The 230686-nt window shown below is 66.7% G+C and carries 196 protein-coding genes, 1 pseudogene and 4 riboswitches (2 of these 201 running past the window's edge); of the genes and pseudogenes, 77 read left to right on the top strand and 120 right to left on the bottom strand.

What is annotated here, in order from left to right; genetic code table 11:
• From U5809_RS04630 to U5809_RS04555, 16 genes are all read right to left on the bottom strand, one after another.
• Positions 1-73 carry the start of an SMR family transporter gene (locus U5809_RS04630; RefSeq protein WP_322085722.1) on the bottom strand. The gene continues 272 nt to the left of window position 1, outside the view, so 73 of the gene's 345 nt are visible here — the first part of the coding sequence; the start codon lies at positions 71-73; the stop codon falls past the left edge of the window.
• Between the two features lie 707 nt (positions 74-780).
• Positions 781-1641, bottom strand: coding sequence for a phytanoyl-CoA dioxygenase family protein (locus U5809_RS04625; RefSeq protein ID WP_322085721.1), 861 nt, complete (start codon positions 1639-1641; stop codon positions 781-783).
• Positions 1642-1819: 178 nt separating this feature from the next.
• A complete protein-coding gene (locus U5809_RS04620) occupies positions 1820-4078 on the bottom strand; it encodes an ATP-dependent Clp protease ATP-binding subunit (RefSeq protein WP_322085720.1) in 2259 nt (752 codons plus the stop codon).
• Positions 4068-5480: a flavin monoamine oxidase family protein gene (locus tag U5809_RS04615; protein WP_196486674.1), complete on the bottom strand. Its 1413-nt coding sequence runs from the start codon at positions 5478-5480 to the stop codon at positions 4068-4070. Before U5809_RS04615 ends, U5809_RS04620 begins: the two co-directional genes overlap by 11 nt.
• Positions 5481-5587: 107 nt before the next feature.
• Positions 5588-5950 (bottom strand): cupin domain-containing protein, encoded by a 363-nt coding sequence (locus U5809_RS04610; RefSeq protein ID WP_322085719.1) that lies wholly within the window; start codon positions 5948-5950, stop codon positions 5588-5590.
• 154 nt (positions 5951-6104) lie between these two features.
• Positions 6105-6782: a type 1 glutamine amidotransferase domain-containing protein gene (locus tag U5809_RS04605; RefSeq protein WP_322085718.1), complete on the bottom strand. Its 678-nt coding sequence runs from the start codon at positions 6780-6782 to the stop codon at positions 6105-6107.
• 56 nt (positions 6783-6838) lie between these two features.
• Complete coding sequence (locus U5809_RS04600; protein WP_059242338.1) at positions 6839-7279, bottom strand: cupin domain-containing protein; 441 nt, start codon at positions 7277-7279, stop codon at positions 6839-6841.
• 455 nt (positions 7280-7734) lie between these two features.
• Entirely contained in the window at positions 7735-8685 is a 951-nt protein-coding gene (locus tag U5809_RS04595) for a helix-turn-helix domain-containing protein (protein WP_322085717.1), read from the bottom strand.
• 447 nt (positions 8686-9132) lie between these two features.
• Positions 9133-10638 (bottom strand): cytosine permease, encoded by a 1506-nt coding sequence (locus U5809_RS04590; protein WP_322085716.1) that lies wholly within the window; start codon positions 10636-10638, stop codon positions 9133-9135.
• Positions 10639-10745: 107 nt separating this feature from the next.
• The gene (locus U5809_RS04585; RefSeq protein ID WP_322085715.1) at positions 10746-11711 is read right to left on the bottom strand and encodes a WD40/YVTN/BNR-like repeat-containing protein; all 966 of its coding nucleotides are present in this window, start codon (positions 11709-11711) and stop codon (positions 10746-10748) included.
• 31 nt (positions 11712-11742) lie between these two features.
• Positions 11743-12027, bottom strand: a complete 285-nt coding sequence (locus tag U5809_RS04580; protein WP_322085714.1) for a hypothetical protein — start codon at positions 12025-12027, stop codon at positions 11743-11745.
• A gap of 28 nt (positions 12028-12055) precedes the next feature.
• Positions 12056-14416, bottom strand: a complete 2361-nt coding sequence (locus tag U5809_RS04575; RefSeq protein ID WP_322085713.1) for an efflux RND transporter permease subunit — start codon at positions 14414-14416, stop codon at positions 12056-12058.
• Between the two features lie 63 nt (positions 14417-14479).
• A complete protein-coding gene (locus U5809_RS04570; protein WP_322085712.1) occupies positions 14480-16321 on the bottom strand; it encodes a DUF1302 domain-containing protein in 1842 nt (613 codons plus the stop codon).
• Between the two features lie 75 nt (positions 16322-16396).
• Positions 16397-17761: a DUF1329 domain-containing protein gene (locus U5809_RS04565; RefSeq protein ID WP_322085711.1), complete on the bottom strand. Its 1365-nt coding sequence runs from the start codon at positions 17759-17761 to the stop codon at positions 16397-16399.
• A 137-nt stretch (positions 17762-17898) separates the two neighbouring features.
• Positions 17899-18111 carry a hypothetical protein gene (locus U5809_RS04560; RefSeq protein ID WP_322085710.1) on the bottom strand — a complete coding sequence of 71 codons (213 nt, stop codon included), beginning with the start codon at positions 18109-18111 and terminating at the stop codon, positions 17899-17901.
• Between the two features lie 951 nt (positions 18112-19062).
• The gene (locus tag U5809_RS04555) at positions 19063-20469 is read right to left on the bottom strand and encodes an NAD(P)/FAD-dependent oxidoreductase (protein ID WP_322085709.1); all 1407 of its coding nucleotides are present in this window, start codon (positions 20467-20469) and stop codon (positions 19063-19065) included.
• A gap of 331 nt (positions 20470-20800) precedes the next feature.
• Between U5809_RS04555 and U5809_RS04550 the strand changes: the two genes are divergently transcribed.
• Together U5809_RS04550 and U5809_RS04545 are read left to right on the top strand one after the other, a co-directional pair.
• Positions 20801-21784, top strand: coding sequence for an NAD(P)-binding domain-containing protein (locus U5809_RS04550; protein ID WP_322085708.1), 984 nt, complete (start codon positions 20801-20803; stop codon positions 21782-21784).
• Between the two features lie 601 nt (positions 21785-22385).
• Positions 22386-24038: a fatty acid--CoA ligase gene (locus U5809_RS04545; RefSeq protein WP_322085707.1), complete on the top strand. Its 1653-nt coding sequence runs from the start codon at positions 22386-22388 to the stop codon at positions 24036-24038.
• Between the two features lie 137 nt (positions 24039-24175).
• Here U5809_RS04545 and U5809_RS04540 read toward each other — a convergent pair whose 3' ends face one another.
• The 9 genes from U5809_RS04540 to U5809_RS04500 form a co-directional block, all read right to left on the bottom strand.
• Positions 24176-25603, bottom strand: a complete 1428-nt coding sequence (locus tag U5809_RS04540; protein WP_322085706.1) for a gamma-aminobutyraldehyde dehydrogenase — start codon at positions 25601-25603, stop codon at positions 24176-24178.
• A gap of 79 nt (positions 25604-25682) precedes the next feature.
• Positions 25683-26492, bottom strand: coding sequence for an ABC transporter permease (locus U5809_RS04535; RefSeq protein WP_322085705.1), 810 nt, complete (start codon positions 26490-26492; stop codon positions 25683-25685).
• Positions 26482-27450, bottom strand: a complete 969-nt coding sequence (locus U5809_RS04530; RefSeq protein ID WP_322085704.1) for an ABC transporter permease — start codon at positions 27448-27450, stop codon at positions 26482-26484. The genes U5809_RS04535 and U5809_RS04530 overlap by 11 nt, the downstream gene beginning before the upstream one ends.
• Entirely contained in the window at positions 27447-28472 is a 1026-nt protein-coding gene (locus U5809_RS04525; protein ID WP_322085703.1) for an ABC transporter ATP-binding protein, read from the bottom strand. The genes U5809_RS04530 and U5809_RS04525 overlap by 4 nt, the downstream gene beginning before the upstream one ends.
• 396 nt (positions 28473-28868) lie before the next feature.
• Positions 28869-30044 carry an ABC transporter substrate-binding protein gene (locus U5809_RS04520; RefSeq protein WP_322085702.1) on the bottom strand — a complete coding sequence of 392 codons (1176 nt, stop codon included), beginning with the start codon at positions 30042-30044 and terminating at the stop codon, positions 28869-28871.
• 277 nt (positions 30045-30321) lie between these two features.
• Positions 30322-31239: a LysR family transcriptional regulator gene (locus U5809_RS04515; RefSeq protein ID WP_081052144.1), complete on the bottom strand. Its 918-nt coding sequence runs from the start codon at positions 31237-31239 to the stop codon at positions 30322-30324.
• A gap of 1455 nt (positions 31240-32694) precedes the next feature.
• Positions 32695-33291: a plasmid pRiA4b ORF-3 family protein gene (locus U5809_RS04510; RefSeq protein WP_322085701.1), complete on the bottom strand. Its 597-nt coding sequence runs from the start codon at positions 33289-33291 to the stop codon at positions 32695-32697.
• A 171-nt stretch (positions 33292-33462) separates the two neighbouring features.
• Entirely contained in the window at positions 33463-34170 is a 708-nt protein-coding gene (locus U5809_RS04505; RefSeq protein ID WP_322085700.1) for a hypothetical protein, read from the bottom strand.
• A gap of 266 nt (positions 34171-34436) precedes the next feature.
• Positions 34437-46685 carry an LWXIA domain-containing protein gene (locus U5809_RS04500; RefSeq protein ID WP_322085699.1) on the bottom strand — a complete coding sequence of 4083 codons (12249 nt, stop codon included), beginning with the start codon at positions 46683-46685 and terminating at the stop codon, positions 34437-34439.
• 371 nt (positions 46686-47056) lie between these two features.
• On the opposite strand from U5809_RS04500, the gene U5809_RS04495 reads away from it, so the two are divergent.
• Both U5809_RS04495 and U5809_RS04490 read left to right on the top strand, forming a co-directional pair.
• The gene (locus tag U5809_RS04495) at positions 47057-47503 is read left to right on the top strand and encodes a VOC family protein (protein ID WP_322085698.1); all 447 of its coding nucleotides are present in this window, start codon (positions 47057-47059) and stop codon (positions 47501-47503) included.
• A 35-nt stretch (positions 47504-47538) separates the two neighbouring features.
• Positions 47539-48117, top strand: coding sequence for a hypothetical protein (locus tag U5809_RS04490; RefSeq protein ID WP_322085697.1), 579 nt, complete (start codon positions 47539-47541; stop codon positions 48115-48117).
• Positions 48118-48152: 35 nt separating this feature from the next.
• Here U5809_RS04490 and U5809_RS04485 read toward each other — a convergent pair whose 3' ends face one another.
• From U5809_RS04485 to U5809_RS04460, 6 genes are all read right to left on the bottom strand, one after another.
• Positions 48153-49064, bottom strand: coding sequence for an ABC transporter ATP-binding protein (locus tag U5809_RS04485; protein WP_322085696.1), 912 nt, complete (start codon positions 49062-49064; stop codon positions 48153-48155).
• Between the two features lie 45 nt (positions 49065-49109).
• Positions 49110-50084 carry an ABC transporter permease gene (locus U5809_RS04480; protein ID WP_322085695.1) on the bottom strand — a complete coding sequence of 325 codons (975 nt, stop codon included), beginning with the start codon at positions 50082-50084 and terminating at the stop codon, positions 49110-49112.
• A gap of 64 nt (positions 50085-50148) precedes the next feature.
• Positions 50149-52023 carry an allophanate hydrolase gene (atzF, locus tag U5809_RS04475; RefSeq protein ID WP_322085694.1) on the bottom strand — a complete coding sequence of 625 codons (1875 nt, stop codon included), beginning with the start codon at positions 52021-52023 and terminating at the stop codon, positions 50149-50151.
• The gene (gene uca / locus U5809_RS04470; protein WP_322085693.1) at positions 52020-55592 is read right to left on the bottom strand and encodes an urea carboxylase; all 3573 of its coding nucleotides are present in this window, start codon (positions 55590-55592) and stop codon (positions 52020-52022) included. Before uca ends, atzF begins: the two co-directional genes overlap by 4 nt.
• Entirely contained in the window at positions 55589-56245 is a 657-nt protein-coding gene (locus U5809_RS04465) for an urea amidolyase associated protein UAAP2 (protein ID WP_322085692.1), read from the bottom strand. Before U5809_RS04465 ends, uca begins: the two co-directional genes overlap by 4 nt.
• An 11-nt stretch (positions 56246-56256) precedes the next feature.
• On the bottom strand, positions 56257-57012 hold the full coding sequence (locus tag U5809_RS04460) for an urea amidolyase associated protein UAAP1 (protein ID WP_322085691.1): 756 nt from the start codon (positions 57010-57012) through the stop codon (positions 56257-56259).
• Between the two features lie 57 nt (positions 57013-57069).
• Positions 57070-57203: riboswitch (guanidine-I (ykkC/yxkD leader) on the bottom strand.
• A gap of 434 nt (positions 57204-57637) precedes the next feature.
• Positions 57638-57759: riboswitch (guanidine-I (ykkC/yxkD leader) on the top strand.
• A gap of 138 nt (positions 57760-57897) precedes the next feature.
• Between U5809_RS04460 and U5809_RS04455 the strand changes: the two genes are divergently transcribed.
• From U5809_RS04455 to pal, 3 genes are all read left to right on the top strand, one after another.
• Entirely contained in the window at positions 57898-58917 is a 1020-nt protein-coding gene (locus U5809_RS04455; RefSeq protein WP_322085690.1) for an ABC transporter substrate-binding protein, read from the top strand.
• 247 nt (positions 58918-59164) lie between these two features.
• Entirely contained in the window at positions 59165-60376 is a 1212-nt protein-coding gene (locus tag U5809_RS04450) for a porin (RefSeq protein WP_322085689.1), read from the top strand.
• 353 nt (positions 60377-60729) lie between these two features.
• Positions 60730-61221: a peptidoglycan-associated lipoprotein Pal gene (gene pal / locus U5809_RS04445; protein WP_282509850.1), complete on the top strand. Its 492-nt coding sequence runs from the start codon at positions 60730-60732 to the stop codon at positions 61219-61221.
• Positions 61222-61345: 124 nt separating this feature from the next.
• Here the strand turns inward: pal and U5809_RS04440 are convergent, their stop codons facing one another.
• On the bottom strand, positions 61346-61837 hold the full coding sequence (locus U5809_RS04440) for a hypothetical protein (RefSeq protein WP_322085688.1): 492 nt from the start codon (positions 61835-61837) through the stop codon (positions 61346-61348).
• 199 nt (positions 61838-62036) lie between these two features.
• Between U5809_RS04440 and U5809_RS04435 the strand changes: the two genes are divergently transcribed.
• On the top strand, positions 62037-62204 hold the full coding sequence (locus U5809_RS04435) for a hypothetical protein (RefSeq protein WP_322085687.1): 168 nt from the start codon (positions 62037-62039) through the stop codon (positions 62202-62204).
• Between the two features lie 89 nt (positions 62205-62293).
• Here U5809_RS04435 and U5809_RS04430 read toward each other — a convergent pair whose 3' ends face one another.
• The 3 genes from U5809_RS04430 to U5809_RS04420 are packed head-to-tail and all read right to left on the bottom strand — an operon-like array spanning position 62294 to position 67130.
• Positions 62294-63553: a cytochrome c gene (locus U5809_RS04430; RefSeq protein ID WP_322085686.1), complete on the bottom strand. Its 1260-nt coding sequence runs from the start codon at positions 63551-63553 to the stop codon at positions 62294-62296.
• Positions 63550-64254: a (2Fe-2S)-binding protein gene (locus tag U5809_RS04425; RefSeq protein ID WP_322085685.1), complete on the bottom strand. Its 705-nt coding sequence runs from the start codon at positions 64252-64254 to the stop codon at positions 63550-63552. The genes U5809_RS04430 and U5809_RS04425 overlap by 4 nt, the downstream gene beginning before the upstream one ends.
• Positions 64251-67130 carry a xanthine dehydrogenase family protein molybdopterin-binding subunit gene (locus U5809_RS04420; protein ID WP_322085684.1) on the bottom strand — a complete coding sequence of 960 codons (2880 nt, stop codon included), beginning with the start codon at positions 67128-67130 and terminating at the stop codon, positions 64251-64253. Before U5809_RS04420 ends, U5809_RS04425 begins: the two co-directional genes overlap by 4 nt.
• Before the next feature lie 503 nt (positions 67131-67633).
• Here U5809_RS04420 and U5809_RS04415 point away from each other — a divergent pair.
• The 4 genes from U5809_RS04415 (at position 67634) to U5809_RS04400 (ending at position 72370) form a co-directional block, all read left to right on the top strand.
• Complete coding sequence (locus U5809_RS04415; RefSeq protein WP_322085683.1) at positions 67634-69181, top strand: diguanylate cyclase domain-containing protein; 1548 nt, start codon at positions 67634-67636, stop codon at positions 69179-69181.
• A 263-nt stretch (positions 69182-69444) separates the two neighbouring features.
• Positions 69445-69720, top strand: a complete 276-nt coding sequence (locus tag U5809_RS04410; protein WP_282509836.1) for a hypothetical protein — start codon at positions 69445-69447, stop codon at positions 69718-69720.
• 542 nt (positions 69721-70262) lie between these two features.
• Positions 70263-71297, top strand: coding sequence for a succinylglutamate desuccinylase/aspartoacylase family protein (locus tag U5809_RS04405; protein WP_282509834.1), 1035 nt, complete (start codon positions 70263-70265; stop codon positions 71295-71297).
• Between the two features lie 149 nt (positions 71298-71446).
• Positions 71447-72370: a recombination-associated protein RdgC gene (locus U5809_RS04400; RefSeq protein WP_322085682.1), complete on the top strand. Its 924-nt coding sequence runs from the start codon at positions 71447-71449 to the stop codon at positions 72368-72370.
• A 136-nt stretch (positions 72371-72506) separates the two neighbouring features.
• On the opposite strand, the gene U5809_RS04395 is transcribed toward U5809_RS04400, so the two are convergent.
• Positions 72507-73574 carry a hypothetical protein gene (locus U5809_RS04395; RefSeq protein WP_322085730.1) on the bottom strand — a complete coding sequence of 356 codons (1068 nt, stop codon included), beginning with the start codon at positions 73572-73574 and terminating at the stop codon, positions 72507-72509.
• 423 nt (positions 73575-73997) lie between these two features.
• Here U5809_RS04395 and U5809_RS04390 point away from each other — a divergent pair, with 423 nt between their 5' ends.
• The 6 genes from U5809_RS04390 (at position 73998) to U5809_RS04365 (ending at position 80861) form a co-directional block, all read left to right on the top strand.
• Positions 73998-74558 carry a GNAT family N-acetyltransferase gene (locus U5809_RS04390; RefSeq protein WP_322085681.1) on the top strand — a complete coding sequence of 187 codons (561 nt, stop codon included), beginning with the start codon at positions 73998-74000 and terminating at the stop codon, positions 74556-74558.
• 58 nt (positions 74559-74616) lie between these two features.
• Entirely contained in the window at positions 74617-75564 is a 948-nt protein-coding gene (locus tag U5809_RS04385; protein ID WP_322085680.1) for an ABC transporter substrate-binding protein, read from the top strand.
• Between the two features lie 63 nt (positions 75565-75627).
• A complete protein-coding gene (locus U5809_RS04380) occupies positions 75628-76677 on the top strand; it encodes an LLM class flavin-dependent oxidoreductase (RefSeq protein WP_322085679.1) in 1050 nt (349 codons plus the stop codon).
• A gap of 7 nt (positions 76678-76684) precedes the next feature.
• A complete protein-coding gene (locus U5809_RS04375) occupies positions 76685-78037 on the top strand; it encodes an LLM class flavin-dependent oxidoreductase (RefSeq protein ID WP_322085678.1) in 1353 nt (450 codons plus the stop codon).
• Between the two features lie 60 nt (positions 78038-78097).
• Positions 78098-79894: an amino acid ABC transporter permease/ATP-binding protein gene (locus tag U5809_RS04370; RefSeq protein WP_322085677.1), complete on the top strand. Its 1797-nt coding sequence runs from the start codon at positions 78098-78100 to the stop codon at positions 79892-79894.
• A 34-nt stretch (positions 79895-79928) separates the two neighbouring features.
• Positions 79929-80861, top strand: a complete 933-nt coding sequence (locus tag U5809_RS04365) for an ABC transporter substrate-binding protein (protein ID WP_322085676.1) — start codon at positions 79929-79931, stop codon at positions 80859-80861.
• Between the two features lie 70 nt (positions 80862-80931).
• Here U5809_RS04365 and U5809_RS04360 read toward each other — a convergent pair.
• Positions 80932-81859, bottom strand: a pseudogene (locus tag U5809_RS04360) (LLM class flavin-dependent oxidoreductase).
• Positions 81860-81920: 61 nt separating this feature from the next.
• The gene (locus U5809_RS04355; protein ID WP_322085675.1) at positions 81921-82889 is read right to left on the bottom strand and encodes an ABC transporter substrate-binding protein; all 969 of its coding nucleotides are present in this window, start codon (positions 82887-82889) and stop codon (positions 81921-81923) included.
• Positions 82890-83185: 296 nt separating this feature from the next.
• Between U5809_RS04355 and U5809_RS04350 the strand changes: the two genes are divergently transcribed.
• Together U5809_RS04350 and U5809_RS04345 are read left to right on the top strand one after the other, a co-directional pair.
• Positions 83186-84103, top strand: coding sequence for a serine aminopeptidase domain-containing protein (locus tag U5809_RS04350; protein WP_322085674.1), 918 nt, complete (start codon positions 83186-83188; stop codon positions 84101-84103).
• Complete coding sequence (locus tag U5809_RS04345) at positions 84100-84531, top strand: MarR family winged helix-turn-helix transcriptional regulator (protein ID WP_176045464.1); 432 nt, start codon at positions 84100-84102, stop codon at positions 84529-84531. The genes U5809_RS04350 and U5809_RS04345 overlap by 4 nt, the downstream gene beginning before the upstream one ends.
• A gap of 155 nt (positions 84532-84686) precedes the next feature.
• Here U5809_RS04345 and U5809_RS04340 read toward each other — a convergent pair whose 3' ends face one another.
• Positions 84687-85193 carry a 6,7-dimethyl-8-ribityllumazine synthase gene (locus tag U5809_RS04340; RefSeq protein ID WP_322085673.1) on the bottom strand — a complete coding sequence of 169 codons (507 nt, stop codon included), beginning with the start codon at positions 85191-85193 and terminating at the stop codon, positions 84687-84689.
• Between the two features lie 66 nt (positions 85194-85259).
• Positions 85260-85416, bottom strand: a riboswitch (FMN riboswitch).
• Between the two features lie 417 nt (positions 85417-85833).
• Here U5809_RS04340 and U5809_RS04335 point away from each other — a divergent pair.
• The 3 genes from U5809_RS04335 (at position 85834) to otsA (ending at position 91878) form a co-directional block, all read left to right on the top strand.
• Positions 85834-87864, top strand: a complete 2031-nt coding sequence (locus U5809_RS04335) for a TonB-dependent receptor (protein ID WP_322085672.1) — start codon at positions 85834-85836, stop codon at positions 87862-87864.
• 465 nt (positions 87865-88329) lie between these two features.
• On the top strand, positions 88330-89949 hold the full coding sequence (locus U5809_RS04330) for a methyl-accepting chemotaxis protein (protein WP_322085671.1): 1620 nt from the start codon (positions 88330-88332) through the stop codon (positions 89947-89949).
• 522 nt (positions 89950-90471) lie between these two features.
• The gene (gene otsA, locus U5809_RS04325; RefSeq protein ID WP_282509807.1) at positions 90472-91878 is read left to right on the top strand and encodes an alpha,alpha-trehalose-phosphate synthase (UDP-forming); all 1407 of its coding nucleotides are present in this window, start codon (positions 90472-90474) and stop codon (positions 91876-91878) included.
• 299 nt (positions 91879-92177) lie between these two features.
• On the opposite strand, the gene ftsH is transcribed toward otsA, so the two are convergent.
• Complete coding sequence (gene ftsH, locus U5809_RS04320; protein ID WP_322085670.1) at positions 92178-94154, bottom strand: ATP-dependent zinc metalloprotease FtsH; 1977 nt, start codon at positions 94152-94154, stop codon at positions 92178-92180.
• A gap of 471 nt (positions 94155-94625) precedes the next feature.
• On the opposite strand from ftsH, the gene U5809_RS04315 reads away from it, so the two are divergent.
• Positions 94626-96290: an acid phosphatase gene (locus U5809_RS04315; RefSeq protein ID WP_322085669.1), complete on the top strand. Its 1665-nt coding sequence runs from the start codon at positions 94626-94628 to the stop codon at positions 96288-96290.
• Between the two features lie 92 nt (positions 96291-96382).
• Here U5809_RS04315 and U5809_RS04310 read toward each other — a convergent pair whose 3' ends face one another.
• Together U5809_RS04310 and U5809_RS04305 are read right to left on the bottom strand one after the other, a co-directional pair.
• Positions 96383-97879 carry an FAD-dependent oxidoreductase gene (locus U5809_RS04310; RefSeq protein WP_322085668.1) on the bottom strand — a complete coding sequence of 499 codons (1497 nt, stop codon included), beginning with the start codon at positions 97877-97879 and terminating at the stop codon, positions 96383-96385.
• Positions 97880-98100: 221 nt separating this feature from the next.
• On the bottom strand, positions 98101-98310 hold the full coding sequence (locus U5809_RS04305; protein ID WP_006483048.1) for a hypothetical protein: 210 nt from the start codon (positions 98308-98310) through the stop codon (positions 98101-98103).
• A gap of 460 nt (positions 98311-98770) precedes the next feature.
• Here U5809_RS04305 and U5809_RS04300 point away from each other — a divergent pair, with 460 nt between their 5' ends.
• The 5 genes from U5809_RS04300 to U5809_RS04280 are packed head-to-tail and all read left to right on the top strand — an operon-like array spanning position 98771 to position 102688.
• Complete coding sequence (locus U5809_RS04300) at positions 98771-99187, top strand: nuclear transport factor 2 family protein (RefSeq protein WP_322085667.1); 417 nt, start codon at positions 98771-98773, stop codon at positions 99185-99187.
• A 3-nt stretch (positions 99188-99190) separates the two neighbouring features.
• Positions 99191-100048 carry an SDR family NAD(P)-dependent oxidoreductase gene (locus tag U5809_RS04295; RefSeq protein WP_322085666.1) on the top strand — a complete coding sequence of 286 codons (858 nt, stop codon included), beginning with the start codon at positions 99191-99193 and terminating at the stop codon, positions 100046-100048.
• 40 nt (positions 100049-100088) lie between these two features.
• Positions 100089-100847: an SDR family oxidoreductase gene (locus U5809_RS04290; protein WP_322085665.1), complete on the top strand. Its 759-nt coding sequence runs from the start codon at positions 100089-100091 to the stop codon at positions 100845-100847.
• Between the two features lie 37 nt (positions 100848-100884).
• Complete coding sequence (locus U5809_RS04285) at positions 100885-101721, top strand: SDR family NAD(P)-dependent oxidoreductase (RefSeq protein WP_322085664.1); 837 nt, start codon at positions 100885-100887, stop codon at positions 101719-101721.
• 58 nt (positions 101722-101779) lie between these two features.
• On the top strand, positions 101780-102688 hold the full coding sequence (locus U5809_RS04280; protein WP_322085663.1) for an NAD-dependent epimerase/dehydratase family protein: 909 nt from the start codon (positions 101780-101782) through the stop codon (positions 102686-102688).
• A gap of 76 nt (positions 102689-102764) precedes the next feature.
• Here the strand turns inward: U5809_RS04280 and U5809_RS04275 are convergent, their stop codons facing one another.
• The 5 genes from U5809_RS04275 to U5809_RS04255 form a co-directional block, all read right to left on the bottom strand.
• Positions 102765-104630: a phosphoenolpyruvate carboxykinase (GTP) gene (locus U5809_RS04275; RefSeq protein WP_322085662.1), complete on the bottom strand. Its 1866-nt coding sequence runs from the start codon at positions 104628-104630 to the stop codon at positions 102765-102767.
• A 524-nt stretch (positions 104631-105154) separates the two neighbouring features.
• Positions 105155-105931, bottom strand: a complete 777-nt coding sequence (locus U5809_RS04270) for a glucose 1-dehydrogenase (protein ID WP_322085661.1) — start codon at positions 105929-105931, stop codon at positions 105155-105157.
• A 90-nt stretch (positions 105932-106021) separates the two neighbouring features.
• Positions 106022-106777, bottom strand: coding sequence for an SDR family NAD(P)-dependent oxidoreductase (locus U5809_RS04265; protein ID WP_322085660.1), 756 nt, complete (start codon positions 106775-106777; stop codon positions 106022-106024).
• Between the two features lie 9 nt (positions 106778-106786).
• Positions 106787-107653, bottom strand: a complete 867-nt coding sequence (locus tag U5809_RS04260) for an SDR family NAD(P)-dependent oxidoreductase (RefSeq protein WP_322085659.1) — start codon at positions 107651-107653, stop codon at positions 106787-106789.
• 51 nt (positions 107654-107704) lie between these two features.
• A complete protein-coding gene (locus U5809_RS04255; protein WP_322085658.1) occupies positions 107705-108205 on the bottom strand; it encodes a nuclear transport factor 2 family protein in 501 nt (166 codons plus the stop codon).
• Between the two features lie 190 nt (positions 108206-108395).
• On the opposite strand from U5809_RS04255, the gene U5809_RS04250 reads away from it, so the two are divergent.
• Positions 108396-108908 carry a nuclear transport factor 2 family protein gene (locus U5809_RS04250; protein WP_322085657.1) on the top strand — a complete coding sequence of 171 codons (513 nt, stop codon included), beginning with the start codon at positions 108396-108398 and terminating at the stop codon, positions 108906-108908.
• 51 nt (positions 108909-108959) lie between these two features.
• Entirely contained in the window at positions 108960-109676 is a 717-nt protein-coding gene (locus U5809_RS04245) for an EthD domain-containing protein (protein WP_322085656.1), read from the top strand.
• 72 nt (positions 109677-109748) lie between these two features.
• Here the strand turns inward: U5809_RS04245 and U5809_RS04240 are convergent, their stop codons facing one another.
• Positions 109749-111332 (bottom strand): isocitrate lyase, encoded by a 1584-nt coding sequence (locus U5809_RS04240; protein ID WP_322085655.1) that lies wholly within the window; start codon positions 111330-111332, stop codon positions 109749-109751.
• A gap of 403 nt (positions 111333-111735) precedes the next feature.
• Here U5809_RS04240 and U5809_RS04235 point away from each other — a divergent pair, with 403 nt between their 5' ends.
• The 4 genes from U5809_RS04235 (at position 111736) to U5809_RS04220 (ending at position 114284) form a co-directional block, all read left to right on the top strand.
• Positions 111736-112257, top strand: a complete 522-nt coding sequence (locus U5809_RS04235; protein ID WP_322085654.1) for a YbaK/prolyl-tRNA synthetase associated domain-containing protein — start codon at positions 111736-111738, stop codon at positions 112255-112257.
• Positions 112254-112892, top strand: coding sequence for a helix-turn-helix transcriptional regulator (locus U5809_RS04230; RefSeq protein WP_322085653.1), 639 nt, complete (start codon positions 112254-112256; stop codon positions 112890-112892). Before U5809_RS04235 ends, U5809_RS04230 begins: the two co-directional genes overlap by 4 nt.
• 51 nt (positions 112893-112943) lie before the next feature.
• On the top strand, positions 112944-113918 hold the full coding sequence (locus tag U5809_RS04225; RefSeq protein ID WP_322085652.1) for a threo-3-hydroxy-L-aspartate ammonia-lyase: 975 nt from the start codon (positions 112944-112946) through the stop codon (positions 113916-113918).
• 117 nt (positions 113919-114035) lie between these two features.
• Positions 114036-114284 (top strand): hypothetical protein, encoded by a 249-nt coding sequence (locus U5809_RS04220; RefSeq protein WP_322085651.1) that lies wholly within the window; start codon positions 114036-114038, stop codon positions 114282-114284.
• A 44-nt stretch (positions 114285-114328) separates the two neighbouring features.
• Here the strand turns inward: U5809_RS04220 and U5809_RS04215 are convergent, their stop codons facing one another.
• Genes U5809_RS04215 through U5809_RS04195 form a run of 5 tightly spaced genes read right to left on the bottom strand, consistent with a single transcriptional unit; the run spans position 114329 to position 118068 of the window.
• A complete protein-coding gene (locus tag U5809_RS04215) occupies positions 114329-115153 on the bottom strand; it encodes an SDR family NAD(P)-dependent oxidoreductase (protein WP_176045490.1) in 825 nt (274 codons plus the stop codon).
• A 5-nt stretch (positions 115154-115158) separates the two neighbouring features.
• Positions 115159-116034: an SDR family NAD(P)-dependent oxidoreductase gene (locus tag U5809_RS04210; protein ID WP_322085650.1), complete on the bottom strand. Its 876-nt coding sequence runs from the start codon at positions 116032-116034 to the stop codon at positions 115159-115161.
• A gap of 30 nt (positions 116035-116064) precedes the next feature.
• Complete coding sequence (locus U5809_RS04205) at positions 116065-117057, bottom strand: NADP-dependent oxidoreductase (RefSeq protein ID WP_322085649.1); 993 nt, start codon at positions 117055-117057, stop codon at positions 116065-116067.
• A 44-nt stretch (positions 117058-117101) separates the two neighbouring features.
• Positions 117102-117734: a Dabb family protein gene (locus tag U5809_RS04200; RefSeq protein ID WP_322085648.1), complete on the bottom strand. Its 633-nt coding sequence runs from the start codon at positions 117732-117734 to the stop codon at positions 117102-117104.
• On the bottom strand, positions 117724-118068 hold the full coding sequence (locus tag U5809_RS04195) for a hypothetical protein (protein ID WP_322085647.1): 345 nt from the start codon (positions 118066-118068) through the stop codon (positions 117724-117726). The genes U5809_RS04200 and U5809_RS04195 overlap by 11 nt, the downstream gene beginning before the upstream one ends.
• 166 nt (positions 118069-118234) lie before the next feature.
• Here U5809_RS04195 and U5809_RS04190 point away from each other — a divergent pair, with 166 nt between their 5' ends.
• Both U5809_RS04190 and U5809_RS04185 read left to right on the top strand, forming a co-directional pair.
• On the top strand, positions 118235-119293 hold the full coding sequence (locus tag U5809_RS04190; RefSeq protein ID WP_322085646.1) for an AraC family transcriptional regulator: 1059 nt from the start codon (positions 118235-118237) through the stop codon (positions 119291-119293).
• A gap of 88 nt (positions 119294-119381) precedes the next feature.
• Positions 119382-119575, top strand: a riboswitch (cobalamin riboswitch).
• 214 nt (positions 119576-119789) lie between these two features.
• A complete protein-coding gene (locus U5809_RS04185; RefSeq protein WP_322085645.1) occupies positions 119790-121718 on the top strand; it encodes a TonB-dependent receptor domain-containing protein in 1929 nt (642 codons plus the stop codon).
• 25 nt (positions 121719-121743) lie between these two features.
• Here the strand turns inward: U5809_RS04185 and U5809_RS04180 are convergent, their stop codons facing one another.
• Complete coding sequence (locus U5809_RS04180) at positions 121744-122589, bottom strand: hypothetical protein (protein ID WP_322085644.1); 846 nt, start codon at positions 122587-122589, stop codon at positions 121744-121746.
• A 282-nt stretch (positions 122590-122871) separates the two neighbouring features.
• Between U5809_RS04180 and U5809_RS04175 the strand changes: the two genes are divergently transcribed.
• The 4 genes from U5809_RS04175 (at position 122872) to U5809_RS04160 (ending at position 125821) form a co-directional block, all read left to right on the top strand.
• Positions 122872-123402, top strand: a complete 531-nt coding sequence (locus U5809_RS04175; protein ID WP_322085643.1) for a hypothetical protein — start codon at positions 122872-122874, stop codon at positions 123400-123402.
• On the top strand, positions 123399-123986 hold the full coding sequence (locus tag U5809_RS04170; RefSeq protein WP_322085642.1) for a hypothetical protein: 588 nt from the start codon (positions 123399-123401) through the stop codon (positions 123984-123986). The genes U5809_RS04175 and U5809_RS04170 overlap by 4 nt, the downstream gene beginning before the upstream one ends.
• 202 nt (positions 123987-124188) lie before the next feature.
• Positions 124189-124761, top strand: a complete 573-nt coding sequence (locus U5809_RS04165) for a TetR-like C-terminal domain-containing protein (protein ID WP_322085641.1) — start codon at positions 124189-124191, stop codon at positions 124759-124761.
• A 22-nt stretch (positions 124762-124783) separates the two neighbouring features.
• Positions 124784-125821: an alpha/beta hydrolase gene (locus U5809_RS04160; RefSeq protein WP_322085640.1), complete on the top strand. Its 1038-nt coding sequence runs from the start codon at positions 124784-124786 to the stop codon at positions 125819-125821.
• Here the strand turns inward: U5809_RS04160 and U5809_RS04155 are convergent.
• Positions 125818-126450: a LysE/ArgO family amino acid transporter gene (locus U5809_RS04155; RefSeq protein ID WP_322085639.1), complete on the bottom strand. Its 633-nt coding sequence runs from the start codon at positions 126448-126450 to the stop codon at positions 125818-125820. The genes U5809_RS04160 and U5809_RS04155 overlap by 4 nt on opposite strands.
• A gap of 116 nt (positions 126451-126566) precedes the next feature.
• On the opposite strand from U5809_RS04155, the gene U5809_RS04150 reads away from it, so the two are divergent.
• Entirely contained in the window at positions 126567-127028 is a 462-nt protein-coding gene (locus tag U5809_RS04150) for an Lrp/AsnC family transcriptional regulator (RefSeq protein ID WP_282509630.1), read from the top strand.
• Between the two features lie 118 nt (positions 127029-127146).
• On the opposite strand, the gene U5809_RS04145 is transcribed toward U5809_RS04150, so the two are convergent.
• On the bottom strand, positions 127147-128478 hold the full coding sequence (locus U5809_RS04145; RefSeq protein WP_322085638.1) for a collagen-like triple helix repeat-containing protein: 1332 nt from the start codon (positions 128476-128478) through the stop codon (positions 127147-127149).
• A gap of 346 nt (positions 128479-128824) precedes the next feature.
• Here U5809_RS04145 and U5809_RS04140 point away from each other — a divergent pair, with 346 nt between their 5' ends.
• The gene (locus U5809_RS04140) at positions 128825-129280 is read left to right on the top strand and encodes a cupin domain-containing protein (protein WP_322085637.1); all 456 of its coding nucleotides are present in this window, start codon (positions 128825-128827) and stop codon (positions 129278-129280) included.
• A gap of 86 nt (positions 129281-129366) precedes the next feature.
• Here U5809_RS04140 and U5809_RS04135 read toward each other — a convergent pair whose 3' ends face one another.
• From U5809_RS04135 to U5809_RS04120, 4 genes are all read right to left on the bottom strand, one after another.
• Positions 129367-130158, bottom strand: a complete 792-nt coding sequence (locus U5809_RS04135; protein WP_322085636.1) for a DUF2182 domain-containing protein — start codon at positions 130156-130158, stop codon at positions 129367-129369.
• The gene (locus U5809_RS04130; protein ID WP_322085635.1) at positions 130155-130799 is read right to left on the bottom strand and encodes a DUF1326 domain-containing protein; all 645 of its coding nucleotides are present in this window, start codon (positions 130797-130799) and stop codon (positions 130155-130157) included. Before U5809_RS04130 ends, U5809_RS04135 begins: the two co-directional genes overlap by 4 nt.
• A 166-nt stretch (positions 130800-130965) precedes the next feature.
• Positions 130966-131265 (bottom strand): hypothetical protein, encoded by a 300-nt coding sequence (locus tag U5809_RS04125; protein ID WP_322085634.1) that lies wholly within the window; start codon positions 131263-131265, stop codon positions 130966-130968.
• 106 nt (positions 131266-131371) lie between these two features.
• Positions 131372-132274 (bottom strand): LysR family transcriptional regulator, encoded by a 903-nt coding sequence (locus tag U5809_RS04120; RefSeq protein WP_322085633.1) that lies wholly within the window; start codon positions 132272-132274, stop codon positions 131372-131374.
• A gap of 214 nt (positions 132275-132488) precedes the next feature.
• Here U5809_RS04120 and U5809_RS04115 point away from each other — a divergent pair, with 214 nt between their 5' ends.
• The 3 genes from U5809_RS04115 to U5809_RS04105 all read left to right on the top strand — a co-directional run bounded on the left by U5809_RS04115 (position 132489) and on the right by U5809_RS04105 (position 136381).
• Positions 132489-134258 (top strand): adenine deaminase C-terminal domain-containing protein, encoded by a 1770-nt coding sequence (locus U5809_RS04115; protein ID WP_322085632.1) that lies wholly within the window; start codon positions 132489-132491, stop codon positions 134256-134258.
• A 183-nt stretch (positions 134259-134441) separates the two neighbouring features.
• Positions 134442-135152: a YczE/YyaS/YitT family protein gene (locus U5809_RS04110; RefSeq protein ID WP_282509613.1), complete on the top strand. Its 711-nt coding sequence runs from the start codon at positions 134442-134444 to the stop codon at positions 135150-135152.
• Between the two features lie 146 nt (positions 135153-135298).
• Complete coding sequence (locus U5809_RS04105; protein WP_322085631.1) at positions 135299-136381, top strand: porin; 1083 nt, start codon at positions 135299-135301, stop codon at positions 136379-136381.
• Between the two features lie 101 nt (positions 136382-136482).
• On the opposite strand, the gene U5809_RS04100 is transcribed toward U5809_RS04105, so the two are convergent.
• From U5809_RS04100 to U5809_RS04075, 6 genes are all read right to left on the bottom strand, one after another.
• Positions 136483-136734: a hypothetical protein gene (locus U5809_RS04100; protein ID WP_282509609.1), complete on the bottom strand. Its 252-nt coding sequence runs from the start codon at positions 136732-136734 to the stop codon at positions 136483-136485.
• A 115-nt stretch (positions 136735-136849) separates the two neighbouring features.
• Positions 136850-137377 carry a transferase hexapeptide repeat family protein gene (locus U5809_RS04095; protein ID WP_322085630.1) on the bottom strand — a complete coding sequence of 176 codons (528 nt, stop codon included), beginning with the start codon at positions 137375-137377 and terminating at the stop codon, positions 136850-136852.
• A gap of 2 nt (positions 137378-137379) precedes the next feature.
• Positions 137380-138324, bottom strand: coding sequence for an electron transfer flavoprotein subunit alpha/FixB family protein (locus tag U5809_RS04090; RefSeq protein ID WP_322085629.1), 945 nt, complete (start codon positions 138322-138324; stop codon positions 137380-137382).
• A 16-nt stretch (positions 138325-138340) separates the two neighbouring features.
• Positions 138341-139090 (bottom strand): electron transfer flavoprotein subunit beta/FixA family protein, encoded by a 750-nt coding sequence (locus U5809_RS04085; protein ID WP_322085628.1) that lies wholly within the window; start codon positions 139088-139090, stop codon positions 138341-138343.
• A 32-nt stretch (positions 139091-139122) separates the two neighbouring features.
• Positions 139123-139911 (bottom strand): SDR family NAD(P)-dependent oxidoreductase, encoded by a 789-nt coding sequence (locus U5809_RS04080; RefSeq protein ID WP_176045511.1) that lies wholly within the window; start codon positions 139909-139911, stop codon positions 139123-139125.
• A gap of 62 nt (positions 139912-139973) precedes the next feature.
• Positions 139974-140810, bottom strand: coding sequence for an alpha/beta fold hydrolase (locus tag U5809_RS04075; RefSeq protein ID WP_282509601.1), 837 nt, complete (start codon positions 140808-140810; stop codon positions 139974-139976).
• Positions 140811-140947: 137 nt separating this feature from the next.
• On the opposite strand from U5809_RS04075, the gene U5809_RS04070 reads away from it, so the two are divergent.
• The 6 genes from U5809_RS04070 (at position 140948) to dmpG (ending at position 147719) form a co-directional block, all read left to right on the top strand.
• Positions 140948-141727 (top strand): SDR family oxidoreductase, encoded by a 780-nt coding sequence (locus tag U5809_RS04070; protein WP_322085627.1) that lies wholly within the window; start codon positions 140948-140950, stop codon positions 141725-141727.
• A 156-nt stretch (positions 141728-141883) separates the two neighbouring features.
• Positions 141884-143449 carry a DUF1302 domain-containing protein gene (locus tag U5809_RS04065; RefSeq protein ID WP_282509597.1) on the top strand — a complete coding sequence of 522 codons (1566 nt, stop codon included), beginning with the start codon at positions 141884-141886 and terminating at the stop codon, positions 143447-143449.
• A gap of 41 nt (positions 143450-143490) precedes the next feature.
• On the top strand, positions 143491-144873 hold the full coding sequence (locus U5809_RS04060) for a DUF1329 domain-containing protein (protein ID WP_322085626.1): 1383 nt from the start codon (positions 143491-143493) through the stop codon (positions 144871-144873).
• A gap of 102 nt (positions 144874-144975) precedes the next feature.
• Positions 144976-145758: a 2-oxopent-4-enoate hydratase gene (gene dmpE / locus U5809_RS04055; protein ID WP_176045516.1), complete on the top strand. Its 783-nt coding sequence runs from the start codon at positions 144976-144978 to the stop codon at positions 145756-145758.
• Positions 145759-145771: 13 nt separating this feature from the next.
• Entirely contained in the window at positions 145772-146671 is a 900-nt protein-coding gene (locus U5809_RS04050) for an acetaldehyde dehydrogenase (acetylating) (RefSeq protein WP_282509590.1), read from the top strand.
• A gap of 16 nt (positions 146672-146687) precedes the next feature.
• Positions 146688-147719 (top strand): 4-hydroxy-2-oxovalerate aldolase, encoded by a 1032-nt coding sequence (gene dmpG, locus U5809_RS04045; RefSeq protein WP_322085625.1) that lies wholly within the window; start codon positions 146688-146690, stop codon positions 147717-147719.
• 328 nt (positions 147720-148047) lie between these two features.
• Here the strand turns inward: dmpG and U5809_RS04040 are convergent, their stop codons facing one another.
• Positions 148048-148347 carry an HU family DNA-binding protein gene (locus U5809_RS04040; protein WP_322085729.1) on the bottom strand — a complete coding sequence of 100 codons (300 nt, stop codon included), beginning with the start codon at positions 148345-148347 and terminating at the stop codon, positions 148048-148050.
• 648 nt (positions 148348-148995) lie between these two features.
• Here U5809_RS04040 and U5809_RS04035 point away from each other — a divergent pair.
• A complete protein-coding gene (locus tag U5809_RS04035; RefSeq protein ID WP_322085624.1) occupies positions 148996-150072 on the top strand; it encodes a porin in 1077 nt (358 codons plus the stop codon).
• 288 nt (positions 150073-150360) lie between these two features.
• On the opposite strand, the gene U5809_RS04025 is transcribed toward U5809_RS04035, so the two are convergent.
• From U5809_RS04025 to U5809_RS04015, 3 genes are all read right to left on the bottom strand, one after another.
• The gene (locus U5809_RS04025) at positions 150361-150603 is read right to left on the bottom strand and encodes a hypothetical protein (protein WP_322085623.1); all 243 of its coding nucleotides are present in this window, start codon (positions 150601-150603) and stop codon (positions 150361-150363) included.
• Entirely contained in the window at positions 150600-151847 is a 1248-nt protein-coding gene (locus tag U5809_RS04020) for an alkaline phosphatase family protein (RefSeq protein WP_322085622.1), read from the bottom strand. The genes U5809_RS04025 and U5809_RS04020 overlap by 4 nt, the downstream gene beginning before the upstream one ends.
• A 168-nt stretch (positions 151848-152015) precedes the next feature.
• Positions 152016-152915 (bottom strand): AraC family transcriptional regulator, encoded by a 900-nt coding sequence (locus tag U5809_RS04015; RefSeq protein WP_322085621.1) that lies wholly within the window; start codon positions 152913-152915, stop codon positions 152016-152018.
• Positions 152916-153082: 167 nt separating this feature from the next.
• Between U5809_RS04015 and U5809_RS04010 the strand changes: the two genes are divergently transcribed.
• The 3 genes from U5809_RS04010 (at position 153083) to U5809_RS04000 (ending at position 154812) form a co-directional block, all read left to right on the top strand.
• A complete protein-coding gene (locus U5809_RS04010) occupies positions 153083-153862 on the top strand; it encodes an SDR family NAD(P)-dependent oxidoreductase (RefSeq protein WP_322085620.1) in 780 nt (259 codons plus the stop codon).
• A gap of 113 nt (positions 153863-153975) precedes the next feature.
• Positions 153976-154452, top strand: coding sequence for an alpha/beta fold hydrolase (locus tag U5809_RS04005; protein WP_322085619.1), 477 nt, complete (start codon positions 153976-153978; stop codon positions 154450-154452).
• Positions 154453-154455: 3 nt separating this feature from the next.
• Complete coding sequence (locus U5809_RS04000; RefSeq protein ID WP_322085618.1) at positions 154456-154812, top strand: alpha/beta hydrolase; 357 nt, start codon at positions 154456-154458, stop codon at positions 154810-154812.
• A gap of 144 nt (positions 154813-154956) precedes the next feature.
• On the opposite strand, the gene infA is transcribed toward U5809_RS04000, so the two are convergent.
• From infA to U5809_RS03885, 23 genes are all read right to left on the bottom strand, one after another.
• Positions 154957-155220: a translation initiation factor IF-1 gene (gene infA, locus U5809_RS03995; RefSeq protein ID WP_048251091.1), complete on the bottom strand. Its 264-nt coding sequence runs from the start codon at positions 155218-155220 to the stop codon at positions 154957-154959.
• Between the two features lie 458 nt (positions 155221-155678).
• Complete coding sequence (locus U5809_RS03990) at positions 155679-155882, bottom strand: cold-shock protein (protein WP_006483056.1); 204 nt, start codon at positions 155880-155882, stop codon at positions 155679-155681.
• A 281-nt stretch (positions 155883-156163) separates the two neighbouring features.
• Positions 156164-157243, bottom strand: coding sequence for a Rieske 2Fe-2S domain-containing protein (locus tag U5809_RS03985; RefSeq protein ID WP_282509572.1), 1080 nt, complete (start codon positions 157241-157243; stop codon positions 156164-156166).
• A 69-nt stretch (positions 157244-157312) separates the two neighbouring features.
• The gene (locus U5809_RS03980) at positions 157313-159775 is read right to left on the bottom strand and encodes an efflux RND transporter permease subunit (protein WP_322085617.1); all 2463 of its coding nucleotides are present in this window, start codon (positions 159773-159775) and stop codon (positions 157313-157315) included.
• 94 nt (positions 159776-159869) lie between these two features.
• Positions 159870-160832 carry a WD40/YVTN/BNR-like repeat-containing protein gene (locus U5809_RS03975; protein WP_282509568.1) on the bottom strand — a complete coding sequence of 321 codons (963 nt, stop codon included), beginning with the start codon at positions 160830-160832 and terminating at the stop codon, positions 159870-159872.
• A gap of 150 nt (positions 160833-160982) precedes the next feature.
• Positions 160983-162188 (bottom strand): acetyl-CoA C-acyltransferase, encoded by a 1206-nt coding sequence (locus tag U5809_RS03970; protein WP_322085616.1) that lies wholly within the window; start codon positions 162186-162188, stop codon positions 160983-160985.
• Positions 162189-162200: 12 nt separating this feature from the next.
• Positions 162201-162686: a MaoC family dehydratase gene (locus U5809_RS03965; RefSeq protein WP_322085728.1), complete on the bottom strand. Its 486-nt coding sequence runs from the start codon at positions 162684-162686 to the stop codon at positions 162201-162203.
• Entirely contained in the window at positions 162686-163486 is an 801-nt protein-coding gene (locus U5809_RS03960) for an SDR family oxidoreductase (protein ID WP_175000086.1), read from the bottom strand. Before U5809_RS03960 ends, U5809_RS03965 begins: the two co-directional genes overlap by 1 nt.
• Entirely contained in the window at positions 163483-164679 is a 1197-nt protein-coding gene (locus tag U5809_RS03955) for an acyl-CoA dehydrogenase family protein (RefSeq protein ID WP_322085615.1), read from the bottom strand. The genes U5809_RS03960 and U5809_RS03955 overlap by 4 nt, the downstream gene beginning before the upstream one ends.
• Positions 164676-165908: an acyl-CoA dehydrogenase family protein gene (locus U5809_RS03950; protein ID WP_322085614.1), complete on the bottom strand. Its 1233-nt coding sequence runs from the start codon at positions 165906-165908 to the stop codon at positions 164676-164678. Before U5809_RS03950 ends, U5809_RS03955 begins: the two co-directional genes overlap by 4 nt.
• A 3-nt stretch (positions 165909-165911) precedes the next feature.
• Positions 165912-166802 (bottom strand): SDR family oxidoreductase, encoded by an 891-nt coding sequence (locus U5809_RS03945; protein ID WP_322085613.1) that lies wholly within the window; start codon positions 166800-166802, stop codon positions 165912-165914.
• Positions 166803-166835: 33 nt separating this feature from the next.
• A complete protein-coding gene (locus tag U5809_RS03940; RefSeq protein ID WP_322085612.1) occupies positions 166836-167987 on the bottom strand; it encodes an acetyl-CoA C-acetyltransferase in 1152 nt (383 codons plus the stop codon).
• Positions 167987-169054 carry an acyl-CoA dehydrogenase family protein gene (locus tag U5809_RS03935; RefSeq protein WP_176045534.1) on the bottom strand — a complete coding sequence of 356 codons (1068 nt, stop codon included), beginning with the start codon at positions 169052-169054 and terminating at the stop codon, positions 167987-167989. The genes U5809_RS03940 and U5809_RS03935 overlap by 1 nt, the downstream gene beginning before the upstream one ends.
• Positions 169055-169089: 35 nt before the next feature.
• On the bottom strand, positions 169090-170259 hold the full coding sequence (locus U5809_RS03930; RefSeq protein WP_322085611.1) for an acyl-CoA dehydrogenase family protein: 1170 nt from the start codon (positions 170257-170259) through the stop codon (positions 169090-169092).
• Positions 170256-171071 carry an enoyl-CoA hydratase family protein gene (locus U5809_RS03925; RefSeq protein ID WP_322085610.1) on the bottom strand — a complete coding sequence of 272 codons (816 nt, stop codon included), beginning with the start codon at positions 171069-171071 and terminating at the stop codon, positions 170256-170258. Before U5809_RS03925 ends, U5809_RS03930 begins: the two co-directional genes overlap by 4 nt.
• Before the next feature lie 19 nt (positions 171072-171090).
• Positions 171091-172191, bottom strand: coding sequence for a nitronate monooxygenase (locus U5809_RS03920; protein ID WP_322085609.1), 1101 nt, complete (start codon positions 172189-172191; stop codon positions 171091-171093).
• A complete protein-coding gene (locus U5809_RS03915) occupies positions 172188-173108 on the bottom strand; it encodes an enoyl-CoA hydratase (protein WP_322085608.1) in 921 nt (306 codons plus the stop codon). The genes U5809_RS03920 and U5809_RS03915 overlap by 4 nt, the downstream gene beginning before the upstream one ends.
• A gap of 8 nt (positions 173109-173116) precedes the next feature.
• Complete coding sequence (locus U5809_RS03910; RefSeq protein WP_322085607.1) at positions 173117-173914, bottom strand: ketoacid CoA transferase; 798 nt, start codon at positions 173912-173914, stop codon at positions 173117-173119.
• 10 nt (positions 173915-173924) lie between these two features.
• Positions 173925-174818 (bottom strand): CoA transferase subunit A, encoded by an 894-nt coding sequence (locus U5809_RS03905; RefSeq protein WP_322085606.1) that lies wholly within the window; start codon positions 174816-174818, stop codon positions 173925-173927.
• 9 nt (positions 174819-174827) lie between these two features.
• Positions 174828-175724, bottom strand: coding sequence for a VOC family protein (locus tag U5809_RS03900; RefSeq protein ID WP_322085605.1), 897 nt, complete (start codon positions 175722-175724; stop codon positions 174828-174830).
• Positions 175725-175923: 199 nt separating this feature from the next.
• A complete protein-coding gene (locus U5809_RS03895; protein WP_322085604.1) occupies positions 175924-176340 on the bottom strand; it encodes a type II toxin-antitoxin system VapC family toxin in 417 nt (138 codons plus the stop codon).
• A complete protein-coding gene (locus U5809_RS03890; RefSeq protein WP_322085603.1) occupies positions 176327-176563 on the bottom strand; it encodes a FitA-like ribbon-helix-helix domain-containing protein in 237 nt (78 codons plus the stop codon). The genes U5809_RS03895 and U5809_RS03890 overlap by 14 nt, the downstream gene beginning before the upstream one ends.
• A gap of 392 nt (positions 176564-176955) precedes the next feature.
• Positions 176956-177633, bottom strand: a complete 678-nt coding sequence (locus U5809_RS03885) for a hypothetical protein (protein ID WP_322085727.1) — start codon at positions 177631-177633, stop codon at positions 176956-176958.
• Positions 177634-177715: 82 nt separating this feature from the next.
• Here U5809_RS03885 and U5809_RS03880 point away from each other — a divergent pair, with 82 nt between their 5' ends.
• On the top strand, positions 177716-178330 hold the full coding sequence (locus tag U5809_RS03880) for a hypothetical protein (protein WP_322085602.1): 615 nt from the start codon (positions 177716-177718) through the stop codon (positions 178328-178330).
• A 78-nt stretch (positions 178331-178408) separates the two neighbouring features.
• Here U5809_RS03880 and U5809_RS03875 read toward each other — a convergent pair whose 3' ends face one another.
• The 7 genes from U5809_RS03875 to U5809_RS03845 form a co-directional block, all read right to left on the bottom strand.
• Complete coding sequence (locus U5809_RS03875; protein ID WP_322085601.1) at positions 178409-179182, bottom strand: SDR family NAD(P)-dependent oxidoreductase; 774 nt, start codon at positions 179180-179182, stop codon at positions 178409-178411.
• Positions 179183-179214: 32 nt separating this feature from the next.
• On the bottom strand, positions 179215-180801 hold the full coding sequence (locus U5809_RS03870) for a FadD3 family acyl-CoA ligase (RefSeq protein WP_322085600.1): 1587 nt from the start codon (positions 180799-180801) through the stop codon (positions 179215-179217).
• Between the two features lie 39 nt (positions 180802-180840).
• Positions 180841-181884, bottom strand: coding sequence for a ferredoxin--NADP reductase (locus U5809_RS03865; RefSeq protein ID WP_322085599.1), 1044 nt, complete (start codon positions 181882-181884; stop codon positions 180841-180843).
• A 15-nt stretch (positions 181885-181899) separates the two neighbouring features.
• Positions 181900-182418 (bottom strand): flavin reductase family protein, encoded by a 519-nt coding sequence (locus U5809_RS03860; RefSeq protein ID WP_322085598.1) that lies wholly within the window; start codon positions 182416-182418, stop codon positions 181900-181902.
• Complete coding sequence (locus U5809_RS03855) at positions 182415-184175, bottom strand: FAD-dependent oxidoreductase (protein WP_322085597.1); 1761 nt, start codon at positions 184173-184175, stop codon at positions 182415-182417. The genes U5809_RS03860 and U5809_RS03855 overlap by 4 nt, the downstream gene beginning before the upstream one ends.
• A 10-nt stretch (positions 184176-184185) precedes the next feature.
• Complete coding sequence (locus U5809_RS03850) at positions 184186-185379, bottom strand: acyl-CoA dehydrogenase family protein (RefSeq protein WP_322085596.1); 1194 nt, start codon at positions 185377-185379, stop codon at positions 184186-184188.
• A 166-nt stretch (positions 185380-185545) separates the two neighbouring features.
• A complete protein-coding gene (locus tag U5809_RS03845; protein ID WP_322085595.1) occupies positions 185546-186685 on the bottom strand; it encodes an LLM class flavin-dependent oxidoreductase in 1140 nt (379 codons plus the stop codon).
• A 260-nt stretch (positions 186686-186945) separates the two neighbouring features.
• On the opposite strand from U5809_RS03845, the gene U5809_RS03840 reads away from it, so the two are divergent.
• Positions 186946-187296 carry a VOC family protein gene (locus U5809_RS03840; RefSeq protein ID WP_047903137.1) on the top strand — a complete coding sequence of 117 codons (351 nt, stop codon included), beginning with the start codon at positions 186946-186948 and terminating at the stop codon, positions 187294-187296.
• A gap of 67 nt (positions 187297-187363) precedes the next feature.
• Here U5809_RS03840 and U5809_RS03835 read toward each other — a convergent pair whose 3' ends face one another.
• The gene (locus U5809_RS03835) at positions 187364-188224 is read right to left on the bottom strand and encodes a LysR family transcriptional regulator (RefSeq protein WP_322085594.1); all 861 of its coding nucleotides are present in this window, start codon (positions 188222-188224) and stop codon (positions 187364-187366) included.
• 158 nt (positions 188225-188382) lie between these two features.
• On the opposite strand from U5809_RS03835, the gene U5809_RS03830 reads away from it, so the two are divergent.
• On the top strand, positions 188383-189771 hold the full coding sequence (locus U5809_RS03830) for a DHA2 family efflux MFS transporter permease subunit (RefSeq protein ID WP_322085593.1): 1389 nt from the start codon (positions 188383-188385) through the stop codon (positions 189769-189771).
• 9 nt (positions 189772-189780) lie between these two features.
• On the opposite strand, the gene U5809_RS03825 is transcribed toward U5809_RS03830, so the two are convergent.
• Entirely contained in the window at positions 189781-190161 is a 381-nt protein-coding gene (locus U5809_RS03825; RefSeq protein WP_282509511.1) for a DUF4377 domain-containing protein, read from the bottom strand.
• A gap of 224 nt (positions 190162-190385) precedes the next feature.
• Here U5809_RS03825 and U5809_RS03820 point away from each other — a divergent pair, with 224 nt between their 5' ends.
• The 3 genes from U5809_RS03820 to U5809_RS03810 all read left to right on the top strand — a co-directional run bounded on the left by U5809_RS03820 (position 190386) and on the right by U5809_RS03810 (position 193603).
• Positions 190386-191561 carry a helix-turn-helix transcriptional regulator gene (locus tag U5809_RS03820; RefSeq protein ID WP_322085592.1) on the top strand — a complete coding sequence of 392 codons (1176 nt, stop codon included), beginning with the start codon at positions 190386-190388 and terminating at the stop codon, positions 191559-191561.
• A gap of 141 nt (positions 191562-191702) precedes the next feature.
• A complete protein-coding gene (locus tag U5809_RS03815) occupies positions 191703-192227 on the top strand; it encodes a hypothetical protein (protein WP_322085591.1) in 525 nt (174 codons plus the stop codon).
• A 182-nt stretch (positions 192228-192409) separates the two neighbouring features.
• Entirely contained in the window at positions 192410-193603 is a 1194-nt protein-coding gene (locus tag U5809_RS03810; RefSeq protein ID WP_322085590.1) for a tyrosine-type recombinase/integrase, read from the top strand.
• A gap of 170 nt (positions 193604-193773) precedes the next feature.
• Here the strand turns inward: U5809_RS03810 and U5809_RS03805 are convergent, their stop codons facing one another.
• The 7 genes from U5809_RS03805 to U5809_RS03775 form a co-directional block, all read right to left on the bottom strand.
• Positions 193774-193992 (bottom strand): YXWGXW repeat-containing protein, encoded by a 219-nt coding sequence (locus U5809_RS03805; protein WP_322085589.1) that lies wholly within the window; start codon positions 193990-193992, stop codon positions 193774-193776.
• 65 nt (positions 193993-194057) lie between these two features.
• The gene (locus tag U5809_RS03800) at positions 194058-195215 is read right to left on the bottom strand and encodes a DUF1501 domain-containing protein (protein WP_415877927.1); all 1158 of its coding nucleotides are present in this window, start codon (positions 195213-195215) and stop codon (positions 194058-194060) included.
• Positions 195216-195217: 2 nt separating this feature from the next.
• The gene (locus U5809_RS03795) at positions 195218-196612 is read right to left on the bottom strand and encodes a DUF1800 domain-containing protein (protein WP_322085587.1); all 1395 of its coding nucleotides are present in this window, start codon (positions 196610-196612) and stop codon (positions 195218-195220) included.
• A 246-nt stretch (positions 196613-196858) separates the two neighbouring features.
• Complete coding sequence (locus U5809_RS03790) at positions 196859-197362, bottom strand: periplasmic heavy metal sensor (protein ID WP_282509480.1); 504 nt, start codon at positions 197360-197362, stop codon at positions 196859-196861.
• Positions 197359-197778, bottom strand: coding sequence for a hypothetical protein (locus U5809_RS03785; RefSeq protein WP_322085586.1), 420 nt, complete (start codon positions 197776-197778; stop codon positions 197359-197361). The genes U5809_RS03790 and U5809_RS03785 overlap by 4 nt, the downstream gene beginning before the upstream one ends.
• Positions 197775-198560, bottom strand: coding sequence for an RNA polymerase sigma factor (locus tag U5809_RS03780; protein ID WP_322085585.1), 786 nt, complete (start codon positions 198558-198560; stop codon positions 197775-197777). The genes U5809_RS03785 and U5809_RS03780 overlap by 4 nt, the downstream gene beginning before the upstream one ends.
• A gap of 226 nt (positions 198561-198786) precedes the next feature.
• Positions 198787-199086 (bottom strand): YXWGXW repeat-containing protein, encoded by a 300-nt coding sequence (locus U5809_RS03775; RefSeq protein ID WP_322085584.1) that lies wholly within the window; start codon positions 199084-199086, stop codon positions 198787-198789.
• A gap of 323 nt (positions 199087-199409) precedes the next feature.
• Here U5809_RS03775 and U5809_RS03770 point away from each other — a divergent pair, with 323 nt between their 5' ends.
• The 3 genes from U5809_RS03770 (at position 199410) to yddG (ending at position 202609) form a co-directional block, all read left to right on the top strand.
• Entirely contained in the window at positions 199410-201095 is a 1686-nt protein-coding gene (locus tag U5809_RS03770) for a metallophosphoesterase family protein (RefSeq protein WP_322085726.1), read from the top strand.
• Positions 201096-201198: 103 nt separating this feature from the next.
• Positions 201199-201480 (top strand): hypothetical protein, encoded by a 282-nt coding sequence (locus U5809_RS03765; protein ID WP_322085583.1) that lies wholly within the window; start codon positions 201199-201201, stop codon positions 201478-201480.
• Between the two features lie 184 nt (positions 201481-201664).
• Positions 201665-202609, top strand: coding sequence for an aromatic amino acid DMT transporter YddG (gene yddG / locus U5809_RS03760; RefSeq protein WP_322085582.1), 945 nt, complete (start codon positions 201665-201667; stop codon positions 202607-202609).
• A 70-nt stretch (positions 202610-202679) separates the two neighbouring features.
• On the opposite strand, the gene U5809_RS03755 is transcribed toward yddG, so the two are convergent.
• Positions 202680-203312: a LysE family translocator gene (locus tag U5809_RS03755; RefSeq protein ID WP_322085581.1), complete on the bottom strand. Its 633-nt coding sequence runs from the start codon at positions 203310-203312 to the stop codon at positions 202680-202682.
• 118 nt (positions 203313-203430) lie between these two features.
• On the bottom strand, positions 203431-204327 hold the full coding sequence (locus U5809_RS03750) for a LysR family transcriptional regulator (protein ID WP_322085580.1): 897 nt from the start codon (positions 204325-204327) through the stop codon (positions 203431-203433).
• A 414-nt stretch (positions 204328-204741) separates the two neighbouring features.
• On the opposite strand from U5809_RS03750, the gene U5809_RS03745 reads away from it, so the two are divergent.
• Positions 204742-205626: a sulfite exporter TauE/SafE family protein gene (locus tag U5809_RS03745; protein ID WP_322085579.1), complete on the top strand. Its 885-nt coding sequence runs from the start codon at positions 204742-204744 to the stop codon at positions 205624-205626.
• 330 nt (positions 205627-205956) lie between these two features.
• Here the strand turns inward: U5809_RS03745 and U5809_RS03740 are convergent, their stop codons facing one another.
• Positions 205957-206907 (bottom strand): LysR substrate-binding domain-containing protein, encoded by a 951-nt coding sequence (locus U5809_RS03740; protein ID WP_322085578.1) that lies wholly within the window; start codon positions 206905-206907, stop codon positions 205957-205959.
• A gap of 109 nt (positions 206908-207016) precedes the next feature.
• Between U5809_RS03740 and U5809_RS03735 the strand changes: the two genes are divergently transcribed.
• The 3 genes from U5809_RS03735 to U5809_RS03725 all read left to right on the top strand — a co-directional run bounded on the left by U5809_RS03735 (position 207017) and on the right by U5809_RS03725 (position 209223).
• The gene (locus U5809_RS03735; protein WP_322085725.1) at positions 207017-208336 is read left to right on the top strand and encodes a D-serine ammonia-lyase; all 1320 of its coding nucleotides are present in this window, start codon (positions 207017-207019) and stop codon (positions 208334-208336) included.
• Positions 208337-208389: 53 nt separating this feature from the next.
• Positions 208390-208644, top strand: a complete 255-nt coding sequence (locus tag U5809_RS03730; protein ID WP_027791787.1) for a hypothetical protein — start codon at positions 208390-208392, stop codon at positions 208642-208644.
• A 279-nt stretch (positions 208645-208923) separates the two neighbouring features.
• Entirely contained in the window at positions 208924-209223 is a 300-nt protein-coding gene (locus U5809_RS03725) for a DUF4148 domain-containing protein (protein WP_322085577.1), read from the top strand.
• 97 nt (positions 209224-209320) lie between these two features.
• Here the strand turns inward: U5809_RS03725 and U5809_RS03720 are convergent, their stop codons facing one another.
• The 3 genes from U5809_RS03720 to U5809_RS03710 form a co-directional block, all read right to left on the bottom strand.
• Positions 209321-211096: a GGDEF domain-containing protein gene (locus tag U5809_RS03720; protein WP_322085576.1), complete on the bottom strand. Its 1776-nt coding sequence runs from the start codon at positions 211094-211096 to the stop codon at positions 209321-209323.
• Positions 211093-212223 carry an extracellular solute-binding protein gene (locus U5809_RS03715; RefSeq protein ID WP_322085575.1) on the bottom strand — a complete coding sequence of 377 codons (1131 nt, stop codon included), beginning with the start codon at positions 212221-212223 and terminating at the stop codon, positions 211093-211095. The genes U5809_RS03720 and U5809_RS03715 overlap by 4 nt, the downstream gene beginning before the upstream one ends.
• Positions 212224-212384: 161 nt before the next feature.
• On the bottom strand, positions 212385-213107 hold the full coding sequence (locus tag U5809_RS03710; RefSeq protein WP_322085574.1) for a FadR/GntR family transcriptional regulator: 723 nt from the start codon (positions 213105-213107) through the stop codon (positions 212385-212387).
• Between the two features lie 267 nt (positions 213108-213374).
• On the opposite strand from U5809_RS03710, the gene uxuA reads away from it, so the two are divergent.
• From uxuA to U5809_RS03680, 6 genes are all read left to right on the top strand, one after another.
• Positions 213375-214436, top strand: a complete 1062-nt coding sequence (gene uxuA, locus U5809_RS03705; protein WP_322085573.1) for a mannonate dehydratase — start codon at positions 213375-213377, stop codon at positions 214434-214436.
• 71 nt (positions 214437-214507) lie between these two features.
• A complete protein-coding gene (locus U5809_RS03700) occupies positions 214508-215818 on the top strand; it encodes an MFS transporter (protein WP_322085572.1) in 1311 nt (436 codons plus the stop codon).
• A gap of 125 nt (positions 215819-215943) precedes the next feature.
• Positions 215944-217377 carry a PLP-dependent aminotransferase family protein gene (locus U5809_RS03695; RefSeq protein WP_322085571.1) on the top strand — a complete coding sequence of 478 codons (1434 nt, stop codon included), beginning with the start codon at positions 215944-215946 and terminating at the stop codon, positions 217375-217377.
• Positions 217378-217478: 101 nt separating this feature from the next.
• Complete coding sequence (locus U5809_RS03690; RefSeq protein ID WP_282509443.1) at positions 217479-217874, top strand: hypothetical protein; 396 nt, start codon at positions 217479-217481, stop codon at positions 217872-217874.
• Between the two features lie 205 nt (positions 217875-218079).
• Complete coding sequence (locus U5809_RS03685) at positions 218080-219864, top strand: nitrite/sulfite reductase (RefSeq protein WP_322085570.1); 1785 nt, start codon at positions 218080-218082, stop codon at positions 219862-219864.
• Positions 219861-220298, top strand: coding sequence for a DUF934 domain-containing protein (locus U5809_RS03680; protein ID WP_322085569.1), 438 nt, complete (start codon positions 219861-219863; stop codon positions 220296-220298). The genes U5809_RS03685 and U5809_RS03680 overlap by 4 nt, the downstream gene beginning before the upstream one ends.
• Before the next feature lie 79 nt (positions 220299-220377).
• Here the strand turns inward: U5809_RS03680 and U5809_RS03675 are convergent, their stop codons facing one another.
• The 4 genes from U5809_RS03675 to U5809_RS03660 form a co-directional block, all read right to left on the bottom strand.
• Positions 220378-221658 carry a virulence factor family protein gene (locus tag U5809_RS03675; RefSeq protein WP_322085568.1) on the bottom strand — a complete coding sequence of 427 codons (1281 nt, stop codon included), beginning with the start codon at positions 221656-221658 and terminating at the stop codon, positions 220378-220380.
• A complete protein-coding gene (gene mprF / locus U5809_RS03670) occupies positions 221655-224249 on the bottom strand; it encodes a bifunctional lysylphosphatidylglycerol flippase/synthetase MprF (protein ID WP_322085567.1) in 2595 nt (864 codons plus the stop codon). The genes U5809_RS03675 and mprF overlap by 4 nt, the downstream gene beginning before the upstream one ends.
• A 429-nt stretch (positions 224250-224678) precedes the next feature.
• Entirely contained in the window at positions 224679-225113 is a 435-nt protein-coding gene (locus U5809_RS03665; RefSeq protein WP_322085566.1) for a hypothetical protein, read from the bottom strand.
• A gap of 80 nt (positions 225114-225193) precedes the next feature.
• Positions 225194-226108: a LysR family transcriptional regulator gene (locus U5809_RS03660; protein WP_322085565.1), complete on the bottom strand. Its 915-nt coding sequence runs from the start codon at positions 226106-226108 to the stop codon at positions 225194-225196.
• A 95-nt stretch (positions 226109-226203) separates the two neighbouring features.
• On the opposite strand from U5809_RS03660, the gene U5809_RS03655 reads away from it, so the two are divergent.
• A complete protein-coding gene (locus tag U5809_RS03655; RefSeq protein ID WP_322085564.1) occupies positions 226204-226647 on the top strand; it encodes a heme-binding protein in 444 nt (147 codons plus the stop codon).
• Between the two features lie 4 nt (positions 226648-226651).
• Positions 226652-227428: an SDR family oxidoreductase gene (locus tag U5809_RS03650; RefSeq protein WP_322085563.1), complete on the top strand. Its 777-nt coding sequence runs from the start codon at positions 226652-226654 to the stop codon at positions 227426-227428.
• Between the two features lie 175 nt (positions 227429-227603).
• Here the strand turns inward: U5809_RS03650 and U5809_RS03645 are convergent, their stop codons facing one another.
• Positions 227604-230686, bottom strand: partial view of a bifunctional nitrate reductase/sulfite reductase flavoprotein subunit alpha gene (locus U5809_RS03645; RefSeq protein ID WP_322085562.1) — the 3' portion only. 1105 nt of this gene lie beyond the right edge of the window; the window shows 3083 of its 4188 coding nt (coding positions 1106-4188); its start codon lies off the right edge, out of view — the gene reads right to left on this strand; the stop codon is at positions 227604-227606.

The following is a 230686-nucleotide window of genomic DNA, read 5'->3' as shown; positions in this document are numbered from 1 at the left end:
GGAACGTCGTGCCAATCACTTCACTGACGATTGCGGCGATGAGTGCGCCGTAGGTGAAAACTAGTGGATTCACAAGTGTTTTGCCTTCATGTTTCTGTAATCATCGATTGTCAGGCGGTCCATACTTTCTTGGCACGTTGTTCATTCAATCGAATGGAGGACTGTCCCGGAGGTCCACCGCGTCCTTTGCCGACCTAATTGCGCTATCGAAACTCTGTTCGGTTGCCACATGTCTGTTATCGACGCTGACGAGCCACTTGTTCTCGGTGTGACGCCAGCGTATGCGGTGATCATCCATCAACGACGAAAACCATCGCCATACGTCAGCGTCGTCGGCGTTCACGGCGAGCGCGGCTTCCGCACGCACCCTTTGCAATTCGTTCTGACCAACCATCGTAACTATCTTTCGGTAAAATTCGGACTCACGTTACCGGGGAAAAATCCCGAAAATGTGAGAGCAGGTCGCCGGTGCTCGCATCATCGGCCACATTGATGGGCAAAGCCCTCGGCTCTCGTTTGATCCAAGCGCTGTCCATCAAACGCGTGATGCAGACCCCATGCGAGATCGTGCAATTGGGTTCGATCCACCGTTGCATCAGTCACTTCGTGATGCGTCATTGCTCAAACTACCAGAGCATCCCCGCTGCAAGACAGTTCGCAGTAGTTCCATGCCGCATTCGGCAACGCTGCATCCGACGGCGCTGATGCCCGCTCGATACAAGCGCTCCATCCAACCCAGGGGCGCCGGCTCAGCCGAACCCACGCCCCGCGCCATTGAGGTTATGCGTCGAGCTTGAGGAACGATCCGAGTTCCTCATAGTTCACCTGCCAAAGGCTACCGCCCTCTAGCGTCTGGTTATGAAACGAGCGGAACCCGATGAGCTGTTGTGCGCGCGGGCTCAGCGTGCGCACCATTTCGATCGGGACCTGGAACGGATAAGCCTCTTCCGGCATCAGCCATCCGGGGCAATAAGCCATGGCCAGCGCCCTGCGGGGCTTGTTACTGACGTTCGCCCCGCCGCCATGGATCACCTTGCCCGAGAACAAGAAAGCATCACCTTTTTCCATCACCGCGGCAACGGTGTCGGCCTGCGTCACCGGCCTTAACCAGTCCTCCCATTTATTGCTCCCCGGAATGACCCGCGTGGCGCCCATCTCCTCCGTATATTCCGAAAGCGCGATCAGGCAGTTCATCGCGATTTCCGGCGCACCCGCACCAAATTGTCTGAACGCCGGATAATTGTCGCCATCCCGGTGAAGAAGCTGCGCCTTCTCGCCCGGCTGCAGTTCGATAAGCTGGCTGGTACTGAGCCAGTAGCTGTCGCTCGTTTGCAGCATGAAGGGATCGACGAGTTCCAGCAGACGTTGATGATCGAGCAGATGCTCCCGGAAATACGCACTCCGGTTGACCAACTGGGTAATCCGCTTGGTCTTTCTCCCGGCGAACTCGCGCATGAACTCATTGCCTTCGATACCCACCTTGTAGCCCGCTACCAGGTCGTCGATTTCGGCATTCAGCCCGTCGGCCTCGTCGCGGAACAACCCTTTGATGATCACACCGCCGTCTCGCTCGACGGCCGCGCGAACCTGCGCGACGGACGCGGACGCAGGCAGGCGTTCAAGATCTCTGTTTCCAGTCATTGTTTGTCTCCATGTTTGAGTAGAGGGGGAAATGAGGTTCGCCAAGAATCGGCCGCTCGCGATTGGGGTTGCCGATGTCTTCATGAACGAGGCTATCGCTCCCCGGAGCGTCGCGATATCCGCTATCGGCAAGCGCTGACGTTCGCAAGCGTCGTCAGCGATGCCTAGTCTGCCGGGCTTACCGCTTGTTTGATCCGGCGGTCACGGTGACAAACAGGGATTCGCCATCGCAATCGAACACGACCGTTTCACCTTCCCGCAATGTGCCATCGACGATTCGCCGCGACACTTCCGCCATCAGCCGATGCTGCACGACGCGCAGCAGCGGGCGGGCCCCGTTCCCTGCATTGGACATCGCAAGCAACGCCCTCGCGCGCGACGAGACCTCGATACCGATGTTGCGCTCCATCAGCCGGCTCTCGACCGTACGAATCTGCACGTCGATCAACTGCACGAGACCGTCGGCATCGAGCGACGAGAACGGTATGGCGTCATCCAGCCGGCCGATGAAATCGGCGCGGAAATACTGCCCGACGGCGGCCAGGTCCACGAGGCTGCTCGTCATCACCAGCAGCGTATTGCGGAAACTGACCTCACGCCCCTGGCCGTCGGTCATCACGCCGCTGTCGAGCACTTGCCGCAGCAGCCCCAGGATGTCCGGATGTGCTTGATCGATATCGTCCAGCAGGATGACGGAATACGGCCGGCGCCTGACGCTCTCGGTCAGTTGCCCGCCCGCTTCGTAACCGACATAACCCGGCGGTGGTCCGATCAGCCGGCTCGCGGACTGCTTCTCCGCGTACTCCGTCATGTCGAGGTGAATCAGGAAGTCTTCACTGTCAAGCATGACCTGCGCAAGCACCCGGGCCAGGTGGCTCTTTCCCACGCCGCTCGGCCCGCAGAACAGGAACGACGCGATCGGCCGGTCCGGATCTGCCAGCCCGGTTCGTGAACTCCGGAGTGCAGAGCATATTCGGCCGATCGCCGCAGGCTGGCCAATCACCTTCTCCGCCATGCGCTCGTCGAGGCTCGCCAGCTTCTTGAGCTCCTCCTCTCGCAGCCGTTCGGCAGGAATCCCGGTCCATTGCGCGACGACGCGCGCGACGTCCCGCTCGTCGATACACACCGCATCACCGTGGCCATCCCGCGAACCGGCATCAACGTCGATCCGCTTCTTCGCGCACGCCTCGTCGATCAGGTCGATAGCCTTGTCGGGAAGGTAGCGATCCGCGATATAACGCTTGCTCAATGCAACCGCTGCCGTGAGCGCGGAGTCGGAAATCCGGACCCGGTGATGGCGTTCATAGCTGGACTGCAATCCGCGGAGCATTTCAACGGCGCTGGACGGGCCGGGCTCGGCCACCACGACGGGCTGGAACCTGCGTTCCAGTGCGCCGTCGGACTCGATGTGCTTGCGGTATTCGTCGACCGTCGTGGCACCGATCGTGCACAGCTCGCCGCGCGCCAGCATCGGCTTCAACAGGTTACCGGCATCGACCGCGCCTTCCGCCGCGCCCGCTCCGACGATCGTGTGCAGCTCGTCGATAAACAGGATGATCCTGCCGTCCGCCCGCTCCAGGTCCTTCAGGACGGTCTTGATCCGGTCCTCGAACTCGCCTCGAAAACTCGCGCCCGCGACCAGGCTGCCGACATCCAGCGCGATGATCCGGCGATCCATCAGCGCGGCGGGCACCTTCCCGGCGACGATGCGTTGCGCGATGCCTTCCGCGATCGCGGTCTTGCCGACGCCGGGATCGCCCACCAGCACCGGGTTGTTCTTCCGGCGCCGCGTCAGCACCTGGATCGCACGCTCGATTTCCGCATCGCGACCGAGCACGGGGTCCAGTTGCCCATGGAACGCAAGCTGGGTGATGTCCCGGCTGTATCGCAGCAGGTTCTTCGACACGTCGACCGGACGCCATTCGGACTTCAGGTAAATCCGCTCCGGATCCTCGTCGAGCACGCGGGCCGGACCGCGCAGATGCAGGACGGCGGCGATGACGCCCGCCCGCTCGGCGCCCGCCTCCTGAAGCACCCCGCCGACGGAGTCGAGCCGCCCGGCCACGGCGATCAGCAGGTGCTCGACGGAGACGAACCGGTCTTCCAGTTGTTGCGCCTCATGTTCCGCAGCCCTGAGCAGCGACGTCATGCGTGCGCGAGCGTCGGACTGACCGGCCACCTGCACCACCGCATGGTCCCGCGCTGCCTCGAGCAATTCGGGATGCCCGACTCCGAGCCGGGTCAGGATGGGTGCAACCAGCGTCCCGGCCTGTTCGAGAACGGCAACCAATACCTGTTCGGGCGCGGCGGATGCACATGCGTCATGGGCGATCGATTCGGCGCGCGCAAGCGCCTCCAGCGAACGACGCGTGTAAGGGGCCTTCAACCCCGAAAGAATCGAAGGCGTACCCGATGCGCCATGCGCGTCAGTCCTCAACGGATGCCCCCTCCTTCGCACTGGCACGCTTCGCGCCAACTCGAACCTTGAGCTTCACTTCCATCACTTCGCGCGTCATCAGCCGCTGGGCATCGATAGCCGCCTTCTTGCCCATGTCCACCGCGCCCTCGATCCAGCCGGGAAAGGTGGTAGCGATATCAGCAGTCGCGAAGAACAGCCGCTCGTCGGGTCTGACGAGCTCCGAATGCGACTTGCTGATGCGGCCGGGCTGGAATGCAATCCAGCCGCCATGGCCCGACCACGGGTCCGTCCTCCAGCGATGCGCCTCGAACGCCACCAGCTCCGCGTCGGGGTAAATGGTCTGGACGAACGCTTCGATGCCCGGGAAGTCGATCGAGAAACTCTCGCGCTCGGGATGATCGATCAGGAAGCCGACGATGATCTGCCCTTCGTCCCCCAGGTCGTGCTGCGTGAAGGCCATGAACGCGCCTTTCGTACTGACCGCGTCGACGACGGTTGCGACCGGCTTCAGCGCATTCTTGATCTGCGCGATCACCTTGACCGGATAGGCGACATGACGCTCGGCCGCCGCAGCCGTTTTTCCCGCGCTCAGCGCCGGTGAAAACTCGATATCGGACCAACACACCATCGGCGTGGCCACCACGGCGGTGCGGGTTGTGAAGCGCTCGCCCGTCCGCGTAGTGATCGTCACACCTTCAGCATCCTGCTCGACACGCGCAACTGGGGTATTCAAGCGAACGTCGGCCCCGGAATCCGTAGCCATCGCGTTGATCAGCGCACCGGTGCCTTCCTTCAGGTATTCGTCGATCATGCCCCACGCGCGCAGCAGACTATGGTCCATCCCGGCGATAAGGGCCAGGGCCGGGAGCGCCGACGTTTCGTCGGGATAACGCGCGAATGCGTTGTAGAAGAACATGCTCAGATACGCACGCGTCTTCTTGCCGACCTCGAGTTTATCCAGGTACTCGCCGTACGGAATATCGAGATCGGTCAAGTTCTGCAGATCCAGCGGCACCCCCACCTTGATACGACGCACATCCGCCAGCATCAGGCCGACCGCTTTCTCGAAGTCGTAGAGTTCCTCGAACGGTACAGGCCACGGGCCCGGATTGTGCTCACCATGGGAGAGCGTCGGAAAATGAGCCGTCTCGGGCGAATGCATGATCGTCATCCCGTAGCGCTCGATCTCGTTCCTCATGTGCATCTGGCGCTCGGACCAGACCCACTGGCCGCCGTACTCCACGACCCCTTCGAAATCACCCACTTTTTTATGTTCGGACCAGGTCCGGCCACCCAGACGATCGCGTGCCTCGAGCAACAGGACCGAATAACCCTGGTCACCCAGGTCTCTGGCGGCGCTCACGCCGGCGTATCCACCACCGATGACGATGGCATCGTAGTCGAATTCTGCAGAACTCACGAATCTCTCCTTTCTCGTTTCCAGCGGGTCGCTTGCCCGCGATCAGGCTATTTCTGGGGCCGCTACGATGACAGCGGCCCGGCCCGTCGCGACCAGAGCTGTACGCCTTATGCGTTGAATTCGCCCAAGACCGTGAACACTTCCCGCATGTGCGTCTTCACTTCGAACACGACCTCCATACCGGGCGTGAAGAACGCCAGGCCACCCGCGGTGAGCTCGATCACTTCATCGCCGTGCGTGATGGTGAGGTCGCCTTCGAGTACTTGAATGGACGAGTAGTTGTTGATGGTTTCGCGGATCGCGCATGCTTCCCACGTGGACAACGCGCACCACATCGTTCCGTTGTTGACGAAGTCGTGCACCTGCGTCGCCGGGTTCCCCTTGAGGGTCTGCCAGCCGCCCTCTTCCACGGTAAGGGGCTTGAAGTTGTTCGCGTGATGAATGTTGCCGGTAACGATCTTGCCGTTCATGTCTCTTCCTTCTATTCAGTTCTACTGATATGTATGAATGGTATTCGCCATGCCTGCTTAGAACCGCCGCGCCAAAAGCAGACACGACGCAGCGAAAGGCTTCGTATATCGCGTGCCTTCGTGATTCGAGCCGTCCTCAGGCAACGGCCCGGGTTCACCTGACCAGGCTGATGACAGCTTCTGCCACTGCCGCGGAGGAAGCCGGATTCTGCCCGGTGATGATCATCCCATCCCGCACCGCATGCCCGGCCCAGTCAGCCGCCTTGGTATAGCGAGCACCACGGTTTCTGAGTTCGCTCTCGACCAGATACGGAACCTGTTCGACCATGCCGACGGCCGCCTCTTCACTGTCGCTGAATGAGGTGACGTTCAGCCCGTCGACCAGGAGCCCGCCGTCCGGCTTCCTGACTTCGAGCAACGCACATCCGGCGTGGCAAATCGTTGCCACGGGCTTCGACTGCTGGAGCATCGAGCCGATCAGCGCGATCGACTCGCGATTCGTCCGCAGGTCCCACAACGGACCATGGCCACCGGGATAGATGACGGCCGAATAGGCATTGCCGGTGATCTCGGGCAACCATCCCGTATTGGCGAGGGCACCCTGAATGGTTTCGTCATGCACGAAGCGCCGATAGATTGCCGTGTCCCTGAGCGCATCGACCGAGAGCGGGTCGATCGGCGCCTGCCCGCCCGCCGGCGTAGCGATGAATGCCAGCAGGCCTGCGTCGATCACCTGGTAGTAAGGCACCAGGAATTCTTCCAGCCACGCGCCGGTTTTTCGGCCCGTGTCACCCAATACGTCATGTGATGTCAGCACAAACAGCACGCTCATGATTCACCTGCGGGGATTCGGTTGGTGGTCGTTCAATCGATCGATGCAACAAGGAATCAATGCGCCTGCTTGTTCCAGAGTTCCACGGCGTCTTCCCACGTCTGGTTGTAGAAGCGCCCTTCCGGCAGCACCCAGGTGATCGGGCCGACCATCTGCAAGATGAACGTCGTGTCTTCCAGCATCTTGGTCTCGTCGTGGTGAGCGCCGGCGGCCTCGTAGACGTAGCCGTCCTTGATGCAGTGTGCACCGCCGTTTTCCGGGCCGCCGCGCAACTCGAGGATGCCGTCGAAGATGTAGCCCTCGGCCGGGCCGTGGTGAATGTGCGGGCCGATTGCCGAATGCTTGGGGCAATGGAACAGCACGGTCCACGTGCCGTTTTCAGGCGCGACATGCAGAAGCTTCCACTTCACGCCGCCGGTATGGAGATGTTCCGGGAAATCCTGCCATTGAACTTGGTTGACCTGCACATACGCATCTTTCGGTTTTTGCACTTGCATTGATGACCTCGTCACGGTGTGGGGTAATGGATGCTTCCGTGACATCAATCTAACCGTCGATACCGCCTTGTCCTATCCGAAATCGGCAATGCACTGAGTACCGATATGCGGATGTCATGACAGCAGTTCATGACGCGACGGCCGAATACCGATGCGGGTTCAGATGGAGGAATTTCGCAGCAAACTGACTTGCTGAAAGTGAATGTCGGGCAGTTCCGGCCGACGACGACATGGGCCGAGAGAGCACCCTAAACGGTCAGGACAGGCTGTGGAACTTTCGCGCAGGGGGTATGCAACCGATTGAAGCTGCGGGGCTTGTTTCATACCCCGCCTGGCGTGGACGGGCCCGTTTCGGCACGCGCGTCGCACCAGCGTGCCGACGCGCCGCTGAACCGCTTCTCATTGCATTGGCGGAACGTGATCGTGTTCAGCCGGCTTCGGCGAACAAGTGAGCATCACGCCACATTCGCTGCTGTGCGACCATCCGTGGCAGCGAAGCCGCGCGCCTTGCTGACCGTCGCCGACGGAAGCTCGCCGAAGAAGTCGAGATAGTATTTCGAGAACCTGCCGAGATGCCCGAAGCCCGCATCCATTGCCGATCCCTGAATGCTTTCGCTAGGCTTCGTCATGATGCTCTGGCGGGCTATGTTCAATCGCACCGACCGCATGTAAGCCGACGGCGACATGCCGATGATCGTCTCGAAACTGTACTGCAGGGTTCTTCTGCTCACCCGCAAGCGCTCGCACAAATCGACGATGCCGAACGACTCGTCGCCGAAGTGCTGGGCGAACAGCTCGCAGCTCTTGTCGACGATGTAGGCGCGAGTCGCGGAACTCATGCTGGCAGCGTCGGAGCGGCCGTCGTCGCCGACGATATCCGACACGGTTGTCAGGATTTTCTCGAGGTACTTCGTCGGCAAATCGCTCTGTGCGGGCTCCCGATCGAGCTCGCCGAACAATCGGGAAAACAGAACGCGCAAGTCCGCGGCGGTTCCATCGGACGGACGGAGAAACAGCTCGAACGGCAAACACTCCCGGATTGCCGTATTCCTGACATTGAAACTGTCGAAAAAGCGCTTCTTCTCGACCAGCAGCATGTTCGTCGTCGACGCGCTCCTGGAAATCGAATGCGCGACCTTTCCCGATGAAATGTAGATCGCCTCGCCGTTGATCAGGCGGCCATTGATCAGGAAATCCTCATCGCCGAAAATCTGCGAAACCAGCACCCACTCTGGCCCGATATATCCGACGTACTCCAGCGAGGTCGCCGACAACGATTCGACACTGGCACGCAGCGTGTCGCCGACCGAATAGTCTCGTAGAACGCCATTGAACGGCTCGTTGGCGGCGAGCGAGTAGTACACGCCACCCTCGAGATCCTTGAAGTTGTTGGCGTGGTCGACCACACTCGATGCTCTCGAGACCTCGTAACAGGCTGTTGAATCTTGTGGCAGCAACGTCATACGAAACTCTCTCGACACGATCGAAAACCATCAACGACACAAAATGAACCAGGAAATCCACAGGCCAACTGCCGATGAAGCCCGTTTGGAACGCATCGTCAGAGGCTACCGATCGGACTCCCCATGATCCATTCGAGCATACCCCACCTGTCGAAACGTTATCCGGAGACAGCCTCATCAAACCGCTCACCTCGCCGGCAGATGCACCTGCCATGACGCGCAAACGACACGCAACGCGGCGGCCAGTGGCGCAACCGCCGCGTTCAGGGAATACTTAATTGACGTCGGCTCCCGTCACGCGTTCGCGGCCGGCGACTCGCACGCGAACCGCATTCGATTCCGGCATGCCGGCGCCTCGGCCGGCATGCCCGTCGGCGGCGGCCTGCGCGGCTACAGCGAAACGGTCACCGCGTTGCCCGTCGGCTTGGCACTCAGCGTCGCCTCGCTGTATGCCCGCTGTCGATCGCGATACGCCCCCTTTCCGAGCGGGATGACGATCAGCTTCACGGCCACGTAATAGGCGATCGCGGAGAGGATCACGCACGGCACGGACGCACCGAGATACCTGAACGGCTCGGCCGTCGTCCCGCGAACAGGGTTGTACAACCACAGATACCCCCATGTCGACAGCGCGGTGATGGCGATCGCGACCCAGTTCACACCGCGCCAGTACGCATATTTCCCGCCGTTGGCCGCGAACAGGTGTGCGGGATCCAGTCGCTCCCTGCGAAGGACAAAGTAATCGACGAACGTGATACCGGTCACGCCGACGAACATCACACCGTTGTACGACAGCCAGCTCATGACCGACTCGATCAGCCATTCTGTCCGCAGCGCAAAGAGCGCACCCGGCGCGAGGAGAATCGCGAGCAGCAGCTCCCACCGGATCCGGGCGAAGAACTTCACCTGCTGGATCGAAATGCCGGCCAGGTAGATCATCACCACCATCGTCGCGATATTCGCCGTCAGCACGACGGCCATCGTGCAGCTGCCGACGACGTTCCCCGCGACCTTGATCATCCACACGGTCGGATCATGCGTCCCCGCGCTGATTGCGGCGAGCGCGGCAACCGTCGACACCACCGGCCCGCCGAGAAAACCGACGCCCAGCACCGACGGGCCCAGGATATGCGCGCGCCGCTTGACCAGCCTCGTCAGCCCGCCCATAACGGGCCACCATGTCATCGCGGCCGACGCGCCGAATTCCACCGCGAAGGCCATGCCCTTCAGCGGGTCGTGCGTGATCATCTGGTCGGAAGGAACCTGGCTCGCCCACAGCGTGTGCAAGCCGTACCGCCTGACCAGTATTCCGAACATTATCAGCGTGATGAGCATGTGCAGCGGGCCGATGTAGCTGTTGAGCCGCTCGAAGAATTTCGGACCTTTTGCCGCGATCAGCCACACGAGGACGATGCACGCAAACGCCACGGCGACTACGAGCTTTTCGTGATCGTCGCTGGTGAAGCTCGCGCCGGTCATGGCCACCGCAATGTTCGCCGCACCGCGCGACGTCAACGCCTCGACCACGTACGACCATCCCAGCAGGGTCGCAAGCAGGCCCAGCAGCGGAACGACGATGCCGCGCGGTCCGAAGGAGGTCTTCGCGGTGTCGATCACATCGGTTCCGTACTTGAAGCTCGCCGCGCCGGATGCAAGCGCGATCACCGCCATGCCCAGCGTGTACCCCACCGAGTATCCGGCGATTCCGAGCCGCCAGTCACCGACATACGGCAGGAACCCGCCGACGAGGAAGGCCCATGTCGCGGCGGAGAATGCGCAGCATGTCCAAAGAAAGGAGCCGTATGTCCCGTACACACGCTCGCTGGCCAGAACGGGCAGGCGACCCGACAGCGCCTCCTGCTCGACACTCGTGTATTGATTGGTGTGTTCATTCATGATTCTGAAAATGACTTGAAATAAATCCGACAAGGTCTGTCGAAACCGCCAAGAACCTAGCGGCAATCCGATCCGCGTATCCGTTCATGAAGGCCCGGACGGCATAGTTACGGAGCGGAAAGGACACCTTCGCTCGAGAACAGCAGCGGTTTGCCGCTCGCATCGATCAGCGCTGCCGTGAGCGTCGCGCGATCCTGACGTTGCGCGACGTCGAACGGCCCACCCGAGACACGCTGCAGGAACGTCACGCCGTCCAGTCCGACACCGATCAGCCCGCCACCGGTCGCGACGAGGTCGGTAATCGAACTGCGCACGCCGGAATTCAGCGCGGACCACGTCGCACCGCCATCGGCGCTCTCGAACAGGCTGCCGAGCAGACCACCGACGACGATCCGGCCATCGGGCATCGCCACACCCGTCCAGAGCGTGCCCTTTCCGCCGGTCGCAAGATAAGCCCAGTTCGCACCGCCATCCGTCGACTTGAGCACCGTTCCTTGTTCGGCCACCACGTACAACGAGCCTTTACCGTCGGCGAAGACGTGATAGAGATTGCGGTCCGCCTTTCCGCCGCCCGGCGGTTTCGGCAACACTATCCGCGTCCAGGTCTTGCCGCCGTCGCGGGTCTGGAGCATCAGCGACCACAGGCCTACCGCAATACCGTCGCGGGCACTGGTGAAGTGGACGGAAAACAAGGGTTGATCGACCGACGTGTCGACACGCTGCTTTTCCCACGTTTCTCCACCGTCGCTGGTCGACAGAATCACGCCCCACTGACCGACCGCCCAACCATGCCGCGCATCGACAAAGGTGATCGCCGACAATGTGGCCGACACGGGTACCAGACGGGCCTGCCGCCAGGACCTGCCTTCGTCGTCCGACATCAACACGAGGCCGTGTTCGCCCACGGCGACGATGCGTGTACCGGCGCGCGTCGCATCAGTCAGCATCATCCGCGCCGGTGCGGCCCACACGTGCGCCGGCTTCGCAGCCCAGTCCGCCATGGTTCCGGTGGGTTGGGCGAACGCCACCGCAGCGGCACAGAAAGTGATACAGGCAACAAGGGTCTTGATCATGGCTGCGTCTCTTGAATCTCATGCATACGCATCAGTGGTTGAACAAATCTGCCCAGCCATGCTCGGCGTGGCTAAGCTGAACGGTCGATTGCGTCGCTGACGCCTGTTTGCGCGACGCTTCTCGTACCGATCCGAGGTGATTGGCTGACGGAAAAACGACGCCGTGCCTGCCTGGCTCTGCGGCGTTTCCGCCCGGGCTCGTCGCCTGATCAACCTCGATATGGAGAGACTCCGAATTGACCGTGACCAATCGAAGGAATGACGCGAGCGCGGCGGTCGCACAAAGCGCAACAACGACAACACGAGTTTTGATCATGGCGGTTCCTGTCGTGGTGCACACCATGTCAATGGCTGAACAGACCCGGCGCGCGCGCCGGCTTGCGGCGCGGGAACCAACGCTCCAGCACTGACGCCAGCGCGGGCAACGCAGTCATCGCCATCAGAAGGTTGACGAGAAACATGAACGCCAGCAGCTTGCCCATGTCGGCCTGGAACTTCAGTGCCGAGAAGCTCCACGTCGCAACACCGATCGCCAGCGTGATCGCGGTGAAGATTGTCGCCACGCCCACCTCGAGCATCGCGTGCTGGACCGCCTTCACGATGGTCTGGCCGCCGGCGAGATGCACCTGCAGCCGGTTGTAGATGTAGAACGCGTAATCGACACCGATGCCCACCGCCAGCACCATCACCGGTAGCGTCGCCACCGTCAGCCCGATCTGCAGTTCCTTCATGAACCAATAGCCGATGAACGTTGCCACTGACAGCGGCAAGCAGCACGCGAGCATCGCGCGCCAGTCACGGTATGCCAAGAACACGAGGATCAGGATGGCCCCGTACACGTACAGCATCATCGGCAGCTCGCTCGTTTCCACCTCCTCGTTTGTGGCCGCGAGCACGCCCGCGTTGCCGGCCGCGAGGCGCACGTTGATGCCCGGAAACACGTGAGAAGCGCGGTATTGCTTCACGTCTTCGAGAATCCGGTTGATCGTCGTCGCCTTGTGATCGGTCAGGAACAGATGGACGGCCGTCATGCTGCAGTCGGATTTCATGAAACCCTTGACCCGCGCCACGTCAACGGATTCGGCACCGTAGTTTTCCGGGTCGATCGGAACGACGGTCATTTTCGGATAGCCTTCGTTGTAGCCTTGGTTATAGGTTCGAAGCATGGCCGAATATGACTGCACCGATACCACGCCGGGCTCTGTCCGCATCGCAGCCGTGAAATCGTCTTCGTACTGACCTACGGCCGGATCGTCACACGCCTTGCCGCTGGACTCGATCGCGACGGTAATCCAGTCGAGGCCCACGTCGTAGTTGCCCGCAATCGACGTTGCATCGCGGTTGAAGCGCGCATCGGCGCGAAGTTCGGGTGCACCCGGCTGCAGCGTCCCGATCACGCGATCGCGGCTTTGCCAGGCGGCCAGGGCGAACACAACCAGCGTCACGGCGACAGTCGCACCCGCATACTTGGGCTGTGCAATTCGCGCCAGCCCGCGCAGCCAAGACGCGCGTCGCTCGCCACGCTTGAGCGCGCCGTCCGCGTAGGCTCTCTTGAAGTTGAAGCATGAAGCGGCCACCGGCAGCAGAATCAGGTTCGTCACGATCTTGTACGCGACACCGAGCGACGCGGTGATCGCCAGCTCACGCACCATCGGAATCGGAATCAGCAGCAGCGTGATGAACGATACTAACGCCGTCAGGAGTGCCAACACACCCGGGATCAGCAAACCGCTGAAGCTACGGCGCGCGGCAACGTACGAGCTGTGCCCGTGCGCGATCTCCCGCACGATGAAATTGACCTGCTGCACGCCGTGCGAGACGCCGATTGCGAACACAAGGAACGGCACCAGCACGGCCAGTGGATCGAGCCCGAACCCAAGCAGCTTCAACGTGCCGAACTGCCAGACGAGCGACGTCAGCGAACACGCAATCAGCAACACCGTGAAGCGCACTGAATGGCAATACCAATAGACGGCGAGCGCGGTCAGCAGCAGTGCAATCGCGCAGAAACCGAGCACTGCGGTCGCGCCGTCGGCTATGTCCCCGATCTGCTTCGCGAAACCGATGATCTGGACCTCGTAGCCCGCATCCTCGAAAGGCTTGCGAATTTGCTGCTCGAGCAGGTGATTGAACGCGACGTAGTCGAGTACCTTGCCGTTACGATCCCGTTCGTTCAGTTCCGCCGTGATCATCGCGCTGTCCTGGTTATGCGAAACGAGCGTGCCGACATAACCGGCGAGTGCCGTCGAATGCCGGATCGACGCGACGACTTCGGGCGTCAGTTGATCCGGTGTAATCGTGCCTGAAATAATCGGCTCCGCGCGAAACCCTTCGTCAGTGATTTCGTTGACGAATGCGTTCGGTGTCCACAGCGACCGCACACCGATCCGGTCGATATTCGGCAGGTACGTGACGGCCTGTGTCACCTTGTAGAGCCGCGTCAGCCCTTCCTTGCTCCAGATCGTTCCGTTGCGCGCGCGCACGACCACGGTAATCCGGTTCGCGCCGAGCAGGTCGGACCGGTATTTCTGGAACGTCCGGATGTATTCGTGATCGGTGGGCATCTGCTTCTCGAAGCCCGCGTCCATCCGCAACTGCACGGCGAACACGGCCATCGCGGCGGTAAACACGCCGATCACGGCGAGCACGCTCGCACGGTGGCTGAAGAAAAGCTTTTCCAGACTGCTGACTAGACGATTGAGCACAACATTACCCCTTCAAGTATTTCAACGGAGGACGGCATGGGCCGCCTCCCTCCGGTCCACCGCTCAGAAGTTCCGGGTGACGAACATCCCGACGGAATTGCGGTCCGCGTAAGGCTGCCCCAGCCCCTGATGCCCACCGAAAAATGCCGTGAAATTGACGCCCGCCTGCCAGACGGTCGGATTTTGATTGAAGAGCACGTAGACGTTGACCGATTTCGCACCCTGCATGTAGTTGCCCGAGAGCGTCGGCGTGTAGCCGTACAGGCCGGTCGCGAACGTCAGACCCGGGGTCACCTGCCAGCCCGGAATCAGCGTGCCGTCGTAAGTCCAGTTGAAATCGATCGTCGCGCCTACCGAACTCGCCGTGCCTTGACCCGCCACGATCGGATAACCGAGTTCCGAACCGCTGTTCTGCCACGCCAGATAGCCGGCTGCCGGTGCCTGCGTGACGGCCTGGCCGCCGATCGTGCGCGTAACGCCCTGCGCGTTCAGGCCCGGGTAATGAATCCACGTCAGTTCCCACGTCAGATTGGCGGTATCCGCGCCGATCAGCTTCAGGAACGGATACTCACTGCGCGTCAACGCGAGCAGGCCGTTGATGTCGTACTGGAATTTCTTCTTGTCGGCCCACTGCTGGCATTCGATGCCCGCCACGGCATTCGTGTTCGCGTCGAGCGGGCCGCCCGCGCCGAAGCAACCCGACAGCGTCACCGCGTCGCGCGGCCGATAGGACAGCTCGGTGCCGATCGCCCACGGACCCAGCGAGAAGTTCGAGCTAACGCCGAAGAGCTGGCGGTTCCCGAGGTACGACCACTTCGCCGTTCCGTTCGCGAGCGTCGACAGTACCGGCGACTTGTCGGTGTAGTTCTCGTAGTAGAACGCGAAGTTCGCATCGACCCAGCGCGGCGAATAGTTGAATTTCACGCCGAACTGCGGCTTGTACTTCGACGGAGGCTGCCACGCCACGGGCACCCCGATGTCGTTGAACGGCGCCCCGGCGTAGGTGCCGTTCACGAGCCCGTTCTTGATCGCATTGAGCGTGTCCTGATTGCCGGCTCCGCCCGGCCCAAGTGCATTCGCGATTGAGCCCGGGCTGGGCCCCGAGACGTTGAGATTATTTGTATTGACCGTGACAGGCTCCGTACCGCGGCCCAGCGCGTTCGTGGTCGACCAGAACGTGCCGACAGGCGGATAACGGTTACCGTTCCACTGGAACTGGTAGTACGCCTCCGTGCTGACGCCATGCGACAGGTCCGCCGCAAAGCTCATCATCGGCGCCGGCAGCAGCACCTGCTTGAGTTGCGTGCCGGGAATCAGCAACTTCTGAAAATCGAGTGAGTTGGTCGAGTTGATGCCGTTGCTGGCAAACATGCTCTCGCCCCAGTTGATCACCTGGTTGCCGACTCGAACGTGCGCGCTCCGTCCGCCGATCGTGAAGTCCTTCTGCGCCCACAGATCCAGCAATTGCGTGTTGTAGACGACCTGCGCCGACGCCGTGCTCGACAACGGCGTTCTCGCCGTGTCCTTCGCGAGGAAATCGTACATCCCCGTGCCGCGAACCATGAACTTGAGTCCTTCGCCCGGCACCTTCAGCAGCAACTCGCTGGTCGCGCTGATGTAGGTGCTGTATGGCTGACCCTTGCGGTAATTCAGGTCGCCGTCGTCGGCTGCGCCCCATTGCCCGGTATTCGCCGCTGCGCCGCAGCCATATGCGTTCGGATCGCCGGTCAGCGAACAGCTCGGGCTCTTGGTTCGAATCGCCGCGCCCGCCGTGACATTGCTCACCCACGATCCCTGCACGGCACCGTCCCCCATCGTGAACTCATAACCGTACGCGTTCGACGTCAACGCACTAGCGATTGCAATCTTAATAATAGGATTTCTAAACATCTTCGTCTCCACCATCTCCTCCCCATCCGGACATCCGGTGCCGGCGCGCTGTCACCGCGTGCCGGCTTTATCTTTTTCAGCCGCTTGAGATCAACGCTCGCTGGCTGCCCGCAACGCCTCCGCCGAATAGAAGTCTGACTTGAACCGCGGATCGTCGGTCTTCATGAACCAGCGAAGGTCCTTGCCTTGCCCGATCGGCGACTGGTCCGTGATGTAACGTCCGTTGATCAGGTCGTATTGGGCGAACGGTTCGGCATCGCACGTGCCGCCCAGTTCCCACACCGGGATCGGGTAGGTCTCCCGCACCTTCCACAGCTTGCCCTGTGCGTCGTAATCTTCGCCCACTAGCGCCAGCCAGCTGTCTTCGTCCAGATAGAAGACCTTCTTGGATGCGACGTGGCGTGCCGTAGGTTTGAGCGTCGCCTCGACGACCCAGACCCGATGGGTCTCGTAGCGCCGGGAGCCGGCCGCGATGCCATCCGGTGTGATGACGTCATGCAATTTGCTGTTGAACTTGTACATGCCAAATGCGTTGTACGGCACGATCAGTTCCTTCTTGCCCACCAGCTTCCAGTTGAACCGGTTCAGGGAGCCGTTGAACATGTTCGCGTCGTCGATCAGGTACTGGTTCTCGAACCCGATCGCCGGCGCATCGTGCGTATAGGCTGGCATACGCCGCACCCGCCGCTGCCCCGGGAAGTAGTAGTACGTCTCGGACTCCTTGTTGAAGAACTGCCGTTGCACGAAAGCCTGTCCGGCAAGCGCCGCCGGTGTCAGTTCCTGGGAGTAGACGCCCTCAGCCATCTGGTCGACATCCTGCGGCGTGTTCTTGCCTGGTTTGCCCGACGGGAAATACATGGTTGCGACAGCCGTTGCGTCGATCCAGTCGCTGCTACCTGGGCGGGGCGAAACCGTCGTGATCGTGCCGGGCCACTCCACGCCTTCACCTCGATACCGCCATTCGAAGTTCAGCATCGCTTCCGCCCCGCTCTTCGGTTTCGGAAATGCCACGCCGGGAAACAGCGCAGTCTGGATGGTTTCACCGTCCGGGCCCAGTTTTGCGGCGGCAAGATTCGCCTTCGAGTTCTCAGCGACGGCGTCGGGCACCTGGCATTCCCGATGAGACGGATAAACATCCATCCGGTAGTTCTTCTTCTGCTTGATCAACTGGATCTGACCCGGCGTCAGTCGATCCGCGTACTTGTCGACATTCGAAGCATCGATCGAATAAAGCGGCTTCTCGTTCCGGTGTTTCCAGAAATCGCCGCGATACTTGCCGTACTCCCATCCGGGTTCGGCCGGTTGTCGCCCGGCATACGCCGGCACATCGCCATCCTTGCTTGCCGCCCGGTCACCGCCTTCCGGCGTAAGGTCGTCAGCGGCCGCAACGCTGCCGAATACAACGCATGCGGCTGCCGCAATCGCGGACACGACTCCGATGCTGCGCTTCTTCATGATGCTTCTCCTCCAGTTTCATTAGGAATACATATAGCGTCACGTTCGCGTGGCGCATGTTATTTTCACTTCGATCTCCGGCGAGCCGAATCCAGCAGTCCGTCGTTCCGGTATGGATTCCGGATGGCTTCCCGCTGCTACGAAGCCAGGTAGATCGCCGCCACCCAGACGATCGCGCCAGCCAGGCTCCAGAGCACGCCTTCGATCAACATCGGCCGCCCCGATGCCCAGCAGTCGGACAGGACGTGGTCACCGCTGACCATTTCATTGATCTGCGAGACCAGATCCTGATTCAGGCGAAGGGCGTTCGCACCCGGGCCGTCGTCGATTCCGACATGAGACGAATTCATTTGAATCTCCGTTTCAATCCGCAAAATGTTTTTTCCGGCGTCACCGCATCATTCACATCCGGTCAGGCAGACGGCTCCATTACAACGATTCGTTTAATCGGGTATTACATTTATGTAATGTTTTCCAATAACGCTGGAATGAATCCGTAATCACCAGGATCGTGAACCGATGGCATCACTATGCGATCGACGAAATTCGCTTCGTATCCACTTTCGGCAAGTAGCGATTTCCGCCGGTCGCGCCGAGGCCACACGCAATCCAGCGCGGTGCGGCGCCATGAATGGTCTGATGGATCGTGCCGATCCTTGCGTCTTGCGGGTCGCTCGCGTGCCGTGCTTTGCGCTGACCATCGCGTTCTTGGTGCCATGTCCGGGAAACGTCAGGGAAAGTCCCGACGCCGGCATTCCGATGAATGAAGTACGGCCCCGTGGGCGTGCGAGATCCGCGGTTCGATGTAACCGAAGGGCGGCAAGACGGAGAGGAACGGTCTATGACGGACACATCGCTGCGAACTTGTCGAGTCGCGAAGGTTTTGCGATTGGCGTCTCGTCGCGCATTGCATGTGCGACGGCAAAAATACGTTGCATGCTGACCTGACGGTAAGCGTCGCGACGGAAAAGCGCAGCTACAGTCGCTACCGCGTTCACACTTCGTCGCAGCGAGCGCCACGCGGCGCCACATGTCCAGACACAGGCGATTTCATATTGATTCGAGGTACCCAGTTCGTTCGCCCCTGACGCCGGCCCGGACCGGAGCATATGCCGGCAATCCGAGGCGACGACCGCCCCGGATTGCGCCGGACGAGCACACTACCCTTGTGCTGCGGCGTCGAAGGTCAACGGACGGCACACCATGGAGCGGCACGGCCCGTGACCCTCGGGCCGTGCCGCGACAAGCGGTCGTCACGACGGAGCACGACACGCGCTTCCGCGCCGCCCGCAGCCCGTCACTCAGGAATCGCCCGCTTCCCTGACAGCGGCGCTTGCCGCCTTCGAACGTGCGCTGAGCCTGACCTCCATCGCTTCGCGCGTCATCCGCCGCTGCGCGTCGATCGCCGCTTTTTTCCCCATGTCGACCGCACCTTCGATCCAGCCGATGAAACTCGTCGCGATGTCGGACGTGGCAAAGAACAGGCGCCCTTCCGGCCGGCCGAGTTCGGAGTGTGACTGGCTGATGCGCCCCGGCTGATAGGTGATCCAGGCGCCGTGACCGGACCACTCGTCCTGGGTCCAGCGGTGCGCGTCGTAGGCGACGAGTTCCGCTTCCGGGTACAAGGTCTTGATGAAGCTTTCCACACCGGCGAAATCGATCGTGAAGCTGTCCCGTTCAGGGTGATCGATCAGGAAGCCGATGATGATCTGGCCGTCGTCGCCGAGATCGTGCTGCGTGAAGCCCAGGAAGGCGCCCCTGGTGCTTTCCGCATCGACGACGGTGGCGACAAACTTCGGCGCATTCTTGACCTGCGCCCAGACCTTCACGGGATACGCGACATGACGCTCGCCCGAGGTCTCCCGCTTGGTCGCGCTCAGCGGCGGCGAAAACTCGATGTCGTTCCAGCACACCATCGGCGTGGCAATCACGGCCGTGTTGGCGGTGTGACGTTCGCCGGAGCGGGTCGTGACCGTGACGCTATCCTGGTTCTGCACGATGCTCGCTACCGGCGTACCAAGGCGAACGTCCGCGCCCGAACCCGCCGCCATGGCGTTGATCAATGCGCCAGTCCCTTCCAAGAGGTATTCGTCGACGACGCCCCAGGCCCGAAGCAGGCTGTGATCCATCCCCGCAGCGAAAGCCAGAATCGGAAGTGCGGACGCCTCGTCCGCATAACGCGCCCCGTTGTTGTACAGGATGAACGAGAAGAACGCGCGCGTCTTTCTTCCGACTTCAAGCTTGTCCAGATACGCGCTGAACGGAATGTCGAGGTCGGACAGGTTCTGCAGGTCCAGCGGGATGCCAGGCTTGATGCGGCGCACGTCCGCGAGGATCATGCTTGCGGCCTTCTCGAAGTCGTAGATCTCCTCCATCGGCACGGGCATGGGCCCGGGGTTATGCTCACCGTGCGACAGCGTCGGAAAGTGAACGGTCGTCGGGGAATGGGCAATCGTGATGCCGTAGCGCGCGATTTCCGCCCTCATGTGTGCCTGTCGCTCGGTCCAGACCCATTGGCCGCCATGTTCGACCACACCTTCGAAATCGCCCACCTTCTTCGATTCCGCCCAGGTTCGTCCGCCGAGGCGATCGCGCGCCTCCAGCAGCAGCACCGAAAACCCCTGATCCGCCAGGTCTCTGGCGGCACTTACACCGGCAAATCCACCGCCGACGACAATGGTGTCGTAGTCGAATTTGGTTGACGTCATCGTTTCCTCCAATATGGAACCGAACGGCCAACGCCGTTCGTTATAAGAATGGCTCGCTGTTGTATCGCGCAGCCATGATTCATCGCGATCTCCGGATATCTGGACTTTCGAACCGATCACATCGATGGCAGCGGAAAAAAATATCAAATTAACGCGCGCCGTCGATATCCGGATTCGGCAACGATTCCGGCCGACGATTCCATCGCGGCAACACGTCCGGTTTCCGGGTGCCTCCGGTTGAGGGCCTGCGAACGTTGCGACATCGCGAGCCCCGCATCGCGCACGGGTTCTGGAGGTCGCGTTGCCGAAAGCGGATAGGTGTGCGCACGCAATGGCCGCAGCATCGAGCAACGGCCCGACAACCGTCCGTCGTCACGTCCAGAAGCGTGCGGATAGCGGAACGTCGGCATATTGGAGTGACACACATGAGGCAAATACGATGAGTAAATCCGTAACTGTTATCGGCACCGGCCTGATGGGTTCCGCTTTCGTCAATACGTTGCTGAAGGCGGGCACGAAAGTGACCGTGTGGGACGGACGCGCCGAAGCGACGGCGGGCGTGGTGGCTAACGGCGCCGCCGCTGCGGCCTCGTTCGAAGCAGCCGTTCACGCCGGCGAAATCGTGTTGTCGATCATCAGCAATGCGTCGGACGGCGCGGCGCTCTTTGAAGACAACGCGCCAGCGCTCGATTTGTCGAATCGCATCGTCATCAACCTGAGCACGTCGATGCCGGAAGACGGCGAGCGCTTCAGGGCGGCGATCGAGAACAACGGCGGGCTTTTCATCAATGCCGCGATTTCGTCCTATCCCGACTTGATCGGCACGCACTACACGGTCATTCAATACGCCGGGAAGCCTTCCGTATGGGCCGCGGCCAAGGGCACACTGCAGCCGCTCGCGCCCGCGGGCGCGATCTATACCGGGGAAGACCTGACCGTACCGAGCATTGTCGATGCCGCGATGACCGGCAGCTTCTACGCGGTCAGCCTGGCCGGCTTTCTCGAAGCCGCTGCGTATGCGCACACTCAGGGTGTCGCCGTCGGCCAGCTCGCGGCGGTCGCCGAGAAGATGCTCGATGCACTTCGCTACAAGGTGGACAAGAGCATCAAGGAAATCGAGACCAACAACTTCGAGACGATTCAGGCAACCGTCGACGTGTATCTCGATGCCGTCACGCAATGGCGCAATGCCTTGCAACAGGCCGGCCTGCGCGCGAATCTCATTGGCGCCGTGGCAGACGGCCTGACTGCCGCGCAGCAGGCCGGTCACGGCGCGCTCGGCTTCTGTGCGCAGTATCTGACCGCGAAACCGTAGCCTGCGGGATGACGCAATCCGGGGCGGCGGGTAGCGCAGCGGGCGCCATTCATTGCACGGCGCGATGCCGCGAAACCGGCAATGGCGCCGTTGCCCGCGGGCGACATACCCGTCGATCCGGTCATGGGCAAAGGCCGCGCCTGTCCACTAACGTCATGCGGACAGGTCGACAATTGGGCATACCGACGCGCGTCGAAGCGGCTGCGACGCGCCTGCATGTCCACGGAGCCCTTTCGGAGCGGGCCGACAACGCCGCGTGCAGTCGCGTGCGATCGGTTATCGGACACGTCACGATATTCCCGTATCGAAGATCCCGGCCGTCCAGCGCAACCCGTCTGCGACAGCCCGCGCGCCACAGGCAAACAGTCGGGAGGCCCCTGCGCGAGTGCATTACCGATCCTGCCACTCGCGAAAGCGCCCCCGGCCGCCCCCGTTCGTGTTGCGACTCCCCGGCGCAGCATTGCCACGCATGCCAAAGCGTTCGTGACGACGCGCCTTCTCGCGCCGCCACGGCAAGCCCACGGAGCGCCGCTGCGCGGACGGCTGCCCTCCCGCCTCATTATTCACTTGACCACATCGCCACGAACATGAAGGAAACGCAATGAATTCAGACCCGCTCTTGCTGGCACCATCGCCGTCGGCATACGTCTATCCGTTGATCGTCAAGCAGTTGCTCGTAAACGCACTGCGCCAGCATGGAGATCAGCAGATCAGCTATCGCACGCAGGTTCGATACGGCTACCGCGACTTCCATGCGCGCGTCGGAAAACTGGCAAACGCGCTTGCCCGCCTGGATGTTCGCCCCGGCAACACGGTAGCGGTGATGGACTGGGACAGTCACCGGTATCTCGAATCATACTTCGCCGTCCCGATGACCGGCGCGACGCTCTTCACCGTCAACGTGCGCCTGTCTCCCGCGCAAATCGCCTACACGCTGCGCGACTCGGAGGCGGAAGTCCTGTTCGTGCATGAAGACTTCGTTCCCGTGATCGAACAGATTCACGCGCGACTGCCCGGCATTCGCCATATCGTCGTGCTGTCGGACACCGGAAGCACGCCCGCTTGCGAACTGCCGATCACCGCAGAATACGAGTACCTGTTGTCGAACGAGCGCGCGGACCACGACTTCCCGGAACTCGACGAGAACACGCGCGCCGTCATCTTCTACACGACGGGAACGACCGGCGACCCCAAGGGGGTCTGCTACAGCCATCGCCACATCGTCCTGCATGCGCTGACGACGGCACTCAGCCTGTGCTCCCCGGCGCACATGCAACGCCTGCATCGATCGGATGTCTACATGCCGATTACGCCGATGTTCCATGTGATGGGCTGGGGCTTGCCGTATATCGCGATCATGCTCGGCATGCGCATCGTGCTGGCCGGCCGTTATGCGCCGGACATGCTTCTTCATCTGCGGGAACGCGAGCACGTGACGTTCTCGCACGGCGTGCCCACGATCCTGCAGATGCTGCTCGCGGAGGCGGGCAGGACCGGTCAGGACCTGAGCGGCTGGAAGTTCATGATCGGCGGCTCGGCTTTGTCGCCGGGTCTCTGCGAAGCCGCCCTCGCCAGAGGAATGGATGTGTTCACGGGCTACGGCATGTCCGAGACAGGTCCGGTTGTATCGCTGGCGCTCTCACCCGCCGACGGCGAACCAACAAGCGCCACCGAGAACATCAAGCGCCGCTGCGCGACCGGCAAGCCGCCGCTACTGGTGGACCTGCGCGTGGTAACCGAAGAGATGCGGGACGTGCCGAGCGACGGCACGACGCCGGGCGAAATCGTGTTGCGCGCCCCCGCACTCACACCGTGCTATTTCAAGAATCCCGGGGCGTCCGAGGCCCTTTGGCGCGGCGGATATCTCCATACCCAGGATATCGCCGTCATGCATCCCGACGGTTCGGTGCAGATCGTCGACCGGCTGAAGGACGTGATCAAGACTGGTGGAGAGTGGGTGTCGTCCATCGAGGTCGAAGGGCTCATCACCCAGATCACCGGCGTGCGGGAAGTGGCCGTGATCGGCGTGCCGGACGAAAAATGGGGCGAACGCCCGATGGCTTTCGTGGTCGCGGCCGATGCGGTCGATGCGGACACCGTGCGCGAACATCTTCTCGCCCAGGTGCGTGCCAAACGATTGAGCGCGTATGCGGTGCCCGAGCCTGAACGTATCCGCTTCGTCAGCGAGATTCCCCGAACCAGCGTCGGGAAGATCAACAAGAAGCTGCTGCGTGAAACCCCGCCGGCAGGCTGACCGTACAACGCTCTGGAACGCGAACAGGCTTCCCGTTCCAGGGTTGTGCGACGACGAGGATCACGCCCGCCGCTGCCCGATCAGCGCATGGGTGCGCCCGGCCGCCGGCGCGCGCATCGGCGCACACCGGCTGTCGCTCATTCGAAGCGGGCCATGATGTGGCGCGGGCACGTGTAGTCCTCGAGCGCGTAGACGGACATGTCCTTGCCGTATCCCGACCGCTTCATGCCGCCGTGCGGCATTTCGCTGACGAGCGTGAAGTGCGTGTTGATCCACGTGCAGCCGTATTGCAATTCGGCCGCGATCTTGAACGCCTTGTTCACGTCGCGCGTCCAGACCGAACTCGCGAGCCCGAAGTCCGAGTCGTTCGCCCACGCGACCGCCTGGTCGGCATCGTCGAACCGCGTGATGGACACGACCGGCCCGAATACTTCACGCTGCACGATTTCGTCCGCTTGGCGCGCGCCCGCTACGACGGTCGGTTCATAGAAGAAGCCGCGCCCGGGCGCCGGCTTGCCGCCGGCGGTGATCTCGATGTGCTGCTGACTGGCTGCACGCTCGACGAAGGTCGCCACGCGGCCACGTTGCCGCTCGGAAATCAGCGGCCCCATCTCGACGCCGTCCATGTGCTGCTCGCCATAACGAATCTCGCTCACGGCCTGCGACAGATCCGCGACGAGCCGGTCGTAGATCTTCGGGCCTGCATAGACCCGGCATGCCGCGGTGCAGTCCTGCCCCGCGTTGTAAAACGCACCCATCTTCAGGCCCGCCACGACTTCGTCGAGATTCGCGTCGTCGAACACCAGCACCGGTGCCTTGCCGCCCAGCTCGAGATGCGTACGTTTCACCGAACGGGATGCGGCTTCAAGAATCCGCTGACCGGTCGACACATCGCCCGTGATCGAGATCATTCGTACCTGCGGTTGCGAAATCAGCGGCCCACCGACCGTGTCGCCACGCCCGGTCACGACGTTGACGACGCCCGGCGGGAAGATCCCGGCGATCAGCTCGGCGAGCTTCAGCGTCGTGAGCGGCGTCTGCTCGGACGGCTTCAACACGATCGTGTTGCCGGCCGCGATCGCCGGCGCGAGCTTCCAGGCGGCCATCAGCATCGGGTAGTTCCACGGGGCGATCGATGCGATCACGCCCAGCGGATCGCGCCGCACCAGGCTCGTGTGGCCGGCGAGATACTCACCCGCGATCGGCCCGTGCTGCGTCCGGCACGCGCCGGCAAAGAAGCGGTACACGTCGGCCACGGCTGGAATCTCGTCGTTCAGCGCGCCGAGATACGGCTTGCCGCAGTTCAGCGATTCGAGGCGCGCGAACTCGGTCGCCCGGCTTTCGATCGCGTCGGCAAGCTTCAGCAGCATCGTCGCGCGATCCTTCGGCGTCGTCCGCGACCATGCGGGAAACGCACGGCTCGCCGCATCGACCGCCGCTTGTACCTGCTCCAGCGACGCTTCGGCCACATGGGTAATGACCTCGCCGGTCGCCGGATTCAGAATGTTTTCGACGGCACCGTCGCCGGCGACGAATTCGCCCCCGATCAGCAGCCGTGCTTGCATCAGATTTTCCATAAGAGCTGTCTCGACCCAGTAAAAGTTCAGTGATTATTGATTGCGTCCGCGTGCGGCGTCGAACCGCTTACCGACTACTGCCCGCGGTACTCTCCGTGTCGCGTGTCAGGTACCACGCACCGAGAATCGGAACCATCGTGATCGCCATCACCATCAGCGCGACGACGTTCGTCACCGGCACGTCGCGCGGGCGCGATAGCTGGTTCATCAGCCAGATCGGCAGCGTGTGCTCCTGGCCTGCCGTGAAGGTCGTCACGATGATCTCGTCGAAGCTCAGCGCAAACGCGAGGATCGCGCCGGCGAGCAACGAGGTCGCGATCTGCGGCAACACGACGTGACGGAAGGTCTGCCATCCGTCGGCACCGAGATCCATCGATGCCTCGATCAGGCTGCCGGGCATCCGTCTCAGCCGCGCGACCACGTTGTTGTAGACGATCACCACGCAGAACGTGCCGTGCCCGATCGCGATCGTCCAGAAACCCGTGTCGAGGTTCGCGGCCTTGAAGGCGGACAGCAGCGCGATCCCCGTCACGATCCCCGGCAGCGCGATCGGCAGGATCAGCATGAACGTGATTGCCTCCTTGCCGACGAAATGCCGGCGATAGAGCGCGAGCGAAGCCAGCGTGCCGAGCACGAGCGCGAGCAGCGTCGCGAGCAACGCGACCTTGATCGAAAGCCAGGCGGCCGCAAGCATGTCGTCTCGCGCCAGCGCGTCCGAGAACCAGTGCAGCGTGAAGCCCTTCAACGGAAAGCTGAACGCGCTCGTTTCGGTATTGAACGCGTAGAGTGCGACGACGAGAATCGGCAGGTGCAGGAAGGCAATGCCACCCCACGCCGCGAAGCGCAACAGGCGCGAAGGTCGAAGATCAGAGTGCATCGAACGCTCCCAGTCGTTTCGCAAGCACGAGGTAGATGCCGATCAGGACCATCGGCACCATCGTGAACGCAGCCGCCATCGGCACATTGCCGATCGAGCCTTGCATCGTGTAGACCATCGTGCCGATGAACAGGCCGCTCGGGCCGATCAGCTGCGGAATGATGTAGTCGCCGAGCGTCAGCGCGAAGGTGAAGATCGAGCCGGCCGCGATACCCGGAATCGCAAGCGGCAGGATCACGGTCCGGAACGTCTGGCCCGGACGCGCGCCGAGATCGGCCGACGCCTGCAGCAGGTTGGCGGGAATCCGCTCGATCGACGCCTGTATCGGCAGGATCATGAACGGCAGCCAGATATACGTGAAGACGACGAAGCGCCCGAGATTCGAGGTCGACAGCGACGTGCCGCCGAGCACCGGCAACTGCAGGATCGCGTCGAGCGCGCCGCGCAAGCCGAGCGTATCTGCGAACCAGTAGACGATCCCGCCCTGCGCGAGGATCACGGTCCACGCATACACCTTCACGATGTAGCTCGCCCACATCGGCAGCATGACCGCGACGTAGAAGAAGCCTTTTTTCCAGCCTTTCGCATAGCGCGCCATGTAGTACGCGATCGGGAACGCGAGCAGCGCGCTCGCAACCGTCACGCAGACGGCCATCACGGTCGTTCGGACGACCACGTCGTAGTTCGCCGGATCGCGGACGATCGCGACATAGTTCGCAATCGTCAGGTCGGGCGTGACCGCCATCGTGAAATCGTCGAAGCGATAGCCGCTCTGCACCAGCAATGCGAACAGCGATCCGAGATACACGACGCCAAACCACAGCAATGGCGGTGCGAGCAGCAGCAACAGGTAGAGATTCGCGTGCCGGTACAGGAAGCTGGACACGCGCCGCACGAGGCTCATGGGCACCGTGGACGCACGCTCGAAAGCCGGACTGGATGTCGAGGTCATGTTCATCCCCGCTGCTCCAGCATCACCATCGACCGGCGCGGCCAGGTCATCGTGACGGCCTCGCCGACATCCGGCAGGCGGACGAAGTCGTCGTCCTGGTTCGACACGGTGACCGCGATCGTCTGGCCGGCCTGCGTTCGCACTTCGAAACGGCTCGTCGCGCCGTAGTATTGAATGTCGATCAGCGTGCCCGGCATGCGCACGATCCCGTCGCGCTCGCCGGCGGTGTCGGCGAAGCGAATGTGCTCGGGCCGGATCGAGAACGGCTGCGCTGCGCCAGCGAGCGACAACGACGCGAGATCGTCCACGACATTGGACGTGCCGACGAAGTTCGCGACGAACGGCGTCGCCGGGCGCGTGTACAGATTGCGCGGCGTATCGATCTGCTCGATACGCCCCTTGTTGAACACGGCGACGCGGTCGGACATCGACAGCGCCTCGCCCTGGTCGTGCGTCACGTAGACGAACGTCACGCCGAGCTTGCGCTGGAGCGCTTTCAGCTCGGTCTGCATCTGCTCGCGCAATTTCAGGTCGAGCGCGCCGAGCGGCTCGTCGAGCAGCAGGATGCGCGGACGCCGGACCAGCGCGCGGGCGAGCGCGACACGCTGCCGCTGCCCGCCGGACAACTGCCCCGGTCGCCGCGCGCCGTAGCCGCCGAGCGCGACGAGTTCGAGAGCTTCCTCGGCTTGCCGGTGGCGCGTGCGCTTGTCGACGCCGCTGACGAGGAGCCCGTACGCGACGTTGTCGAGAATGCTCATGTGCGGGAACAGCGCATAGTCCTGAAACACCGTGTTCACGTCACGCTCGTACGCCGGCAATCCGGTCGCGTCGCGCCCGAGCAGCATGACATTGCCGTAAGACGGTTGCTCGAAGCCCGCGATCAGCCGCAGGCAAGTCGTCTTCCCCGAGCCTGACGGCCCGAGCATCGAAAAGAACTCGCCGTCCTCGACGACGAGCGATACGTCGTCGACAGCCCGCACGCCGTCGTAATGACGGCCCACCTTCACAAATTCGACTGCGCTACTCATGTCATTTCTCGCTTTGCTATCCACATCGGTGGAATCGGTTTGGCCCCGCCTGGCTTCCCGCAGTGCGCATGGCCGGACGCTCCCCGGCAGGTTCGGACACTCGCCACATACCGTCTGGATGACGAAATAAAAACATCACGAACCAGCCTGTCATTCCGGATTTACCGCCCCCTGCGTGACACGCTTTCCCGGCTGCCGATCCGGGGGTTCAACCGCTTGCATCGGCGTTCAGGCATCGGGCGGAAAAACCATCGCATGCCGCGTTCCGCGACATCCCTTTTTCATCGGTGCACCGATATATTCGACGAACGGCCGGACTACCCCGTACGACCGGCCGCCACACGCTTTTCGAGGGAGCCAATGCGGGCGGGGCCGACGTCGTTCGGCACGGTGGACCTATCGCCCGCCCATGATCGCGATGAAGTCCTGCGTCCACCGGCTGTACGGTACGCAAGTACCCTGCGTTCCGCATTTCGCCACCGGCGTCTTCCAGAAGTGAATCTGGTCGAATTTCGCGTAACCGTTCGTCGCGCAGAAATTCGTGCCGCCGACCGCCTTCTGCGCGCAACCGCCGGCAATCACCGGATTCGACCCGAACCATTCTGCGAGGTCGGCCTGCAACTTGCGGTTCAGCGACCAGTTCATCCACTTGTACGCGCAGACCGGATGCGGGGCATTCACGTGCATCATTGTCGTATCGGCCCAGCCGGTCGCGCCCTCTTCCGGAATCGTCGCGGCGATCGGGAATTTCTCGGCCTGCAGCGAATTGACCGGATAACCCCATGCACTCGATACGGCGACGCCTTCGTTCTTGAAGTCGTTCATCTGGACCGTCACGTCGTGCCAATAGCGATGCACGAGCGGTTTCTGTGCGCGCAGCAGCTTGAGCGCCGCCGCGTACTGCGCATCATTCAGCTCGTACGGATCCTTGATCCCGAGCGACGGCTGCGCGCGCATCAGGTAGACCGCCGCATCGGCGATATAGATCGGCCCGTTGTATGCCTGCACGCGGCCCTTGTTGGCCTTGCCGTCGGGCAACGCCTGCGGGTTGAACACGACGGACCACGACGTCGGTGCCGTCGGAAAGATCTTCGTGTTGTACGCGAGGAAGTTGGCGCCCCACTGGTACGGCACGCCATAATGCACACCGTTCACCGTGTGCCACGGCGCATTCTGCAGTCGCGGCTCGACCGTGTTCCAGGCCGGGATCAGCGAGGTGTTGATCGGCTGTACGCGCTTGCCGTAGATCAGCCGCAAGCTGGCGTCACCGGACGCGGTCACGAGGTCGTAGCCGCCCTGGTTCATGAGCGACACCATTTCGTCGGATGTCGCTGCGGTCTTCACGTTGACCTTGCAACCCGACTCCTTCTCGAACGGCGTGACCCAATCGTATTTCTTGTCGGTATCGCCCCGCTCGATGTAGCCGGGCCACGCGATGATGTCGACCTGCCCCTCGGGCTTGCCGAGCTGCGCGACTGAAGACGCGGGGCCTGCCGCGTTGGCGGCAACCGCCGCCCCGATTGCGACCGCCGCCATCGCGATCGCCCCAATCTTGTAATGGATGTGCGACATGCTCCGTATCCCCTCCTGGTTGTCTCGGCCCTGCCGCTGCGCGTCGACGCAGTCACGTTCAGGGTCGGACGTATTCTAGGGGGCGCACTTCCACGGCTGATAGACCGAATCCCAGATGCGACCTATCGGCAAAACAGAATGCTGGCAGACTTCGAATGGCTGGAAATGAGGCCGCATGTGATGCATGGATTTTTTATCAGTAAAAACCCTTAAAATCCATGCGACAGCGAAACCATCGAACGGAAATTCAGAACGATACCGGCTTACTATCTTAAAATTAGATTGAAGACTTGGCATGAGTGCGGGAAAACTCGTGTGCAACGATCAGGAAGTGCTGGACCATCTCCGGCAACGCCAAGCTTCGGCGCCACGCAATCCCGATATCGACGGTCGGCAGTTCGCCAAGAATCTTGCGCACCTCGATCCGGTCGCCATCCAGTGACCAGGGTCGGTAGAGCACGTCGGGAAGAATCGACAGCCCTGCCCCTGTCGCGACGAGGCTACGCACTGCCTCGACCGACGCGGTCCGCATGACCGTCTTCGGTCGAAGCCCCGCAGCCCGCCAGAATGCCGTCGTGTTGTCTTCGAGTTCGTCGACCTTCAGCATGATCATCGCCTCGTCGGCGATTTCCTGCAGCGAAATGCTGCCGAGCCCCCGCAAGGAATGGTTGGCTGGCAGCCACAAGCGCCACGCTGCCTTCGTGAGCGCCTCGGTCTCGATCGCCTGATTATTCTTCACATTCGAAACGATCAGCACCGCGACATCAAGCTCGCCGTTGACGAGCAGATGTTCGATGTAGTCCCGCTGGTCCTCGATCACCTGCACGTCGACCTTCGGATACACCCTCTTGTAATGGTCGAGCAGGTAGGGCAGGAAGTAGCCAGTCATCAGGCTCGTCACGCCGATATTCAGATTTCCCGTTTTCGTGTCTGGTCGTGCGGACAACGCTCGCTGAGCGTTGCTCACGGCCGTGAGAATCTGGTGCGCATGACGCAGAAACTGATGCCCGGCGTGGGTGAGTTCCATCCCGCGAGCATGCCGAACAAAAAGTTGGGCGCCTAGTTCGGCTTCGAGGCTCTTGATCGACTCGGTGATAACGGACTGGGAGATATTGAGCGTTTGCGTCGCGCCGGTAATCGATTCTGCCTCGGCGACGGCAATGAAGTAGCGCACGCTCTTGACTGAAAGGCTCATTGATATCCTCCCATCTGATTTTACGAATAGATGTGGAATATATCGGAATTCCGGATAGACCGCTCCGACGGAAGTGCTCCGCCTGTTTGAGTGAGCGGTTGGCAGGCACCGTTCCTAGTGGGGGTGGGCGACGCTAAAGTCCATTTCGAGCCCGTAGCTGCCCTCGCCCTAGTGCTCTCGATGCGTTTCAATTCGACACCGCCAGCCGACGCTGCTGCGCCCGCATTCCCGGTTCCACTTCCTCGATACGCCGATGACGAATGGGTTCCTGACGGCGACTTGACTTTCACTGATCGCAATGCTACATGGGACACCTCCGTAGCAATCGGCCTCGCTCACGGTTTTCGACAAATTCAAGCCCCCAACAAAGAGGACTCCGGCGATTGCTTGTCAGTTATGACGAACATGGACGGTATGCGCATGACGCAGGTCTTCGGGAGCGAGATCATTTCCTCCTCGAGTTGCCGAACCCCAAAAATCTTGAATTGATCGATAGACCCACGGGCGACAACCATGTCGTTGCATCGCATCAGCAACCGTCGGCATACGTCAGCTAGGACGTAGTGCATCACCGACTCGTGCTCGGCCAACTGGTAGCTAGAATCCTTGTACGCATGCCACACTTCCCGCACCTAACCGAGTTCGGTGAGTTGCGCGTCGCGAATGCCATCACAATTCGGCATGCTTCGGCGTCACCGGTGGCGCAATGACGACTTGGCCGCAAGGGTTCCTGTGTCCAACCTCGCTCGGCACGCATGCGGCGGAGATTTATTGCGAGTACTTCACGGGCCGGAAGTGACTGCGGAGGCGGAACGAGACGAGTGCGCGACATGCGCAGAATACTGCGAATACTACGGCACCGAGTCAGTAGCCTTTACGTCACAATATGGATGCTCGTTTGCAGAGGTGCCTAGACAGCTCTGTCTGGGCTTTGTCGAGTTGCGTGGAGGCCACGGGGGGGACTGCGCCGGCGAGCGGTGCGAAAGCTGGCGCATTCCAGATCGACCTCCTGGCGGAGGTGAAATGACGTAATGGGCTTGTCGATTGGATGCAACACCGCGGCTGCGCAGCGAGTTTCTGGAAAACCGATCTGTTGCCCCCCCTTACCAGCGATGATCGCAACAGATCGAGGTGGATCGACGTGCAACAGCTCGCCAGCCGAGAAACCCGATATTCTGTGAGCACCCCACCTTTACTACGCCTAGAAATATAAGAGGAGCGTAGAACCAAGCGATGCAACACGGTCCCTCAAGTACCAAGATTCATTCTGACTGGTGCATTTGGAGGTGTGCGTCCTGCGCCGAGGATCAGCCACTTCAGCGCAACACCGAGTTCCGTAGATGGTACTTATCGGCGTTGCACCAGAGCCTTCCTGTCGGCTTACGGCAGTCGCGTCAGAGTTCACAACTTCGGGAGGCTCCGTTGGCATGCTCGCCGGTCTTGACGCGGTGCGAGTTACCGGTTTCCCCAGCGGTTCGAGGCCATGCGTAACAGCGCTGCGTTGGCAGCACGCAGATCGAACAATTCCGCGTCGAAGTCCGGGCCGACCCAGTTGCGATAACGTTCCGCCTTTTCACTGTCGGCATCGTTGGATAGCGTATTGAGGAACGCTTCATAGCCCGATGGACCGCCAACGTCCTCCGGCGGACAAGCACGAGAGCCGTCAATGACTTGGGCTTCTCCCCACGGTTCGCTCTCGACGGTTTCCATCTTCTCAACGACGACGGTGTGATTCCAGCCGTCCCCGAAGTCATATCGGTAAACAAAGCGCGAACCTGGTTTCAGGATCGTCTGCAGACGAATCTTCCGATCATCTGCAGTCGTGCCGGGGTCAGCGAAATCCACCACGTCATCAACCTCAAACATGGCGTAGGTCATGCCGTCGATCAGGAAGTCGTGCAGATGGGTGTCTTCCCATCCGAAAGCTGCCTGTAGGATGTGATGGAGTTTGCGCAGAGATTCGGTTCCTTCGACTTCGATCTGACGCCAAATCGGCGGATCGATGTGCTGAAGCACCACGTTGAGGGTTAGGCGCTGGAACGATTTCGGCATTTGATCTCCGGAGAACGAGAATCTCCACTATTGTCGCCTTGACATGATTCGCATGATCTACTTGAACACGGAAATCCTGCCCCGCCACAGGGAGCGCCGGCAATGAACGCGACTGGAACGATCACCATGACGATCTAAAAAAGCTTCGTCCCGTCAGTCAATCCCGGCGCCTCAACACGGAACTCGCCCGCCAACCCCATTGCCCATCATGGTGCACCAGCGCTGCGTCTCGACCTGCGGCGCCGGATACGGCAACCCGGTCCGCGGATCGATCGAGTCAAGCGGATTCGGCCCCGGCGGATGATTTGCCGCATGCATCGCGGCGTTCTCCACCATCTGTCTCGCGGTCGCCGCTTGCTGCCGGGCAAGGTCCGCCTTCTGCACGTCGTCCACCTTCTTCGTCATGGTCACCAGCCGCGCGAATTGGGGATCGCGAACATCCTGCAGCGGCGGCAACGGCGGCGCCACCGGCATGAAAAGCAGCGGCCCGTTGTATTTCGGAACCGCCAGTTTCGACGGCTTGCCGAAATCCGCGGCCATGCTGATCTCCCACATGCCGGCGTTCATGCCGAGCGCATGCTCGTAGTGCCGGTTCACGTCCGCCAGGCTCGGCGCACCGGACGACGCAGGCAATGGCTGAAGGGCTGGCGGAAGCGATTGCCGGGCGGCGGGATAGATCGCGCGAACCCAGCTCACGGCGGCAATCGAGTATTGATGGAGCAGCGCGTCGTACTGTTGCAGCACTTGCACGCGACCATAGTTACGGGGATTCTCGAAAACGGGCTTGTACGCTGCCAGGCTATTGAGGTACTGCACGTTGGCATTTCGCTGCTCGATCACAAACTGTTGCTCGGGATCGGCCGGCGCGGACGAAGTCATCGCAGCGCATCCGGAAAGCACGCTGACGACGAATGCAACACCTGCCGTCGTTCGACGCGCGGATGTAAGTGGACACAAGAAGTTGGCCATCGGGAACGCCGTTGAGACTGGGTGGATTGTCACGAATCGGCGATTTGCCGGGCGCCCCCGGCAGTCGCCCTGCGCATTCCATTCTGCCCCGCCCCCGCGTCGTCCCCGGTGGATTTGCATCTCATCCTGGTGGATTTCCATTTCGGACGACCACCCGCTTCGCCAACCACCCTCCTTCACCCCACAATGACCTGCTGCCCGGTATCGATCTCGCCCGGATGGGTCGCCAGATTCCGGTTGAGCTGCAGGATCTCGTTGAGCGCGACGTTGATCCGCTGTCCTTCCGACATTCGCTGCTGTTCGTCCGCCGGCACGTGGGCTGCGGCAAGCAGCGATCCTTCGTGGCGTTCGGCGATCGTCCACAACGAATCGCCCGCGGCCACGGCCACCGTCACCGGCGTGGCGCTCGGCGTGGCACTCGGCGTACTCGACGGCGTCTGCGCCGGTTGCGCCGGTTGCGACGGCGTCGCGGATGCGTTCGGCTGAACCGGCGTCGTCGTCGCGCCAGGCGTCGGCATCCCGTTGCTCGGGGCAAGATGATTCGTCGAAGAACCGGGCGCCTTGTGCTTGTCGTCCGGCGCCGTCACCGACGTAATCAGGCTGATCCCTTGCGTGATGCCGAAGATCGCCACCGGCGCGAGCGCGATGCCGGTCGGCAAGCGCGCCAGCCACGGCGTCGCGTTCGGGAAATGCGAATGCAGGCGCCCGGCACCGAGCAGCAAGCCCGACATCGTCGTCAGCGTGCCGGTGTACGGATCGCCCGTCATCGCGGTATGAATGCCGCCCGCGATGCTCATCGCCGAGGTCACGTAATCGCCGGTCGCGCTCAGGGTACGCGCGAGCTGGCTGCGATTGTCGGCGTTCATGCCGCGCAGGCTGCCCCGGTAGACGATGCCGGTATACGCTGCGCCGAACATTCCGCCCAGGGCCTGTCCGCCGGCCAGCAAGTCGCCGGTCGCCCTCACCTTGTCGATGTTCAACTTGATCGCGACGCCGTAGCCGCCCAGCGAAAGCACGCGGCCGATCCGGCCGACCGAGTGCCGCGGGCTGCCGTGGTGCAGCAGCTTCAACGACGTCCCGCCCACCACGCCCTGCATCTGCGAGAGCATGTCGGCGGCGATCGCCTTCGTATGCGTCACCGTGTCGTCGAACGACAGCTGGCCGTCCTCGTTGAGCCCGCGCAGCTGCGCAGCCTTGGCCTTGCCTTCGTACGCGATCTGCTCCAGTTGCGCGCCGCGCCCCGCCACGTCGAAGCCGTTCGCCTTCAGTTGCGTCTGCAACCCGCGCACGAGCCGGTCGACGACCCGGTCGAATACGCGCGGATCGCCGTTCTTCAGGCTGGCGACCGCACCGTGATGCAGCGCCTGGAACACGCGGCCGACCCGCAGCCCCGCGTAAAAGGAATTCGTCGCGGTACGCACCGATTCCCTGCCAACCGTAACGAGCACGCCGGCCCCGGCGGCGCCGGTCACGGCCGCCGCTCCGAGGTCGCCGCCAGCCCGCTTCCACCGCGACGTTGGCGGCCGGTCGACGCCGATCGGCTCGTTGTGCACGCGCAGCGCATGCAGCTCCGCCTGTGCGCGCTGCGCGTCGGGAATATCGACCTTCGCGAGTTGCGCGGCCTCCCGGCGGCTCGTGCCGATAGGCTTCGTGCCGTCGTTGAGCAGCGCGGGATCGCGCACGACCGCACGCCAGTAATCAAGCGGGTCCGCCGCGGCAGGCTGCGCGCGCGTCTTCACCCGTTTCGGCACGCCGCTGCCGTATTGCTCCAGCCAGCGCCCGCCGAACGCACGCGCGCCCTTGTCCGTGGGGAAACGCGGCTTGTTGCCATCGGCCTCCCACTGCTTCGTCGCATGCTCGATCGTCGCCTTGCGTGCCTGATTCAGCCACACCGTCGTGTTGCCTTCGTAGATTTTCTGGCGCAACCCGGCGATTTCGGCGGGCGTCATCCCTTGCGCGGCGCCGAGCCGCTCGACCTCCGCAAACAGCAGCTGATGTTGATTCGCCAGCGTCTTCCGGTCGACACGTTCGAATACGCGTGTCAACGCGTCCGCGCCGTGCAGGCGGTTGATCACGTCGGGCCGCTTGCGGTTGTCGACGATCAGCTTCGCGAGCGCGCTGGTGAGCTCCTGGTTGCCGATGAAGTCGGCGCCGTGCGTGCCGTACGACAGCCCCATGTGGACCCATTCGAGCCCCTTGCGCTCGAGCACGGCGCGCAACAGCTTCTCGTGCCCCGCGCCCGGCACCGATTCCGGCACCGTGTCCCAGCCGTGGAACGTGACCATCACGTTCGGCGCGACCGTATCGGGATGCGCGTTCGACCAGCGTTCGAGCGCCGTGACGACCCGCACATAGTCGTGATACGTGTCGTTGGTGCCCGACTGGAACCGGTAGTCGACGCCGGACACGAGCGCGCGCGACGGCGCCGTCTCGAGCCGGATCGCGAAACCCGTGCGCGCCGCCTCGTCGAGCCAGCGGTGCAGATGGTCGAGATCGTCGAGCGCGAGCGCTTTTCCTTTCGAGCCCGGCGCGGGATGAATCATCCCGTTCTCGCCGTCGAACTTCGCGCTCTTCTGGTCGCCGAGCGCCTTCACCGCGCGCAGGAAGTCCGGATCGTGCGCCTTGCCGAGCGCCGCCGCGAGCGAGTGCGGGTCGATCACGAGCGTAACGACCGGCGTCACGCCGCCGTACCGTTCGACCTGCGCGCCCATCAGCGCCGGATCGTCGCTCAGCGAATACGAACGCGCCATCGGCACCATCCGGTCCTGCAACTGCGGGGCCGAGCGCGTGAAGAATTGCCGGATCCGCTTGTCGGCGACGGTCGCCGCGCCGACGCGGCGCGTGTGCGGGCGCAGCTTACTGTTGACCGGCAGGAATCGCGATGCCGACGTCGACACGTCGCGCGCGACGTACAGTTTGTTGAGCAGCGTGCGCCACATGCCGACGTCGACCATCACGGCCTGCGGGTCGCCATTCAGCACGAGATTCACGTTGCCGGGCCGCTGCGCCTGCTTGTTGTACGCCTCGACCTGGTCGTAGGTCGGGAAATAATCGTCGGACTTCGCCGCACCGTTGCGCAGGCTGAACTCGACGACCGTGGCCGACGGCAACCCCGGCTGGTACGGTTCGATCGACAGCGGCTCGGGAACCTGGCCGCTGCTCCGCAGGCGCCGCAGTTCGCCGCGCACGTCGTTATAGCCGTGCTGAAGGCGGGCCGCCAGCGCGCGGAAAGCGGCCGACTGCTGGCCGCGCGCCTGCGCGTCGGACACTTGCTCCTTGAGCGCTTTCTCACGCGCCTCGAGCGCCGCGACACGCGTCGGCCGCGCACTGTTCAGAAAATCGCGCGGCTGCAACTGCGTGAGCAGGAAATGCACGTCCGCGCCGAAGCGATCGGTGCCGATCGGAATTTCGTCGAGCGCAATCCCCGGCTTGTTCAGGTTGCCCGCGTGCTTGATCTCGTCGAACCAGCGCATCTCGCCGTTGCGCGCCGCGATCGCGCCGAGCGGGTTGTCGAGCGCCTCGGCCACCGGCTGGTCCGTCTTGAACACGTAGATCACGTGATGGCTGCCGTCCAGCGAGCCGTTGCGGATCGCGGTCAACAGGTGCGACACGCCGTTGCCGCTGAAGTCGACCGCGTTGAGCGTGGACTTGTCCGACGGCATCAGGTGCGGATCGACCGGCGGCCGCGGCGCCACGTTCGTGCCGCCGCCCTGTTCGGCGGATGCCAGCGGCTTGCGGACCGGCACGATCGACTGGAACATGTCGCCTGCCGAGCGCAACGGCTTCTTGTCGGGGGCAGCGGCGTCCTTCGCCGGCCGGAACCCGCCGATACGATCGACGACCTCGGGCCTGACGTCGCTGACCACGAACCGGATACCGCGGCGTGGCGAACGGCCGACCGGAATGCCGCCGCGGCGGCGGCGCCGGAACACCGTCCGCAGGTTCTGCTCGGGAATCTCGGTATCGCCGAGCGGCGCCTTCTCGACGTACTTCCATTCGTGGTTCGTGTTGCGCTGTGCGTAGCCGAGCACCTTGCCCGTCTCGTCCTCGATCACGTGAATCCAGCGATGCGCCCCTTCGACCGCGCGCACGGCCTGGCGCGGCCGCTTGAAGGCCGGCGCGTCCTGCAGCTTCGACACGTCGGCGGCGAGCGCGGGATCGATCGTGCCGGCCGATGCGGTCACGGGCCACGACGTCTTGCCGTCCGGCGTCTCGATCTTCGACGGGCCGCCGAGTTGCACCAGCTCGTCGCGTGCGACCGGCGATACGTAGAAATCGTACTGGCGCCGCACGCGACGCCCGTGGCCGGTGGTTTGCTCGAGCGCCTTTTGAAGCGTCTGCTGCACGCGTTTGCCGTTCAGCATACGCACCGGGCCGAGCGTGCCATGCGCATCGGTTTCGAGTACCGCGACGACCTTCGGCGCCGCGTGTTCGGCGCCGTCGGCGGGCGGTACGGTATGCGCCGTGATCAGCACGTGCGCATTGGGTCCGAGCTGGTGTGCCAGCCCGTCGAGGGTCGGCGCGTGCCGGCCGTCGATGCGCGTGAGCGTGCGCCGGCCGACGCTGTCGAGCCATGTGGCGGCACGCGCCTGCTGTTCGGCCGCCGTGGCCACCGCGGTGCCCTGCGGCGCGGCGGGCGCGCCCGCATGACCGGCGACGGGGGCAGGCGTCGCCGCGCCGGACGGGTCGCCGGCGGAGCCCGCAAGGCGGCCGGCGGCCGGGTCCGCTCCGCCGAGCATCGGCCAGACCGGGCGGCTGCCGACCGCGCCGACCGCGCGCAATCCACTGGCATGCACGGCCGCATACCCTTCCGGCAATCCGGAACGATCGATACCGGCGAGCCGGTACGACACGTCGCCGGTGGCCGCGTCACGGGTTCGCACGACATACATGTCGACGCCGGCCGGCTTGAACAGCTCGCCGCCGGGCGTCGTGATGCGCAGCGCGCGTGCCGGATCGTGGCCGAGCGCCGACAACAGCACGACGTCGGTCGGCGTGGCGGCCTCGACGGCGTCCAGGTGCGCCGTCGCGTAGGCCGCGACGCGTTCCTGCGCCGTCAGGTCGCCCTGCGCGAAGGCGGTTGCGTCCGGCAGCGCATCGGCCGGCACGTACGCGTGATGGCGCGGCCCCGTATGCGCCGCATCGAGCGCCGGACCGAGATCGTCATGCGCGACCACCCGCGTGCCTTCCGGCAACGCGCGTTGTGCATCGGGCGTCGCATGGCCCGGCGCGTGCGTTGCCGCCACCGTCGCGTCGGGCACCGTGCCGCTGAAGCGGAACCACCCGTCCTCGGGATCGAGCCGGCGGAAATCGGTGCCGCTGCCGAGCACGATACTGCCGTCGCGCGTGACGAATTCGACGCGCAGGTCGGTCAGGCCGGCTTCGTCGAACGCCTGCATCACGCCGTCGATCACGCGGGTCGGCTGCGGTTCGTCGAGGAAATAGCTCGGCCAGCGCTGGCTCACGGTGCCGCCGGCCTGCGTCACGCGCGCAGCGTCGCCGATCACGCCCGGCCGATCGGCCAGCGCGCTGCGGAACGGATGGTCGAGCGTGACCGATTCGAACGTACCGTCCGGAATCGCGGTGAAGTCGTAGCCGGGATCGGCAAAGGTCGGATCGGACACGCGCGGCACCGTTGGGCGCACCGGCGCCTCGCGCATCGGCCGGGCCGCCGTCGGAGCGGCGGCAGGCGACGGCTCCACGCCGGCGGGAAGCGCCGGGCGTCCGGCGCGCGCCGGGTCGCCGCGGAAGCTCTGCATCGCCAGGCGATCCTTGTCGACCTGGCCGGTCGGCCGCGTGCCGCGCACGGCCGCCGAGCCGTCGGGCTGGACGAGCAGGATGTCCGGCGGCGCCCACACCGTCGTCGGCCGGCCCGTGAGCTCGGACAGACGCTGTGCGAGCGTGGCGGCGAACGTCGTGCTCGCGGCCCTCACCCGGCCAGGTGCGACCCGCAACGGATCGTGCTTGGTCGACCCGCCGAAGCACGAGTACAGCGTCACATCCTGCCCCGGTTCGAGATGCGGCGCGACGCGCGCGGCCACCTCGTCCGGTGTGAGCGGCCGGCCTTCCGGGCCCAGCATCGCGTCGGCCGATATCCCGTGTCCGAACACCACGTGATGACCGGGCGGCGACATCAGCGCGCGCGCGCCGATCGCATGCAGCGGGTCGCCGGGCGGCATCAGCAGCGTGTCGGCCGGGCGCAGGAATTCCGGATGCTGCGTCGCATCCACGCCGGTCACGTCGTCGAATCCCGTCTGCAGGATCGACTGGCCGTGGATCGTCGTCGTGACGACGCCGCCGTCGACGATCCTGCGATCCGTATAGACGCGGCTGTTCTTCGGATAGGTCTTCTGCGGGATGCCGGACAGGCCGTCGTCGGCCTCGTCCGCGATGGCCTGCTCGGTGCGCACCGCCCATTCGTCCGCCGTGAAGATCTGCCCGGGCCCGACCTCGACGATCGGCGTCGGCACATAAACGGGCGGCTCGCCCGCGTCCGGTTCGGAGCCGAGACGTGGATGCGCGGGCCCGCGCGGCGTCGGCACCGGCTGCCCGGCATCGCCTTGCGCACCGGCGTTGCCGCGCCGCCCGCTGTCCGCTTCCGGATCGATCTGCGCTTCGATCGGGCGCACCGGTTCGACCGGCGCGTTGTCGTGCGCGGCCGCGTTCGGCACGGGCTCGCCGCGTCGTGCGAACACCATCGGCGGCTCGCTCGCGTCGGGGGCCTCCGGGATATGCAGGTAGAGCCGCGTCGACACGTCGGGATCGTGCGCCGGCACGATGATGTCGTCGCCAATCGGATACAGGTACAGCGCCCCGGTGCCGCGCACCGAGTTGGACGCGATCGACGCGATCACGGGCACCTGCAGCTCGTATGCCAGCTCCTGCGCGAACGGGTAGCCGCCGGAGCCGAGATAACACCCCGTCAGCAGCACGCCGTTGCCTTCGGTGTAGGCGGGATCCTCGAGCAGCTTGCGTGCGAATTCCCTCGGCGACATCGTGGTGCCGTCTTGCGTGACGGCGCTCGAGCTGTCCCAGCTCACGTCGCGCGGCTGCGTGCCGTGCGATTCGGCGATATCGAAACCCGACACCTTCAGGAATTGCCGCGCGGTCGCATGGCCAAGCAGGTTCACGACGCTCGAGCCCGGCACGGGCCGCAACTCCAGCGGATTGATGCGAACCGGCTGCGCCCGGCCCGGCGAGAACTTGCCGTTCACGTCTGGTTCGATCTGGAAACGCGCGAGCCGGCGGCCCGGATCGGGAATCGCGCGCCGCCACCCGGCCGCGTCGTCGTCGCCGAGCCGGCCGAATACCGGCGCCTGGATCAGGTCCGCGAATTCCTGCAGCAACTCGGGATCGGCGCCGCTGTGCGGCCCCTCCAGCGCGACCGGCACGCCCGGCGTGTAGCCCTTCCACGCCAGATCCTCCAGCGCGTACGTCATCTCGAGCGCACTCGCCGTGCGGCCGCTGCGCGGATTGACGATCGCCCCGCGATTCGTCAGCACGCGCCACACGTACACGCCGAGCGGCACGCGCGATTCGCCCGTCTCATCGCGGCCGCCCCAGCGGTTCGACACCGGGCGCGGCGCCACGGTGCTCCAGTCGACCGCATGCGCGCCTTGATCGATAACCGCCAAGGCCGGCGAGAATCGGTAGGTGCGCGGCGCATACTGCACCGAATGGTCGGGCTTCCCCGCGTAACTGGGGGCGCCGGGCTCCAGCTCGATGCCGGCCGTATAACCGGAGTCGGGGCCGTCGCTGCGATAGCGCGGCGAACGCCACACCACGAAGCCGCTCGAGCCATATACGTCCACCCCAAGCACGTTCGCCAGCAGTTGCGCGAACGACGTCACGCGCGTGCCCGCACCGCACGCGTAAAGGATCACCGGCGATTTGCCGTCCCAGCCGCTCTGGCGCACCATCGCGGCCACGTCGTCGGCGCTCATCGGCTTGCCGGTCGCGCTCGCGATCGCATCGGACCACGCGTGCGCATACACGGCGAAGTAGCCAGGCGGCACCGGCATCAACGGCCGCTCGCCGGCCGGCAGGCGGTTCTCGGGCTGCGACGGGTGGTTCGAATAGATCGCGAGGTCGGCTTCGCGGCGCGGATACGCGCCCCACTGGGTTTCGTGCATGCCGGGCAGCGCGTTGACCACGTCGATGCGTTTGCCGTCCTCGTAGCGGATCAGCGGCTTGGCCGGGTCGAATCCGCGCGGATACACCACGCGCAGCGTGCGATCGTACGTATCGTTCATCGACAGGGTCAGCGCCTTGCCGGCATCGTCGAGCCCGACATGGCCGACCATCGCTTCGGGCGGCACCGTGCCGTCCGCGGCGAGCCTCGTGGTGTCGACCAGCGCGACCTGGTAGCGGCCCGCCACCGTCCCGCCGAGCGCGACCATCATCGCGTCGTGGTACGACGGATATCGCGTCACGCCGATCGTGCCGTCCGCTTCGGGAGCCGCTGCCGCGCGTGCCGCCGCATCGTTGCCCGCAGCCGCACGCCGTCCGTCCGCGTTTGCCGCGCGGATGTCGTCCGACAGGTTGCCGTGGCCCGTCGCCGGCAGTCCGTCCTCCTCCGGGTTGCGCACGTTGCCTTCGGTATCCTCCAGCGCGTACACGTAGTATTCGATGTCTTCGAGACGGTTGCCACCGACGAGAACCGATCCGACCACGCTGCGCAGCACGTCCGGATCGGCCGCCGCACGCGCGGGAATTTCCCACGATGCGGGGTGGCCCGTCGTTGCCGGCGTGCCGGCCCCGGCCGGCGGCGCTTCGTCGGCGGCCAGCGCATGCGCGATTGCCGGCGTCGATTCGCCGTCGATTGCCTCCGGGTCGGGCGCCAGCCGCAACGGGATCGCGTCGCCTTCTTCCGGTGTGCCCTGCGTGCGGCGCGCGCGCAGCCACGCGGAGAAGCGCGACCGCAGTCCCGCGTCGGCAGGCGACACCGGCTCGCCATCGCCGGCCGATTCGCCGAAACTGTTCGCCTGTTCCTCCGCGTGCTGCCACGGGTTGCCGATCTCACCGACCGCGAGACGCTGGTTCGCGAGCCCGTTGGCGAGCGTCGCGTTCACGACGTCGACCGCGACCGGCCGCGGTGTCGACGGCGGCGCGGGTGTCTTCGTGATCGCGCGGATCGGCCGCTCCATCAGCGTGTGCGAGCCGAGGCCCATCTGCGCGACGCCGATCCCGAGGTTCAGCAACTGCTGTGCGCGATCGGAATCGGACATCGCGTCCCAGTTCTTCACCAGCGACACGCCCTGGTCGAGCATCTGGTAGCCGCCGATCGCGCCGCCGGTGACGTTGAACACGCCGGCCGTGCGGCCGGTCATCTGCGCGAGCGTCTGGAACGCGTCGGCCCCCTGCGTCAGACGACCGACACCGGCCGCCTCGGCCGTGACACCCTCGCCACGCGATGCGAGCGTGATCATGTCGGATACCTGCCCGGTCGTGCGCAGCAACGACGACGCTTCGGCGAGCGACTTCGCCGCCACGCCGAGCCCGCCACCCGCCATGCCCGTGCCGCTGCCGATCAGGCTGATCCAGTCGCCGCGCGCCTGCGCATTGCCGAAGCCGATCGACTGGCCGTGATCGCTCAGGTTCTTCAGGTCGCCGATCGCGGCCGGCACGCCGACCGCCATCCCCACGCCGACCGTCGTCCACGCGGCGCCGAGCAGCGCGCCGCCGACCGGCGCGCCGATCCCGCTCGCGACCAGCACGACGCCGCCGGCCGCCGCGAGAATGCCCGTGCCGATCTCGAGGTAGTGCTCGACGTGCTGGTACCACTCGGTCTTGTGCGCGTCGATCGACTGGTATTGCGAGAAACCGCCGGTCGCGGCATCGGTCGTCATGCTTTTCGGCACATACAGCTGGCCATCGTCGGACAGCGCATTGTTGTGCTGGTAGTTGTCGACGCTGTCGTATTTCCAGCCGCGGTCGTCGATCAGCTGGTACTGGCCCGGATGCCCCGCGACCTGCACCTTGAACAGCGCGCTCGGCGCCGTCCCGGTTCCCTTCGACACGTAGTAGATCGGCACCAGCGACACGACCGCGTGATCGCCGCCGACCTTGCGGATCTGGTCGACGACGGTCTGGATCATCTGCGTCGCGGCCGAATTCTTTGCGTAAAGCGACTGGCTGTTCACCGCCGTACCGCTCTGCAACTGCCCGTTGCTGACGATCAACTGCTCGAGCGTTGCCATCGACGGCACGTCGTTCCGGTCAGTCGGCACCGCGCCCGGGTCGTCCGGCTGAATCCCGAGCCCCACGCCGACGAAGTTCGTGAGCTGGTCGGAACCGACCGTGAACGTGCGGGACTGGCCGTCGAAGTTCTTCTGGAAATCGTTGAAATACGCTTTCAGCTGCTGGTCCGGATTGGACTTGAACAGGTTGTAGCTGGCCGTTGCGGCCTGACTGTTCTGTTTGTTCTGCGCGTTCTGGGCGCCTTGCTGGTAACGGAGCTGGAAGTCGACCGCGAAATTTCCGCGGAACTGGTCATTGCCCTGCATCTTCGACAGCAGCGCCTTCGCGAGCGAAGGATCGACTCCGGACGACAGTGCCACGCGCACGCTGTCGAAACCGTAGCCCGGGTCGCTGCCGCGTAGCGTGTAGATCACCGCCTTCGCATTGCTCTTGTCGTCGAGCAGCCAGTTCGCGACGTCGTCCTCGCGCTGCACGGGCACGCCGTTCGAGGTCGGCTGCTGATCGGCCAGCCCGACCGCCTTGCTGAGCCCCTTGAAGAACTCGGTGCCCTGCCCGTATGGCTGCGGCGTGCCCGTGTTCGTCTGCATCCATTTGTTGTTGAAATCCTTCTCGACGGTGTCGAGCACGACGCCCGCGAACTCGGGCGGCGCGTTGTTCAGGATGTCCTGCATCCACTTGCCCGCCTTGTCGGCGTTCATCGTGTCGTCGTAACGCGCACGCATGCTCGCCTGATCCGTCGCATCCGCATCGGGCTTCTGCATCAGCGGATCGATCTGCGAATGGATGAACTTCGCGTCGAAATGCGGCTGGCCGGCCTGCGTCCACAGCGCCTGACGCTCGTCCAGCGAGAACGACGCGTCCATGTTGGTCTTCAGCACCTGCAGCGCGGCGCCGGGATTGCTGCCCGGATTCTGCATCAGCTGGGCGACCTGCTGCTTCGTGTACTGCAGCCGCACGTCGGGTGCCGCCGCGAGCAGCGTCTGGATCTTCTGGTACGCGGGCGAGTTCTTGTCGACGTGCGCCATCGCATACGCAAACACGCCGCCCGCCTGGTCGATCTGCGCGTTCAATGCCTTGGCGTCCGCGTCGCTCAGGCCCGCCGGGTTCACCGGCACCCCCGTCAGCTTGACGAACGCCTCCGCGAGCGGATTCTGCGCGGCCAGCGCCTGTTCCTGCTTCGACAGCTTCGGGTCGTTCGGATCGACGGTCTGGCCCGTGTCCTGCATCAGCGCGAAGCTGACCGGATCCGACTGCGCAAGCTGTTTCATCTGCGGCGTCAGCGACGGATCGTCGGGATTGATCGTCGCGATCGTGCGCGTCAGCTGGCTTTGCTCGCCGAATACGTCGACGAGGCCGGTGTACCACATGCCGTCGTGGTTCTGTTTCACCGACGCGACGGCCTGGTTCTGCTCATCGGGCGTCACGTAGGTCAGCGCGGTGTCGTCGCCGCCCGTCACCACCTTGTCGTACTGGCTCTGCGCCTGCGACATTTCCTGCGTGATGTCGGCCTCGTCGGCGCGGCGCAATCCGCCGGGTTCCTTCTGCCACGCCGCATAGTCGGCTTTCGCGTCGTTCATGCGCAGCGTCGCGGCCGATACGCTGTATTCATGACGCAATGCGTTCGTCAGCGCCGTGTAGGCGGTGTCGGAGTTGGCATCGGCCGTGCTGGCCGCCTGGCGCAACTGCGCGCCGGTATCGGGGTCGTCGCGCCGGATCCCGCCCGGCAACGCGTTGTACTGCTGCAAGTCGGTATTCGCGTCCTGGTCCCGCTGCGCGGCCTGCGCAAGCTGGAAGGCCTTTTCGTTGGTCGCCCGCTGCGGCGCCGATTCGGCCGAGACGGCCTTCTGCGCGTCGTCGAGGACTTCGCCGAGCACGGGATCGTTCGGCGTCGCGTTGCGCAGGTCCGTTGCGACGCCGGCGATCGCCTTGTTCGTGTCGCCGCCGCCGTCCGCCGCCACGCGCATCTGGTTCTCGACGGCCACCTGCACCGCGCCCCACGCGGTTTCGGCCTTCTTGACCTGGTTGTCGAGGTCCGCTTGCGACGCGCCCTGGTCGTTCAGCCGCTTGAGCGTCGCCATCTCGGCCTGCGCAAGCTGGAGCAGCCGCTGCGTCTCGGCCTGCGCCGCGGCGAGGGCCTTCTGCTCGGGTGTCTGGGCCGGAGGGGCGCCGTTGTTGTTCGCCCCGTTGTTGTTCGTCGGGTTGTTGTCGTTTTGTGGCTGCGGCACGTCCACCGGTCCGCCACCGCCTCCCACTGCCATCAACACCATGTCCGTTCTCCCGGGCAGGCGTGACGGTCCAGGCAAGCGGCAAGCCGCCACGCGCAATGGTCCATTGTGCCGAACCGATCACACGCAAAAAGTCGCGAATTACGTAGTCGCCGGCCCGGTTACGCCGGCTGGCGCAAATGCGTGCTACGAATATGACGCGGGGAACGGCCGTTGCTTTCCGATGCCGGCCCGATACCGCGCGAACGGTAAATTTTTCTCGTTGCCTGCAGCCATGCCGTCATTCCATACTCCCTGGTCTGGCAAAATCCGCGGCGCCTGCCGCGTACGCCCGTACGACGTGCATCCCCGCACCGTCACCGGAGGACCTCATGGCGATTCTCGACGTCTTTCCCTATCTGCGCGCCAAACGCGCGGACGACGCCATCGCGTTCTACACGAAGGCATTCGGCGCACGGGAGAAATACCGTCTCGTCGAACCGTCGGGACGCATCGGTCACGCGGAATTGCAACTCGGGCCGTGCACGCTGATGCTCTCGGACGAGTTCCCCGAATACGATCTACGCGCGCTCGACGCAGACGGCACGGCGCCGATGCTGCTGCACCTGCACGTCGACGATGCCGACGCGACGATCGCCGCGGCCATCGCGGCCGGCGCCAGCCTGACACGCGCGATCCAGGACCAGTTCTACGGCGAGCGTTCCGGCAAGATTCGCGATCCGTTCGGGTACGACTGGGCGATCGGGCATGCGATTGAAACGCTCGAGCCCGATGAAATGCAACGACGTTACACGGCACTGCTGTCCGGCGATCAGTAGCCAGTTTGCTCCGGGCCACCACCACGACATTCGCGATGCACTACCACCCCGACGACATCAGCCGGCTGTTCCTGTTCGTGCCGACGCTGCACTTGAACCGCCCGGCGCCGGCCGAATCGTTCCTGGCTGCTGCCGTCGCGACCGGCGTCGAACTCGAGCACGTGCTGCGCGACTACCCGCAAGTCCGCTACCAGCCGCTCGACTTCCACTACGTGTGCCAGCAAAGCCTGTCCGTGCTCGACGACACGCTGCTGGCCGACCTGACGGTCGACCTGCAGTTCGGATGGCGCGGCGCGCACTGGGCCGCGTGGCTGATCGCGCTATCGGGCGACGCGCGCTATTTGCCGCATCTCGACGAAGCCAGACGCCATCGAGGTGTCGAATGGACGGCGGGGATGGCGGAAGCTTCGATGCACCCGGAAGCATCGTCCGCGCGGTTTCGTTGCGCCCGGTTGATCGTCGACCTTCGACGTCAGCTCGCGTCACTGCCTCGCGTGGCCGTACGCCTGCGCAAGCAACCGCCACCGGACGTCGTGGCAGCCACGGAGGCAGCTGTGCGCGCCGCGTATCGCCGAGGCGATGTCGCGACCGCGCTCGCCATCGCCCGCGGCTAGGTTCGCAACGCTCGTCCTGCCTTACCCGTGACGGCCTACTCGACGTTGTCCGATATGTCCGTCATCCGGATCATGTGCGGCAGCATGCCGTCGTCATCGGCATTCACAGCCTCCTTCGGGTGAATCAGCGCTTCGAGCCGCGCCTTCGTCGCGATGAACGCCGGCGAATTGACCTGCGAATAATCGCGCGGCCGCGGCACCGGCACCTCGATCAGTTCCTGCACGCCCCCGGGGTTCGCCTTGAGAACGAGAATCCGGTCCGCCAGGAAAATCGCTTCGTCGAGATCGTGCGTGATGAACAGGATCGTCACGTCGATGTTGCGCCAGATGTCGAGCAGATGCGCCTGCATCCGCGCACGCGTCTGCGCATCGAGTGCGCCGAACGGCTCGTCCATCAGCAGGATGCGCGGGCGGTTCGCCAGCGCGCGAGCGATCGCCACGCGCTGCTTCATCCCGCCGGACAACTGGTGCGGATACACGTCGGCGAAACGCGCCAGCCCGACGAGATCGAGCCACTGCAGCGCTTCGCGCTCGGCCTCGCCGCTGCTGCTGCCGTTCATCCGGAGACCGAACATCACGTTCTTCTTCACGGTGAGCCACGGAAACAGCGTATAGCCCTGGAACACCATTCCGCGATCGGCGCCCGGCCCCTGCACCGGCTTGCCGTCCAGCAGCACTTCACCGCTCGTCTGTGCTTCGAGCCCCGCCAGGATGCGGATCAGCGTCGACTTGCCGCAGCCGGACGGGCCGATCACGCACACGAATTCGCGCCGGTGCGTACGGAAGCTGATGTCGTCGAGCGCGACGCACTCGCCCTGCGGTGTCGCGAAACGCTTGCCGACATGGCGCACGTCGAGTATCACGTCACGGGTTTTCAATCGTGCGAAGCGCTCGCGCACCGCGTCGGACTGAATCAGGTAATCGGGAACGGCTTGCGGATTCTGCATGATGCCCTCTGCGGAAATCGGTCGATGATTGCGAATCAAGGGGCTTCACGCCTTCAGCGTGCGATCCCACGGAAACAGCTTGCGGCTGAGCAACCCCAGCACGATGTCGGTCCCGAGGCCGATGACCCCGATCATCAGGATCGCCGCATACACGTTGTCGAAATGCTGGTAGCGCGCCTGCTGGCTGATGTACCACGTGATGCCCGAGCTCGTGCCGACGAGTTCGGCAACGATCAGGTAAGTCCACGCCCAGCCGAGCAGGATCCGCTGGTCGCGATACAGGTCCGGCAGCACGCCGGGAATCACGACGTGCGTCAGCAGCTTGAACTTCTTCGTGCCGAGCGTCATCGCGGCTTCGAACAGCCCGTATTCGAGCTTGCGCGTCGTGTTCGCGATGATCAGCACCTGCTGGAACAGTGTCCCGATCACGATGATCGCGATCTTCGGCGCGTCGTAGATGCCCAGAATCGCGACCATCAGCGCGCCGAAAGCCGGCGCGGGCAGGTAGCGGAAGAACTCCAGGAACGGCTCCTGCAGCCGCGCGAGCGCACTGAAGGTGCCGCAGACGATGCCGAGCGGCACGCCGATCGCCGACGAGATCACGAAGCCCCAGAAGATGATCCGGATGCTGTGCCACAGGCTCTCGTGCAGCCATACGCCATCGCGGGACGCAGGCGGTGTCGTGAATGCCGTGTAGAACGCGCGCAACACCTGGTGCGGCGCGGGCAGGTAGACCGGATTCGCGCGCTCGCCCTCCGGCACGGCTGCGTGTGCCGCCCGCGCATGCGCGAGCTCATCGTCGAACACGTCCCGGTCGATCTGCATGCCGGTCTGGAAATAGTCGACGCTTCCCGGATTCGTGATGCGCATCTGCGGATGCCAGACGAACGGCACATAGCTGATCAGGCACCAGACGGCGAACGGCAGCAGGAAGGACGCGAGGCCGAGCGTCCACTTGCCGCGCGTCGTCAGTTCGCGGCGCACGGCCAGCCATCCGGTCGCGTTGCGGGTCATTGACATGGGAATCTCCGTATCGTTTCGGGTACCGGTCGCGCGACGCCCGTGGCATCGCACGACCGGGCGTTCATAGCAACGCGCTGCTCGCGGCGTGGGCGCGGTATGCCCGCCAGCCGCCGAAGCGCGTGATGTCCGTCGCATCGTCGAGCGCCGCGTTTTCACACAGGAAACCCTGCACGCGCGACCCGTCGGCGAGCGTCAGCGTGCCGATGCCGAGCGGCGCCGCAATGCCGGCGACGAAGCTGCCGTACGCATCGACCGGCATCTCCCAGATCTCGACCGCGATCGGCGCACCGCCCTCCGGTACGCGCACGAGCCCCGGCTTGGCGACGCCGCCGCCGGATGCCGTGTCGGACAATGCGTAGAGACGGTAGGCAGCCGCCGTCGTCGTCGCCGCGACGAAGTGCGCCCCCCGCTGCGTGAGCTGCCCGTTCAACGGCTCGCCGCGCAGATGCGCACCGACAACGGCCACGCGCACGAAGCCAGCGGACGCCACAGGCGCGGCGATCGCCGTTGCAGCAGCCCCGCCATCACGGACAGCCTGGTCGCCGCCGTCCCACGCCTGTGCGAGATCGAGCAGCCGCGCATCGTCATGCGCGCGGCCGACGAACGTGATCCCGAACGGCAATCCCGCATGCGGCCCGATTTCGCAGTAGCCGGCAGGCACCGCGATCGCCGACAGGTCGAGCAGGTTGACGAAGTTCGTGTAGTAGCCGAAGCGCGAATTGACGCCGATCGGGTCGGCTTCGAGCGCCTCGACGGTCGCGGTCGTTGCCGAGGTCGGCATCACGATCGCATCGAGCCCGGCCCATGCCCGGCCCGCCTCGATGCGCAGCGTCGCAAGGCGGTCGAACGCGGCGAACGCGTCGGCCGCGCTGAAGCGAGCCGCGCCGCCGACGATCGTGCGAATCACCGGATGCAGCGCATCGGGTTCCCGTGCCGCGAATGCGCCGAGTGCGGCGAGCCGCTCGGCAACCCACGGGCCCTCGTAGAGCAGCCGCGCGGCGGCCAGGAACGGGCTGAAATCGATCTCGACGATCCGCGCCCCGGTCGCCCGCAGACGTTCGAGCGCCGCACCCCATGCTGCGCGGTACGACTCGTCGCCGCAGAATTCGAGCTGGTCGGCACGCGGCACGCCGAACACCGACTGGCCAAGCGAACGCGCCGGACACGCGCGCAGTCCGTCGGCACCCAGCAGCGGCTGCCACGCACGCCCGTAGGGGTCGCCTTCGGTCACGCCCTGCGCGACGGCGAACACCGACCGTGCGTCGGCCGGCGAGCGCGCGAACACCGACACGCAATCGAGCGACCGGCAAGCCGGCACGACGCCGAGCGTACTCAGCACGCCGCGGGTCGGTTTGAGTCCAACGAGCCCGTGAAACGCTGCCGGCACGCGCCCGGAACCGGCCGTGTCGGTACCCAGCGAGAACGTCGCGACACCGAGCGCGACCGCCACCGCCGACCCGGAACTCGACCCGCCCGACGCGTAGCGCGGATCGAGCGCATTGCGGCACGCGCCGTACGGTGAGCGCTGCCCCGACAGCCCGGTCGCGAACTGGTCGAGATTGGTCTTGCCGACCGGAATGGCGCCGGCCGCGATCAGCCGCTCGACGACGGGTGCGCTGCGTTCCGGCGTGTACGCATAGGCCGGACAGGCCGCCGTCGTCGGAATGCCGGCGAGGTCGATGTTGTCCTTGATCGCGAACGGCACGCCGTAAAGCGGCAACGACGCGATGTCGCGCCCGGCCAGCGCGTCGGCATGGGCCGTCATCTCGGCGTGAGTCAGCGGCCGGATCCACGCATGATGCGGATCGCCCGCGTCGAAATGTGCGGCGATCGCGTCGACGAGCGTGCGCGGCGTCAGGGTGCCCGCCTCGTAGCGCGCGCGCAGTGCGGCGATCGAGCCAAGCTCCGGCAGGAGCGAGCGTTGCGTCGTACTCATGCCACCTCCTCGTCGGCGCCCACCTTCTGCACCATCAGCCGCTGGCCGGCCACGACCGCCGCGGCCGGCGCGCAATCGATCGTCTCGATCATGCCGTCCTCCGTTGCCGTCACCGTTACCTCCATCTTCATCGATTCGACGATCGCGACGACCTGCCCTTCGGTCACGCGCTCGCCGGGTTCGACCAGCACCTTCCACACGCTGCCCGACACGTCAGCGACAATCGCGCACTGCGTCTCGTCGAGCGCGGCCGTTTCCCGCGCCGCCTGCGCGTCCCCCTGCTCCGCTTCGCCGACGTATTCCGCGTGCCCGGCCGCCCGCCACCGCTCGCGCTCGGCTTCGAACGCGGTTTGCTGCGCGCGCTTGAACGTCACGATCGACTCCGCCTCATCGCGCAGGAAGCGGTTGTACGCGCCCAGATCGAACACGGATTCCTCGATCTTCAGCGCCGCGCGGCCCGCGATGAAATCCGCGCGCAGCGTCTCCAGCTCAGCCTCGCTGACTTCGTAGAAGCGGATCTCGTCGAAGAAACGCAGCAGCCACGGTTTGCCGGCTTCGAATTCACGCGTGGTGCGGTAGCGGTTCCACATCTGGACGGTACGGCCGACGAACTGGTAGCCGCCAGGCCCTTCCATGCCGTACACGCACAGATACGCGCCGCCGATGCCGACCGCATTCTCGGGCGTCCAGGTACGCGCGGGGTTGTATTTCGTCGTCACGAGCCGGTGCCGCGGATCGATCGGCGTCGCGACCGGCGCGCCGAGGTAGACGTCGCCGAGCCCCATCACCAGATAGCGCGCGTCGAACACGATGCGCTTCACGTCGTCGATGCTCTCCAGCCCGTTGATCCGCCGGATGAACTCGATATTGCTCGGGCACCAAGGCGCATCGGGCCGCACCGATTGCATGTAGCGTTCGATCGCGATGCGCGTCGACGGGTCGTCCCACGACAACGGCAAATGCACGATACGGTTCGGCACGCGCATGTCGGCCACATCGGGCAGTTCGCGCTCGGCGGCCTGCAGGTGCGCGAGCAGCGCGGCGAGCGGCAACGTCCGCGCGTCGAACTGGACCTGCAGCGACCGGATTCCCGGCGTCAGGTCCATCATGCCGGGCAGCCGGTGCGCGTCGAGCCAGCACATCAGCGCATGCACGCGAAAGCGCAGGTTCAGGTCGAGCGTCGGCGGCCCGTATTCGACCAGCACATTGCGGTCGCCCGAGCGCCGGTAGACGACGCCGATGCCGCCGCCAGCCGACGGATCCCGATGCAGCACGCAATCGTCGGCCTTGCTCGCAGGTGGCACGGCATGCCCGGTCGGCACGCGGGCGCGCACGAACTGCACGGTATCGCCCGGGCGCAACTGTCCGAGCTTCCACAGCTCGTCGCGCACGACCGTCACCGGACACACGAAGCCGCCCAGGCTCGGACCGTCCGGGCCGAGGATCACGGGCATGTCTCCGGTGAAATCGACCGCGCCGATCGCATACGCGTTGTCGTGGATGTTCGACGGATGCAGGCCGGCCTCGCCGCCGTCTGCGCGTGCCCATTGCGGTTTCGGGCCGATCAGCCGGACGCCGGTGCGGCTCGAGTTGTAATGGACCGTCCACTGCGTACCGTAGAGCATCGCGATGTCGTCCGGCGTGAAGAAATCCGGCGCGCCGTGCGGCCCGTCCAGCACACCGAGCGTCCACGCATGCGTCAATGCCGGCACGTCGCTTTCGGCCAGCGTCGCGCCCGCCTCGCCGCGCCCCGCGTCCGCGTGCAGATGCAGCACGTCGCCCTTGCGCAGTGCGCGCCCCGCATGGCCGCCGAACTGGCCGAGCGTGAAGGTGGCCTTGCTGCCGAGATAGTCGGGCACCTGCAGCCCGCCCTTGACGGCCAGGCACGCGCGCACGCCCGCGCCCGTCACGCCGCCGAGCTTCAGTACCGTGCCCGGCCGGGCGCGCAGCACCTGCCAGAACGGCGCGAGCTCGCCGTCGAGCGTGGCCGCGAGCGGCGCGCCGCCGAGCACGAACAGTGTCGCGGTGTTGAAGCGCAGCGTCGCGCCGACCATCGTGAATTCCAGCCCGGCCGCGTCCCGTGCGTTGCCGAGCAGCGCGTTGGCCAGATCGAACGCACGATCGTCCATCGGACCGGACGGCGGCACACCGACGCTCCAGTAACCGACGCGCCCGGGCGCCTGTTGCACGGTGGTCTGCACGCCGCCGTCCAGCACGTCGATCGTGTGCGGCGCGAATGCGAAGCGCGACAGGAACGCCGTCGTCGGCGCGCCGCGCGCGAACGTGTCCGAGCCGGCAATCGCGCGCAGGTAGTCGAGGTTGGTTTCGATTCCGTACAGCTCGGTCTGCGCGAGCGCGGCCTGCAGGGCGACCAGCGCGTCGCGGCGCGTATCGCCGCGCACGATCAGCTTCGCGAGCAACGGATCGTAGTGCGCACTGACCTCGGTGCCCGCGTCGATCCAGCCGTCGACGCGCACGTCGTCCGGAAATGCGACGTGCGTGAGCAGGCCGGCACTCGGCTGGAACTGCTTGTGCGGATCCTCCGCGTAGAGCCTCACCTGGATGCTCGCGCCGCGCGGCGCAACGGCGAGCGTGTCGAGCGGCGGCAGGTCGCCTTCGGCCTGCAGGATCATCCACTCCACGAGATCGATGCCCGTGACCGCTTCGGTCACGCAATGCTCTACCTGCAGGCGCGTGTTCACTTCGAGGAAATAGAACCGGCGTGCATGAGCGTCGAACACGAACTCGACCGTGCCGGCCGACGCGTAGCCGACCGCGCGGGCGAGCCGCACCGCGCTCGCGTGCAGCGCGTCGCGCTCGGCATCGGTCAGATCCGGCGCCGGCGTTTCCTCGATCACCTTCTGGTTGCGACGCTGCACGGAGCAGTCGCGTTCGCCGAGCGCGATCGCACCGCCGCGGCCGTCGCCGAAGATCTGTACCTCGATATGCCGCGCGTGCTCGACGAATTTCTCGAGATACACGCCCGCGTGCGCGAAGTTCGCCTTGCCGAGGCGCACGACGGATTCGAAGGCCGCCTCGAGCTGCGCGGCGTCACGGCACAGCGACATGCCGATTCCGCCACCACCGGCCGTACTTTTCAGCATGACCGGATAGCCGATCGCACCGGCTTCGGCAAGCGCCGTCGCCACGTCGTCGAGCAGGCCGGTGCCCGGCAGCAGTGCGACGCCCTGCGCGGCCGCGAGCTCGCGTGCGGTGTGTTTGAGGCCGAACGCACGCATCTGGTCGCCGCGTGGCCCGATGAAGCGCAGGTTCGCCGCTTCGCATGCATCGGCGAAACCGGCATGCTCGGACAGGAAGCCGTAGCCGGGATGCACGGCCTGCGCGCCGGTCTCGCGCGCAGCTGCGAGGATCGCTGCGACGTTCAGGTAGCTCTCCGCCGCCGACGCCGGGCCGACCCGCACGGCTTCGTCGGCAAGCGTCACGTGACGCGCATCGCGGTCGGCGTCCGAGTAGATCGCGACCGACGCGATGCCAAGCCGCTTCAGCGTACGGATCACGCGGCACGCGATTTCGCCGCGATTCGCAACGAGGACTTTGGCGAATCTCATTCAGCCTCCCACACGGTGAGGCGCACGGGCGTCGGGTTGTAGCCGTTGCACGGATTATTCAGCTGCGGGCAGTTCGAGATCAGCACGGTGACGTCCATCTCCGCACGCATCTCGACGTACTTGCCGGGCGCGGAAATGCCGTCCTCGAACGTCAGCCCGCCGAGTGGCGTGACAGGCACGTTCATGAAGAAATTGACATTGCCGACGAGGTCGCGCTTCGTGAGCCGCGCGCCCGCGCCGCACGTGCAGTGCGCGATCGCATTGAGGAAGCTGTCGCGGCAGTTGTGCATGTAACGCTTGTCGAGCGCATAGCGCACCGTGTTGCTCTCGGCCGCGCATGCGCCGCCGAGCGTGTCGTGACGGCCGCAGGTGTCGGCGACGATCGTCACCATCGCGTTGCCCCGGCTCGACAGCAGCACGCTGCCCGCGCTCAGGTACAGGTTGCGCTGCGCGCGGATCGTGTCCTGCGCGCTGTAGCGCTCCTCTGGGTCGTCTGACCGGTAAAACAGCGTGTCGACAGCCTGGTTGCCCTCCAGGTCGAGGATGCGGAACACCTGCCCGCGCTTCAGGTCGTGCAGCCACGGTTCACCCGCGTTCAGCGTGACGTCGTGGATCGCGTCCCGCGTGTCGAGTCGGCTTTCGATGATCGGCATGGTCCGGCTCCTTACGCGAACAGGCGGTCGGTGTTGGTGAAGCCGCGCACGTTCTCGGCGCACGCGCGCCGGCACGGATCGTCTTCGGGCGCGGCGCCGTCCACCGGATACGCGCGGTACGCGATCAGCTTCACCGGCTTCGGCGCATAGTCCGCGCACGGATCGAGCGGATGCGGCGCGGTCGAGAACGCCGCGAGCGTATTCATCTCGAAGCGCAGGTCGACGGCACTGCCGGCCGTCGAATGGCCGGGGACGAAGTCGAGCGCACCGTCGTCGCCCGTCTCGAGCTTGCTGAAGAAATTGACGTTCGCGGCGAGGTCGCGCGCCGACAGCCCGTATTTCACGAGTTCGAGCACCAGGCTGTCGCGGCCGTTACGGATCATCGCGTTGCGATCGGCCTGATACGTCGTCGTGCCGTACTTGCGCGCGAACAGGCGCGCATCGCCGACGCCACCGAGCGGGTCGTGCCAACCCAGCGTATCGGCCGTGATCGATGCAATCACGCGCCCCATGTCCGTGTACAGCGCATGCCCGCGCGTGAGGTGCGCGGTGTGTTGCGCCTTCAGCGTATCGGCCATGTTGTAGCGTTCGAGCGGGTCTTCCTGGCGATGAAAAACGGCGGACAGGTTCGCGCCGCCTTCGACATCGACGATGCGCAGCGCGAGACCGCGGCGCAGGATGCCGGACCAGTGGGTTCCGGCGGGAATCAGCGTTTCCCACGCGACGTGCGGCGGTGGGGCGAGGACGGTTTGGGGGCGCGGCGACATGGCGGCTCCGTGGTCGGTTGGACAAAAGGCGTGAGAGGGCGACCGAACGACATCGCGACCTCCCGGGCTTTTATCCCTCCGTGGAGCCTCGCCGTTTCCTCGAATCGAGGCGAAGGCAAGACCGGATTGCTCTCGGACCAGGCATCGCACGGCGCGAACGCGGCACGACCGGAACCCTAGCGATCCTGAAGATGATGCAAATTGCTTCGCACCTCTCGGACGACGATTAAGCGAGTTGCGTGCCAGCCTCGACGAAACGACCGCACACTGCGGTGCGGCGGCCCGCAGACACATCGCACGCACGCCCCTGCAGCGGCTGCTTGCCCTTGCGGCGGGCGTGCCGCGCACCAAGCGGACGCGATCCCGCACCGCGGCAGTGCGTGCCGCGTGTGCATGCACGGCACGATCCGCGGTGGCACGGGCATTGCATCGATGGAGACACCCTCACTCGACATCCGACCGCTCATGAACAAGCTCGACCTGCTCCGGCGCGCGCTGACAGCCATCTTCTCCGCCCGCTTCATCGAACTGCAGCGCGCCGCGCGCCGCCGTTGAGCGGCACTCGTCGCACGTCGTTGGCACGGTTCTCGCTCGGCAACTCGCCGAGAGGTGCGGCGGCGTCGCATCTTAGGGATGCTAGGGTTCCGGTTCATCGAACGTCTGGTCCGAGAGCAGCCCGGCACGGGTTTGCCTGATCGCGAGAGCGGGCACGCACGCGCTACACGGCGGGACAAAAGCCCGGGAGATTGGCGATGGCAACGGCCGTCGCGCCTCTCCGTGGCCGTTTCGTTCGTTCCGCATCCGCAGGAACCGGCCACGCGGCCGGACCGTGCACTGGCACGGCCCGTATCGACGATCCCGATCCCGGTCTCCTGGAGAAACACGATGACCCGTCCCGCCCCGGCACGCCGCCTGTTGTCCTTCCGTTCCATCCGTCATGCATTGGGTGCCGCCGCCACGGCCGCGACGCTGCTTGCGGCACCCGCCGCGCACGCGGCAGCGCCACTGAAGATCGGCTACAGCGACTGGCCCGGCTGGGTCGCGTTCCAGGTCGCGCTCGACAAGGGCTGGTTCAAGGAGGCCGGCGTCGACGTCGATTTCGAATGGTTCGATTACTCGGCGTCGCTCGACGCGTTTTCCGCAGGCAAGCTCGACGCGGTCGCGGCCACCAACGGCGATGCACTCGTGACGGGCGCGTCCGGCGCGAAGAACGTGATGATCCTGCTGACCGACTATTCCGCCGGCAACGACATGATCGTCGCGAAGCCGCCGCTGCGCAGCGTCGAGGCGCTGAAGGGCAAGAAGGTCGGCGTCGAACTCGGCCTCGTCGATCACCTGCTACTCGAAACCGCGCTGCAGAAGCACGGCCTGAAGGACGGCGACGTCACGCTGGTCAATGCGAAAACCAACGAGCTGCCGCAGGTGCTGGGCTCGTCGACCGACATCGCCGCGGTGGCCGCGTGGCAGCCGAACGCGGGCGAGGCGTTGAAGCGCGCGCCGGGCGCACGCGCGATCTTCACGTCGGCCGATGCGCCGGGGCTGATCTACGATGCGATCACGGTCGCGCCCGCGAGCCTCTCCGCGCGCCGGACCGACTGGGCCAAGGTGATCAAGGTCTGGTATCGCTGCGTCGCGTACATCAACGATCCGAAGACACAGGCCGATGCGGTCAGGATCATGTCCGCGCGCGTCGGGCTCGCGCCGGAGCAATACCTGCCGCTACTGAAAGGCACGCACCTGCTCGACGAGGCTGCCGCGAAGCGTGCGTTCCGCAAGGGCGACGGGCTCGATTCGATCTATGGCTCGACGCGCAACGCGAATGCGTTCAACGTGCGCAACGGCGTGTACAAGCAGTCGCAGGACGTCGACGCGTACATCGATCCGCGCCTGGTGGCGCCGCACTGACCGAAGCCGAATCCGGTGTCGCAGGCAGCAAGCGCTTGCCGCGACATCACCCGCCGCCTGCACCGGCCGCCTGAACGGCGGCCGGCTTCTCCCCTCCCCGCGATTCTGCCCGATTCCGCACAGGACCTTTCCTGTGCAACGCCTTAATCGACGGCCGCACGATCTCCAATAATGGCCGCTCGATCCGTCGGCCAGTATGCCGACGCGACCCGCCGGCCATCGTGCCGGGCCAACGATAAAAAATCCTATGCATTCCTACCAGATGAACAAGCATGCCGGCGCACGTGTCGCGGGGACCGTCATTGCCGCATGCCTGACCGGCATCGCACCGGGCATCGCGCACGCACAGAGCAGCGTGACTCTGTACGGCCTGATCGATACGTCGATCACCTACGCGACCAACCAGCGCACGCAGGGCGCGGGCTCGCCCGGCGGCGGCACCGTCGCGGTGACGAGCGGCGCACTGAATGCGTCGCGCTGGGGGCTGCGCGGCCGCGAGGATCTCGGCGGCGGGATGGCCGCGGTGTTCGCGCTCGAGAACGGCTTCTCGGGCACGAACGGCAAGCTGTCGCAGAAAGGCGTCGACATGTTCGGCCGTCAGGCATGGGTCGGCGTGAGCGCGAAGGCGGCCGGCACGCTCACCTTCGGCCGCCAGTACGACCTGATCCTCGACTTCGTGACGCCGCTCGGCGCGTCCGGCCCCGGCTGGGGCGGCAACCTCGCGGTCCATCCGTACGACAACGACGATTCGAACCGCAACATCCGCATCAACAATGCGGTGAAGTACACGAGCCCGACGTATCACGGGCTGACGTTCGGCGCGATGTATGGCTTCTCGAACGCGGCCGGCCAGCTCGCGAACAACGCGGCGTGGAGCGCGGGGGTGTCGTACGCGAACGGCCCGCTGAAGCTCGGCGCCGGCTACCTGAAGATCAGCCGCGATCGCAACTCGCCGAACCCGGACGGTGCGCTGAGCACGGTCGACGGCTCGGCGACGATCACGGGCGGCAACCAGCAGATCTGGGCCATGGCCGGCCGTTATGCGTTCGGGCCGCATTCGGTCGGCGCCGCGTGGTCGCATTCGACCACCGACGGCGTGACGGGCGTGCTCCAGGGCGGCAACATCGCGCCGCTGAAAGGTGAATCGCTGGTGTTCGACAACTTTACGGTCGACGGTCGCTACTTCGTCACGCGTGCGCTGAGCGTGGCCGCCGCGTACACATACACGATGGGCCGCTTCGACACACGTACGGGCCAGACACGCCCGAAATGGAACCAGGTCGTCGCGCAGGCCGACTATGCGCTGTCGAAGCGCACGGACGCCTATCTCGAGGGCGTCTACCAGAGCGTGAGCGGCGGCAACGGCAATCCGGCGTTCAACGCCACCGTCTGGACGCTGACGCCTTCGGCGAACAGCAACCAGGTGGTCGTCGCGCTGGGGCTGCGGCACAAGTTCTGACGACGCGTAGCTCGATCGTCGCCAGTCGCCCCCATAAGGCCGCGCCCGTGCGCGGCCTTTTTGCTGTGGCAGCCCGTACCGCACAGCGGGCGGGAGCAAGAATGTCTATCCGACTGTCGCGTCTGCGCAAAAAATGCGGAGAAACTGGTCACGCTGTGACATTTTTCCTAATCTGTTTGCAGCGACGCCGTATTTCGGCGCGCCGGACGCAATACTCTTTCATATGGCGCACCGCCGGCTTACGAATATGCATCACATCGACGGAGCCGGTTTTTCGCGCCATTGCGGCCGGATACGTGCATGCGGATGGCATGCGCCACGCTTTCAACGCAGTCCACCGCTGGAGACGAACGATGAGCAAAATGAACCGATTTGCGGTCCTGGCAACCTTCGTACTACTGGCCGGTTGCCATAACGCGGCGAAAACGCCCGAGAATGCCGGCACGCCGCCGGCGCCCTCGAGCGAAGCCGTCGCAACGGTGACGGCCGACGATCTCGACAATCCGAACAGCCCGCTCGCGAAGCGCAGCATCTACTTCGATTTCGACCAGTACACCGTGAAGCCTGAATTCCAGTCGCTGCTGCAGGCACATGCCGACTACCTGCGCAGCCATCCCTCGCGGCGCGTGCTGATCCAGGGCAACACCGACGAACGCGGGACGTCCGAATACAACCTCGCGCTCGGCCAGCGCCGTTCGCAGGCGGTGAACAGCGCGCTCCAGACGCTCGGCGTGCCGGCGACGCAACTCGAAGCCGTCAGCCTCGGCAAGGAAAAGCCGGTCGCACTCGGCCACGACGAGGATTCGTGGGCGCAGAACCGTCGCGCCGATCTCGTCTATCGTTGATCCGGCGCCGCCGCAACGGCGGCGTCCGTGCAAGGAAAAGCCACGCGCGCCGCTGCCCTCGGTCGCGGCTGCGGGTGCGATTCGACGTGTCCGGGTTCATAGGCGTCGCGGGTCGCGTGCGCGGTCACGGCTCGCGTCGCGTTCGACCGGCGCGTTCGAGCCGCCGATGCAGCCAGCGCGACATCACGGCGGAGGTCACGATCGTATCGAGTATCGCGATCACGTTGATGCCACCGATGTCATCGGACTTCAGCAGCCGGGTCACCAGCAGCACATACCCGACCATCATGCCGGTGCCCACGACGATCCCCAGCAACACGAACCAGCGTCGCGTCATGCGCATGCCGATCGCGCCGAGGATGCCGCCCGCGATCGTCGCGGGCATGAAGTAACCGAACGCGAACGACGCGACAAAAACCAGCGGCACCATGACCGCGCCGGCGCCCAGCATCTCCCATGACGGGCCGTCGATCAGGGACCACGCGATCAGCATCACGGCCGGCCACACGAGCGCCGCGATCAGCGGGCTGCCGACGGCAAACGACACGCAGCCGAGCACGACGGGATGGGACAGGCGCGACGATCGACGCGGCAGGCGCTCGACGGGTGCTCTCATTTTTTGTTCGGAATCGGAATGGCGGCGTGCCGGAGTGTACCAAGTCGCCGCGCCATACTTCGGATCCGGCCCCTTCGCGCACGGCAATACGCAAAAAGCATGGAATAAACGCCCCGCCCGACGCGTTTCGTCATCGCGCAGACGCGCGGTTCACGCGAGCCTGCCTTTCCAGCGGCCTGCGCGCTGCAAGGAGATTGCAATGAAATCGGCAAGGTTGGCCGCGGCGCTGATCGCGGCACTGGTGCTCGTGCTGTCGGCGGGATGCATGTCATCCGGCAGCGGCGTATCGCAAGGGCCGGGCATGAGCCGGTACGGCGGCGGCTCGGGAGGCAGCGGAGGCGGTGGCGGAGGGGGCGGCGGCTACTGACGCGCCGCTGGAGAAAATGGGGCAGCGCATCGCGCGCAGGCGCCGGAAACCGGCTGCCTCGCGCGCGACGCCCTGCCCCGCGGCACGACTTAACGCATCGCCTTCACGTCGGCCGGCGTGACGCTCGCGGGCTGGCCGCCCCACGTCGCGCGCAGGTAGTTCGACAGCTGTGCAAGCTCGTCGTCGCTCAGCGTGTGCGCGAAACCCGGCATCGGCTGCAGGTTCTCGAAACCGGCGAACTTCTGCTCGCCGATGCCGTCGAGCATCGCGACCAGCAGGTTGCGCGGATCGCCCTGGCGCACCGTCGAGTTGCCGTTCATCGGCACCGCCACGTGCGGCTTGCCTTCACCGTTGAAGCCGTGACAGCCCGCGCAGACCGCGAGATACACCGAGCGGCCGGCCGCGAGCTGCGCGGCATCGGCCGACACCGGCTTCACCGGTTGCGGCGCGGGCGGCGTGTCGCCGAGCAGGTACACCGACAGCGCGCGCAGGTCGTCCTTGGCCATGTATTGCGTGCTCAGGTGCACGACCGGATACATCTCGCCGAACGCCGAGCCTTGCGGCGCGATGCCGACGCCGAAGAACGTCTGCAGATCGGCGCCCGTCCAGCCGCGCGCGGCGAGGCCGGCCGGCGTGATGTCGGGCGCGGCCACGCGGCCGAGTGCGGCACCGGCGAACGGCTTCGCGCTGTCAAGCTGGCCCGTGAACGCGCGCGGCGTATGGCATTCCGCGCAGTGGCCGAGCGCACCCGCCAGATAGCGGCCGCGCTGCCAGTCGGCGGACTGGCCGGCCGATGCATCGGGCAGGCTGTCCTTCAGGAACACCATGTCCCAGAACACCATCCCGAAACGCAGGTTGTACGGGAACTTCAGCTCGTGCTCGCGGTTTTCCTGCGCGACCGGCTTGACGGTCTTCAGGTACGCGTACATCGCGTCGGAATCGGCGCGCGTGAGCTGCCGGTACGACGTGTACGGCATCGACGGATACAGGCGCTTGCCGGGCGCCTTGCCGTCGTGCAGCGCGGCGTAGAAGTCGTCCGCGCTCCAGCCGCCGATCCCGTGATCCTTGTCGGGCGTGATGTTCGAACCGTAGAACGTGCCGAACGGCGATTCGAGCGCGGCGCCGCCGGCGAACGGTGCGCCGTCCTTCGCGGTATGACACGCCGCGCAGTCGGCTGCCTTGACGAGATAGCGGCCGCGCGCGACCTGGTCGGCGCCGGGTGCACCGGAAGCCGCGTTCGAGGCCGGCGCGTCGTGGCCGCCGCACGCGGCGAGCAGCAGCGCGCAGGCCGCTGCGAGCGCGGGCAGGCCCGCAGCCCGCGCGACACGATGAGCGAATGTGCGTTTCATGCGGCGTCCTTCACGAGTCCCGGCGTCGTCAGCACCACGTCCTTGACGGCTTCGTAGTAGCGGACATAGCCCGTGCAGCGGCAGAGGTGCGCGTCGAGCGCCTCGGTGATCGTGCGTTCGACGTCGGCCTTCGCGATCGGCTCACGCTTCAGGCGTTCGATCAGCACCGTCGCCGCATTGACGAAGCCCGGCGTGCAGTAGCCGCACTGAAAGCTGAAGTGCTCCAGGAATTTCTGCTGGATCGGCGACAACTCGACCACTTCGCCGGCTTCGTTGCGCTTCGCGTGGCCTTCGATCGTGCGGATCGAACGGCCGTGGAAGAAGTGCGCGCCGGTGATGCAGGTGCGCATTTCCTCGCTGCTGCCGTCCGGCTTGTCGACGATCACGACGCATGCGTGGCAGATGCCCTGCCCGCAGCCGAGCCGCGAACCGGTGAGGCCCGCATATTCGTGCAGGAACTCGATCATCATCAGCCCTTCGGGCACCTGCATCGGGCCGACGGACTTGCCGTTGATCTTCACCGACAGCGGCTTCTGCTGGAACCGGACGAGCGGACGCTCGACAGCAGCGGGAGCCGATGCCGGCGCAGCCGGCGCGGCGGAAACGGATGCCGGTGCGGCCGAAGCTGCCGCCGGTGCGGAAGCGCCGGTCGCAGCCGCGCTGGCGCTCGCGGCCGAAGCCGCGGTTTGGGCGGTCGTCATGCGAGCACCTCCTGAATCTTTTGCGGGGTCACCGGCAGGTCGGTGAAACGATGGCCGATCGCGTGCGCGATGCCGTTCACGATCGCGCCGACGACGGGAATCATCACCACTTCGGCGACGCCCTTCGGCGGATCGGTCTCGGACAGCGGCGGGAGCACGTCGCCCGTCTGCGTCCACACGGCGACATCCGACGCGCGCGGCAGCTGGTAACGGTTGAAGTTCCACGTGCCGTTGCCCGGGCCGTCTTCATAGAGCGGCAGGTACTCGTGCAGCGCATGTCCGATGCCCATCGCAAGACCGCCCTGCAACTGGCCCGACACGAGCTGCGGCGAAATCTGGTTGCCGCATTCCATGATCGAGTGGTGCGTGAGCAGTTCGACCTTGCCGGTCGCTTCATGCACGGCCAGCTCGACGAGCGTGCCGACCGCCGTGTAATACGTGACGGCCGCGTTGTTGCGGCTCGTCGGCGGAATGAACACGCGCTTGCGGTCCAGTACGCGGTAGCCGTTCGCGGTCGGCGCCAGCGTGCCGCGCATCGTGGTCGAGCCGGCCGGTGCAGCGGTGCCCGGCACCGCGCCGTTGTCGGCGCCCGTCTTCGGCGTGCCGACGCGCAGCGACAGCCCGTCGACCGGCAAGCGATCAACCGCGCCGCCCACTTCGAACTCGGCGTCGGTCCACTGCCAGCGGTTGAACACGTGCACGACGGCGCCGGTCGGCAGGCCGAGTGCATGCGCCTGCTTCGCGAGCTGTTCGAACGTCAGCGGCTCGAGCCCGTCTGCGGTCAGCTTGCCGTCGACCCAGCGCGCATCCTCGATTCGGATCGTGTACGGCGCCGCCTGGCCGCCGCCGAGCCCGCGCGTCCAGATCGACATCGCGGCCGGCCACAGGCCGTAACGGAACACCGCACGTGCGGCTTCGCGCGTGCTGTGCGTGAAGTAGTACGCGGAGTTCGTCGCGCTCGACGGCGACGCATAACCGGGCGACCAGCGCGGGTTCGCGCTCAGTCGATCCTGGTCCGCCTGCGACATGATGTACGGATCGCCGCTGGTCTCGACCGGCAGGTCCGGCCATTCGGTCACGGCGACCTGCACGTCCGTCGCCGGACGGCCGAGCCACTTCGCGACGGCAACTGCCTGCGACGTCGACATCCCGGTGCCGATCTCGGCAGCCGTGTGCCGCAGCGACACCTTGCCGTTCTCGTCGAACTCGACCTTCGCGAACGACGCTTCCGCGCCCGTGCCGAAATCCTTCTGCACGCACGCGAAGCCGACGCCGTAGCGCTTGCCCGGATTCGCGGCCTCGAATTCGGCCTTGCGCGCGGCACGGCGCGTCCACAGCGGATGCTGCTTCGCGCGCTCCAGTACCTCGTCGACGCGCAGCGCGCCGGCGGGAATCGCACCCTGCGTGTTCTTCATCCCCGAACGCAGCGCGTTGCGCAGACGGAAATCGATCGGGTCGATGTTCAACTGAGCGGCGATCTCGTCGACGGCCATCTCGGTCGCGGCCATGCTCTGCAGCGTGCCGTAGCCGCGCGCCGAGCCCGCATCGATTGCGCGCGACGCGATCGCGACCGCGGCGAGGTCGCTCTTCGGGAAGTAGTAGATCGATTGCGCGGCCGTGGCGCCGACCATCGCGACCGACGGAGAGAAGTTCGAGCGTCCGCCGCCGTTCGCCTCGAAGTCGCCCTTGAACGACTGCAGCAAGCCCGTGTTGCGGTCGACCGCGATCCGGTAGTGCATCTTGAACGCGTGACGCTTCAGCGACGTCTGGAACTGCTCGTAGCGGTCGTTCGCGAAACGCACCGGACGGCCGTCCGCGTACAGCGCGCAGACGAGGCCGTAGAACGGCACGTTGAAGTGATCCTTCGAACCGTAGCCGACCGTGTAGCACGGATGCACGAACAGCTTCTTCACCGGGAAGCGGCATTTCGCGACCATCGCGGCCGCGTTCTCGCACACTTCGAGCGGCGACTGCGTCGGCACGACGAGGTGCAGCGATTGCGTCGCGGCGTCGTACCAGCAGTTCGCGTTGTCGGGTTCAAGCGCAGCCGTATCGACCGACTGCGTGTTGTATTCGCGATCGAACACGAGCCAGTCAGCCGACGGATGGTCGAGCTCGCCGGCGATCTGCCCGGCCAGGAACATGCCCTGCTCGTCGAGCTTGCCGTGCTCCTTGCCGTCCGGCCAGACCGGCAGGTGCTTGCGCATCATGCTCGGGAAGATCGGCGCGTCCTTCAGGCTCGAATAGACATCGTCGTCATAGGCCGTCTTGCCGCCCACGCGCACGTAGCGGAAGGTACCCCACGGGTCGCGCTCGAGCGGGCCCGTGACCGCGCCGTAGCGGATCACGTCGTCGCGGAACTTGAGCGCGTTCTTCGCGAAGCGGAAGCGCGCGAAGTCGTGATAGATCAGGATCGCGACCGCATGGCCGAGATACGCGGGCGTCTTGCCGGCCGGCAACAGCATGTCGTCGCCGTAGAACGTCGGGAACGCGACGCCGTCGCGCGCGAGATCGTCGGCCGTGACCACACGGTCCGGCTTCAGGTCGTCGCCGAGCAGCGACAGGTCGAAGCCTTCGTACGTGCGATCGGCCTGCGTGACGCGCAGGATCAGCGCATGCGACTGCTGCTGCGGCCAGTGCGGCATGTCGGCGGCGCGCACGTCGCGGGCGAACACTTTCGAGCCCGTGACCTTCGCGATGCCGTCGATGCGGAATTGGGGGATGCCGGTGACGCTATCCCATTTGACGGGGGTGAGGAGTTTTTCTTCGAAGAGCGCCGCGAATGCGCGGCTGCCCAGGGGCGCGACATACACTGCGACGCCCGCCAGCACGCTGGCTTTCAGAAAACCCCGCCGTGACAGGCCGTGGTTTTTCATTGGGGGGAACCTCCTGATGCGGCTCGGACGGCGATCGGGTGTCGCGACGTTCGGAGCGGCGCGCATTCTGGCATTGTTTTAGATATATCGCCTATAGTATTTCTCGCATGAAATACTTATTGAATTCCTTATAACGGGATTCAGCCGGGCTGCGGCGGGCGGTCGCGGAGAGCAAATTCGTCTGCGTTTACCCCCAGTGCGCTCCGGCCCTGGCCATCTCGTCGGCATGCGGCAGGCACACGCGCCACGCGTCGTGGCCAGCCTCCGATCGGCCGCCGCGCGTCGTCCCGTTCGCAACGATGCTGCCCCCGCGCCAACGAATGCGCAAGACTTTCGCAGACGTGGTTTACGACTAGCGGCCGGCCCGGCGTGGGGTCCTCCCGCCCTGCCGCGCCGTCCATTTTTCATGGTAATGTCGTGCGCATCCGGCCGGGCCGGTGCTTCCGCCACGTGCCGTGCGGGCGCCGCCAGCCATCGCGACATCGTGTCGAGGTAAAAAGACCATGGCAGTCAGGACATCTCTCCTGAACTCCGTTCTCGCCACTCCCTCCTCCGGCAATCACCGCGTGACGGCCGCGCTGCGCCCGTCGATGCTCGTGACGCTGTTCGAGGACGTGCGCCCGATGGCGCTGTCCGGGCTCGCGAGCAGCTTCGTCGCGGCCGTTGCACTGATCCGGCTGCAGCAACTCTGGTGCCTCGCCTGGCTCATCGTCGACTTCGGCCTGCTCATCGCGAGGCTCGCGATCGCGCGCGCGTACGCCGTGCGGCGCAACGCCGGCGACGACCGCGCCGAATACTGGGCGATGCGTTATGCGCCCGTCTCGCTCCTCGCGTGCTTCGTGCTCGGTCTCGGCGTGATGGGCTGCGTGCAAGCCGTCGATGTCGAGCTCGGCACGCTGTCGGTGATGGTCGCCGGTGGCGTATTCGGCGGGATCGCATCGCGCAATTCGGCGCTGCCGCGGCTCGCAATGACGCAGGTCACGCTCGGCGTGCTGCCGATCGGTGTCGGCGCGCTGCTCGCTCACCGGTCGGGCGCGTGGCTGCTGCTGCCGCCGCTCGCGATCTACCTCGCGGCGATGCGCACGGTCGTCCAGCGCCACTATCGCGTGCTCGTCGCGCTGATCGCCGCGCGCCAGCGCAACGCCGAACTCGTCGCGCGCTTCGACGCCGCACTCACCTATATGCCGCACGGCCTGTGCATGATCGACGGCGACAGCCGCGTGATCGTCGCGAACCGGCGCACCGCGCAACTGTTCGGCTCGCCGCGCGAGATCATGCTCGATACGCCGCTGCCCGACGTCGTCGCCGCGCTCGGTGCGAACGCGGTGACCGGTCCCGGCGACGGTCTCGCCGCGCAGTGCGACGCGTGGCTGCGTCGCGTCGAACCGGGGCCGTTCGACATCGCGCTCGCCGACGGCCGCCAGCTCGAACTGACGCGCCATCGCGTGCCGGACGGCAATGCGGTGATCATCGTCGAGGACGTCACCACGCGCCGCCAGACCGAGCAGCACATCCGGCACCTCGCGCGGCACGACGCGCTGACGGGTTTGCCGAACCGCCACGAACTGCATGCCGAGCTCAAGCGGATGCTCGCACGCCGGCCGCGCCTGCCGAATCCGGCATTCGCCGTCATGTATCTCGACCTCGACGGCTTCAAGGCGATCAACGACCGCTTCGGTCACCAGGCCGGCGACGAAGTGCTCACGCAGGTCGCCGAGCGGCTCGGCAAGACGCTGCCGCCCGGGGAACTCGCGGCGCGCATCGGCGGCGACGAGTTCATCGTCGCGATCGACGACACGACGATGCAGGCGTGCTCGATCCTCGCCGCACGGATCATCCGGCAGATCTCGGCGCCGTACGCGCTGTCGATCGGCGAGACCGTCTGCATCGGCATCAGCATCGGCATCGCGCTCGACGACGGGCACGGCTCGCCCGACGAACTGATCCGGCAGGCCGACAGCGCGCTGTACGACGCGAAGTCCGCCGGCAAGGGCATCTACTGCTTCTATTCGAGCGGCAGCCGCCGCGTGGCGCCGGTCGCCGCCAACTGACCCGGCGACACACACACGGCACGCTGCCTCGCCGTCCTTTCGCAGCCTGCCACATCCTCCCGACGATTCAATTCCGAAACGCTTTGCGGGTTCGCATGTGGCGTCGCGCATGCGCGTGTCACGTGACGTGTTCCGTAACATCGCGGTTTGCCGCGTATCACGTTGACCGCAGAAGCCGGCACGATCGACGCAGCGCAAGGCTTTTCGTGGTTGGCACCCTTATTGCTCTCTGTCAGGGAAACAGGTTGTCAGGGAGACCCAACATGAATACCGTCGAAGTCCTCAGCCGCAGCGAAACCATTGACGAACTGGATGTGATCGACGGCGCATCGCTGATCCGCCGGCTCATGTCCGAACGCCGCGTGCCGGCCGCACGCGAAACCGCCTGCGTCGACAATCCGCCGCTGACGCTGTACGGCGCGTTTCGCCAGGGCGTCGCCGATCACGGCACGCGACGCGCGAATCCGTATCGCGCGGGCAGCCGTTTCTGGGCACTGTGGGAAGAAGGACGTCTCGAAGCTGAAACATCGGGCCGGTAAGCCGGTTGAGCGCACAGGCCCTGTCGCGGCAAGGGCCTGGCGCGAAATCCGGCACAAGAATGCAGCCGGCCCGCGCGCCGGCATGCGTTCATCGCTGCAACATCCGCGCGGCCCCGCGTGTCGTCCTCGCGGGTCTGGATGAACCGGTCATCGTTGGCGAAGCAACGAGGTCGCTTCGCCAGCCGCGGTCGGCCGAGCACATGCAGTTCGACACCGGGCGGTTTTGCACCCACCCGGCTCGAACGTGACATCTCCTTCTTGTTTCGACACGACGCCCGTAACGGGCTGCGGCACCCTGCCCGCTTCCTGACGATCGATCCGCATGGGTCCGATCGTGGACGATACTCGGGTTGCCCGACCGTTGGGCCGGCTGCGCACGATCGATGCGGCAAGTCCCGGTTATCTGGCGTTCATGGATTGAATCGAACCGGTGTTGGATCGGTATTTCGATTGAGGGCGTACGGACGCTCGGCGTTGCACGCGCCCGCGCGGCGGTCGTTTCCCGATAAGATGGCAGATTCCGTTCATCGAACGACGCTGCCATGACCGCCTCCTCTTCACACCGAAATCCCATTCACTGCGAAATCGATCTCGACGCGCAAGGCAAGCACGCGGGCTACCTGCGCCTGCCGCACTCCGTGCATCGCTCGGCATACGGCTGGCTGCCGATCCCGATCGCGTCGATCCGCAATGGCGACGGCCCGGTCGCGCTCGTGATGGCCGGCAACCACGGCGACGAGTACGAAGGCCAGATCATCGTGTCGCAACTGATGCGCGAGATCGAGCCCGAGATGGTCACCGGGCAGTTGATCCTGCTGCCGATGGCGAACTTCCCGGCGGCCGACGCGGGCCTGCGCGTGTCGCCGCTCGACGCAGGCAACCTGAACCGCAGTTTCCCCGGCGACCCGGCCGGCACGCCGACGCAGATGATCGCCCATTACATCGAGCACGCGCTGCTGTCGCGCGCGCAGTATCTGGTCGACCTGCACTCGGGCGGCAGCTCGCTGCTGTACCAGGGCGGCAACATGCTCGCGATCGATCCGCTCGACGCCGACGAAGCCGCGAAGCTCAACGGGCTGCTGGTCGCGTTCGGGTTGCAGAATGCGCTGCTGCATGCACCGAACCCGGTGCATTCGGCGTCGGCCGCGCGTCGGCAAGGCGCGATCTCGATCGTGACCGAACTCGGCGGCGCTGGCATGGCCGATCCGTCGCTGATCCGTCTCGGCCGTCACGGGTTGCTGCATTACCTCGGGTATATCGGCCTGCTGCATGGCGCGCTCGTGCCCGACGCGCCGCCGACCGTCACGCGTTTCATGCGCGTCGACGGCGATCGCCATTTCGTCTATGCGTACGAGCGCGGGCTGTACGAACCGCTCGTCGAACTCGGCGATCAGGTGAAGGCCGGGCAACCGGCCGCGTGGGTGCATTTCCCCGATACGCCGTTGCGCGAACCGGTGCTGCACCGGTTCAAGGGCGATGGCGAGGTGGTGTGCAAACGCGTGCCCGCGCAGGTGCAGCGTGGGGATTGCATGTTTCAGCTGGCGGAATTGTCGACGCCGCCGCGTGTCATCGACTGACGAGCGCGACCGCCTCGCTCAGGCCGTCGCGTATCTGCAATGCCCTGCCGGAGGCGGGGCCGAACCGATTCGCGACACACGCGATCTTCCATGCGCTTTTCAGCGCGAATCCGCCGTCGTATAGAATGACGCGCTTTGCCCGTACTCCCATGTGGTTCAAAAATCTTCAGCTTCACCGTCTTCCGGCTCCGTGGGCCGTCACTCCCGATCAGATGGAAAAATGGCTGGCGCCCCACGCGTTTCAGCCGGGCAACAGCCTCGAGATGCAGCGCCACGGCTGGGCGTCGCCGCGTGACGACGGCGCGCTCGTCTATTCGATCAACCGGCAGATGCTGCTGGTGTTTCGCGCCGAAAAGAAGCTGCTCCCGGCGTCCGTCGTCAATCAGGTGACCAAGGCCCGGGCACTTGAAGTCGAGGAACAGCAAGGCTTCAAGGTTGGGCGAAAACAGATGCGCGAACTCAAGGAGCAGGTGACCGACGAACTGCTGCCGCGCGCGTTCACCATTCGCCGCGATACCCGCGTGTGGATCGATACGGCGAACGGCTGGCTCGTCATCGATGCGGCTTCACAGGCGCTTGCCGACGAGATTCTCGGCCTGCTCGTCAAATCGATCGATCAGTTGCCGCTCGCCGGCGTTCAGGTGGCGCATTCGCCGGTCGCCGCGATGACGGACTGGCTGCTGTCCGGCGAGGCGCCGGGCGGATTCACCGTGGACCAGGACGCCGAGTTGCGCTCGAGCGGCGAAGGCGGCGCCACCGTGCGATACGTCGGCCACGCGCTGGAAGCCAACGACATGCGCCGGCACATCGAGGCCGGCAAACAATGCATGCGCCTCGCGATGACCTGGAACGACCGGATCTCCTTCGTGCTGACGCCGTCGCTGACGATCAAGCGTGTCACGCCGCTCGACGTGATCAAGGAAGCGGCCGATCCCACCGCGCAGAACGACGATGAACGTTTCGACTCGGACGTCACGCTGATGACGGGTGAACTGGCGCAGATGCTGTCCCATCTTGTCGAGATCCTGGGTGGCGATCAGCAGGACGCGATTCAAAAAGCCGCGGCGGCCTGAACCCCGTCGCGGTCAACGATCGTCGCTGTGGCGGCGAGTCGCGGCCGGGCGCCCGCGGCCCGCAATGGGCATCGACGACGCCGACGCGCCCGCGGGCCGGTGCCGGCGCGATTGCGCGCGGCTCACACGCCAGCCATCAATCGGATGACGCCGGCGCCTCGTTTCCCTGCGGCGCACCGCATTGATGGCAATGCGGGAAGAAGTAGAAATTCCGGCCGCCGCATCCGCATACGTTGAAGAGCCGCAATCCGCAATGCACGCAGAACGTGGAGTCGTCGCCACCGAGATTCCATTGCTTGTCGCATGACGGGCAGCGCTTCTTCTCGAGTGAGCGAACGGCCTTTTCGTATCCGATCGTGCGCGCGCGTTCCCCCTGATCCTGCTGCAATTCGAGCCGCTTGCGTTCGGCATAACGCTGAAAGGCCTTCATCATGTAGAGCCCGGCGAACACCGTGAGCGCAATGCCGACCAGGACCCGGACATAACCACCGAAATTCGGCAGATACGGGACCAGTTCGATGAAAAACGCGCTCAGTGCAAACAGGCCGAAGCCATGGACGAAAGGCCAGTAGCGCGCCTTGCGGTAGCGGATGAACAACCCGATCGCGATCAGCAGTATCGGCAGCGTCAGCGCAAGCCGCAGTCCGAATACCTGCAACTCGTAATGCCGGGTCGCCGCGTCGAAGCGCTTTTCGGCTGCGGCGTCCGCGTCGGCAGTCTGCGTGTCGATTTGAGCCTGCTGCGATGCCAGTGCCCGTTGCTGGTCGCCGATCGCGTCGATCTGATGCTGCCAGTCGACCACCACTGCCTGCAGCGTATCGAGCTTGCGGGTTCTCGCCAGAAGGTCCGGGTCCCGCGCGCTGTCACCCGTCACCGAGCGGGTTGCCAGCCAGTTGCGGAAACTTTCCTTCTCGGCCGCGTACGCCTTCGCGGCGCGTCCATGCGCCACCTCCATCGTGCCGGCCTTCTCGGCGAGCGCGTCGTGCCGGGCCTGCAGATCGCGCCGCGCCGCGTCCAGTCGCGCCTTGGTCGGTGCGTCGGCGAATTGCTCGATGGCGGGCGGCCCGCCGCTCGGGGCGAACGCCATGTCGCGAATCACGAGACTGCCGAGCATGTTCAGAAATACGGCGAAGACGATCGCAATCGCCCATGAGGCGAGTCGCAGCAGCCGCGCCGGACTGGTCAGGCCATCGCTGGAAGTCATCATTGTTTTGCCCTTGTTGGAATGGTCATCACCGGATTTGAGCCAGCCTTTTTCGTTGTGCCGGTATTGCCGCCACGTTTCGCACCGGGACGGACGGCACACGTATCGGCACATCATCCGCGAGCGTCGGCCATCGAAGGATATCGTAAGTTCAAGTGCCTGCTGCCGCCGCCTAACCTCACCCCACTCCCGCTGCAAGCCTTCTGACGCCTCCCGCGAAATCCTTATCGAAATTGCTTCGTTCGCCTTTGCCGGCCGCGCCGCTAACGTGTTCGAAACGGCGGCGGCGCGCCACCGGCATCGCACGATGCGCAGCGGCCGCCGCCATCACGACAACTGCGTCGCGATAACGGAACAGACCGGATGGGCCGCGTGCCCGCACCCCGCCAGGAACGTCCGCATCGCGCGCTCTCCGCGATGCCCATGGCCACGAACGACCGCATCATCGACACGACGCCGCTCGACGTCCGCGCGCAGCCGCTGATCGACGCGCTGATCGACGAGTATTCGACCCGTTACGACGCGTACCGCCCCGACAGCCGCGCGTCAGCCCGCGACGAACTCGCGCGCTACCCGGCCGAACTGTTCGCGCCGCCCGAAGGCGCGTTCGTGCTGCTGCTGCGCGACGGCGAAACGATCGGCGGCGGCGCGTTCAAGCGCTACGACGCACAGACCGCCGAACTCAAGCGCATCTGGACGCACGCCGACCTGCGCCGTCAGGGCCTCGCACGACTGATCGTCGAAGCGCTCGAACTGCGCGCCGCGCAGCAGGGCTACCGCCGCCTCTACCTGACCACCGGCTTTCGCCAGCCCGAAGCGTGGGCGCTGTACGACCGCACCGGCTATACGCGGCTGTTCGATTCGTCGATCGACCCCGAAGCGTATTTCCACCTGCGCTTCGGCAAGGATCTCGTCGATCCGTCGCGCACGTCGACGCTGGCCGACCTGTGGGCACCGGTGCCGGAACCGGTGCTGTCGCGCTGACGGCACACCGCCCTGCCTTTCACCTCGCATCTTCCGCTTTCCACGACAGGACGTTTTCATGCACCGAGCCGTACCGCTTTCTTCCCGTACCGTGCGCACACTGGCCGCCGCGCTGATCGGCCTGACCGCCTTCGCCGCCACAGCAGCGGCCGCGACCTTCGACCTGAGCCCCGAGCAGCGCGGCCGGCCGCGCGGCGCGGCCGACGCGGCGGTCGAGCGTGCGGTACCCGCGTCGTTCAGATTCGCCGAGCCCGGCACGCTGACGATCGGCATCGCGCCGAGCCTGCCGCCGATCAGCTCGTATGCGACCGACGCGCGCACGGTGATCGGCTTCGACGCCGACATCGGCCAGCTCGTGTCCGACAGCCTCGGCCGCAAGCTGAAGATCGTCGCGCTCGCATGGGCCGACTGGCCGCTCGCGCTCGAATCGGGGAAAGTCGACGCGGTGATTTCGAACGTCACCGTCACCGAGGAACGCAAGCAGAAGCTCGATTTCTCGACCTACCGCAAGGACCAGGTCGGCTTCTACGTGCGCAACGACAGCAAGATCCAGGCGATCCGCGAACCGAAGGACGTCGCGGGGCTGCGCATCGTGACCGACGCCGGCACCAACCAGGAAAAGATCCTGCTCGCGTGGGACCGCGAGAACGTCGCGCACGGGCTGAAACCCGTGCAGATCCAGTACTACGACGACCAGGCGATGCGCATCGTCGCCGTGCAGTCGGGCCGCGCCGATGCGGTGTTCAGCGTGAACTCGGTGCTCGCCTATCAGAGCGCGCAGCAAGGCAAGACACGGCTCGTCGGCGCGATCAGCGGAGGCTGGCCGCGCACGGCCGACATCGCGATCGCCACGCGCCGCGGCAGCGGGCTCGCCGATCCGCTGACCGTCGCGCTGAACGGGCTGATCAAGACCGGCCGCTACCAGCAGGTGCTCGACCGCTGGAACCTCGCGTCCGAAGCGATCGACCAGTCGCGCACGAATCCGCCGGGGCTGCCGAAGAGCTGAGCGCCGCGCCGGCCTACCGTCCCTCCACGCTCATTTCACTCCCAGGCAGGAACGCCGCCCATCATGTCTTATTCGCTTTCGCTGCTGGACAAGAGTCCGATCGCCGACGGCGCGACCGCCGCCGACGCGCTGCGCTTCACGACGACGCTCGCGCAGCGCGCCGAACAACTCGGCTACGAGCGCTTCTGGGTCGCCGAGCATCACGGCACGCCGGGCTTCGCGAGTTCGGCGCCGGAAGTCGTCGTCGCGCACCTGCTCGCGCGTACGTCGCGCATCCGCGTCGGCTCGGGCGGCGTGATGCTGCAGCACTACAGCCCGTTCAAGGTCGCCGAGACGTTCAAGCTGCTGGCCGCGCTCGCACCGGGCCGGGTCGACCTCGGTATCGGCAAGGCGCCCGGCGGGCTGCCGCTGACCACGCGCGCGCTGCAGTGGTTTCACGACAAGGCGCGCAAGCCTGACTTCGCGGGCCAGCTCGCGGAGCTCGACGCCTTTCTCGGCTGGGGCGTTGCCGAAGATCATCCGCTGGCCGGCGCGGTCGCGATGCCGGTGCCGCCGCAGCCGCCCGAACGCATCCTGCTCGGCGGCTCGCCGGACAGCGGCGCGCTCGCCGCGCGCAACGGCTGGCGCTTCTGCTACGCGGGGCATTTCAACGGCGACGACGCCAATCTCGAACGTTCGCTCGATGCCTATCGCAGCGCAGGCGGCGCGAAGCCGCTCGTCGCGCTGTACGCGGTCGCCGCGCCGACGCGCGACGCGGCCGAACAACTGATCGGGCCGCTGAAGATCTTCAAGCTGCAGTTCGCGGGCGGCCAGAGCTTCAACCTCGCCAGCGCGCAAGCGGCCGCCGAATTCGCACGGCAAAGCGGCGCGTCCGACTACCGGATCGACGAGCTGCGCCCGACCGTGCTGGCCGATACGCCCGAGCGCATCCACCACGCGCTGGACGCATTGAGCCGGCGGCTCGACGTCGATGCATTCGTGATCGATTCGCCGGTAACCGACTACGCGGCGCGGCTAGCGTCGGCCGAATGGCTCGGCGGCGCGCTGTCGGCCACGCCGTTGCAGGCGGCCCTTGCGGCCGACCGCTCCTTCTCCCCTGACCAGAACGCGTGACGCTCCCATGACGACCCGACGATCGATCCCCTTCGGCCTGATGCTGCAAGGCGCAGGCAGCCACATGAACGCCTGGCGGCATCCGAGCAATCCGCCGGACGCCAGCATCAACCTCGACTTCGCGATCGGTGTCGCGCGCAAGGCGGAAGCCGCCGGCATCGCGTTCGCGTTCGTCGCGGACGGCCTCTTCATCAACGAGAAGTCGATCCCGCACTTCCTGAACCGCTTCGAGCCGCTGACCGTGCTGTCGGCGCTCGCGGTCGCGACGAAGAAGATCGGGCTCGCCGGCACGATCTCGACGTCGTACAGCGAACCGTTCACGGTTGCGCGCCAGCTCGCATCGCTCGACGCGATCAGCGGCGGCCGCGCGGGCTGGAACGTCGTGACGACGCCGCTCGAAGGCACCGCGAAGAACTTCGGCAAGGCGCATCCCGATCACGAACTGCGCTACGAGATCGCCGACGAATACCTCGACGTCGTGCAGGGCCTGTGGGACAGCTGGGACGACGACGCGTTCGTGCGCGACCGCGCGACCGGCCGCTTCTTCGATCGCGACAAGCTCCACACGCTCGATCACCACGGCCGCTTCTTCCAGGTCGCGGGGCCGCTGAACATCCAGCGCTCGCCGCAAGGGCAGCCGGTGATCTTCCAGGCCGGCTCGTCCGACACCGGGATCGGCCTCGCTGGCAAGTACGCGGATGCCGTGTTCACGCATTCGCCGTCGATCGAGGAAACGGCTGCGTTCACACGGCGCGTGAAGCAGAGCGCGATCGAGCACGGCCGGCAAGCCAGCGACGTGAAGATCTTCCCCGGCGTCGGGCCGATCGTCGGCCGCACGGCCGCCGAAGCGGAAGACAAATACCAGGCGATCCGCGACCTGCTGACGATCGACGAGGCGCTCGCGTACCTCGGCCGCTATTTCGACCACCACGACTTCACGCAGTACGCACTCGACGCGCCGTTCCCCGAACTCGGCGAGCTTGGCCGCAACAGCTTCCGTTCGACCACCGACCGCATCAAGGCCGACGCGAAACAGAAAGGCCTGTCGCTGCGCGAGACGGCGCTGGCGGTCGCCACGCCGCGCCCGAACTTCATCGGCACGGCCGAGCACGTGGCCGACGAGCTGATCCGCTGGCACGACGCCGGCGCCGGCGACGGCTTCATCCTCGGTTTTCCGGTACAGGCGCAAGGCGTCGACGATTTCGTCGAACTCGTGATTCCGGCGCTCGAGGCGCGCGGCCGCTACAGCCGGGACCTGCCCGGCGCGACGCTGCGCGACCACCTCGGCCTGCCGCGCAAGGCGAGCCGCCACGCGGCGCCCGGCGCGCCGCACGAAACGGCGGCCGAAGCGCACGCCTGACGCCACCGCGCCGCCCGTGCGCGGCGCGCCCGCCCGACAGATTCGAGGATTTCCAACGACATGAGCGACACGACCCATCTCGGCGGCGCACTGCCGCCGCTCTCTTCCCCCGGCGCGCGCGACGCCGGTACGCGTTTCCGGATCGTGCCCGCGCGCCACCGGTCGCGCACGGCCGGCACCGTCCTCGCGCTCGTGCTGATCGCGATCACGCTGCATTCGATACTCGGCAACCCGCAATGGGGATGGCCGGTATTCGCCGAATGGTTCCTGTCGCCGCCGGTGCTGTCGGGGCTCGCGCGCACGCTGGTGCTGACGCTGCTGGGCGCATTGTTCGGCTTCGCGCTCGGCGCATTCGTCGCGCTGGCGCGGCTGTCGCGTTCGCGCCTGCTGTCCGCCAGCGCATGGACCTTCGTGTGGCTGTTCCGCTCGATTCCGCTGATCGTGCTGCTGCTGATCCTGAACAATCTCGGCTACCTGTACGAACACGTGCGGCTCGGCGTGCCGTTTACCGACATCGTGTGGTTCGAAGCGCCGACCACCGAGCTGATCAGCCCGTTCCTCGCGGCCGTGCTCGGCCTCACGCTGAACCACGCGGCGTTTTCCTCCGAAGTGATCCGCGGCGGCATTCTCGCGGTCGACCAGGGCCAGCTCGAAGCAGCGGCCGCGCTCGGGCTGCCGCGCGGCCGCCAGACCACACGGATCGTGCTGCCGCAGGCGATGCGCGCGATCCTGCCGACCGCGTTCAACGACCTGATCACGCTCGCGAAAGGCACGTCGATGGTCTACGTGCTCGCGATGCCGGAGCTGTTCTACACGGTGCAGGTAATCTATCGGCGCAACCTCGAAGTGATTCCGCTGCTGATGGTCGCGACCGTCTGGTACCTGATCATCCTGACCGTGCTGTCGGCGATCCAGGTGCAGGTCGAGCGGCACTATGCACGCGGTGCGCTGCGCAATCCGCCGCCGTCCGTGCTCACCTTTGCGCTCGCGCGCATCGGCGCGCTGTGGCGACGTGCCACGTCGCGCCGCGCGGCTTCGATCGCACGGGCCGCAAGCGATGCCCGCGCCGATACCGCCACGGCCGCCGCACCGCGCACCGGCGGCGAGGTAGCCGTGCACGGCGTGTCGAAGCAGTTCGGCATGCAGCGCGTGCTCGACAACGTCTCGTTCGTCGCGCCGCGCGGCAGCGTGACCGTGATCGTCGGGCCGTCGGGCTCCGGCAAGTCGACGCTGCTGCGCACGATCAACCATCTCGAACGCGTCGACGACGGCTACATCGACATCGACGGCGAGCTGATCGGCTATCGCCGCGACGGCGACGTGCTCCACGAGCTGAAGGAGCGCGACGTGCTGAAGCGACGCACCGCCGTGGGCATGGTGTTCCAGAACTTCAACCTGTTCCCGCATCTGACGGTGCTCGAGAACCTGATCGAAGCGCCGATCGCGGCCAGCGGCGTGACGCGCGATGCGGCCGAACGCACCGCACGCTCGCTGCTCGCGCGGGTCGGCCTCGCGGACAAGGCCGATGCGTACCCGCGCCAGCTGTCGGGCGGCCAGCAGCAGCGCGTCGCGATCGCGCGGGCGCTCGCGCTGCGTCCGAAGGTGCTGCTGTTCGACGAACCGACGTCGGCGCTCGATCCCGAACTCGTCAACGAAGTGCTCGACGTGATCAAGGAACTCGCGCGCTCGGGCACGACGCTCGTGATCGTCACGCACGAGATCGGCTTCGCGCGCGAAGTCGCGGACAACGTCCTGTTCATGGAGCGCGGGCGCGTCATCGAGGCCGGGCCGCCGGCCGTCGTGCTCGACGCGCCGTCGCATCCGCGCACGCGCGCGTTCCTGTCGCGGGTGCTGTGATGCGCGCCGCTTCCAACCTGCGAGGAGCCACGCGATGACCGACCGGCGCCAGTTCATCTCGGCCGCGCTGGCCGCGGCAACCGTCCTGCCGTGGCAGGCCGCGCACGCGGCGACGGCAACCGCCGATCTCGACCCGCGCCAGGCCGGCCGCCTGCGCGCGGATCGCGACGACGCGGCGATCCGTGCGGCAGTCGCCTACCGCTGGGTGCGCGACGGCGCGTTCACGGTCGCGATTTCGCCGCATGCACCGCCCGTGTCGACGTACGCGACCGACGCGCGCACCGTGGTCGGCGCCGATCCCGACTATGCGCAGCTCGTCGCCGACGCACTCGGCCGCACGCTCGCGCTGGTGCCGATCGCATGGGCCGACTGGCCGCTCGGGCTGACGTCCGGCAAGTACGACGCGGTGATCTCGAACGTCGGCGTGACCGAGAAGCGCAAGGAGAAATACGACTTCACGACCTACCGGCTCGGGCTGCACGGCTTCTATGTGCGCACCGGCAGCCCGATCGCGAAGATCGCGGAGCCGAAGGACGTCGCGGGCCTGCGGATCATCACGGGCGCCGGCACGAGCCAGGAGCGCATCCTGCTCGAATGGAGCAAGCGCAATGTCGCACAGGGCCTGAAGCCGGCCGAGCTGCTCTATTTCGACGACGATGCAACGGCGCGCGTCGCGCTGCTGTCGGGCCGCGCCGATGCGGAGCTGAACCCGAATGCGTCGCTCGCGTACGAGGCCGCGCGCAGCGGCAAGATCCGCCGGGTCGGCGTCGTCAACGCGGGCTGGCCCAACAATGCCGATGTCGCGATCGCGACGCGGCGTGGCAGCGGGCTCGCACCGGCGCTGACGCTCGCGACGAACGCGCTGATCGGCAACGGCCGCTACGGGCAGGCGCTTGCGCGCTGGGGCTTGCAGAGCGAGGCGATCGCGCACGCGGAGACCAATCCGCCGGGGCTGCCGTCGTTCTGAAGACCGAAGACAACCGCCCCGGCATTCCGCGACGGAAATGCCGGGGCGATTCAACTCGCGGGCTGTTTGCCTACGCGGGCAACGCCGCCTGATATCGGTCGAGTTCCGCAATCCGCGCATGAATCGCCGGAATCAGGTCGCGCCCGTAGGCCAGCGCATCGTCTAGCGGATCGAACCCGCGAATCAGGAACGTCGATACACCGAGCCGGTAATACGCGCCGAGCGCCCGTGCGACCTGTTCCGGCGTGCCGACCAGCGCGGTCGAATTCCAGCGCGCGCCGGTCAGGTTCGCGACACCCATCCACAACCGCTCGTCGAGCACGTCACCCTGCGCGGCGGCCGCCATCAGCCGCTGCGATCCCGAGTTCTGCGGCGCATGACCGGCGATCGGCTGGCCGTTCGCGACCCGCGCCGCGCGCACGCGTTCACGAATCGCCTCGGCCTTCTCCCATGCAGCCGCCTCGGTGTCCGCCACAATCGGCCGGAACGACACGCTGATGCGCGCCTTTCACGAGCGGCGACGCGCCGCGCAGCCGATAGAACGCGCCGTCGTGATCGACCGGGGCATCGGCCAGCCAGATCCGCTTGAGCACGTCGAGATATTCGCCGGTGCGGCGGTAGCGGGCATCGTGCGGCACGAAATCGCCGTCGCGCTGCAAGTCTTCATCGTCGCCGCCCGACACGACGTTCAGCGCGAGCCGGCCACCGCTGAACACATCGAGTGTCGCGATCTGCCGCGCGGCGGCCGACGGTACGATCACGCCCGGCCGGTGCGCAAGCAGGATGCGGATGCGCTCGGTCGCGGCGGCCGCGAACGACGCGACGATGAAGCCGTCCGCCGCGTTGCTGAAATGGCCGACCAGGACCTGGTCGAAGCCGGCCGCCTCGTGTGCCTGAGCGAAGCGGCGCACGTAGTCGGGCTGGACGGCCGCGCCGCCCGGTACGTCGACCTCCGCGCCGGGTGTCGCGGTGATCATGCCGATGATGTCGACTGGCATGTCGGGATGTCCTCGTGTGACTCGATCGGGAATCGAGGGAATCGGGGGAATGGACGCACGGTCACTGCGCGGCGGCCGTCTTCTGCGCGGGCACGGCGAATGCGCCCGAATACGAGCGGTCGAGCAACTTCGACGTGTCGTACGCGGCCGGAATCACGCCGGCCTTGTGCAGAAAGTCGGCCGTGTTCTGCGCATCCTTCGCTGCCGTGTCGTCGACCGGGCCGACGCGCTGCTTCGCGTTGTTGAGCCAGCGGTACGCGACGTCCGGTTCGAGCTTCGCGCGCTTCGCCCACAGGTCCGCATACTCGCGCGGATGGCTGTCGACCCACTGACGCGCGGCCACCACGCGCCGCAGGAAATCGGTGATCTCGGCACGCTTGCCCGACGCGGCCGCCTCGTTCGCCGCGACGAAACTCAGCGCGGGCATCAGCCCCTGCGCGGTCGTCACGGGCCGCGCGCCCTGCCGCAACGCGAGCGTGCTGACGAACGGCTCCCACAGCGACACGGCGTCGACCGAGCCGTTCGCGAAGGCGTTGGTCGCATCGATCGGCATCAGGTACGCGTACTTGACCGAATCGGCGCGCAAGCCCGCATGTTCGAGCGCGCGCAGCACGAGTTGCTGGCTCCACGCGCCACGCCATACGGCGATGGTCTTGCCCTGCAGGTCGGCCACGGTGCGCACGGGCGAATTCTTCGGCACGAGGATCGCGACGCCGTCGAGGCTCTGCCGCGATACCGCGACGACCTTGACCGGCGCGCCGCGCGCGGCCAGCGTCAGCAGTGCGGAATCGCCGAGGAAGCCGACGTCGATCGCGTTGCCGTTCAGGCTTTCGGCAACGGGGGCGGCGGCCTGGAAGTGCTTCCACTCGATCGTGTAAGGCAGGTCCTTCAGCACGCCGGACGCCTCCATCGACGCCTGGATGTTGAAGTAATTCTGCTCACCGACGCGCAGCGTGACGGTGTCCTTGGCAAGGCCCGGCTGCGCGGCAAGCGCCAGCAAGAGCGCCGTGACGATTCGGCTCGACAACATGATCTCCCGGAAGGTTGGCCGGCTGCCGCGCGATGGCGGCGCCGCGTGGTCCGCCGTGCGCGACGGCCGGCGGACCGGATGGAACCGGTGAAGATACGTCGATCGGCTTCATGAGACAAACGCAATATTCTGCTTTGCAAAGATGCAAATATTTTATGAAGCGAGCGCAATCGACCGTGTTCGCCATCGGCCTGCGCCGCCTGCCGTTCGAATGATTCCTCGATAGATATTTCGCGCACGAAATAAATCACGAACTATATTTCGCATACGAAATAACTACCCGAGCGAGGACGGCCATGACCTCCCAACCCATCGAGTTTTCCGCCGCCGACGGCTACACGCTGCACGGCACGCTGTGGTCGCCGGACGCCGCGCCGCGCGCGCTGGTGCTGATCCATCCGGCAACGGCCGTGCCCGAGCGGCTGTACGCGGGCTTCGCGCGCTTCCTCACCGAACGCGGCTTCGCGGCGCTGACCTACAACTATCGCGGCATCGGCGCATCGCGGCCCTCCCGCCTGGCCGCGCTGAAGTCGCGCATGCGTGACTGGATGGAGCTCGACGTGGGCGCCGCGACCGCATGGGCACGGCAGGCGTACGACGGGCTGCCGCTGCTGGCGGTCGGCCACAGTGTCGGCGGGCATGCGATCGGGCTGTCCGCCGCCACGCCGCACCTGCGCGCGGCCGTGCTCGTCGCCGCGCATGCGGGCAGCACACGGCTGATCGCGCAGGCGGCCGAACGCCTGAAGGTTCGGTTGATTTTGCGTGTGCTCGGCCCGCTGATGTCCACGCTGCTCGGCTATGTACCCGGCAAGCGGCTCGGGCTCGGCGAGGATCTGCCGGCCGGCGTGTTCCGCGAATGGAGCCGCTGGACGACGTTGCCGCACTATTTCTTCGACGATCCGACGCTCGGCGCGGCCGAGCGCTTCTCGAAACAGCAACTGCCGATCCTCGCGCTCGGTTTCGACGACGATCCATGGGCGAACCCGGCTGCGATCGGGCTGCTGGTAAGCTATCTGACCCGCGCGAAGGTCGAACGCCGCCAGATCGATCCGCACGCGGCGGGCAGCGGCCCGGTCGGGCACATGGGCTTCTTTCGCAGCCGGCCCGGCACCGTGCTGTGGCCCGACGTGGCCGACTGGCTCGCGCAGGCGCTCGACACGCCGCGCAGCGCGAGCCGTCCCTCCCTTTCCATTGCAGCCGGGAACCCAGCTTGAGCGAAGACCGACGACTGTTTTTCATGTTGAACATCGGCCAGCGGCGCGTGCAGCGCTGGATCGACCGCAAGGCCGAAACCGAGACGCGCGCGAGCGCCGCGCAGGCTGGCGCGCTGTTCTGTCTCGCCAGGCAGGATGGCGCGCTGATCGGCGAAGTCGGCGCCGCGCTGCAGCTCGCGCCGTCCGCGATGACAGGGCTCGCCGACCGGATGGCAAAGGCCGGTCTCATCACGCGTCATGCCGATTCGGACGACGGCCGCGCAACACGGCTGTACCTGACCGACGAGGGCCACGCGGCGCTCAAGCGCGCACGCGTGCTGCTGCGCGAACTGAACGGCAAGCTGTGCGACGGGTTTTCCGACGACGAACTCGATGTCGTCGCGCGCTGGCTGCACGCGTTGCAGGACCGGTTTCCGGCGGAGCGCTGAGCGGCACGCTCCCCTGCGCAACCGGCTCGCGCCGGTATCAATCGAAAGCGATTGCGATTCGCGTTTTCGATTCGATTTTCATGTTGATGCAAAGCTGACCGCCACGCCGCCGCGCGACACCATTCATCGCGCGGCGGCAGGCACACCGCACGGCGTCAGGCAGCCTGCGCAATCGCGGCGACCACGGGTTCCGCTTTCAGCGCCGCGACCTTGCCGATCGTATCGACGCACGCATGCGCGAGCTCCGCGCCCTTCACGAGGAAGTGCTCGTGGAAGTACGCGACATGCTCGGCGCCGTGGAAATGATGCGGCGTCAGCACCGCCGACAGCACCACCACGCCGGTTTCGAGCTGCACCTGCATCAGGCCGGAAATCACCGCTTGCGCGACGAAGTCATGGCGATAGATCCCGCCGTCGACCACCAGGCCGGCGCACGCGATGGCCGCGTACTTACCGGTTTTCGCGAGCAATTTGGCATGCAGCGGAATCTCGAAAGCGCCTGCCACTTCGAAGAAGTCGCAATCCGCCTGGCTCAGGTTCGCGTTGGCGAGCCCGTCGACGAACGCGTTTCGGCACTGGTCGACGATCTCCTTGTGCCAGCACGACTGGACGAAAGCGATCCGCAGAGCAGCAGTTTGGGAGGGGGAAGCAAGTTGGGTCATCGATGGGTCCTGTGTGAGTTGAATGGGCGCACAGGGACAAGCCGCGTACCTTGCGTACGCAACGAACCCCGCTCTCTCTCATCCGGACTTTAACCGTCGGCCCCGGAATCGAACCGGGTCTGCTGACCTTGCCGTGCACATGCGTGCGGGCAAGCGCTCGCGGGCTACGCGCAATCGCGCGATTACCGCCGGTGGGGAATTTCACCCCGCCCTGAGAACGTTCGCGGCACATTGGCCGCGCCGGAAATCTATCACAGTCTCGTCGTGTCGGTTCTTCAACGGCTCCGCCCGCTTCATGCGCCTGGCGCGCTCCCCGGCCGTTTCCCGCGGTCGCCCCTCCGCTCCAACCGCCCTTTTCACCGATCCGACAGAAACCCGACGGGAACCTGCCAACCGGCTTGGAATTTGAAATGATATAACATATCATTTCACGTGCTCGTCCGCCTTACGCCGTTCCACTGTGGGTGGCCAAGCCTCGCCGAGCCATGTTCCATCGGGTCACTGCGCGTCAATGACGCAACAATATATCGTATCCAGCCGTGACCCGCATCGCTCGTTATCCGATCCGATTCCAACCGATTCACCGACCATGCGCGACCTCCCTCGTTTACCGCTTCGCCCACTCTCGTCACTTTCGCTGATGCTGTTCGCCGCCGTCGCCCACGCGCAAGCCGATACGCCCGCGTCGTCGAGCTCGGCACCGGCCAGCACGCCGCTGGCGCCGATCTTCGTGACCGCGAACCCGCTCGGCGACACCGAACTGATCGCGCCGACCGTGCAGCTCTCCGGCGATGCGCTGACGCGCCGCCAGGCCGATTCGCTCGGCGAAACGCTCAACGGGCTGCCCGGTGTATCGACCACGACCTACGGGCCGATGGTCGGCCGCCCGATCATCCGCGGGATGGATGGCGACCGGATCCGGCTGCTGCAGAACGGCGTCGCGGCCTATGACGCGTCGTCGCTGTCGTACGACCACGCGGTGCCGCAGGATCCGCTGTCGATCGAACGCGTCGAAATCGTGCGCGGCCCGGCCGCGCTGCTGTACGGCGGCAACGCGGTGGGCGGCGTCGTCAACACGATCGACAACCGGATTCCGCGCGAAGCGATCCAGGGCGTGACGGGTGCGCTCGACGCGCGCTACGGTGGCGCGAATTCCGTGCGAGCCGGTGCTGCGCAGGTCGAAGGCGGCAACGGCCGCTTCGCGTTCCACGTCGACGCGTTCGACCGCGAAACGAGCAAGCTGCGGATTCCCGGCTACGCGCGCAGCAGCCAGCAACGCGCGCTCGACGGCCCCGACACGCCGCAGCCGGAAGGCAACGTGCCGAACAGCGATGGCCGTGTGCACGGCGGCGCGGTCGGTGCCTCGTACACCTGGGCCGACGGCTTCGCGGGCCTGTCGTACAGCGGCTACGAATCGAACTACGGCTCGGTTGCCGAAAGCGACGTGCGGCTGCGGATGCGGCAGGAGCGCCTCGCGTTCGCATCCGAGGTGCGCAACCTGAGCGGGCCGTTCACGAAGCTGAAATTCGATTTCGCGTACACCGACTACCGCCACAAGGAAGTCGACAACGGCGAGACGGCGACCACCTTCCGCAATCGCGGCTACGAAGCGCGCATCGAGGCGCGGCACCGCAAGATCGGCCCGTTCGAAGGCGCGATCGGCGTGCAGTTCGGCCAGAACACGTTCTCCGCGCTCGGCGACGAAATGCTCGTGCCGTCCACCCGCACGAACAGCGTCGCGCTGTTCGGTCTCGAGGAATGGCAGGTCGTTCCCGCACTGAAGCTGAGCCTCGGCGGCCGCTTCGAGCACGTGAAGGTCGACCCCGATCCGGCCGGCGTCGAGAAATTCGCGGGCGCGCAGCCGCGCGACTTCAACGCGGGCAGCCTGTCCGCCGGCGCACTGTTTTCGCTTACGCCGGTATGGTCGGTCGCCGCGAACGTCGCGTACACCGAACGCGCGCCGACCTTCTACGAGCTGTATTCGAACGGCCCGCACGATGCGACCGGCCAGTTCCTGATCGGCAACCCGAACGCATCGAAGGAGAAAGCGGTGTCGACCGACCTGTCGCTGCGCTATGCGAGCGGCCCGAATCGCGGCAGCGTCGGCGTGTTCTACAACCGCTTCTCCAACTACCTGACCGAGTACAACACGGGCCGCGTCGTGGACGACGATGGCGACCCCGTCGCGCCCGGCACCGACGGCTCGCTGAACGAGGCGATCTATCGCGGCGTGCGCGCCGAGTTCTACGGTGTCGAGCTGGACGGCAAATGGCGCGCGTTCTCGCGGCGCGGGCACACGGTCGACCTCGAACTGACGGCCGACTACACGCATGCGCGCAACGTCGACACGGGCCAGCCGCTGCCGCGCATCGCGCCGCTGCGCGCAACGCTCGCGGCCGACTACGGCTACGGCCCGTTCGGCGCACGCGCACAGGTCACGCATGCCTGGTCGCAGCATCGCGTACCCGACAACGACTTCTCGACCGACGGCTACACGTCGCTCGGCGTGATGCTGACCTACAAGTTCCGCGTCGGCCCGACGCACTGGCTCGCCTACCTGCGCGGCGACAACCTGACGAACCAGGAGATCCGCTACTCGACGTCGGTCGTGCGCGGCTTCGCGCCCGAAGGCGGCCGCAGCGTGATGGCCGGGTTGCGCACCACGTTCTGACCCTTGTACGGCTCGCGGCGCCCGCCGCGGGCTTGTCCGGCACGCCGGCGTGGCGCGCCCGTTTCCGTTCATTCACCCATTGCGCCAATCGAACTGCGCAGGCCGAACATCCATTTCGGCACCCTTCCGGGATTCGCCGAAAACGAAATTCCGGCATTCACCGATAAATCGAAACAAAATCATCTGACGATTATTAGCAAAAAGACTTTTTTGCCTCATCAATAAAACCGGTTTCAAGTTTCACATATAAACCCTTGAATCACGGGCGACCTGCGGTTTTTTGATCAGGATCAAGAACGCCCACCTGACAACGCTTTCAGCGCTAAAAAAACGAATATCAGGGTTTGCGAAGGGTAAAGAATCATCCCGTATACCCGTTAATGCCGGCACGAGCCCGTATCTGGTCGAACAATAAATTCCATTTGCCAACCACTCGCGCAGAGGCACAACGTGAAAATCGCCAGAATGAGCATCAAAACAAAACTCCTAGGCGGCTTCGGCCTGCTCGCCGCGGTCGTCGTGATCGTGTCGGGCATGGCTCTCAAGGCACTGTCCGATACGAATGCCGAGTTTTCACGCTACATGAACGGCATCAACGCACGGGCGAACCTGTCCGCGCAAATCCGCACCGCAGTCGACCGCCGCGCGATCGCCGCGCGCAACCTCGTGCTCGTGACGAAACCGGCCGACGTCGAGGTCGAACTCGCCGAAGTGAATCAGGCGCACAAGGACGTGCAGGAACGTCTCGCGAAGCTCAAGGAGATGATGGCGAACGCGACCGACACCTCGGATCGCGCGCGCGAACTGGTGGGCGACATCGCGCGCATCGAAGGCAACTACGGGCCCGTCGCGCTGCGCATCGTCGGGCTCGCGCAGGCCGGCAAGAAGGACGAAGCGACCGCCGACATCGACGACAACTGCCGCCCGCTGCTCGCGCAGCTGGTGCGCGCGACGGACGCATACGCGACCTATACGCACGAACGCGAGCTCGCGATCGCGCAGCAATTCGCGGACCGCTACACGATGGAGCGCAACCTGCTGGCCGGCATCTGCCTGATCGCGGTCGCGGTCGCCGTCGCCGGCGGCCTGTGGCTGACGCGCAAGATCACGGTGCCGATCGGCTCGGCCGTGGACGTCGCGCGCACGGTGGCGAACGGCGATCTCGGCAGCCGCATCGAGGTCAGCGGCAACGACGAAACGCGCGACCTGCTCGAAGCGCTGCGGACGATGAACGAGCGGCTGATCGGCATCGTCGGACGTGTGCGCGATTCGTCGAACAGCATCGCGCATGCGGTGAGCGAAATCGCGTCGGGCAACCTCGATCTGAGCCAGCGCACCGAGGAACAGGCCGCGTCGCTGCAGGAAACCGCCGCGACGATGGAAGAATTCACGTCGACGGTGCGACTGAACGCGGAGAACGCGCAGCAGGCGAGCACGCTCGCAGCAAATGCGTCGGAGGTCGCGCAGCGCGGCAGTTCGGTGGTCGGCCGCGTGGTCGACACGATGACGGAAATCGGCCAAAGCTCCTCGAAGATCGCCGACATCACGGGCATCATCGAAGGCATCGCGTTCCAGACCAACATCCTCGCGCTGAACGCGGCCGTCGAAGCCGCACGCGCGGGCGAACAGGGCCGCGGCTTTGCGGTCGTCGCGAGCGAGGTGCGCAGTCTCGCGCAGCGCTCGTCGACGGCAGCGAAGGAAATCAAGGAACTGATCTCCGCGTCGGTGCAGACGATCCAGGACGGCTCGGCACTCGCGGGCGAAGCCGGCAAGACGATGTCCGACGTCACGCAGGCCGTCGCGCGCGTGACGGACATCATGGGCGAGATCGCGGCCGCATCGGCCGAGCAGAGCCGCGGCATCGACCAGGTGAACCTGACGGTCACGCAGATGGACGAGACGACGCAGCAGAACGCGGCACTCGTCGAGCAGGCTGCGGCCGCATCGAAGTCGCTCGAGGCGCAGGGTCGCGAGCTGTCCGAAACGGTAGCGGCATTCCGGATGCCGTCCGGTACGCACGCGACGTCGCCGGGTGTGCATGCGCACGAAGCCGGCACGCATCACTGGCAGCCGGCCGCCGTGTAACCGGCACGGCCAGGAGACGACGATGCGCACGCTGTTTCGCTTGCCTGCCTGCGTTGCGCATGCGCGCACCGCGCGATGCGCGGCCGCGCGTGGCACGCGATGCAGCTGCGTATCGTCGTCGTTCGGCACGCCCCGCATGCACGCGCGACGTCGCGCGTCGCCGATCCGCGCCGTGCATTCACGGCACGCGTACGTGTAGGTTCTCCTCACGCCATTGCGCACACTGCGTTTGCCCTGTCGCGCAAGTTTCGATCCCGCCCGTGTATCGCGCGATGCCATATCGACGTCGTGGAAATCCCGCTGCATTCGCACCCGCACCGCTCGCCGATACAGACTTTTAAAACGAACGAATGGCGAGTATGCTTAAAAAAGCACTCCCCGTTCGGACGGCGAATCGCATGCCCTGACTCCCGTCCGTTCGCATTGCGGCCCCATCGCAACGCGCACCGCGCGCCGATGGCGGCGTCTGCTTCTCGCGCCCTGGCCGCACGAACCTTCCCCCAACAATCGATAGGAGAGCTGGTGAGCCGACTCGTCGTCGTATCCAATCGCATCGCAGATCCCCGTAAAGCCGCGGCCGGTGGCCTCGCGGTCGCCGTGAAGGACAGCCTGCAGGAAACCGGCGGCGTATGGTTCGGCTGGAGCGGCAGGCTGCGCGGCGGCGACGATCAGCCCACGCATGGCGACGAGGTGCAGATCCAGAACGTCGGCGGCATCCAGCTTGCGACGATCGATCTCGATCCGCAGGATTACGACGCGTACTACCTCGGCTATTCGAACAACGTGCTGTGGCCGGTGTTTCACTACCGGCTCGATCTCGCGCAATTCGACCGGCGTTTTGCCGACGGCTACCGGCGCGTGAACCAGTTGTTCGCGCGCAAGCTGCGCACGCTGCTACGGCCCGACGACACCATCTGGGTCCACGACTACCAGCTGATTCCGCTCGCGGCCGAGCTGCGGGCGATGGGCTGCACGAATCCGATCGGCTTCTTCCTGCACATCCCGATGCCGCCGCCGCCGATCATGGCCGCGATCCCGGAACACGAATGGCTGATGCGCTCGCTGTTCGCATACGATCTCGTCGGCTTCCAGACCGAATCGGACCTGCTCCACTTCGAGCACTACGTCGAAGCGGAAGCCGGCGCCGCGCGGCTGCCGGACGGCCGCCTGCACGCGTTCGGCCGCACGCTTTCGGCCGGTGCGTTCCCGATCGGCATCAACGTCGACGAATTCGAGTCGCTCGCGCGCGACCGCGACGGCATCGACATGTTCGAACGGATGCGCGACGAATATTCGCGCCGCCAGCTGCTCGTCGGCGTCGACCGGCTCGACTACACGAAAGGCCTGCCGCAGCGCGTGCATGCGTTCCGCGAGCTGCTCGAACAGTATCCGGAGAACCGCGACCGCGCGACGCTGATCCAGATCGCCGCGCCGAGCCGCGAGGATCTCGGCGCATACGACGACCTGCGTCGCGAGATGGACAGCCTGTGCGGCGCGATCAACGGCGACTACGGCGAACTCGAATGGATGCCGATGCGCTACATCCACCGCACCGTTGCACGCAAGCGCCTGCCGGGCCTCTATCGCGCGAGCCGCGTCGCGCTCGTCACGCCGCTGCGCGACGGGATGAACCTCGTCGCAAAGGAATTCCTCGCCGCGCAGGACGCAGCCGATCCGGGCGTACTCGTGCTGTCGCGTTTCGCGGGCGCGGCCGAACAATTGAAGTCGGCGCTGCTCGTCAATCCGTACGACACGCAAGGTACCGCGCAAGCAATCCAGCGCGCGCTCGCGATGCCGCTCGAAGAGCGCCGCCAGCGTCACTCGGCACTGATGGCGATCGTGCGCAAGACCGACGTGCACTGGTGGCGCACGCGCTTTCTCAACGCACTTGCCGAAGCGGCCGAAGTCGCGGCCGCGGCCGAGTCGTGACGCGCTGACGCAGCGTCACGCATCCGTTGCCGCGAATTCCAGCGGCGCGCCGTTCACAACCCACACGTCGACCGAAACCGGAATGCCCGCGCCCTTCGCCGAGCGGTGGCGGTTCGTCGATGGGCACCGGCGACAGTGTCGAGCCGGCAAACGTCACTTCGAAGCAGAAGCGCGCCTGCTGCGCGACATCCATCGAAGCGTGCGCGTCGCTCACGGCGACTCCGTGGCAGGACAGAGGAAAAGAAAGCACACCGCGTCGACACGTCGACGTACGCCGGCCACTGGTTGGCGCGGCGCGTTCAGCGATCGGATTCACGCGGCCGCCCGTACGCGATGAAATCGCGCTCGACCGCGGACGCCTGTTCCGTTTCGATCGCCCCGCCACGCGCGCCCGATTCGTCGCCGGGCGCAGCCGATGTGGCGGACGACGGTTCGACGCGCCCGTCGATCAATGCCTGCAGCGCGTCGCGTTCAAGCACCTCGCATTGCAGCAGCCGTTGCGCGATGCGCTCGAGCGCATCGCGGCGCTCGCCGAGCGTCGCGGCGACCCGCGCATGCGCATCCGCGAGCAGCGTACGCACTTCGTCGTCGATCACCCGTGCCGTGTGCTCGCTGCAGCGGCCGTCGCCCGGATGCCATGCGCCGGGGGTGCCCTGGCGTGCATCGCCGTCGTCGAACGTCGCGAGCCCGATCTTTTCGCTCATCCCATACTGCATGACCATGTGGCGCGCCATCGCGGTCGCGCGTTCGAGATCGTTCTGCGCGCCGGTCGATACATCGCCGAACACGAGCTCTTCCGCGACGCGCCCGCCGAGCAGCGCATCGATCCGGTCGAGCAGTTCGCTCCTGCGCAGCACGTAGCGATCCTCGGTCGGCACCTGTTGCGTATAGCCGAGCGCCGCGACGCCGCGCGGAATGATCGACACCTTCTTCACCGGGTCGCAATGCGCACGGCTTTCCGCGACGAGCGCATGACCGGCTTCGTGATACGCGATGGTCAGCTTCTCCTGCTCGTTCATCACGCGACTCTTGCGCTCGAGCCCCGTCAGCGCGCGGTCGATCGCCTCGTCGAAGTCGGCCATGCCGATCGCCGGCTTGCCGAGTTCGGCCGCATGCAGCGCGGCCTCGTTGACGACGTTCGCGAGATCGGCGCCGACGAAGCCCGGCGTGCGCGACGCGAGCTCGCCGAGGTCGACCTCGGCCGCGAGCTTCACGCGCTTCACATGCACGCCGAGAATCTGCCGGCGGCCGTTCACGTCGGGCCGGTCGATCGCGATGTGGCGATCGAAGCGGCCCGGCCGCAGCAGCGCTGGATCGAGGATTTCCGGGCGGTTCGTCGCGGCCATGATGATCACGCCAGAGCCGGCCTGGAAGCCGTCCATCTCGACGAGCAGCTGGTTGAGCGTCTGCTCGCGTTCGTCGTTGCCCGACATCGGGCCGACGCCGCGCACCTTGCCGAGCGCATCGAGCTCGTCGACGAACACGATGCACGGCGCCTTCTGCTGCGCCTGCTCGAACAGGTCGCGCACGCGCGCCGCGCCCACACCGACGAACATCTCGACGAACGCCGAGCCGCTGATCGAGAAGAACGGCACGGCCGCCTCGCCGGCCACCGCGCGCGCGAGCAGCGTCTTGCCGGTGCCCGGCGCGCCGACGACGAGCACGCCCTTCGGAATCTTGCCGCCGAGCCGCTGGTAGCGGTCGGGATTGCGCAGGAACGCGACGAGTTGCTGCAGCTCCGCCTTTGCCTCGTCGATGCCCGCGATATCGTCGAACGTGATGCCGGTTTCCTGCTGCACGTACACGCGCGCGCGGCTCTTGCCCATCCCGGTGAAGTCCTGCAGCCCACCGCGCTTGCGCAGCATCATGTTCCACACGAACACGAACAGCACGAGCGGCAGCAGCCACGACGCGAGCGCGGCGATCCAGCCCGTGTCGGGCGTGCCGTGATAGCGGATGCCGGCGGCGGTCAGCGTGTCGGTCAGGCGCTCGTCGGTCACGCGGTTGGTCGTGAAGCGCCACGGTGCGCCCGCCTGCTGCACGGCCGCGGCTTCGGATGCCGGCAGCATCGTGCCGGCCTGCGGCATCTTCAGCGTGCCCGAGATCGACGCGGGGCCGACCTCGAGATCGTCGACGAGCCGCGCGGCGACGAGCTTGTGGAAATCGCTGTACGCGATCGACGCCGACGTCGGGTGCAGCATCAGCAACTGCGCGGCGAACAACACGAAGAAGCCCGCCGCGATCAGCAATCCCGGGTAGTCGAATTTCCTGTCCATGGCATCGGGCCGGCCTCGTGCTGCGCTGCGTGCGCTCATGCGGGCACGCGTGCGCAACCGGCACGCGGCATCGGCGGCCATGCGAAAACGGCATCCATCCGCGCCATCGTCGCCTCGCTGTGTCGCCTCGTTGCGTCGCATCGACGCCGCCGCGGCGACGCCGTCGGCCGGCGCCGCCGGGCGATCCTCGCCCGGGCGGCACGCCGCGACGCGCCGCCCCTGAATTCAGTCTAGTTCGCGCGCGCGCGTCCCGCATCGCCCGCCGCGCGAGTCGAATCGTCCGACAAACGGCTTTCATTCGCGGCGCTCGCCGCGTTATAGTCGCATTCGTGACATTTTTATGACAATTCGGTCGCCCGCACTTTCCGCGCGACGCCCGGCATTGCATTCCGTCACGCATCGCGGCAGCCTGAGCGACGCCGCCGCGCATCGAACGACACCGCCCACCTGCCCATTCGAGGAGCCCACGACGTGACCGACACCCCCGATCGCCCCGACGACCTTCCCGCCGACCCCGACCGCCGCCGCGTACTCGGCGGCCTCGCCGCTATGGGTGCCGGTGTTGCGCTCGGCGGTTGCGAAACCACCGCGGGCAGCGCGCCGCGTTCGGCCGCCGACCAGCGCATCGATGAAGCGTTGCGCCAGCGCGTGCGCCACATCGTCGTGATCTACGCGGAGAACCGCAGCTTTGCGAACCTGTACGGCGATTTCCCCGGCGTGCAGCATCCGCTCGGCGAAGTGCGGCCCGAACACGCGCAGCAGCTCGATCGCGACGGCAAGACGCCGCTGCCCGTGCTGCCGAAGATCTGGGGCGGGCTCGTGCCGCAGGCGCAGGAAGTGGACGGCAAGCGCTATGCGATCGCCGAGCGCGACATCGACAAGCTGCCGAATGCGCCGTTCCGGATCGCGGACGCGCAGGGCAAGCCGCTGCCGAACGGCGTGATCACGCGCGACCTGTGGCACCGCTTCTACCAGAACCAGATGCAGATCGCGGCCGGCCGCAACAACCAGTTCGCCGCGTGGGCCGATTCGGGCGGCCTCGTGATGGGCCATTACCGCAACTCGGCCGATTCGCTGCGGCTGTGGAACCTCGCGCGGCAATACACGCTGTGCGACAACTTCTTCATGGCGGCCTTCGGCGGTTCGTGGATGAACCACATGTTCCTGATTTCCGCGCAGCCGCCGCTGTATCCGGACGCGCACAAGCATCCGCATGCGGCGAAACTGCTGTCGAAGGTCGAAGGCGACGATCCGGCCGGCACGCGCCTGAAGCTGGCCGACGATTCGCCCGCGTCCGCGCTCGACGGCCCGCCGAAGTTCGCGGCCGACGGCCCGCTGACGCCGGACGGCTACGGCGTGAACACGATGGCGCCACCGTACCAGCCGAGCTACGTGCCGCCGCCCGACCCGGGCAACGCCGCGTATGCGGATCCGGACGACCATCGCGTGATGCCGCCGCAAGGCTATGCGACGATCGGCGACCGCCTGTCGGAGAAGAACGTCGACTGGGCGTGGTACAGCGGCGCGTGGCAGTACGCGCTCGAACATCGCGATACGGGCACCGTGCCGGATTTCCAGTACCACCACCAGCCGTTCAACTACTTCGTGAACTACGCGCCGGGCACGGAAGCCCGCCGCCAGCACCTGCGCGACGCGGGGCTCGGCGACGAGCCGTCGACCAACCGCTTCATCGCCGACATCGATGCCGGCCGTCTGCCTGCCGTCACGTTCTACAAGCCGCAGGGCAACCTGAACATGCACGCGGGCTACGCGGACATCGAATCGGGCGACCGTCACATTGCGACCGTGATCGACCATATCCGGCGCGGTCCGCAATGGGAAAACACCGTGATCGTGATGACGCACGACGAAAACGGCGGCTGGTGGGATCACGTCGCGCCGCCGGTCGGCGACCGCTGGGGCCCCGGTTCGCGGATTCCGGCGCTCGTGATCTCGCCGTTCGCGAAGAAAGGCTTCGTCGATCACACGCTGTACGACACGAACTCGATCCTGCGCTTCATCAGCCGCGTGCACGGGCTCGCGCCGCTCGACGGCGTGGTCCTGCGTAACAAGGCGTTCGCCGCACGCGGCGCGACGCCGCCGGGCGACCTGACGAACGCGCTCGATCTCGGCTGACGGCCGGTTAGCCGCTTGACCGACTGAAACGGCGACGCCCCGGGCAATGCGATGGCTTGCCCGGGGCGTCGTCCGTTTCAGGCCCGGCAGCGTTAGGCCGCGCTTCGCAATGCGTCGCGCCCCGCCTGCGCGGCATGACGGCCGGCCTGCCGGCCGAAAAAGGTCGAATCGGCGAGCGACAGCCCGGAGCTGTACCCGGCGCCCCAGCGCGGCAGCCCGCAGGTCGTGCGGCCGGCTGCGTAGAGGCCCGGCACCGGCGCGCGCGCCGCGTCGAGCACCTGCCCGGTCGGCAGCGTGTCGAGCCCGCCGAGCGTGAAGTGCGGGTAGAACGCGTAGTCGATCCGGCAATCGAGCGCGACGAACGGCGGCTCGATCAGCGGCTGCAGCCACTTCTTCGCCTTGTGGAACAGCGGATCGGCGCCTTCGGCCGCATGGCGGTTGTACACGTCGACGGTCGCCGTGAGCGTGCCGGCCGGCATCTGCAGGTCGCGTTCGACTTCCTCCCACGTTTCGCCGGCCGCCGCGATGCCGATCCGCGCGATCGCGGGCGGCTCCTGGTACGTCGCCTGGTCGACCAGCAGGTAGATGCGATCGCCGGCCTGGTGAAACGCGTGATGGCCCGTACGGCCGTGATAGCCGTCCTCGTTGATGAAGCGCTGGCCGCGCGCGTTCACGAAGATCCCCTTGATCAGCGATTCGGGTGCATAGAACGGCAGGCTGACGAAACCCTGGTCCATGTGGATCGCCGCGCCGCCCGCGCTCTGGCCGAGCAGGATGCCCGAGCCATCGTCGCCGGGGCTGCCGATCGGCTCGTCCGAGCGCAGGAATTGCGGCGCGTGCTGGCGCACCATGTCGCGGTTCATCGCGAAGCCGCCCGCGCACAGGATCACCGCGCCGCGCGCCCGCACGAACACCGTCTCGCCATAGGCGCGCAGCACGACGCCGCGCACCGCGCCGTCATCGTCGACGATCAGCGCGAGCGCGCGCGTGTCGTAGCGCGTCGCGACACCGAGCGCCGTCACGCGTTCGGCCAGCACGCGCATCAGCATCTGCCCGCCGCCCCAGCCCGGCCATTGCGGCGTGTGGCCGCGCGGGCACGGTTTCGCGGCCTCGCTGAACGGCCAGGCTTCCTCGCTGCCGGACCAGATCAGGCAATCGTCGGTTTCCGGTTCGACGATCCGCTCGGCGATGAAGGTGTTCTTGTAGGTCAGGCCCTGCGCGACGAGCCAGTCGTGGTGCGCGAGGCTCTCGTTCGCGTAGAGGCGCACCTTCGCCTCGTCGGCGTCGCGGCCGCCCGCGAGCATCAGGTAGCGATAGAGATCCTCCGTGTCGTCGGTGAAGCCGGCCTGCCGCTGCGCGGGCGTGCCGCCGCCGCCGCCGAGGTAGATCTCGCCGCCCGACAGTGCGCTCGTGCCGCCGTAGCTCGATGCGCGTTCGACGATCAGCGTGTCGGCGCCGGCACTCGCGGCTTCGATCGCCGCGCACGCGCCGGCCGCGCCGAAGCCGACGATCACGACGTCGTGTTCGGCATCCCAGCGATGCACGTCGCGAAGGTTCAGGGGGCGAGTCAGGGAATAGTCGGATGACATGAGGATTGGGTCAGCGTGAAGGGATTTGCGGAAAGCGGCGGCCGTGGCGGCGGATTGCCGGGCACACGGCAATGCGAACGCATGCCGCGCGCGATGTCCTGCTCGGGGAAAGTCAAACGATGTGAAGCCGAACCGGCAGCGCGATCGGGCGCCGCACGCAACGACGACGCCCCAGGTTCGGCGACGGCACCTGTGCTGCGCGGCGCACGGCCGCGCCCGCATCACATGCCGCGCAACGCGGCGAAACCGAAGTGTGACGGATCGATCGGCACGCACCCGGTCGGCAAACCGTTCGGATCGACCGAGCGGCACTGCAGGATGCCGGCCGCGTACGGCGGCGACGGGACCTCGTCGGCACCGTATCGCGCCATCGCCATGGCAGCGAACGTGCCCATCGCCAGTACGCACAGTTTGCGAGTCGTCAGTCTCATGATCGTCGTCCCCTCCGGTTGGCCGCTCGTGCGGTTCGTGTCCGGCGCGCATCGCTTGCGACACCGGATGACTGCACGGTAGCCAGCGCCCGGCCGCCGGCCATCGTCCATTTCGACTAGGGGCAAACGCTGAGCGGAAGGTGTACGTCGTGCGGCGGCGCAGCATCGTCGTGACCGAATTCGCCTGCAGCGAGCACCCGCGACGTGTCGGGGGCCTTTGCCGATCCGCCACGCCGATCGTCAGACGCATGTCGCACTTTCGACGCTGCGCCGCACCATCGCCGCCGCATCGCGTTGCGCACGGCCACCGACCCCGGTGTTTTCCCCGACCCTCGCCCTGCTCCGTATGGATGATGAGTCGCCATCGGTCCGATGCGAACCTTCGCCTCGACGTCGCAATGCCGCCGCGTCCGCACTCGCGACGCGACCGACTCTTTCCGTTCTGCCACGGGAGTACCGCATGACCGATTCGAACCCCAGCCACGCGCTGTACGACCTTGCGTGCCGCTACGCGCAAGCCGTCGACCGGCGCGACTGGCCGCGTCTCACTGCGCTTTTCACCACCGATGCCACGCTGACCGGCCCCGGCTTCCACTTCGACGACCGCGACGCGATCGTCGCCGGCATGCGCGTGATCGAGCGCTACGACACGACCCAGCATCACGTGCACAACCAGCTCGTCACGCTCGACGGCGGCGAGGCCGATGTCGAGACCTACTGCGTCGCGTGCCACGTCTATGAGCGCGACGGCGTGAAGCGCAAGCTCGACTGGGGCGTGCGCTATCGCGACCGCTGCGTGTTCGACGGGGGCACGTGGCGCTTCGCCGCGCGCACGCTGCACCTCGACTGGTCGCAGGACCTGCCGCTAGAGGGCTGAACGATGCGCACGCCCCTCCCCCTCATCGGCCGCACCGCGCTCGTCACCGGCGGTGCCGGTGGCATCGGCGCGGCCTGCGCGCACGCGCTCGTCGCCGACGGCGCGGCCGTCGTGCTGATGGGCCGCCGCCGCGACGCGCTCGAACGCGCACAACGGCAACTGACCGACGCCGTGCCCGGCAGCCGCGTCGCGATCCATGCGGGCGACGCATGCGACGAAGGTGACCTGCAGGCCGCGCTCGACTGCGCATGGGCGCTGGACAACCGCCTCGACATCGTCGTGCCGACGGTCGGCGGCGCCGGCTTCCGGCCGCTGCTGCTGCACGATGCCGACAGCTTCCGCGCGGAAATCGACCTGAACCTGCACAGCGCGTTCGCTGCGATCCGTCATGCGGCGCCGCGGCTCGCCGACAGCGGCGGCGGCGCGATCGTCTGCATCTCGTCGACGGCCGCGCAGATCAATTTCCGCTGGCTGTCCGCGTACTGCACCGCGAAGGCCGCGCTCGAAGCGCTCGTGCGCGGCGCGGCCGAGGAACTGGCCGGCGCGAAGATCCGCGTGAATGCGGTGCGCCCGGGCCTCACGCGTTCCGAAGCCACGGCGCCGATGTTCGACAACCAGGCGCTCATCGACAGCTTTCTCGAACAGATCCCGCTCGGCACGCTCGGCGAACCGGAAGCGATCGCGCATGCGGTGCGCTATCTCGCGGGCCCCGAGTCGGGCTGGGTGACCGGCCAGAGCTTCGCGGTCGACGGCGGCCACGAACTGCGCACCAACCCGCGCGTCGACGACACGATCGCGCAGATCTACGGCGCGGCCGCGCTCGATGCGATCAAGGCCGGCCGTGCGCCTGGCGCCGCATGAATACCCGTCTTCCCTCACTCACAAAGGATATCGACCGACCATGAATCGAGTCGCAAACAAGGTCGCGCTGGTCACCGGCGCGGCAAGCGGCGTCGGCCGCGCGGATGCGCTGCTGCTGGCCGCCGAAGGCGCGCGCGTCGTATTGACCGACATCGACGAAGACGCGGGCCGCGCGCTCGCCCGCGAGATCGGCGACGCCGCGCTGTTCGTGCGCCACGACATCGCCGACGAAGACGGCTGGCAGCACGCGATCGCGTCGACGCTCGATCGCTTCGGCCGCCTCGACGTGCTCGTCAACAACGCGGCGATCTGCCCGGTCGGCTCGATCGAGGACACGAGCCTCGACACGTGGCGGCGCGTGATGCGCACCAATGCGGACGGCTATTTCCTCGGCTGCAAGTATGCGATCGGCGCGATGAAGGGCAACGACACGCCGGGCTCGATCGTGATGATGTCGTCGGTCGCCGCGCTCGGCGGGCTGCCGATGATGTGCGCGTACACCGGCTCGAAAGGCGCGGTGACGGCGCTCGCGCGCAGCGTCGCCGTGCACTGCAAGCGCAGCGGCTACCGGATCCGCTGCAACTCGATCCATCCGGACGGGATCTGGACGCCGATGACGCAGGCGCTGATGCCCGACCTCGACCCGGCTGCGCTCGGTATCGGCAGCGATCCGATGGCACGCATGTGCGACCCGCAGGACGTCGCGAATCTCGTGCTGTTCCTGGCATCCGACGAATCGCGTTTCGTCAACGGCGCGGAACTGCGGATCGACAACGCACAACTGGTGTCGTCGCTGTAACGCGGCCCGACGCCTTTCCATTCGAAGGAGTCCCAAGATGATTTCATTCACCGGCAAGACGGTACTGGTCACCGGCGGCGGCGCGGGCATCGGCCGCGCCTGTGCGGAAACGTTCGGCGCGGCCGGCGCGCGCGTGGCCGTGGCCGAGATCGACGCGGCGCGCGCGCAGGACGTGCGGGCGGCGCTCGAAGCGGCCGGCGTCGACGCACTCGTCGGCACCGTGGACGTCACGCGCCGCGACGAGGTCGATGCGTTCGCGCGGACCGTCGACGCGCGCTTCGGCGGGCTTGACGTGCTCGTCAACAACGTCGGCGATTTCCTGCAGATCGCGAAGCCGTTCGACACCTGCACCGACGACGACATCGACCGGCTGTTCGACGTGAACCTGCGCCAGGTGTTCACCGTCACACGCGCGATGCTGCCGTTGCTACGCAAGCGCGGCGCGGGCAGCAGCATCATCGGCGTATCGTCGATCGAAGGCTTCCGCGCGATCCCGAACTGCACCGTGTATGCATCGTTCAAGGCCGCGCTGACCGGCTTCACGAAAAGCCTCGCGCTCGAACTCGGGCCGGCCGGCATCCGCGTGAACCAGATCGCGCCGGAAACCACCGAGACACCGCAGGTGCCCGTCAGCGCGATGGTCGCAGCCGAGCACCACGGTCATATCCCGCGCTGGATTCCGCTCGGGCGCTTCGGCGCGGCCGGCGATATCGCGGGCGCCGCGCTGTACCTCGCCAGCCCGCTCGCCGCGTGGGTCACCGGCACGACGCTGCACGTCGACGGCGGCGCGCTCGCGGCGGCCGGCTGGTATCGCGACCCGAACGGCTTCTGGACCAACATGCCCGTCGTCACGGGCAACGGCTTCAATTTCTGAGCGACACCGCTCGCCTGTTCATTTCACGCGGCGCGTTCGCGCCGCCATCGGAGACTCCATGAAGATCCTGATCGTCGGCGGTACCGGCCTCATCGGCGGCCATGCCGCGCTGCACCTGCATGCGCAGGGCAACCAGATCAGGCTCGCCGCGCGCAAGCCGCCCGCGGCCGGCAGCGCGCTCACGCAGTTCGACGTGCTGCAACGCGACTACGTGGCCGGCAACTTTACGCGCGACGATCTCGCGCCGTTCGACGCCGTCGTGTTCGCGGCCGGCAACGACATCCGCCACCTGCCGCCCGGCACCGACGAAGCCGCGCACTGGGAACGCGCGAACGTCGACGCGGTGCCGCGCTTCTTCGCGCTGGCCCGCGACGCCGGCGTGAAGCGCGCGGTGCTGGTCGGCAGCTTCTACCCACAGGTCGCACCGGCGCTCGTCGACACGGTGCCGTACGTGCGCTCGCGCCATCTCGCCGACGAACGCGTGCGGGCTCTTGCGACGCCGTCGTTCGCGGTGTGCAGCGTGAATGCGCCGTTCGTCGTCGGGTCGGTGCCGGGGATGCGCAACGAGATGTTCGCCGCATACACGGGCTATGCGCTCGGCCAGTTCGCGGGGCTGCCCGTGTACGGGCCGGCCGGCGGCAGCAACTTCATCTCGACGCAATCGCTGTCGGAAGCGATCTGGGGTGCGCTGCAGCGCGGCGAAGCGGGCAAGGCCTATCTCGTCGGCGACGAGAACCTCAGCTTCGCCGACTACTTCGCGGCGTTCTTCCGCGCGGCCGGCAACCCGCAGGACGTGCCGTCGCTCGACCAGGAGCATCCGCTGCTGCCCGACATGGCGATCTACACGGGGCGCGGCAACGTCGTGTCGTACGAGCCCGATGCAGCAGACATCGCACTGCTGCGCTACCGGCGCGGCGACGTGCAACGCGCGGTCGACGAAGTCGTCGCGCATTGCAGCGCGCCGTAAGCGGCGCGGATGCAAAAACGTCCCGCCGCCGGCATGCTGCGCGCCGGCGGCGGGACGTCGTTGTCGATCCGGATCGTCAGGCGCCGAGGCGCTGCTCGATCTTCTTCATCGTATCGGTCATTTCAGCCGGCAAACGCAGCTTCAGCATGTCAAACAGCGCCGCATGCAGCTTCAGCTCCTCGCGCCATTCGTCGGCGTTCATCGACGTCACCGCATCGAACTGCTCGCGCGTGAAATCGAGGCCGTCCCAGTGCAGGTCTTCGTACGCCGGCGATACGCCGAACGCATGCTCGCCGCCGCCGCCCGTGCCTTCGAGGCGGTCGAGCATCCACTTCAGCACGCGCATGTTCTCGCCAAAGCCCGGCCACACGAACTTGCCGTTCGCGTCCTTGCGGAACCAGTTCACGCAGTAGATCTTCGGCAGCGCCGCGCCTGCCGCTTCGAGCTGCTTGCCGAGTTTGAGCCAGTGCGCGAAATAATCGCTGACGTTGTAGCCGCAGAACGGCAGCATCGCGAACGGGTCGCGGCGCACGATGCCCTGCTGGCCAACCGCGGCGGCGGTCGTCTCCGAGCCCATCGTCGCGGCCATGTACACGCCTTCGACCCAGTCGCGCGCCTCGGTCACGAGCGGCACCGTCGTCGAGCGGCGGCCGCCGAAGATGAACGCGTCGAGCGGCACGCCGGCCGGGTTCTCCCAGTCGCCGTCGATCGACGGGCACTGCGCGGCCGGCGCCGTGAAGCGCGAATTCGGATGCGCGGCCTTGCGGCCGGTTTCCTTGGCGATCTCCGGCGTCCACGGGTTGCCCTGCCAGTCCGTCAGCTTCGCGGGCGGCGTCTCGGTCAGCCCTTCCCACCACACATCGCCGTCTTCCGTCAGCGCGACGTTCGTGAAGATCACGTTCTTCGTCAGCGTCGCGATCGCGTTCGGGTTGGTCTTCTCGCCGGTGCCAGGCGCCACGCCGAAGAAACCGGCTTCCGGATTGATCGCATACAGGCGGCCGTCGCGGCCGGGTTTCAGCCACGCGATGTCGTCGCCGATCGTCGTGACCTTCCAGCCGTTGAAGCCCTGCGGCGGGATCAGCATCGCGAAGTTGGTCTTGCCGCACGCGGACGGGAACGCGGCCGCGACGTGATACTTCTTGCCGGCCGGCGACGTCACGCCGAGGATCAGCATGTGTTCCGCAAGCCAGCCCTGGTCGCGGCCCATCGTCGACGCGATGCGCAGTGCGAAGCACTTCTTGCCGAGCAGCGCGTTGCCGCCGTAGCCCGAGCCGAAGCTCCAGATTTCCCGCGTCTCGGGGAAATGCACGATGTACTTGACCGGGTTGCACGGCCACGGCACGTCCTGCTGGCCAGCTTCGAGCGGATGGCCGACGCTGTGGACGCACGGCACGAATTCACCGTCCTCGCCGAGCACGTCGTACACCTCGCGGCCCATGCGCGTCATGATCCGCATGTTCACGGCAACGTACGGGCTGTCGGACAGTTCTACGCCCACGTGCGCGATCGGCGAACCGAGCGGGCCCATCGAGAACGGCACGACATACAGCGTGCGGCCACGCATCGAGCCGCGGAACAGCCCGTTGAGCGTCTCGCGCATTTCGGCCGGCTCGATCCAGTTGTTGGTCGGGCCGACGTCGTCGCGCGATGCCGCGCAGATGAACGTGCGATCCTCGACGCGCGCGACGTCCGACGGATCGGATTGCGCGAGATACGAGTTCGGGCGCTTCGCCGGATTCAGACGCGTGAGCGTGCCCTGGTCGACCATCGCCTGGCACAGCGCATCGTTTTCTTCCTGCGAACCGTCACACCACACGACGCGCTCGGGCTCCGTCAGTGCCGCGATGCGCGACACCCAGTCGATCAGCTTGCGATGTTTGACGAAAGCCGGCGGAACGATCAGCGGGCCGTGTGTTGCTTCGGCCATGGTGTTTTGTGACATGGGAATGTCTCCAGATTATTGGGCGGGGATGGGGGATGCGGGACGAACCCGCGAGATGGGGTATGCGATTGGAGCGCAGGAGGGAGCAGCGCGCAGGACGGGACGCGCGAGCGGAGCGCGCGTCGATGCCGCGATGCGTGCGAGAGAAGGTGACGTCTCGTTAGAGGGTGCGAACGCGAGTTTCGCCATGCAAGCAACCTGCCATACAACTCCATTCCGGCCAGCATACCATCGCCGTTATTGGACGGGCGTTGCGTTGCAACAAGAAACAACTGTGACGGCAGGCCGGCACGCGCGTTGCGGGCAGGTCTATTTTTACCGCGTCATCGCGCGCTTTAGGGACGAAACGGCCGGGATGGCCGCCGGCTGTGGGTTTCGCGGGCGCGGCAATTTCGGTGTGCCGCGCCCGCGTGATGCAAACGCGAATGCGCGCCGGGCGAATTCACGTTTTCGCTACTCAGGCAAACCCTGAATTAGGTTGCGTACACAAACATCCTGATCGAATGCCCGATACACGCCCACGCTCAAAACGGCGCGCCGGGCAATCCGGGGTAATACGCGCCCGCCGCCATCCCGCCGTCGACGGCCAGTTCGGCGCCGTTGCAATACGACGCTTCGTCGCTCGCGAGGAACAGCGTCGCGCGCGCGATTTCGTCGGGCAAGCCGACGCGCTGCAGCGGCACGTTCGCATAGTGCTTGTTGATCTCCTCGAGCGGCGCGCCGGTCGGATTCGACATCGCGGTGTTCACGCCGCCCGGATGGATCGAATTCACGCGCACGCCCTGGTGGCCGAGTTCGAGCGCCGCGACCTTCGTCAGCCCGCGCACGCCCCATTTGCTCGACACGTACGCGGCCAGCGCGTTCACGCCGCGCAGCCCGTCCACCGACGAAATGTTGACGATCGACCCGCTCTTCTGCGCGATCATGTGCGGCGCGATCGTACGAATACCAACGAACGTGCCGACCAGATTGATCGACACCGCGCGTTCGAAATCGCGTTTGGACAGCTCGGTGATGCCGCCGAAGGTCAGCACGGCCGCGTTGTTGACGAGCACGTCGATGCGGCCGAACTGCTCGACGGTCGCCTCCGTCACGCGCACCCAGCTCGCTTCGTCGGCCACGTCGAGCCGCATGAAGCGCGCCGCATCGCCAAGTTCGCGCGCGAGCGCTTCGCTTTCCGCATCGAGCACGTCGCCAATCACGACGCGCGCGCCCTCTTCGACGAACAGCCTGCACGTCGCCGCACCCATGCCACGCGCACCGCCCGTGACGATCGCTACCTTTCCATCCAGTCGACCCATGTCGTCCTCGCTTCGATTCCGGTTTGCCGGCCACCACGCGCATGCATGCGCGCGGCCGCCGGATTCATGATTGACACACGCCGTGCGCCGTCAGCCCCAGTACGCCTGCCCGCCGTCGAGCGGCAGCGTCGCACCCGTCAGGTACGCAGCGTCGCGGCTCGCGAGAAACACGATCGCGCGCCCGATGTCCTGCTCGCAGTCGCCGACACGGCCGAGCGGAATCGTGCGGAAGAACGCAGCGGCTTCCTGCGGATTCGCATCGACCCAGCCCTTCAGGCCCGGCGACAGCGCATGCGGCGCGACCGCGTTCACACGGATGCCGTCCGTGCCCCATTCGCATGCGGCCGCGCGCGTCAGCGCACGAATCGCTTCCTTGGTCGCCGCGTAGGCGCCGTAACCCGACGCATCCCAGCGCACCGCGGCCGACGATGCGAAGTTGACGATCACGCCGTCGCCCTTCAGGTGCGGATGGCATGCACGCATCATCCGCAGCGTCGCGATCGGCCCCGATTCGAGCCCCGCCAGAAAATCCGCGTCGGTCACGTCGAGCAGGCGGCCGAGCGGCACGACCTGTGCGTTGTTGATCAGGATCTGCACGCCGCCGAACCGTTCGACGACGTCATCGACGCACTGCGCGATCTGCGCGGCGTCCATCACGTCGCACACGAACGGCTCCGCCACGCCGCCACGTGCGCGAATGGCTTCGCAGGTCGCGAGCAGCTTGTCGCGCGTGCGGCCAACCACCGCGACGGGCGCACCCTCGGCCGCGAGCGCATGCGCGACGCCCTGGCCGACGCCCTGCCCCGCGCCCGTCACGAGCGCGACCTTGCCCTTCAGGATGCCCATGTGCGCTCCTCAGGCGACGATTGCCGGATGGGCCTGCACGGGCCCGCCGAGCAGTTCGCGATACGACGGTGGCTGCTTGCCGTCGAGATCGGCGATCCCGTACTGCAATGCGGCTTCCGCGCCGACGAGCACCTGCCCGGACAGCGCCATCCGCTGCGGATCGCCGTGGATCGCGTGAATCACGCGGCCGGTGAACTCCGGGCTTTCGGCGACGAGCGAGAACTCCTTGTAGAGATCCGGGTGCTCTTCCCACACACGCGTCGTGCGCTCGGTGCGCAGCGGGCCCATCCAGATCGACACGGTCGCGACGTCGAACGGCCTCAGGTCGACGGCCATGTCCTTCGCGAACTTGTCGACGCCGGATTTCTGCGCGCCGTACGCCGCGCCGTGCATGTAGCAGCTCGCGCCGAACGACGACGTGAACGCGATCAGCCCGCTGCGGCGCTTCGCCATCAGCTGTGCCGCATGCCAGCTCGCGACATACGCCGAGCGCAGCCCGACGTCGAGGATGTTCACGAGGTCGAGCGATTTCTCCCAGAACGGCCCCGGCAGGATCAACTGGTCGTGCAGGTAGGTCGCGTTGTTGACGAGAATGTCGAGCCGCCCGGATTCGCGCTCGACGCGCTCGAACAGCGCCTTCACCTGGGCGTCGTCCGCGTGATCGCAGGCCACCGCGATCCCGCGGCCGCCGAGCGCGTCGATCTCGCGCGCGGTCTCGTGGATCGTGCCGGGCAGCGGCGCATCACCTTCGTTCTGCGAACGGCCCGTCACATAGACTGTCATGCCGGCCGCACCGAGTGCGCGCGCGATGCCCTTGCCCGCGCCGCGCGATGCGCCCGTCACGACGGCGACCGGCGCATCGTGGTTCTGTGTCATGTTCGATGTCTCCTGTGAAATATCCGCCACGACCGTGGCGTTTCGCGTGCGTCAGGCGGCCGGCGGCTGCGCGCCGGCGAACAGCACGCCCGGTGCGTCGCCTTCGTAGCGGGCCGACAGCGTCGACGTGACCACACAGCGCGTGGCCGCGATCTTCCATTCGCCGTCGACCTTCCGGTAAGCGTCGTCGTAATACGCGCCGAGCTGCGTGAGCGTGCGCGCGTTCGTGTCGATCATCTGGTAGTGCAGGCCCCACGTGCCGCGTGCATGCGTGTCGTCGATCACGGCGATGTCGGGATTCACGCCGTGATGCATCTCGACGACGTGCGGATGGCAGCCGAGCCGCTCGAACACGTCGACGAGCGCATCGCGCGTGTCGAACGTGCCGATCCGCCCGTAGTCGATCTGCACGGGGCCGGCCACGAAGCAGTCGCGCATCCCCTGCGGATCCTTGCGATCGCAGCACGTGAAGTAGCGCGCCTTCAGCCGGCGGATCGCGTCGGCGTCTTCCAGCCGGCGCACGCGCGTTTCCAGCGATTCGATGAGGGTCATCCCGTCTCCTTGTTCGGTGCTGGCGCGGTTCGAAGGCCGCGTCGATGCCACGTTACCGCCGCGCGACGCGCCGGCCATCACCCGTTCGGATTAATCCGGCGGTTCGCGCATGAGGGTTTCGTCCGAACAGACGATGTGATGCAGGCGGCTTCGTTCCTACCATCGAACGACACCACCACGAGACACGGCGATGGACGACACGACCCGCACGCTCCACGAGTACGAGCAGATCCGACAGTTGAAGTACCGGTATTTCCGCGCGGTCGATACGCACGACTGGGCATTGCTCGCGGATTGCCTGACCGACGATTGCGAGGCGCGGCTGTATGGCGGCCGCTATGCGTACGACGGTCGCGACGCGTTCGTGTCGAGCCTGCGCGACCTGATCGGCAAGCCGACCTTCCTGACGATGCATCACGGCCATCACCCGGAGCTCACGCTGGTGTCCGCCGATCACGCGTGCGGCGTGTGGTTTCTCGAGGATCACGCGATCAATCTCGAGGACAACTACCTGCTGCACGGGACCGCGTTCTATGACGACCAGTACGTGAAGCGCGACGGCGTGTGGCGCATTCACGCGACGCGCCACGAGCGGCTGTTCGAAACCGTCACGTCGCCGATCCCGCCGTCGTTCACGCTGACCGCGAACCGGTTCGCGCCGGGCGCGCATCACGCGGCCGGATCGCCCGAAACCACTTCCTGAACCCCGGCGGCCACGCCGCCGATCCCGTCATTCCCCTCTGGAGCCGGAGCAATGGAGAAAGTCATTTACGTGTTGTGGCGCGATGCGCAGGCCGCGCCCGACCAGTGGAGCCGCACGGTACGCGCGCACCTCGCCGACAAGCTGTTGTCGCTCGGTGCACACGGCGTACAGGTGAACGTCGTCGATGAAGATGTCGCGCCGGCCGCCGGCCTGAAGCAGACCAATACGCACCCGGGCATCGACGGAATCGTCGCGGTGTGGATGGACAGCGCGAACGCCATGTTCCGCCAGCCGTTCGACGAGGCCGTGCGCGCGGCGGTCCCGCACATGGCCGCGTATCTCGTCACCGAGTCGCAGCCGATTCCGAACACGCGCTTCCCCGCGCGGCCCGGCGAACGCACGACCGGCTTCTCGCAGCTCGCATTTCTCAAGCGCCCGCCGCGTCTCACGCACGAAGCGTGGCTCGACGTGTGGCACGATCATCACACGCGCGTCGCGATCGATACGCAGGACAATTTCCTGTACGTGCAGAACGTCGTCGTGCGCGCGCTCACGCATGCGGCGCCCGTCTACGACGCGATCGTCGAGGAGTGCTTCCCGGCTGCGGCAATGACCGATCCGCATGCGTTCTTCGATGCGGTCGGCGATGAGGAAAAGTTCCAGCGCAACGTGGCTGAAATGATGGACAGCTGCGGACGCTTCATCGATTTCGACAAGATCGATGTCGTGCCGACGAGCCAGTACGTCGTAAAGGCCGTGCGCGGATAACGCACCAGGATCGAGCGGATAAAAAAACGCCAGCCCCGAGGGGCTGGCGTTGTGCTTCGGGTCCGACGATGATCAGAACTGGTTCATCGTGTTGTCCTTGCCCGCCGCCTTCAGCGCTGCTTCGCCGCTGAAGTATTCCTTGTGGTCGTCGCCGATGTCCGAACCCGACATGTTCTGGTGCTTCACGCAGGCGATGCCCTGACGGATTTCCTTGCGCTGCACGCCTGCCACGTAGCCCAGCATGCCCTGGTCGCCGAAGTATTCCTTGGCCAGGTTGTCGGTCGACAGCGCAGCCGTGTGGTACGTCGGCAGCGTGATCAGGTGGTGGAAGATCCCCGCTTCACGCGATGCATCGGCCTGGAACGTACGAATCTTCTCGTCGGCCAGCGTGGCCAGTTCCGTCTGGTCGTACTCGACGCTCATCAGTTGCGCACGGTCGTAGGCCGACACGTCCTTGCCTTCGGCCTTCATCGCGTCGAACACCTGCTGGCGGAAATTCAGCGTCCAGTTGAACGACGGGCTGTTGTTGTACACCAGCTTCGCGTTCGGGATCACCTTGCGGATCTCGCTGACCATGCCGCCGATCTGCGCGATATGCGGTTTTTCGGTTTCGATCCACAGCAGGTCGGCGCCGTTCTGCAGCGACGTGATGCAGTCGAGCACGCAACGCGCTTCGCCCGTGCCGGCGCGGAACTGGAACAGGTTGCTCGGCAGGCGCTTCGGACGCAGCAGCTTGCCGTCGCGCTTGATGACGACGTCACCGTTGCCCAGTTGGTCGGCCGACAGCTCTTCGCAATCGAGGAACGAGTTGTACTGGTCGCCCAGGTCGCCCGCCGTGGCCGTCACGGCGATCTGCTTGGTCAGGCCGGCGCCCAGCGAGTCGGTGCGGGCAACGATGATGCCGTCGTCCACGCCCAGCTCCAGGAACGCGTAGCGGATCGCGCGGATCTTCGCGAGGAAGTCCTCATGCGGCACCGTGACCTTGCCGTCCTGGTGGCCGCACTGCTTCTCGTCCGACACCTGGTTTTCGATCTGGATGCAGCAAGCGCCTGCTTCGATGAACTGCTTGGCCAGCAGGTAGGTCGCTTCCGCGTTGCCGAAGCCCGCGTCGATGTCGGCGATGATCGGCACGACGTGCGTGACGTGGTTGTCGATCTTTTCCTGGATCGCAGCCTTGGCAGCGGCGTCCTTCGCCGCATCCAGCTCGCGGAACAGGCCGCCCAGCTCACGGGCGTCGGCCTGGCGCAGGAACGTGTACAGCTCGCGGATCAGCGCGCTGACCGACGTCTTTTCGTGCATCGACTGGTCCGGCAGCGGGCCGAACTCCGAGCGCAGCGCGGCGACCATCCAGCCCGACAGGTACAGGTAGCGGCGTTCGGTGCTGTTGAAGTGCTTCTTGATGGAGATCATCTTCTGCTGGCCGATGAAGCCGTGCCAGCAACCCAGCGACTGCGTGTACTTGGCCGGATCGGCGTCGTACGCGGCCATGTCGGCGCGCATGATCTTCGCGGTGTACTTCGCGATGTCCAGGCCCGTCTTGAACTTGTTCTGGGCACGCATGCGAGCGGCGTACTCGGGGCTGATGGCATTCCACGCACTGCCGTGGTTTTCCTTCAAGCCAGCCACTGCCTTGATGTCGTCTTGGTACTGGGACATGTCTATCTCCTGGGAACGAAGCGCATTTGAGTAAAGGGTTCAGCGTGCCCGCTTCGTGTGACGAAGCGAACTGCATGGACTCAATATTAATCCTGTCCGGCGCGCTTTCCATCAAGTCTTATATAAGACATAAGATATAAATTTTCCTTGTTTTTCAATGAGATAGCCAAGCGATTTTGCGATGCAAAACAAGTTTTCAAGCGGCGGAAAGGCGGCGCGACCGGAATTCCGCGCAGATTCCGCAATGTGAAAAGGCCTTTCGCAGTTGGAGAGCGGCCGGGTGCGGCAGCACCTGCGTTGCCACATCCCATGACAGAACGTCTATACTTGGACAATTCATCGACAGCGAGCCATGCGCTCGCTCCCCGTGCACCGCGATGCGCCCTCTCCCGCCCGGAGCGACATGAACGACTCTCCCGTTTTCGACACGCTTTGCGATCTGCTGAATACGTCCGGTGCGCGTTTCCGCGTGCTGGAGCATCCGGCGGAAGGTAAATCCGACGTGATCGCCGCGATCCGCGGCACGCGCCCCGAACAGGGTGCGAAGGCGATGCTCTGCACGTTCAAGGACGGCGGCGACGCCACCGCACTCGCCGTGATTCCCGGCCACCTGAAGATCGACTTCCGCAAGGTCGCCGATGCCGTCGGCCGCCGCAAGGCGACGCTCGCATCGCCCGACGTCGCGGCCGCCGTCACGCGCTGCGTGATGGGCGCCGTGCCGCCGTTCGTGTTCGACGCGAACGTCACGCTCGTCGTCGATCCCGCACTGGTCGAACGCAACGGCGAGATCGCCTTCAACGCGGGCCGCCTCGACCGCTCGGTCGTGCTCGACTCGGCCGACTATGTGCGGATCGCCCGGCCTCTGCTGGCCGACATCACGCGGCCGGAAACGACCGACGCAACGTCGCCCCGGGAAGACGCATGACCACGCACCGCACACCACCGCTGTCCGAGCAGGCGTCGCTGATCGAGCAGGTGCAGCGCATCGCCGAAGGGCTCGGCGAGATGTTCGCGCCGTTCACCGAGGTCGTCGTGCATGACCTGCGCACGCCGGAGCACGCGATCCTCGCGATCCACAACAATCTGTCCGGGCGCGCGGTCGGCGATCCGGCGACCGAACTCGGCCTCGCCCGCATCGCCGACGACGATTTCCCGCAGGTGCTCGCGAACTACCCGAACCGCTTCGCCGACGGCCGCACCGCGAAAAGCACGTCGATCGGCATCAAGGATTCGACCGGGCACTACGTGGCCGCGCTGTGCCTGAATTCCGACGTCACGCTGTTCCGCGGCTTCCAGGGCATGCTGAACCAGTTCTGCCGCACGGACGGCGAGACCGTCGTCGAGACGCTCGACCCGGCCGGCGCCGACGCGATCCGGCAGCGCATCGACGCGTTCGCGACGCGCCTCGCGACGACGCCGCGCGAACTGAAGACCGACCAGCGCCGCGAATTGCTGCAGACGCTGAAGGCCGACGGCTTCCTCGAGGTGCGCCGCGCGATGGAAATCGTGTCGCAGCATCTCGGCGTCTCGCGCGCGACCGTCTACAACGATGCGAAGTAAACCAGGCGCGCCGCTTTCCAGTTGACTGACCTTTCCGACTCTCGAGCAACCATGAACTCTCCGACTCTCCCCACGTACGACGACGTCGCCGCGGCCGCGGCCCGGCTCGAAGGCCATGCGCACCGCACGCCGGTGATGACGTCGCGAACGGTCGACGCAGCGCTCGGCGCGCAGGTGTTCTTCAAGTGCGAGAACCTGCAGCGCATGGGCGCATTCAAGTTCCGCGGCGCGTTCAACGCGCTGTCGCGTTTCAACGCCGAACAGCGCCGCCACGGCGTCGTCGCGTTCTCGTCGGGCAACCACGCGCAGGCGATCGCGCTGTCGGCACGCATCCTCGGCATTCCCGCGACGATCGTGATGCCGCAGGATGCGCCGGCCGCGAAGATGGCCGCGACGCGCGGCTACGGTGGCAACGTCGTGACCTACGACCGCTACACCGAGGACCGCGAGCAGATCGGCCGCGATCTCGCGGAGCAACACGGGCTCACGCTGATCCCGCCTTACGACCACGCGGACGTGATCGCCGGCCAGGGTACGGCGGCCAAGGAGCTGTTCGACGAAGTCGGCCCGCTCGACGCGGTGTTCGCGCCGCTCGGCGGCGGCGGGCTGCTGTCGGGCACCGCGCTGTCCACGCGCGCGCTGTCGCCGCACGCGACGTTGTACGGCGTCGAACCCGAAGCCGGCAACGACGGCCAGCAATCGTTCCGCTCCGGCGCGATCGTCCGGATCGACACGCCGCGCACGATCGCGGACGGTGCGCAGACGCAATACCTCGGCAACCTGACGTTCCCGATCATCCGCCGCGACGTCGACGACATCCTGACCGCGACCGACGCGGAGCTGATCGACTGCATGCGCTTCTTCGCCACCCGTATGAAGATTGTCGTCGAGCCGACCGGCTGCCTGTCGTTCGCTGCCGTGCGACGGATGAAGGACGCGCTGCAGGGCAAGCGCGTCGGCGTCGTGATCAGCGGCGGCAACGTGGATCTCGAGAACTTCTGCGCGCTGGTGTCGACGCCGGCCTGAGCGTCGCGGCGCACATGAATATCCTGTCATCCGTGCGCCGTTGCGCCTTCACGACGCGTTAAGTTTCGCGCCCTAGACTGATTACGTTGTCCCGTAGTCAGTCGTGAAGGAGCCACCATGAACACGCACGCGATCGTCGCCGCCGCCCTGGCGGCAGCCTCCCTTTCGGCGTTCGCTCAACCGGGCGCGATGTCCTCCGGTTTCCCCGCCGCATCGCCGCACGACGCCGTCGCGCAGGCGCTGCACCGCTCGCCCGGCGCGTTGCCGCACGCCGGCTTCGTGCTCGCGAAGATCGATCAGAACAATACGCCGCCCGATCGTGGCGGCGACCCGAGCGGCCGCACGCACGCCGGCACGCACATGTAACGGCGCGCGCCGGGCGCCGCTACCACGCCCGGCCCCGACGGCATTCAGAACGACGGCAGCGACGGATCGCGTGCGGCGAGGATGTCGTCGGTGCGCCGCTGTAGCGCGCCGTCGATCGTCTCCGGTTGCGGAATCAGCCAGTAGCGCCCTGCGCGAATGCCGTCGAACACCCGCTCGGCAAACGCGTCGGGCGTGAGCCCGTGCGCATTCAGCATCGAGCGCATCGTGTCGACGAAACCCTGCACCTCGGGCCGGTCGTGCGCGGCGCCGAACGGATCGTTGAAGATCCCCGACTGCACGGGGCCCGGCGCGAGCAGCGACACGCCGACCGGCGCGCCGAGCATCTTCAGTTCTCCATACAGCGATTCGGTCAGCGCGACCACCGCGAACTTCGTCGCCGAATACGGCGACATCAGCGGGCTCGGCAGGAAGCCGCCGACCGACGCGGTGTTCACGATCCGCGCCGGCACGTTGCGTTCGAGCATCCGCGGCACGAAGCTGCGGATCCCGTTCAGCACGCCGTGCACGTTGATCGCGAAGCTGCGCTCGAAGCGTTCCGGCGTGATTTCCCAGCTGAAGCCCGTCGCCATCACGCCCGCATTGTTGAACAGCAGGTCGACGCCGCCGAAGCGTTGCCATGCGGCTTCGGCCAGCGCGTCGACGGCCTCCGGCCGGCTCACGTCGGTCGGCACGCACAGCACCTCGGTATCGAGCGTCGCGGCAAAGGCGTCGAGCTTCGCCGGATCGAGATCGGCCAGCACGACGCGCATGCCGAGCGCGGCCGCGTGGCGCGCGAGCCCGCTGCCGATGCCGCTGGCCGCGCCGGTGATCACGGCGGTGCCGCCGTCGAAGCGAATCGAATTCGTCATGTCAGTCAAAGTCCTGTGGGGTCGATGAGGGGATGCGCATACGCGGGAATCACCGGCGGCGGCAGCGGCGTGCGGCCGTCGAGCGAACGCACCGCGAGTTGCTGCGCGAGCGGGAAATGCAGGCTGTGCGTGACGAGGCCCGTGCGTTCGCGCGCCGGCAGGCTGCACAGCGCGAGCGCGGTTTCGGCGAGATACGCGACGTCCTCGGTCGGATAGCCTTCGGGGATGTAGCGCGCGGCGCCCGGCGTGCGGATCGCCGTGCTCGGCGCGACGAGATTCACCGCGATGCCGTCGGCTTCGAGTTCGGCCGCGAGCCCCTGCGTGAAGCGCGACAGCGCGGCTTTCACCGCCGCATAGACGGTCGCGCCACCCGCGCGCGAAAAATCGTCGAACGGCCGCAGCGGCGGCAGCGCCGTCACCGAGCCGACGTTGACGATCCAGCCGGCGCCGCGTGCGCGCATCAGCGGGATCGCGGCCTGCGCCAGCGCGAACGGAATGCGCAGATAGTGTTCGATCGTCGTGTCGAACATCGTCATCGGCATCGCGTCGACGCACGCGTAATCGGCCACGCCCGCGTTGTTCACGAGGATGTCGAGGCCGCCGGCGGCTTGCGCCGCGCGTCCGACGAGCGCGTCGCGCTCGGCCGCGTTCGACAGGTCGGCCGCGAGCGCGATCGCGCGGCCGCCGGCCTGTTCGATCAGCGCGACCGTTTCGGCGAGCGTGCCGGCGGTGGTCGCCGATTGCGTGAGGCTGCGCGCGGTCACGACGACGGTCGCGCCTTCGGACGCGAGACGCTGCGCGATCGCGCGGCCGATGCCGCGGCTCGCGCCCGTCACGAGCGCGCACTTGCCGGCCAGGATCCGGGATGGGGTGTCGGTCATGATGTCTCCAGTCATTTCGATGCGTGTCGTTCAGCCCGCGATATCCGCAACGTGCAGCACGAGCTTGGTTTTCGCCTCGCCCGTTTGAACGAGATCGAGTGCGCGGGCCGCCTGTTCGAGCGGGAAACTGTCGAAGCGCGGCACGCGCAACGCGCGCCGGCCGAGCCGTTCGGCGATCGACGCGAGCGTGTTGCCGCTCGGCATCCGGCTGTAGGTCAGCGCGACGTTCAGCCCGCGACGCGCGGCTTCGGCGCCGGCAGCGGCCAGCCGCTCGGCATCGCCGGCCGCGAGCGTCAAGATGTTCACGAGCGTGCCGCCCGGCGCGAGCAGGTCGAGCGCAGCGGGCAGCGTGTCGCCGCCGACCGCGTCGAGCACGAGATCGACGCCGCCGGGCGCCCATGCGCGCAGCGCTGCGGCGATGTCCTCGCCGCGGTAGTCGATGGCGATCCCCGCCCCAAGCGATTCGACGGTGTCGCGATTGCGCGCCGAACACGTCGCCGCGACGCGCGCGCCGGCCTGGGCGGCCAGCTGGATCGCGAACGTGCCGACCGCGCCCGCGCCGCCGTGCACCAGCACGGTCTGCCCCGCGCGCAGCCCGCCGTCATCGAACAGGCCGGCCCATGCGGCCAGCGCGGGCGTCGGCGTCGCGGCCGCTTCCGCAAAACTCACCGCGTCGGGCAACCGCACGACCGAGTCGTGACGCACCGCGACGTATTCCGCATACGCGCCCCAGCGCCCCGCACCGACGTCAGTCTGCGCGAACACGCGCATGCCCGGTTCGAAGCCGTCGACGCCGTCGCCGACCGCTGCGACGACACCCGCCGCATCGAATCCGATCACGAACGGGAACGTGTACTGCATGAATGCGCCGAGGTAGCCTTCGCGGCATTTCCAGTCGGCGGGATTGACGCCCGCGTACGCGACGCGGATCAGCACGTCGCCGGGGCCCGGTTTCGGCGCCGGTACGTCGGCCAGCCGTAAGGCGTCGGAATGACCGACGCGGTCGATCAGAAGCGCTCGCATCTTCATGTCTCCAGAGGTGTTGTCGTTGGGGTGTGTGCGGCGTGTCACGCCGCGGTGTCGGCGAGCAGGCTCGATGCGAGCGGGCAGAACGCATGCGAGATCGTATCGACCGTCCAGTCGGGGCTTTCGGCATCGAACCGGCGGTCGACCCAACCCCAGTGATACGGATGCAGCAGGTATTCGCCGAGCAGATCGCCGACCTGCGCGAATTCCTGTTGCCACACGTGCGTCCACGCGCCGGGTGTTTCGATCCGGTTCAGGCGCCAGTTGCGGATGCCCGGCATGAACGCGGGCATCCGCAGCAACTCGTGCTCGAGCAACGCGACCTGTGCTTCGCTTGCCTGCGGGCGCACACGCAACATCAGCGTGCGCCAGATGCCGTCGCGCAACGCGGGCTCGCGCAGGCCGCCGCCGATCGCGCGGCACGCTGCACCGTCGAGGCGCGCGATGCCGGGCAGTTGCGCCAGTGCGGCGAATTCCGCTGAGGAATCGACAAACCGTTCATCGCGCAGCACGTCGAGCGTGTAGTCGCCCGCGCCCCAGCAGCCTTCGAGATTGCGCGCGAGCGCCACGCGTTTCGCGCCCGGCAGCGCGTGCGCGGCTTCGCGCAATGCGTGCTCGATCGCTTCCGCGTCGCGATCGGCCGAAACGAATACCTGTGCCGTGTCATGCCGCATGGTCGACCTCCGTCAGCGCGGGCAGCGGCGCGTTGGCGTCCGTCATCACGTGACGGCGGCGCGCATCGCACAGCCCGTCGACGGCCATCCAGAACGCGACCACGTCGCCATCGGTCAATGCGCGCATCCGGTAATAGGCATACGCATCGTCGACCTGCCACGTCAGCCACAGGGTGCTCGGCTGCCCCGGCGCCGCAACGGGCGGCGACACCCAGCGGCAGGCCGCCGTCAGTCCGCGCGCCGCATGGCCGGGCAGGTAGCGCTCGCGCAGCAGCGCGAGCACGTCGGGAATGCGCTCGGGCGCGAGCGTGATTTCGTCTACGATCTGGATCATTCGCGTATCGTCCGTGGTCGTTCGGGTCGGGATGCATGGCCGGCCTACGCCGTTCCAGCGAGGCCGAAGGCGGCCAGCGTGGATAGCATTCTTGCGTGGGGGCTGCTCGCGAACCCCTACCGGCCCGCTCACCGGCCCCTGTCGCAACGATCAGAACGGGAGACTCATGAAACAGCGTGTATTGCCGGCGAGCGGACGCGTGCTGCCGGGTCTCGGCGCACGCCTGCTGAACGAACTCACGCGCAGCGGCACGCCTCCGGCCGACCACGCGGCGCACGCGCCGCAAGCGGCGGCGACCCCGGGCGGCTTCGTCGCGCTGTACCGCGACGCGATCGAGCGGCTCGAGGCGCAGGTCGCACGCGGCGACGGCCATCCGCCGATGCGCAAGCAGGAAGTCGACCTGATGTGCCGGTGCCTGCTGAGCTGCGCGACGCTCGCCGACGCGATCCGCTGCGCGCGCGACTTCTGCGAAATGTTGACGCCGCGCGCCGGCGTGCTGTCGCTCACGGTACGCGACGGGCGTGCGACGTTCCGGATGGATTCGCTGCGGCGCACGCGCAGCCCGGCCACGTGCCTCGTCGACCTGACCGGGCTGTTCTGCTATCTGCAGCTGTTCGGCTGGCTGATCGGGCAGCCGCTGCGGCCGACCGACGTGTGGCTCGGCCATCCGCGCCGCGACGACGCGGTGCCGCTGCTCGGGCTGTTCAACGCGCCGGTCGACGTCGGCCGGAAAACCTATGGCTTCGCGTTCGATGCGACGCGGCTCGATTGCCGCGTGATCCGGCAGCCGGGCGAACTCGACGCGTTTCTCGTCGACTTCCCGTTTCGTCTGATCGATGCGCCGCCGGCCGTCGTGTCATGGGCGCAGCAGGTGCGCGGTTTTCTCGATGCGGCGCTCGCGCGCGAACAGGCGCTGCCGGCGCTTGCGGAGCTGGCCGCGTGGCTCGGCGTCAGCGAGGCGACGTTGCGGCGGCGGCTGGCGGCGGAAGGAAGCGGCTATCACGTGCTGCGCGAACAATGCGTGGCCGATGCGGCCCGACGATGTCTGCACGAGACCGACTGGCCGATTACCCGCGTGGCCGCGTATCTCGGCTTCGGCGGCGAAGAGGCGTTCCGGCGCGCGTTCGTGCGCTGGAACGGCGTCGCGCCGAGCCGGTTCAGGCGCGATCGCATGACGCACGGCCACCCCGATTCTTCAGACAAGAAACGCGGCACCGGCGCATAAGGGAAAGGATTCGGAAAGCGATTGCCGGGTAATGACGTTTTTTCGCATCCCGCGCGGTGCGGCAATTGACTCGCCCGAGCGCGCGCCATTACCCTTGCGCGCTGATGGTTCCCAGGGATGGGATCAAAAGGGAACGCAGGAGGGGCAACGCCTCGAATCTGCGGCTGCCCCCGCAACTGTGAGCGGCGAATTCGTGCCACTGCATGCCACTGGGAAACCGGGAAGGCCTGCACGGATGACGACCCGCGAGCCAGGAGACCTGCCATCGACCCGAGGTCCAGCAGCCGCACCGGGCGGGGTGTCCCGATGTGCAAGCACCGCCGCTGGCGGCCGCCCGTTGCATGGACGAACCGACCTCAGGATCCGTCAGATGTCCTTCATTCCCGAATCCGCTTCCCTGCCGGAAGCGTCGCACCGACACGCCGTCGGCACGCGCAACCTGCCCGCCGTCCGCTCACGATCGCCGTATGCGCAACGCGCTTTCTCTCGCTGTCTCATGAATATTCGTTACCTGCTCGCCACGTCCGCCGCCTCCGCGCTGCTCGTCCCGATCGCCCATGCCGCCGGCGACACCGCGCTCCAGCCGCCCGCCCAGCCAGCGGAAAGCGTCGACCTGCCGACGATCAGCGTGACCGACACGCGTCGCCTGCCCGAATCGTTCGACGGCCGCTATGCGTCGACCCAGGTACTCACGCGAACCGATCTCGACCGCCTGTCGCCGAGCGAGCCGAGCATCACGCAGGCGCTTGCGATGCTGCCCGGCGTGACCGTTTCGCAGACCGGCGGCCCCGGCTCCTCCGCATCGGTCAGCATCCGCGGCTCGTCGGCGAGCCAGGTCGCCGTGTTCATCGACGGCATCCGGATCGGCTCGCCGACTACCGGCATCGCGCCGTGGGCCGACCTGCCGACGGAAGCGTTCGAACGTGTCGAGGTGATTTCGGGGCCGGCCGCCGCGTCGTTCGGCGCCAACGCGATGGGCGGTGTCGTGCAACTGTTCACGCGCCGCTCGTCGAACCAGCCGAACCAGACCACCGTGTCGTTCGGCGGCGGATCGAACAAGACGTTCGACACGCAGCTACGCACGTCGGGTACGGTGCCGTCGACCGGGCCGCTCGCCGCGCTCGGCGGACTCACCTACTCGCTTGGCCTGCACTCGTACAACACGGCCGGCATCGATTCGACGCGGCCCGTCTTGCCATATCACGAGGACGGCCGCAATCCGTATCACGCGCAGGATCTCGATGCGCGCCTCGGCTACGCACGCGACAACTGGTCGATCTCGACGTTCGCGCTGTATCACCGCTCCGACCTGTCCTACGACAACAGCGGCTATGCGAACCGCCAGCTCGATCATCAGCTGACGACCGGTCTCGCGTTCCATCTCGACATCACGCCCGATACGCAGTTCGACCAGTCGTTCGGTTATGCGAACGATCGCCAGTTCCTCTACGCGAGCGATCCGTCCATCCCGACCGACCAGATCAATTCACAGCGCATCAGCACGTCGACGTCCCTGACCCATCAGGAGCGCGGGTTCCACCTGTTCGGCCTGCCGCTGTCGGGCGAGAGCAAGCTCGCGTACGACTTCACGCGCGAACAGGCATTCCTGCCGATCGACGCGCCCGGCGGCATACCGACGCGCAACGACTCCGCGTTCTCGCTGCATCAGTCGGCCACGCTCGGCAGCGTCACGATGTTCCTCGCGGGGCGTCGCGAGATCATCGCCGGGCAAGGCGTGAACACGGGCAATGCCGCGCTGTCGTGGGCGATCACGCCGGTCTACACGGCGCGCGTGTCGTACGGCAACGCGTTCCGCCTGCCGAGTTTCAACGACCTGTACTACCCCGGCTACGGCAATCCGAACCTCAGCCCGGAACGCAGCACGTCGGTCGAGGCGGCGCTCGACGCGAACACGTCGTACGGCACGTTCTCCGCCGCGATCTACGACACGCGCGTCAACAACCTGATCGCGTACAACCCGGCGACGTATTCGCCGATCAACATCGGCCGCGCACATATCCGCGGGATCGACCTGTCGTACAAGGGGACGATCGGCCGCTACACGCCGGTGAGCGTCGCGATCGGCATCCTGAATCCGCAGGATGAAACCAATGACAGCTGGCTGAACCGCCGACCACGCCAGACGGTCAGCCTGAACGTGGACCACACGTGGGACGAACTGCGCCTGCACGCGCTCAGCACGGGTGCGTCGCTGAACTACGGCGGTACGACGTTCGACGATCCGGCCAATACGACGTACCTGCCGTCGTACCTGAGCGTGAACCTGCGCGCGTCGTACCGGATCAATTCGCACCTGACGGTGTCGGCCACGCTGTCGAACCTGTTCGACCGGCAATACATGACCGCGTACGGCTACAACACGCTCGGGCGGACTGCGTTCGGGAAGGTCAGTTATACGTTCTGATGGGCTTTCCAGATGACCGCCAGCGTCAATCCGGCGCGCTCCGGCTCGCCGCGAACTGATCGCGGTTGAATAGCGAGAAATACAACTCGTCGCTCCACTGAAGCCCGAGCGGGTGTTCGGTGGCTCGCGTACGGGTGCTGTCGCAATCGTCGTCAAAGCGCAAGCCGAAAAATGCGTCCAGCGGCGCGCCGGTCCGTTCGGCCCCGGCACGCTGCACGACGCGTGCAGCCGCCTCGGGATCGCTCGGCAGCGCATCGAACGCAGCGCCCACGCGAAGGCAGCGGTCAATCTCTGCTTCGACGAGCCGCCGCAATGCATCGGGATCGCTTTCGGACATCAGGTCGAGTTCGATGGTTTCGAGCAGCAGGTACTGGTCGCGATGCTGCTCCAGAAAGGCGATGGTCTCGTCCAGCCAGGCCGATAAATGTCCGGAAGCGGCCGGAAGCGCCACCGTCACCGTTTTTGGAGCGGGCGGCGCAGGCGCCCGCCCTACCCAGCGCCGCATCCGTTCCGCGAACGTCGATCTTGTAACCTCTTCTGCCGGCACGGCGGGCTCGGGCGCCGTCTGCCGTGCAATCAGTATCCTGAGGATCGCCACGAATTTCGTGACCCGCTCGAACCCGGGAAGGAACGGGCTGCTGATGGCATGCAGCGGCGTGGTTACGCCGTCCAGCCCATCCGAGACAAGTGACGCACACAACCGCGGGTCGCACGACATGAGCAACCGGTACATGAACGGCACGTCATAGGCCCATTCGGACAGTCCGGCAATCGTTTCCGGGCGATCCTCATAGGATGTCGGCCGGTTGCCGAGGCTGTAGAGATAGGACCGGTTGGCCATGTTGGCTCCAATGTCGGTGAAAAGGTTCATCGGCGCGACCGTGCTCCAGCAGTCACCAAGCCCGAAATCCCGAGTACGTCGGTGCCCCGGCTGTCACGCGCGAACGTCGCGGGCGCTCGTCGACGGCCAACCCGGGATCGCCGATTCCGGCAAGATTATCCCGGATGGATTTGATTATCGACAACATTGGATTTTTATTTCATAGTCTCTCGAGTTCAAGATGACACGATACGGCCCACGGGGAACATCGCCGGGTCGAAACGCAGGCACCCCCATTCTTTCAAAAATATTACGGGAACCGAGGATTTTCCAATGAAGCAACGCGCCGGAAAGCTACGCCAAAGAATCAAGGAAATAAATGAATCCTTTGACAAGTCTCACTACCTTGAATTAAAACACAGATCGATTGAATCACTATACAAAATGCTCCGCTACAAGAGCATAAAATACAAAGAAGAGATCAATCTAGCTCAGGCACAGCTCATAAAATCAGAGGGATTCAAGGAAAAATACTCTCCGGGCGAACTGGTGGCATGCACCATTGCCGGCAGGAGCTCAAAATCCTACTGCTTCGGCACGTCACACAAGGTATTGCACAACCCTGTCCGGGAAATTGCGAGCCTGCTGAGTCAGCTCGGCAAAATCGGCAAGACCTCGAATCTCACCGGGTCAAAAAACATCATCGGAAAATGCGCGGAAGTAAAATCGGCGAACGGTTTGTTTTCCGCGAATCGCAACCTGACGGTCAACGAAATAGAGTTCACTCCCGCAATTCGCCCGCGCACGCTGGAGAAAATTCCAAGATGCCCTAATTGCACGCAAATATTCGGGAAGGAACTATGAACTCGTCAGAATTCGACTTCGACCTCTTCTTTACCTTTCGTTGTGAGCGATGCCTTACCAAAATTCACATTGCCACGGCGGGAGACGCCAATATTCCGAAGCAGATATATGAAGATCACTCGCACGACAAGAACAGAAGAATTCTAAGAAATTTGCCGGAAATAAATTTATTTGAATTTCAAATCAATCCGAGCATCAGGGAAATATTCTCCCTGAAAAGAGCCTTATGGGAAGAGTCGACAGAGAAAGACTACGCTTTTGATGAACAATCCTATCTGGCTGATTTCATATACTACGCCCAGCGCGGCTGCTTTTCCTTCGACAGAACCAATATCAGCGATCCGAGCGACAACAGATATCATCTTGTTGCCTATCCCGTTCTCGGGACGAACTTCCGCTTTTGCCACCCGAACCCCGTCCACCGGCCAAGTACGATCAACGCAGACGCGCTTGTTCGGAACGCATTCAACAATCCGGTCAAAATCAAATTCAACGAATGGGGCACCACCATGCGAGCCTTTGGTCAGAACGCGTTCAGGTTGATATCCCAACGTTCGTTTGGCGGACATACCGGACCCCGATGATTTTGGAGGCGCCCGCCGCGCAGAACGACTTCGTCGCCAAACCGCGACATCCGCCACGCCCATACGCGGCGAGAAGCGTCTACCGCGGAGCGGCAACCGTATGCCAGCACTACATCTCGACACGACCGGCACGCACGGGAAATTGACATCGCAGCAAAAACTAATAGAATTAGTTTTTTGACTAACCTGCATAGCATTCGTCATGGCACGTGCCGGCATTACCGTGGACAAGCTGGTCGAAGCCGGCGCGCAGCTCGCCGATGAAACCGGCTTCGAGCAGCTCACCGGCGCGGCGCTCGCGCGGCACTTCGACGTCAGGCTGGCCAGCCTGTATTCCCACGTCGCGAGTTTCGACGACCTCAAGAGCCGGATCGCGCTGTTCGCGCTGAAGGAGCTCGCCGACCGTGCGACCGACGCGCTGGCCGGCCGCACCGGCAAGGACGCGCTGGCCGCGCTCGCGAACGTCTATCGAGACTACGCACGCGCGCATCCCGGCCGCTTTGCGGCCGCGCGCCATCCGGTGAACGCGGAGCGCGCCGCCGAGAGCGCGGGCGGCCGGCTCGTCAGGATGACCTCGGCCGTGCTGCGCAGCTACGACCTGCCGGAAGCCGAACAGGCCCATGCGATCCGCCTGCTCGGCGGCTTCTTCATGGGCTACGTGACGCTCGAAGGCGCGGGCGGTTTCTCGCACAGCGCGCCGGATTCCGATGCGTCTTGGTCGCGCAGCCTCGATGCGCTGGACGTGATGCTGCGCCACTGGCCTTCGGCCGCATGACGCGCCGGATGGAATTCAAGCGATGAAAGACAAACCCAAGGGCGTCGTGCTACCGAGCCGTGTCGTGCCCTTCCCGGCCTCGATCAGCGACGAAGCGCGAACCGCGTTGCAACGACTGGTCGGCGACGACGGCGTGCCGCTGAATGCGCTGCACGTGATGCCGGCGCCGGACGACGTCGACGCGTGGATACGCGTGAAAGCGGCCGCCGACGAGCACTACGCGGCCGCCGTCGAGAAGCTCGCCGGGTATCTGCGTTCGAGCGTCGAGACGATCCGGGCCGGCCACGCGGACGTGCATGTCGCGACGCCCGAAACAACGGTGTCCGAAGAGTGCGCGTACATCGACCTGCACGGCGGCGCACTGATCGTCGGCGGCGGCGCCGCGTGCCGCGCCGGCGCGCAGATGCAGGCCGACCGGCTCGGCATGCGCTGCTACGGCGTCGACTACCGCATGCCACCCGACCATCCGTATCCGGCCGCGCTCGACGATTGCATCGCGGCCTATGCGTTCGTGCTGGAACGCCACGCGCCCGAGAACATCGTCGCCGGCGGGCGCTCGGCCGGCGGCAATCTCGCGGCCGCGATGGTGCTGCGCGCCCGCGACGAAGGCTTGCCGCTGCCGGCCGCACTCGTACTGCTGTCGCCGGAAGCCGACCTGACCGAATCCGGCGACAGCTTCGAGACCAACCGGCTCGTCGACGTCGTGCTGCCGGCTTCGCTGATGGCGAACAACCTGCTCTACGCGAACGGCGCCGATCTCGCGCATCCGTATCTGTCGCCGCTGTTCGGCGATTTCTCGGCCGGTTTCCCGCCGACGTTCCTCCAGAGCGGTACACGCGACCTGTTCCTGTCGAACGCGGTCCGCCTGCATCGCGCGTTGCGGCGCGCGCAGGTGCCGACCGAGTTGCACGTGTTCGAAGGCATGCCGCACGGCGGGTTCATGGGCGCGCCGGAGGACATCGAACTGAGCCAGGAGATCACGCGCTTCGTGCATGAGCATGTGTGGGCATTGCACGCGGTCGAAGGCGTTCGACCGAACGGCAGCCCGCTTCGGGACTAGGCAAGGCCGCGCATCCCCGCGACCAGCTGGATCGCGCCGAACGCCGCGATGACGGCGGCCGACACGCGCGACAACCCGTGCATGAACGCGAACGACATCCTCGTGCGCAGCGCGGCCGTCGCGCCGCTCAGGCACAGCCACCAGGTTGCCGAACCGACGAACACGCCGGCGACCATCCACTCGACGGCCGGCCGCATCGCGCCTTCGTGCGAGCCCGATAGCGGGCCAAGCGCCGCGAAAATCCCGACGAACGACAGGATCGTCATCGGGTTCGACAGCGTCAGGCCGAACGTCGTCAGGAAATCGCGCAGAACGGTCGTGCGCGGCAGGTCGCGTTGCAGCGCGGCCACGGCCGGCGGCTGGCGCGCGATGGACCACGCGAGCCACACGAGGAACACGCCGCCGCCGATCTTGAGGGCGACGGTCAGCATCGGGAACGCGGTGACGATGCCCGCGATGCCCAGCGCGCCGAGCAGGCCATAGATCGCATCGGCGCACGCGGCGCCGATGCCCGTCGCGAACCCTGCCTGAAAACCGCGGCTCAGGCTGCGCTGAATGCACAGCATGCCGATCGGGCCGACCGGCACCGCGATCGACAGCCCCATCATGACGGACTTGATGAACAGCATCGCCTGCTCCTTGCGACATGCAACGGGTTGAACAGGCATCGTAGGGAAAGTCCGGTCACCGCTGAATGCGGTTTTTAAGGAAAAATAGGCACTCCACCTTAAAAAATCCCGCCGCGATGGATGATCTGGACTGGAAGGTATTGGCGCTGCTTCAGGCCAACGGCCGCATCAGCTATACCGAGCTCGCGCGCCAGGTTCACCTGTCGGTGCCGGCGGTGACGGAGCGCGTGAAGCGCCTCGAGGCGTCCGGCGTCGTCGAGGGCTACACGGCGCGGATCAATCCGGCCGCGGCCGGCTACCCGGTGAGCGCGCTGATCGGCATCACGGTGCCGCAGCCGGCCAAGGCAAAATTCCTCAAGTTGCTGGAGTCGATTCCCGAAGTCGTCGAATGCCGTCACGTGACGGGCGAGGATTCGTACGTGATGCGGTTCGTCGCAACCAGCATGACCCATCTCGAACAGCTGATCGAACGCATCAACCTGTACGGCGAAACGCGCACGTCGATCGTGATGTCGACGCCAGTGCCGGTGCGCGGGCTGGCGCGACCGCCGTCGAAGCTCGACGGCAACCGCGGCTGACGCGTCGACCGCCACCGGACGGCCGACTGCGCCACGAGAGCCGTAAGTGACGATGACCGGCCGGTCGCCGGCTGGCAGCCGGCGACCCGCCTTTCCCGGGACGTTCGACGCGCCCCGGCTACTTGCCGGCGACGCCACCCAGCAAGCCACCCAGCAGCGACGTAACGGGCGCGAGCGGATTGCCGGCGCCGCCCGACGCCGTACCGCCGCCCGTACCGGCCCCGGGCCCGTTCACCACGGTTGCCGGTATGCCGCCGACGACGCTGGTCACCAGACCGGAAATCGGCACGCCGCCGTTCGCGCCTTTCGGACTCACGAGGCCGCCCGCATTGGTCACCGTGTTGCCGACCGCTAAAACCACCTGGCCGACGGCGCCGACGAGCGGCTGCGACGACGCGGACGTCACCTTGACGCCCGCCGACGTGATCGCCGCGCCAACCTGCCCGAGCAGGCCGGCGACCGGCTGCCCGAGGCCCGTCGCCGTACCGATCTGCTGTGTGAGCTGGCCGGTGGTCGTGACGAGCGGCGTGATCGCGTTGCTGATCGACTGGGTTACCTGTTGCACCGGGCCCGACGACAGCGTCGAGCCGAGTGTCGCGCCGGCCCCCTGGAGACCGCCGGCCACCGTGTCGAGCAGGCCGCCGACCGGCGCCGTGATCGGCGCCAGCGGCGCGAGCGGCCCCGTACCGAGCGCCTTCACGGTCTGGCTAAGACCGGTGACCGGGTTGCTCGTCGAACTGACGATGGAGCCGAGGCCGGCAACGGTCGTACCGACCGGATTCGACGCGATGCCGATCTGGCCGATCCCGTTGCTCACCGCGTTGGAGGTATCGCGAATGATCGTGCCGGCGCCGATGACGGTGTTGCCGAGTCCGGCCGTCACGTCCTTGCCGACGGGAGGCGTCACGCCGTTGATCGTCGTGCCCGCGGCCATGACGACTCCACCGACGGAACTGATGATGCCGTTCGTGCCCGGCGTGCCGCTGGTACCGGTGCCGCTGCTTGTGCCACTGCTGCTTGTGCCACTGCTGCTTGTGCCACTGCTGCTCGTGCCACTGCTGCTTGTGCCACTGCTGCTCGTGCCGCTGCTGCTCGTACCGCTGCTGCTTGTGCCGCTGCTGCTGGTACCGCTGCTGCTCGTACCACTGCTGCTCGTGCCGCTGCTGCTCGTACCGCTGCTGCTTGTACCACTGCTGCTCGTACCGCTGCTGCTCGTACCACTGCTGCTCGTACCGCTGCTGCTCGTACCACTGCTGCTCGTACCACTGCTGCTCGTACCACTGCTGCTCGTACCGCTGCTGCTCGTGCCACTGGTCCCGCTCGTGCTCGTCGCGATGTTGTTGCCCGGCAATGTCGGCGCCGAAATATCGCCGCCGCCGCACGCCGCCAGCGCGCACGCCGCAGCGATGGCGGCAAGCGCGCCATTCGCCTTGATGAAATGATTGTGCATGGAAGTCCCCGTCAGCTGTTCAACGTCGTGCTTCCAGCAAGCATCTACCGTGCCATCGCCATCAGGACCGCTGACGATCCGGCCATCGCATCGGATCGCGCGGTCCGGCGGGCCTTGCGCGGACGATCCACGGCGCGGTTGCCCGATCTTTCGTCGTGCGCGTACCTTACGTTCCAGTAACGCTTCCGTAACACGAATCCGGTGTTACGTAGCACCGCGCGACAAATGACGATGCATCGCGTCGCCGCCCTCCTTCGAGCGCACTCAACGGTGCTATCGTCGAAACCTGCCCCGACATCTCCACTATCCGCGCCCTCGGCGCTCCGACCCCCGGACCAGACAAACGATGAACAACCCGCGAGCAATCCTGACCGCCGCCGATATCGCGGCGATGGAACCGGAGCATTCCGTCCATCCGTTGAACGCGAATGCCGTCCGCCTGAAGCGATCGCTGGGTGACGCCACCGGGCTCACGCAACTGGGCTTCCATCTGATAACGTTGATGCCGGGGCACGAATCGACCGAATATCACCGGCATTTGTACGGCGAGGAATGCCTCTACGTGCTGTCCGGGTTCGGCGAGGCGACCATCGACGGCCAGACCTGTCCGGTCGGCCCGGGAGATTTCATGGGATTCCCGCGCGGCGGCCCCGCGCACACGATGGTCAATACCGGCGACCTGCCGCTCGTCTACATCGTCGCCGGCGATCGGCCGGAACACGACGTGTGCGACTACCCGAAACTCGGCAAGCGTCTGTACAAGGCGGGCGCCAACAAGGTGTTCGTGGATCACGACGAATAGCGTCACGCGTCACGGCCGCTTAACAAGCTTCACGATCGTAAGCGTGCCGCGGGCGTTTTCAACCCGGACCCTCACCCTGTCGCCCGTCACACGATCAACGTCACACCGGCCCATGCGATCAGCACGACGCCCACCGCGCGGCCGATACGTTCGCCGCCGGGCAGGACTTTTTCCGCGAACACGAGGAGCGACAGTGCGGCAATCCACACGACGTTCATCACGCCGCCGACGAACAGCAGCGCCATCAGCAGCCAGCAGCACCCCACGCAGTACACGCCATGACGCACGCCGAGCAGGAAACTGCCCGCGATGCCCGGACGCCAGTGCGCGACCAGGAACGCGGCCGGCGCTCGGCATTGCCGCAGGCACGCGCGCTTCAGCGGCGAGAATTGATAGAGTCCGGCCAGCGCCAGCACGACCGCGGAAAGGATGGCGCTCTTCGACCACAGCATCATCGCCGAGATCAATCCGGCCGGTTGCAGCATCGCCTGAAGCAGCGCCGCGCCGACCGAGAACGCAAGCCACGTGGTCAGATAGCCGGCCAGCAGCGACACCGACGTGAACGCCGAACGCGAAGCGTTGTCGCCGCGATGCCGCACCACGCGTCGGTACAGCATCACGAGCGGCACCGCACCGGGCGTCATCATCGCGATCATCATCACCCACCACATCGCGATCACGGTCGGCAGCGACGGATCCATGCGGCCCATGTCGTCCGCGAGGCGATGCGGAAAAAGCGCGAACGTCGTCATGTCCAGCGCCGACATGCCGGTGCCCGCACCCGTCCACAGGTAGAACCAGCACACGCCGACGAGTGCGGCCATCGCGAGCAGCGTGATGACGCGCTCGCGACCGAGCCAGGAGTCGAGCGGAGTCATGCCGCGACGCGATGCCGGATCAGTCCGTGGTTGTTCAGGTGCAGCCGCGCGAACTGCGCATAGGTGCCGTCGAGATTCAATGCGATGTTGCCTTGCGAGCGCCCCGTGCCCGAGCCGATTTCCGCCAGCTCGTATTCGAACCCGTTCGGCAGGTCGATCCGCACGCGGTGCTCGTCGCCCGTCACCGGGTTGCGGATCGGTTCGCCGGACGCGTCGAACACGCCCTCGACGTGAATCCGGCCGCGCCGCGCATCGACATCGACGTCGAAGTCGATCCTCGTGAAGATCGGATCGAACGCGTGCTCGAGCGTCGACGCATACACCGAGAACATCGTCGCGAATGGATCGGTATCCTGACCGGTCATGATCTTCAGCACGGCATCGCGCTGCTCGGGGCTGGCCCGTTCGTCGACGATCGGCTGGCACTTGCCCCGGCCTTCGTGAACGGCACCCGGCCACTGGAACACGACCGCGATCCTGACGCCGTCGAGCACCACGTCGCCGTAGTGGCCGCTGTCGATCGACAGCGCGCCCATCGCTGCGCAATTGCCGTTGGTCGGCAACGCATTGAACTGGCACGGGCAACCGTATGAGCAATTGCAACTGATCATTTCGGTTCCCTGAATCTCCCACGGCGTCATGACTCCACCTCGCGCTCGGTGACACGTAAACGCTTCGAATCTAGTGCACGCAATGGGGAAATCAAAGCAGGAAGGGCGGCGTGAAAACCCTGCGTGCCGGCCACGCGCAAGACGCGTCGACACGCGCCCGCCACGCCGCTCCGGCCACCGCCTCGCCACGCCGATCTCAAACGAACAGCGACGCGACGATCGCACACCAGACCAGACTTGCACCGCACAGAAACACGCGCCGCGCGACGAACATCCGCGACTCGTCGTCGGGCGTTTTCATCGGCGACGTCGCGAGAAACGGCACGCTGGCCAGGCACGCGAAACCCGCGAGCGCGGGCACGATCACGACATAGTCGCCGAACCGCCAGGGCAGCGCCTCGTGCAAACCCCAGTAACCGAGAAACAGCATGCCCAGCGAAAACATCGTCGCGGCAGCCGAACTGAGCGCGACCACCGATCCCGTCGGAAATTGCATGGGAACCTCCGTTCGCGCCGCGAGCGCGACGCCGGATCATTATCCGGGCATCGAAGGACAAATCACAACGGTCGCTGCGGCACCCTCCTCACCGCATGCCCCGCGCTCAGCCGCTCATCTCGCCGAGAATCGCCATGATCTCCTCGGCCAACAGCAGGCTCGCCGGCCCGCGGCCGTGCTTTTCGCGGCGCACGAGCGCGAGCACGTTGCGGCTGAACGCGCGATCGCGGATCGGCCGGTACGTCAGGCTCTCCTGCCGGTATTCCTCCGCGATGTCGAACTTGCTCAGGAACGCGATGCTTTCGCTCGCGGCGGCCAGCCGCTTCATCGTCTCGATCGAATTGGTCCGGAACGCCGGCTCGACGTCGATGCCCGCCTCCTCGAACGTATCGGCGACGATGCCGTGCATCAGCATCGAACGATCGGCAAAGATCAGCGGATACGACGCGCAGTATGCGAGCGGGATCGATTCCATTCGCGCGAGCGCATGCGTCGGCGAAATCACCGCGCCGAGGCTCGTATCCATTTCCCACAGGCTTTCGAGCTGCGGCGACGGCGCCAGGTTGAAGCCGAGACCCAGGTCGGCTTCGCCGCTGGCGAGCGCATCGGCGATCTCGCGCACCGGCATCACGCGAATCGAAATCTTGATGTGCGGATGCTGTGCGCAGAAATTCGCGGCCGCGGTGGATGCGACCCCGCTCGCGAGGCCGGTCACCGTCGCGATGATCACCTCGCCCTTCTGCAATGTGTTGAGGTTGCGGATCTCGGCCTCGACCTGCCGGTATTCCGACATCGTCCTGCGCACGTGGGCCAGCAGGATCTCGCCGGCCGGCGTCAACCGCAGCCCGCGCGGCAGGCGTTCGAACAGCGGCTCGCCGATCTCCTCTTCGAGCAGCAGCACGTGCTTGTTGATCGCGGACGGCGCGACGTGAAGCTTCTCGCCGGCCGCGCGGATCGAGCCGCACCGCGCGACTTCGTCGATGTAGCGCAGCAATCGTGAATGGAGCATGGTCGCCGGTCTCCTGGAGTCGGCAAAGCGTACTCGAAAAGCGCACGCTCCGTGCAAAAAACGCTGCTTTTTAGAAACGGTGACATCGGTTTTCATGACTCCTGTCGCGTTCGTGGGCCGGTGGCACCGCCCGGCCGGTACGCGCACGCTGCGGCGACCGCGTTTGTTGCGGCGCAAAAGCAGGTTCAAACCAACCGATAAAGCGAGACAAGTCATGTACCAAGCAGTCAGCGAGAGAACGGCCGGCACCGCGGGACAACGCGACCAGGTTGCGGCCCACTACGACCAGGTGCGCGCGATTTTCGACATTCTCAACGGGAAGAAGGAAGCCGATCTCCTGCTGAAGAATCTGAACATCCTCGACGTGCATAGCGAAACGGTCTACCAGGGCTCGATCCTCGTGTACGACAAGCGCATCGTCGCGCTGAACCCCGACGAAACCGCGATCCGCGTACGCGAGGTGTTCGACGGCGAAGGCCTGTACGCGATTCCCGGGTTGATCGACGCTCACATCCACTTCGATGCGCAACTCGCGCATCCGGCCGCATTCGCCGAGGCAATCGTGCCGTGCGGCACGACGACGATCTTCTCCGAATGCCTCGACTTCGTCAGCGCGGCCGGCGCCGAGGCCGTGCCGGCCACCGAGCAGTTGTTCCGCGATCACGACCGCCTGCCGTATCGCGTGTTCGCGTTCGCACCGGGCAAGAAGACGTCGGTCGACGTGACCGACGCGCTGCTGAAGATGGACCCGGTGATCGGCCTCGGCGAACTCGCGCACCTGACCTACAGCGTGGGCAACGACGACGACTTCCGCAAATCGGCGCTGGGCCGCGCGAAAGGCGGCTTCATGAACACGCACTGGGGCGTGACGGCGCTGTCCGACATGATGCTGAACTACATGCCGGCGATCGGCGCGTTCGCGAACCACGACGTGTGGAAGGAAGACGACATCGAGAAGAGCGTGCGCTACGGGCTGCAGACGCAGATCAAGTTCGGCGTCGGCAGCCCCGAGGTGATCAAGATCATGCTGCGCGCGATCGTCAAGCGGAAATGGCCGTCCGAGAACTTCCAGCTGTGCGCGGACAACATCTCGGTGGATCGCCTGCTGACCAAGGGCCACATGGACTGGATCGTGTCGCTGTGCGCCGAGATGGGCATCGATCCGATCCAGGCGATCAAGATGGCGACGCTCTACACGGCGCGCGCATTCCGGATGGACAACCGCTTCGGGTCGCTGACGCCGGGCCGCTTCGCCGATATCGTGCTGACCGACAGCCTGTCGAAGATCAACCCGCGCTACGTGTTCAAGGATGGCGAACTGGTCGCCCGCGACCGCAAGCTGCTCAAGCAGGCAGACGTCGACTACTCGGGCATGGTGAAGCAACCGGTGCCCGGTCTCGGCGACCTGACGCCCGCTCAACTGGATCTCGTGCCGCTCGAAGTGTCCGACGACGGCACGCAGGCGAAGGTCTACCTGTTCGACGTGTACGGGCGCGGCCACGAGAAGTTCTTCCAGGAAGTGTGGGTGCCGTTGCGCGACGGCAAGGTCGTGCCCGAGGTGGCCGGCGTCACGCTCAACCGCATCGCGGTCGTGCAGCGCTACGCGAACGGCAAGCGTCACGTCGTCAACGGGCTGTTCAAGGGCGTGTCGATCGAGCGCGGCGCGGTGGCAACCTTCTGGCCGGCGCCGAAGGCGTACTTCGTCGCGGTCGGGAACGACAGCGACGAGATGTGTCATTGCCTGCGGCAAGTCGATTCGTACGTGGGCGGCTGCATCGTCACCGACGACAAGGCCGTGAAGGCCGTGCTGCCGCTCGACATCTACGGCGTGATGGCGAACATGAGCCTCGCCGACCTGCTCGGCGCGACGCGTTCGATCGACCAGGCACTCGAAGCGCTGGGCAACCGCAATGAGGGCGAACCCGTGGTGAACAAGCTGCTGACGCTGTTCATCTCGCTCGACCGCTTCGGCTTCATGGCCTGACGCCGGCCGGCAGGAGGAGACGACCGGCGGGCGCCCACGAGCCCCGCCGGCTATGGGAAGCGCGAATGGCACGGGCACCTTCGCCCGGTATACCTTCGTGCATTCCCCACGACAGCGCATCGCACCGCCGCCAACCCGGCGCACCGACACGCGCGGCAACACGAAGACAACCAAGGGACCACCATGGCGCACCATGCAAGGGAAGCGGAAGTCATCGATACCGGCAGCCTCACCCGGCGCTGGATCACCTATGTCGTCGGTATCTACATCCTCACGCTCGGCATCAGCTTCGCGATCCGTGCCGGCATCGGCATCTCGCCGCAAAGCAGTCTCACCCGGACGATGACGCTCGTCTACCGGCCGCTGAGCCAGGGCACGTACAACTTCATGCTCGAGCTGTTCATGCTGTTCCTCACGTTCCTGGTCCTGCGCAAGGATTTCCGCGCGAAGCATTTCGCGTCACTGATTCCCGCGTTCGTGCTGGCCAGTTGCCTCGACCTGAACCTGATGCTGACGCGCTCGATCGGCTTCCAGGACTACCTGCCGAAACTGGGCCTGCTCGCGTTCGCCGATGCACTGCTCGCGTTCGGCCTGTTCCTGATGATCCGCGCGAACCTCGTGCTGATGCCGATCGACATGTTCGTCAACGCGATCTTCGAGCGCACCGGCTGGCGCTGGGGCGACATCAAGACGAGCTTCGACTGCACGTTGCTGCTCGTCAGCGCGGCGATCGGCCTGGCCTTCCTCGGCAAGCCCGAATTCATCCGGGAAGGCACGTTCATGAACGCGATCCTGGTCGGGCAGTACATCAAGCTTTATTTCTTCCTGTTCAGGAAGGCCAAGGGCATGACGGCATCGCTGCAACGCCGCTCGCTGGAGCACCGCGCCAACTAGCGCCCTCGCTTCGGCCGGTGTCGCGGCGCGGCCGCACACCGGTTCCCGCGCGGCTTCCGCGCCTCTCCCCCTTGCATCCCGGCACCGACGCTTCGTTCGCGGCGCCGACTTCCGCTCGCCGTCAGAAAGAGTGAAGAGAACCCATCATGCCGATCAAACGCACCTGTATCGCCAAGCTGAACCGAATGGTCCGCCTCGCCGCCCCCGTCGCCGCGCTGGTGACCGGCGCCAACTCACATGCGCAGTCGACCGTGCAGCTGTACGGCATCGTCGACGCCTGGGCCGGCTATCAGCGCGTGCCCGGCAACCCGGGCGCCGCGCAACAGGGTGGCGGCGGGCTGTCGACTTCGTTCTGGGGATTCGGCGGCCAGGAGGATCTCGGCGGCGGCTACAAGGCCGTGTTCGCGATCGAGGGCTTCTTCCGCCCGCAGAACGGCCGGTTCGGCTCGTTCGACGGCGACCCGACGTTTTCCCGCAACGCGTACCTCGGTATCGCGTCGCCGTATGGCGCGCTCGCGCTCGGGCGGCAGAGCAGCCTGCTCTACCTGCAATCGGCGAAGTTCAATCCATTCTATGCGTCGTTCACATTCTCGCCGACGATCGTGCAGCTGTATTCCAGCCTCGGCACCTATCCCGGCTTCCCGACCGGCCAGGGCATTCCAGGCGGCACATCATGGAGCAACGCGGTGCAGTATTCGACACCGGATTTCGGTGGACTGAGCGGCGCGGCCATGTATGCGCTCGGCAACCAGCCGGGCGAAAACGGCGCGAAGAAATTCGCGGCGCAGGCGCAATTCACGCGCGGTGCACTGGCAATCGGGGCCGTCTACCAGTACCTGAACTTCAGTTCCGCGCCGGGCGATCTCGGCAAGCTGCTGAAGGGCTTCCAGAGCCAGACGGCCGCGCAGCTCGGCGCATCGTACGACCTGCGCTTCGTGAAGCTGTTCGGCGAGTACACGTACCTCGGCAACACGCTCGCGGGCGGCAATTTCCACGTGAACATGCTGCAGGGTGGCGTGACGATTCCGGTCGGTCTCGGCCGGATCCTCGTGTCCTACGCGTATTCGCGCGACAACAGTGCGCTCGACCAGGCGCGCAGCACGGCGACGGTCAGCTACGACTATCCGCTGTCGAAGCGCACCGACGTGTATGCGGGATATCTGTACGACCGCGTGTCGAACCTGTCCGCCGGTTGCACCTACGGCGCGGGAATCCGCACGCGGTTCTGACGGCTCCGGTTGCACGGCCGCCGGCGGCCGTGCGCCGTTGCGCGGCGTTGACGATCGTTGTCACGGATTGACAGCGCCGCCGTTCCGGGCACGCTCGACGATCACGAATCCTGCTGCTTCCCCGACTGCGCGAACGTCATCCATCCGACCACCGCGGTGGCGACCCAGCAACACGTGACCAGCAGATCGAGATTCATCCAGCCTTCGAAATTCGCGCTGTTTTCGAAACTGCAGCGCTGACGGCCCCTGACCCACATGCAGCCGCTGATCAGTTGGTCGATGTGCATGTAGATGCTGAATGCCGCAACGGCAGAGGCGATGACGGCGACCCGCAGGCTCATGCTCTTTTTCATTGGTGCTGGACGCGTGTGGTGAACTCCTGCCGATCTTAAGCCAATGGCGACGTGTCACGCAATTGATCGGGTATCGTCCCGATTGACCGGCACGCGTGAAAGATGCACCCTCCGCTCACCCCTCGATCAGCCTGATCGTCCTCAGGCAATCCGCCGCCAGTTGTTGATAGATCCGCGTGCCGTTCGCCTTCGCTTCGATCTCCGCGTCGCTCAGCCGCCGTACGACGCGCCCCGGCATGCCCGCGAGCAGCACGCCGCCCGGCACGTCGTAACCGGCCTTCACGAACGCGCATGCCGCGACGATCGTCGTCGCACCGATCGTCGCGCCGTCCATCACGACCGCGTTCATCCCGATCATCGTGTCCAGTTCGAGCGTCGCGCCATGCACGATCGCACCATGGCCGATGTGGCTGTTCACGCCGAGCCGGCACGTCTCGCCGATCCCGACGTGCAGCACGCAGCCGTCCTGCACATTGCTACCGTCTTCGACGACGATCGCACCGAAGTCGCCGCGCAGGCTCGCATGCGGACCGATGTAGCAGCGCGCGCCGATCGTCACGTCGCCGATCACGACCGCGGTCGGATCGACATACGCGGACGGATCGATGCGCGGCCGCATCCCGTTGAATTCGAACAGCGGCATCGTCAGAGCGCCGCGACCGCTTCCGGCACGAGCGAGAACAGGTCGCCGACCACGCCATAGTCGGCCACGCTGAAGATCGGTGCCTCCGGATCCTTGTTGATCGCGACGATCACCTTCGAATCCTTCATGCCGGCCAAGTGCTGAATCGCGCCGGAAATGCCGACCGCGATGTACAGCTGCGGCGCGACGATCTTGCCGGTCTGGCCGACCTGATAGTCGTTCGGCACATAGCCGGCGTCGACTGCCGCGCGCGACGCGCCGAGTGCGGCCTGCAGCTTGTCGGCCAGCGGTTCCAGCACCTTCGTGTAGTTCTCGCCGCTGCCCAGACCGCGGCCACCCGACACGATGATGTTCGCGCTGGTGAGTTCCGGCCGGTCCAGCTTCGTCACTTCACGGCTCACGAATTGCGACTTGCCTGCGTCGGCCGCCGCTTCGATCTTCTCGACCGCCGCGCTGCCGCCTTCCGCCGCCACCGGATCGAACCCCGTCGCGCGCACCGTGACGACCTTGATCGCGTCGCTCGACTGAACCGTCGCGATCGCGTTGCCGGCGTAGATCGGGCGCTCGAACGTGTCGGCCGAAACCACGGCCGTGATCTCGGAGATCTGTGCGACGTCCAGCCTTGCAGCAATGCGCGGCGCGATGTTCTTGCCGTACGCAGTCGCCGGCGCGAGGATGTGCGAGTACGCCTTCGCGACGTTCATCACGGTCGCTTCGACGTTCTCGGCCAGACCGTCTGCCAGGTGCGGCGCATCGGCCAGCAGCACCTTCGACACACCTGCGATCTTCGCCGCCGCGTCCGCAGCCGCTTGCGCGCCGTGCCCCGCGACCAGAACATGCACGTCGCCACCGCCAGCTGCGCCGAGCGCCTGCGCTGCCGCCACCGCATTGAGTGTCGCAGCCTTGATCGATGCGTTGTCGTGTTCCGCAATTACCAGAATCGTCATTTCGTTGCGTTCCCTGTTACAGCACCTTGGCTTCGGTCTTCAGCTTCGCGACCAGCGTCTGCACGTCCGGCACCTTCACGCCGGCCGCGCGCTTCGGCGGCTCGTTCACGTTGAGCACCTTCAAACGCGGCGTCACATCCACACCAAGGTCTTCCGGCTTCACGGTTTCCAGCGGCTTCTTCTTCGCCTTCATGATGTTCGGCAACGTCACGTAGCGCGGCTCGTTCAGGCGCAGGTCCGTCGTCACGACCGCGGGCAGTTGCAGCGACAGCGTTTCCGCGCCACCGTCGACTTCGCGCGCGACCGTCGCACGGCCGTCGGCAATCACCACCTTCGACGCGAAAGTCGCCTGTGGCACCCCCGCCAGCGCGGCCAGCATCTGGCCGGTCTGGCTCGAATCGTCGTCGATCGCCTGCTTGCCGAGGATCACCAGCTGCGGCCGCTCCTTGTCGACCAGCGCCTTCAGCACCTTCGCGACGCCCAGCGGCTCGACGCCGGCATTCGATTCGACGAGGATCGCGCGGTCCGCGCCGATCGCGAGCGCCGTGCGCAGCGTTTCCTGCGCTTGCGCCACGCCGACCGATACGGCGACCACCTCGGTCACGATGCCGGCTTCCTTCAACCGCACGGCCTCTTCCACCGCGATCTCGTCGAACGGGTTCATCGACATCTTCACGTTCGCGATGTCGACGCCGGTCCGGTCGGATTTCACGCCGACCTTCACGTTCGCGTCGACCACGCGTTTCACTGCCACGAGCACTTTCAACTGCGCGTCTCCCTTGTAGTGCGAAAGCCGCGTCAGCGCGCGGTATAACCGCCGTCGATCACGAGCTCCGCGCCCGTCACGTAACGGCCTGCCGGCGACACGAGATACAGGATGCCGGCCGCGATGTCGCGCGGGCTGCCGATCTTGGCCATCGGCACGTGCGTCTGCAGATAGCCGAAAACATTGTCGGGGTCCTGCCCCATCTGGCGGAACGCGTCCTCGAGCATCGGCGTGCGGATATAGCCGGGATGCACCGAGTTCGCGCGGATGTTCTTCGCCGCGTACAGCATCGCGTCGACCTTCGCCATCATCCGCACCGCGGCCTTCGATGCGTGATACGCGGGCACGTCGGGGCCGCCGACGATCCCGTACATCGACGACAGGTTCACGATCGAGCCGCCGCCGGCCGCATCGATATGCGGAATCGCCGCACGCGTGCACAGGAACACGCCGTTCACGTTCACGTCCTGCACGCGCTGCCACTGCGCGAGCGTGAGCTCGTGCGTCGGCACGTTGTGGCCTTCGATGCCCGCGTTGTTCACGAGCACGTCGAGGCGCCCGAAGCGCGCGACGATCTCGCCGAACACGCGTCCCACGTCGGCTTCCTGCGTCACGTCGAGCGACCAGAACGCGGCCTGGCCGCCCTGCGCACGAATTTCCTCGACCAGCGCTTCGGCCGGCTGCGACAGTACGTCGAGAATGGCCACGCTTGCGCCGGCCGCGGCCAGCGTTCGTGCCGTCTCCGCGCCGATGCCGCGCGCGCCGCCGGTGATCGCGGCCACCTTGCCGCGCAGGTCGAACAGTTCTTCGATGAGTTTCATGGTGTCTCCGTAGATTCAGGCAGGCCGCTCACATGTGCGGCGGCCTTCAAGGGCATCCTGCGTTATCGCGTATTCCGCGTCGCGAGAAAATCGAGGCATTCCCGATTGAAATAATCGGCGTGTTCCACCATCACCCAGTGGCCGCACCGGTTCATCAGCACGAAGCGCGCGTCGCGACAGTGTTCGAGGAATTTCAGCGCGCCGCCGACCGGGTTGAAGCGATCGTCCGTGCCCCAGAAACCGAGAATCGGGCAGCGCAGGTCGCCGAGCGCGCCGGTCAGGTTCGGCACGCTCATCGTCGACAGCACTTCGGTCGGCTGCTCGACGCACACTTTCATCCGCTCGGCGACGAGCGCGTCGGTGACGATCGCCGGATCGTGCACGAGCAACGTCAGCAGCTCGCGCATCGTGTCGTCATTCATCTGGCGATTGGTGAACAGCTTCACCATCCGCTGGATCCCTTCCATCCGGAAATAGGTGTCGCGATCCTCGACGCCGCCCGGCGCCATCATGATCAGCCCGTCGACTTCGTCCGGGTAGTCGAGCGCATATTTCAGCGCGATCGCGCCGCCAAGCGAGTTGCCGAGCAGCACGGCCGGCCCGATCCCGAGCGCGGCCAGCTGCGCATGCAGCGCGCCGACGAAGAAATCGAGCGTATAGGCGACGTCGGACGGCTTCGACGACTGCCCGTAGCCCGGCAGGTCGACGACGATCGCGCGATAGCCGGCCGCCGCGAACGCCGGGACGTTGTGCTTGAAGTTGCTGAAGCCGCTGGCGCCCGGGCCGCTGCCGTGGATGAACACCACGGGCCGGCCCTCGCCCGCCTCGAAATGGTGCAGGCGCATGCCGCCCGGTACATCGGTGAAGATGCCGGCGGGCGGCGTCGTGAGGGTCGTCATCGCGGGTTGTCTCCTTCGTCGTTCGATGGATGTCTGCCACGATGATTGCGCCGCCGGCGCCGGCCGGCATCATCCTTTCAGACTACGAAGCCGCGCGCGCTTCTTCCTATCATCGGCCCACCGAAACGGAGGCAACGATGAACGGATTCGACTACAGCGGCAAGACGGTGCTCGTGACGGGCGGCACCAAGGGCATCGGGCGGCGCATCGCCGAACGGTTTCTCGCGGCAGGCGCGCGCGTGTTCGTCTGCGGGCGCAGCGCGCCCGACACGCCGCCTTCGGCCGACGGCCGCACGGCGACCTTCGTCGCGGCCGACCTGCGCGACATCGAGCAGGTCGACGCGATGCTCGCGACGATCCGCGACACGGCCGGCGGCCTCGACGTGCTCGTCAACAACGCGGGCGGCTCGCCGTTCGCACTCGCGGCCGATGCATCGCCGCGCTTCACCGAATCGATCGTGCGGTTGAACCTGATCGCGCCGCTGCAGCTCGCGCAGCGCGTGAACGCGATCATGCAGCCGCAGCCCGAAGGCGGCGTGATGCTGTTCATCGCGAGCGTCAGCGCGTCGCGGCCGTCGCCCGGCACGGCCGCGTACGGCGCCGCGAAAGCGGGCCTCGTCAACGCGGTCACATCGCTCGCGGTCGAGTGGGCGCCACGCGTGCGTGTGTGCGCGATCAGCCCAAGCCTCGTGCAGACGGAATCGGCCACCGAAGGCCACTACGGCGACGACGCCGCGCTCGACGCGATCCGCGCGACGATTCCCGCCGGACGGCTCGCGACGCCCGACGACGTTGCATCGGCATGCCTGTTTCTCGCGTCGCCCGGTGCTTCGTACACGTCGGGCGCGAACCTGCGGCTCGACGGCGGCGGCGAGCGGCCGGCGTTCCTGTCGGCCGCGCAGGCCGACGCACGCTGAACCACGCAACGCAAGCGGTGCAGGGCCATTCGTTTCCAGTCCTAGGGAAGTCATCTAGTTCATTTTGACGATTCCCTGCTACCGCGATCTCCCTACTCTGCCTCTCACGACAACACACACAGTCGACCGTCGTCGATACCCCCAAGAGGAGACACCATGCATCAACGGATTTCGCGCCGTACCGACAAGCGGGCAACCGCCACGCTGTCGACGCTGGCCGCCGCGCTGCTGACGTGCGCCGTTCCCAGCGCACACGCCGGCAGCACGATCGAGCTTGGCGCCGACACGACGCTGGACTACACGTTCACGCTCAGTTACGGCCTCGGCATGCGCACCCGCGCACCGAGCGGCAATCTGCTGACGCCGGCGAACATCAACGGCGACGACGGCGACCGCAACTTCGCGAAGAACAAGCTGATCGAGAACCAGGTCAGCCTGCTCGGCGAAGTGAACCTGAAGCACGACGACTGGGGCGTGTTCGTGCGCGCGGACACGTTCTACGACCAGGCCTATCGCCGTCCGAACTACAACGACGCGCCGGGCACCGTGAACCACTCTGGCCAGTACAACGACTTCACGAGCGATGCGCGCTACTGGTCGGGCGGCCACACGACGCTGCTCGCCGCGTATGCGTACAACACCTTCAAGATCGGCTCGACGAGCCTGAACGTGAAGGTCGGCGACCAGGTCGTCGCGTGGGGCGAAAGCCTGTTCTTCCCGAACATCGCGGGCGCGCAGGGCCCGTCCGACGCGACCAAGTCGTACATGGCCGGTGCCGAGGTGAAGGACATCCTGCTGCCGGTGCCGCAGATCTCGACGCAGTGGCAGATCACGCCGCGCCTGAGCCTGCTTGCGTACTACCAGTTCTCGTTCCAGCAAAACCGCCTGACCGCGCCGGGTTCCTACTGGAGCTATTCGGACGTCACGGGCCCCGGCGCGCAGTACATCATCGGCCCGGGCGGGATGATGATTCCGCGCGGCGCGGACGAGAAGCCGAGCGCACGCAACCAGTGGGGGATCGGCGCGCGCTTCCGCGTGCTGGGCGACACCGAGCTCGGTTTGTACTACCTGCACTACAACGACATGAACCCGAGCGTCGTCACATCGTTCTATCCGACGCTCCAGTACCAGCAGACCTATTTCAACAACATCAAGCTGACGGGCGCGAGCTTCTCCACCCAGATCGGCCCGGTGAACGTTGCGGGTGAGGCATCGTACCGACAAGGCGCATCCGTACTCGTCAACACGCCGACGGGCCTCCAGTCGACCCGCGCGAACGTCGTGCAGACCAACCTGTCCGGCATCTACTCGATCGGGCCGAGCTTCCTCGCGAACTCGCAGTCGCTGATCGGCGAACTGACGTACGTGCACGCGGGCAGCATCTCGGAGCTCGGCGGATCGACCACGCTCGCGAACACCCGCAACGCGCTCGCGCTCGAGATCGCATGGACGCTCAGCTACAAGAACGTGTTCAACGGCTGGGATCTCGACGTGCCGCTGACCTACACGCACGACCTGGCAGGCACGTCGCCGCTGGCCGGCGCGCTCGGCTCGCTGACGGGCCAGGGCGACCACCGCGTGACCGCCGGCGTGACCTTCACGCGCCTGAGCAACCTGTCGCTGTCGCTCGTCTACGCGAAGTTCCTCGGTTCGCCGAACCCAGTCACGCGCCCGCTCGCCGATCGCGACTACGTGCTGGCGACGGCGACCTACCACTTCTGAGCGGCCCGGCCGCTCGTTACTCAGCAAGAAGAGGATTAGCCATGAAGCGAATTCATCTCCCCCTCCTGCGCGCGTCGGTGATGGCCGCGTGCGCGCTCGCCGCGACGGCGTCGTACCCGAAGGTCACGACGGACGACCTGAAGGCGCTCGACGGCCAGTTGACGCCGATGGGCGCCGTGCGCGCCGCGAGCAAGGACAGCAGCGTACCCGAGTGGTCGGGCAAATGGCTCGGCACGCCGTCCGACGTGCAGTACAAGCGCGGCGGCCGCTACCCCGATCCGTTCGCCAGCGAGAAGCCGGTCGCGACGATCACCGCTGAAAACATGGCGCAGTACGCGGAGCACCTGACCGACGGCCAGAAGGCGATGTTCAAGCGCTATCCGGCTACCTACAAGATCATCGTCTATCCGAGCCACCGCGATTTCCGCTACCCGGATGCCGTCTACAAGGACATCCGCGCATACGCGCCCGATTCGACGATGACGTCCGACGCGAACGGCCTCACGAACGCGCCGCCGACCGTGCCCTACCCGATCCCGAAGACCGCCGCCGAGCTGCTGTGGAACCAGCGTTTCTCGTCGTCGATCGGCACCGAGCAGGCCACCTACGACCAGGCGGTCGTGTACTCCGACGGCAACATCGCGTGGGGCAAGGTGCGCTACGACATCTACTCGCCGCGCAACGTCGGCAAGTACGACGTAAAGAACGACCTGAACAACCGCACGTACTACCGCAACGCGACGGAACTGCCGCTGTCCGACCGCGGCTCGCTGATCGTCGGCTTCACGAACTGGGACAAGGCCGGCGCGGACAACTCGTCGCGCACCTGGATGTACAACCCCGGCACGCGGCGCGTGCGTCAGGCGCCCGAATACGGCTATGACCAGCCGCAAGGCCCGGGCGGCTTCCGCACCGTCGACGACGACCGCCTGTACAACGGCCCCGGCGACCGCTACGACTGGAAGATCGTCGGCAAGCGCGAGATCTACGTGCCCTACGACAACTACAAGGTGATGGACAGTGCGGTGAAGTACGGCGACCTGCTGACCAAGGGCCACGAGAACCCGGCATATATCCGCTATGAGCTGCATCGCGTGTGGGTGCTGCAGGCGACGCTGAAGAGCGGCTATCGCCACCAGTATGCGAAGCGCGTGCTGTATATCGACGAGGACTCGTGGCAATCGCTGCTCGCGGACAACTACGACGCGCGCGGCCAGCTCTGGCGCACCAACGTCGCGACGTCGCTGTACGCGTATGACGCGAAGGTGTTCTACCCGAGCGCGGTGTTCTTCCATGACCTGATCTCGGGCGCGTACATGGCCGACCGCCTGACGAACGAAGGCCCGATGCCCAAGCTCGACAACAGCCCGCAGTTCAACGAGGCGTACTTCTCGCCGGACGCGATCCGCAGTTCGGGTAACTGATCGATCGACTGACGCGGCACGCCCGTGACCCACGCGCCGGAGCCCAGCTCCGGCGCACGACGCCGCCCGCGACGGCGGCCTTTTACTTTCGAGGGCCCTTTCATGTCTTCCCGCCTGCATACGACGCTCGGCGACGAGCTGTACGCCGCGTGGCACGCGCGCGCGCCGGTCGCGCCGCTGTCGAACCGTCCGCGCCGGCTGTCGCTCGACGACGCCTACCGCATCCAGCAACGCTTCATCGAGCGTCGCGTCGAACAGGGCGAAGCGGTCGTCGGCAAGAAGATCGGCGTGACGAGCCAGGCCGTGCAGGACATGCTGAACGTGCGCCAGCCCGATTTCGGCATCCTGCTGTCCGGCATGCACTACGCGGCCGGCGAGGCGATTGCCGCCGATTCGCTGATCGCGCCGCGCGCCGAAGGCGAGATCGCGTTCATCCTCGCGCACGACCTGCGCGGCCCCGGCATCGACCGCACCGACGTGATCGCCGCGACGGCCGCCGTCGCGCCCTGCTTCGAGATCGTCGATTCGCGCATCCGCGACTGGGCGATCCGCATCGAGGACACCGTCGCCGACAACGCCTCGTGCGGCGTGTACGTGCTCGGCGATGCGCGCGTCGACCCGCGCACGCTCGATCTCGCCGCGTGCGAGATGACGATCGACAAGAACGGCGAGCGCGTCGCGCAAGGACGCGGCGACGCGGCGCTCGGCCACCCCGCCGACGCCGTTGCGTGGCTCGCGAACACGCTCGCCGCGTACGACGTGCCGCTGCTGGCAGGCGAGATCGTGCTGTCCGGCTCGCTCGCGAAACTGATTCCGGTCACGGCCGGCGACACGCTGTCGATGCACATCTCCGGCATCGGCAGTTGCGACGTCCGCTTTATCTAAAGGAAAAATCCTGATGAAGAAAATCAAATGCGCACTGATCGGGCCCGGCAACATCGGCACCGACCTGCTGTACAAGCTGCGCCGCTCGACGGTGCTCGAACCGGTGTGGATGGTCGGCGTCGATCCGGCGTCCGACGGGCTCGCCCGCGCGCGCGAGTTCGGCCTGAAGACCACCGACAAGGGCGTCGACGGGCTGCTGCCGCACGTGGCCGACGACGACATCCGCATCGCATTCGACGCGACCTCGGCGTACGTCCATCGCGACAACTCCGACAAGCTCACCGCCCTCGGCGTGAAGATGATCGACCTGACGCCCGCCGCGATCGGGCCGTACTGCGTCCCGCCGGTGAACCTCGACGCACATCTCGACAGCGCGCAGATGAACGTGAACATGGTGACCTGCGGCGGCCAGGCGACGATCCCGATGGTGTATGCGGTGTCGCGCGTGCAACCGGTCGCGTACGGCGAGATCGTCGCGACCGTGTCGTCGAAGTCGGTCGGCCCCGGCACACGCAAGAACATCGACGAATTCACGCGCACGACGTCCGGCGCGATCGAACAGGTCGGCGGCGCACGCAAGGGCAAGGCGATCATCGTGATCAACCCGGCCGAGCCGCCGCTGATCATGCGCGACACGATCCACTGCCTGACCGACGGGCCGCCCGATGTCGACGCGATCACCGCGTCCGTGCATGCGATGGTCAAGGAAGTGCAGCGCTACGTGCCCGGCTACACGTTGAAGAACGGGCCGGTGTTCGACGGCAATCGCGTGTCGGTGTTCATGGAAGTCGAAGGGCTCGGCGATTACCTGCCGAAGTACGCGGGCAACCTCGACATCATGACCGCCGCCGCGGCCGCCACGGCCGAGCGTTTCGCCGAACAGATGCTGGCCGCAACGGCCGCCACCGCTTGAGTCGAGGAGTCACACGATGTCACTTGCAGGCAAGAAGATCACCGTCCACGACATGTCGCTGCGCGACGGGATGCACCCGAAGCGCCACCAGATCACGCTCGACCAGATGCGCAACATCGCGCGCGGGCTCGACGCGGCCGGCGTGCCGCTGATCGAGGTCACGCACGGCGACGGCCTCGGCGGCGCGTCGGTCAACTACGGGTTCCCCGCGCATACCGACGAGGCGTACCTGAGCGCCGTGATTCCGGAGCTGAAGCAGGCGAAGGTGTCGGCGCTGCTGCTGCCCGGCATCGGCACCGTCGAGCACCTGCGCATGGCGCACGAACTCGGCGTCGGCACGATCCGCGTCGCGACGCACTGCACCGAGGCCGACGTGTCGGAACAGCATATCGGCCTTGCGCGCACGCTCGGGCTCGATACGGTCGGCTTCCTGATGATGGCGCACATGTCGTCGCCGGAGCAGCTCGTCGTGCAGGCGAAGCTGATGGAATCGTACGGCGCGAACTGCATCTACATCACCGATTCGGCCGGCCACATGCTGCCCGACGACGTGACCGCGCGAATCAGCCAGGTGCGCGACGCGCTGAAACCGCAGACGGAGCTCGGCTTCCACGGCCACCACAATCTCGCGATGGGTGTCGCGAACTCGGTCGCGGCGGTTGCGGCCGGCGCGAACCGGATCGATGCGGCCGCGGCCGGCCTCGGCGCCGGCGCGGGCAACACGCCGATGGAAGTATTCGTCGCGGTGTGCGACCGGATGGGGATCGAGACGGGCGTCGACGTGTTTGCGATTTCGGATGTCGCCGAGGATCTCGTCGTGCCGATCATGGACGCTCCGATTCGCCTCGACCGCGATGCGCTAACGCTCGGCTATGCGGGCGTCTACTCGTCGTTCCTTCTCTTCGCGAAGCGCGCGGAGGCGAAGTACGGGATTCCGGCGCGCGACATTCTCGTCGAACTGGGCCGGCAACGGCTCGTCGGCGGCCAGGAAGACATGATCGAGGATGCGGCGCTGACGATGGTGCGGGCACGGGAAGTGGCGGCGTAATCACGCTGTCGCATCGCCGGTCGTACGGGACGGGGCACATGCCCCGTCTTTTTCATGGGTGGCGGGTTATTGCACCGGCTCGGCCGACGGCATCGCGAAGGTGCCCTGCAGCACGCTGCCGGTCGGCTCGTAGGCGCGTGCGAACAGCGTAAACGGCCGGCCGTCTGCCGGTGTCGGCAGCCAGTTCGATGCCGCCGCGCCGGCACCGAGCGTATCGGCGCCGCGCCGATCCGGGATCGTCCGATCGTATGACTGCAGCGTTGCACGTGGATCGTGCCTGCTGCACCGGCAAGCGACCGACTCCCGCCACCGGTCGCAAGACGCTTGCTTACTTCTTTATCGCATTCACGGCACTCTTGAATGCCGTACCCGGCGTGAACTTGACCGTCTTCACCGCGGCAATCTCGATGGCGTCACCGGTCGACGGATTCCTGCCGATCCGGGCCGCACGCTTTCCTTGCCTGAACGAGCCGAAACCGATCAACTGAACGGTCCCGCCAGCCGCAACCGTATTCGTAATCGTGTTGATTACCACGTCCACTGCCTCGGTAGCGGCGACCCTGCTCAAGCCAGTAGAAAAGACCACGGCTTCGACCAACTCTTGTTTATTCATCTGTGGCTCCTGCATTAATGGAAATGCCGATATTCGATTACCGGACTTGTTGTATCGGCGATGTCTCGTTAAAGCACGCGCCATGATTGCCTGCGACCACCTCATCGACGATCTGTCGTTCGAGACGCACGGATCGCCGCCGAAAGCGGTCATTGGCAAGCTTGCAAGGCTGGACCGGAACGTCGCACGACGCATCGTCCAAGCGGACCATATTGCGTCAATTGAAATCGGTACGCGACCAACCGTGCAGGCTGGTTTGCGAGGGCGTTATCGGGCCCTCTCCTGTCCGCCAAAGGCATTGCACGAATTTTCCGGATCCGGAAAATACTAGTGCTTTACGCATCACGCCATCGCGTGAAATCCTCCGCATAAATGGCGTTGCATGAGCGTATACGCGAATATCGACAAGCGTCTTGACGCTCGATTCCACGTTATACATCGTCTCGTATACGCATGATGCTTCTTGTCCAATGGCTCGCCGGAAGCAACGAATTTACGATTCAACACCATTATCACGAAGCCATTCAGAACGATGAAATCGCGCGAAGGTATTCAATCCCGCTCGCGCCCGGCTTCGCCTTCCAATCGAATCCCGCTGCTCACCCTCGGGTAACGCATCATTCGACGTCAGTCGGCCCGTCATCAATCAATAATGGAGACCCCATGAAGTCATTCGCTCGCCGTGCGTCGCGCACGTCCGTCAAGCTGATCGCCGCGGCCGCCTGCGTGGCGGCTACGGCTCCCGCCCATGCGCAGTCGAGCGTATCGCTCTACGGTCAGGTCGACGAATGGGTCGGCGCGACCAAGTTCCCCGGCAGCGATCGCGCGTGGAACGTGAGCGGCGGCGGGATGTCGACGTCGTATTGGGGCCTGCACGGCGCCGAGGATCTCGGCGGCGGCTACAAGGCGGTCTTCACGCTGGAAAGCTTCTTCCGCGCACAGAACGGCCAGTTCGGCCGCTTCCAGGGCGACACGTTCTTCGCGCGCAACGCGTACGTCGGCATCGATTCGCCGTACGGCACGGTGACGGCAGGCCGTCTGACGACGCACCTGTTCCTGTCGACGATCCTGTTCAACCCGTTCTACGACTCGTACACCTTCTCGCCGATGGTGTATCACGTGTTCCTCGGCCTCGGCACGTTCCCGACCTACCCGAGCGATCAGGGCGCCGTGGGTGATTCGGGCTGGAACAACGCGGTGTCGTATGCGTCGCCTTCATTCGGTGGCCTGAACTTCGGCGCGATGTACGCGCTCGGCAACCAGGCCGGCGACAACCGTTCGAAGAAGTGGAGCGCGCAGTTCAACTACGCGAACGGCCCGTTCGCGGCAACCGCCACGTATCAGTACGTGAACTTCAACAACGGCCCGCAGGATCTGAGCGCGCTCGTCACCGGCATGAAGAGCCAGGGCATCGCGCTGGTCGGCGCGACCTACGACCTGAAGCTCGTGAAGCTGTTCGGCCAGTACATGTACACGAAGAACGACCAGGTCGCGGGCAGCTGGCACGTGAACACCGCTCAAGGCGGCGTGTCGGTACCGCTCGGCGCGGGTAACGCGATGGCGTCGTATGCGTATTCGCGTGACGCGGGCGGCCTCGACCAGACGCGCCAGACCTGGGCAGTCGGCTACGACTATCCGCTGTCCAAGCGCACGGACGTGTACGCGGCCTACATGAACGACCGCATCAGCGGCCTGTCGAACGGCAACACGTTCGGTGCGGGCATTCGCGCGAAGTTCTGATCGCAGCGATGTTCCGAACGCCCGGAACCGGGGATCGCACGTGTTGCGTCGTCCCGGCTCCGGGCATGTCGAACGCAAGCGCGGCAAGCTCGCCGCGCTTCTGTCTCGGGATCGCGGTGCTCGGCACACTGTTTGCGGCTCCACACGGCGGTGCGGCAGGCTTGCGCGCGGCGATGTTTGTCGGCGCGGCGATTCAATTGACAAGCGCGGTGGTGTCGCCGATCAGCGTGCGGCGTGCGGCATGACGCATCGTTTTCCTGCTACGCGCGACGGCACCGCTCCACCGGCTCAGTGATGCTTTCCGCCATGCTTGCGCGCCCGATGCTCGGCGCGCTTCTGCAGCAGCGCCGGCATCAGCTCCTCGATGTACTGCCGCGCCTGCCCGCGCGTCATGATCTCGCTGAAGCGCTGGTGCGCCTTGTCCTGGCCGACCAGCGCCGCATGCGCTTTCTTCAGGATATGCAGATACGCAATCAGGCTCGTGCCGTCGCGCACGGGCAGCGCATCGCGCGGGTCCGGGGTCGTACTCATGTTCCGATCCTTTGCGGACAATCCGTCCGGCACGTAGTCGTTACGAGCGCCAGCAGGTCGTTGGCGAGGCGGTCGCGATCGGTCAGCGGCGCAACGCCGAACAGCCGCTCGAGCGTAGCGGCGACCGATGCATGGTCGTACGGCGTGTGGTCAACCTGCCCGGCCGCGACCCACGGCGAAATCACGATCGCCGGCACGCGCACACCGTACACGTCGAAGCCGAAGCCGCTCGCGTTCAGCGTCGCGGCCGCGCCGTCGTTCGGCGGCGGCGCGGCGCCCGGCTTGACCGAATCGTAGAAGCCGCCGTGCTCGTCGTAGACGATCACGAACAGGCTGCTGTTCCACACCGGCGAATTGCGGATCGCGTTGTACACGCGCGCGGCGAGCTGGTCACCGCCGGCCAGCCCGTCCATCGGATGCTGCGAACTGCCGTTCCGATAGGTGCCGTGCACGATGTCGCCGTAGCCGGGCTCGATGAACGTGTAGCGCGCCGTGTAGCCGGCCGCGAGATCGGCTTCGAAATGCGCGAGATCGTCGACGTCGAAGAAGCTGATGCCCTTCAGCGATGCGACCTGCGGCACATGGCCGAGCGGATCGCCGGTCTGGTCCTGGTAGATGCGCCAGGTGTCGTCGCCGAGCGCACCGAAGATCGAACCCTTCGGATAGGGAAAGCCGTCGAATGCGTCCCATCCGCCCATCTCTTCCTTGGTCGGCGAATGGTCGAGCCCGGCCGACGACGCGCCGTGCAGGAAGAAGCGATTCGGCCAGGTCGGCCCCGGCATCGACGCATGCCACGCGTCGCACAGCACGAACGCATTCGCGAGCGCGTACAGCGACGGCGCCTGCGTCGCGACGTCGACACCCTGCATGATCTTGCCCGCGTCTGCCGGCTGCGGCGGCGTGCCTTCCGAATGTGAGGTCGCGTAATTCGACACGAAGCCGGAATTGGCGACGGCCGGATAAGCCTGCCCTTTCACGAACGGCACACCCGCGCCGCAGAGCTGCTCGAGCACGTCGGTGAATTCGTGGCACGGGTCAGTCGGCATCCGGTCGGGCGCGCCGCCGCCGAACGGATAGACCGCGCCGCCATACGCGTTGCTGTTGCCCGGCGACGCGGCGACGATGTCGGGGTAACCCGACAGCGCGAACAGATGATCGAAGGAACGGTTCTCGAGCATCAGCACGAACACGTGCTGGATGCGATCCTGAACGGAAGGGGATGCGGGGGCTGCGTCTGCACTCATGGCGCCTCCTGGCGTCGGGCGACGAATGTCCGGCTGGCACGATCGTTAGCGCGCTGAAAGCGACTGAAGGGATTGAAAGCCGCGCGCGGGCCGCGAATTGCCGACGAGTGTACGACCGCGCCGCCCCGCGCGTAAAGCGTCATACGAACCGCGTCGCGGCAGGCCCGTTCAGCCGTCGGCCGCTGCGGTTTGCAGCGTGACGACATCGCGCCGCGGCGGCGCGCCGAACATCCGCGCGTATTCGCGGCTGAATTGCGACGCGCTTTCGTAGCCGACCCGATACGCGGCCGTTTCCGCATTCGCCGCGCCCGTCACCATCAGGTGCCGCGCTTCGAGCAGGCGCAATTGCTTCTGGTACTGCAGCGGCGTCATGGACGTCAGCGCCTTGAATTGCCGGTGAAACGCGGACGGGCTCATTTGCGCGACGGCGGCGAGTTCCTCGACGCGGACGGCCTCGGCGAACTGGCCGCGCAGCGCATGGATCGCGGCGACGACGCGTTGCGCGTGACCGTTGGCGAACACGACACGCGAGACTTCGCCGCCGTGCGGGCCCGCGAGCAGCCAGTAGCAGATCTCGCGCATCACGAGCGGCGCGACGACCGGAATCGCGGCCGGCGTATCGAGCAGCCGCATCATCCGCAACACGCAATCGGCGAGCGGCCCGCCGAAATCGGTCACGCAGACGCCATGGCCGATCGGGCCGGCCGCTTGCGGCGGCGGCGCGTCGAGCCGTTCGAGCACGTCGCGCATCATCGCGAGGTCGAATTCGAGCACGATGCCGAGGAACGGTTCGGTCTCGCTGGCCTTCACGATGCGGCTCGTCGCGGGCATCTCGACGCTGACGACGAGCGCGCGGCCGGGCCCGTAGTCGTAGCGCCGACCGCCGAACGTCGTCCACTTCGCACCCTGCACGACCACGCACAGCGCCGGCTTCATGATCAGCGGCGCGGGCAGCCGTTCGCGGTTGGAACGCAGCAGGATCAACCCGTCGATCGCTGTCGCGAACCGGCGTTCGTCGCCATGGTCGCCGGTCAGTCGCGCGACGCGTTCGACCAGTTCGTCCGACATGGTGCAGCCCTCCGTATCCCGATGTGCGGATGGTACACGCGGCGCCGCGGGCTTCGGGTCGGCCGGGCAGGATCAGGCAAGAACGCGGCCGGTTCCGGCATTCAGCGGGCGCGACGGCCGCCGTACGCTTGCGGCTGTCCGTCACCGACTTCGACCAGGAGCACAGCATGACTGCAGCACATTCCACCGGTTCCGCCCCGAAAATCGCCGTCGTCACCGGCGGCAGCCGCGGGCTCGGCCGCAATACGGTGCTTCACCTCGCGCAGCGCGGCGTGCGCGCGATCTTCACGTACCGCTCGAATCGCGCGGAAGCCGATCGCGTCGTCGCACTGACCGCAGACGCCGGGCAACCGGCGCTCGCACTGCCGCTCGACACCGGGGAACCCACCACGTTCGGCCGCTTCGCCGAACAGCTCCGCGACGCGCTTTCAGGCTGGGGCGCCGACCGTTTCGACTTCCTCGTCAACAATGCGGGCACCTCGCATCACGCGCCGATCGCCGAGACGACCGAGGCCGATCTCGACGCGCTCTATCGCGTGCACTTCAAGGGGGTGTTCTTCCTCACGCAGACGCTGCTGCCGCTGATCCGCGACGGCGGCCGCATCGTGAACGTGTCGTCGGGCCTCACACGCGTCGCGTTGCCCGGCAGTGCGGCCTACGGATCGATGAAAGGCGCGGTCGAGGTGCTGACGCGCTATCTGGCGAAGGAGCTGGGGCCGCGCCGCATCGCGGTGAACGTCGTCGCGCCGGGCGCGGTCGCGACCGACTTCAGCGGCGGGATGGTGCGCGACAATCCGGAGGTCAACCGGCGCGTCGCGGAATGGACCGCGCTCGGCCGCGTGGGCGAACCCGACGACATCGGGGCGATGATCGCGTCGCTGCTGTCGGACGACAACCGGTGGGTCAATGCGCAACGCATCGAGGTGTCGGGCGGGATGGCGCTCTGAGCGTTGACTTTCGCCGATCGGCCCGATACGATCGATGCACTTTCAAGACGCCCTCCCGGTCCGCCGGGAGGGCGTTTCGTTTTGGTTCCCCAACCAGACGGAAACGACTTGAAATGAACCCGATCGACATCTCTCCCGCCGCCCGGCCGGCCGGCAACCACGACGGCCTCGGCTACCTGCGGCACGGCACAGGCCCCGAACGCGTGATGGTCCTGCACGACTGGCTCGGCGACGCGACGAACTACGCGGCGGCGCTGCCGTATCTCGACGAAACGGCCTTCACGTACGTGTTCGTCGACCTGCGCGGCTACGGCGCATCCCGGCATCTGAGCGGCACGTACACGATCGACGAGATCTCGGCCGACTGCCTCGCACTCGCGGATCGTCTCGGCTGGCAGCGCTTTCACGTGATCGGCCATTCGATGACCGGCATGGCGACGCAACGAATCGCGGCCGATGCGCCGTCACGCATCAAGCGCGCGATCGCCGTATGCCCGGTGTCGGCGGCCAGCAACCGCCTGGGCGACGACGCGCGCGCATTCTTCGCGAGCACGACGGTCGACGACGACGCGTTTCGGCGGCTCGTGTGATTCGTGACGGGGGGATTGTCGGCGCGCTGGGCCGACATGAAGCTGCGGCAGAACCGCGAACGCGTGGCGCCGGGTTGCCGGCTCGCGTATCTCGACATGCTGACGGGCACGGATTTCGTCGACGATATCCGCGGGCTCGACACGCGCTTCCTGGTGATCGTCGGCGACAAGGATCCGGGGCTCGACGCGGCGGCGATGCAGGCGACGTTTCTCGCCTGGCATCCGAACGCTCGGCTCGTGACGATACCGAATTGCGGGCATTACCCGATGCAGGAATGTCCGCCGTACTTCGCGATGATCGTCGAGGATTTCCTGCGGGACGCGGCCGCCCGAGCGTTGCGCACGCGCGGCGGCCGGTAGAGGCGGGGTTGGCCGCCGCGGCACGACAGCGCCGCCGGCGACCGACGAACGGCATGCAACGTGCCGTTCATCCGGTTCGTCCGACCGCATGGCCGGACGGGTTTCGACCGGGTGCGCGATGTGCCGCGCACCGATCGTGGCCGCTTAACGGCGCGGCTGCCCGGTTCGCGGCGGACGCGGCGAATTCGCGTCCTTGTGCCGGAAGTTGATACGGCCCTTGGTCAGGTCGTACATCGACAGTTCCAGCGTCACGCGGTCACCCGCGAGAATGCGGATGTGGTTCTTGCGCATGCGGCCCGACGCGTACGCGCCCACCACCACGCCGTTTTCCAGCGTGACGCGATATTTGCTGTCCGGCAGCACTTCGTCGACGATCCCGTCGAGTTCCAGCAGTTCTTCTTTTGCCAAACCAATTCCTCCAGACAAGGTGATTGACCGCGGCCGCGGCGATCTGCCCGGCGCCGGATCCCGCAGCGGGACGGCCGCCGGCAGGCTGCCGGGGATCGGTTCGTTCAGACGGGCCTCGGGCCTGTCTTGCGATCGGAGCCCGGCGCGTTGCGGCGTTCGGGCGGTCGGTGGCGGCGGCGGGATGAGCGCCGCGCAAGTCGGGACCGCGCCGGCTACGACATGGCAGCGGTCTGCTCAGGTTGATGCGGTGATGCGCTCGCGAAGCGGCGAGCGCTTTACGAGGACGTTACGTCGCACGCCGTTCAGGCATGCGGGAGGGAGGCGTCACGACCGATGCATCGTGAATGTCGCGATGCATCGGTCGTGCGCATCGGAACGCGCTGGCGCCGCCAAAGCGGCGCCTCGCGCGAAACTCCATCCGGCAGCGGCCACCGACTGGCGGCCGGTGCCGATGCGGCTTACTGCGGCGTGATGTTCGACGCTTGCAGACCCTTCGGGCCGCGCTTCACTTCGAAGCTGACCTTCTGGCCTTCGGCCAGGGTCTTGAAGCCCGTGCCGCGAATTTCCGAGAAATGGGCGAACAGATCGTCGCCGCCGTTGTCCGGGGAGATGAAACCAAAGCCCTTGGTTTCGTTGAACCACTTGACGGTACCGGTATCCACAAAAACTTCCTTAATACAAATAATTGAACATGCGCCCACGACGGGCACAGAAAGAATCAAAGAGGGAGAGACCAACGACTGCCGCACGGAGTGCGGCCAATGATGAGCAATCGAACTTCTTGAACACTTCGACCGTGGACACTACGCCGTCGCAACCGTTTCGTCAAGCCATTTCGATGCAGCGCAACATGCGATCCCCGCGTACGCCTTACGCGGCGGGCGTGACCGGCCGACGGGACATATTCCGATGCATCCCCGTTTACGGCCGGCCTACCCGTTTTTTACTGCGGCTCGAACACGTGATGCAGCGCCGGCGGCTCGCCGCCGTCGCGAATCCGCATCTCGAACGCCTTGCGCGCGACGCTCGTCGGCCGCACATCGGCCACGTCCAGGTAGAACTGCGAATACCAGTCGCGCATCTGGTACAGCGGCCCGTCGCCCTCGCACAGCAGCGGGTTGTCGATCCGCGTCTTGCTGTGCCAGATGTCGACGTCCTCGTAGAACGCGCGCTGCGCTTCCTTCACGTACGCGTTCGCGATTTCCATGTTCTGCTCGTCGGTCAGCCCGGCCACCTTCTTCACGATCACGCCGTAGCGCAGCTCGAAGCTGTTCATGTCGATCGGCACGTGGCAGTTCAGCAGTACCGAATGGATCGGCTGCCCGCCGCTCTGTCCCGTCATCTGCGTGATGTGCACGGCCGGCCCGAAATAGGTCGACAGCGCGGTCAGGGCGTCGCCGCCGAGCTTCTCGCTGCGGCCGACCATCAGCTGCGTCGCCTTGTGGTCCTCGAACAGGTTCGCGAAATAGTCGATCGGCGCGTGGTGCACGGTCGCGAAGTGCGCGACATCCGAGATGTTGTCGACCAGTTCGCGGCAGTTGGCCTGGATCACCATCTTGTCGACGACCCAGTCCGACCATTCGTCCGAGAAGCACACGTCGAGGCGCGGAATCGCGACATCGGCCGGCGGCGCGTTGCCTTCCGGGTCGTTCCACACGAACAGGAGGTTGTTTTCCTCGCAGGTCGGCCACGCGCCGATGCGCGCCTTCGGCGGAATCCGCTTGCAGTACGGGATCGACGCGCACTGCCCTTCGCCGCTCCACGCCCAGCCGTGGAACGGGCATACGAGGTTGTCGCCTTCGACCGTGCCGAGGCTCAGGTCGGCGCCCATGTGCGGACAGTACGCATCGACGATGTTGACCTTGCCGGTCGAATCGGCGAACGCGGCGAGCTTGCGGCCGAAGACATTCAGCGTGTGCGGCTTGCCGTCCTTGTAGTCGCGGGCGAGCCCGAGGCAGTGCCAGCCGCGCGCATAGCGCTGCGCGAGCGGCTGGGCTTCGATCTTGTAAGGGCGTGCGGACATGTGGGTTGACTCCTTCTTTGGGAGAGCGCGCGGCGGCCGGCCGCGCGCGGGGGAAATGGGGCGCGCGGTTCAGCGCATCGGGTTGCCGGGTTCGAGCGCGGGCGACGGCTTCAGCGGCACGGGGGCCGCCGGCGACGGCTGCGGCTGTTGCGACACGCGGCGCTCGGCACGCTCGACGCCGAGCCACGCGGCGAGTGCGGGCAGCAGGAACACCGCGCCGAACAGGTTCACGAGGAACATGAACGCGAGCAGCACGCCCATGTCGACCTGGAACTTCAGCGCGGAGAATGCCCACGTGCCGACGCCGATGAACATCGTGACGGCCGTGAACAGCGCCGCCGTGCCGCGCTGGCGCATCGCGTCGGCGAATGCGTCCGGCAGCGTCGCGCCGTGACGGAGGTCGTGCTGCAGGCGCTCGTACAGGTAGATCCCGTAGTCGACGCCCACGCCCACGCCGAGCGTGATCACCGGCAACGTCGCGACCTTCAGCCCGATGCCGAGGCGCGCCATCACCGCGTTGCACAGGATCGACACGAGCGTGAGCGGCACGATGATGCACAGCACCGCGCGCCACGAGCGGAACGTCACCGCGCAGAGCAGCGCGATCGCGCCGAAGATCGACAGCAGCATCGCGATCTCCGCGTCGCCGACGGCCTCGTTGGTGGCGGCCATCACGCCGACGTTGCCGCCTGCAAGCCGGAACGCGACGTTCGGCGTCGGGTTCTCGGCCGCGAAGCGCTTGATCTCGTCGACGATGTGCGCGATGGTCGTGCCCTCGTGGTTCTTCGTGTAGATCAGCACCTGGATCGCCTTGCAGTTCGCGGTGTTCATCCCGTTGTCGGGGTCGAACGCGTTGGAACCCTGCGTGAGCCCGTCGCTGGAGCGCGGCAGCGCGGCCCAGCGCGGGTTGCCTTCGTTGAAGGCGGCGATGAACACCTTGCCCTGCGACGACACGCTCGTCACCGACTGCACGCCGGCCACGCCGCGCATGTTCATCTCGAACTTCTCGATCGCGCTCATCACCGGGTAATGCAGGCACGCGTCGTCGAAGCCGGTCGTCTCGACGATCACCGACAGCACGTCGACGCCGATGTTGTACTGGTGCGTGATTGCCGCGTTGTCGATGTTGTAGCGCGAGTTCGCACGCAATTCCGGCGCGCCCGTGCCGATGTCGCCGATCTCCAGCTTGCGCGATTCGAGCGTGCCATACGCGAGCAGCGCGAGCGCCACCGCGAACACGCCGAGCGCCGGCGCCGGCCGCGCGAACACCGCGAAGCGCGACCACCTCCCGCTGCCGCCGGCCGCCGCCGTGCGCTGCGCGCGCGCCAGCGTGCCGCGTTCGAGGCGCGTGTACGACAGCAGGATCGGCAGGAACACCTTGTTCGTCACGATCATCAGCAGCACGCCGAGGCACGCGGTGATGCCGAGCTCGCGCACGATGTCGATCTTGATCCGCATGATCACCATGAAGCCCAGCGCGTTGGTCAGCAGCGCGACGGTGCCCGGCACGAACAGCTTGCGGAACGCGTCGCGCGCGGCGTCGACCGACGATGCGCCGCGCACCAGCGCCTGCTTCCACGCGTTGGTCATCTGCACCGCGTGCGACACGCCGATCGAGAAAATCAGGAACGGCACGAGGATCGACATCGGGTCGATGCCGAGCCCGAGCAACGGCAGCGAACCGAGCAGCCAGACAACCGGCAGCAGCGCGACGACGAGCGCGAGCACGGTGGTCTTCAGCGAGCGCGTATAGGCGAACAGCAGCGCGGCCGTCACGAGGAACGCGAGCGCGAAGAACGCCATCACGCCCGCGATGCCGTTCTCGACGTCGCCGACCAGCTTCGCGAAGCCGATGATGCTCACGTCGATGCCCTGCTTCGCGTACTTCGCGCGGATCTCCTCGAGCTGGCGCGCGACCGCGCTGTAGTCGAGCCGCTTGCCGGTGGTCGGATCGGTCTCGCGCAGCTCCGCACGGATCAGCGCCGACTTCAGGTCGTTGCCGACGAGGCGGCCGATTTGCCCCGAGCGCGCGACGTTGCGGCGCACCTTCGCGAGATCGTCCGGGTTCGCGCTCGAGAACTGGCCAGGCACGACCACGTCGCCGCGGAAGCCGGCCTCGGTCACCTCGGTGTAGTGGACGTTCGGCGTGAACAGCGAGAACACGCGCGAGCGGTTCACGCCGGGGATGAAGAAGACGTCGTCGGTCGCATGGCGCAGCGCGTCCATGAACGTCTGGTTGTAGATGTCGCCGTCGCCCTTCCAGCGCAGGCTCACGAGGATCGTGTTCGCGCCGGGGAACGCACCCGCATAACGCTCGAACACCTGCATGTACGGGTGCTGCATCGGGATCATCTTGTTGAAGCCCGGATCGAGCTTCAGGCGCGTGGCCGACAAGCCGAGCGCCAGCGTCACCGCGACGCACAGCAGCATCAGCAGCTTGCGCTGGCGGATGATCGTATCGGCGCAGCGCTCGACGAACGTCGCGAGGCGCGACGCGGGAACGGCTTCAGGGGGACGTGACAGGTCGTTCATGGATTTCTCGTGTCGGTACTGGCTGGCGATGCGAAACGAACGGAAGTGTGCGGAACCCTGCGGCCGCGTCTGCCGCGGCCGCCGGGGCCAAGCGTCAGGACGGCGACGCGGCGAGCGGCGCGACACCCGCTTCGCCGCCGAGCAGCAGCGCACCGTGGCCCATGTCGAGCACGGCCGCGAGGCTCTGCACGCCGCCGAGCTTGCGCACGTCGAAAGTCAGCCCGCCGTCGCGCGACGCGACGATCGCACCGCCCTGGCCGACCAGCACGAGTTCGCCGTCGGCAAGCTGGGTCGCACCGAAATACGACACCGGCACATGGCTGTCGACATGCGTCCAGGTCGTGCCGCGATCGGTGCTGCGCACCACGTTGCCGCGCATCCCGTATGCGACCCAGTCGCCGTTGGCGAGCATCAGCGCGCCGAACAGCGAACCCGCGTACGGCGACACCAGCTTGTCCCACGTGACGCCGTTGTCGGTCGAGCGCAGCAGCGTGCCGCTTTCGCCCGCGACCAGCAGGTTGCCGTGGCCGTCGCCGACGATCGCGTTCAGGTGGCGGTCGCCGGCCGGCGTCTTCACCGTCTGCCAGCTGACGCCGGCGTCGTTCGAGCGCAACAGCTGGCCGAAACTGCCGGCCGCGAACAGCGGGCCGTCAGCGGTGCCCCATACGGACAGCAGCGGATCGGAATGTTCGTGGTCCATATGGACCTCGCGCCAGTGCACGCCGCCATCGTCGCTGCGGACGATCCGGCCGTCGTGGCCAACCGCGATCCCGAGCGTCGGCGTGATGAAGCGCACCTGCGTGAGCGTCGACGCCTGGTCATGCGCGATCGATGCCGGCCGCCAGTGGGCGCCCGCGTCGTCGCTCAGCAGGATCACGCCGCGCTCGCCAACCGCGACGATGCGCGTCGTACCGGCGCGGGCGAGCCCGTTGATCTGCAGCCGGTCCGCGTGGATCTCGGTGACCGGGAACGCCGGCAGCGGGCGCGGCGAAAACGCGAACAGCGCGGCGCCGAGCACCAGCGCCGACATCGCGAGTCCGGGCAAAGTTCGTTTCATCGCTTGTCTCCTGTGGTTGCGTTCGACGGCGGTGCGCGCCGAAGCGCCCGCCACCGCCGGCTGCAAGTCTCCGGGCCGTCGGTCGTTGCCGCGGCCTCGAATGTTCCTGACTGGTTGGCCGCGTGTACGGTGCGGCCTGTCCGCGTACCGCTAGGCGCCGACTTCGAACAACGCGGCGGCACCCATCCCGCCGCCGATGCACATCGTCACGACCGCGTGCCGCACGCCGCGCCGCGCACCTTCGAGCAACGCGTGCATCGTCATCCGCGTACCCGACATCCCGAACGGATGGCCGAGCGCGATCGCGCCGCCGTCGACGTTCAGCCGGTCGTCGGGGATGCCGAGCGTGTCGCGGCAGTACAGCGCCTGGCACGCGAACGCTTCGTTCAGCTCCCACAGCCCGACGTCGCCCACCGTCATCCCGAAGCGCGCCAGCAGCTTCGGAATCGCGAACACCGGGCCGATGCCCATCTCGTCGGGCTCGCAGCCGGCCACCGCGAGGCCGCGGAACGCGCCGAGCGGCGTCAGCCCGCGGCGCGTGGCCTCGCTGCGCGACATCACGACCACGGCCGCCGCGCCGTCCGACAGTTGCGACGCGTTGCCGGCCGTCACGAACTCCCCTTGCTCGACGACCTTGCCGCCGCTCCACGACGGCTTCAGCCCCGCGAGCCGCTCGGCCGTCGTGTCGGCGCGCACGCCTTCGTCGCGTGCGGCGTTCACATCCTCGTGACCGGTCGGGTTGCCTTCCTTGTCGAACAGCGCGCGCCGCACGTCGAGCGGCGCGATTTCGGCATCGAAGCGGCCGGCCGCCTGGGCGTCGGCCGTGCGCTGGTGGCTCTGCAGCGCGAATTCATCCTGCGCGGCGCGCGAGATCCCGTAGCGGCGCGACACGATCTCGGCGGTTTCCATCATCGCCATGTACGCAGCCGGCTGGTGGTCGAGCACGGCCTGCGAACGCGCGCGATACGCGTTCTTGTGCTTGTTCTGCGTGAGCGAGATCGACTCGACGCCGCCCGCGACGACGATCCGCGCGTCGCCCGCGCCGATGCTGCGCGCGGCGCTCGCGATCGACATCAGGCCCGACGAGCACATGCGGTCGATCGCCATGCCGGGCACCGATGCCGGCAGCCCCGCCGCCGCCGCCGACAGGCGGCCGATGTTGTAGCCCTGCGTGCCCTGCTGCGCGGCGCAGCCGATCAGCACGTCGTCGACGTCGGCCGGTGCGACGCCCGCGCGTTCGAGTGCGGTGCGCACGACGTGGCCGCCCAGCGCGGGCGCCTCGGTGTCGTTGAAGATGCCGCGAAACGCCTTGCCGATCGGCGTGCGTGCGACGGAAACGATGACTGCGTCTTCCATGTCTCTGACTCTCTAGAAGTAATAGCGGCTGATCGTGTCGGCGACGCAGCCGGGCTTCGCTTCGCCTTCGATCTCGACGGTCACGCGAATCCACGCCTGCACGCCGCCTTCGAGCGGCTCGACACGCAGCAACTCGCCGACGCCGCGCACGCGCGCGTCGACCTTCACAGGCGCCGGGAAGCGGATCTTGTCGCAGCCGTAGTTGACGCCGAGCCGCGCGCCGTCGATACGCACGATCTGCGGCAGGAAGTAATTGACGAGTGACAACGTCAGGTAGCCGTGCGCGATGCACGCGCCGAACGGACCGTCCTTCGCGCGCACCGGATCGACGTGCACCCACTGGTGATCGCCCGTCGCATCGGCGAAGCCGTCGATGCGGATCTGGTCGATCGCGAGCCACGCGCTCGCGCCGAGCGTGTCGCCGACGGCCGCGACGAGTTCGCCGGGATGCGCGAACACGCGGGGCGTCTGATGCACGAGGTCGAGGGACGTGTCCATCATGCGTGCTGGCTGCTGACCGACAGCACTTCGCCCGTCATGTACGACGCGTAATCGCTTGCAAGGAACACCATCACGTTCGCGACCTCCCAGACTTCGGCGGCGCGCCCGAAGGCTTCGCGCGACGCCAGTTGATTCAGCAGGTCGGCCGGAGCCGACTTCTTCAAAAAATCGTGCATCGCAATGCTCGGTGCGACCGCGTTGATGCGCACGCCGTAGGGCGACGCCTCGAGCGCCGCGCAGCGCGTGAGCGCCATCACGCCCGCTTTCGCGGCCGCGTAGTGCGCCTGTTCCGCCTGCGCGCGCCAGCCGAGCACCGATGCGTTGTTGACGATCGCGCCGCGGCCTCGGGCCTGCATGTGCGGCAGCATCGCGCGCGTCATCCGGAACGTCCCGGTAAGGCTAATGTCGATCACGCGCGACCATTCGGCATCGTCCATATCGACGATGCGGGTCGAGCCGCCGAGTCCGGCGTTGTTGATCAGCACGTCGACGCCGTCGAGCTTGTCCTGTGCCTCCGCGACCAGCGCCTGCACGTCGGCCTCCACCGCGACGTTGCACAGGCGGCCGTAGATCTGTTGCAGCCCCGTTTCCGCCCGCAGCGTCTCGACGGCCTGTTCGAGACGCTTTTCGTGGATATCGGAGATGAACAGCGCGCGGCAGCCTTCCTCCGCGCAGCGGCGCGCGGCCGCGAAGCCGATGCCGGCGCCGGCGGCGGCCGTGATCAGCACCGATTTGCCCGCGAGCAACTGATGGCCCGGCACGTACGCCGGTGCTTTCTGGATCTGGGGTTCGGTCATGCTGTGCCTCGTGGTTCTCTGGGCATGCCGAGCCCGCGCTCGGCCATGATGTTGAGCTGGATTTCGTTGGTGCCCGCGTAGATCGTGTCCGCACGGGAGAACAGGAATACGCGCTGCAGATGGGTGAGCTTTTCGTCGGCCGGATCGATCACGTTCGCGCGGGGCCCGAGCGCGTCCATCGCGAGCTGGCCGAGGTCGCGGTGCCAGTTCGACCAGAAGTACTTGTAGATCAATGCCTCGCGGCGCAGCGGCGCGCTCGCATCGGCATCGTCGGCGCCGGACAGCATCCGCAGCGCGTTGTAGCGCATCACGCGCAGCCCGGCCCATGCGCGGCCGATCCGCTGGCGCAGCACGGGATCGCGATCCGCGCCCGATTCGCGCGCGGCGTCGATCACCCATTCGAGTTCGCGAACGAACTGCATCTGCTGGCCGAGCGTGGACATCCCGCGCTCGAAGCCGAGCAACGTCATCGCGATTCGCCAGCCGTCGCCGGCCGCACCGACGAGGTCGCGCGCTTCCGCGCGGGCGCCGTCGAAGAACACTTCGTTGAATTCCGCGCCGCCGTTGAGCTGCTTGATCGGACGGATCTCGATGCCCGGCTGGTCGAGCGGCATCAGCAGGAACGACAGCCCCTTGTTGCCCTTCGACTCGGGATCGGTGCGCGCAAGCACGAAGATCCAGTCGGAATCGTGCGCGAGCGACGTCCACACCTTCTGGCCGTACACACGCCACGTGCCGTCCGCGTCCTGTTCGGCGCGCGTGCGCACGTTCGCGAGGTCGGAACCGGCGCCCGGCTCCGAATAGCCCTGGCACCAGAACTGCGTACCGGCCAGGATGCCGGGCAGGAAGCGCGCGCGCTGGTCGTCGGTGCCGCACGCGACGAGCGTCGGCCCGAGCAGCCCTTCGCCGATATGGCCCATCCGGCCGGGGCCGCCCGCGCGGGCATATTCCTCGTGGAAGATCACCTGTTCGGCTACCGAGAAGCCGCGCCCGCCGGCACTGGTCGGCCAGCCGAGCCCGATCCAACCGCCCTGCGCCATTTCCCGTTCCCACGCCTTGCGCAGTTCCGGCCACGCTTCCTCGTCGCCGGGGCCGCCGCGGTATTTCAGGCACGCGAATTCGCCGGTCAGGTGCGATTGCACCCAGTCGGCCACTTCGTGCCGCAATTGCTGTTCGCGCGTTTCGCTGTTCATTGGAGTGCTCCTGCGCGCGCGGCCGACGGGCGCGATGCGGCTGCGGCCGATGGCTCGAACGCTTCGTCACGCTGCAATGCGCCGCCGTCGATCGCATGGCATGCAATCCATTCGAGCAGTTGCGGCGTACTGCCGAACTGCGCGCCCGACGCCTGTGCGCGCTTGAAATAGAGATGCGGGTCGTATTCCCACGTGAAGCCGACGCCGCCGTGCAACTGGATCGCTTCCTGAGCGCAGAACGCATACGCGTCGTTCGCGGCGGCCTTGGCGGCCGCGATGTCGGCGCGCAACGCCGCGCCCGGCGTCGCGCCGGCTTGCGCATCCCATGCATGCGCGGCGCCCAGCACGGCCGAGCGCGCCGATTCGATCAGCACCATCATCTGTGCGCAACGATGCTTGACGGCCTGGAACGATGCGATCGCGCGGCCGAACTGCACGCGCTGGCTCGTATAGTCGAGCGTCAGGTCGAGGCACTGCTGCGCGCCGCCGAGCTGTTCGGCAGCCAGCGCGAGCGCGGCGAACCAGCCGGCGCGGTCGAGCACCTGTGCAACGGCGGCGCCACTGGCGAACAGCGCATCGCGGCTCACGCGTGTGTCGTCCAACACCACACGCGCGATCGGCCGCGTCGCGTCGAGCGTGTCGAGCGCCACGACGCTCAGGCCCGAAGCCGTTGCGACATCGATCGCAAACAGCCCGATCGACTGCCCTTCATTCGCGATCCGCGCGGGAATCAGCAGCAGGTCCGCGCGTGCGCCGTCGATAACCTGCCCGATCTCGCCGGACAGCGCATAGCCGCCGGCCGCTTCTTCCGCGACGACCGGCAGTTGCCACCCGCCGCCCGGCAGATCGAACGGCAGCGCCAGCGTCGCGCTGCACGCGCCTTCGGCGATCTTCGCAAGCCAGCCGGTCGCCAGCGGCGTGTCGCAGCCGGCCAGCGCGGTCGCCGCGACGCAAGCGGTCGGGAAATACGGCACGCAAGCGACGCGCCGGCCAAGCTGTTCCATCAGTACCGTTTGCTCGACCGCGCCGAGCCCGAGCCCGCCTGCGGATTCCGGCAGCGCGAGCGCGTTCCAGCCGAGCTCGCCCGCGAGCGTGGCCCACAGCCCGTCGTCGCGGCCGGCCGACTGTTCGAGCGCACGGCGTACGTCGGCCGACGCGCTGCGTTCGGCGAGCACGTCGGCCGCCGCGTCGCGAATCATCGCCTGTTCGTCGGTGAGCGCCAGATCCATCGCTCAGCTCCCGTACACGCGCTGCGCGGGCCGCGCATCGGCGAGCAGCTGCGCGACCGCCGGGCCGACCTCGGCCGCCGCCCAGCGCGCGCCGCGATCGACGCTCGGGCCCGTACGCCAGCCTTCCGCGACCGCAATCATCCCGCCCGCGACCTCGAACACCTGGCCCGTCACGTCGGCCGACAGCGTGCTGCCGAGCCACACGACGAGCGGCGCGACGTTGGCCGGATCGAAATAGTCGAAGCCGCCGTCCTCGGGCTTCTTCATCATGTCGGCGAACACGCCTTCGGTCATCGACGTGCGCGCGGCCGGCGCAAGTGCATTCACGCGCACGCCGTAGCGCTGCAGCTCGACCGCCTGCATCAGCGTGAGCGCGGCGATGCCGGCCTTGGCCGCGCCGTAGTTCGACTGGCCGATCGAGCCCTGCAGGCCGGCGCCGGAACTCGTGTTGACGATGCGTGCGTCGACCGGGTTGCCGGCCTTCGCCGCGTCGCGCCACACGCGCGCCAGCACACTCGACAGACAGAAGTGGCCGCGCAGGTGCACGCGCATCACGTCGTCCCAGTCGGTTTCGGTCATGCTCGTGAACATCTTGTCGCGGCAGATGCCCGCGTTGTTGACGAGCACGTGCACGTCGCCGAACGCTTCGCGTGCCGCATCGACGATCCGCTGCGCGGTGTCGGTCTGCGTGATGTCGTCCGCATTCGCAAGCGCGCGGCCGCCGCAGCTTCCACTTCTTTCGGCGATCTCGTCGCACACGGCCTGCGCGGCCTCGTGCCGGATGTCGTTGACAACGACCGACGCGCCTTCGGCCGCGAACGCCAGCGCGTATTCGCGCCCGAGCCCGCCGCCCGCGCCGGTGATAATGACGGTGCGTCCGTTACAGATTCCCATGCTTGTGCCTCGTGGATCGTGAAAGTGACGCGCTCACAGGCGCTCGATGATCGTGACGTTCGCGAGGCCGCCGCCTTCGCACATCGTCTGCAGCCCGTAGCGGCCGCCGGTGCGCTCCAGCTCGTGCAGCAGCGTCGTCATCAGCCGCGCGCCGGTCGCGCCGAGCGGATGGCCGAGCGCGATGCCGCCGCCGTTCGGGTTGGTCTTTTCGTGCGGGAAGCGCGTGTCGGCCAGCCACGCCTGAGCGACCGACGCGAACGCCTCGTTCATCTCGACGACGTCGATCCGCGACCAGTCGAGCCCGCTCTTCGCCAACGCGGCCTTGGTCGCCGGGATCGGCGCGGTCAGCATCCACAGCGGATCGTCGCCGAGCACGCTCAGGTGGTGAATGCGCGCACGCGGCGTGAGGCCGTAGCGCTTCAGCGCGTCTTCCGACACGATCAGCAATGCGGCGGCCGCATCGCAGGTCTGGCTCGCGACGGCGGCCGTCAGCGAGCCGCCCGGCGTCAGCGGCTCGAGCGTCGCCATCTTTTCCAGCGACGTGTCGGGGCGCGGCGTCTCGTCGTGCATCACGCCTTCGAACGGCACGATTTCCCGCTTGAAATGACCGGCCTCGATCGCAGCGACCGCACGGCGGTGGCTTTCCAGCGCATAACGCTCCATCGCGTCGCGCGACAGGTTCCAGTGATCGGCGATCCGCTGCGCGGCGACGAACTGCGACACCGGCGCATCGCCGAAGCGCGCGCGCCAGCCGGTGCTGCCCGAGAACGGATCGGTGAAGCCGAGCGGCGCCGCGCAGGTCATCGCCGACGAGATCGGGATCTGCGTCATCGTTTGCACACCACCGGCGACGACGACGTCCTGCACGCCACTCATCACGGCCTGCGCGGCGAAGTGCACGGCCTGCTGCGACGATCCGCACTGGCGGTCGACCGTCACGCCAGGCACCTGCAACGGCAGGCCGGCCGCGAGCCAGCAGGTGCGCGCGATGTTGCCCGCCAGCGGGCCGATCGTGTCGACGCAGCCGAACACCACGTCGTCGTATTCGTCGGCGGGAATCGCGTTGCGCTCGACGAGCGTCTTCAGCACGAACCCGCCGAGGTCCGCCGCATGCACGTGCGCGAGCCCGCCCTTGCGGCGGCCGGTCGGCGTGCGCAGCGCGTCGACGATATAGGCTTGTTTCATCAGTTGGATTCCTCGAGGTCGAAGGTCTGTGCGGGGCCGATCGGCAACGCGTCGCCGAGGATCGCGTCGGCCACGCGGGCCTTGTGGAACGCGCTGTCGCCCCAGCTTCCGGAGAGCGCCCAGATGCGCTTCATGAAGATCTGCAGGTCGAGTTCCCACGTGTAGCCGATCGCGCCGTGCACCTGCATCGAGTGACGCGCGGCCAGTTGCGCGGCCGACGTCGCCGCGAGCTTCGCGTGCGACACGAACACCGCGCGCTGCGGGTGATCGTCGGCAATCGCCTGCGCGGCGCGCGCGACCACCGGCCGCGCGAACTCGTAGCGGATCGCGACATCGGCGAGCAGGTGCTTGAGCGCCTGGTACGAACCGATCGCCTTGCCGAACTGCTTGCGCTGCGCGCTGTAGTCGATCGCAACGTCGAGCACGCGCTGCGTGAGGCCGAGCAGCTGTGCGGCAACCGCGAACGCGCCGTGGTCGAGCGCGCGGTTCAGCAGCGGCGCTGCTTCGTCGGCGCTCGCGATGCGGGTGGCCGCCGACGGCTCCCAGTCGAGCGTGAACAGGCGCCGCGACGGATCGACGCTGTCGACCGCACGCCACGCGCACTGCGCGGGATCGACGCGGTGCAGCTCGCCGCGGTGTTCGCACAGCAGCGTGTTCGCAACGTGCACGTCGGCCGCGTACGGGTTCACCGGATGCACGAGCGCGACGCGCGCGCGCCCTTCGGCGATGTCGCGCAGCAGCGCATCTCGCCAGTCGCTCGCGGGCAGCCGCGCCAGCACGCCGGCCGACACGAGCGCCGTGTCGAGCAGCGGCTCGGGGCTGCCGAAATAGCCGTAGGTCTGCGCGAGCAGCGCCCATTCGGCTTCGGTCAGCCCAAGGCCGCCGTGCGCTTCGGGCACCGACACGGCGGTCAGCCCCTGCGACGCGAAGAGCGCCCACAGGTCATCCGAGCGCCCGGTCGGCGTCGCCCAGAGCTCGCGGATCAGCTCGGGCGTCATCTCGGTCATCAGCAGGCGCTTCACGCTGTCCGCGAGCGCTTCCTGGTCTTCATCGAATACGAAATCCATACGATGTCCGTTCTGTGAGGGTGGCGCCGGCGCCGTTACGCGCGCGGCATGCCGAGCATCCGTTCGGCGACGATGTTGCGCTGGATCTCGTTGGTGCCCGCGTAGATCGTGCCGGCCTGGGCGAACAGGAAGCCGTCGAGCCAGTGGCCGAGCGTCGCCTGTTGCGCGGCCGTCTGCGGGACGACTTCGCCATGCGCGCCGAGAATGTCGAGCGCGGTCTGGTGCATGCGCAGGTCGAGCTCCGACCAGAACACCTTGTTGGTGCTCGACTCCGCGCCGATGTGGCCGCCCTTCAGCAGCCGGCTCGCGGTCGCGTAGGTCGACAGCGCATAGGCCTGCGCATCCATCCACGCGGACACCACGCGTTCGCGCAGTGTCGGGTCGCGGTCGGCGCTGTCGCGGTGTGCGAGATACAGGTCGCGCAGCGCCTGCGCGGTGCGCTGGAAGCGCGCGGGCGAACGCAGCATCAGCCCGCGCTCGAACCCGGCCGTCGCCATCGCGACCTGCCAGCCCGCGCCTTCGGCTGCCAGCCGGTTCTCGACCGGCACACGCACGTCATCGAAGAAGATTTCCGCGAAACCGGTCTGCCCGTTGAGCTGCCGGATCGGCCGCACCGTGATGCCCGGCGCGGACAGCGGCACCATCAGGAACGTCAGCCCGTGGTGGCGCGACGATTCCGGGTCGCTGCGGAACAGCCCGAACAGCCAGTCGGCCCACACCGCGCGCGTCGACCAGATCTTCTGGCCGTTCAGCACGTATTCGTCGCCGATGCGGGTGGCCGTCGTGCGGATCGCGGCCATGTCGGAGCCCGCATTCGGCTCCGACCAGCCCTGCGCCCACACGTGCTCGCCGGCCGCCATCGCGGGCAGGAAGCGCGCCTTCTGCGCGTCGGTGCCGAAATCCATCAGCGTCGGGCCGAGCAGGAAAATACCGTTCTGGTTCACGCGCATTGGCGCGTCGGCACGCCAGTACTCTTCCTCGAAGATCAGCCACTCGATCAGGTCGCAGCCGCGCCCGCCCAGCTCGCGCGGCCATGTGACCATGCTCCAGCGGCCCGAGTGCAGCGTGCGCTCCCATTCGCGGTGCGCGGCGAAGCCTTCCTCGGTGTCGAAGCTCGGCAGCCGCTCGCGCGGCACGTGCTCGGCGAGCCATTCGCGGATTTCCGCGCGGAACGCCTGCTGTTGCGGCGTATAGGTCAGCTTCATGCGCGTGCCTCCTCGGCGGTCGCCTGCGCGTCGAAGCGCGCGTCGCGCTTCTCGACGAACGCGGCGCGCGCTTCCGTCGAGTCGTTCGTCATGTACGCCTGCAGCGTGAAGCCCTGCTCCCAGCGGTACTTGTCCTCGAGATCGCCGTCCTCGACGCCGTTCAGCGCCTCCTTCGCGAGCCGCACCATCGCCGGGCTCTTCTCCGCGATCTTGCGGGCGAGCGCGAGCGCCGCGTCGCGCAGCGTGTCGCGCGTGACGACCTGCTCGACCGCGCCGAGCCGGTACGCTTCGGCCGCGTCGATCATCTCGCCCGTGAAATACATCATGCGGACCTTCTGCACGCCGAACAGCCGCTGCAGGTGCGCGCCGCCGCCCATCGCGCCGCGGTCGATCTCGGGCACGCCGAAGCGCGCGCAATCGGCCGCGACCACGATGTCCGCCGCGCCGCAGATGCCGATCCCGCCGCCGAGCACGAAGCCGTGCACGGCCGCGATCACCGGCTTCGGGTTGCGGTGCACGGCGCGGAACGTCTCGTAGTTGCCCGCGTTGACCGCCACGATCCGCTCCGGATGCGCGGCCAGCTCCTTGATGTCGACGCCCGCGCAGAAGCCGCGGCCTTCGCCGCGCACGACGATCACGCGCACGTCGTCGTCCTCGCCGAGCGCGTCGAGCGCGCGAGAGAGCGCGTGCCAGCCCTGCGCGTCGAGCGCGTTCACGGGCGGATGGGCGATCACCAGTTCGGCGATGCCGTCTGCGCGATCGATCCGGAACGGCATCGCGCCGGCCGGTTGATTGGATGCTGTCATCTCCATTGCCTCCCTGTGATGTTGTTCAAGCGGCCTGCGCCGCTGCCGCGCCGCGCAACGCGGCCAGTGCGTCGAGCCGCTCGCCGGCTTCCGCGACGATCCGTGCGATCAGCGCGTCGCACGATTCGATCGCGCCGATCATCGCGGCGGCCTGGCCGCTCGGCAGCACGCCTTCGTCGGGACGGCCCTCGACGATCGCGCGCTGGATCAGGAACGGCGCGTTCGCCGCCATCAGCGTCTGGCTGGCCGTGTAGTCGTGCGAGCGCAGCGCCTTGATCGCGAGGCCGAGCATGTCGCCCGTGCTCAGGCCGTTCTGGCGGCGCCACGCTTCGGCCGTCTTCAGTGCGAACCACGTGCGGCGCAGCGGGCCGAAGCGTTCGAGCTTCAGCAGGTACGGGTTGTCGATCATCCGTTGCGGCAGCCCGTCGAGCGCGTCCGAGACGCGGATGCGCGCCGGATCGCCGACCGCGACGTAGCGCTCGAGCGTCTCGCGCGGCACCGGCGATTCGGCGCTCATCAGGAAGCGCGTGCCCATCGCGATACCGGCCGCGCCGTACGCGAGCGCGGCGGCCAGCCCGCGCCCGTCGAAGAACCCGCCGGCCGCGACCACCGGCACGCGCACCGCGTCGAGCACCTTCGGCAACAGCAGCGTGGTCGGCACCGAGCCCGTGTGGCCGCCGCCTTCCGCGCCCTGCACCGTCACGATGTCCGCGCCGAGTTCGACGGCCTTCGCCGCATGCTTCGGTGCGCCGACCGTCGGCATGCAGACGACGCCGGCGTCCTTGAAGCGGCGGATCGTCTTCGCATCGGGCCCGCGGCCGTAGCTGACCGCGCGCAACCGGTGCTTGATCGCGAGATCGACCACCTGCGCGGCGTTCTTCTGGAACATGTGGAAATTGATGCCGAACGGCTTGTCGGTCAGCGACTTCACCTTCAGGATCTCGGCCTCGACCTGCTCAGGCTCGAGCGTCGCGCCGGCCAGGAATCCGAAACCGCCGGCGTTCGAGGTCGCCGCGACGAGCCGCGCGTCGGCCACCCAGCCCATCGCGGTCTGCACGATCGGATAGCGGCAACCGAGCAGGTCGCACAGCGGCGTATGCAGCGGGCTTTGCAGCGTCGTGCTCATGCGGCGGCTCCGTTGACGGCGACCGGGGCCGGCGCGTCACCGCGATCCGCGCCGTTCGGCTGGCGCTGCGAGCTGGCCATGCTGCGCGCGTCATAGCCGCCCAGACGATCGCCGCTGACGAGTTCGTTGTGCGCATGCGCGAAGTGATGCCATGCGAACGCCGCATCCATCGCCGCACGCTTGCCCTGCAGTTCCTCGACGTGGTTCAGCGCCTGCTTGGTCAGCGTGAGCCCGAGGCGCGGCATCGTCGCGATCTTCGCGGCGATCGCGTAAGTCGCGTCGTACAGCCGCTCGCGCGGCACCACGCGGTTGACCATCCCCATCTGGTACGCGCGTTCGGCCGGCATCCGCTCGCCGAGGAACAGGAATTCCTTCGCGATGCGCGGGTTCAGCTCGTACGCATGCGCGAAATATTCGACGCCCGGAATTCCCATCCGCACGACCGGATCTGCGAAGAACGCATCCTCCGACGCGACGATCAGGTCGCATACCCATGCGAGCATCAGCCCGCCCGCGATGCATGCGCCCTGCACCATCGCGATCGTCGGCTTCGGCAGGTCGCGCCAGCGCCGGCACATCCCGAGGTATACCTCCTGCTCGCGCGCATACAGGAATTCGCCGCCTTCCTTGTCGACGTGGTCGTACCACAGCGACGCGCGATCGAACGACTCGTGGATGTCGCGGCCCGGCGTGCCGATGTCGTGGCCCGCCGAGAAATGCTTGCCGGCGCCCGCGAGCACGATCGCCTTCACCGCGTCGTCGTGCGCCGCGCGCCGGAACGCCGCGTCGAGCGCATACGTCATCTTCGAGTTCTGCGCGTTGTGATACTCGGGGCGGTTCATCGTGATCGTCGCGATGCCGCCGTCGACCGCGTAGTCGACGACACCGTCGCCGAACGTCATCTGGGTCGCTTCCATGTCGGACCTCATCCCCGGCGCGGCGCCGGATTGTTGCGCACGATCGTCGCGCGCAGGTTGTGCGGATCGAGCGCGCGCACGATGCGCAGGTCTTCCGCGTTCGGCGGGGCCGTCGTGCCGAGGTCGGGCGCCGCGATCAGCGGGAAGCCGGTCGCGTCCTGCACTTCGTCGAAGCTCACGCCCGGGTGCAGCGAACGCACGCGGATCGCGTGGTCGGGGCCGCCGAAATCCATCACGCACAGGTCGGTGACGATGCTGCGCAGGTCGACGAAGGTCTTCATCCCCGGCAGCCGGCGCGCCGGGTTGTAGCCGACCGTGCACACCATGTCGACTTCGCTTTCGACGAACGTGCGCTTGCCGTGGCCGCTGACGAAGAACGAGTTCGCGTGGTTCGTCGAGTTGCCGGGGAAGCCGCGGGCACCGAGCAGCTGGGTTTTCGGGCGGGCGTAGTCGTCGCCGAGCCACGAGATGTTGGCCTGCCCGAAACGGTCGATCTGGGTCGGCATCACGAGCGCGTGGCGGCGGCCGTGCCAGAGACAGTCGAACACGCGTTCGTAGGTCATCCAGCCGCTCGCCTTCACGCGATAGCCGTCGGGGCGCGGACCGAGCGGCACCGGCTCCTCGACGAGATACGCTTCGCCGTCGGTCAGCATCAGTCCGTTGTTGTACGCGAGCCGCGCGAGGCCGGCCGCGAGCCGCGGGCCCGTGCCGATGCCGGTCGCCAGCACTTCGCCGTCGTCGCGCCAGAGTCGCGCGGACGCGACGATCATCAGTTCCGCGAGGGAATGGTCGAGAGATTCGCTCACAGGCGCTCCTTTACAGAATCGGCAACGGCAGCGTCGTCACGTGCGACAGGCCGCCGACGCCTTCGAGGTACTGGCGTTCGTCCTGGCCGACCACGTCGCGCAGGTACGCCGCCGTTTTCGCGTCGTCTTCCGCGCTGGCGCAGTACGCGCGCAGGTGCGGCAGGTCCCAGCCGTAGGCGGGCCCGCACGACGTCGGGTGCGCGCCGCCCGGCGCGTGCACGACGCCCGTGACGAGCGAGCGCTCGAACGGATTGCGTTTCGCGGCGTCGAGGTCTTCGCTCGCGATCGACGCGTCGACCGTTTCCGCCGACACGTAGCAGCGCTGCGCGGCACGCGCCATCCACGCATCGAAGAACGGATCGGGGCCGTCGATGCGCGTGTTGCCCATCCGGTCGGCCGCGTTCACGTGCAGCAGCGCGACGTCGAGTTCGATCGCGGGCATCGCGAGCAGCGTTTCGCCGTCGTCGTACGGCGATTGCACCGTGCGCAGCGCCGGCGCGTGATCGAGCAGCGCGGTACCGAGCCCGGCGCGCGTCGGCAGGAACGGCAGGCGCGCGGCGGCCGCGCGCAGGCCGAGCTGCAGCATCCCTTCGTCGAGTTCGAGCACGTCGATGCGGCCCTGTTCACGCGCCCGGCGGAATTGCGGTTCGAGCGGGATCACGTCGAGCGACACGAAGCCGAACACCACCTTGCGTACCTTGGCCGCAGCACAAAGCAGGCCGACATCGGCGCCGCCGTAGGCGACGATCGTCAGGTCCTTCAGGTTCGAGCGCGCGATCTCGCGCACCAGTGCCATCGGCTTGCGCCGCGGCCCCCATCCGCCGATGCCGATCGTCATGCCGTCGGCGAGTTGCGCGACCACGTCGCGCGCGGACATCGTTTTGTCGAGAGGTTTCATCGTCATCGTGCTGGCTTACCGGTATCCGATGCTGAAATCGTGGCCCCACTGGCTCACCTTGGTGGCCTCGAACACCGCGTGCTTCGACCAGTCGACCGTGAGGCCGCCGAAGCCGTATTCGAGATCGAAGCCGCCGGGGGTCTTCATGTAGAAAGAGATCATCTGGTCGTTGCAGTGACGGCCGAGCGTCGCGGACATCTTCACGTCGTGCGCGGCAACGCGATCCAGCGCGCGGCCCACTTCGTCCATCGAATCGACTTCGGCCATCACGTGCACGCAGCCCGACGGCACGGCCATCTCGAACAGCGCGAGGCTGTGATGGCGCGCGTTGCGGCAGTGCATGAAATGGATGCGTTTCTCGGGTTCGTCCGGATCGGGCGTGAACTTCACGCGGTAGATGTCGGACAGCTCGAAGCCGAGCACGCCGCGCACGAATGCATCGGTCGCATCGAACTGCGGCGCGGGCAGCACCGCGTGGCCGAGCCCCATGTCGCCGGTGACGAAATGCGCGACGCCCAGCGGCGACACGAAGCGGCGGAAGTCGCAGCGCGCGCCCCAGTACAGCTCGTGGCGGTTGCCGGACGGGTCGGTGCACCACGCCATCGCCTGCACGCGGCGCAGCGCGGCTTCGTCGCGGGTCGCGCGCACGGGCTCGACGCCCGCCCGTTGCAGTGCCGCCAGCGCGGCGTCGAACGCGGCGCCGTCAGGCAGTTCCCAGCCCGACGCGAAATAGCGGTCGGTCGTGCCGGGGACGATCACGTAGCGGAAATCGCGCTCGTCCATCTTCAGGTACAACGCGCCGTCGGGCGCGTCGAGCGCCTGCATGCCCAGCACGTCTTCCGCGTAGCGGCGCCACGCATCGACGCGCGTCGCCTCGACGACGACATAGCCAAGCGCACGGACATCGATCATGTCGGCCTCCTCCTGGTTCAGAATCCGTTGTTCGTGTAAGGATTCTGGCCGGTCGGGGGTGGCGTTACATCGTCTGTTGGGACGAGAGGCGGCGGGGAATTGGCGCGGCGCGGACGCGCGCGGAAGCCCGGCGCAACGGGCCGTGCCTGCGGGAAGAAACGGGAAGCAGGTGCGGGTTGCCGCGGCGCGGCATCCCGGATCAGTCGAACGGGTTCAGCAACCTGACGCCCGTGCGGGCAAAATCCGCGACGTTGCGCGTGACCACGGTGAGATCGTTGATCAGCGCGGTAGCCGCGATCAGCTTGTCGAGTTCGTGTGTCGGATCGGGCACGCGCAAATGCCCCCACATCTGGCTGACCTCGATGTCGACCGGCAGGATGTTCGGTGCATAGCCGGCCAGGATCGCGGCCATCCATGCCTCGAGCGCCGACGCCTGCGGGTGATCGCCGCGATGACGGATCAGATCGACGCCGCGGCGAAGTTCAGCAACCGTCACGACGGACAGGTAAAGCGGGCTGGCGTCGGCCGCGGCCTGCCTGAAGAACGCCCGTACGCCACGGTTGGTTCGCTTGCCCTTCCTGATTTCGCTGATGACGTTCGTATCAATCAAATACACGCCTGACCTCGCCGGAATCCTGAACACGTTGGAAATCCGCGTCTTCGCCAACCTCGGGCATGCTCATCAGCACTTGCGCAAATGTCTTTCGCTTCGGCCGGCCAAGCGCAGCGGCCAGAATGGCCCGATGTTCGGCCTCGGCACTCCTGCCATTTGCCGCAGCCTGCTCGCGCAGGCTCTGAACGATACTGTCATCCACGTTACGCACCAGTAGATTTGCCATGATTCCCTCCTTCCAGATTGATATCAATGATAGCGCCATGGGCGCAAATTGCAATCATTGCTATCATCGCCAATGACGGAAAGAGGACAGTGGTTGGCGTCAGCGAACGGCAACGGGCCGCATGAATCCTTTCGGCATGCGCCGCTCGCCCGACACGTCGAATTGCTGCCTGAAAGGTAAGCCGGATCGGAACGGCGGAATAGTCGGCCGATCGGCTATTCACGGCTGAACGGCCTGCACGGGCGCGCGCCGCTCGACGCGAGACGGCTGCATTCACCTATTCCGCGTGGTGCTTGCGACGGTCGTCAGCCCCCTTTCCAACACCCGTCTGCCCGCCCGAATCGGCGACACCGGCAATCCCCCGCCCGGCACACGCAACGACAACCCGCCGCTCAGAACCGATACGAAATCCCGATCTGCAACACCGGGTACCACCGGTATCGCGACATCACCTGCCGCAGCGAATCCAGTCCGCTCGCGGCCAGGACCTGACTCTTCGCCGGCCCGGCCGCGGCCGCCAGTTCCGGCGACAGCGTGTACGAACATTTCGGGATCCCGTACGCGACGCCGAGATCGGCGACGAATCCCAGCCCTTTCGACGCCGGCCGGTGCCCGTAGCCGATCCCGAAGTACGGCATCACGGTCGGATAACGCGCTTCGGCGACCGCGTACATCCCCGGCAGCGCCGGGTAACGCTTGCCGCCGAACACGTAGGTGCCATTGGTCGGCTGCGACACGCCGCGAAGCTCGTCGTCGTTGAAGCGTAGCCCGAGCGTCGCGCGGAAGCCGCTGCCTCGCCACGGAAAGATGTCCGCGTACAAGCCGCCCTGGCGCAGCTTCAGGTCGTCCTGATAGCGGTTGCCGGCCACCGTGAAGTCGTGCGAAAGATCGATCGCATTGAAATCCGCGTGCGCACCGAGCATCGAATTGAAGCTCACGGCCGCACCGATGCCGACGCCCTGCGTGCCACCCTGCAGGTAGATCTCCTGCGCGTGCGCACTCGCGGCAAGCACCACCGCGACAAATGCCCATTGGTTCACTATCGTTTTCACGGGCGCCTCCCCCCACACGTGCCGGGCGCGCCTCGCCAACGCATGCGACCTGCGTCGCCATGCGTGATGCGAACCCCGGCACGACACCCCGCAAGCAAGCTTGCTGTTCGACGGTTCGGGAACGCGTTGCGCCGTGCGCATGACCGATACGACATGCGCGGCGCATGCGCCGCAACACGCGGCGCCCGCGACCCGATCCGATCCCCGGTTTGTTTCGATGTCGTTACACGCCGCCGATGTGCGGATCGTTCTGGCGAATCCGTCCGCACCGGCGGCACCGGGTCAACCGCAAGGCACGTGCCATGCGGCGCAAACCGAAGCGGGAAAGGCGTGTCCGACTCGCAAGGGCGGCATCGCGAGTCGCAATGGTGGGGAAATGTTTCAGGAACGCATCCGTATTCGGCACGCCGAGCGGAAACAAGCGATTGACAGAATCGCGCGTCGATCGAGCAACGCCTGCGGAACGCGGCCGGACGGCCGTCAGCGCACGCGCGTCGCCATGACGATCAATCGTGTGCAGAGGAATACGTGGGGAAAGCGTTGCAAAAGTGTGACCTCTTGGCAGCCGCACGCGATGCCGATGCGCTGTCGTGCGTGCCGAGGCAGGGTGAATACCGATGCGTGCGCATGCATCTTGTCCGTGTCCGGCTCAGATGCGATACGCGAGCCGATCGGTGTTTCGGCCCGCGTCGTCGACGATTTTCAGAAGGAATGACGCGCACGATATCCGCGCGCAACTCTACCGACCGCTCAGATACGGTTGTCCGAATGGATTAGCCACGTCGGCATGCCGTTACAACCCGTACCCACCCGAAACATTCAACTGCTGCCCGGTGACGTAGTCAGCCCGATCCGACGCCAGAAACACCGCCGCCCGCCCAATGTCGTGCGCCTTCCCCCAGCGCTTGAGCGCGAGCATCTTCTGCGTCTCGTCGATCCACGCCTGGTCGAACTGCCCCTGTTCGAGCAGCACCGGAAACATCCCGGCCTCGATCACGCCGACCAGGATCGAATTCGCGCGAATGTTGTAGCGCCCTTCCTCGCGCGCCAGCCCTTTCACCAGTGCCTCGTTCGCCGCCTTCGGTGCGACCGACAGCCCGTCGCGATCGGGCCAGCGCAAATGCCCGGCCGACCCGAGCGTCACGAACGACCCGCCGCCCGATGCACGGAAATGCGGCAGCGCGGCCTTCGCGGCCACGAAGAAGCCGATCGTCTCGACGTCGATCGCGCGGCGCCAGTCGTCGTGCGTCATGTCGCCGATATGGCGCTGGTTCACGAACGGCCCGGCCGCCCAGACGACCGTGTGCACGCGGCCATGCGCGTCGATCGCGGCCGCGAGCGCGGCGTCGACCTGCGCGGGATCGGTCACGTCCACGCAGTGCGTGGTGGCCGCGACGCCTTCGCCGCGAATATCGCGCGCGACACGCTCGGCCACGTCGGCCTTGCTGCGGTAGCCCACCGCGACCGGCACGCCGGCACGCGCGAACTCGAGCGCGACGCCCTGCCCGATCCCGCCGCTGCCACCGAACACGAGCACCGCGCCCTGCGGAAATCCGTTGTCGTTCATGCGTTCATCCCGTTCGTCAGTCGTGTCGTCGATCAGGCCGTCGCCTCGGCGGCCGCTCGCAACCGGTACTTCAGCACCTTCCCTGCCGCGCTCGTCGGCAGTTGCTCGACGAACGTGAAAAATCTCGGCACCTTGTAGTTCGCCATGTTGTTGCGCGCCCAGTCGTTCAGTTCGCCGGCATCGGCATGTGCGCCCGGACGCAGCACGACATATGCGTGACCGACCTCGCCGAGCCGCGTATCGGGCACGCCGACCAGCGCGACCTGCGCGATCGCCGGGTGCGCGGCGAGCAGCCGCTCGATCTCCGCCGGATAGCAGTTGAAGCCGCCGACGATGAACATGTCCTTGATGCGGTCGGTGATCTTCAGGTTGCCGTCCGGATCGACGCAGCCGAGGTCGCCCGTATGCAGCCAGCCGTCCGCATCGACGGTCTCGCGCGTCGCGTCCGGCTGGTTGAAATAGCCGCGCATCACGTTGTAGCCGCGCACCCAGATCTCGCCGGTCTCATCCGGCCCGAGCGGTTCGCCGCCCGACCCCGCGATGCGCAGCTCGACGTCCGGCATCGGCCGGCCCGACGTATAGGCAACTGTCTCCGCAGCGTCGCCTTGACGGCACAGCGTCGCGAAGCCGCACGATTCGGTCAGCCCGTAGCCGGTCAACACCGTCTCGAAGCCGAGCTCCGCGCGCATCCGCTCGATCAGGCTCGGGGCGATCGCCGCCGCGCCCGTCACCGCGATCCGCAGCGACGACAGGTCTCGCGTCGCGCGATCGGGCGCGTCGAGCAACGCGTAGTACAGCGTCGGCGGGCCGGGCAGCACCGACACGCGATCGTCGGCGACGCGCCGCAGCACGTCGGCCGGCTGGAACACGAGGTGCGGCAGCACGGTCGCGCCGCTCGACAGCGCGGCGAGCCAGCCGGCCTTGTAGCCGAACGTATGGAAGAACGGATTGACGATCAGGTAGCGGTCATCCTGGCGTACGCCCGCGATCGCCGCCCACGCCTGCGCGGCGCGCAGGTTCTGGCCGTGCGCGGTCATCACGCCCTTCGGGCGACCCGTCGTGCCGGACGTGAACATCAGGTCCATCACCGTGTCGGGCGTCACCCGTGCCTCACGCTCGCGCACGGCGGCAAGCGGCACCGCCGCGCCGCGCGCGAGGAACGCGTTCCAGGTCTCGTCGCGGGCGCCGGACGGCGGCTCGCCGTCGAACACGACGACACGCTCGAGCGTCGCGGGCCGGTGCGGCGCGAGCATCGCCGGATACGATTCGCCGAGGAAGGTGCCGCAGCAGAACAGCAGCCGCGCGCCGCCGTCGTGCAGGATGCCGCCCACCTCCATCCCCTTCATCCGCGTATTGACCGGCACCAGGATCGCGCCGACGGTGTGGATCGCCAGCGCCGCGACGATCCATTGCGGCAGGTTCGGCGCCCAGACCGCGATGCGGTCGCCGGCCTCGATGCCGCTCGCGAGCAGCGCACGGGCCGCGTCGAGACGCGCGGCGTCGAGTTCCGCGTAGGTCAGCCGGCCGTGCTCCGACTCGATCGCCGGATGCGCGCCGTGGCGCGCGGCTGCCCGCGCGATCAGCGCGGGCGTCGTCAGGATTTCATTGTCCATCGTCATAGATCAGGATGGCCGTGCGCGCCGCCGGCGCGGCACGGCTCAGTCGGGGAACACCACGCGCAGCGCGTCGCTCGCGGGCCGGGCGCAGCAGGCGAGCGTCCAGCCGGCCGCGATCTCGTCTTCATCCAGCACATGGTTGCTGTCGAGCGCAACCTCGCCGCGCTCGATCCGGCACATGCATGCGCCGCACTGCCCCATCCGGCACGAATTCGGCGCCGGCACGCCCGCGCGCAGCATTGCGTCGAGCAGCGTTTCGCCGGGCGCGCTGTCGAATGCGAACGCATCGCCGTCGAGCACCGTCTCGATCGCCGCGCCGTCGCCGGACGCCGCCGTCGCCACAGCCTGCGCAGCGGTATCGGCCTGCGCCGGTGCATCGGGCAACGACGCGAACCGCTCGACATGCACGCGCGCACGCGGCAGCCCGAGGCCGAGCATCGCGGCCAGCGCGTTCTCCATGAACAGCGCGGGCCCGCAGATGAACGTCTCCTGCTGGCTGAACGGTCGCGCGAGTTCCTCGAGATGACGCTGCTGCGGAATGCCCTGCACGCTGTCGAGCCAGTGGATCACGCGCACGCGGCCCGGATGGCGCTGTGCGAGCTGTTGCAGCTCGTCGCGGAAAATCACCGAGCGTTCGTCGCGATTCGCATAGATCAGCGTCAACATCCCGCGCCCATGCACGAGCGCCGATTTCAGGATCGACAGCACGGGCGTGATGCCGCTGCCGCCCGCGAACAGCAGCAGGTCGCCGTCAAGCGCGCGCGGCGTGAATACGCCAGCCGGCGGCAGCACGTCGAGCGCGTCGCCGGCTTTCACGCGGTCGCACAGCCAGTTCGACGCACGGCCGTCGCGCACGCGCTTGACGGTGATCTTCGGCGCGGCGTCGATGCCGGGCGCGCTCGACAGCGAATAGCAGCGTGGGAGCGTCGCGTCCGCGCACGGCACGTTCAGCGTCAGGAACTGCCCGGGCCGGTACGCGAACGCGTCGCGCAGCGCGGCCGGTACGTCGAATACGAACGAGCACGCGTCGTCGCTTTCGGCAATCACTTCGGCCACGGTCAGCCGGTGGAAGCGTGGATCGCTCATCGCCGGTTCCTTGCGTCACGCGACCGCACGGGCCGCCGGCGCGCCGGGCGTCGTGTACGCGCCGTCGAGATAGACGAGCGGATCGACGTCGCCGCTCATCAGCACCTCGCGGATGCGCCCGATGAACACCGTATGCGTGCCGTATTCGAAGCGGCCGTCCTGCTCGCACACGAGGCTCGCCTGCGAGTCGCGCAGATACGGCACGCCGTGCGGCGACGTGTGCCAGTCGCCGGTCGTGAAGCGTGCCTCGCCCTTCAGGCGGCCGCTGCAATCGATCGCGACGCCTTCGTGGCGCGCGGACAGCACGTTCACGCAGAACGGCGCGCCCGCATCGAGCGGCGGATACAGCGACGCGGTGCGGTTGATGCAGATCAGCAGCGAAGGCGGATCGGTCGACAGCGAGTCGACCGCCGTCGCGGACATCGAGTAGCGCCGGCCGTCGTGCGCGCTGCTGATGACCGTGACGGAGCGCGCGAGGCGGCGCATCGCGAGCAGCATGTCGGTGCGCAGCGGATGGTTGGTGAGATCGCTCATGTTCGTACTCCGTCAAGTTCAGTCGTGGATGGCCGGGCTGGCCGGCCTCCGGCGTCGGCTGCGCGAGCAGCCAGGTGGTCGGCGGCGAGATACCCGAAGGTCATCGCCGGACCGAGCGTCGAGCCCGCGCCGGGGTAGCTCGCGCCCATCATCGATGCGCTGGTGTTGCCGATTGCGTAAAGGCCGTCGATCGGCTCGCCGTCGGCGCGCAGCACGCGGGCGTGCACGTCGGTGACGAGCCCGCCTTTCGTGCCGATGTCGCCCGCATCGATTCGCACTGCGTAGAACGGCGCCTGGTCGACCGGCCCGAGGCACGGGTTCGGCGTGTTCCGCGGATCGCCGTAGTACGTGTCGAACGCGTTGTCGCCCTTGCCGAACGCTTCGTCGATGCCGGTGACCGCATAGCGCGCCATGTCGCGCAGCGTGTCGTGCAACCCGGCCGCATCGACGCCGATCCGCGCGGCCAGCGCGTCGACCGTGTCGGCCTTCACGAGCACGTCGCGGAACGCTTCCGGAATCCGCGCATCGGGCATCATCGATGCCGGCATGATCGGCCCGCACGGATACTTGCGGCGAAAGCGCGCGTCGAACACCATCCACGCCGGTACGCACGCACCGGTGCGTGCATGGTCGCGATACATCGCGGGCACGAACTCGGAATACGGCGCGGCCTCGTTGACGAAGCGCTTGCCGAGGCTGTTCACGATCACGCAGCCCGGCAGGTTGCGTTCGACGAACAGCGCGCGCTGCTTCTCTTCACCCGCGACGCCGACCGTCGGCGCGCCCCACACGTGTTCCATCAGCGCCAGCGCGCCGCCGAGCCGGTGGCCTTCGGCGATCGCGTCGCCGGTGTTCGACGGCGGCGTCGCGCTCCATTGCGCCTGCGTCGGCTGCGGCAGGTAGCGCTCGCGCATCGGCTGGTTGCGCTCGAAGCCACCCGCGCCGAGGATCACGCCGCGCCGCGCGGCGATCGTCACCGGCTGCCCGTAGCGCTGCGCGCGCAGGCCCGTCACGCGGCCGTCCACCTCGAGCAGGTCGCGCATCGGCGTATCGAGCCACACGGGCACGTTGCGGTCGAGCAACGCGCGGCGCAGCCCGCCGATCAGCGCATTGCCGAGTGTCAGGCGGCGGTCGCGCCGCGTACGGCGGCGCATGCCGAGATCGAGCCAGTAACGGCCGAACTGCGCGATCGCGAGCTTCATGAAACCGGGCCCGCGCGAGAACAGCGTATGTGCCTCCTTCGACGTCACCGCGACGCGCCCGCCGATCAGCGTACCGGGCGACGGCGGCCGCAACCGGTCGAATTCGTCGCCGAGCAACCCGCCGTCGAACGGCAACGGATCGAGCGCGCGGTAGCCCGGCATCGCACCCGGCAGCTTCTGGAAATAGTCCGCGTACTTCGGCAGCGCCTGATAGCGCACCGGCGTCTTCGATTCCAGGTAGCGCAGCATCTCCGGCGCGCGGTCGAGATACGTGTCGAGCTTGTCGGGCGTCGATGCGCCGGCCACGCACGCGTCGAGGTAGCGGTGCGCGGCCTCGCGCGTGTCGGTCGCACCGAGCTCGGCGATGTGGTGGTTGCACGGGATCCAGATGCCGCCGCCCGATACAGCCGACGTGCCGCCGTACAGCGCCGTCTTCTCGATCACGACGACGGACAGCCCGCGATCGGCCGCACGGCACGCGGCGAGCAGCGCGCCCGCGCCCGAGCCGACGACGACCACGTCGAACGTGTATTGCTGTGCTTGCGTGTCGCTCATCACGGCCTCGTCAGATGAAGAAGTCCGTGTTTTCGCGGCCGAGCATCACGGCGCCGAGGTTCTGGCCGAAGCGGTCCACGTTGTTCGCGTAGTGCGCACGGGCCGCATGCAGGTCGAGGAAACGCCGCACCAGCGGATTGCGGTGATAGATGCCGTTGCCGCCCGCGTAGCGCAACAGCGTATTCGCAGCCTGCGCGCAGCGCTCGGCGACCTGCGCGGACTGGTAGCGGAAATGCACGCGACGCTCGATCGACACGGCCGGACCGCCGGTGACCGACGCCATCAGCTCGGCGAAATTGCGCTTGAGCAGCACCTTCATCTCGTCGATCGCGACGGCCGCGTTCGCGCACGCGTTCTGCGCACCCGGATCGTCGGTCGTCTTCGCGCCGCTGTTGGCGGACACGCGCGTCGCCGCATAGCCGGTGAAATCGTCGAGCGCGCCCTGCAGTGCACCGATGCACGACGTGCACACCGCGCGCACGAAGATCTGCGCGAACGGCAGCTTGAACAGCGGCGCATCATTGATTGCGAGGCCGGGACTCGTGCCCATCATCCCGTCGATCGCCTTGTGCGTGCGGTACGCGGGCACGAACACGTCGTCGACGACGATGTCGTGGCTGCCCGTCGCGCGCAGGCCGAGCACGTCCCAGTCCTGCTGGATCCGGTAGTCGGATTTCGGCAGCAGGAAGGTCCGGTATTCAGGCGGCTGGCCGGCAACGGCCGGCGGCACCAGCGCGCCGAGGAACACCCATTCGCACAGTTCGCTGCCGCTCGAGAATTTCCAGTGGCCCGACAGGCGGAAGCCGCCGTCGACCGGCGTCACGCGGCCGACCGGCATGTAGGTCGACGCGATCAGCGTGGCCGGATCGTTGCCCCAGACGTCCTGCTGCGCGCGTTCGTCGAACAGCGCGAGTTGCCAGTTGTGCACGCCGACGACGCCGTACACCCACGCGGTCGACATGCAGCCGCGCGCAAGCGCCATCTGGATGTCGAAGAAGGCCTGCGGATCGAGCTCGTAGCCGCCGTAGCGCTTCGGCTGCAGCACCTTGAAGAAGCCGGCGGCCTGCATGTCGGCAATCGTCTCGGCCGGGAGGCGGCCCTGTGCTTCCGCCTGCGCGGCGCGGCCGGCCAGCGTCGGCGCCAGTGCCTCGGCCCGGGCGATCAGCGTGGCGGCCAATGCGTTCGAATCGTTGTCGCGATGCACGAATGTCTCCTGTGGAACGGGGGCGGCGCCGCGGCGCCCGCCCCGCTCTCGTTCAAAGTTGTTCGGCGCGGCCCTGGCCGCGGGCGAAGCTCGCCACCACCGATGGTCGGCTTCGCACGACCGCGCCGCATCGTCCGATCGGACGTGACGACGGGCGCGGCCCCGGTCACGCGCAGGCGCGTTCCTTCTCCTTGTTGAAGAACGGGATCACGTACTCGCCGATGTTGCGGATCGTCTCCATCTGCGCTTCGTGCGGCACCGTGCCCATCTGGCACAGGAACAGCACTTCGTCGACGCCGGCTTCCTGCAGGCGGCCGACATAGCCGATGCAGTCGTCCACCGTGCCGTACGCGTGGTTCGGGTTCATCATCGCGAGCGCCGGGTCGGCGAAGTTCACGACGACCTCCTCCGACGCGAAGCGCGAGCGGATCACCATCTCGCCGGTGTCGGCCTGCACGAGGTCGTCGCCCCACTTCGCCGGGTCCGGGCGCTCGCCGCCCGTGTACCAGTACGCGAGCGACTCCATGAAGTAGCGCTGGCCGCGGATGCCGATCTTGCGGGCAGCCTGGCCGTCGGCCATCACGACCGTCGGGCACAGCGCCGCGAGGTGCTGGGTCGGGCGGAAGCCGACCTGGTCTTCCGGCTTGCGGTTCGCCCACGCTTCGCGGTACACGGCGTTCTTCTTCGCGACTTCGTCCGGGCCGCCGAAGCCGAGCACCAGCGCGCCCATCCCGCGCTGGCCGGCGCGCAGCAGCGCGTCGGTGTTCGTACAGGCGAGGTACATCGGCGGGTGCGGATCCTGGAACGGCTTCGGGTGGATCGGGCGCTTCGGGATCTTGATGTACTTGCCGTCGTGCTCGATCTCGTCCTGCACGAACATCTTCGGCACGAGATACATCGATTCGTCGATCATCGGCTGCAGTTCGTTGAGGTCGTAGCCGAACGCGCCCGCTTCCTGCTGGCTGCCGCCCTTGCCGACGCCGAAATGCACGCGGCCGCCCGACAGGATGTCGAGCAGCGCGACGCGCTCGGCGACCTTGATCGGGTGGTTCATCGCCGGCGGCAGGCACACGACGCCGTGGCCGAGGCCGATGCGCGTCGTGCGGCCGGCCAGGTAGGCAAGGAAGGTTTCCGGCGCGCTCATGTGCGCATAGTTGGTCAACGACGTGTGCTCCACGCACCAGATCGTGTCGAAACCGACCTGCTCGGCGAGCAGCGCCTGCTCGACCGTCTCCTTGAACACCCGGTGGTCGCCCTCGCGCGATGCGTCGGTGGTCTGGGCTTCGTAGATGAGGGAAAACTTCATTGCGTACGTCTCCATGTATGTTGGACGAGTCGGGGTCGCGCAGGCCGCCCGCACGATACGGACGAATAGCGACGGTCCACGAATGGGAGTGTCGGCGCGCCGGCTGGCGCGGACATCATCTGTTCGGAGTAGCTGCACGCCTGCGGGGACAGAGGGGTTTCACCGTCATCCGATCGGACTGCGTGGCGGCGCGAGCGACGCGCTAGCATCGACCGGTGGCGCATTGCACGCCGCCCACATCAAGACAAGGGAGAACCGGAATGAAGGTATCGATGCTGCTGTATCCGGTCGACGACATCGACACGGCGCTGCCGCTGTTCGTCGACGGGCTGGGCCTGAACGTGAAGTTCCGCGACGGCGACCGCTATTGCGCGCTCGACGGCGGGCCGCTGACGATCGCGCTGGTCGCGGGCGACGAGCAGATCGTCGAGCGCGCGGCGCTCACGCTGCGCGTCGACGAGGACGACGACCTGTATGCGGCGATGGCGCGGGTCGTGAAGGCCGGCGCATCGGTGCGCGTGCCCGTGCAGGCCGGGCCGCACGAATACCGCGCGGTGCTGGAGGACAAGAACGGCGCGCTGCTCGTGATTTCGCAGAAGCGGTCCGCCTGACGATGCGCGGCGCAGGCGCGGGCGCCGGATGCCTGCGCATTGCGTGCATCTGCCGGCATGAGCGGCATTAGGCGTCCGCGCCCGACGCTCGCAGGTCGCTGGTTTCCAGCAGCTCGAGCAGCGTGCCGGCCGGCTGGCTGAGCCGCTTCGCGGCGAGCGCGATGAATTCGACGTCCGGCAGCACGGGCAGCCCGTCGCCGTTCACCGGCGGCGCCAGGCCGCGCGCGGACAGGTATTGCGACGTCGCGGTCAGCCCGAGCCCCGCACGCGCGGCAGCGATGCAGCCTGGCTGGCTGCTGCTCGAACACACGACTTCCCAGCCGATCCCTTTTTCCGCGAGCGCATTCAGCACGACCGCCCGCGTGACGCTCGGTTCGGCCACCAGCACGAGCGGCAGCGGCCGCTCCAGGTCGACGACGGTGCCGGGCCGCGCAACCCATTCGAGCCGGGCGCGCAGCAGCGGCGTGCCGCGCCGCTCGCCGAGCCGCCGCTTGCCGACCATCAGGTCGAGCGCGCCGGCGTCCATCAGTTCGTAGAGCCGGCTCGTCATCCCGGTCGTGATTTCCAGTGCGACGTCCGGATGCGCGGCGCGGAACGCGGCAAGCACCTCCGGCAGCGCGACGAGCGCGAGGTCGTCCGACGCGCCGAGCCGCACGCGTCCCTGCAGCCGCGGCTTGCGAAACTGCGATTCCGCGCGATTGAGCGCCTGCAGGATCACGTTCGCATGCACGAGCAGTGCCTCGCCGTCGGCCGTCATCGCGATCGAATGCGTATCGCGCACGAACAGCCGCCGGCCGACGCTCTCTTCGAGACGACGGATGTGTTCGCTGACGCTCGACTGGTTGAGCCCGAGCTGCCGACCCGCTTCGGTGAAGCTGCGGCAGTTCGTGACGGTCGCGAACGTCTTGAGCCAGACGGGATTGAGCATCCCGCATTGTCATTGGCATTTTCGATGACAGTCAATGTCTTCAGGCGGCTTCCCGATGACCACCGGAATCGGTACCATCGAGCGACTGAAGTCCGGCAGGCGCCGCGCGACCGCGCACGGGCGCACCCGCACCGGACCTTCGCACCATCGATTTCGCCATGTCCCGGGAACCCACACACTCCGCGCTGCTCTGGATCGTCGCCGCTGCGTTCTTCATGCAGTCGCTCGACACGACGATCGTCAACACCGCGCTGCCTTCGATCGCCCAAAGCCTGCATGCGTCGCCGCTCGCGATGCAGCCCGTCGTGGTCGCCTACACGCTGATGATGGCGATGCTTACACCGGCGTCCGGCTGGCTCGCCGACCGGTTCGGCACGCGCCGCGTGTTCTCGGTCGCAATCCTCGTGTTCGTGCTCGCGTCGATCGGCTGCGCGGCGTCGCATACGCTCGGCCAGCTCGTCGTGGCGCGTGCCGTGCAGGGCATCGGCGGCTCGATGCTGCTGCCGATCGGGCGGCTCGCCGTGCTGCGCCGCGTGCCGGGCGAACAGTACGTCGCGGCGATCGCGTTCGTGTCGATCGCCGGCCAGCTCGGCCCGATCGTCGGGCCGACGCTCGGCGGCTGGCTCACGCAGGCGATTTCGTGGCACTGGGTGTTCATCGTCAACGTGCCGGTCGGCGTGGTCGGCTTCATGGCGGTGCAGCGCTACCTGCCGCACGACCAGGCGACGCAGCCGCCGCCGTTCGACTTCATCGGCTGTGCGCTGCTGTCGGTCGCGATGATCGCGCTGTCGCTCGCGATCGACCCGCCGATGCCTGCGCATCGCGCCGCCTGGGCGGCCGCGCTCGCCGTGCTCGGCCTCGCGAGCGCGCTCGCGTACCTGCCGCATGCGCGGCGGCGTGCGCAGCCGCTATTCCGGCTCGGGCTGTTCCGCGAGCCGAACTTCGGTTCCGGGCTGCTCGGCAACCTGCTGTGCCGGATCGGCACGAGTTCGGTGCCGTTCATGCTGCCGCTGCTGATGCAGGTGCAGCTCGGCTATACGCCGCTGCAGTCGGGGCTGATGATGCTGCCGGCCGCGATCGCCGGCGTGATCGCGAAACGCTGGATCGCGCCGCTCGTGAAGCGCTTCGGCTACGCGGCGTTTCTGGTCGTGAATACGGGAATCGTCGGCTGCGCGATCGCGGGGTTCGCGCTGGTGTCGGCGCGGCCGGCGCCGGTGCTGGAGGGTGTGCTGCTGATCGTGTTCGGCGCCGCGAACTCGATGCAGTTCGCGGCGATGAACGGCGTGACGCTCAAGGGGCTGTCGCATGCCGACGCCGGCAGCGGCAACAGCCTGTTCACGATGATGCAGATGCTCGCGATGGGTCTGGGCGTGTCGATCGGCGGCGGGCTCGTGAACCTGTTCGCCGCCTATCAGGGCTCGATGGCGCACGGATTCATGCTGTCGTTCGCGTGCATGGGGGTCGTCACGTTGCTGTCGTCCGCCGTGTTCCGGCGAATCGATACGGCCCCGCCGCCAACCCATGCGGCGGCGCGACCGTCCGCGTAAGCGCGGCCGTCAGTTCGCCTGCCGCCGCTCGACCACGCGCTTGAGCACCCAGCGGATCGACGAACCGTCGGCCGGCGGCTGCGCGACGTGGTATTCGTCGATTTCAAGCGTGTACAGGTAGCCGGGCTGATAGGCGAACCCTTCGATGCCGGCATACCACAGGCTCCACGGCTCGCTCGGGCTGCTGCGCACCTGCAGGCACTCCATCGGCGCGACGCCCGTGCAGCGCGCGGACTGCGGCGCGACGTAGACAGTCTTGGTCACGGGCTTGCCGTCGGCCGGGCGGGCCGCATTCGGCGCCGTGGCGGCCGCGTCGGTCTGGCATCCGGCAAGGAGCGTGCTGCCGGCAATCACGGCCGCGCCGAGCAACGTTCGGGTCTTGTGATTCATCTGATGTTCCTCTGGGAGCGTTGGAGGGCCGTTTAGACGACCGGCGCGACGAGAAAGTTCACAAATACCTTACAACGCGCACTCGACCACCCTCATTTATGGGATGTCGCGCACGAACCGATACGTTACCGTGTTCCGGTTCCGCCACGCGCATCGCCGCCAGCGGTCCGAACGTGCGCGCCAGGCGTCCTGCGACCCGGCGGCCGCAACAGGAGACATCCCGAATGACCACGGCGCCCCCGGCCCCGCCGCCGAACCTTGCCCAATCGAAACTGACGCTCGAGCAGTTCGACGCCTTGCTCACGACCATTTACGAAGGCCCGCTCGAAGACGTGCCGTGGGGCGCCGCGCTCGAGCAGATCCGCGTGCACCTGCACGCGAACTACGTGACGATGATCCTGCGCTGGCCGGCCAGCGGGCAGACGGGGCTGATGATCAACGCTTCCGAGGAGAGTGCGCCGCTGACGGGTGTCGCGTCGTACAACACCTACTACTACGCACTCGATCCGTTCGTGAACCTGCCGGCCGATCGCGTCGTCACCGTCGACGAATTGCTCGGCGTCGGCGTCTGGCGCAACAGCGCGATGTATGCCGAATTCCTGCAGCCGTTCGACGTCGGCTATCTGATGGGCGCCGACCTGCGCACGCACGACGGCGTCGAGTGCCGCTTTCGCGTCTGCCGTCCGCATCGTAGCCATGCGTTCTCGGCGGCCGACAAGGCCGTCTGCAACGCGCTGCTACCGCACCTGAAGCGCGCGGTGCGGTTGCACGCGAAGTTCGGAATGGTCGAATCCGAGCGCACGCTGTATGCGAGCACGATCGACCGCATGCTCGTCGGCACCGCGATTCTCGACGAGCGCGGCACGATCATGCGGACCAACTCCGTCGCCGACGAGATCTTCGCCGAATGCGACGGCCTGCGCGTGCGCGGCGGCGCGCTCGAAGCGTCGTATCCGCTGGAGGATCGCAAGCTGCAGAAGCTGATCCGCCAGGTGCTCGCGGAACGCACGGGCGTCACGCCGTCAGTCGCGCACGCGATCGCGGTGCCGCGCCCGTCCGGCAAGCCGCGGCTCGGCGTGCTGATCCGTGCGGTACCGTTGAGCGAATGGTCGGAGGACAATCCGCGCCGGCCGGCGTGCGCGATCTTCATCCGCGATGCCGAGCGCAAGTCGCAGGCGTCGCACGACATCGTGCGCAAGCTGTTCGACCTCACGCCGGCCGAGACCGCGCTGGCACTCGCGCTCGTCAACGGGCAGACGCTCGAGGAAGCGGCCGACGAACTCGCGATCAGCAAGAACACCGCGCGTTCGCACCTGCGTGCGATTTTTTCGAAGACGGGTGTGACGCGGCAGGCGACGTTGGTGCGGATGTTGTTGAACAGTGTGCTGTCGTTGGGGTGACGGGGTGCGGCATGGACTGGCGGCGGAGCCGGTTGCTGCGTTCGCGCGGAACGCTTGACGTCGCGGCGCACAAAGCCTTCGCGCACGACTTGCGCCGATTACATTACGATGACGGCACCCATAACAACATGACCCTCGACAATGGCCGATAAACGATCCGGGATTCCGACAGGAAAGCGCCGCCTTGCCACCGCGATGACGAGCCTGCTCGTCTGCGCCGCGGCGTTGACCGCAAGCTGGCGCGTGCAAGCGGAACAACACAACGATTTCATGAAATTCCTCACCGGGCCGACGTACGATGGCCCGATCGCCGAACCGAAACTGCGCACGGCGCAGGACCGCGAGTTCGCCAGGAATATTCGCGACGGCGCCTCCACCAATGAAGTGACATTCGCGAGTCGTTACATCCTGTGGACCTTTGATTGCGGACACAGTGACAATTGCATGCGGGTATTCGCGCTCGACGCGAAAACGGGCGACGTGTACTGGTTTCCGTACATCGTGCGCGAGCTGACCATCGCGGACGACACCACACCGACGGACTTCCGCTCGGACAGCCGCCTGCTCGTCGTGAACGGCAAGCCCGATGGTCAACCGCGCGGCCAATACCGCTACCTGTTCGAGAACGGCAAGTTCCGGTTGCTGGACAAGCACGCAGACCGCTGACGCCACGGCACGTGGCCGCGGGAATCATGCGGTCGTGACAATGGCCCGCTCGGCGAGCGTCGTCGACGACCGCTTCACCGCGCATCGATCGTGTACCATCGACGCTTCCCGATACGCTTTCACGCGCTGCCTTCGTCCGCCCGCCACGCCCGCGCGGTTCGCGCAACGCGCCTCCCCCTCGCATGCCCTCACCCGTTCCGTCCGACGCCGCGCTGCGCCCGCTGCCGATCGATTCGCTGACCGTGCCGGCCGCGCTCGACGGACGCGCGGGCACCAACCGCTCCGGCAGCGCGCATCCGCAGATCGCCGCGGCCAACGATCTCGACGCCGTGCGCGCGTGGCTCGCGCGCTTCGTCGATACGCCGACCACGTTCCAGAACTACCGCAAGGAAGCCGAACGCCTGCTGCTGTGGGCCGTGATCGCGTGCGGCAAGCCGCTGTCGTCGCTCACGCACGAGGATCTGGTCGTCTACCGGCAGTTCCTGCTCGCGCCCGCGCCGGCCGACCTGTGGTGCGCAAACGGCGGCCGCAAGCATCCGCGCGACGATCCGCGCTGGCGGCCGTTCTACGGGCCGCTGTCGGCAGCCAGCCAGCGGCAGGCGCTGGTGATCCTGAACGTGATGTTCTCGTGGCTCGTGCAGGCCGGCTATCTGGCCGGCAACCCGCTCTCGCTGTCGCGGCAGCGGCAGCGCCGGCCCGCACCGCGCGTCACGCGCCATCTCGGGCAGCCGCTGTGGCAGTCGGTCAAGGACGCGATCGCCGCGATGCCGCGCGACGATGCACGCGCAAGCTTCCATGCGGATCGCGCGCGCTGGCTGTTCACGCTGCTGTATCTCGGCGGGCTGCGCATCACCGAAGCGGCCGACACGACGATGGGCCAGTTCTTCTGCCGGCGCGACGCGAACGGGCACGATCGCTGGTGGCTCGACGTGACGGGCAAAGGCGGCCGGCAGCGGCTCGTGCCGGCCACCGCCGAGATGATGGCCGAGCTGTCGCGCTACCGGCGCGCGCATGGCCTGCCCGCGTTGCCGTCGGACAGCGAGCTCACGCCACTCGTGCTGCCGGTCGGCCAGACGCGCAAACCGCTCACGCGCGCGGCGCTGCACCGGATCGTGAAGCAGGTGTTCCGGCACGCGGCCGACCGGTTGCGTGCGAACGGCGAAGCCGGCGACCAGCAGGCGCGCGTGCTCGAACAGGCGTCCGCGCACTGGTTGCGCCACAGCGCGGGCTCGCACATGGCCGACGGCCGCGTCGACCTGCGGCTCGTGCGCGACAACCTCGGCCATGTGTCGCTCACGACGACGAGCCAGTACCTGCACGCGGACGACGACTGGCGGCATCAGGAAACGGAGGAGAAGCACCGGATCGGTTGGTAGGCGGTCGGTAGCAGACGCGCTGCGTGCAGCGCGCGAGTGCGTCCACCGATGTCGATGTCGACACCGGCCCATGTTTCGCCCCGGCGCTCGGTGGTCGAGTTCGAGTCCGCCGAGGCCGCCGTTGCTGCGGCACTTCGCGCGGTCGCTTTCCGCCGGCCCGTCACGCCCGGTCAGTACACCGCCACCCAATGCCCGGGCACCCACGCCCAGTGATTGCCGGCCCAGCGGTAATGCCCCTTCGCCCAGTGATAGCCCGGCGCGGGCGGCGGCGGCGCCACCTCGACGAGCGGCGCCGGCTGCGGCGGCCGCACGGGTTCGACCACGCAGGCGGATATCAGTACGGCACTCGCGGACACCAGCACCGCAAGCGAAACGGATCGGATCTTCATCGTCAATTCTCCCTGTTGTGTCATGTGTAATCGGTTGGCGGGGGTCAACGCGGACACGCACCGCGTCACGCAGCCCCGCGAATCAGGCCGGTCATGGGCCGTGTCGCGCCGCTTTCCGCGAACAGTGCGGATGCGGTTCGACGAGGGTCGAGCCTCAGGCTTTCAGCGGCCGCGCCCGAGATCAGCGCGTCGAGCGACGCGGTCGGCTTCAGGTCGCGCCCTTCGTACAGGTCGCCCGGCCTCAGCCCCGGCCAGTCGGCGATCACGCGGCCACCGGCCACCGCGCCGCCCGCGAGCATCGCGACCGACGCCTGCCCGTGATCGGTGCCGCCCGTCCCGTTCACGGCCGCCGTGCGGCCGAACTCGGTCGCGACCAGCACCGTGGTCTGCTGCCAGGCGGGCCCGAGACCGTCGCACAACGCGGCGAGCATCGTGTCGAGCGCTTTCAGCTGGTTCGCGAGCCGCGCGTTCTGTGCGCTGTGCGTATCCCAGCCGCCCGTCTCGATCATCGCGATCCGCGGGCCGTCGTCGCGCGCGAGGAACGTCGCCGCGAGCTTGCCGACGCCAGCCGGATCCTGCCGCGCATGCGCATCGCCGGCGAGGCCGCGCGCGTCCATCGCCGACTGCCACAGCGGGCCGAGCTGCGCGTCGGCCTCGTAGAGCGACGACACGCGCGCGAGCAGGTCGTCCGGCGCGGCCGGCAAACCGGACGGCGCATACGACGCGGCCTGCACGGTGCCGCGCAACGCGAGCGGCACCGTCGGTGCGAACGCGATCGCGTTCTCGCGCGTCGCCGGCAGCAGCGCGGCGAGCCGGTTCAGCCAGCCGTCCTTCACCTGGTATGGCGCACGTCCGCCCGTTTCGAGCACGTTCTGGCCGTCGAAATGCGAGCGATCGCGATACGGCGATGCAATCGCATGGACGAACAGCGCCTGCCCGTCGCGATACAACTGCGCGGTCTGCGCAAGCGACGGATGCAGCGCGAACGTGCCGTCGAGCCGCGTCGCGGCCGCGGTATCGATCGCGAGCGGGCCGCGCAGCGTCGCATACGCGGGTTCCGCATACGGGACGACGATGTTCAGGCCGTCGGCAGCACCGCGCTGGATCACGAACACGAAGCGCCGGTCGGTCGCGACATTCGCGAACACGATCCGCGGCGCGACGAGGATCGCGCCCGCGCCAGCGGCGGCTACGCTCAGGAATTGTCGGCGTGACAGTGCCATGGTCATCTCCGTTGGAAATCGGGTGAGACGAGCAGCAAAGCAAGCGACGTCGTCGCGCTTTCCGCGCGCGACAGTGCGGTCGCGGTCGGCGTGCTCATCGAACCGGCAAGCAGCGTGTTGCCGAGCGTGCGCGGATCGAGCCGGTCGCCCGTGCGCGCGGCCAGCCGCTGTGCAATCTCGACGCGGCGCACGAGCGCGTCCGGCGCGGCCCAGCTCGCGGCGACGTCGTCGTAGCCGGCCGGCGAGCCCGGCCGCCACACCGGCTGGCCGAGCTGCGCGAGCAGCGGCGCAGCCTTCAGGTCGCCCGTGTCGCGCCAGCCGAGCCCGCGCAGCGACGACACCGCCCACTCCCACGGCGTCTTGAACTTGCGATTGACCGGCGACCACGCGTCGGGCGCATCGACGAGCGCGCGATAGACGGTCGGCAGGTCGCCGCCGCTCGCGTCGAACGCGCGGGCCAGCCGGTCCGTCAGCGCGGGCGGCGGATTGTCGGCGACGAAATGACGGGCAAGCTGGAACGCGATGTGCCGGCCCGTCGCATCCGAGCGCGCGAGATCGTGCAGGATCGCGCGCGCCTGCGCTTCGCCCGGCTGGTCGTAGGTGCGTCCCATCACCGTGCGCATGCCCGGTTCGTGCAGCTTGGGGCGGAACACGAACGCACCGGGTGCGGCATCGCCCGGCTGCGGCCCGCGCCCGCCGGCGATGCTCCAGCCGGTCAGCGCACGCGCGAATTCCGTCACGTCGGCTTGCGTATAACCCGTGCGGACGCCGAGCGTATGCAGTTCCATGATTTCGCGCGCGAGGTTCTCGTTGAGACCGCGCTTCGCCGCGGGATTGCGTGCTTCGGCACGCAACGCAGCCGGGCTGTCGGGGCCGACCGAGCGTGCCTGGTCGAGGAACACCTGCATCGCGGGATGCTGTTCGACGGCGACGAGCATGTCCTCGAAGCGGCCGAGCACGTGCGGGCGGATCGCGTCGCGTTCGAATGCGCCCGCATACGCGGCCACCTGCCCCTTGTCGACCGACACCGCGAAATGGTTCGCCCAGAAATGCACGAGATGTTCGACGAACGGTGTGGACGTGTTCAACGCACTGTTCATGCGCGCGGTAACCGCACTGCGATAGGCATCGTAGCCATCGCGCCGGATCGATTGCGCGGTCGCGCGTTTCGCTGCCGCATCGTCGCCCGTCATCGCGTTGCGCGTGTTCGCAAAGCGTGTCGCAAGCGCGACCGCGTCGGGCTCGCCGGCCCACGCGGCGGGCCGCGCGTCGTAACGGTCGAATTGCGCGACGAGCGCCGCCTTCGGGTCGGCAGGCGGCGCTTCGTCGGCCCGCGCGCCGAGACCGAAGCGGTTCAGCGCAATCGCGGCCGGCGTGATGTCGTTCGGATGGTCCATGACGGGCTCTCTCGCGGTGCGTACCCACGTTCAACGCGGATGCGCCCGGAAATCCGTCGCGGAAATCGCAAATAAATTTCGAGCGGGGAAACGCGGGGCGGAGTGATCGGTGGAAGTCTCGTCACGCGGCCGCGCACGTCATGAACGACAACGACGCGGCAATCCACCGGAAACGGCGCACGCATGGCACGTGGCCGAAAGCGCACGACGGCGACACGCGGTTCGCGTGTCGCCGTCCGGCAGGTGTTACTGACTCGCCGGCGTGTCCGGCTTCTTCTGCAGCTTCGGCGGCAAACGCCAGTTCCCGCTGTGCTGCAATCCGTCGACGAACTTCGCGCGCTCGTCGGGTGTCAGTGTCGCCGCGAAATCGACGACGCTGCGCTCGACCTGCGCACGCATCGCGGTATCGGCCGCGCGCGTACGATCGAGCGCGGCATCGATCGCCGCGCGATCGAGTTGCGGCGCGGCGAGCAGGTCCAGCACGGTGATCCGGCCGTCGCGCCCTTCCCGCGCGAAATCGCGGCCGTCCTTGCGCGCCGCCTTCAACGCGGCGGCGAATTCACGCTGCCGCGCATCGGGCAATTCGTCCGCCGCGAAACGCAACGCCGTGCGCGATGCAGGTGCGCCTGCCGCATGCAGGTCGCGATGCGTCGAGAACCACTGATAGGCGCCGCCGCCGATCGCGCCGAGCACGAACACGTTCAGCACGACCGAGCCGACGAGGATGAATTTCCAGCCACGTTCAGTCATTCATCGCTCCAATCCACGCTCGGGCCGCCGAACGTCGTCGTCAGATAGCCCGGTTCATGCTGCGGCGCCGGCGCGCTGCCGAGCATCAGCATCGACACGGCCACCGCGCCCGCGAGCGCACCGGCCAGGCCGACGCCCGCGAACGCCGCGCCCGACCACCACACATTGCCACGCCTGCGTGCGCGCTGCGGCGCGGGCGCCGTCGCGACGATGCGCTCGACCAGCGACGGCGCGGGCGGCGCGACCGTGTCGTACGCGAGCCAGGCATCGAGGTCGGCCGCGTCGTCCAGTGCGAGCAACGCTTCGCGCGGGTTCGCTTGCGCCCATGCCTCGGCGGCCGCGCGCTCGGCGGCCGGCCAGCGCCGCGCGTCCGAGCCGTACGCGGCGACGATGGTACGAAATCGTTCGGGTGTCATCGCTTGTCCTCGCTAGGTGGGTCGCCGGCCAGCTGCGCGCGCAGGTTGCGCCTCGCGCGGGCGAGCAGGCTTTCCAGCGCATCGACGGTGATGCCCATCAGGTTGGCCGCTTCCACATTCGACATTTCCTGATAGTACTGGAGCACGAGCGCTTCCCGCTGCCTCGGCGGCAATGCGGCCAGCGCCTGCCGCACGCGCGCATCGCGCGAACGCAGTTCCGCCTGCGCGGCCGGCTCCGGTTGCGTGTCGGGCACGTCGGGCAGCGTGTCGACGGTCTCCTCGCGACGGCCGCGCAACCGGTCGTAGCACAGGTTCAGTGCGACGCGATGCAGCCACGTATCGAAGCGCGCCTCGCCTTCGCGCCAGCGCGGCGCCTGGTTCCAGATTCGCAAGAACGTCTCCTGCGCGACGTCCTCGGCTTCGTTCCGGTCGCCGAGCATGCGCGTTGCCAATGCGAGCAGCCGCGGCAGCTTGCGTGCGACGAGCACGCGCACTGCCGACGAATCGCGCGCGCCGACGCGCGCGACGAGTTCCGCGTCCGGATCGCGGTCGCCGCGATCGTTCAACGCCGCCTGCTCCGTCGCGCGGCGCATGGGCGCCGCACTGTCACGGCAGGGGAACCCGCCGCCCGGCTGAAGCTCATCGTCGTGCTCTCCTTGCATGCGTCGGGCCATCATCGGACGGCGCCACGCCGACTGTTCAGCGCCGCCACGCGGATCGCGCGCGGCGTCGCACACGGCGTCGGCCAAGCCCGTTTCATCGACATCCGGTTCGCGCGGCATATCGATCCTGTCTGCCGGCCACGCGACCGGCGGCCGGCGCACTCAATATACGACGACCGGCGCGGGCCGGTAATACACCGGACGGGCCGGCACCACGACGCAGCCGGCCAGCACGATGGCTGCGGCCGCCAGTATCACGATGGTTCGGAAAGGCATGGCTTCGACTCATGATGTTGCATGAAGGATCCGCCGCGCGGGCACCGTGTGCCGCGCGACGGCGCACGCGTCACGCCCAGTGACCGGGTACCCATCGCCAGGCCGGCCCGCGCGCGGCCCAATGACCGGGCACCCAGTGGTAACCGACGCGCACCACTTGCCAGTGGCCCGGAATCCAGACGTAACGGCCCTGCCGCCAGTGCCAGTGCCCCTGATCCCAGACGTAGCCCGCGCGCGGCGCCGGCAGCACTTCGACGCGCGGCGGCGGCGGCGCATAAGGCGCAACGATCACGGCCTGCGCGAAAGACGCGGATGCCGCCAGCGCGGCCACGCATGCCGTGGCAAATCGCAATGGAACAGAAAGTTTCATGAAAGACTCCGAAGTAACGGGCATCGACCGGTTGCGGTCGTTCATGCGTTAAACGGCACGGGCGAAACAATTCCGTCGCGGAGTCTGCAAATAAATTTCAGGGAGACCGACAGCGCTTCGGCGCGTGCCGGGTACCGCGTTGCGCGATCCTGCCTGTCGGCCGCCGCCCACGCCGGGTTGCCGTGCTGTCACAACGCGGCAAAACTGCCCTTCGACAATGCATGCGACCGGGATCCCGCTCGTTTCCGGCCCACGCCCCGGCCGCGCTCGCGCATGGCCGCGCGGTTCCTCGTCTCGCGTCCCCACCAATGAAAACACCGACCATGTCGAACCAGGACACTCTCCCTGATCAGCCGAACGAGCCGGCCGCCTCGGTATCGCGTCGCGGCTTCCTGAAACTTGCCGGCGTATCCGGCCTCGCCACCGCTGCCGGCGGCCTCGCAGCCACGCGCGCCGCCGCGTCGAATCCGGACGGCACGCCCGAACAGGTTCACCTGACGTGGGGCAACGACCCGACGTCCGAGGTCGTGATCTCGTGGGCGTCGCTCGCGCCGGCCGTCAATCCGCGCGCGCGCATCGTCGCCGACGGCGAGCCTGCGCGTACCGTGCACGGCGTCCAGCGCCTGTACACCGACGGCCTGAACGGCGAAACCGTGTTCGCGTACCACGCGCGCGTGCACGGGCTGAAGCCCGATACGCGCTACCGCTACGAGATCACCGCCGACAACGACAGCAACGCCGCGCAGCCGTTTGCCGCGAATTTTTCGACCGCGCCGCGCGGCCGTGCGCCGTTCCGCTTCACGAGCTACGGCGATCTCGCGACGCCGAACGGCGCGTGGGTGCTGTCGTCGCCGCAGAGCCGCTTCGCGGTGCAGGCCGTCGAGCAGTTCCAGCCGCTGTTCCACCTGCTGAACGGCGACCTCTGCTATGCGAACCTGAACCCCGCGCATCAGCCCGAGGTGTGGCGCGATTTCGGCAACAACAACCAGACGTCGGCCGCGAATCGCCCGTGGATGCCGTGCCCCGGCAATCACGAGATCGAGTTCAACAACGGCCCGCAGGGGCTCGACTCGTATCTCGCGCGCTATACGCTGCCGGAGAACGGCACGCACTTCCCCGGCCGCTGGTACAGCTTCCGCGTGAGCTCGGTGCTGTTCGTGTCGCTCGACGCCGACGATGTCGTGTACCAGGACGCCGCCGCGTTCGTCGGCGGCCCGGCGCCGCTCGTGCCGGCCGCGAGCACAGGCCGCCCGCCGATCGAACCCGGCACGTCGTTCTACGTGCGCGGCTACAGCAACGGCGAGCAGACGCGCTGGCTCGAACGCACGCTCCGTCATGCCGCCCATGACGACGACATCGACTGGATCGTCGTGCAGATGCACCAGGACGCGCTCAGCTCGTCGAAGACGGGCAACGGCTCCGACAAGGGCATTCGCGAAGCCTGGCTGCCGCTGTTCGACCGTTACGGCGTCGACCTCGTGTTATGCGGCCACGATCACGACTACGAGCGCAGCTACCCGGTGCGCGGCTGCAATCACCGCGCGGGCGTCGATGCGACGACCGGCGAAGTGGTCGAGACGCTGCAGCCGCGTCCGGTCGGCTCCAACGACCCGGACCGCATGAAGTTCGACACGAGCCACGGCACGATCCACCTGATCCTCGGCGGCGGCGGCACCAGCGCGCCGCTCGACGTGTACGGCGAGAACCCGTCGACCGGTTTTGCGCGCGCGAAGGTGTTCACGAAGCCGAACCGGCCGGTACCGGGCACGGCGCCGAACACGTTCGTGCGCCAGCCGGCCGATGCGCTCGAGGATGCGATCTGGTCCGCGCGCCGCGACACGGGCACCGGCTACGGGATTGCGGTGTTCGACCACGACCCGGGCAAGCCGGGCGGTCACACGACGATCACGATGCGCTACTACCACGCGCCGGGCGCCGACCAGCACCCGACCGCCCAGTACGAGCTGTTCGAGACGATCGAGCTGAGCAAGAAGCGGCACGAGCGGTGATCGTGCAGGCGCCCGCCGCGGCGGGCGCCGATTGCACTGCCATCGCAGGGCAGGATGTCGTGGCACGCGTTAGACTGCCCGGCTCGCACACCCGCCCACGACGATGAGTTTCGAATACCGCATCCACACGCGCCCGTCGGCCGACGCATTCGATGCCATCGCGAATGCACTGCGGCAAACACATGGCGGCGTCGACATCGATCGCGGCCGACGACAGCTCGAGGTCCGCGATGACACCGGCGGCTGGCCGCTGATCGGCCTGACGACCGATGAAGACGGATTCTTCCTCGTGACGACGCTCGGGCCGACGCGGAACGCCATGCTCGACTCGATCGGGCTCGCGTTGTCGGCCATCGGCGTGGCGTGGCGAATCGACGACGCGTGATCGGCTCACGCGTCTGAATCTACCGTACGCCTCCGTCTGTCTGCATCGTCGCAACGGCTTCGCCCCGTTAAAATGCGCGTTTCCGGCGAAACCCTCCCATTGCATCGCCGTTCGCGACGACAGCACGCGTGAACGGCCCCGTATCATCCGAAATCGAATTGGCATGTTGAAACAGGCAGGAAGCATGAAACGCAAGAACAAGGCAACGCTCGCCGGGCTCGGCGCGGTGGTGTTGTGGGCCTCGGTGGTCGCGCTCGTCCGCGGCGTCAGCGAAAGTCTCGGCGCGACTGGCGGCGCCGCGATGATCTATACGGTGGCGTCCGTGCTTCTGCTGTTTTCGGTCGGCTTCCCCGATCTGAGCAAGTTCCCGAAAAACTATCTGCTCTGGGGCGGGCTGCTGTTCGTCTCGTACGAGCTGTGCCTCGCGCTGTCGATCGGCTATGCGAGCAACGGGCAGCAGGCGATCGAAGTCGCGATGGTCAACTATCTGTGGCCGAGCCTCACGCTGGTCGCGGCCATCGTATTCAACAAGCAGCGTGCGAACGTGCTGGTCGTGCCGGGTGTCCTGCTGTCGATGCTCGGCATCTGCTGGGTGCTCGGCGGCGACCGCGGCCTCGATCCGGCCGGCATGCTGCGCAACGTCGCGGACAACCCGCTGAGCTATGGCCTCGCATTCATCGGCGCGCTGATCTGGGCCGGCTATTGCACGGTGACGGCACGCCTCGCCGACGGCAAGAACGGCGTCACGCCGTTCTTCATGCTGGTTGCCGCGGTGCTCTGGATCAAGTTCGCGATAGAAGGCGGCGGCGGCATGACGTTCAGCTTTCACGCGGTCCTGTACCTCGTGCTGGCGGCGTCCGCGCTCGGATTCGGCTATGCGGCCTGGAACACCGGCATCATGCACGGCAACGTGACGGTCATCGTCGGCGCGTCGTACTTCACGCCGGTGCTCGCCGCCGCGTTCGCCGCGACGCTGCTGCATGCGCCGCTGTCGGTCGAATTCTGGCAAGGCGCATTGATGGTGTGCGGCGGGTCGATCCTGTGCTGGCTCTCGACGCGCAGCCGACGCAAGGGCAAGGCCGCACCCGTTCGCGTCGGCAAAGTGGCCGAAGGCGATTGCCACGGATGACGCTGCCCGGCGTTATCGGCGCAAGGCCGGCCTGCAGCCGGCCGTTCCTCCAAGCGCGGGCCGCCGCGCCCTAGCTTCGCGACTCCAGCGCGATCCGCACGGCCAGTCCGGCCAGCACGGTGCCCATCAACCAGCGCTGGGCCGACGCCCAGAACGGCCGCCCCGCGAGAAAGCCCGCGATCGACCCGGCCGAGCACGCGATCAGCGCATTCACGCTGACGCTCACCGCGATTTGCACGCAGCCCAACACCAGCGATTGCGCGAGCACGCTGCCGTGGCCCGGCGAAATGAATTGCGGCAACAGCGACAGATACATCACCGCGATCTTCGGATTCGCCAGGTTCGTGACGAAACCCATCGTGAACAGCCTGGCACGACTGTCGTGCGGCAGTTTCCGGACCTGGAACGCCGAGCGGCCTCCGGGTTTCAGCGCCTGCCACGCCAGGTAGGCAAGATACAGCGCGCCGGCCAAGCGCAGCGCGTCGTACGCATACGGCACGGTCATCACCAGCGCAGTAATGCCGAGCGCGGCACACACCATGTAGAACACGAACCCAAGCGCGACGCCGCCGAGCGACACGAGCCCGGCATGGCGGCCCTGGCAGATCGCGCGTGACACCAGGTAGATCATGTTCGGTCCGGGCGTCAGCACCATGCCGAGCGACACGAGTCCGAACGCAAACAGGGTAGGCAAGGCCGGCACGGCAATCTCCTTCAGGGCAACGGGGGCAAGGTCCGATCAATATATTGCATGCTGGCAATTGTCAGCATGAATAAGCTGCAAGCCGCCCATGAACCCCGTTCATCGCGCCGTCCTCCCGCTACCCGCTCTTTTTCGCGCGTGCGTGGATCGCCTTCCCTGCCTTCGCACGTTGCGCGTCGACGAGCCTCACGAATTCATCGGTCACCGCGTTGCCGGCCGTATTCCACGCCAACCGCACGGAACGATGCAGCCGCGGCGAAAGGTCCAGCACGCGGCCGCCGAACGGCGTGTACGTGAGCGTGATGCGCGGCACGATCGACACGCCCATGCCGGCTTCCGCCATCGACAGGATGGTACGCATCTCCACCACGTTGAATGCGGCCTGCAGCGGCGCACCGCCGCGCGCGAAATAATCCGCGATCACCGGCCCGCACCCGGCCTTCGAAAAAATGAACGGCGCCGCGGACAACTGCCTGGCCGACACGCTCTTGCGGCCGGCGAACATGCCGTCGGCCGCCACCGCGACGAAATCCTCGTCGAGCAGCGGCAGGTTGTGCGCGAAAATCTTCGTGCCGGCCACCACACCGACGTCGGCCGTCCCGTCGTCGATCCATTCTTCGACTTCACTGTCCGTGCCTTCGAGCAGCACCGCCGATACGCCCTCGTGCCGTTCCTTCAACGCCTCGAGCGCGGGGGCGACGAACGCCAGCGACACGCTCGGCAACGACGCAACCACCAGCCGCCCTTCGAGCTTGCCGCGCGACAGGCTGAACTGCTGGCGCAGCATCTGCGCTTCACGAACGACGCTCTGAACGTACGGCCACAGGCGTTCGCCCGCGGCCGTCAGGACGACCGGCTGCCGGTCGCGCCAGAGCAGCTTGACCTGCGTGATGCCCTCCAGCTCGGTCAGCGCATGGCTGATCGCGGACTGGCTGCGGCTGAGCCGGTCGGCAGCGGCCGTGAGCGAACCAAGTTCGACTACGGCCGCCAAGGCCTGCAACTGGGCAAGCGTCATCGGATTTCCTTGTTTCGATGGCATGTATTCGCCGCATGATGCGGCAAACCATCATGAATTATATTGAATCGGTACCATCGCACGGAATGCCGCGCCCGCACCACGTCGGGGTCGAGCCGGACGTCGTCTGCAGCGCTCAGGTAAGATGCACGCTCGATCCGCCGCGCCCTTGCATGTGCACCGGCCGGCGGTCGATTAGCCAGGTTGAACCACGCCACCGCGTTGCCCATGCTTGCCGGCACGACCTGCCGGTCTGAACCGGAGCCACGCGCCCGCCGGCCGCACACGAGGCGGCGCCATGCGATCGCATGACCGGTTCAAGCCAGACAAGAACGAACGCGTGCGAAACGCACGCGACCGCAACGGGCTCCGTCGACAGCGCTCGCTGCCGGATATGCCGCGACATGCCATTCCATGATTCATTTCAATCTGACTGAAGGTGTGCTGGTTTCCAGCCTGCAGGCGCTCACCGTGCTCGACCTGGCCGGCATCGCCGTTGCGCTGCTGCTGGGCGGCATGGCCAAGGGCATCACCGGGATCGGCGTGCCGCTGATCGCGATGCCGATCCTCAGCCAGTTCCTGCCGATCCGGCATGCGGTGCTGCTGCTGTCGATGCCGATCATCCTCGGCAACATTCCGCAGGCGCTGGAAGGCGGCCAGGTACTGGCGACGGCCCGGAAAATCGCCGCGCCGATCGCAGGCACCGTGATCGGCAATATCGTCGGCGTCGCGATCCTGCTGTCGCTCAATCCGGGGCACGCACAGGCGGCCTCCGGTGCGCTCCTGATCGTGGCCGCGGCGCTGATGCTCGCCGCGCCGAAACTCAACCTGCCGGAAGCGTGGCAGAAGCCGGTCGGGTTCGTGCTCGGCTTCGGCGCGGCGCTGATGGAAAGCATCGCGTCGGTTCCCGGGCCGCTGCTCGCGACCTACCTGATTTCGTCCGGCGCGACCGGGCGCGTGTTCACGAAGCAGATCGCGATCATCCTCGTGGTATCGATCGTCACGCTGATCACGACGTTCAGCGGCGCCGCGCATGCAAGCGCCGCCGATCTGGCAATCTCGGCGGCGGCCAGCCTGCCGGCCATCGCCGGCATGTGGCTGGTTCGCCCGCTGCGGGACAAGATGTCGCCGAAAATCTTCCGGATGGTGGTCCTGCTGTTCGTGCTCGTCGCAGCGTCGCAAATGATCTGGAAATCGGGCGTGTTGCGGCACGGCAGCCCGCACATCGCGCAGGGCGACAGCGCGCACGCGGTCCGGAACCAGCAAGCGGTGCCATTACCGGTCGCGCATGCGTTCTGAAAGCTGCAACGCGTAGTATTCGCGGACCCGGCGTATCGCTCCGGCCGGCGACGCCGACGATACGCTGCCGACTGTGCTGTTCGCACGCCGATGCCGACATCGGCGCTGCCGCGTTTTCAGAGACACGAAATGGAAACCTATGTGTTGCTGGGCTGCGGGTTCGGCCTTGGCCTGTTGATCGCGATCTGGGGCATCTGGTCGCTCAGATAAGGCGACCGGCCCCGTCCATGCGCAAGCAATCCGTATGGCGATGGACGGGAAACTGTAGTTTGCCGCCACGTCTTCAACCACATTGCTTCGCACTCCGATCCAGCCATCCGGCGACATCGGTCATGCCTGCCGCTCAGCCTTCGACGGCACGCGCGACCGGGCTTCACGGAAGCGCACGCACTCGGCCTTGAGCCAGTCCGAAAAGGCGGCGGTTCGCGGGTCGTCCGGGTTGCGTGACAGCAGCACGTAGCGCGCCGGCGCACGCACGTGTGCGCCGAACACATCGACGAGCCGTCCGCTCTGAATCTCGTCATGCACGAGCGCCGCGCGCGCCATCGCGACACCCTGATGGTTCAACGCGGCCGTGATCGCCAGGCTGGAAAAATTGAACTGAGGCCCGTCCAGATGCGCGATCCACGCCGGCCGGACGGCCTCCAGCCACGTACGCCACTCGACGAACTCGGGCGCGCCGACCCACGGCGCGGCATCGTGCAGCAACACGACGCCGTCCGGCGACGCCCCGCTGGCGAACGCCGGATGCTGCGCCAGATACGCCGGCGTGGCGACCGGGAACAGAATCTCGTCGAGAATGACCTCGGCATGCAGTCGACCGTATTGCACGGGGTCATAGCGCACGGCCACGTCGATGTCGCCGGTCTCCATCGCCTCGCGGTCCAGCACCTGGAATTCGGCCTGCACACGCACCGACACGGCGGGCTGCTGCCGGTGAAACCCGGTCAGGCGCGGCATCAGCCACTGCAATGCAAGCGATGGCAGACAACTGACCTGCAGCGGCGCATCCGACATGCCGAGCGCCTGAAGCGTGCGATGAATATCGCCGAATGCGCCCGACATCGTCCCGAGCAGGATCGCGCCCTTCTCCGTCAGCCTCAACCCGCGCGCCTGGCGCACGAACAACGGATAACCCAGCCGGTCCTCCAGATTCCGGATCTGCTGGCTCACGGCGCTTTGCGTCAGGTTGAACGTCTGAGCCGTCTTCGTGAAGCTCAACAGCCGGCCGGCCGTTTCAAAGCAGAGCAACGCACCGAGGATCGAACCGTCCAGTCTCATCGATATAAGTCAGGCTAATGCATGGATTAGAAATCGGCGCTTTTGCGCAGTCGCCTTGAATCGTAGCATTTCAGTCTCGTATTCCGCTCAACGAACACAAGGCCGCTCCGTGACTGCTACGCTTCAACCTGCCGATCTATTAGCCAGACTGCAATCCTGCCAACCGCTGCTGTGGCTGAACCCGGAAGCCGGCCGCCCGTTGCCGCAGGGCGCCCCTGCGTTCGACGCGATCGCCGCCGCCGAAGCGAGACTGGCGCGCTGCGAGCCGCTGATGGCGGAGCTGTTTCCGGAACTCGCGGCCACCGCCGGAAAAATCGAATCGCCGCTGATGCCGGCGGACGGCTTGCAGCACGCGTTGTCGCACACGGACGCCGCGCACGGCGCGTGGTTCATCAAGCGCGACGACGCATTGCCGGTCGCCGGTTCGATCAAGGCGCGCGGCGGCTTTCACGAAGTGCTCGCGCTCGCCGAGTCGATTGCGATCGAACACGGGCTGATCGCCCCCGAGGGCGACCGGCGGATTCTCGCGTCGGCCGCCGCGCGCGCGTTGTTCGCCACGCATACCGTCGTCGTGGGCAGCACCGGCAATCTCGGCCTGAGCATCGGCGTGATGGCCGCCGCGCTGGGGTTCGAATCGGTCGTCCACATGTCGACCGATGCGAAGCCGTGGAAGAAAGCGCGCCTGCGCAACCGTGGTGTCCGCGTGGTCGAGCACGACGGCGATTACGCGCACGCGGTCGCCGCCGGTCGATCGCAGGCGCGCGATCAACCACGCGGCCATTTCGTCGACGACGAAGGCTCGCTGATGCTGTTCCTCGGCTACGCCGCGAGCGCGCGACATCTCGCCGCGCAGCTTGCCGAATCGGGCCGCCGCGTGGACGCCGCGCATCCGCTCTTCGTCCATCTCCCGTGCGGAGTCGGCGGCGCGCCGGGCGGCATCACGTATGGCCTCAAGGCGCTGTTCGGCGAGCACGTTCATTGCTTTTTCGCCGAGCCTGTCGCGGCGCCGTGCATGCTCGTCCAGCTCGCCGCCGGCGCAGGCACGCCGGTGTCCGTCTACGACATCGGCCTCGACAACCGGACCGAAGCCGATGGTCTGGCGGTCGCACTGGCCTCGCATCTGGTCAGCCCGCTGATGGCGTCGCAGTTGTCGGGCGTCTTCACGGTCAGCGACGCGCAGCTCTACGCGCAATTGCTCGCGGTTCAACGCGCCACGGGAGTGGAACTGGAGCCGTCGGCCGCAGCCGCCGTCGGCGGGCCGGGCTGGTTGGCCCAATCGCCGGCCGGCAAGGACTACCTGCGCCGCCACGCGATCGACATGCGCGCGTCCACGCACGTCATCTGGGCAACCGGCGGCTCGCTCGTTCCGCCGGAAGAACACCGCCGCTTCCAGTCCCACGCGAAGGCGCTCGCCGTGCCCGGCACATGACGCGTGCCGCCCGGCGCTCTGCCCCGTTCCCGAAGACCGGTTAGACTGTCCGGATGGAACAATGCCGTTATTGCCAGAGAATCCGCGATGAATGGGATTGCCACGGGGACGAATGCCGCCGGGCAATCGCCAAGGCGCTGCGCCGGCAGCGTGCGGGCCTGCCGATGGTGCCCGATCGCATCCGCAACGAACTGCCCTCCGGCGCGCCGACCCAGCAGGTGATCGCCGTCCTGTCGCGGCAGCGCCTGCGCGCGCGCCGCGGCAACGAGGAACGCCGGGAGCGCAAGGAAATCGACGACGACGTCTGATCCGGCCTCCCCGCCACCCGCCTGCATCCATCCCCGCTTTCCGCTATCGCCGGGCGCCCGCCCGTGCACGCCGTCCGCGCCGCGCCCCCACCGCCGTTCCATTGCAAATCCGTCAATACCCAATGGGGACCGAAGAGATTTATCGCGGAATTATTACTCCACCGGCAACGATCTTTCACTAAAACTCACGTTTACCCTAGGTCCACCGAAGCCTACGATGTAATCAACCGCTTACGACATGGTGTCGAACGCGGAAAGCCAAAAACATCGGAGGTCATCATGAAATCGCTCGTTTCCGCAGTCGTTGCAGCTGTTGCCCTGTCCGCTTCGTTCGGCGCATTCGCCCAAAGCACCGTGACCCGCGCCCAGGTGCGCAACGAACTGGTCCAGCTCGAAAACGCCGGCTACAAGCCGGGCCTGTCGAGCCCGTACTACCCGGCCGACATCCAGGCCGCCCAAGCCCGCGTACGCGGCGCCGACAACAGCGGCTACGGCGCACAACCGGCCGCAACCGTCCAGGGTGGCGCACCGGCCGTCAAGCCGCAAACCGCGCACGACTCGGTCTACTTCGGCCACTAAGTCAGCCGCTGCGCGCATCGCGCGCAGTCCGGCCATGCAACGAGCCCGTCCGTGACGGGCTCGTTGCGTTTGCAGCGCATGTTTTGCCGACCGATGATCAGCGGCTGCCGCCCGATGCGACCCGGTCGCCTTCATCCCTCGCGATACCGCCCCGCACCAGATCCTGATAACGCACGCATGCGCACTGCGCGGACGCCTTCGCCGCGTACATCGCCGCGTCGGCCTTGACGAGCAGTTCCTCGGCCGACGCGCCGTCGGCCGGAAACTCGCTGACGCCGATGCTTGCGCCGACCGCCACACGCCGATCGCCGAACTCCAGTTCCTCGGCCAACACGATCTGGATGCGCGACGCGACATCGCCGATCACCGCCGGCGAACGCACGTCCGCGATCAACACGATGAATTCGTCGCCGCCGAGTCGCGCGACCATGTCGCCGTTGCGCAGCACGAGGCTCAGCCGCTTCGCGACCGCGACGAGCGTGCGATCGCCGGCCGAGTGGCCGTGCTGGTCATTGATCTGCTTGAAGCGGTCGAGGTCGACGAACATCACGGCCAGCCCTTCGCGCACGGCCGCCGCATGCCGGATTGCGGCATCGAGGTGCTCCATGAACAACAGGCGGTTCGGCAGCGCGGTCAATGGATCGTGGCCGGCGAGGTGTGCAAGCTCCTGCTGCTTCGCACGCAGCATCGCGACCTGCGTGCGGATCTCGACACGCATGCTGTCGAAACAGCGCGCGAGCACGCCGATCTCGTCGGCGCGCGCGATCGGCAGCTGCTCGGCGGCCGAATCGTCGAATACGTGCGTCGCGGCACGCGCCAGCGTCTGCAGCGGCCGCGTGATCGCACGCGCGAACAGGATCGCGAGGATCACCGCCAGCAGGCTCGACACGAGCACCATCCGGACGATCCGCTCGCCGAGCACGCCGGCCGGCGCCAGCACGTCCGCGAGCGGACGCGCCATGCCGAGCACGACGAAGCGGTTGCCCTCGTCATGCCCGAACGGCGTGTGCGTGAACGCGTACATCTGGCCCGGCGCCACGTCGGGCTGAGCGAGACCATTGAGCGTCACGTTCGCTTGCGCGTTGTCGAACAACGCGCGCGTGGCTGTGAAGCGGTCCTGCATCAGCACGCGCCTGCCGCGATCGAAACCGAACGTCTGCGCCGGATCGGGATGCACGAGAAAATCGCCCCACTCGTTCGCGAGATAGACCGCATAGTCTTCCGGCAAGTCGCGCTCGAGCCGGTCGAACACGCGCGAAAGCTCGACGTCGACGACGAGCGCGCCGACCGTCCGCCCCGACGTGTCGACGACCGGCGTGCCCACCCGCAGGATCGGCAGTCCTTCGGCCGCGTGCGACCCCGTCTCGTGGTTGATCACGATCGGCGACAGGTAGATGTGGCCGGGCGCCGTCGCGAGCGTATCGAATACATAGGAAAACTGCCCTTTCTCCTGGAATGCGTTTTCGGGCAGCACGACGATGCCGCGCGCATCGCGATCGACACGGATGCGTTCGATCCCGAAATGCCCGCTCGCGATCAGGCGGATCTGCAGGTATTCCGGATGGTTTCGCATGAAGCTGTAATACACCTGCTCGAGTCGCGTGCGTCGTGCGATGTCCGGATCGTCGCCACCGGCAACGAACGCGGACGACGGCAACTGGGCGAGCACGAGCGCATCGTCGGCAACGTCCGCCAGCGCGGTCGTGAAGCGTTGCCCGAGCAGTTGTGTCGACATCAGCAGGTTGTGCTGCGCTTCCTGCACAAGCATCGCGCGGTTGGCGCGATACGCGTAGTAGCCGGTCGTGCCGGACGCGATCACGCCGATGCAGGCGAACAGCACCGACAGTTTCGACGTGAGCCCGAGGCGGATCATTTTCCGAACCGCTCCGGCCGGTCGCCCGACACGATGCGGCTCCACAACGATTCGCGGCGCGCGATGTTCTCGACGGGCTGCAGCCACACGAGATGCTGGTGCCCGGTGTCGAGGCCCGGCGGCGGCTCGAGCGTATTCGCGAGCCCCTGGCGCTCGGTCAGCAGCGTGCCGATCGCCGGTTCGAGCATGTAGTTGATCCACGCGAACGCGAGCTCGGGGCGTTGCGCGCCGCGCGTGACGGCCCAGCAGTCGAGCCACGCGAGCGCGCCTTCTTCCGGGATCACGTAGCCGACGTCCGCGCCCGCGCGCCGCAGCAGCTCGACCTGTTGCGTGCCGTAGTTGCCGAACATCAGCGCCGCGCGATGCTGGACGAACAGCGCAGTCGCCTCTTCCGGAAGCGTGTAATACGTCAGCAGGTTTCGGCGCAGGTCGATCAGCTTGCGCGCGACCGCAAGCGTCTGCGTGGACGACAGCCGAAACGGATCGGAATAGCCGAGCGCGAGCGCGGTGAACGAGAAATTGTGCTGCGCGCTGTTGAAGTCGAGCACCTTGCCGCGGTAGCGCGGATTCCACAGCTCGCGCATCGAGCGCGGCGCGGCCGGTACTTGCTTGCGGTCGTAGATCAGCCCCATCGACGAATACGTGAACGGGATCGCATAGGTCTCGCTGTCCTGCACGAGCCCGCCGATCGTCGCGAGCTGCTGGAAGTTCGGCAACTGCCGCCGCCGGTTCGGGATGCGCGCCAGGTCGATCGGCGCGAGCAACCGTTCGTGTGCATAGCGCTGGATCTCGGCCGTATTCGCGGCCAGCACGTCGTACGGCGGGGGCGACGCGCTGTGCATCCGCGACCACAGCGCTTCGTCGGAGTCGACGAACGTCACTTCGACGCGCGCGTGGAACTGGGCCTCGAACGCGCTGACGACGTCGCTGTCCGCATAGCCGGGCCACGCGAGCACGCGCAGCACGTTGTCGTTGACGGTTTCGGGAGAGGCGGCGAAAGCTGGCGGAGCGGGCGCAAGCAAGCCCATTGTCAATATGATGAGCAGCCCGAGCACGGCACCGCATGCACGCATGCGCGCACCGATTCCCCTGATCAATCGGACCCCGTGTGAATCCCCCGGCTGCATTCGACTGTCCTTTTTCGAGCCGATGCGATATCACGCAACGAGACCATAAATCGTACGGTCGCGCAATTGGAAGAAGCCGTACGCGGCATGCACGTTCACCGGCGTCGGCGACGGAATGCGACGCAGTTACTCCGGCCTGCTTGGGGCCGTGAAAACGAACGTCAGCGCCACGCCTGCGTGAACTCGGCGATCACGCGCGACAGGTGCGCACGCATCGCTTCACGTGCGCCGGTTGCGTCACGCGCCATGATCGCCGCGAAGATCCGCTGGTGATCCTCCTGTGACGCCTCGCGCAGCGCGGTCGAGTGAAAATGCTCCTCGATCTTGTCCCACAGCGGATCGCTGCGCGCGCAGTCCCACATCGCAGTGATCATGTGCAGCAGCACCGTGTTGCCGGTCGATTCCGCAATCCGCAGATGAAACTGGCGATCGGCTGCGTCGTACGCGGTCTTGTCGTCCATCTGCTCGCGCATCGTCGTCAGCGAGAAAAACAGGCGGTCGAGATCGGCGTCCTTGCGTTCGGTCGCCGCGAGCGCCGCGACTTCCGCCTCGATCAGCCCGCGCGCGCGCAGCGTCTCGATCGGCCCCGGGCCGCGCGGCACCTCGAATGTCACCGGCCGCGCGGCATCGGCCGCCGATACATAGATGCCCGAGCCGATCCGCACTTCGACGATCCCCTGCACCTCGAGCGCGATGATCGCTTCGCGCACCTGCGTGCGGCTCACGCCGAACTGGTCGGCCAGGCTGCGCTCCGACGGCAGCCGCGCGCCGGCTTCGAACGCGCCAGCGGCCACCATCGCGTGAATCTGCCGCGCAAGGCCGATATAGGAGCGGTCCGCGGCGTCGGCGTCACGACTGGCGGGCAGGCTGGAAAGATCGGTCATCGAAAGGCTCGCAACGGGCTGGCTGGCGCCGTCGCGGCACCGGATCGCCAAAATGGTACACCAATTTCGGCCGGCATCCGGATTGGCCGTTCGACCAAGATTGCAGGCCCTCCCCGGAAACATTACGTTGCCCAGCGCTTGCGCGGATAACTGGTAAACCACTATCCCTCACAACTGGCATACCAATCATAATCGGCACACCGATGACGGGCCGGCACGCTGCCGCCCGGTCGTCCGTGCATGAACCGCCAGCCAGGAGCCGCTCCAGTGAAGATGTCTTTCCGTTGGTACGGCGAGTCCGATCCGGTCTCGCTGCAATACATCCGCCAGATCCCGGGCGTCACGCATATCGTGTCCGCGATCTACGACGAACCGGTGGGCGAGGTCTGGCCCACGCACAAGATCGATGCGCTGAAGGCGACGATCGAGCGCGCCGGCCTGCAGTTCGAAGTCGTCGAATCGGTGCCCGTCCACGAGGACATCAAGCTCGGCAAGCCGGGCCGCGACCGCCTGATCGACCACTACCGCCAGACGATCCGCCACCTTGGCGCGGCCGGCATCCGCGTCATCTGCTACAACTTCATGCCCGTGTTCGACTGGACCCGCACCGAGCTGTCGAAGACGCTCGACGACGGCTCGACCTGCCTCGCGTTCAGCACCGACGCGGTCGACCGGATCGATCCGAACGACGGTATCGCGCTGCCCGGCTGGGATTCGAGCTACCGGCCCGAACAGCTGCAGGCGCTGCTCGCCGACTATCGCGACGTCGACGAAGCCGCACTGTGGGCCAACCTCGAGTACTTCCTGAAGGCGATCATCCCGGTGGCCGAGGAAGCCGGCGTGAAGATGGCGATCCACCCCGACGATCCGCCGCGCCCGATCTTCGGGTTGCCGCGCATCGTGAAGAACCGCGACGATCTCGCGCGGATCCTGCGCATCGTCGACACGCCCGCGAACGGGCTGACGCTGTGCTCGGGCTCGCTCGGCGCGGGCCCGCAGAACGATGTCGAAGCGCTGGTGCGCGAATTCGGCGCGATGGGCCGCATCCACTTCGCGCACATCCGCAACGTGAAGGTCGACGCGAACGGCAATTTCGAGGAAACCGCGCACCTGTCGAACTGCGGCTCGCTCGACATCGCCGCGATCGTAAAGGCATACCATGACACCGGCTTCACCGGCTACGTGCGCCCCGACCACGGCCGCATGATCTGGGGCGAAACGGGCAAGCCCGGCTATGGCCTGTACGACCGCGCGCTCGGCGCGGTGTACCTGAACGGCCTGTGGGAAGCGCTCGCGAAGTTCGACACCACACCGCACGCGGCACGGTAATCCGCCCATCGAGGCGGCCGGCGCAGCGGATCGCCGTTCGCCCGTCACGACATTCCGCACGGAGACACCGCATGCCACGCATCCGATGGGCCATGATCCTGATGTGCTTCCTGGCCAACGTCATCAACTTCATCGACCGCGCGAACCTCGCGATCGCGGCGCCCAGCATTCGCGCCGACCTCGGCCTCGACGCGGTCGGCATGGGGCTCGTGCTGAGCGCGTTCTTCTGGACCTACGCGTTCCTGCAACTGCCGGCCGGCTGGTTCATCGACAAGGTCGGCGTGCGCGTGAGCCTCGCGCTGGCCGTCGGCTGGTGGTCGGTGTTCACCGTCGCGACGGGCGCCGCGCGCGGCCTCGCGCAACTCGTCGGCGTGCGGCTGATGCTCGGCGTCGGCGAAGCGGCCGCGATCCCGTCGTTCGCGAAGGTCGCGTTCAACTGGTTCCCGCGCAGCGAACGCGGGCTCGCAAGCAGCATCTTCGACAGCGGCTCGCGCGTCGGCTCCGCGCTGTCGCTGCCGCTCGTCGCGTGGCTGATCTCGATCGTCGGCTGGCGCGGGTCGTTCGTGATCACGGGCGGCATCGGCATCGTGTGGGCACTGGTGTGGTGGTTCGTCTATCGCGACCCGGAACGCTATCGCGCGATTGCGCCCGATGCCGTCGATGCGCTGCTCGCGCAACGCGCCGCACCGGCCGTTGCGGACGCAACCGACGGCCCGAAGGTGTCGTGGCTCGACCTGTTCCGCTACCGCACCGTGTGGGGGATGATGATCGGCCTGTTCTGCCTGAACTTCGCGATCTACTTCTTCATCACGTGGTTTCCGAGCTACCTGCTGCAGTCGCGCGGCTTCTCGCTCGCGTCGCTCGGCACGTGGGGCATGCTGCCCGCGCTGCTCGCGATTCCGGGCGGCTGGCTCGGCGGCTACGTGTCGGACAGCCTGTTCCGCCGCGGCTGGAGCGCGACCGCCGCGCGCAAGACCTGCCTCGTGCTCGGGATGCTGCTGTCGTCGTCGATCGCGCTGTCGGCGTTCGTCGAAAACGTGTGGGCGTGCCTCGGGCTGTTCGCACTCGCGTATGCCAGCCTGTCGTTCGCCGGCGCCAACGTGTGGACGCTCGTCGGCGAAGTCGCGCCGACACCCGCCCATGTCGCGTCGCTCGGCGGCATCCAGAACTTCGCGGGCAATCTCGCGGGGATCTTCATCACGACGTTCACGGGCGTGATGCTGTCGATCACGAAAGGCTCGTTCGTCGTACCGCTCGCGGTGGCCGGCGCGTTGTGCGTCGTCGGCGCGCTGTCGTACCTGTTCATCGTCGGCAAGGTCGAGCCGCTGCCGCCGCTGCGTGGCGGCGCAAACCGGCGGAATGCCGAGCCGAGCGCGGCCTGATGCTTCGGGAAAGTGCGGCCGGCACCGCGCGCTTTCCTTTTCTTCCCGCCCGTCGGACAATGACCCGCGCCTGCCGGCGCGGCGCCACTTCGGCCCGTGCGGCGACGGCGCGCTCCGCCCAGCCGATGAAACGCTACGAAACCCTCGCCCATACGATCGCCGACGACATCCGCAACGGCAACCTTGCCGTCGGCACGCGCCTGCCGTCGCTGCGGCAGATCATCGCGCAGCATGGCGTGAGCCAGTCGACGGTATTTCGCGCGTATTACCTGCTCGAACAGTGGGGATTGATTCGTGCCCGCGAACGCTCGGGCTACTACGTTGCGCCGGGCGCCAAGCCGGAGCCGGGCCCCGCCGCGAAGCGCCGCTCGAGCCGCGCCGGCGCCACGCGCAAGGTCGACATCAGCAGCCTCGTGTTCTCGGTTCTCGATGCGGCCACTCAGCCCGGCATCGTGCCGCTCGGTTCCGCATTCCCCGCGCCGCAACTGTTTCCGCTACCGCGTCTGGCGAAATCGCTCGCACAGGCCACGCGGCTCGTGAGCCCATGGAGCACGGTCGTCGACCTGCCGCCCGGCAACGAGGCGCTGCGCCAGCAGATCGCGCGACGTTATCTCGCCACCGGCATCTCGCAGCCGATCGACGAGATCGTCGTCACGAACGGCGCGCTCGAAGCGCTGAACCTGTGCCTGATGGCCGTCACGCGGCCCGGTGACGTCGTCGCGGTCGAAGCGCCCGGCTTCTATGCGGCACTGCAGGCGATCGAACGGCTCGACCTGCGCGCCGTCGAGATTCCCGTCGATCCGCGTACGGGCCTCGATCTCGATGCGCTCGCAAACGCACTCGACCGGCACGACATCCGTGCGTGCTGGTTCATGACCAATTTCCAGAATCCGACCGGCGTCACGCTGTCCGCCGACAAGAAACGCGCGCTCGTCGACATGCTCGCGGCGCGCGAGGTGCCGCTGATCGAGGACGACGTGTACGGCGAGCTGCATTTCGGCCCCGAGTATCCGCTGCCGGCACGCGCGTTCGATCGACACGGCCTCGTGATGCACTGCAGTTCGTTCTCGAAGACGCTTGCGCCCGGCTACCGGATCGGCTGGGCCGCCGCCGGCCGCTTCGCCGAGAAGGTGCAGCGGCTCAAGCTGATGACGACGCTGTCGGCGAGCATTCCCGCGCAGGCCGGCATCGCGAACTATCTCGAGCATGGCGGCTACGACCGCCATCTGCGCAAGCTGCGCGGCGCGCTGCACGCGCAGCTCGACCGGATGGACGACGCGCTGCGGCGCTGGCTGCCGCCCGGCGTCGAATGGGTGCGGCCCGACGGCGGGTACTTCCTGTGGCTCGCGTTTCCCGACGCGATCGACGCGATGGAGCTGCATCGCCAGGCGATCGCACGCGGGATCAGCTTCGCGCCGGGGCCGCTGTTTTCGGCCGCGCACGGCTTCGAGCGCTGCGTGCGCGTGAACTTCGGCCATCCGTGGAGCCGCGACATCGAGCAGGCGATACGCGTGCTCGGCGAACTGGTCGCGCAGCCTTCGGTCCGCAAGGCAGGCTGACCGTTCACGGCAGGTGCGGTGTGCGCCGCCTGCGTCGCTGCCATGCAGGCAACCCGCGCTCGGGTTACATTGCTGATCCCGCCGCTCCTTCACGATTTCCCATGAGCCAACTGCCTTACCTCGATCACGACGCACTGTTGAAACTGGCGACCGAAGCGGCGCACGTCACGCAGTCGTGCACGTGCACGAAGACTTCGCTCGCCGGATGGACGACCCTGCCGCTGTCGCTGCAGGATGCGCAACTGATCGAAGTCGCCACGCTCGCGCCGCCCGATGATGCCGAGCCGACCTATGCGGAACATCATCCGGCCGGCACGCGCTACGCGTCGGACGATGCGCCGATCGCCCTGCGCCATTTCCCGTACAACCGCTGCACCGTCAGCCGCTGCCGCTCGTGCGGTCGTTTGTTCCTGCGTTACCAGGAAGGCGGCGGCTACTTCATCGATCAGCGCATCCGAGCGCTCGATCCCGCGCTCGTCGTCGACGCCAGCGTCTGACCGCGCCACGGGCATGGTCGCATGCCCGGTCTCCCCCGCCGACGCCTGCATGCCGTGGGCCATCTGCTGCGCCTTTTTCGTCCCGATCTGCTGCTTGTCCCGCCGCCCCGCGTTCCCTACGCTGTCTTCCGTTGCCTGACACCCGTCGCAACGTCTGTCCGAGCCGCGCGCACTCCGCGTCGCGGCGCTTCTCGCGTATCACGTCATGTATCGATATACCGATTTCGACCGGGCGCTCGTGCACAGCCGCGCCGCCCAGTTCCGCGACCAGCTCGAACGCTGGCAGCACGGCACGCTGAGCGAAGACGCATTCCGGCCGCTGCGGCTGCAGAACGGCTGGTATGTGCAACGCCACGCGCCGATGCTGCGCGTCGCCGTGCCGTACGGCGAGCTGTCGAGCGCGCAGCTTCGTGTGCTGGCGCGCATCGCGCGCGACTACGACGTGCCCGACGACGCCACCTACCGCGCCGCGCGCGACGCACAGGCGCTGCTCGGCACGTTGCGCCTGCCGACCCGCAGCGCGCACTTCACGACACGCACCAACGTGCAGTTCAACTGGATTCCGCTCGCGAAAGCGGCCGACGTGATGGACCTGCTCGCAACCGTCGACATGCACGGCATCCAGACGAGCGGCAACTGCATCCGCAATATCTCGTGCGACGAGCGCGCCGGCGTCGCGCCGGACGAAATCGCCGATCCGCGCCCGTTCGCCGAAGTGATGCGCCAGTGGACGACACTGCACCCCGAATTCGCGTTCCTGCCGCGCAAGTTCAAGATCGCGATCACCGGCGCCACGGAAGACCGCGCGGCGACCGACTGGCACGACGTCGGGCTGCAGCTCGTGCGCGACGACACGGGTGCGCTCGGTTTTCGCGTGAGCGTCGGCGGCGGGATGGGCCGCACGCCGATGATCGCGACGCTGCTGCGCGCGTTCCTGCCGTGGCAGCACGTGATGAACTACATCGAGGCGATCGTCCGCGTGTACAACCGCTACGGGCGCCGCGACAACAAGTACAAGGCGCGCATCAAGATCCTCGTGAAGACCGAGGGGCAGCGCTACATCGACGACGTCGAGGAGGAGTTCCGCCAGATCGTCGTCCTCGACGGCGGCCCGCACACGATCCCGCAGGCCGAGTTCGATCGCGTCGCCGCGTCGTTCGTCCCGCCGCGGCTCAAGCCGCGCACGCTCGATCTGTCCGATGCAAATGCGCGCGTATCCGCGCAGGCGGCCCGTCATCCGGCATTCGCGCGCTGGCTCGCCCGCAACGTCGCCGCGCATCGCGATCCGGCGCTGCGCATCGTCACGCTGTCGTTCAAGCGCCGCCTGCAGGCGCCTGGCGACGCATCGCCCGATCAGCTCGACGCTCTCGCCGATCTCGCCGACCGCTTCTCGGCCGGCGAGGCGCGCGTCACGCACACGCAGAACGTCGTGCTGCCGTGGGTGCACGTCGACGACCTGTTCCTGCTGTGGGAGAACGCGCGTGCGATCGGGCTCGCGAGCGCGAACGTCGGGCTGCTGACCGACATGATCGCGTGCCCCGGCGGCGATTTCTGCGCGCTCGCGAACGCGCGCTCGATTCCGGTCGCCGACGCGATCACCGAGCGTTTCCAGGATCTCGACCTGCTGCACGACATCGGCGACATCGACCTACACATCAGCGGCTGCATCAATTCGTGCGGCCATCATCACAGCGGGCACCTCGGCATCCTCGGCGTCGACAAGGACGGCGCCGAGTGGTACCAGGTGACGCTCGGCGGGTCGGACGGCTCGGCCGCGAGCGGCCCCGCGCGGCCAGGCAAGGTGATCGGCCCGTCGTTCTCGGCGGACGAAATCGTCGATGTCGTCGATGCAATCGTCAACGCTTACCTCGACGCGCGAATCGACACGAACGGCCGCAGCGAACGATTCATCGACACCGTGCGCCGCATCGGCGCGGAACCCTTCAAGGCCGCAGCGAACGACGCGCGCCATCAGGCAGAACACGCATGAACCAGGAAACGTCGAACACACACGCGCGCATCCGCCTGCTGACGCCGGCCGAACACGCCGGCGACACACGGCCGCACGACCACGCGACGCTGACGATCGGCAACGACGAGGAATTGCCGCCGCTCGCCGCGCAAATCGCGCAAGCCACACGCATCGACCTGCAGTTTCCGTCGTTCACCGACGGCCGCGCGTACAGCCAGGCTTATCTGCTGCGCAAGCGCTACGCCTTCACGGGCGACCTGCGCGCGACCGGCGAAGTGCTGGTCGACCAGTTGCTGCTGATGGAACGCACTGGGTTTTCGAGCGCCGTGCTCGGCGACGATACCGATATCGCGGCCGCGCGGCGGCAACTCGACCGGTTTCCGGGCTTCTATCAGCGCGATGCGAGAGCGGCGATGCCACCGCAGGGTGCGGCAGCGCCAGCCGGAAAATGAAACGGGCGGCACACTGGCCGCCCGTACGAAGAACCGGAAGCAATCCGGCCGGTGCCCGCCGTGACGCGGGCGCCGGCGTTCAGCGCGCCGCCACTGGCTTGCCGAACGCGCTGAGAATCTTCTTCTCGAGCGCGAGGTAGTCGCGGCCGAAGTGGTGATCGCCCTGCGTCTTGATCACGTCGGCGCCCGTGTTCACCAGCGCCGGGCACATCGTGTCCTTCTCTTCCGCGCCATAGAAGCACTGCACGAGCTGCGGCGGCACCTTCGCGATTTCCGGCGCGACCTTCAGCGCCTTGTCGCTCGCCGGCATGCCGAGCCAGCCCGTCACGCGGATCTGGAAATCGGCGGACGGCGCGAAGCCGAGCAGCGACATCACCGCGACCTTGTCGCGCAAGTCGGCCGGCAGCCGGTTGTACGCGAACGGCATCACGTCGGCGCCGAACGAGTAACCGACCAGCGCCACGCGGCTCGCATGCCAGCGCGCCGTGTACGTGCGCATCACGCGTGCGAGATCGCGGCTCACTTGCGCCGGCGGCTTCTCGCTCCAGAAATAGCGCAGGCTGTCGATGCCGACCACCGACACGCCGTCGCGCTGCAGCGCCTCCGCGATCGTCTTGTCGAGATCGCGCCAGCCGCCGTCGCCCGAGATCACGATCGCGAGCCGGTCGCTGCCGCCCTTGGCCGGCAGCTCGACGAGCGGCAGATCCGACACGTCGAGTTCGTCGCCGCTGCTGGTGTCGCGCAGGTGCGCCGTGACGAGCGACGCGAACTTCGTGTTGTCGCCCGCGGCCGCCGTTTCGACGAAGCCCGGCATTGCGCGGCGCACGATCGTCGGATCGGGCGGACACGGCCTGAAGCGCGGATCGAGCTTCGCGGCCGGGTCGACCGATACGACGCCGGCAATCGTGTTCTCCGGCGCCATCGACAGGATCTGCTTCGCGATCGCGCCGCCCTGGCCCACACCCGCGACGATCGGCGTGAAATAACGCGACGACTGCGCGAGACGTTCGAGCTGGTGGCTGACCGCCTCGGCGTCGCCGTCGAGGTGGTGGCAGGTCTCCTGCTTCGCGGCGAGATTCATCGCATAACGCTCGGAATCGACGCCGACCGTCATCGCACCGGCTTTCGCGAGCGCGTCGGCCGCCTGCTGATCGGCCGCATTCCATCCGGCCTCACGCGAGAACAGCACGACGAATCCGCGCAGCGGCCCGCTCGGCTTGGTCACGGTGACGGGCCCATAACGACCGCCCGACACGGTTTCGGCTTTCACGGCGGCCGGCTGCGTGGCGCACGCGGCGCCGGCCAGCATCATTCCCGCGCAGGCGGCTGCCGCCCGCGCGATTCCCTTCTTCAAACTCATGAACGCCGACCTCCAGCCAGCAATGACAGATCCGCAAGCGTGACGAACACGCCGACCGAGCCCGAGGCCGCAAGATAACGCGGCTCCCAGTGCGGTTCGAACTTGCTCTTGAAAGCGCGCAAGCCGCGGAAGTTGTAGAAGCGGCCGCCGAAGCGCCAGACCATCAGGCCGAGCCGGTGCCACGGCGACGGCATCTTCGCCGCCCCCATCCCCGAGAACGGCGCGATGCCCAGGCTCAGCTTGCGGAAACCCGCTTCCTTCAGATGCAGCGCGAGCTGCGTAAACAGATATTCCATCGCGTACGGCGACGCGTCCGGCAGATGGCGCATCACGCCGACCGTCGCCTCGGTGTTGAGGTCGGTCGTCATGAACGTGACGAACGCGATCGGCTTGTCGGCCTGCCGCACGAGCATCACCGACTGCGTCGCGAGATAGCCGTCATGGAACGCGGCCACCGAGAAGCTCTTCTCGCGCGCATCGCGGCTGTCGAGCCAGCCGTTGGAGATATCGCGCAGCGCCGGCAGCGCGGCCGGCACGTCGCCCGGGGCGATCACCTCGACCGCCAGCGCGTCCTTGTCGCCGCGGCGCAGCGCGTAGCGCAGGTGCGACCGGTTCGAGCCCTTCAGGTCGAACCGGTCGAGTGCGATATGCGCTTCCTCGCCGAGCTTCATCAGCGTGAGGCCTGCGTCGAGATACAACGGCAGCGCGTTCGCGCGCACCTGGTAGAACGCCGCGCGACCGCTGTGCGCGTGCGCGAGCGCGATGAACTTGCTGATCAGCGCCGGCCACTCCTCGCGCGGCCCGACCGGGTCGTGCAGCGCGGCCCACGTGCGGCCGTTCTTGGCATACATCAGGAAGGCCTGGCGCGATTCCGAAAACAGGAACGACTTGTCGCCCATCAGCGCGAGGCCCGCATCGCTGCACTCCTGCGCGCGGATGATCCGTTCGGCGTCGAACAGGTCCTGCGGCACGGGCTTCACGAACCGGCCGGGCGCCGGGCGCAGCAATTGCCACAGCGCGAACAGCGCAACGAACACGCCGGACGCAAGCGTCGCGCGCAGCGCACGCGGCGCGCGCGCGTCGAACGAGAAATGCGACCACAGCTCGCGCGTGTACGGCACGTCGCGGAACGCGAAGAACAGCACCCACACGGCCAGCATCAGTACCATCGTCACGGACACGAACCAGCTCACCGTGAAGCGCTCGGCGAGCAGCGACGAATGGCGGTTGAAACGGCGGCGGCTGACGAGCAGCAGCACGAGCAGCGTGCCGAGCACGCCGGCCTCGACGAACGCGAGGCCCTTCGCCAGCGACAGCGCGAGGCTCGCGAGCGTCAGCGCGAAGGTCATCCACCACGCGCCGTCGAGCCGCCGCAGCAGCCCGCGCGCGACGAACAGCAGCGCGACGCCGAGCACGCTGCAGATCACCTGCGAGCCTTCGAGCACCCATAACGGCACGATATGGCGCAGGATCGCGATCCGGTGCCAGAACGCAGGCGTCGCGCTCGAGATCACCAGCATCCCGCCGACCGCGAACGTCACGAGGCTCAGGAACACCGGTGCGAGCTGCGACACGCGCACGGCCTGCCGCGTGACGAGCCGGCGGCGCAGCGCGCGGCCCTCGAAACCGGCCAGCAGGCCGGCCGACAGCACGAGCGGCACGCCGAAATAGATTGCGCGATACGCGATCAGCGCGGCGACCATCGCGTGCGCGGGCACTTCGCGGCCGAGCGTGAACACCATCGCGGCTTCGAACACGCCGATCCCGCCCGGCGTATGGCCGATCATCCCGAGCAGCAGCGCGGCTGCGTAGACGGTGATGAAAGTCGGGAAGCCGACCGGTGCGGCCGGCAGCAGCACCCACAGTGTCAGGCCCGCGGCGACGACGTCGAGCACCGCGTAGACGACCTGCGCGACGAGATCGCGCCGCGCGGGCACGTCGAACGACAGCCACTTGAAGCGCGTGACGACCGGTCGCGCCGCGCTGCCGCACATCGCGACCATCGCGGCCAGTATCACGAGCAGCGCGGCGCCGCCCCACGTCAGCACGCCGGGCGCGACATGCAGCATCGCGGCAAGCGCCTCCGGCACGCAGACCATGCCGACTGCCGTCATCAACACCATCGCGAGCGCCAGCGTGCCGCTCGTGAACACCGTCATCCGGCCGATCTGCGCGGGCGTGACACCCGACACGCCGTACACGCGGGCGCGGACCGCGCCGCCCGTGAGCGCGCCGAAGCCGGTTGCGTTGCCGAGTGCGGAACCGGCGATCGCGCCGATCCACAACGCGACGCGCGGCACCTTCGCGGCGACATAGCGCAGGCCGACCGCGTCACGGGCGACGAGCGCGAGATAGCTGAGGGCCGTCGCGGCCAGCGACGCCCCCCACTCGCTGACGGACATGTGACGCAACTGGCGGATCACCGACCGGTAGTCGACGGATTCCGACAGATGCTGGAAAACCACGATCAGCAGCAAGCCGATGCCGAGCGCGAGCAGCGGCGACAGCACGCGCTCGTTGCGGATCAGCGCCCGGACACGGGCGATCACCGCCGCGGCACGGCCGGGCGAACCTGAGTGGCGGGAAGACATAAGTTGTTCAGTGGTGGTGCATAGCGTGTCGCGGCGCAAGAAGGCCAGGCGGCGACGAATCTGGTTGTTCTGCGTGGGCGGTCAGCCGGAAGAAAAGGCAGGGAGCGCCTGAATCAGAACTTACAAGTATACGGGTCTTATATTACAAAATCTTTCACGCGCTCGTTGTGCGGATTTGTAGCGCTGCGTGTATCAATGTCGCATCAAAGTTCGACGGCCGATCACGCGCGAGGTGCGCATCATACCGGGAACTGGCGTGGATTTTTCATCGGATGAATGACTTGTGATGCATTTGGGAGAAAATTGCCGGACGGGGTGCGGCTGGCGAGGACGAAAACGTGATGGCGCGGGGCGTTTCGGGAATGGGGACGGGTCGATTCGGAGCGCCTGCCCCCGTGCTTCGTCGTCACTGGAATACACGGCTGCGCGTCACTTCCCCCGCTCACGCTCCCCCAACGCGATCGCCTTGTAGTCGTAAGTCGGATAGAACTCCGTCCGATAAGCACCCCACGCCGTATCCTCGAGCACCCGATTGACCTCACGCAGCCGCGATGCCGGCAGCCGCAGCACGACGATCTGTCCGATCCCCATCGTCACGGTCCAGCTCACCACTTCGACGCCCGGCGGCGGAAACGCCTTGTAGAACCCCTGCTTCGCGAGTTGCGCATTCAGCTCGGCAAGTGGCCGCGACTGGTCGTGTTTCAGGAAAACCGTCAGCAATATCGCGTTGTCAGGCGTCGCATTGGCCGAGCCGGCCGGCACGCTCGACGTCTGGCCGATGGCTGGAGCGCACCAGATCGCGGCGGCCGCCAGCGCCGCGGCGATCACGAGGGTTCGAATCGGGAAATACGGGGATGCCGTCATGACGCGACTCCAAGGCTTGGTGGATCGAGCCGCCATCATGCGCCGCCACAGCGATTGCTGCAGTCATCCGGACGATGCGATTACGTCGCATCCGCCCCGTCGCGCTCTCGCAGCACGTCGATGAACGCGCGCAGCTTCGCCGGCACGTGCTTGCGATTCACGTAATACAGCCACATCGGCGGCAGCGTCCGGCACGCGCCCGGCAGCACCTCGACGAGCGTGCCGTCGCGCAGGTCCTGCTCGATCCGTTCGCGCATGAACGCAAACGCGATTCCGACACCGGCGCGCGCCGCGTCGATCACCGCATCGGCATCGTTCGTCACGAATACGCCTTCCGGATCGAGATCGACGTCGCGGCGCCCGTCATGCAGCAGCCATTTGTGCAACCGCCCGCTCTCCGAGAACCGGAAGCGGACGCAGGCATGACGCTCGAGCTCGGCGATCGACGCGGGCGTGCCGTACCGCGCGAGGTAACCGGGTGACGCGACCAGCGCGCACGAAAGCGCCGGCGCGATGCGCACGCCGATCGTCCCGGGCTGCAGCCGGTCGGCGAGGCGAATCCCCGCATCGAACCCGTCCTTCGCGATGTCGACCAGTTCGTTCTCGTAGCGGATCTCCAGCCGCACTTTCGGATAGCGCTCGCGGAATACGGCCAGCACCGGCGCGATCACGAGCGCGCGCGCCAGCGGCAGCGCGGTGACGCGCAACACGCCACTCGGCTCGCTGCGGGCATCCTTCAGCTCGTCGCGCGCCTGCATGACCTGCCGGTACGCGGGCTCCGTCTGCCGCCAGTAGCGCTGTCCGGCTTCCGTCAGGCTCACGCCGCGCGTGCTGCGGTTGAACAGCTTCACGTTCAGCTCGCCCTCGAGCTGCCCGATCGCGAGGCTGACGGCAGCCGGCGTCAGGCCGAGCGCGGCGGCCGCGCGCGTGAAGTTGCCGGCCGTCGCAACGGTCATGAACACGTGCAGCCCGGCCATCGGATCGCGTCGGCTCATCATTAGAAAAACTTGAAACTCTTTCGAGCGGAATGTGGATTCTCCCATATACCGCTACTGCCTACACTGGCGCTGTCGTCCCACCGGAGCCTTGCATGGACCCGCTCACCGCCGCACTGCCGCTCGCAGCCGCCCGTCGCACGATCGATGCCGCCCTCGCGCATGCCGCGTCGCTGCAAGTCGTCGGCATCGCCATTGCAGTCGTCGATGCCGGCGCAAACCTGCTCGCCTTCGTGCGCACCGACGACTGCTTCCTCGGTGCGATCGATCTCGCGCAGCGCAAGGCGCTGACGGCAATCCGCTTCCGTGCCTCGACCGGCGCACTCGGCGCGATGTCGGGCGACGGTCCGCTGCGCGGCATCGAGCACAGCCACGGCGGGCTCGTCACGTTCGGCGGCGGCGAACCGCTCTTCGACGGCAACGGGCGCTGCGTGGGCGCGATCGGTGTCTCGGGCGGCAGCGTCGACGAAGACACCGCGATCGCGCAACACGGCCGCGACCGCTTTCCGGCAACGCTCCACCTCCAAACCACAGGGTAAGCACATGACACAGAAACGCATCCTCATCACCGGCGCAGGCACCGGCTTTGGCCGCGAAGTCGCCTTACGGCTCGCCGAGCGCGGTCACGACGTGACGGCCGGCGTACGCGTCACCGTCGAGATCGATGCGCTGACGGACGCCGCCGCGCAATGCGGCACCGCACTGCGCGCGATCAAGCTCGACGTCACGTCGGCGCACGATCGCGCCCGTGCGGCCGAGCTCGACTTCGACGTGCTCGTGAACAACGCGGGCGTCGGCGAAGCCGGTGCGCTCGTCGACCTGCCGGTCGAGATCGTCCGGGAGCTGTTCGACGTCAACGTGTTCGGTCCGCTCGAACTCACGCAGCAAATCGCGCGCGGCATGCTGGCGCGCCGGCACGGCAAGATCGTGTTCGTGTCGTCGATCGCGGGCCTGATCACGGGGCCGTTCACGGGCGCCTATTGCGCGTCGAAGCATGCGGTCGAATCGGTGGCCGAGGCGATGCACGCGGAACTGGCGCCGCACGGGATCCGTGTCGCGACCGTGAACCCCGGCCCGTACAGCACCGGCTTCAACGACCGGATGATGGAGACGACGCGGCGCTGGCACGATCCGGCCGTCCATACCGTGACGCCGGAGCGGCTGACGTTCCCGCTCGAACAGCACGACCCGGAAGAGATGATCGCGAAGATGGTCGACGTGATCGAAAGCGACGGCGGCGCATTCCGCACCCTGCTGCCGCAGTCGTCGGAAGCGTTCGTCCGTGCCGAACAGGCGCGCGCGTGGGATCGTCAGCAGTGACGTAAACCGGCGGCGGCCGGCGGTTCACGCAGGAACGCCGTGCCCGCCGCCCGGCGTGTCGCGCGCCGCGTTCGCCGTCGCCAGCCGTCCCGACGGCTCGAACCACCACAGGCCAACCCGTCGCCGAAGCCGGGCCCGCATGCCGGCGGGCCGCGTCAAGTCGCGCCGCCCGCGATCAGTACACGTCGCGCATGTAGCGCCGCGCCTTCGAAAGCCGCGCGACGTAGTCGTTCGCGGCTTCGTCCGACATCCCGCCGTGCTCGGCGACAACCGCCTTCAGCGCGGTATCGACGTCCTTGGCCATCCGTGCGGCGTCGCCGCACACGTAGAAGTGCGCGCCCTCCTCAAGCCACGCGAACAGCTCGGCGCCCTGCTCGCGCATCCGGTCCTGCACGTAGATCTTGTCAGCCTGGTCGCGCGAGAACGCGAGATCGAGCCGTGTGAGGAAGCCGCTGTCGTGCATCGCGCCCAACTCGTCGCCGTAATAGAAGTCGGTCTGCGCGTGCTGTTCGCCGAAGAACAGCCAGTTGCGCCCGCGCGCGCCGCGCGCCTGCCGCTCGTGCAGGAAGCCGCGGAACGGCGCCACGCCGGTGCCGGGGCCGACCATCACGATCGGCACGTCGCCGTTCACGGGCGGCCGGAAATGCGCGGACTTCTGCACGAACACGGGCACGCGGCCGTCGTCCGCGCGATCGGCGAGGAACGTCGACGCGACGCCTTTGCGTGCGCGCCGGCCGTTGTGATAACGCACGGCCGACACGGTCAGGTGGATCTCGCCCTCGTGCGCGCTCGGGCTCGACGCGATCGAATAGAGGCGCGGCTGCATGCGCTTGAGCATGCCGACCAGCTCCGTGCCCGACAGATCGACCGGAAACTCGTGCAGCACGTCCGCGAGCTGCTGCCCCCACAGCCATTGCTTCAGGTCGCCCTTGCGCTCGTCGCCGAGCAGCGACTTCAGCGCGCCGTTCGCGCTGCGTGACGCGATGAACGCGAGCGCGTCCGGATGCGGCCGCGTGATGTCGAAATGACGCGCGAGCGCATCGCCGAGGCGCACGTCGCCGACGCCCGCGATCGACACCGGTGCGTCGGCTTTCAGCGCGGTGACCGACAGCAGCTCGTCGACCAGCTCCGGGCAGTTGGTCGGCCATACGCCGAGCGCGTCGCCGGTTTCGTATTCGAGGTTCGCGCCTTCGGTCGACAGCGACACGTAGCGCGTATCTTTCGCGGCGCCCGGACGGTTCAGCCGCAGGTTCGCGACGAGCTTCGACGGCGCCGGATGCGCCTTCGTCGGCAGCAGCCCCGACGGGCTCATCCCGCCGGACGGCACCGCGTGCAGCGCGGCATCGGCCTCCTTGATCCGCGCGACGACACGTTCGAGCCACTGGTCGGCATCGCGCTGGAATTCGACGTCGCAATCGACGCGCGCACACAGGCGTGCCGCGCCGAGTTCCGCGAGCCGCGCGTCGAGGCGTCGGCCGTGACCGCAAAACTGGTCGTAGTTGCGGTCGCCGAACGCGAGCACCGCGAAATGCACGCCGTCGAGGCGCGCGGCGCTGCGGGCCTGCAGCGCGTCCCAGAACTCGGTGCCGTTGTCGGGCGCATCGCCGTCGCCGAACGTGCTCGTCATCAGCAGCACGTATTGCGCACCGGCGAGCGATGCGACCGGATAGTCGGACATGCACGCGGTACGGATCTCGAAGCCCGCGTTCATCAATTGCGTCGCGTAATCCTCGGTCAACGATTCGATGTTGCCGGTCTGCGACGCCCACAGCAGCACGACCTTCGGGCGTGTGCGCACGATCCGCACGCCGCCGGACGCGGCGGCATCGGCCGGCAGCGCGGCCGTCGCGGCCGCCGGCGAATGCGCAGGCAGCGAACGGCTGAACAGGCCCGCGAGCATGCCGTCGAGCCAGAACCGCACCAGCGGCGTCAACGGCGCAGCAGCCGGCAGCACGGGCACGCTGCCCTCGCGCCGGCCGGCGCTTGCCTTCAGCCCGCTGACGAGGCCAGCCACATACAGCCGTTCGGTGTCGGTCAACGGCGGCGGCGCCAGATCGGCGACGCCGAGCGCGGCCGCGAAAGTGTCGATGTCTGCCATGTCGGATTCCTGTGAAGCAGTGGCCTGCACCATCGCCGGCGCGGGCCGCGCGTCGTCGGCGCGGGCATCGGGTTGCGCCGTCTCGTCGTCGGCGGACGCGAACGCATCCGTGTCGACGCGTTGCAGCGCGACCGCGCAATATTTCAGTTCGGGTTGCTGCGATTCCGGATCGATCGCGTCGTTCGTCACCGCGTTGATGCACAGGTCGTCGCCGTACACGTCGTTCCAGTGCATCGGCGCGAAGCAGTTGCCGCGCTGCACGCGCTCGGTCACGACGGCCGGCAACACCGCGCGGCCGCGCGCCGAACGGATTTCGACGCTGTCCTTCGTGGCAATGCCGAGCGCGCTTGCATCGTCCGGGTGCAGCTCGACGAACGGGCGCGGGTTGAGCTTGTTCAGCATCGCGACCTTGCCCGTCTTCGTCATCGTGTGCCATTGATGCTGCAGCCGCCCGGTGTTCAGCACGATCGGGAAAGTGTCGTCGGGCAGCTCGGCCGGATCGACGTGCGGCCGTGCGAAGAAGCGCGCCTTGCCCGACGGCGTCGGGAACGCGATGCGCGGTGCGTCGTTGCCGTCGGGCAAGGCGCGCGGCGTCTGGCTCACGCCGTCGTTCAGGTAGCGGATCGGGTGCCGCTCGCGCGCGGTGCCCGGCGCGACCGGCCATTGCACCGGGCCGTCGCGCAGCGCCGCGTGGCTCGCGCCGCGCAGGTCGTAGCCGGTCGCCGGATTCGAGAAACGCACGATCTCGTCGAACACGTCGGCCGCCGACGCGTAGTCGAACGCATCGCCGAAGCCCATCGCACGCGCGACCTCCGCGACGATGCGCCAGTCGGGCAGCGCGTCGCCCGGCGGCGCAACCGCGGCGCGCATCAGCGTCATGTTGCGCTCGGAGTTGACCATCACGCCGTCGCCTTCGGCCCACAGCGCGCCCGGCAGCAGGATGTCGGCGTAGCGGTTGGTCTCGGTATCGAGAAATGCGTCCTGTGCGATCACGAGTTCCGCGGCCTGCAGTCCGGCGATCACGTTCTGCCGGTTCGGCACCGTGGCAACCGGGTTCGTGCAAATGATCCAGCATGCCTTGATATCGCCGGCCGCCATCCGCGAGAACAGATCGACGGTTCCCTTGCCGGTTTCCTCGCGCAGCGTGCCGGCCGGCACGT

Source organism: Burkholderia sp. BCC1999 (assembly GCF_905339975.1).
GTDB lineage: Bacteria > Pseudomonadota > Gammaproteobacteria > Burkholderiales > Burkholderiaceae > Burkholderia.
Note: the sequence above shows the minus strand (reverse complement) of the source record. Positions and strands in the feature narration are given on the sequence as shown.

Excerpts from the sequence above, each read along its gene's own strand:
- U5809_RS04155 (WP_322085639.1), bottom strand. The coding sequence starts at position 126,450 with ATGCTGTTCATCAAGTCCGTCATGATGGGGCTGTCGATCGCGGTGCCG.
- U5809_RS03665 (WP_322085566.1), bottom strand. The coding sequence starts at position 225,113 with ATGACGGCATCCCCGTATTTCCCGATTCGAACCCTCGTGATCGCCGCG.
- U5809_RS03920 (WP_322085609.1), bottom strand. The coding sequence starts at position 172,191 with ATGAGCACGACGCTGCAAAGCCCGCTGCATACGCCGCTGTGCGACCTG.
- U5809_RS03950 (WP_322085614.1), bottom strand. The coding sequence starts at position 165,908 with ATGGATCTGGCGCTCACCGACGAACAGGCGATGATTCGCGACGCGGCG.
- U5809_RS04380 (WP_322085679.1), top strand. The coding sequence starts at position 75,628 with ATGTCTTATTCGCTTTCGCTGCTGGACAAGAGTCCGATCGCCGACGGC.
- U5809_RS04295 (WP_322085666.1), top strand. The coding sequence starts at position 99,191 with ATGCGCACGCCCCTCCCCCTCATCGGCCGCACCGCGCTCGTCACCGGC.
- U5809_RS04610 (WP_322085719.1), bottom strand. The coding sequence starts at position 5,950 with ATGAACGGCAAGATCGTTACCGGCAACATTCATCACGCGAACAACTTC.
- U5809_RS04145 (WP_322085638.1), bottom strand. The coding sequence starts at position 128,478 with ATGCACAATCATTTCATCAAGGCGAATGGCGCGCTTGCCGCCATCGCT.
- U5809_RS04580 (WP_322085714.1), bottom strand. The coding sequence starts at position 12,027 with ATGATCAAAACTCGTGTTGTCGTTGTTGCGCTTTGTGCGACCGCCGCG.
- U5809_RS04135 (WP_322085636.1), bottom strand. The coding sequence starts at position 130,158 with ATGACTCCGCTCGACTCCTGGCTCGGTCGCGAGCGCGTCATCACGCTG.
- U5809_RS04550 (WP_322085708.1), top strand. The coding sequence starts at position 20,801 with ATGGCCGCAGCATCGAGCAACGGCCCGACAACCGTCCGTCGTCACGTC.
- U5809_RS03725 (WP_322085577.1), top strand. The coding sequence starts at position 208,924 with ATGAAATCGCTCGTTTCCGCAGTCGTTGCAGCTGTTGCCCTGTCCGCT.
- U5809_RS03940 (WP_322085612.1), bottom strand. The coding sequence starts at position 167,987 with ATGAAACAAGCCTATATCGTCGACGCGCTGCGCACGCCGACCGGCCGC.
- U5809_RS04175 (WP_322085643.1), top strand. The coding sequence starts at position 122,872 with ATGAAGCAACGCGCCGGAAAGCTACGCCAAAGAATCAAGGAAATAAAT.
- U5809_RS03765 (WP_322085583.1), top strand. The coding sequence starts at position 201,199 with ATGAGTTTCGAATACCGCATCCACACGCGCCCGTCGGCCGACGCATTC.
- U5809_RS04065 (WP_282509597.1), top strand. The coding sequence starts at position 141,884 with ATGCATCAACGGATTTCGCGCCGTACCGACAAGCGGGCAACCGCCACG.
- U5809_RS04370 (WP_322085677.1), top strand. The coding sequence starts at position 78,098 with ATGAGCGACACGACCCATCTCGGCGGCGCACTGCCGCCGCTCTCTTCC.
- U5809_RS04605 (WP_322085718.1), bottom strand. The coding sequence starts at position 6,782 with ATGAGCGTGCTGTTTGTGCTGACATCACATGACGTATTGGGTGACACG.
- U5809_RS04565 (WP_322085711.1), bottom strand. The coding sequence starts at position 17,761 with ATGAAGAAGCGCAGCATCGGAGTCGTGTCCGCGATTGCGGCAGCCGCA.
- dmpE (WP_176045516.1), top strand. The coding sequence starts at position 144,976 with ATGTCTTCCCGCCTGCATACGACGCTCGGCGACGAGCTGTACGCCGCG.
- U5809_RS04150 (WP_282509630.1), top strand. The coding sequence starts at position 126,567 with ATGGATGATCTGGACTGGAAGGTATTGGCGCTGCTTCAGGCCAACGGC.
- U5809_RS03825 (WP_282509511.1), bottom strand. The coding sequence starts at position 190,161 with ATGAATCACAAGACCCGAACGTTGCTCGGCGCGGCCGTGATTGCCGGC.
- U5809_RS04060 (WP_322085626.1), top strand. The coding sequence starts at position 143,491 with ATGAAGCGAATTCATCTCCCCCTCCTGCGCGCGTCGGTGATGGCCGCG.
- U5809_RS04600 (WP_059242338.1), bottom strand. The coding sequence starts at position 7,279 with ATGCAAGTGCAAAAACCGAAAGATGCGTATGTGCAGGTCAACCAAGTT.
- U5809_RS04255 (WP_322085658.1), bottom strand. The coding sequence starts at position 108,205 with ATGACCCTCATCGAATCGCTGGAAACGCGCGTGCGCCGGCTGGAAGAC.
- U5809_RS03750 (WP_322085580.1), bottom strand. The coding sequence starts at position 204,327 with ATGACGCTTGCCCAGTTGCAGGCCTTGGCGGCCGTAGTCGAACTTGGT.
- U5809_RS04530 (WP_322085704.1), bottom strand. The coding sequence starts at position 27,450 with ATGAACATGACCTCGACATCCAGTCCGGCTTTCGAGCGTGCGTCCACG.
- U5809_RS03840 (WP_047903137.1), top strand. The coding sequence starts at position 186,946 with ATGAAGGTATCGATGCTGCTGTATCCGGTCGACGACATCGACACGGCG.
- U5809_RS04305 (WP_006483048.1), bottom strand. The coding sequence starts at position 98,310 with ATGAGACTGACGACTCGCAAACTGTGCGTACTGGCGATGGGCACGTTC.
- U5809_RS03660 (WP_322085565.1), bottom strand. The coding sequence starts at position 226,108 with ATGAGCCGACGCGATCCGATGGCCGGGCTGCACGTGTTCATGACCGTT.
- U5809_RS04195 (WP_322085647.1), bottom strand. The coding sequence starts at position 118,068 with ATGATCCAGATCGTAGACGAAATCACGCTCGCGCCCGAGCGCATTCCC.
- U5809_RS04310 (WP_322085668.1), bottom strand. The coding sequence starts at position 97,879 with ATGTCATCCGACTATTCCCTGACTCGCCCCCTGAACCTTCGCGACGTG.
- U5809_RS03790 (WP_282509480.1), bottom strand. The coding sequence starts at position 197,362 with ATGACTGAACGTGGCTGGAAATTCATCCTCGTCGGCTCGGTCGTGCTG.
- U5809_RS04090 (WP_322085629.1), bottom strand. The coding sequence starts at position 138,324 with ATGACGATTCTGGTAATTGCGGAACACGACAACGCATCGATCAAGGCT.
- U5809_RS03945 (WP_322085613.1), bottom strand. The coding sequence starts at position 166,802 with ATGGGAATCTGTAACGGACGCACCGTCATTATCACCGGCGCGGGCGGC.
- U5809_RS03745 (WP_322085579.1), top strand. The coding sequence starts at position 204,742 with ATGATTCATTTCAATCTGACTGAAGGTGTGCTGGTTTCCAGCCTGCAG.
- dmpG (WP_322085625.1), top strand. The coding sequence starts at position 146,688 with ATGTCACTTGCAGGCAAGAAGATCACCGTCCACGACATGTCGCTGCGC.
- U5809_RS04005 (WP_322085619.1), top strand. The coding sequence starts at position 153,976 with ATGAACCCGATCGACATCTCTCCCGCCGCCCGGCCGGCCGGCAACCAC.
- U5809_RS03655 (WP_322085564.1), top strand. The coding sequence starts at position 226,204 with ATGGACCCGCTCACCGCCGCACTGCCGCTCGCAGCCGCCCGTCGCACG.
- U5809_RS03805 (WP_322085589.1), bottom strand. The coding sequence starts at position 193,992 with ATGAAGATCCGATCCGTTTCGCTTGCGGTGCTGGTGTCCGCGAGTGCC.
- U5809_RS03700 (WP_322085572.1), top strand. The coding sequence starts at position 214,508 with ATGCCACGCATCCGATGGGCCATGATCCTGATGTGCTTCCTGGCCAAC.
- U5809_RS04590 (WP_322085716.1), bottom strand. The coding sequence starts at position 10,638 with ATGAATGAACACACCAATCAATACACGAGTGTCGAGCAGGAGGCGCTG.
- U5809_RS04205 (WP_322085649.1), bottom strand. The coding sequence starts at position 117,057 with ATGCGAGCGCTTCTGATCGACCGCGTCGGTCATTCCGACGCCTTACGG.
- U5809_RS03900 (WP_322085605.1), bottom strand. The coding sequence starts at position 175,724 with ATGATCGATGTCCGTGCGCTTGGCTATGTCGTCGTCGAGGCGACGCGC.
- U5809_RS04555 (WP_322085709.1), bottom strand. The coding sequence starts at position 20,469 with ATGACGTCAACCAAATTCGACTACGACACCATTGTCGTCGGCGGTGGA.
- U5809_RS04250 (WP_322085657.1), top strand. The coding sequence starts at position 108,396 with ATGGACGACACGACCCGCACGCTCCACGAGTACGAGCAGATCCGACAG.
- U5809_RS04290 (WP_322085665.1), top strand. The coding sequence starts at position 100,089 with ATGAATCGAGTCGCAAACAAGGTCGCGCTGGTCACCGGCGCGGCAAGC.
- U5809_RS04365 (WP_322085676.1), top strand. The coding sequence starts at position 79,929 with ATGACCGACCGGCGCCAGTTCATCTCGGCCGCGCTGGCCGCGGCAACC.
- U5809_RS03800 (WP_415877927.1), bottom strand. The coding sequence starts at position 195,215 with ATGGCACTGTCACGCCGACAATTCCTGAGCGTAGCCGCCGCTGGCGCG.
- U5809_RS03715 (WP_322085575.1), bottom strand. The coding sequence starts at position 212,223 with ATGCAGCCGGGGGATTCACACGGGGTCCGATTGATCAGGGGAATCGGT.
- U5809_RS03770 (WP_322085726.1), top strand. The coding sequence starts at position 199,410 with ATGTCGAACCAGGACACTCTCCCTGATCAGCCGAACGAGCCGGCCGCC.
- U5809_RS03985 (WP_282509572.1), bottom strand. The coding sequence starts at position 157,243 with ATGTCCGCACGCCCTTACAAGATCGAAGCCCAGCCGCTCGCGCAGCGC.
- U5809_RS04540 (WP_322085706.1), bottom strand. The coding sequence starts at position 25,603 with ATGCAAGCACGGCTGCTGATCGGGGGCGAATTCGTCGCCGGCGACGGT.
- U5809_RS04210 (WP_322085650.1), bottom strand. The coding sequence starts at position 116,034 with ATGACCGACACCCCATCCCGGATCCTGGCCGGCAAGTGCGCGCTCGTG.
- U5809_RS03815 (WP_322085591.1), top strand. The coding sequence starts at position 191,703 with ATGGCCGATAAACGATCCGGGATTCCGACAGGAAAGCGCCGCCTTGCC.
- mprF (WP_322085567.1), bottom strand. The coding sequence starts at position 224,249 with ATGTCTTCCCGCCACTCAGGTTCGCCCGGCCGTGCCGCGGCGGTGATC.
- U5809_RS04220 (WP_322085651.1), top strand. The coding sequence starts at position 114,036 with ATGAACACGCACGCGATCGTCGCCGCCGCCCTGGCGGCAGCCTCCCTT.
- U5809_RS04525 (WP_322085703.1), bottom strand. The coding sequence starts at position 28,472 with ATGAGTAGCGCAGTCGAATTTGTGAAGGTGGGCCGTCATTACGACGGC.
- U5809_RS04455 (WP_322085690.1), top strand. The coding sequence starts at position 57,898 with ATGACCCGTCCCGCCCCGGCACGCCGCCTGTTGTCCTTCCGTTCCATC.
- U5809_RS03740 (WP_322085578.1), bottom strand. The coding sequence starts at position 206,907 with ATGAGACTGGACGGTTCGATCCTCGGTGCGTTGCTCTGCTTTGAAACG.
- U5809_RS04300 (WP_322085667.1), top strand. The coding sequence starts at position 98,771 with ATGACCGATTCGAACCCCAGCCACGCGCTGTACGACCTTGCGTGCCGC.
- U5809_RS04285 (WP_322085664.1), top strand. The coding sequence starts at position 100,885 with ATGATTTCATTCACCGGCAAGACGGTACTGGTCACCGGCGGCGGCGCG.
- U5809_RS03970 (WP_322085616.1), bottom strand. The coding sequence starts at position 162,188 with ATGGAAGACGCAGTCATCGTTTCCGTCGCACGCACGCCGATCGGCAAG.
- U5809_RS04545 (WP_322085707.1), top strand. The coding sequence starts at position 22,386 with ATGAATTCAGACCCGCTCTTGCTGGCACCATCGCCGTCGGCATACGTC.
- uca (WP_322085693.1), bottom strand. The coding sequence starts at position 55,592 with ATGAGATTCGCCAAAGTCCTCGTTGCGAATCGCGGCGAAATCGCGTGC.
- U5809_RS04170 (WP_322085642.1), top strand. The coding sequence starts at position 123,399 with ATGAACTCGTCAGAATTCGACTTCGACCTCTTCTTTACCTTTCGTTGT.
- U5809_RS03865 (WP_322085599.1), bottom strand. The coding sequence starts at position 181,884 with ATGAGCGATCCACGCTTCCACCGGCTGACCGTGGCCGAAGTGATTGCC.
- U5809_RS04495 (WP_322085698.1), top strand. The coding sequence starts at position 47,057 with ATGGCGATTCTCGACGTCTTTCCCTATCTGCGCGCCAAACGCGCGGAC.
- U5809_RS03775 (WP_322085584.1), bottom strand. The coding sequence starts at position 199,086 with ATGAAACTTTCTGTTCCATTGCGATTTGCCACGGCATGCGTGGCCGCG.
- U5809_RS03795 (WP_322085587.1), bottom strand. The coding sequence starts at position 196,612 with ATGGACCATCCGAACGACATCACGCCGGCCGCGATTGCGCTGAACCGC.
- U5809_RS04200 (WP_322085648.1), bottom strand. The coding sequence starts at position 117,734 with ATGCGGCATGACACGGCACAGGTATTCGTTTCGGCCGATCGCGACGCG.
- U5809_RS04515 (WP_081052144.1), bottom strand. The coding sequence starts at position 31,239 with ATGAGCCTTTCAGTCAAGAGCGTGCGCTACTTCATTGCCGTCGCCGAG.
- U5809_RS03820 (WP_322085592.1), top strand. The coding sequence starts at position 190,386 with ATGACCACGGCGCCCCCGGCCCCGCCGCCGAACCTTGCCCAATCGAAA.
- U5809_RS04095 (WP_322085630.1), bottom strand. The coding sequence starts at position 137,377 with ATGCCGCTGTTCGAATTCAACGGGATGCGGCCGCGCATCGATCCGTCC.
- U5809_RS03875 (WP_322085601.1), bottom strand. The coding sequence starts at position 179,182 with ATGAACGACAACGGATTTCCGCAGGGCGCGGTGCTCGTGTTCGGTGGC.
- U5809_RS04390 (WP_322085681.1), top strand. The coding sequence starts at position 73,998 with ATGGCCACGAACGACCGCATCATCGACACGACGCCGCTCGACGTCCGC.
- U5809_RS03870 (WP_322085600.1), bottom strand. The coding sequence starts at position 180,801 with ATGACGATGGACAATGAAATCCTGACGACGCCCGCGCTGATCGCGCGG.
- U5809_RS04570 (WP_322085712.1), bottom strand. The coding sequence starts at position 16,321 with ATGGTGGAGACGAAGATGTTTAGAAATCCTATTATTAAGATTGCAATC.
- U5809_RS04395 (WP_322085730.1), bottom strand. The coding sequence starts at position 73,574 with ATGACTTCCAGCGATGGCCTGACCAGTCCGGCGCGGCTGCTGCGACTC.
- U5809_RS04035 (WP_322085624.1), top strand. The coding sequence starts at position 148,996 with ATGAAGTCATTCGCTCGCCGTGCGTCGCGCACGTCCGTCAAGCTGATC.
- U5809_RS04115 (WP_322085632.1), top strand. The coding sequence starts at position 132,489 with ATGTACCAAGCAGTCAGCGAGAGAACGGCCGGCACCGCGGGACAACGC.
- U5809_RS03780 (WP_322085585.1), bottom strand. The coding sequence starts at position 198,560 with ATGCCGCGCGAACCGGATGTCGATGAAACGGGCTTGGCCGACGCCGTG.
- U5809_RS03925 (WP_322085610.1), bottom strand. The coding sequence starts at position 171,071 with ATGGAGATGACAGCATCCAATCAACCGGCCGGCGCGATGCCGTTCCGG.
- U5809_RS04040 (WP_322085729.1), bottom strand. The coding sequence starts at position 148,347 with ATGCAGGAGCCACAGATGAATAAACAAGAGTTGGTCGAAGCCGTGGTC.
- U5809_RS03810 (WP_322085590.1), top strand. The coding sequence starts at position 192,410 with ATGCCCTCACCCGTTCCGTCCGACGCCGCGCTGCGCCCGCTGCCGATC.
- U5809_RS04510 (WP_322085701.1), bottom strand. The coding sequence starts at position 33,291 with ATGCCGAAATCGTTCCAGCGCCTAACCCTCAACGTGGTGCTTCAGCAC.
- U5809_RS03965 (WP_322085728.1), bottom strand. The coding sequence starts at position 162,686 with ATGGACACGTCCCTCGACCTCGTGCATCAGACGCCCCGCGTGTTCGCG.
- U5809_RS03720 (WP_322085576.1), bottom strand. The coding sequence starts at position 211,096 with ATGATCCGCCTCGGGCTCACGTCGAAACTGTCGGTGCTGTTCGCCTGC.
- U5809_RS04265 (WP_322085660.1), bottom strand. The coding sequence starts at position 106,777 with ATGGGCATCCTGAAGGGCAAGGTCGCGCTCGTGACGGGCGCGGGGCAG.
- U5809_RS04165 (WP_322085641.1), top strand. The coding sequence starts at position 124,189 with ATGGCACGTGCCGGCATTACCGTGGACAAGCTGGTCGAAGCCGGCGCG.
- U5809_RS04440 (WP_322085688.1), bottom strand. The coding sequence starts at position 61,837 with ATGAGAGCACCCGTCGAGCGCCTGCCGCGTCGATCGTCGCGCCTGTCC.
- U5809_RS04505 (WP_322085700.1), bottom strand. The coding sequence starts at position 34,170 with ATGACTTCGTCCGCGCCGGCCGATCCCGAGCAACAGTTTGTGATCGAG.
- U5809_RS03710 (WP_322085574.1), bottom strand. The coding sequence starts at position 213,107 with ATGACCGATCTTTCCAGCCTGCCCGCCAGTCGTGACGCCGACGCCGCG.
- U5809_RS03835 (WP_322085594.1), bottom strand. The coding sequence starts at position 188,224 with ATGCTCAATCCCGTCTGGCTCAAGACGTTCGCGACCGTCACGAACTGC.
- U5809_RS03930 (WP_322085611.1), bottom strand. The coding sequence starts at position 170,259 with ATGAAGCTGACCTATACGCCGCAACAGCAGGCGTTCCGCGCGGAAATC.
- U5809_RS04160 (WP_322085640.1), top strand. The coding sequence starts at position 124,784 with ATGAAAGACAAACCCAAGGGCGTCGTGCTACCGAGCCGTGTCGTGCCC.
- U5809_RS04420 (WP_322085684.1), bottom strand. The coding sequence starts at position 67,130 with ATGAAAAACCACGGCCTGTCACGGCGGGGTTTTCTGAAAGCCAGCGTG.
- U5809_RS04020 (WP_322085622.1), bottom strand. The coding sequence starts at position 151,847 with ATGAGTGCAGACGCAGCCCCCGCATCCCCTTCCGTTCAGGATCGCATC.
- U5809_RS04080 (WP_176045511.1), bottom strand. The coding sequence starts at position 139,911 with ATGAAACTCATCGAAGAACTGTTCGACCTGCGCGGCAAGGTGGCCGCG.
- U5809_RS03905 (WP_322085606.1), bottom strand. The coding sequence starts at position 174,818 with ATGACGATGAAACCTCTCGACAAAACGATGTCCGCGCGCGACGTGGTC.
- U5809_RS04375 (WP_322085678.1), top strand. The coding sequence starts at position 76,685 with ATGACGACCCGACGATCGATCCCCTTCGGCCTGATGCTGCAAGGCGCA.
- U5809_RS03960 (WP_175000086.1), bottom strand. The coding sequence starts at position 163,486 with ATGACCGAACCCCAGATCCAGAAAGCACCGGCGTACGTGCCGGGCCAT.
- U5809_RS04245 (WP_322085656.1), top strand. The coding sequence starts at position 108,960 with ATGGAGAAAGTCATTTACGTGTTGTGGCGCGATGCGCAGGCCGCGCCC.
- U5809_RS04075 (WP_282509601.1), bottom strand. The coding sequence starts at position 140,810 with ATGACGACCCTCACGACGCCGCCCGCCGGCATCTTCACCGATGTACCG.
- U5809_RS04025 (WP_322085623.1), bottom strand. The coding sequence starts at position 150,603 with ATGAGTACGACCCCGGACCCGCGCGATGCGCTGCCCGTGCGCGACGGC.
- U5809_RS04180 (WP_322085644.1), bottom strand. The coding sequence starts at position 122,589 with ATGAACCTTTTCACCGACATTGGAGCCAACATGGCCAACCGGTCCTAT.
- U5809_RS04490 (WP_322085697.1), top strand. The coding sequence starts at position 47,539 with ATGCACTACCACCCCGACGACATCAGCCGGCTGTTCCTGTTCGTGCCG.
- U5809_RS04275 (WP_322085662.1), bottom strand. The coding sequence starts at position 104,630 with ATGTCACAAAACACCATGGCCGAAGCAACACACGGCCCGCTGATCGTT.
- U5809_RS04190 (WP_322085646.1), top strand. The coding sequence starts at position 118,235 with ATGAAACAGCGTGTATTGCCGGCGAGCGGACGCGTGCTGCCGGGTCTC.
- U5809_RS03915 (WP_322085608.1), bottom strand. The coding sequence starts at position 173,108 with ATGGAAGCGACCCAGATGACGTTCGGCGACGGTGTCGTCGACTACGCG.
- U5809_RS04520 (WP_322085702.1), bottom strand. The coding sequence starts at position 30,044 with ATGTCGCACATCCATTACAAGATTGGGGCGATCGCGATGGCGGCGGTC.
- U5809_RS04410 (WP_282509836.1), top strand. The coding sequence starts at position 69,445 with ATGAATACCGTCGAAGTCCTCAGCCGCAGCGAAACCATTGACGAACTG.
- U5809_RS04560 (WP_322085710.1), bottom strand. The coding sequence starts at position 18,111 with ATGAATTCGTCTCATGTCGGAATCGACGACGGCCCGGGTGCGAACGCC.
- U5809_RS04535 (WP_322085705.1), bottom strand. The coding sequence starts at position 26,492 with ATGCACTCTGATCTTCGACCTTCGCGCCTGTTGCGCTTCGCGGCGTGG.
- U5809_RS04405 (WP_282509834.1), top strand. The coding sequence starts at position 70,263 with ATGACCGCCTCCTCTTCACACCGAAATCCCATTCACTGCGAAATCGAT.
- U5809_RS04015 (WP_322085621.1), bottom strand. The coding sequence starts at position 152,915 with ATGTCGGACGAACTGGTCGAACGCGTCGCGCGACTGACCGGCGACCAT.
- U5809_RS04240 (WP_322085655.1), bottom strand. The coding sequence starts at position 111,332 with ATGTCCCAGTACCAAGACGACATCAAGGCAGTGGCTGGCTTGAAGGAA.
- U5809_RS04340 (WP_322085673.1), bottom strand. The coding sequence starts at position 85,193 with ATGACCCAACTTGCTTCCCCCTCCCAAACTGCTGCTCTGCGGATCGCT.
- U5809_RS03680 (WP_322085569.1), top strand. The coding sequence starts at position 219,861 with ATGAACCAGGAAACGTCGAACACACACGCGCGCATCCGCCTGCTGACG.
- U5809_RS04425 (WP_322085685.1), bottom strand. The coding sequence starts at position 64,254 with ATGACGACCGCCCAAACCGCGGCTTCGGCCGCGAGCGCCAGCGCGGCT.
- U5809_RS04140 (WP_322085637.1), top strand. The coding sequence starts at position 128,825 with ATGAACAACCCGCGAGCAATCCTGACCGCCGCCGATATCGCGGCGATG.
- U5809_RS04355 (WP_322085675.1), bottom strand. The coding sequence starts at position 82,889 with ATGTTGTCGAGCCGAATCGTCACGGCGCTCTTGCTGGCGCTTGCCGCG.
- U5809_RS04050 (WP_282509590.1), top strand. The coding sequence starts at position 145,772 with ATGAAGAAAATCAAATGCGCACTGATCGGGCCCGGCAACATCGGCACC.
- U5809_RS03975 (WP_282509568.1), bottom strand. The coding sequence starts at position 160,832 with ATGAAACGAACTTTGCCCGGACTCGCGATGTCGGCGCTGGTGCTCGGC.
- U5809_RS04415 (WP_322085683.1), top strand. The coding sequence starts at position 67,634 with ATGGCAGTCAGGACATCTCTCCTGAACTCCGTTCTCGCCACTCCCTCC.
- U5809_RS04010 (WP_322085620.1), top strand. The coding sequence starts at position 153,083 with ATGACTGCAGCACATTCCACCGGTTCCGCCCCGAAAATCGCCGTCGTC.
- U5809_RS04330 (WP_322085671.1), top strand. The coding sequence starts at position 88,330 with ATGAGCATCAAAACAAAACTCCTAGGCGGCTTCGGCCTGCTCGCCGCG.
- U5809_RS04400 (WP_322085682.1), top strand. The coding sequence starts at position 71,447 with ATGTGGTTCAAAAATCTTCAGCTTCACCGTCTTCCGGCTCCGTGGGCC.
- U5809_RS04105 (WP_322085631.1), top strand. The coding sequence starts at position 135,299 with ATGCCGATCAAACGCACCTGTATCGCCAAGCTGAACCGAATGGTCCGC.
- U5809_RS03785 (WP_322085586.1), bottom strand. The coding sequence starts at position 197,778 with ATGACACCCGAACGATTTCGTACCATCGTCGCCGCGTACGGCTCGGAC.
- U5809_RS03730 (WP_027791787.1), top strand. The coding sequence starts at position 208,390 with ATGGAACAATGCCGTTATTGCCAGAGAATCCGCGATGAATGGGATTGC.
- U5809_RS04100 (WP_282509609.1), bottom strand. The coding sequence starts at position 136,734 with ATGAAAAAGAGCATGAGCCTGCGGGTCGCCGTCATCGCCTCTGCCGTT.
- yddG (WP_322085582.1), top strand. The coding sequence starts at position 201,665 with ATGAAACGCAAGAACAAGGCAACGCTCGCCGGGCTCGGCGCGGTGGTG.
- U5809_RS03890 (WP_322085603.1), bottom strand. The coding sequence starts at position 176,563 with ATGGCAAATCTACTGGTGCGTAACGTGGATGACAGTATCGTTCAGAGC.
- U5809_RS04215 (WP_176045490.1), bottom strand. The coding sequence starts at position 115,153 with ATGACGAATTCGATTCGCTTCGACGGCGGCACCGCCGTGATCACCGGC.
- U5809_RS03690 (WP_282509443.1), top strand. The coding sequence starts at position 217,479 with ATGAGCCAACTGCCTTACCTCGATCACGACGCACTGTTGAAACTGGCG.
- U5809_RS04430 (WP_322085686.1), bottom strand. The coding sequence starts at position 63,553 with ATGAAACGCACATTCGCTCATCGTGTCGCGCGGGCTGCGGGCCTGCCC.
- U5809_RS04460 (WP_322085691.1), bottom strand. The coding sequence starts at position 57,012 with ATGTCGCCGCGCCCCCAAACCGTCCTCGCCCCACCGCCGCACGTCGCG.
- U5809_RS03845 (WP_322085595.1), bottom strand. The coding sequence starts at position 186,685 with ATGAAGTTTTCCCTCATCTACGAAGCCCAGACCACCGACGCATCGCGC.
- U5809_RS04185 (WP_322085645.1), top strand. The coding sequence starts at position 119,790 with ATGAATATTCGTTACCTGCTCGCCACGTCCGCCGCCTCCGCGCTGCTC.
- U5809_RS04225 (WP_322085652.1), top strand. The coding sequence starts at position 112,944 with ATGAACTCTCCGACTCTCCCCACGTACGACGACGTCGCCGCGGCCGCG.
- U5809_RS04070 (WP_322085627.1), top strand. The coding sequence starts at position 140,948 with ATGAACGGATTCGACTACAGCGGCAAGACGGTGCTCGTGACGGGCGGC.
- U5809_RS04385 (WP_322085680.1), top strand. The coding sequence starts at position 74,617 with ATGCACCGAGCCGTACCGCTTTCTTCCCGTACCGTGCGCACACTGGCC.
- U5809_RS03955 (WP_322085615.1), bottom strand. The coding sequence starts at position 164,679 with ATGAACAGCGAAACGCGCGAACAGCAATTGCGGCACGAAGTGGCCGAC.
- U5809_RS04130 (WP_322085635.1), bottom strand. The coding sequence starts at position 130,799 with ATGACGCCGTGGGAGATTCAGGGAACCGAAATGATCAGTTGCAATTGC.
- U5809_RS03935 (WP_176045534.1), bottom strand. The coding sequence starts at position 169,054 with ATGGATTTCGTATTCGATGAAGACCAGGAAGCGCTCGCGGACAGCGTG.
- ftsH (WP_322085670.1), bottom strand. The coding sequence starts at position 94,154 with ATGGACAGGAAATTCGACTACCCGGGATTGCTGATCGCGGCGGGCTTC.
- U5809_RS03650 (WP_322085563.1), top strand. The coding sequence starts at position 226,652 with ATGACACAGAAACGCATCCTCATCACCGGCGCAGGCACCGGCTTTGGC.
- U5809_RS03860 (WP_322085598.1), bottom strand. The coding sequence starts at position 182,418 with ATGAGCGATCTCACCAACCATCCGCTGCGCACCGACATGCTGCTCGCG.
- U5809_RS04625 (WP_322085721.1), bottom strand. The coding sequence starts at position 1,641 with ATGACTGGAAACAGAGATCTTGAACGCCTGCCTGCGTCCGCGTCCGTC.
- U5809_RS04270 (WP_322085661.1), bottom strand. The coding sequence starts at position 105,931 with ATGGGTCGACTGGATGGAAAGGTAGCGATCGTCACGGGCGGTGCGCGT.
- U5809_RS04350 (WP_322085674.1), top strand. The coding sequence starts at position 83,186 with ATGACCTCCCAACCCATCGAGTTTTCCGCCGCCGACGGCTACACGCTG.
- U5809_RS03675 (WP_322085568.1), bottom strand. The coding sequence starts at position 221,658 with ATGAGTTTGAAGAAGGGAATCGCGCGGGCGGCAGCCGCCTGCGCGGGA.
- U5809_RS03685 (WP_322085570.1), top strand. The coding sequence starts at position 218,080 with ATGTATCGATATACCGATTTCGACCGGGCGCTCGTGCACAGCCGCGCC.
- U5809_RS04260 (WP_322085659.1), bottom strand. The coding sequence starts at position 107,653 with ATGACACAGAACCACGATGCGCCGGTCGCCGTCGTGACGGGCGCATCG.
- U5809_RS04125 (WP_322085634.1), bottom strand. The coding sequence starts at position 131,265 with ATGCAATTTCCGACGGGATCGGTGGTCGCGCTCAGTTCGGCTGCCGCG.
- U5809_RS04480 (WP_322085695.1), bottom strand. The coding sequence starts at position 50,084 with ATGTCAATGACCCGCAACGCGACCGGATGGCTGGCCGTGCGCCGCGAA.
- U5809_RS04435 (WP_322085687.1), top strand. The coding sequence starts at position 62,037 with ATGAAATCGGCAAGGTTGGCCGCGGCGCTGATCGCGGCACTGGTGCTC.
- pal (WP_282509850.1), top strand. The coding sequence starts at position 60,730 with ATGAGCAAAATGAACCGATTTGCGGTCCTGGCAACCTTCGTACTACTG.
- U5809_RS04465 (WP_322085692.1), bottom strand. The coding sequence starts at position 56,245 with ATGCCGATCATCGAAAGCCGACTCGACACGCGGGACGCGATCCACGAC.
- U5809_RS04230 (WP_322085653.1), top strand. The coding sequence starts at position 112,254 with ATGACCACGCACCGCACACCACCGCTGTCCGAGCAGGCGTCGCTGATC.
- U5809_RS03695 (WP_322085571.1), top strand. The coding sequence starts at position 215,944 with ATGAAACGCTACGAAACCCTCGCCCATACGATCGCCGACGACATCCGC.
- U5809_RS03830 (WP_322085593.1), top strand. The coding sequence starts at position 188,383 with ATGTCCCGGGAACCCACACACTCCGCGCTGCTCTGGATCGTCGCCGCT.
- U5809_RS04280 (WP_322085663.1), top strand. The coding sequence starts at position 101,780 with ATGAAGATCCTGATCGTCGGCGGTACCGGCCTCATCGGCGGCCATGCC.
- U5809_RS03980 (WP_322085617.1), bottom strand. The coding sequence starts at position 159,775 with ATGAACGACCTGTCACGTCCCCCTGAAGCCGTTCCCGCGTCGCGCCTC.
- U5809_RS04485 (WP_322085696.1), bottom strand. The coding sequence starts at position 49,064 with ATGCAGAATCCGCAAGCCGTTCCCGATTACCTGATTCAGTCCGACGCG.
- U5809_RS04235 (WP_322085654.1), top strand. The coding sequence starts at position 111,736 with ATGAACGACTCTCCCGTTTTCGACACGCTTTGCGATCTGCTGAATACG.
- U5809_RS04110 (WP_282509613.1), top strand. The coding sequence starts at position 134,442 with ATGGCGCACCATGCAAGGGAAGCGGAAGTCATCGATACCGGCAGCCTC.
- U5809_RS04335 (WP_322085672.1), top strand. The coding sequence starts at position 85,834 with ATGCTGTTCGCCGCCGTCGCCCACGCGCAAGCCGATACGCCCGCGTCG.
- atzF (WP_322085694.1), bottom strand. The coding sequence starts at position 52,023 with ATGAGTACGACGCAACGCTCGCTCCTGCCGGAGCTTGGCTCGATCGCC.
- U5809_RS04120 (WP_322085633.1), bottom strand. The coding sequence starts at position 132,274 with ATGCTCCATTCACGATTGCTGCGCTACATCGACGAAGTCGCGCGGTGC.
- U5809_RS04450 (WP_322085689.1), top strand. The coding sequence starts at position 59,165 with ATGCATTCCTACCAGATGAACAAGCATGCCGGCGCACGTGTCGCGGGG.
- U5809_RS03855 (WP_322085597.1), bottom strand. The coding sequence starts at position 184,175 with ATGAGCGACACGCAAGCACAGCAATACACGTTCGACGTGGTCGTCGTC.
- U5809_RS04585 (WP_322085715.1), bottom strand. The coding sequence starts at position 11,711 with ATGATCAAGACCCTTGTTGCCTGTATCACTTTCTGTGCCGCTGCGGTG.